This window comes from Rhodococcus rhodochrous (genome assembly GCF_900187265.1).
GTDB lineage: Bacteria > Actinomycetota > Actinomycetes > Mycobacteriales > Mycobacteriaceae > Rhodococcus > Rhodococcus rhodochrous.
In genome coordinates, this window is record NZ_LT906450.1 from 3,387,890 (window position 1) to 3,618,575 (window position 230,686).

Sequence of the window (230,686 nt, forward strand, 5' to 3'; positions counted from 1 at the left end):
GCTCGCGTGGGCCGATACGGCGACCCAGCGCGCCATCCTCCCCGAGGCAGCATTCGGTGAACGCGTGCTCGTCGAGGTCCGCCGCCGCGGCTGGGCGCAGAGCGCCGCCGAACGCGAACCCGGTGTGGCGTCGGTCGCCGCACCCGTGCGCGACAGCACCGGTGCCGTGATCGCCGCGATCTCCGTATCGGGCCCCATCGACCGCATGGGCCGCCGACCGGGGGCCCGCTGGGCCGCGGACCTCCTCGCCGCCGCAGAAGCGCTCCAGAAGCGTCTCTGAGCCCGACTGCACGCAGGTTCCCTCCTGCGCGAGGAGCGGGAAGGAACACAGCCGTGCACTTCCCGCTGTGCCAGAGTGCTTCGCATGGGAACCAACCGCCGCGCAGACATCACGATGACGGACTCGGAGATCGACGAGTTCCTCCACCGCAGCCGGGTCGCGAACCTGGCGACCCTCGGACCGACGGGCACCCCGCACCTCGTCGCCATGTGGTACGCGGTGCTCGACGGGGAGATCTGGTTCGAGACGAAGGCGAAATCGCAGAAGGTCGTCAACCTCCGGCGCGACGATCGCGTGACCGTCCTCGTCGAGGCCGGCGACACCTACGACCAGTTGCGTGGCGTCTCGATCGAGGGGCGCGCGGAGATCGTGGACGACCACGACCGCCTGTTCGAGGTCTGCCGCGACGTGTGGGAGCGGTACACCGCCCCGTACACGGAGGAGGCGCGCCCCGCGGTGGAGCAGATGATGCACAAGCGGGTGGCCGTCCGTGTGGTGCCCGCACGGGTGCGATCATGGGATCACCGCAAGCTCGGGATGCCCGCCATGGAGATCGGCGGCACGACGGCGGCGTATCTTCCGTCCGCCACGCCCTGACCGCACATACGCGAAAGGCTCTCCGATCGATGATCGGAGAGCCTTCGTGGTTGTACCCCCGATGGGATTCGAACCCACGCTACCGCCGTGAGAGGGCGGCGTCCTAGGCCGCTAGACGACGGGGGCCTGGAACTTTCCGAGGAATCGACGAGTCGACGCCTCCGAGAGAAGAACACCCACCGATCCGGAGATCGATGGGTAGTCCGTTGTACCCCCGATGGGATTCGAACCCACGCTACCGCCGTGAGAGGGCGGCGTCCTAGGCCGCTAGACGACGGGGGCCTATGGAACTTCTTCTCTTCGCTTCCCGAAGGAAGCTCAGCCAGCATAGCTGGCCGAGACGTTGCGGGCAAACCGCCGCGTCTCAGCTGGGGTACCAGGACTCGAACCTAGAATGGCTGAACCAGAATCAGCTGTGTTGCCAATTACACCATACCCCAATGGTTTGTTCCTTCGGCCTGCCCTGCGGGCGTTGTGGCCTCCGTTCCGAACCGAGAAGAAGATTAGCACCAACCCCGCCACCAACTACAAATCGGCTGGTCAGAGACCTGAAATCGAGCTCGGAACGAGCTCGGCCCGTCGCCGGCGGGTGCCGACGACGGGCCGAGAGCGACCCGTGAGGGGTCAGGCGATACGGGCCCGCCCGGCACGCAGGCGCGCGAGGGTGCGCTCACGACCGAGCAGTTCCATCGACTCGTAGAGCGGCGGGCTGACGTGCGAGCCCGTCACCGCGACCCGCACGGGAGCGAAGGCCTTCCTCGGCTTCAGCTCGAGCCCCTCGATCAGTGCGCTCTTGAGCGCCTCCTCGATCGCCGGCGTGGTCCACTCGGCCACGCCCTCGAGGGCGGCGACGGAGGCGTCGAGCACCGACGCGGCATCCTCCTTGAGGTTCTTCGCCGCAGAGGCCTCGTCGAGCGTGAAGTCGGCGTCGTCGACGAACAAGAACTTCAGCAGGTCCCACGCGTCCCCGAGAACGACGATGCGGGTCTGCACGAGGTCGGCGGCCGTCCGGAAGAGCGTGTCGTCGACGTCGGCCCCGATCCGGCCGTGCTCGACGAGGTACGCCTTCAGCCGGGTCGCGAACTCCGCCGGCTCGAGCAGGCGGATGTGCTCGGCGTTGATGGCGTCGGCCTTCTTCTGGTCGAACCGGGCCGGGTTCGAATTGACCTTGGAGATCTCGAAGGCCGCGACCATCTCGTCGAGAGAGAACACGTCGCGATCGTCGGCGAGACCCCAGCCGAGCAGAGCGAGGTAGTTGAGCAGGCCCTCGGGGATGAACCCGCGATCGCGGTGCAGGAAGAGGTTGGACTCAGGGTCGCGCTTGGAGAGCTTCTTGTTGCCCTGCCCCATCACGAACGGCAGGTGGCCGAACTCGGGCGTGAAATCGGTGACGCCGATGCGCTGCAGCGCCGCGTACAGCGCAAGCTGACGCGGGGTGGACGACAGCAGGTCCTCGCCGCGCAGGACGTGTGTGATCTTCATCAACGCGTCGTCGACGGGATTGACGAGGGTGTAGAGCGGGATGCCGTTGCCGCGGGTCAGCGCGAAGTCGGGCACCGAGCCCGCCTTGAAGGTGGTCTCGCCGCGGACCAGGTCGTTCCACGTGAGGTCCTCGTCGGGCATGCGCAGTCGCACGACCGGCTTGCGCCCCTCGTCGAGGAAGGCCTGCCGCTGCTCCGGGGTGAGGTCGCGGTCGAAGTTGTCGTAGCCGAGCTTCGGGTCGCGGCCGGCGGCCTTGTGCCGCTCCTCGACCTCTTCCGGCGTCGAGAACGACTCGTAGGCCTCACCGGCGTCGACGAGCTTCTGCACGATCTCGAGGTGAAGCTCGCGTCGCTGCGACTGCCGGTACGGCTCGTACGGTCCGCCGACCTCCGGACCCTCGTCCCATTCGAGACCCAGCCACCGGAGGGCGTCGAGGATCGCCTGGTACGACTCCTCGGTGTCGCGTGCGGCGTCGGTGTCTTCGATGCGGAACACGAAGGTGCCGCCGTGATGACGCGCGAAAGCCCAGTTGAACAGGGCGGTGCGCACCAGACCCACATGCGGGGTTCCGGTCGGTGACGGGCAGAAACGTACGCGTACTTCGCTGGTGGTCATGACTCGCTCAGGGTTGAGGATCGACGGGAGACCTTCCCAGGCTATCCGCCCCGCAGCGAGCTCCGGTCAGGATCCCTTGGCGACGACCGGATTCGTGAGCGTTCCGATGCCCTCGACGGTGATCGAGACGGTGTTGCCCGGCTCGATCGGTCCGACACCTTCGGGGGTGCCGGTGAGGATGACGTCGCCCGGCAGCAGGGTCATGACACCGGAGATCCATTCGATGAGCTTCGGGATGTCGTGCACCATCTTCGAGGTGCGGCTGCGCTGGCGGATCTGCCCGTCGACCTCCGCCGAGATCTCGAGATCGGAAGGGTCGATGTCGGTTTCGATCCACGGACCGAGCGGGCAGAAGGTGTCGTGGCCCTTGGCCCGGCCCCACTGGCCGTCCTTGCGCTGATGGTCGCGCGCGGACACGTCGTTGGCCACCGTGTAGCCGAGGATCGCCTCCCGGGCCTTCGCGGCGGGGACGTCCTTGCAGGGGCGCCCGATGACCACGGCGAGTTCGGCCTCGTGGTGGACGAGCGAGGTGGTGGGCGGAATCACGATGGGCGCGCCCGGGCCCACGATCGACGTGTTGGGCTTGAGGAAGATCATCGGCTCGTCGGGGACCTCGTTGCCCGACTCGGCGGCGTGGGCGGCGTAGTTGCGACCGACCGCGATCACCTTGGTGGCGAGGATCGGGGCGAGAATCCGCACGTCGGCGAGGGGCCAGCTCCGGCCCGTGAAGGTGGGGTTCCCGAAAGGATGCTCGGCGATCTCCTTCGCCGTCGCGGACTCCCCCTCCCCTTCGATGCTCACGAACGCGACACCATCCGGGCTGGCAATTCGACCAAGGCGCATGTCCGGAGTCTAACGGTGCGCGCACACTGCGATCGACGCCCGGGTGCCGCGGGTATAGAGTCCGACCGAGATTTCATATAACGGTACGACTTTCTCAGATAGTGGGACTCATGGACACTCCGGACATCGGTGGGCGCCGATGGCTGATCCTGGCCCTCGGCGTCCTCGCCCAGGCCTCCCAGGCCACCGTCATCAACGGCGTCGCCTTCCTCATCCCGACCCTGAACCAGGAGGGTGGCTTCACCCTCGCGCAGGCCGGAACCCTCGCCGGCGCACCGATCCTCGGCGGCGTGTTCACGCTCGTCGTGTGGGGCGCGATCGCCGACCGGTTCGGTGAACGTCTCGCGCTGGCCGCCGGACTCGGGATCGCGGCCGTCGCGATGGGACTCGCGAGCGCGACCACCTCGCTGGACCTGTCCCGCACCGCCTCCGCCGCGCTGCTCGGCCTGTTGCTGATGTGTGCGGGAGCCGGCGCCGTGAGCGCCAATTCGGCGAGCGGTCGCGTGGTGGTCGGATGGTTCCCGCCGCACCAGCGCGGCCTCGCGATGGGCATCCGGCAGATGTCGGTGCCGCTGGGTGTCGCCGCGGGCGCACTCGTCATCCCGACTCTCGCGGGCGACCACGGGATCGCCTGGGCACTCGCGTTTCCCATGCTCGCGTGCGGGCTGGCAGCCGTCGCCTGCGCGGTCGGCGTGGTGGATCCGCCCCGACCCGGACGGGCGGAGGCCGAGCGCGCAGGCGTGCTCGGCAATCCCTACCGGAGTTCCATGTCCCTCACGCGCATCCATCTCGCGTCGATCCTGCTCGTCGTTCCGCAGTACGTCGTGTGGACCTACGCCCTGGTGTGGCTCATCGCCGACCGCGGCTGGGACGAGGTCGGCGCCGGCCTCGTCATCACCGCCGCCCAGATCCTCGGCGCCCTCGGACGTGTCGTCACCGGAGCCTGGTCCGATCGGGTGGGCAGCCGACTGGGACCGATGCGCATCGTCGCAATATCGGTCGTCGTGTCGATGGTCGCGCTGTCCGTCACCGCGTGGACGGATTCGGCGATCGCGGTGGGCGTCCTGCTCGTCGCGTCGATCCTGACCTCGGCGCCGAACGGGTTGGCGTTCACCGCCGTCGCGGAGATCGCCGGCCCGTTCTGGGGCGGTCGCGCACTCGGAATCCAGAACACCGGGCAGTTCGTCTTCGCCGCGGCCGTCGGACCGGTCTTCGGTGGGCTCATCGCTGCGGTCGGATTCCCCGCCGCGTTCGCCCTGGCCGCCATCGCTCCGGCAGCGGCGGTCCCGGTGGTCCCCAAGGACTGACACGAAGAACCGCGCGTGGCGCCGGACGGGACGTGCCCGCCGGCGCCACGCGCGGTCGTGAGGAAGAACTCGGTGTTCGAAGAGAACTCGGCGTTCAGAGAGAAGTTGCGATCCGATCGCCGATCTCGGTGGTCACGATCGGACCGGTGCCACGGTTCGCGAGGTCGGTCTCGACGGCCCGCTCGACGCGTGCAGCGTCCTCCTCGCGCCCGAGATGGCGCAGAAGCAGTGCGGTGGACAGGATCGCCGCGGTCGGGTCGGCGATGCCCTTGCCGGCGATGTCGGGTGCCGAGCCGTGGACGGGCTCGAACATCGAGGGGTTGGTGCCCGAAGCGTCGATGTTGCCGCTCGCGGCCAGACCGATGCCTCCGGTCACGGCGCCGGCGAGGTCGGTGATGATGTCGCCGAAAAGGTTGTCGGTGACGATGACGTCGAAGCGCGACGGGTCGTCGACCATGTAGATGGTCGCGGCGTCGATGTGGCAGTAGGCCGTGGTGACCTCGGGGAACTCCTTGCCCACGGTCTCGACGGCGCGGGTCCAGATCGCACCGGCGTTCGACAGCACATTCGTCTTGTGGATGAGCGTGACGTGCTTGCGGCGGGTCTGCGCGAGCTCGAAGGCGTAGCGGACCACGCGCTCGGCTCCGAACCAGGTGTTCACCGAGACCTCGGTGGCGATCTCGTGCGGGGTGCCGACGCGGATCGCTCCCCCGTTACCGGTGTACGGGCCCTCGGTGCCCTCGCGGACGACGACGAAGTCGATCTCGTGGTCGGCGGCGAGCGGCGACTTCGCGCCCGGGTACAGGCGCGACGGCCGCAGGTTGACGTGGTGGTCGAGGGCGAACCGCATGTTCAGGAGGAGACCGCGTTCGAGGACGCCGGGCGTGACCGACGGATCGCCGATGGCACCGAGGAGGATCGCGTCGTGCTCGCGGATCGCGGCGAGATCGGCATCGGGCAGGAGTTCGCCGGTCGCGTTGTACCGGCGGGCACCGAGGTCGTACTCGGTCGTCTCGAGATCCGGGACGAGAGCGCGGAGCACCTTGAGAGCTTCCGCCGTGACCTCGACACCGATGCCGTCACCGGGGATGACCGCAAGTTTCATGAGCACTACTCACTTCCTGTGCGACGGTGGCCGCGACCGTGCAGACGGTCGCGGCCACCGGATGATGGAGAACCGAAGGATCAGGACAGGTCGACCTGGGCGACGCGAGCGTCGAGCGCCTCGGTGATCTGTCCGACCTCGGCGTCGCCGACGACGCGGTCGACACGGAGGATCACGGTGGCGCCGGGGCCCTCCGCGTCCTGGCTCAGCGCCGCGGCCTGGATGTCGATGCTCGCGTTGCCGAGCACGGTGCCCAGCGTTCCGAGGACACCCGGACGGTCCTGGTAGTGGACGATCAGGTTGTGGCCCTCGGCGCGGAGGTCGAAGCTGCGGCCGTTGATGTTGACGATCTTCTCGACCTGCTGCAGGCCGGTGAGCGCACCCGCGACGGAGGTGACGTGTCCGTCCGGCGCGACGGCGCGGACCTCGACGGCGCTGCGGTGCGTGGTGGCCTCGCTGACCTTCTCGACCTCGACGGTCACGCCGCGCTGCTCCGCGAGCTTCGGGGCGTTGACGAAGGTGACCGGCTCGTCGCTGCTCGCCGAGAACAGGCCGCGGAGGGCGGCCAGGCCGAGGATGTCGGTGTTCTCGGCCGAGAGCTCACCGCTGACGACGACCTGCACGTTCTGCACGGCCTCGGGCGAGAGGGTGCCGGCGAGCAGACCGAGCTTGCGGACGAGCTCGAGCCACGGCGCGACCTCCTCGCCCACGGGGCCACCGGAGACGTTGACGGCGTCGGGCACGAACTCGCCGGCGAGGGCGAGCAGCACGCTCTTGGCGACGTCGGTACCGGCGCGGTCCTGGGCCTCGGCGGTGGATGCACCGAGGTGCGGGGTGACGACGACGTTGTCGAGGTCGAACAGCTTCGAATCGGTGCACGGCTCGGTCTCGAAGACGTCGAGGCCGGCAGCGCGGACCTTGCCTTCGACGAGCGCGTCGTACAGCGCGTCCTCGTCGATCAGGCCACCGCGGGCGGCGTTGACGATGATGACGCCGTCCTTGGCCTTGGACAGACGCTCGGCGTTGATCAGGCCGGCGGTCTCCTTGGTCTTGGGCAGGTGCACCGAGATGAAGTCGGCGCGGGCGACCAGCTCGTCGATGTCGACGAGCTCGATGCCGAGCTGTGCGGCGCGGGCGGCCGGCAGGTAGGGGTCGTACGCGATGACGTGGGTCTCGAACGCCGCGAGACGCTGGGCGAACAGCTGGCCGATGCGGCCGAGGCCGACGACGCCGACCGTCTTGCCGAGGATCTCGGTGCCGTTGAAGCTCGACCGCTTCCAGGTGCGCTCACGCAGGGTGCGGTCGGCGGCGGGAACCTGACGCGCCGCGGACATGAGGAGCGCGACCGCGTGCTCGGCGGCGGAGTGGATGTTGGAGGTGGGCGCGTTGACGACCATCACACCGCGCTCGGTGGCAGCGGCGATGTCGACGTTGTCGAGGCCGACACCGGCGCGACCGACGATCTTGAGGTTGGGCGCCGCAGCGAGCACCTCGGCGTCGACGGTGGTCGCGGAGCGGACCAGCAGCGCCTGGGCCTCGGGCACGGCCGCGAGCAGGGCGGGGCGGTCGGGGCCGTCGACCCAGCGCACCTCGACACCGTCACCGAGCGCATCGACGGTCGACTGCGCAAGCTTGTCGGCGATCAGGACTACTGGACGGCCATTCTGGCTCACGTGCGGACTCCCTGTGTCGTGAATGTGTGAGTGGTCGACGGCGCTCGCGCCCGACAGCATGCGTGGGCACCCGCGACCGCCCACAGTTTAGTGCCCCGGCCCCTCCCACGGGGCCACCGGGACCGGGATCACGGTGGTGCGGGCCGATCCTTCCGCGGGGGCGGGACGATGTCCTGCGGGGGTGCGTCGAGCACACTGCGCTCGATGCCGGGCTGGTTCCGGTGCCGGAAGGCCACCACGGCGGTGCGGACGGTCGGATGGAATCGCCCGGCCCCGAAGCGATTCCCCGATTGCATCCGGTGCAACTTGTCCTTGACCGGCCCCTTCATCGCGGCGAAGGCGAGCCGTATCCCCCTGTGGGCGAGGTAGTCGTCGAGACGTTCGATCTCTTCGACGGCGCTGATGTCGAGATCCGTGATCGGTTCGGCCGCGAGTACCACCCACTCGATACGGTCCTCGCGTTCGCGGACGAGTTCACGGACGAACTTCGTGAGGATCACACCGTTCGCGAAGAACAGCGGGGCGTCGAATCGCACGAGCACGAGACCCGGGATGCGGTGGCCCTCGGGATGCCGCTCCCGGTCGTGATATCCGGCGATGTCCTCGAGTTCGACGAGTTCGGTCCGGTGGGGTTGCCAGGCACGCACGATCACGACCGCCAACGACAATGCGATCGCGACGAGTACACCCCTCAACACACCGGCGAGACCGACCGCCACGAATGCGGCGAAGGACAAACAGAATTCGATCTTGTTGACCCGCCACAGGCGACCGAGCCCCTTCACATCGACGAGCGCACTCGCCGCGGCGATCACGACGGCAGCGAGCGCGGCCTGCGGCAGGTACGCCGTCGCCCCCGGCGCGGCCAGCAGGAAGATCGCGACCGTCACCGCTCCGACGGCACCCGCGAGCTGGGTACGCGCTCCGGCCTGTACGAGGACGGGAGTGCGACTGCCGCTGCCGCAGATCGGGAATCCGCCCGTCGCACCGGCTGCGATGTTCACCACACCGAGGGCGCGCATCTCGGAACTGCCGTCCACGTCCTCGCCCCGTCGGAGCGCGAACGAGCGCGACAGCACCGCGGTGTCGGCGAACGCGATGACGGCGACGGCGACGGCGGGTGCGAGCAGTTCGATCACGTCTCCCCGTTCGATACCGCCCAGAACGGGCGCGGGGATCCCGGCGGGCAACGCCCCCACCATCTCCACCCGATCGGTGAGCCCGAACACCTCGACCGCCGCGGAGGCGGCGACCACCGCGACGAGCACCGCGGGTATGCGGGGAACGACCTTCTGCAGCGCGAGGATCACAGCGAGGGTGCCGACGCCGAGGAGAAGTCCGACCGGTTCGACACCGTCCTCGAAGACGTCGTCGACGACGTCGAGAACCTCGGCGACGACACCGGATTCGTCGGCCGAGGTGCCCAGCAGGAGCGGGAGCTGCCCGACGATGACGATGATCGCGATCGCGTTGAGGAAACCGACCCGGATGGGTGTGGAGAGCAGATAGGTCAGGAATCCGAAGCGGAGTATCCCGCCGACGAGGAGGATCGCCCCGACGAGGAGGGCGAGCACACCGGCGAGGGCGACCGCACGCTGCGGATCACCGTCGGCGGCGAGCGGGATCACCGCGGCCGCGATGAGCGGGGCGAGCGCGGAATCCGGTCCGAGCACGAGGATCCGGGACGGACCGACCACCGCGTACACGAGCATCGGCACCACTGTCGCGTAGAGACCGGTGTAGGGCGGCAGTCCCGCCGCCTGGGCATATCCCATGCCGGTGGGGACGAGCAGAGCGCTGAGCGCGAGACCCGCCGTGACGTCGCCCCGCAACCACCCCCGCCGGTAGGACCGTGCGGTGGCGACACCCGGGAGCCGCCCGAACGCGGCGAGGAGCCACATCAGCCAAGTATCCTCCGCGGCCTCGGCCCGTGACTGCGACATCGCTCACGCGCACCGACGACGGCGGCCCGGCACCCCCGTAGGGATACCGGGCCGCCGTGACCGGATCAGGTGGCTGTCAGGCCGTCTCGGTGATGGGGCGATCGACCCAGCTCATCAGGTCGCGCAGCTGCTTGCCGACGACCTCGATGCCGTGCTCGGCGTTCTGCTTGCGCAGACCCTCGAGCTCCTTGTTGCCGCCCTCGACGTTGGCGACGAGACGCTTGACGAAGGTGCCGTCCTGGATGTCCTTCAGGATCTCCTTCATGCGCTCCTTGGTGCCGGCGTCGATGACGCGCGGGCCGGAGAGGTAGCCGCCGAACTCCGCGGTGTCGGACACCGAGTAGTTCATGCGGGCGATGCCACCCTCGTACATGAGGTCGACGATGAGCTTGAGCTCGTGGAGAACCTCGAAGTAGGCCATCTCGGGGGCGTAGCCCGCCTCGACCATGACGTCGAAGCCGGTCTTGACGAGCTCCTCGGTGCCACCGCAGAGCACGGCCTGCTCGCCGAAGAGGTCGGTCTCGGTCTCTTCCTTGAAGGTGGTCTTGATGACGCCGGCGCGGGTGCCGCCGATGCCCTTGGCGTAGGACAGCGCGAGCGCCTGACCCTCACCCTTGGGGTCCTGGTGGACGGCGATGAGCGCCGGAACGCCCTTGCCGTCGACGAACTGACGACGCACGAGGTGGCCGGGGCCCTTGGGGGCGACCATCGCGACGGTCACGTTCTCGGGAGCCGTGATGAGACCGAAGTGGATGTTGAGGCCGTGGCCGAAGAACAGCGCGTCGCCGTCCTTCAGGTTGGGCTCGATGTCGTTGGTGAAGATCGACGCCTGGGCGGTGTCGGGAGCGAGGACCATGATGACGTCGGCCCACTCGGAGACCTCGGCGGGGGTGCCGACGGTGAGACCGGCTTCCTCGGCCTTGGCCCGCGACTTCGAGCCCTCCTTCAGACCGATGCGAACGTCGACGCCCGAGTCGCGCAGGCTCAGCGAGTGCGCGTGTCCCTGACTGCCGTAGCCGATGACGGCGACCTTACGACCCTGGATGATCGACAGGTCGGCATCGTCGTCGTAGAACATCTCGACTGCCACAGTGATTACCTCTTTCAGCAAGTATGGGTGTGTTAAGGCTAACGGGTAGCCGTGATGGACTTCGGACCGCGTCCGACGGCGACGACACCGGACTGGACGATCTCGCGGATTCCGTACGGTTCGAGCATGCGCAGCAGCGCGTCGAGCTTGGACCGCGTACCGGTCGCCTCGATGGTCAGCGACTCGGGCGAGACGTCGATCACCTTGGCGCGGAACAGATTCACCGTCTCGATGACCTGGGTGCGCACGCTGGCGTCGGCGCGCACCTTGATGAGCACGAGTTCGCGGGCGACGGACGCCTCGTCCTCCTGCTCGACGATCTTGATGACGTTGACGAGCTTGTTGAGCTGCTTGGTGACCTGCTCGAGCGGGAACTCGTCGACGGTCACCACGATCGTCATCCGCGAGATGTCGGGCACCTCGGTGCCACCGACGGCAAGGGATTCGATGTTGAAGCCGCGTCGCGAGAACAGCGATGCGACTCGGGCGAGCACGCCCGGCTTGTCCTCGACGAGAACACTGAGGGTGTGGCTCGTGCTCACTTGGTCTCCTCCTGGGCCGCAGCGTTCTCGCTGCGTGCTTCGAGCGCGTCGATGGTCTCGTGGATGACGGCGGGATCGTCGGCAGCGGCGTCGTCGTCGAACAGCGGCCGGATGTCGCGGGCCGCCATGATCTCGTCGTTGCTCGTGCCGGCAGCGACCATCGGCCACACCTGCGCGTCCTTGCCGACGATGAAGTCGATGACGACGGGGCGGTCGTTGATCTCCTGCGCCCGGCGGATCGCCGGCTCGACGTCCTCCTCACGCTCGACGCGGATGCCCACGCAGCCGAGGGCCTCGGCGAGCTTGACGAAGTCGGGGATGCGCAGCGAGTGCGTCGCCAGGTCGGTGTTCGAGTACCGCTCCTCGTAGAAGAGGGTCTGCCACTGCCGGACCATGCCGAGATTGCCGTTGTTGATGAGCGCGACCTTGATCGGCACACCCTCGACGGCGCACGTCGCGAGTTCCTGGTTGGTCATCTGGAAGCAGCCGTCGCCGTCGATGGCCCACACCTCGGTGTCGGGGCAACCCATCTTGGCTCCCAGAGCCGCGGGCACCGCGTAGCCCATGGTGCCGAGACCACCCGAGTTGAGCCACGTGCGGGGCTTCTCGTAGTCGACGAACTGCGCCGCCCACATCTGGTGCTGGCCGACACCCGCGCAGTAGATCGCGTCGGGGCCGGCGAGCTTACCGACGGCCTGGATGACGTACTGCGGCGACAGGGTGTCGTCGGTGGGGCGGTCGTAGCTCAGCGGGAAGGTGCGACGGATGTCGTCGAGGTACGCCCACCATGCCGAGTAGTCGAGCTTCGTGCCGGTCGCCAGGTCGGCGCGGATGGCCTCGAGCAGCTCGACGATGACCTCCTTGCAGTCACCGACGATCGGCACGTCGGCGTGCCGGTTCTTGCCGATCTCCGCCGGGTCGATGTCGGCGTGGATGACCTTGGCGTCGGGCGCGAAGGAGTCGAGCTGACCGGTGACGCGGTCGTCGAAGCGGGCACCGAGCGTGACGAGCAGGTCGCTCTTCTGCAGCGCCGCCACTGCAGCGACGTTGCCGTGCATGCCGGGCATGCCGCAGTGCAGGTTGTGGCTGTCGGGGAACGCGCCGCGGGCCATGAGCGTGGTGACGACCGGGATGCCGGTCAGCTCGGCGAGCTCGAGCAGCTCGGCCGACGCCTCGGCCTTGATGACGCCGCCGCCGACGTAGAGCACCGGGTTCTTCGCGTCGGCGATCAGTCGCGCGGCCTCGCGGACCTGCTTGCCGTGCGGCTTCGTCACCGGGCGGTAGCCGGGCAGGTGCATCTCCGGCGGCCAGCTGAAGGTGGTCTGCGCCTGGAGGATGTCCTTGGGGATGTCGACGAGGACCGCGCCCGGGCGACCCGAGGCGGCGAGGTAGAACGCCTCGGCCAGGATGCGCGGGATGTCGGCGCCGTCGGTGACCAGGAAGTTGTGCTTCGTGATCGGCATCGTGATGCCGGAGATGTCGGCTTCCTGGAAGGCGTCGGTGCCGATGAGGGGGCGACCGACCTGGCCGGTGATCGCGACGACGGGCACGGAGTCCATCTGCGCGTCGGCGAGCGGGGTGACGAGGTTCGTCGCGCCCGGACCCGAGGTGGCCATGCACACGCCGACCTTGCCGGTGGCCTGGGCGTAACCGGTGGCAGCGTGCCCGGCGCCCTGCTCATGGCGGACGAGCACGTGGCGCACGCGCCGCGAATCGAAGAGCGGGTCGTAGACGGGCAGGATCGCGCCGCCGGGAATGCCGAATACCGTGTCGACCTCGAGTTCCTCGAGTGCGCGGACCACCGACTGGGCGCCGGTGACCCGCTCGGGGGCGACCTGGCGTCGGTTGGTGGGCTGCGTCGCGGCAGCTGCGGGAGTCGGGGTGGCGGACCCCGGCTTTCGCGGCGAGGGTTGAGGCCGTGCGGTTGGTGCGCTCACTGCGAATTCCTCTGATTCTGGCTCCGGGCAACAAAAAACCCTCGTCAGCAAGTCTGCTGTACGAGGGTGGCGCGTCGTGGGCGAGTTGCGAAATGCGGCTCAGGCGACGACGCGCCGGCCGATTACGAGCAACCCATTCTGATTCACGCGCTCGACGGTAGGCGCATGGTGTCCAGACAGTCAACTTGGTGCGGTCGACCGTCCCAGAATGTGAGATGCCGCGGCTGCAGTGCGAAGATGTAGAGGTGTCATCTTCCCAGCAGCCCGTGCCACCGCCTCCATCATCCCACACGCCCGATTCGACGACGCAGGTCATCCAGATCTCGCGACTGTCGTTCCTCGCGTGCGCTCTGCTCCTCCTCGCCCTCGCCTCTCCGGCGCTGGCGTGGCCGGAGGCCTTCACATGGACGCTGATCATCCCGTTCCTCGTCGCGGCCTGGATCGTGCGGGTACGCACCGTCGTCGGCCCCGAGGGCATCGTCGCGCGAGCGACCTTCAAGACCACGAACCTGAAGTGGGACGAACTCGACGGCCTCCGGTTCCCGAAGCGGGGCTGGGCCCGCGCACGGCTCACCGACGGCAGCGAGGTCGCACTGCCGGTCGTCACCTTCGGCCGGCTGCCGCAGCTGTCGGAGGCCAGCGGAGGCCGCATCACCGATCCGTACGCGGCCGCACAGCTCGCCGAGGAGAAGGCATACCGCGAGAAGGCGGCCGCCGAAGCCGGTCCGGATGCCGAAACCACCGACGACGCAGTCACCGTCGAGAAGAAGGACGACCGCTCCTCCTGATCCTCGCGACCGGGTGCGAATAGAGGCATCCGGAAGCACGCGAGTAGATTCGTCGGTGCCGTTGCCCGGATCCGCCCAGCCCGGCGACCGGACGCGGCCCGGCCGATTGCGCACCAGCCACCGTCAAGGAAGTCAGCCCATGCCCCCGTTGAGGTCACGCACCACCACCGTCGGACGAAACGCCGCGGGAGCGCGCTCCCTGTGGCGCGCCACCGGCCTGACCGATTCCGACTTCGGCAAGCCGATCGTCGCGATCGCGAACTCCTACACGCAGTTCGTACCCGGTCACGTCCACCTCAAGGACGTCGGTGAGATCGTCGCGAAGGCCGTGCGCGAAGCGGGCGGCGTGGCGCGCGAGTTCCACACCATCGCAGTCGACGACGGCATCGCCATGGGCCACGGCGGCATGCTCTACTCGCTGCCGAGCCGCGAGATCATCGCCGACTCCGTCGAATACATGGTCAACGCGCACACCGCCGATGCACTGGTGTGCATCTCGAACTGCGACAAGATCACCCCGGGCATGCTCAATGCCGCGATGCGCCTGAACATCCCGACGATCTTCGTCTCCGGTGGTCCGATGGAGGCCGGTAAGGCGGTCGTCGTCAACGGTGTCGCGCAGGCCCCCACCGACCTCATCACCGCCATCTCGGCCTCCGCCAGCGAGGCCGTCGACGACGCGGGTCTCGACGAGGTCGAGCGCAGCGCGTGCCCGACCTGCGGTTCGTGCTCGGGCATGTTCACCGCCAACTCGATGAACTGCCTCACCGAGGCCCTCGGTCTCGCGCTGCCCGGCAACGGTTCGACCCTCGCCACCCACGAGGCGCGACGCGCACTGTTCGAGACCGCCGGCCGAACGATCGTCGAAGCGGCCCTGCGCTACTACCGCGACGACGACGAGTCGGTGCTTCCGCGCAACATCGCCACCCCGGCCGCCTTCCGCAACGCGATGGCGCTCGACGTCGCGATGGGTGGTTCCACCAACACCGTGCTGCACACCCTCGCCGCTGCGCAGGAGGGTGAAGTCGACTTCGACCTCACCACCATCGACGAGATCAGCCGCCGGGTGCCCTGCCTGGCGAAGGTCTCCCCGAACTCCGACTACCACATGGAGGACGTGCACCGCGCCGGCGGAATCCCCGCCATCCTCGGCGAGCTGCGCCGCGGTGGCCTGCTCGAGACCGACGTCTCCACGGTCCACACGAAGAGCTTCGACGAGTGGCTCGACACCTGGGACATCCGTTCCGGCAAGGCGTCCGAGACGGCCCTCGAGCTGTTCCACGCCGCACCGGGCGGTGTGCGCACCACCGAACCGTTCTCGACCGACAACCGCTGGTCGTCGCTCGACACCGATGCGGCGAACGGCTGCATCCGCGACATCGAGCACGCCTACACCGTCGAGGGCGGCCTGTGCGTGCTGCGCGGAAACCTCGCACCGGACGGCGCGATCCTCAAGACTGCCGGTATCGACGAGGACCTGTTCCACTTCGAGGGCCCGGCCTACGTCGTCGAGTCGCAGGAGGAGGCCGTCTCGGTCATCCTCGGCAAGAAGATCAAGGCCGGCGACGTCGTCGTCGTCCGCTACGAGGGCCCGGCCGGCGGCCCCGGCATGCAGGAGATGCTGCACCCCACCTCCTTCCTCAAGGGCATCGGCCTGGGCAAGGTGTGCGCCCTGATCACCGACGGCCGCTTCTCCGGCGGCACGTCCGGTCTGTCCATCGGGCACGTCTCCCCCGAGGCCGCGTCCGGTGGTGTGATCGGCCTGATCGAGCAGGGCGACCGGATCCGCATCGACGTCGCGACTCGCACCCTCGAGGTGCTCGTCGACGACGAGGTGCTCGCCGATCGTCGCGCGAAGATGGAGGCCTCCGAGCGGCCGTGGCAGCCCGTCGACCGTGAGCGCACGGTCTCGAAGGCACTGCGCGCCTACGCCGCTCTGGCGACCTCCGCCGACAAGGGTGCCGTCCGGCGCCTGCCGTAACACCTCACGACAGCAAGAGCGAGGGCCCCGCGATCGTTCCGATCGCGGGGCCCTCGCCTGTCGTGCGTGCTTCCTATGTCAGCGTCCGAAGATCCACAGGCACACGCCGGCTGCCACGCCCAGCAGCAGCACGACGAACGAACCCAGGAAGGGGCGTGTCGCCCAGCCGCGTCGTCCGTCGATCGCGATGCGTCCCGGTCCTGTGAGGGTGATCGCCACCGCGCAGGCGACGAGGAGGGCTTCGAACTCGAAGCCCGACGATTCGGCGGCGAAGAACTGGACGCCCGGCTCGAGTTCGTGTTTGAACAGCACCGCGTTGACCATGATGGCGACGATCGCAGCAGCGGCGAACGGAGTGAGCAGCCCCAGGACGAGCAGTCCTCCGGCCGCGATCTCACCGACCGCGCCGACGATCGCGAGCACGGCGGGCTGCTGGTACCCCGCGTCGCGCAGCAACGACTCGAAACCGTCGAGACCCGGGCCGTTCCACAGACCCACCAGCTTCTGCAGTCCGTGTGCGACGAGGATCGCCCCGACCGCCGCGCGCAGGACGAACAATCCGAGGTCGAGCGTCCCGCGGCGCACCTTCGAGGTCTGCTCGCCGACGGCCACCGCGCCGCCCGCATCCGCACCGAATACCGGCTCCGGCCGGTACATCTGCTCGGTGGGAGCGGCGTAGGCGTCGTTGCCGAGGGGCGTTCCCCCGGCCCCGAAGTCGTCGTCCGATCCGAGATACGACTCGCGTGGTCGGTGCATCTCGAGTGTGTGCTCGTCGGGCTGGTTTCCGTAGGGACTCGAACCCGCGTCCGGTATGCCACCGTTCTTGTTGTCGGCCACGCCCCCAGCCTAGGCCCGTGACTGCCCCCGCACCCGGCATCCGCGGGTGCGCGCGTCGTGCCGGTAACGTTTGCGGCATGACACGGGGTACGCGGTGGACGGGTTCGTGGGGCGTACGTGCGGCAGCGGCGGCGCTCGCCGTCGGAGTCCTCGCCGTCCCGTCCTGCGCCCGCTTCGACGACTCCGCATCGAGCCCGTTCACCCCCGAACCCACCTTCGATCCGGGACCGGGCGTCGGGCCCCAGGACCCCACCGAGACGACCACGCCGAGCGCCTCCCCCAAGCCGCCGGGGCCGTGTGTCGATCCCGATCCGTCCGTGATCGCGACCTGCCTCGACGTCACCGGCGGCCTGGTGACGATGCCCGACGGCAACTCCGCGCTCGTCACCGAGCGCCGGACGGGTCGGATACTGCAGGTCGCGCCGGAGACCGAGCCGGTGGAGATCGCGACGATCCCGGTCGACGGATCCGGGGACGGTGGGCTGCTGGACGTGGCACTCTCCCCCACCTTCGCCGAGGACCGACTGCTCTACGCCTACATCACCACGGCCTCGGACAACCGTGTGGTCCGCATCGCCGCGGGCGACACTCCCAAGGACGTGCTGACGGGAATCCCGCGCGGCGCGACGGGCAATTCCGGCGCCATCGAGTTCGTCTCGCCCACCGAGCTCGCCGTCCTGACCGGCGACGCCGGAAACGCAGCGGCCGCAAACGATCCGAACGTCCTGTCCGGCAAGCTCCTGAACCTGCCGCTCCCGGCACCCGGCGCGGCACCCACTCCCTCGGTGATGCTGTCGGGCATCGGCACCGCGGGCGATGTGTGCCGCGATCCGAACGGCAACCTGTGGATCACCGACCGCACCCCCCTCGAGGACCGGCTCCAGCGGGTGGGGGTCGACGGCTCGACCGGCACCGGCCCGGCCTGGACGTGGCCCGAACGGCCCGGTGTCGCCGGGTGCGCGGCGGCTCCCGACGGGATCGCGATCTCGCTCACCGACGCGAAGGCCGTCGCGGTCGTCGCCACCGACCCGGGTACCGGCGCGGTCACGGCGTCCCCCGTCCTCGCGGCGGAGGACCGCTACGGCATGCTGCGCGGCGCCTCTTCGTCGCCCGACGGCCTACTGTGGGTCTCGACGGTCAACAAGTCCGGCGCCGAACCGGGACCGAACGACGACCGAGTCATCCGCATCCAGTTCCCGGCCGGTGGCGGCGGATTCGACTGATCATGCCCGCTCCGGCGTCTCCGCCGGAGCGGGGCGGTGGAGCAGCCCCGCGAGCATCGGCAGGACGAAAACGGTGACGGCGCCCGCCGCCACGAGGATCGACGCGCTCGCGTTCGTCATCTGATCGGCACTCACCGCGACGCCCGTGACCGCGACGATCAGCGGAAGACCCGTCGTGGAGTACAGGGCGATCTGCAGCTGTTCGGCGGTTCCGAACATGCGGTTGCCGGTCTCGTCGCGTTCGAGGCGCGATGCGACGAACACCGGTACACCCCTCACCAGGACGAGCAGTCCGAGGAATGCCAGCAGGATGCCCGGGGCACTCGCGACGGCACCGACGTCGATCGCCATGCCCGAGGTGACGAAGAAGATCGGGATGAGGAAGCCGTATCCGAGACCGTCGAGCTTCTTCTCGAGCCGCTCGTCGCCCGTGGGGATCGTGCGGCGCAGGATGAAACCGGCCGCGAACGCACCGAGGATGATGTCGAGATCGAAGACGGCGGCGACCGCGATGAGTCCGACGAGCAGCAACATCGTCAGGCGCACCGGGATCTGGGCGGTGGTGTCGGAGCCGAGCCGGACGAACTGGGTGAACCGTGAGCCCTCCCCCAGGATCCAGGTCGGCAGCACGGCGACGGCGACGGCGACGACCGCGAACGCCAGCAGGACGATCAGCGAGCCGAGTGCGCCGCGCGCACCGAGCAGGGTTGCCATGGCCACGACGGGCAGCAGTTCTCCGAACGCCCCGTGATTGAGCACCGACCGTCCGAGTGGGGTCGCGACGAGCCCGCGGTCGGCAAGGATCGGCAGGAGCGTCCCCAGCGCCGTGGATGTCAGGGCGATCGCCACGGCGATCTCGGCGTGCACCTGGCCTACCGCTCCCAGTGCGGCGACGGTGCCGAGCGCCGACAGCATGCACACGCACCAGGTGAGCATCGCGCGGCGCCCACCCCGCCCGCGCAGCTCGGCGGGGTCGATCTCGTATCCGGCGAGCAGGAAGAGCATTCCCAGGCCGAGTTCGCGCAGGATGCCGATCTCGCTGCCCGTCTCCGCGAGGTCGAACGCGTAGGGGCCGATGAGGACACCGGCCACCAGCAGCAGCACGACCTCGGGGACCAGCCGACGCGGGACGGCGCCGGCGATCAGCGGTGCCAGCACCGCCGCGACGGCGATCCAGAACAGCGAGGTGGCTACAGCAGCGTCCATGCGCCGAAACTCTAGCCGCGCAAGATCAACGTACGCGCGAGGACGAGGACCGACACACTCACGACCAGCAGGCGCGAACCCCGATGGACGGTCGGTTGTGGACGGACCGTCCATGACCGTGTTTAAATGGACGGACCGTCCACATCTCCGGAAGGAGCTCTCGTGTCCGACGCGAACACCACACCTCGGGTGGCCCTGGTCACCGGTGGATCCGGCGGTATCGGCCGCGCCGTGAGCGAACGTCTGGCAGCCGACGGGTTCGCGGTTGCCGTGCATTACGGCGGGAACGCCCGGCGAGCCGGGCAGATCGTGGACGAGATCGTCGCGGGCGGCGGGCGGGCGATCACCGTCGTGGGCGACGTCGCCGACGAAGTCGGGATGGCCGAGGCATTCGACTCGGTGGAGGCCGAGTTCGGAGGCCTCGACGTGGTGGTCAACACCGCCGGGATCATGGTGCTCTCCCCCGTCGCGAGCCTCGATCTGGCCGACCTCGACCGGATGCACCGAACCAATGTCCGCGGCGCCTTCGTCGTCTCCCAGCTCGCCGCCAACAGACTTCGCAGGGGCGGCGCCCTGATCAACGTGTCCACCAGCCAGACCCGGCTCCAGCACCCGACGTACGCTGCGTATGCCGCAAGCAAGGCCGCCGTCGAGAGCCTGACCCTCGTCCTTGCCCGCGAGTTGCGCGGCAAGGACATCACAGTGAACGCGATCGCGCCCGGCCCGACCGCGACACCGCTGTTCCTCGACGGCAAGGACGAACACACCGTCGAGCGCCTCGCCGGCCTGGCCCCGCTCGAACGCCTGGGCACGCCCGAGGACATCGCGGAGGTCGCGGCCTTCCTCGCCGGTCCGGGCCGCTGGATCAACGGTCAGGTCGTCTTCCCCAACGGCGGGATCGCTTGACGCGCCGCGGGCGTCGCCCCGCCGAGGAGGTGCGCGCCGACATCCTGGAGGCCGTCGGGGCGATCCTCCTGAGCGAGGGCAGCGCGAACCTCACCTTCGAGCGAGTCTCACGCGAGGCCTCCGTCAGCAAGACGACCCTCTACAAGTGGTGGCCTTCGATGGGTGCACTCGCGCTCGACGGCTACTTCCACGCGGTGGAAGGCACTCTCGCATTTCCCGACACCGGCGACATCCGCGTCGATCTCATCAGCCAGCTCCGCGCCTTCGGCGAACTGATGACCCGGACTCCCGGGGGACGGGTCCTGACCGAACTGATCGGGCGGTCCCAGACCGACGAAGACCTGGCGATCGCATATCGGCGCCTGTATTCGTCCCAACGCCGCCGTCTCGCCTGCGAACGGCTGCGGCGCGCTCAGGAGGTCGGCCAGATCCGTTCCGACGTCGACCTGCAGATCATCGTGGACCAGCTCTGGGGAGCGGTCTACCACCGGCTCCTGATCCCCGACGAACCCGTCACGGATCGCTTCATCGACGGCCTGGTCACCAACCTCCTCGACGGCGTCGCATCCCGGAAGGCATGACGCGACGATCCGTCGCCCGAGGGCGGGAGTGCGACGCCCTGTCCCGCGGTCGTCCACAGGACAGGGCCCCGCTGTGCGGGATCAACTGCACGCGGCGATGACGAGTTCCTTCACGCGCGCCGGATCGGCCTGTCCGCGAGTGGCCTTCATGACGTCGCCGACGATCTTGCCGGCCGCCTGGACCTTGCCGGAGCGGATCTTGTCGGCGATGTCGGGGTTTGCGGCCAGAGCGGCGTCGACCGCGGCCTGCAGCGCCGAATCGTCGCGCACGACCTCGAGACCGCGAGCCGCCACCACCTCGTCGGGTTCGCCCTCACCGGCGAGCACACCGTCGACGACCTGCCGGGCCAGCTTGTTCGTCAGCTTGCCGTCGGCCACCAGCGCGATGACGCGGGCGACCTGCTCGGGCGTGATGGGCAGTTCGGCGAGTTCGACACCGCGGGTGTTGGCCTGCTGGGCCAGGTAGGCGACCCACCACGAGCGGGCCTCCGAGGCGGGGGCACCGGCCTCGGTGGTCGCGATGACGAGATCGAGCGCGCCGGCGTTGACGAGGTCGCGCATCTCCTCGTCGGAGACACCCCAATCGGCCTGGATGCGGGCGCGGCGCAGCCACGGCAGCTCGGGCAGCGTCGCGCGAAGCTCCTCCACCCAGGCAGCGTCGGGCGCGATCGGCTCGAGGTCGGGTTCCGGGAAGTAGCGGTAGTCCTCGGCGGTCTCCTTGCGGCGACCGGGCGAGGTGGTGCCGTCGGCCTCCTGGAAGTGCCGGGTCTCCTGGATCACCTCACCACCGGAGACCAGCACGGCCGCCTGGCGCCGCATCTCGTAGCGCACCGCGACCTCGACGGACTTGAGGGAGTTGACGTTCTTCGTCTCGGTACGGGTACCGAACTCCTTCGCGCCGATGGGCATCAGCGAGATGTTCGCGTCGCACCGCATCGAGCCCTGGTCCATGCGGACGTCGGAGACGTCGAGGGCCTTGAGCAGGTCGCGCAGGGCGGTGACGTAGGCGCGGGCGACCTCGGGGGCGCGCTCACCGGCACCGACGATCGGCTTGGTGACGATCTCGACGAGCGGCACACCAGCGCGGTTGTAGTCGAGCAGCGAGTGGCTCGCACCGTGGATGCGGCCGGTGGCGCCACCGACGTGCAGCGACTTGCCGGTGTCCTCCTCCATGTGCGCGCGCTCGATGTCGACGCGCCAGGTGGTGCCGTCGTCGAGCACGACGTCGAGATATCCGTCGGTGGCGATCGGCTCGTCGTACTGCGAGATCTGGTAGTTCTTCGGCTGATCCGGGTAGAAGTAGTTCTTCCGCGCGAAACGACCCCAGGGGGTGATCGAGCAGTTCAGCGCGAGGCCGATGCGGATCGCGGACTCGACGGCGGCCTGGTTGACGACAGGCAGTGCCCCCGGCAGACCGAGGCAGACCGGGCACACCTGCGTGTTGGGCTCGGCACCGAAGGCGGTCGGACAGCCACAGAACATCTTGGTGGCGGTGTGCAGCTCGACGTGCACCTCCATGCCCATCACGGGCTCGAACTTCGCGAGCACGTCGTCGTAGGCGAGCAGGTCAGCGGACACGGAGGCAGTCATGGTGTCGATTTTAGACGGCGCCGGGAGTGCCGACGCGCGGCCTCACCCGAACAGGATCCGCATCTCCTGATAGCGCTCGTCGGGTACGTACTTCGGTTCGGCGAGCTCGTCGAAATCGACCCGGGCGATGTCGGTGCCGTGCAGCGCGACCATGTGGCCCCAGTCCTCCTCGGCGACGAGATCGGTCACCGCCATGCCGAGCCGCGTGGCGAGCACCCGGTCGAATGCCGTGGGTACACCGCCCCGTTGGATATGACCGAGCACCGTCGCGCGGGCCTCGACGCCGGTGTGCTTCTCGATGAGCGGCGCGAGCACCTCCGCGATACCGCCGAGACGCGGCCGGTCGAATCCGTCGAGCCCCTTGGTGGAGTACGCCTCCTCCATCTCGGGCAGTGTGAAGCCCTCCGCGACGACGACCATCGGCGAACGCCCGCGGTCGCGGACGCTGGTCACCCACTCGCAGATCTGTTCGAGGCTCTCGGGGTGTTCGGGGATGAGGATGGCGTGTGCGCCACCGGCGGTACCCGCGTGCAGTGCGATCCATCCGGCGTGCCGGCCCATGACCTCGAGCACCATGCACCGCTTGTGGGAGTTGCCGGTGGTGCGGAGGCGGTCGATCGCCACCGTCGCGATCTCGACGGCGGTGTCGAAACCGAAGGTGTAGTCGGTGTGGCTGAGGTCGTTGTCGATCGTCTTCGGCACACCGACGATGCGGATCCCTTCACCGAACAGTCGCTTCGAGGCGGCGGCGGTGCCCTCTCCCCCGATGGCGATCACGGCGTCGATCCCGAGACGGTCGAGGGTCTTCTGGATGTTCTGTGCCCCACCGTCGGGTCCCTGGTACGGACCGAACCGGCTCGTGCCGAGGATCGTGCCACCCTGCTGGGCGAGACCGCGAACACGGCTGCGGTCCAACGGGATCACATCTCCTTCGACGAGACCGCGCCAGCCGTCGAGGAATCCTACGAACTCCTGTCCGTGGACCTCGGTCCCCTTGAGCACCGCACCGCGGATGACCGCGTTGAGACCGGGGCAGTCCCCGCCACTGGTGAGAATTCCGATCCTCGTCACGCACTACCTCCCGTCGGATGGACCAGTACCGCACCGGACCGGTTCTGCCCGAACCGGTGCTGCACTGCCAATCCTGCCCGTTCGCAGTCGCGACGGCAGCCCGATTCAGCCGGGTGTGACGAGACCGGACTCGTAGGCGAGCACCACGGCCTGTGCGCGGTCGCGCAGGTGCAGTTTCGCGAGAACCTTGCCGACGTGGGTCTTGACGGTCTGCTCGGCGACGAACAACCGCTCCGCGATCTCTGTGTTCGACAGGCCGTGCGCGATCAGTTCGAGCACCTCGAGTTCGCGCGGGGTGAGCGGATCGAGGACGCGGTCGCGTCCTCTCGCCGGCCGGCGCCGGCTGGTGACGTCGGCGATGAGGCGACGGGTGACGGTCGGCGCGAGCAGCGCCTGGCCGTCGGCGACCACCCTCACTGCACGCACGAGTTCGTCGGCGGGGGCGTCCTTGAGCAGGAATCCGCTCGCTCCCATACCCAGCGCTTCGTAGACGTAGTCGTCGAGGTCGAAGGTGGTGAGCATGAGCACCTTCGACCGCGGCTCACGAGTGTCGGCGAGGATGTGCCGCGCCGCGTCGAGACCGTTCATCTCGGGCATGCGCACGTCCATGAGGACCACGTCGGGTCGCAGTCGCGCGACCTCCGAGACGGCTGCTCGACCGTCGGGGGCATCGCCGACGACGCTGATATCGGGCTGGGCTCCGAGCAACGCTCCGAAGCCCTGCCGGACCATGGCCTGATCGTCGGCGATGAACACGGTGATGGGAGGGTGCGGTTCGGTCATCGGCACCCACCTTAGGCCCCGGTCAGCACCGGGAGAACCGCTCGGACCTCGAAACCTCCGCCGGGCCGGGGATGGGCGACGAGTTGCCCGCCCACGACGGACGCGCGTTCGACCATGCCCAGGATGCCGTTGCCGCCGCTGCGGTCCGATTGCCGAAGGGCGGCGTCGACCTCACCGGGCGAGGCCGGCCCGTTGGTCACCTCCACCGTGACGGTCGCCGGCTCCCACTGCAGCCGTGCGCACACGCGGGCGCCGGGTGCGTGCCGGGCCGCGTTCGCCAGGGACTCCTGCAGGATCCGGTAGACGGTGAGTCCGACACCGTCGGAGACTGGTACGGGGACGCCGACCGTCTCCGTCTCGAGCGCCATACCGGCTCGGCGGGAGGACTCGAACAGCTCACCGATGCGGTCGATGTCGGGCTGCGGTTCGCGTTCGGGGAGCTGCCCGTCGCTGCGAAGCACCCCAAGCAGGGTGCGGACCTCGTTCAGCGCCTCCCGTGCGGTCGCACCGAGGGCGTCGAATTCGGCGCGCACGTCGTCGTTCACGTCCGGAAGCCGGTAGGGCGCGCTCTGCGCCTGCACGACGATCATCGACATGTGATGGGCAACGATGTCGTGGAGGTCGCGTGCGATGTGGGCCTTCTCTTCGAGGATGGCGCGCCGTGCACGTTCGAGCTCGCTGACCTCCTCCTCCTGGGCGAGTTGCCGTCGGGAGATCACCAGCCAGCGCACCAGCAGCCCGAATACCACCAGGGCGCTGATCCCGATCCCCCAGCCCCAGCCGTCGCTGCCGGGGACGAAGGCCGCGAAGAGCAGAACCGTCGAGACCCAGACGACGAGGACGATCCGGATCTCCTCGCGGATCGCAACGGCGAACACCAGCGCGAGCATCACCAGGATGTGCACGACCTGCCACGGATAGTCGTAGCCGGGGACCAGGTCGAACGCTATCGGGATGACGAGTCCCGCCGCCGCGACCACCGCCCATCCGAGCGCCGGCCGGACGAGCACGAGGAGGAACGGGAACACCGCCATCCCCGAGATCAGCGGCAGGAGGGGTGGGGAGATGTCGTGGGTCAGGGGCAGCGTCGGCCACGCGATCGCATAGAGGATCAACGTCACGGTGACCACGGTGACGACGCTCCACCGTCCCCGGCCCAGGCGTCCCGCGGTTCTCACGCCGGACTTCGCAAGCTCTTTCACCTCACCCACGCTAGGAGCCGGGGTCTCGACTGTCCTCATACCTGGGGGTGAGATCCGCATAGCTCTGCGGGTGGTGTCGGTCTCCTCGAGATCGCTCCGTCGCGGGGTCCGGTGCAGGGCTACGCGTTCCTAGCGTCACCGGCATGACAGTGAGATCCGCAGCGGTCCGAGTCGCGTCGGTCGTCTTCCTCGCCACCGCAGCATATGCCGCCGTGCCGGGGGCGCTCGCCCACTCCGCCGCGCCCCCGACGGAGGACGCCGCGGCCGCAGCGACGGTGACGGCGCTCGTCGCCGACGACGCGGAGGGAGCACTGTCGTCCCTGCCGGCCGATTTCACCGCCGTGATGGGGTATGCGCCGATCGTCGAACAGTGGGCGGACGGGACGACGGTGCTCGCCGACCCCGAAGGTGACTGCTCCGCCCCGGTGCCGCTGCCGGCGGCGTTCGAATCGGCCTGCCGGGTGCACGATCTCGGGTACGACCTCCTGCGGTACGCCCACACCACCGGTGGCGAGCTGGGCACCGGTGCCCGCCGCGACCTCGACGGTCTGTTCGCGCGGCATCTCGACACCGTCTGCCGTTCCGAACCCGACATCACCTCCTGCACGCCGATCGCAGGGATCTCTTCTGCAGCAGTGGAATTCAACTCGTGGCGACAGGGCCACCGGACGCCTGTCGCGGAATCGCCGTGGGCCCTGGCCGTCGCTGCGGGCTCGGTCGCTCTGGGCTTCACGGCACGAAAGGTACGGCGATGACGATCCTCACGGTGGTTCTCGCGACGGTGATCTCCCTCGCCCCTCCCCTGCTGCCGCGACAGTCGGTCGTGCAGGGCGTCGTCACAGGGGTGTTCGTCGTGGTCGCGCTGGCCGTTCTCCGTCTCGTCGTGACCGCGCGGCGGCGGACCGGTCGGGCTCCGCGGCCGGCGAGGCCGGAACTGCGTGTGCCCGTCGCGCTCGTCGGCGGGTCCGTCGTGCTGGTCGCGGCCGCCGGTGCGCATCGGTGGCAGAACGGTCTGCGGGAGGCGCTGGCGGTCCCGGCGCTTGATGTGCGCTGGTGGCTCGAGGCACTGGCGGTCGCGATCGTGGTCGTCGCGGCGCTGCTCGCCCTTCCGCGCCTCGTGCACCTCCTGTCGCGACGCGGGGTGGCAGTGGCCGTCGCCGCGACGCTGGGAATCGGCGCCACGGTTGGGATCGGCGCCACGGCGGCCTTCTCACCCGGAGGGGCGATCGACACGGTCGCCTCCCCCACCGCGCTCTCGGTGGGACTGTCGGGTGGCGTGGGATCGGCGGTGTCATGGAACCGGTTGGGTCGAGAGGGGCAGAAGTTCGTGTCCCTGCCCTCCGAGGGGTCACCGATCCGGATCTACGTGCCGTTGTCGGCCGCACCGGATCCGTCTGCGCGCGCCGAGTTCGCGGTGGACGAACTCCGCCGGGCGAGAGCCTTCGACCGACCGCATCTCGTGGTGGCCGTGCCGACCGGCTCGGGCTGGGTCGATGCCGCTGCGGTCCGCGGCTTCGAGGGCCGGTGGGGCGACGATGTCGCCATCGTCGCCCAGCAGTACTCGGACATGCCGAGCTGGGCGACCTTCGTCCTCGATCGCGGTGCTGCGGAGGAGGAGGCCCGCGCGCTCGTCACCGCATTGCGGGCGCACCTGTCCACGCTGCCCGACGAGCGACGCCCCGCCCTGCACGTCTACGGGCAGTCTCTGGGAGCGACCGGCGCGAGCGCCGTCTTCGACGACGAACCGGAGCCGTGTGCACTGTTCCTCGCGGGGCCGCCCGCGGGGGTCCGCACCGCCGGTGCGAGTGTCCGGGCGAACACCTCCGACCCGGTGGTGTGGTGGCGGCCGTCGCTGCTGTGGTCGCCGCCCGATCTGTCGCATGCGCGCGCCGATGCTCCGACCCCGCCGTGGCTGCCGGTGGTGTCGTTCGTGAACACGACGGTGGACCTGCTCACCTCGCTGGAGGCAGCACCCGGTCACGGTCATCGCTACGGCGACGATCAGGCCCGATGCACCTCCTCCGACGGATAGATCGCGCCCGCACGGATCGGTGTCCGGATACACCGCGACCCGCCGGCCGACGAACGGCACGGCGGGTCGTGATGGGAAAGGATCAGGCGACGATGGGTCCTCGTGCCGCCTCGAAGGCCGCACCCACGCGGTACAGACGCTCGTCGGCCAGGGCCGGGGCCATGATCTGCAGGCCGACGGGGAGACCGTCGTCCGCCGAGAGGCCGGACGGCACCGACATCGCGCAGTGCCCCGCGAGGTTGGTCGGGAGCGTGCACAGGTCGGACAGGTACATCGCCAGCGGATCGTCGACCTTCTCGCCGAGCTTCCACGGCGTGAACGGGCTCGTGGGCGAGACCAGCACGTCGACCTGCTCGTAGGCCTTGTCGAAGTCCTGCGCGATGAGGCTCCGGACCTTGAGCGCCTGACCGTAGTAGGCCTCGTAGTAGCCGGAGGACAGCGCGTAGGTGCCGATCATGATGCGGCGCTTGACCTCCTTGCCGAAGCCGGCGGCGCGGGTCGCGGCCATGACCTGCTCGGCACTCATCGTGCCGTCGTCGACGCGCATGCCGTACCGCATCGCGTCGAAGCGGGCCAGGTTGGAGGAGACCTCCGACGGCAGGATCAGGTAGTACGAGGCGAGCGCGTACTCGAAGTGCGGGCACGAGACCTCGACGACCTCCGCGCCGAGCTTCGTGAGCGTCTCGACCGCCGCGTCGAACGAGGAGAGCACGCCGGGCTGGTAGCTGTCGGAGTGCAGCTCCTTGACCACGCCGACCTTCAGGCCCTTCAGGTCGCCGGCCGCACCCTGGCGCGCCGCCTCCACGACGGGACGCACGGGGGCGTTCACCGACGTCGAGTCGCGCGGGTCGTGCCCGGCGATGACCTCGTGCAGCAGCGCCGTGTCGAGGACGGTGCGGCCGCAGGGGCCACCCTGGTCGAGCGACGACGCGCAGGCGACGAGGCCGTACCGCGAGACCGTGCCGTAGGTGGGCTTGGTGCCGACGGTGGCGGTGACCGCGGCGGGCTGGCGGATCGAGCCACCGGTGTCGGTGCCGATCGCGAGCGGAGCCTGGTACGACGCGAGCGCCGCAGCGGAACCACCACCGGAGCCACCCGGGATACGGCTGGTGTCCCACGGGTTGCGGGTGGGGCCGTAGGCCGAGTTCTCGGTGGACGAACCCATCGCGAACTCGTCCATGTTGGTCTTGCCGAGGATGGGGATCCCGGCCTCGCGCAGCTTCGTGGTGAGCGTCGCGTCGTAGGGCGAGACCCAGCCCTCGAGGATCTTCGACCCGCACGTGGTGGGCATGTCCGTGGTGGTGAACACGTCCTTGAGCGCGAGCGGCACACCGGCGAGCGCCGAGGCCGGCTTCTCGCCCGCGGCGACGGCCCGGTCGACCTCGGCCGCGGCGGCGAGCGCCTGCTCGGAGGCGACGTGCAGGAAGGCGTTGTACTCGCCGTCCACCTCGGAGATGCGATCGAGGTGGGCCTGGGTCACCTCCACCGACGACAGTTCGCCGGCATGGATCTTCGACGCCAGGGTCGCGGCGTCGAGGCGTGTCGTATCCGTGCTCATTCGCCCTCTCCCAGGATCTGCGGGACCGAGAAGCGGTCCTCCTCGACGGCCGGGGCGCCGGAGAGCGCCTGCTCGGGCGTGAGACCGGGGACGACGACGTCGGGTCGCGTCACGTTGGTGACGGCGTTCGGGTTCGCCATGGGAGCCACATCGTCCGCGGCCACCTCCGACACCGCCTTGACGTGGTTGAGGATCGAATCCAACTGACCGGCGAACTCGTCGAGTTCGGCATCGGTCAGCGCAAGCCGGGACAACCGGGCGAGATGCGCGACCTCGTCACGGGAGATGGCAGGCACCGTGAATGGCCCCTTTCCGATGGAGAGTGAACGTCCTGTCCAGGGTAATGCGTCCTGGATGCGACGGCGCACGCGGTTCGGCGACATCACTCGTCGCACGGTCGGCGTCGCGTCCCGTCCACCGATGTTGCAAGCTTCGCAACGCTGTGTTGCGTTCGTGTGACATGCACCGTCGCGACCGGGGATTATCGATGGGGTCGGCATATTTTCGGATCTGCACCGTCCCGGACGCCGTCGCCGAGGTGCAAGGATGTGGTCTGCCAGAGGTCGACACGGGCCCCTGGGCCGGCACGCGGATGCCGGCGCACCATGTGCCGTCGGTGCGGCGTTCGTCGACGGCACGAAACCGACTGGGGAAAGGACTCACGTGTCGTACCTCTTGCGTGTCAGGCTCCCCGATCGTCCCGGTAGCCTCGGCTCGCTCGCCGTGGCGCTCGGTTCGGTCGGCGCCGACATCCTGTCGCTCGATGTGGTCGAGCGCGGCACGGACTTCGCGATCGACGATCTCGTCGTCGATGTCGAGCCGGGCAAGCTTCCCGACACGCTCCTCACCGCGGCCGAGGCTCTGCCCGGTGTGACGGTCGACTCGATCCGGCCCTACGCCGGAATCCTCGACACGCATCGCGAACTCGAACTGATCGATCACGTCGCCGCCGCCCGCGACGACCGCATCCAAGTCCTCGTCGACGGCGCTCCCCGGGTGCTCCGGGTGGGCTGGGCGACCGTGCTCGGGGTCGGCCCGAACGGCATCTTCCGCATCGCGGGGAGCCCGGGTTCGCCGGAGACCCATCTCAACGGTGTGCCCTGGATGCCGCTCGCCGAGGCCACCCTGCTCGACCACGACGGTGAGTGGGTGCCGCAGCTCTGGCGCGACATGGACACGATGCTCGCGGCCGCTCCCCTCGGCTCGTCCGAACGTGTCCTCGTCCTCGGCCGCCCCGGCGGACCGGAGTTCCGTCCGTCCGAGATCGCGCGCATCGGCTACTTCGCGGGCATCGTCGGCACCGTCCTCCGATAGTCCCCCGGGTTCCGGTCCCCAGGTTCCGGAACGGGTCTCAGCCGACAACGAGCCTGTGCGCCTGCGCGATCGCTTCCTCACGCGAGTGCACGCCCAGTTTCCTGTAGAGGGAACGCAATTGGGTCTTGACGGTGTTGAGGGTGACGAACTGTTCCTTGGCGATCGAGCTCGCGGTTCCGCCGGCGAGCAATGCCTCGAGGACCGCGCGCTCGCGCGGGGTCAGCCGTACGACGACACGGATCTCGCGGAAGACGCCGTACTCGGCCATCGCCGAGTCGAGATCGATCGGCAGGTCGACCCCGAGCGACAGGATGTCGCGCACGGCCGAGGGCGGGACACCGACGAACGGCCGTGTCACCCCGGCATGTTCCGCCAGCACCACGGCCCGCTGGAGATGCCGTCGCGCATCGGTGCGGCGACCGAGTCGCAGCGACGCCACCGATCCGATCAGGGCGAGTTCCGCACCGACGGCCGGACAGTGCTCACGGGCGGCATCCCCACGATGCACGATCACCTCCGCGCCTCCGGGATCGCCGCCGAGCAGACGCAATCGCGCACGGGCCGGAGCCGTGAGGGGGTGCGTCGAGCCGTCGAGCAGCTCGCGCGCCGCGCGGGCCTCGCCGAGCGCGAGGTGCAGGTCGGCACGCGCGGCATCGACCAACACCGCAGAGATACCGGTGAGGCGATGGGAGAAGTGCTGAAGTTCCGAATCGATGTACAGCAGGCCGTCGGCGGGCACACCGCTCAGCAGCGCCAGTCGCCCCCGCGCGTACATGACGGCCGCCCACAACTCTTCCGTGTGGCGGGGAGTGCCGAGTTCGGAGAGCGCGCGGAAGGCCGTGCCGGTGTCGAGCCTGTCGAGGGCCACGAGCGCGGTGGCGACCAGGCCCGCCGTACGGACGAGGGCCTCGGCCTCTCCCATGATCGGCGGATGCCGGAGCTCCTCCTCGATCCACCGGGTCGCCTCGTGGGTCCGGCCCCGGAGGGCTTCGAGGAGCGCGAGTTTGCCCGCGGCCTCCCGCTCGACGAACACACCGCGTCCCGCCGTGTGGGCACGGCGCAGCATCGTTCCGGCATCGGTGGTGCGTCCGCCGAGGAGGTAGACGGTGCCGAAGTTGAGGTATTTCAGTCCGTGGGCGTGCCGGGTCGTGTCGTCCAGCGTCTCGAAATCCGGCACGGGTTCGGTGGCCAGGCCGTCGCACACTTCCATCGCCTCGTCGTAGGCACCCTGCATCCGGAGACTTCCGAGGCGGAGGATCGTTTCGAAGGATTGCGGGAAGGCCCACTGCCCCGGCTCTCCCGCCTCGTTCCGGGCACGGGTGATCGTCCGCAGCGACGCGACGGTGCGATCGTTGGTCGCCATGTCGTCGGGGAGCAGCTCGAGCAGCACGATCCCCAGGGAGCGGAGCGATCCGCTTCCGTACAGTGCCACCCAGTTCTTCTCGACGATGTCGATCGCGCATCGCCAGTCGCGCCGCTCCACGGCATGTTCGAGCGCGATGTCCGGACGTGAGCGCTGCAACCAGTAGTCGATGAGAGCCGACCGCGCATCCCACAGTTCCTCGGGGTATTCGGCGCTGCCCACCCGCAGGAGTGATCTGCGGACGACCTCGGGATAGCACCAGGCGGTCTCGCCGTCCGTGGAGTCCTCGTCCGTCGAGCAGGCCTCGATCAGTCCCGACTCGGCCAGCGCGGTGAGGAAGGCGTCGCTGTCGTCGATGTGCGGTAGAGCCGAGATCGACGACTCCGTCACCGTGTTGGGTGCGGCGGAGACGAGGACCGAGCGGGAGGACAGTGCCAGTGAGGGATCCGCGGCCACGACATGCATGACGACGAGATCGACGGCCGAGTCGACCAGGACGTCGAGGGCGTCGGTGCCGTAGACCCGATCCGGCTTCTCGGCGCGCAGTGTCGCACACACCGCCGCGACGAATGCGGCGAATCCTTCGGTGCGGCGGGTGATCCACTCGATGGTGCGTTCGTCCCGCGCAAGTCCGAAGAGCCGGCACAGTGCAGCGGTCTCGTCCACAGTGAATGCCAGGTCGTCGTCGCCGACGATCGTCCTGCGCGGGTGTCCGTCGACGTGTTCGGCCCACGCCCCCGTGGCCCTGCTGGTGACCACGATCCGCACCTGTGGCCCGAGCCGCAGCAACTGCCCGACCCGGTCTTCGATCGCCTCGACCGACCGGACACCGTCGAGCACGAACATCACGGGCCGGGAGTGCCGGACCAGTATCGAACACAACGAGTCGAAGGAGCCTTCCGCCGCAACGGGTTCGTCGACTCCGAGGGAGGTACACAGCGACGATGCCACCGTCGCCCAGTAGGTCTCGGGTGTGACGTCGTGCGCGGGTTCGGGAATCACCACCGGCGCCCACTCGGGGCACGGGTCGGTCGCCAACCACGTGTCGACGAGGGTCGTCTTGCCGGAGAAGGGGCCACCGACGATCACGGCGAGTTCGGAATGCGCGAACAGAACGGAGAACAATCGGCGACGGGACAAAGGCAGTGTTCTCGGCACGTCCACTATCCCTTTCTCATCCGGGCAGCATCGTCCTCGAAACGGACTCACAAATGTGTGCAAATATTAGCAGCCGGCGGGGGAAATGACGGATTTCGCCGGAATTCGGATTGCGCGTCAGAATCACATCGAAGTAATTCCGCACCTCCATTCACACGGTCCACGAACGGATCTCACGCCGGCGGGGGAGAAACTCGGTGAGCTTCTCCCCCGCAGCGACTTCGTTCAGTGTGCGAATGCCTGGTCGGTGTGACCGCGACCGACACCCTTGCGGAGATATCCGACCACATCGGCGATGTCTTCACCGAGCTTGTGGGCGATGTCCCGACTGAAGCCCTCGCGAAGCACGATTCGCAGGACCGCGACGTCCTCCGCGTCGGCCGGCATCGTGTAGGCCGGGACCTGGAATCCGCGGGCCCGCAATTCGTGGGAGATGTCGAACACCGTGAAGCCGGGGTCGCCCGTCACCTCGAAGGAGATGACCGGGATGGCGGAGCCGTCCGTGATGATCTCCATGTTCTCGATCTCGGAGATCTGCTTCGACAGCATGAGCGCGGTGTCGCGCAGGCTCTCCATGATCTGCGTGTAGCCGGCGATACCGAGCCGGATGAAGTTGTAGTACTGACCGATGACCTGGTTGCCAGGACGCGAGAAGTTCAGTGTGAACGTCGGCATGTCGCCACCGAGGTAGTTGACCCGGAAGACCAGGTCCTCGGGCAGATGTTCCTTCGAGCGCCAGACGACGAAACCGATACCCGGATAGGTCATGCCGTACTTGTGACCACTGACGTTGATGGACACGACCCGCGGCACACGGAAGTCCCATTCGAGGTCCGGATGGAGGAAGGGCACCACGAAGCCACCGGAGGCGGCGTCGACGTGCAGCGGGACGTCCGGACCGCCGGAGGCCGCGAGCTCGTCGAGCGCGGCGGCGATCTCCGCCACCGGCTCGAGTTCACCGGTAAAGGTGGTGCCGAGGATCGCGACGACGCCGATGGTGTTCTCGTCGACCGCTTCACGGACCTGCTCGGGGGTGATGACGTAGCGGCCGGGCTCCATCGGCAGGTACTTCGGCTCGACGTCGAAGTAGCGGCAGAACTTCTCCCACACCACCTGCACGTTGCTGCCGAGCACGAGGTTCGGCTTCGACGCGTCCTTGCCGGCGGCCCTACGGGCCTCACGCCAGCGCCACTTGAGCGCGAGACCGCCGAGCATGACGGCCTCGGACGAACCGATCGTCGAGACGCCGGTGGCCGACGACGGATCGGCCGGATCGAGGTCTTCGGCGTGGAACAGGGCCGCGACCATGTTGACGCAGCGGGTCTCGATCTCCGCCGTGGCCGGATACTCGTCCTTGTCGATCATGTTCTTGTCGAACGTCTCGGCCATGAGACGACCCGCCTGCGGATCCATCCACGTGGTGACGAAGGTCGCCAGGTTGAGCCGCGAGCTGCCGTCGAGCATCAGCTCGTCGTGGATGAACTGGTACGTCGCCTCCGGATCGGTCTCCGACTTGGGAAGTCGCAGAGCAGGAATCGGTTCGGTACCGAGTCTGCCGGTGAAGGCAGGTGCGAGTGTCTCGGCTGGAGCATTGGACTCTGACATGGTTTCCTCCATTTCCCGCATCGAACACTCGTCGATCCGGTGACATCAGGACATACGGGGGCGGCTCTCACACCTCGATCGGCGGGTACAGCCTCTCCATCGTGTAGCGGCGGTTCCGCCGGACCGACAGGGCACTCAGGGTCAACGATACGAGCAGGATTCCGGCCAGAACAGCGATTGCGATCCACAATCGCGAGTCGATGTTCTCGGCGACGGTGAGCTGTCGCAGGCCGTTGACGGTGTAGGTCATCGGGTCGAACGGATGGATGTACTGGAACGGCTTGGCGGTGGTCGGCACGGGGTAGATACCGCCGGCCGAGACCAGTTGCAGCATCAGGAAGGCCAACGTCACCACACGGCCGACAGCGACACCGAAGATCGCGTTGAACGCCTGGATCATGGCCAGATACGTCGCGGAGATCAACATCAGGAACAGGATCGTGCCCACCACGTGCTTCACGTCCAGGCCGACACCGAAATGGACGACCGTGTACATCACGATCACCTGCAGGATGCCCACCAGCAGAGCCGGCCAGTACGACGCGAGAACCGTGCGGTAGGCGCCGAGTCCCACAACGGTCGGCCGCGACTGCAGCGGGGTGAGCAGCATCCAGGTGATGATGCCGCCGACAAACAGGGCGAGCGACAGGAAGAACGGCGCGAAACCGGTACCGAAAGTGGGTGCCTCGTTCGTGTAGTTCTGTTGCAGTGCAACCGGAGTCGACAATGTCTCGGCGGTGGCGGTGCGTTGTTCGTCGGTCCAGCTCGGCACCTGGGTGGCGCCTTGGCTCAGGGCCTGCGCGAGTTCCTGGGAACCCGACTGCAGCTCGACCATGCCCGAGGACAGCTCTCCTGCTCCGTCGGCCAACTGGAAACTGCCGTCGGTGAGTTGGACGAGACCCGAGTTCAGCGTGGCGGCACCGGAGCTCAGTTCGTTCACACCGCTGCGGAGTTGGTTCACCTCCGCCGCCAGACCACCGCTCGACAACGTCGCCAGAGCGCCCTGCAGCGGACTGTTCGGATTGCCGAGTTGGTATTCGAGCTGTTCGGCGTCGGCCTGCAGACGCACGATCTCTGCGCGCAAGGCGTCGGCATCGGTGGCCGCCTGTTGTGCCGTCAGTGGCGTCAACGCGGTGATCGCCTGCTGCACGACCGGATCGGAGCTCTGGTTCAGGATGTCGACGACCTGCTGCACGGCCTGGTTCACCGTCGACTGCGTTGTCTGCGGCACCCGTGATTCGAGCGCGTCGAGCGAGGCCCGCAGCTCCGCCGCCTGCCCCGCGACACCCGAGAGGGCACCGCTGTCGAGCGCGCTGAGCAGCGGACCGGTCACGCCGTCGATCGCAGTCGCCAGTTCGTTCGCGCCTGCTGCGAGCTGCGCCGATCCGTCCCGCGCCGTGACCATGTTCGTCGCGAGCTCCTGCGATCCCGAGGCGAGCTGGTCCGCACCGCTCTTGGCCGTGTCGATACCGTCGGCGAGCTGCCCGGCACCGTCGGCGGCCTGCTTCAGACCCGAGCCGGCGGTCTCGAGACCGGTGAGCACGGTCCCGACGCCCTGGGCGCCGATCGTGGAGTTCACCTGTCCGATCACCTGTTCGGACGCGTCCTGCCCGATGATCGTCGCGAGATAGTTGTTCGCGTCGTTGAAGGTGAAGACCAGATTCGCCTTCTCGGGGTTGTCGCCGTTGGGGGATTCCACCGCTTCGGTGAAATTCTCCGGAATCGTGATGGTGTAGTAGTACTTTCCGTCGGCCAGACCCGCGACGGCGTCCTCCTCCGACACCTCCGCCAGATCGAGCTGACCGGATGCGATGAGGGACTTCACGACCTGATCGCCGGCGTCGACCTGTTCCCCCGTCGACGAACGACCGGTGTCGTTGTTGACGATCGCCGCCGGGATCTTGTTCACCGCACCGAACGGGTTCCAGAAGGCCCACAGGTACATGGCGCCGTACAGCAACGGCATGAGAATGATCGTCGCGATCGCGATGCGCGGCATCGTGCCGCGGAAGTATCGCTTCGAGTCGCTACCGAGAGAGACGCCTGCGAGCACTCGTCACTTCCTCTTCGTCAGGACGCCGATGTCACCGGGTCCGAGCAGATCGTGCATGTCCACCACGGCCCGGACCCCGACGGCGGGATCGACAGGGTTCACGTCGCCGATGATCACCGACTGGTTCTCACCGAGCGCGACGAGCCGGTCGAGCAGGGTGGCGCGTTCGACGTCGTCGGCGATCCTGTCGATCCGGCCCACCGCCAGCAGTGGCGGACGTCGGGTGTTGGCCACCGCGATCCGCAGCAGCAGTTGCTGGAGTTCGGGGAGATCGTCGACGAATGCCTCGAGCGGTGGCAGCGGCACCTCGCCGAAGATCTCCTCGCACATCTCGGCGACACCGTCCTCACGGACTCGCGGAACGAACTTGTACCACGGGGAATCCCACCGCTTCTGCTCGGTGACGATGTCGCGCACGGTGACCGACGGGCGCACCTCGTCGAGCTCGTTCATGCACGCGATCGCCGACCGCGCGATGATCTTCTGCGGTCTGCCCTCGCCGAGAACCGTCAGCGATCCCCGTGTCAGTCGCATGCGACCGCACAGGGCCATGAGCAACGCGGTCCGTGCGGCGCCGGCCTGCGCGGCCAGAACCGTCACTCCCCCGGCATCGAGATCCAGATCGAGAGGCCCGAAGACGTGCCCCCACGGTCCGTGGAGTTCGATCCCGCGCGCCGACACGAGCGTGCCCGGGGTCTCCCGGGCGACCGCCTGCTGCACGGCCGGTGCGCCGTACGGAGGGGTCTCGACATCGTCCGGTCCGGCTGGGCCCGCCGATGTTCCGCTGTAGTTTCCGTCCGCGACGAAGGGGTCCTCGAGTTGCTCGTCCGACAACTCGTCCCATGCTTCTGCGTCGCTGTGCTGTCCGTAGTGGGTCACCGACCGTCCTTGCGCCGAACGAGTGGGGCGTCGTGTCGTGTCCGATGCGCGTCCACGATCACAGGCTGTTCTTGACGACGTGGCCGTTCTTCACGATGACCGACAGGTTCTTTGCCGGATCGGCGATCAGGCTCAGATCCTCGAGCGGGTTGCCGTCCACGAGGAGCACATCGGCCCAGGCGCCCTTGTCGATCACGCCCCACCGGGCCTGCCGGTACGGATCGCGCTCGCCTGCGAGCCGGAACAGTTCGGCGTTGCCGGAGGTGAGCATCCGCAGCGCGTCGAGATTGCTGTAGTGGTCACCGAGCCGCGCGGCCATCTCGCTCTGCCGCGGGGCGATCTGCGGCTCGAGCAGCAGGTCGGTTCCCCATGCGGTCTTCACCCCGTGCTTCTGCGCCCACTCGTAGACGTGGTCGGTACCGGTGCAGATCTGCTTGTCCTTCTCCGCGCGATCCGGATCGGGATAGTGGTGGTCGCCGAGCGCGAAGGGCTGCATCGACAACCACACTTCCTTCTCCGCGAGCAGGGCGACGGTCTCCTCGTCGGCGAGGTGTCCGTGCTCGATCGACTTCACCCCGGCCGCGACCGCGCGGCGGATCCCGGTGACGTTGTAGACGTGGGTGGCCACGTAGGTGCCGTAGTCGGATGCGGCCTGGACGGCCGCACGCAGTTCCTTGTCGATGAACTGGACGGTGTACAGCGGGTCGTACATGGACGCCGCCCCACCGCCGACCATCAGCTTGATCTGCGATGCGCCCTTCTTGAGCTGCTCGCGCACGGCCGCGAGGACCCGGTCCTCACCGTCGGCGACCCTCATGAAACCGATCTGTTCGGCGCGCGCCTGGTCTCCACCGAGGGCTGTGGGGCATTCGTAGACGAAGCCGAAGTCTCCGTGCCCGGAGGTCTGCGAGATCGCGGCCTGGGACGGGTAGATGCGCGGTCCGTCGAACAGCCCCCGGTCGATCACCGACTTGATGCTGCCGGTGTCGCCGGCCATGTCGCGGACGGCAGTGAAGCCGCGCAGCAGCATGTTCCGGGCCTCGGCGAGGCCGTTGAGCGCGATGTGCGCTTCGCTGCCCATCACCATGTCGATGTAGGAGTTCGCGTTGCCGACGAGGTGGACGTGCGCGTCGGACATGCCGGGCATGAGGACCCGCCCGCCGCCGTCGATCACTTCGGTTTCGCGACCGGGTTCGTCGCCGATCGGCGATTCGGACACGGCGACGATGCGGTCTCCGTCGATCAGTACGTCGCCGGTGACGAGCTCTCCGGAAATTCCGTCGAAAACTCGCACATTACGAAAAAGAAGGCGATGAGTGGACTTACCGGTCTCCGTCATGGCCGGAACGCTAACGCGCATCGAACAGGGCTTCCCGCCAACGAAAGAGTTTTCGTCTCATTTCACCCCGGCCGTTCACCCTTTTCGGAAACCGCCCTTGAACTGCACCTATCCGATCGGGTAGTTTCCTCCGAACACCCGCATATTTCCGGCCTCTGCCTTATACTGCGCCAATGCTGATTCACCCGACATTGCGCATGCAGTCCTGGGGATTCGTTATCGGGGCCGCCCTGTTCGCATTGGGATCGGCACCCGGAATTGCGACGATTCTCAGCACTGCCGGTGCAAATACTTCGTTCTTCGTGGGTTCCTGGTTCTTCACGGGTGCAGCATTCGTCCAACTGATGCTGAGTGGGCCGGCCACCGTCTCGGACAAGGGCAGCCCGGCGATCCGCGCCGACTGGCTCGCGTCGCTGATCCAGTTCATCGGTACGCTGCTGTTCAACGTCAGCACGGGGGCCGCACTGCATGCCCACACCGTCAAGGGCGAGATGCACCTGGTGTGGAACCCCAATCTCGAAGGCTCCCTGTGCTTCCTGGTGTCGAGCGCCATCGCGTGCGCGATCCTGTGGCGCTCCGGCTCGCATTGGGCGCCGCGCTCGAAGGATTGGATCAGCGGCTGGCTGAACATGCTCGGATCGATCGCTTTCGGGGTCTCCGCAGTCGGTGCGTTCGTCCTCGACGACGGAAACACTCTCGACCCGAGCCTGGCCAACGCCGGCACGTTCGTCGGCGCGATCTGCTTCCTCCTGGCCGCGGCCGTGTTCCTCGGCAGGCGCAACGCCGACGAACACGAATCCGCAACGGCCCCCTGAGAACCCGCCGACAGGGTACCTGCCGGCGGGGGCGTCTCAGTTCTGTCCTTCTCGCTCTTCCAGATAGGCCCGAGCGGCGTCGGGCCCCTCGTCGAGCAGAATCCGGAAACCGTCCTCGTCGAGCACGGGCACCCCGAGATCGGCCGCCTTGTCGGCCTTCGAACCCGGGTTGTCGCCGATGACGACGAAAGCCGTCTTCTTCGACACCGATCCGGCAGCCTTGCCTCCACGCGCGAGGACGGCCTCCTTGGCCTGGTCGCGGGAGAATCCTGCGAGTGTGCCCGTGACGACGATCGACAGTCCTTCGAGGGTCCGCGGGATGGATTCGTCGCGTTCGTCGGCCATCCGCACGCCCGCTGCCGCCCACTTGTCGACGATGGCGACGTGCCAGTCGACAGTGAACCAGTCGGTCACCGCCGCGGCGATCGTCGGTCCGACGCCCTCGACGGCCGCGAGTTCGTCGACGGATGCGGCCCGGATCCGGTCGAGGCTGCCGAACTCGGTGGCCAGCGCCCGCGCAGCGGTTGGTCCGACGTGCCGGATGGACAGGGCGACGAGCACGCGCCAGAGCGGTTGCTCCTTCGCCTTGTCGAGGTTCTGCAGCAGGCGCTCGCCGTTCTTCGACAGCACGCCCTTGGTGGTGCGGAAGAACGGGATGCGTTCGAGATCTTCCTTCGTGAGCGAGAACAGATCGCCCTCGTCGGCGATGATCTTCCCCTCGAGCAGTGCCGTCGCCGCCTCGTAGCCGAGCGCTTCGATGTCGAACGCTCCCCTGCCCGCGACGTGGAAGACCCGTTCGCGCAACTGCGCCGGGCACAGTCGCGAGTTGGGGCAGCGCAGGTCGACGTCGCCCTCCTTCGCCGGGGCGAGCGGTGTTCCGCACTCGGGGCACCGGGTAGGCATCTCGAATGCGTACTCGGAACCGTCGCGCAGGTCGACGACCGGGCCGAGCACTTCCGGGATCACGTCGCCGGCCTTGCGGATGACCACGGTGTCGCCGATGAGCACGCCCTTGCGCTCCACTTCGGACGCATTGTGCAGTGTCGCCAGCGACACCGTGGACCCGGCGACGGTGACCGGCTCCATGTAGGCGAAGGGGGTCACGCGCCCGGTGCGCCCGACGCTGACGCGGATGTCGAGGAGCTTGGTGGTGACCTCCTCCGGCGGGTACTTGTAGGCGATCGCCCACCGCGGGGCGCGGGACGTGGCGCCGAGACGGCGGTGCAGCCCCATGTCGTCGATCTTGACCACCAGGCCGTCGATCTCGTGTTCGACGTCGTGGCGGTGTTCGCCCCAGTACCGCATCCGCTCGACGACCGCGTCGGCGCCCTGCACGCGGGTGGTGTGCGGGGAGACGGGCAGCCCCCAGGCCGCGAAGGCGGCGTAGGCGTCGGATTGCGAACGGGGCTCGAAACCCTCCATCCGGCCGTAGCCGTGGCAGTACATGCGCAGGCGCCGACGCGCGGTGACGGCCGGGTTCTTCTGGCGGAGCGAACCGGCGGCGGAATTGCGGGGATTCGCGAAGGGAGGTTTGCCCTCGGCCACCAGCCCGGCGTTGAGGGTCTGGAAGTCCTCGAGCCGGAAGAACACCTCGCCGCGCACTTCGAGCAAGGTCGGAATCGGGTATCCGTCGCTGCCGGTGAGCTTTTCGGGAACGTCGTCGATCGTGCGGGCGTTGAGGGTGACGTCCTCGCCGGTGCGTCCGTCGCCGCGGGTGGCCGCGCGGACGAGTTTGCCGTTCTCGTAGACGAGACTCAGCGCCACGCCGTCGATCTTCACCTCGCACAGATAGTCGGGGTGGGTGCCCGTCTCGGCCTCGGCGCGCGAGAGCCACGCGCGTAGTTCGTCCTCGTCGAAGACGTTGTCGAGGCTGAGCATGCGTTCGAGATGCTCGACGGCACCGAACTCGGTGGCGAAGCCGCCGCCGACCAGCTGGGTGGGCGAATCCGGCGTGCGGAGTTCGGTGTACTGCTCCTCGAGCACCTGGAGTTCGCCCAGGAGCGCGTCGAACTCACCGTCGGAGATGATGGGGGCGTCGCGCACGTAGTAGCGGAACTGATGTTCGCGCACCTGTTCAGCGAGATCCTGCCAGCGCTCACGCGCCTCCGGAGGAGCGGTGATGGGTGCGTCCGTCGGTTCACTCACAGCCTGCAAGCCTAGTCGAGGGACCGACCGGAATGCTCAGAGCGTGTCGGCTTCCTCGGCGAATGCCGACGCGACGTCGCGCAGCGAACGCAGAGCGGCACGCGCTCCCTCCGTGGAGGCCGAGGCCAGCCCGCAGACCGGGCTCACCGCCACCGATTGCAGCACCTTCCGGGGGAAACCGAGCCGGTCGATCAGGTCGACGGCCGGTGCCGCGCACTCGCGCCAGCCGGTCGAGGCCGATTCGGGGGCAGGCGCGAGTCCCAGGATCGGGACAGTGCCGGAATCGAACAGCTCGCCGAGTCCGTCGAGGTCGGAGCGTCGCACGCGTCCGACGTCGAAGGCGACCGCGTCGGCAGCGCTGCGCCGCAGGAAGTCGGCCGGGAAGGTGCCCGCACAGCAGTGCACGGCGACGGACAGCCCGGTGCCGCGGATCGTCGTGTCGAGCACGTCCAGCGCTTCCGGATCCGGCACGGCCGGGACGGTCTCGAGGACGGTCCGCCCCTTCAACGTTCCGGCGAGCACATCCGGCAGCGACGGTTCGTCGAGTTGCACGACGACGCGCACCCCGAGCCGGCGGGTGATCTCGGCCGCGTGTCGGGCCAGCCCCTCCGCGAGCGATTCGGCCAGGTCGCGGACGGCGCCGCGGTCGGTGAGCACCCGCCGTCCGGTGGCGAGTTCGACGTGGGCGGCGAGAGTGAGCGGTCCGGCGGCCTGCACCTTCACGGGACGGTCGGCCCCGAGCCCGGCACGTTCCCATGCCTCCTCGAGCGCGTCGAGATCCTGTGCGAGCAGGTCGCGCGCCCGGGCGGCCACGCCGCCGCGTCGCGACACGAGGCGGTAACCGGTGGTGGAGGTGTCGAGGTACATGTCGACGAGCAGGGCGCTGACCCGGCCGATCATGTCGGCACCGAGACCCCGCGCCGGCAGTTCGACGAGGTGCGGCAGGTCGGTGAGTTCGCCGACCACGACCGCCGCGGCCTCACGCGGGTCCGTTCCGGGCCACGAACCGATGCCTGTCGCGAGACCGGACCACACCTTGCGGCCGGTGGCAGGTGCCGTCACCGGTCCCCTGCCGTGATGGTGCCGCTGCCGATGACGATGTCTCCGGCAGCGTCGGGCCGGTACAGCACGGCGGCCTGACCGGCGGCGACACCGGTGAGCGGTTCGCGCAGCGAGATCTCGATGCCCGAACCCACCGCTTCGGCGACGGCCGGAGCCAGGCCACCGTGGGCGCGGACCTGGACGACGCACTCGATCGGTCCGACGGGAGCCGTGCCCGAGGTCCACACGGCGCGCTCGGCCCGGATCGACTCGACCTTCAGTTGTTCGGCGCTGCCGACCCGCACGGTGCCGCTGTCCGGTTCGATCGCGGTGACGTAGCGGGGGCGGCCGTCCGGTCCGGGCCCGGCGATGCCGAGTCCCTTGCGCTGACCGATGGTGAAGCCGTGCACGCCCTCGTGTTGCGCGAGCACCTCACCCGAACGGTCGTCCACGACGGCACCGGGACGCACACCGATGCGGGCACCGAGGAAGGCACGGGTGTCGCCGGACGGGATGAAGCAGATGTCGTGGCTGTCGGGCTTGTTCGCCACCGCGAGTCCGCGTTCGGCGGCCTCCTCGCGGATGCGGCTCTTGGGGGTGTCGCCGACGGGGAACACCGCGCGCGACAACTGCTGCGCGGTGAGCACGGCCAGCACGTACGACTGATCCTTGTCGGCGTCGACGGCGCGGCGCAGCACTCCGTCGTTCAACTGCGCGTAGTGACCGGTGGCGACGGCGTCGAAGCCGAGCGCGACGGCACGATCGGCCAGCGCCGAGAACTTGATCTTCTCGTTGCAGCGCAGGCACGGATTCGGGGTCTCACCGGCGGCGTAGGACGCGACGAAGTCGTCGATCACGTCCTCCTTGAACCGGTCTGCGAAATCCCATACATAGAAAGGGATTCCGAGCACATCGGCCGCGCGGCGGGCGTCGCCGGCATCCTCCTTCGAACAGCATCCGCGCGAGCCGGTGCGCAGCGTGCCCGGCGCGGTCGACAACGCGAGATGCACTCCCACGACATCGTGTCCGGCCTCGACCATGCGGGCGGCGGCGACCGCCGAGTCCACACCGCCGCTCATTGCCGCAAGAATCCTCATCTCCGGTCACCTCCTCGTCCACCGGCGCTCGCCAGTCCGGCGGCGCGAGCCCTGTCCACCACGGAAGGGAGAGTTTCGATCAGTTTGTCGATGTCACCGCGGGTCGTGGTGTGCCCCAACGAGAATCGGAGCGAACCACGCGCCTTGACGGGGTCCGCCCCCATCGCGACGAGCACGTGACTCGCCCGCGCGACCCCGGCGGTGCACGCCGAACCGGTCGAGCATTCGATACCGGCCGCGTCGAGCAACATCAGCAGCGAATCCCCTTCGCATCCGGGGAACGTGAAGTGCGCATTGTTGGGCAGTCGTCCCGCCTCGCGAGGACCGTTGAGGATCGCATCGGGGATCGCCGCCTCGACACCCTCGACGAGAAGGTCGCGCAGGCGTGCGAGTTCGGCGGTGCGGCCGGGCAGATCCGAGGTGACCTCGCGCAGCGCGGCGGCCATCGCCACGATGGACGCGGTGTCCTGCGTCCCGGACCGCACATCGCGTTCGTGGCCTCCGCCGTGGGCGAGCGGCACGCACGGCACCTGCCTGCCCAGCAGCAGCGCTCCCACTCCCTGGGGCCCACCGAACTTGTGGGCGGCCAGGGTCAGGGCCGACAGTCCGCTCGCGGTGAAGTCGACCGGCAGATGCGCGACCGCCTGCACGGCGTCGCTGTGCATCGGGACGTCGAACTCGGCGGCGATCGCAGCGAGCTCGGTGATCGGTATGACGGTGCCGACCTCGTTGTTCGCCCACATCACGGACACGAGGGCGACCTCGCCGGCGTGGCGCGAGAGTTCCTCACGGAGCGTGGTGGGATCGACACGGCCGGACCCGTCCACCGGAAGCCAGGTCACTTGGGCGTCCTCGTGCTCGACGAGCCATTCGACGGCGTCGATCACGGCGTGGTGTTCGACCGCGCTCGCGAGGATCCGGCGACGCCGGGAGTCCTGGGCGCGGCGGCCCCAGTAGATACCCTTGACGGCCAGGTTGTCGCCCTCGGTACCACCGGAAACGAAGATCACTTCGGAGGGTCGGGCGCCGAGGGCGGCCGCGATCGACTCCCGCGACTCCTCGATGCGCCGGCGCGCTGCGCGCCCCGATCCGTGCAGGGAGGATGCGTTTCCGACGGTGGTGAGGACCGACGTCATCGCCTCGATGGCCGCAGGAAGCATCGGCGTCGTCGCGGCGTGATCGAGGTAGACGGTCGTGGGGGTACCGGAGGGACCGGCGGCGGGCGAGGTCATGACCGATCCAGGATAGCGGGTCGACGCAGGTGCCCGTCGCGCTCAGGGGGTCGGCGAGCGGGCGATATCCGGCACATCCCAGGTCGAGCGGGTGGTCACTCCCCCCGAACGCACGCGGCCCCGCTCCTTTCGAAGGAGCGGGGCCGCGCAGGGATCGATCTGCCGGAGCGGATCAGCCCTTGTGCTTCTTGACCTCTTCGGTCAGCTGCGGAGCGACGTTGAACAGGTCGCCGACGACGCCGTAGTCCGCGATCTCGAAGATCGGGGCCTCTTCGTCCTTGTTGACCGCGACGATGGTCTTCGACGTCTGCATGCCGGCGCGGTGCTGGATGGCGCCGGAGATACCGAGCGCGACGTACAGCTGCGGGGAGACCGTCTTACCGGTCTGACCGACCTGGAACTGGCCCGGGTAGTAGCCCGAGTCGACGGCGGCGCGGGAGGCACCGACGGCGGCACCGAGCGAGTCGGCGAGCTCCTCGACGACGGAGAACTTCTCGGCCGAACCGACACCGCGGCCACCGGAGACGACGATCGACGCCTCGGTGAGCTCCGGACGGTCGCCACCGACGATCGGATCGCGCGAGACGATCTTCACGGCGTTCTCTTCCTGGGCCGGAACCTCGACGGCCACGCGCTCTGCGGCGGCAGCCTCGGGCTTGGCCTCGATGGCGCCCGGGCGGACGGAGATCACGGGGACCTCACCGTTGGCCTTGGCGTCGACGGTGAACGCGCCACCGAAGATCGAGTGCACGGCGGAACCGTCGGCCTTGACGTCGACGACGTCGACGAGCAGGCCGGAACCGATGCGGGCAGCGAGGCGACCCGACACCTCCTTACCCTCCACGGACGCGGCGGTGATGACGGCGGCGGGGCTGGTGGACTCGACGAGCGACGCGAGGACGTCGACCTTCGGGGTCACCAGGTAGTTGTCGACGTCTTCCGACTCGGCGGCGTAGACCTTGACCGCACCGGCGGCGGCGAGGGCGTCCTGCAGCGCGTCGGCGGTGCCGGGGGCACCTGCGACGACGGCGGAGGGTTCACCCAGCACACGCGCGGCGGTGATGAGTTCGGTGCTGACCTTCTTGAGCGCGCCCTCGGCATGCTCGACGAGCACGAGTACTTCTGCCATTACTACTTCTCTCCTAGATATGTCAGATGTTGTCGCGGGGCGCGATCAGATGATCTTCTGGCCGACCAGGTACTGAGCGATCTTGGTGCCGCCGTCGCCCTCGTCGGTGACGCGCTCACCCGCGGTGCGCGGGGGCTTCGGGGTCACACCGGTGACGGTGGACGCAGCGTTCGCAACACCGAAGATCTCGGGATCGAGACCGATGTCGGCGAGGGTGAGGGTCTGAACTTCCTTCTTCTTGGCGGCCATGATGCCCTTGAAGGAGGGGAAGCGGGGCTCGTTGATCTTCTCGGTGACCGAGACGATGGCGGGGAGCGGAGCCTCGATACCGAAGACACCTTCGTCGGTCTCGCGCTCGCCGGTGGCCTTGCCGTCCGCGATGGTGAGCTTGCGCAGGTGCGTCAGGTGGGGCAGGCCCAGGTACTCGGCGATGATCGCGGGCACGGCGCCCACGCGACCGTCGGTGGCCTCGTTACCGGCGATGACCAGCTCGACACCCTCGATCTGGCCGAGTGCAGCGGCGATCGCGTACGCGGTCTGGATCGAGTCGGAGCCGTGCATGGCGGGATCGTTGAGGTGGATCGCCTTGTCGGCGCCCATGGACAGCGCCTTGCGGATGGCGTCGGTGGCGCGGTCCGGGCCGGCGGTCAGAACGGTGACCTCGCCGCCGTCGCGCTCCTTGATGAGCAGAGCTTCCTCGACGGCGCGCTCGTTGATCTCGTCGAGCACGGCGTCGGCGGCCTCACGGTCGAGCGTGTAGTCGCCGTCGCTGAGCTTGCGCTCGGACCACGTGTCGGGGACCTGCTTGATCAAAACGACGATGTTCGTCATGGGTCTGCGTCGACCTCCTGTGTGTAGCTGCCTTTGGTCGGCAAGGCGCTGCCTGAACCGAGCACTCGTGTCTTTCGCACGGCGTGTGCGATAGATTATCAGCCGCTAAGTTACCAGTCAGTAACTTGACGGGATTCCCGGTTCACCATAGCCGTACGGAAGGACGACGAAACCTGTGATCTGGAACACCGGAGACCACCCCTCCGGGGAGAGGTCTAATGTCGTGGCGGTGAGCGACACCCCCGCCCGCGCCGACGACGCGCACACCCTCCCCCTCACCGGCGAACGGACGGTCCCCGGCATCGCCGAGGAGAACTATTGGTTCCGACGTCACGAGGTCGTCTACCAGCACTTTCTCCCCCGCTGTGAGAATCGGACCGTCCTCGAGGCCGGCGCCGGCGAAGGCTACGGAGCCGACATGATCGCCGACGTCGCGACGCGCGTGATCGGCCTCGACTACGACGAGAGCGCCGTCGCGCACATCCGCGCGCGCTACCCCCGCGTGGACATGCGGCACGGCAATCTCGCCGAACTCCCCCTCGAGGACGAATCGGTCGATACGGTCGTGAACTTCCAGGTGATCGAGCATCTGTGGGATCAGACACAGTTCCTACGCGAATGTCACCGCGTTCTCACTCCCGGTGGCGAGTTGCTGATCAGCACCCCCAACCGCATCACCTTCTCCCCCGGCCGCGACACCCCGCTCAACCCCTTCCACACCCGCGAGCTGAACGCCGCCGAACTGACGGAACTGCTCGAGGACGCCGGCTTCCGCGTCGAACTCATGACCGGCGTGCACCACGGCCCCGCGCTGCGCGCACTCGACGCCAAACACGGCGGATCGTTCATCGACGCCCAGATCGAGCGCGCGCTCGCCGGTCGGCCGTGGCCGGACGATCTCGCCGCCGACGTCGCCATCGTCTCCACCGACGACTTCGCCATCGTCCCCGAGAACATCGACGCGAGCCTCGATCTCGTCGCGATCGCCGTGAAGGACCCCGCAGCGAAGGACACCGCTCCGTGAGTGCCGCATCGTCCCGCGAACCCGGCATGTTCGCGCTCGTCCTCCACTCCCACCTCCCCTGGCTCGCCCATCACGGCCGGTGGCCCGTCGGCGAGGAATGGCTCTACCAGTCGTGGGCAGCGACCTACCTGCCCGTCACCGATGTCCTGCGGCGACTCGCCGCCGAAGGCCGGACCCGGATGCTCACACTCGGCATCACTCCGGTACTCGCCGCGCAACTCGACGACCCGCACTGCCTCGCCGGGATGCACCACTGGCTCGGCAACTGGCGGCTCCGCGCGCACGAGGCCGCCGGCATGCGGGAGGAGTCCTACCGCGCGCTCGGCGCCCGCGAGCACCGCGCGGCCACCGCGGCACTGGAGGACTTCGAAACCCATTGGCGCCACGGCGGATCCCCCGTCGTGCGGCAGCTGATCGACGCCGAAGCGATCGAACTGCTCGGTGGGCCTCTCGCCCATCCGTTCCAGCCCCTCCTCGATCCGCGACTGCGCGCCTTCTCGCTGTCCGAGGGCCTCGACGACGCCCACGCCCGCTGGAACCATCGCCCGCGCGGCATCTGGGGCCCGGAGTGCGGTTACACACCGGGCATGGAGAACGGTTACGCCGCAGCGGGAGTCGAGCACTTCATGGTCGACGGCCCCGCGCTGCGCGGCGACACCTCGCTCGGCCGCACCGTCCGCGACTCGGACGTCGTGTGCTTCGGCCGCGACCTGCAGGTCTCGTACCGCGTGTGGTCGCCGAAGTCCGGCTACCCCGGCCACTCCGCCTACCGCGACTTCCACACCTACTGCCACGACACCGGACTCAAGCCGTCCCGCGTCACGGGCCGCACGGTGCCCTCGCACGAGAAGGCGCCCTACGACCCCGAACTCGCGTCGCAGGCCGTCGACCGGCACGTCGCCGACTTCGTCGAGACGATCCGGCAACGACTGCGCAGTGAGTCCGACCGCATCGGCCGGGACGCACTCGTCGTCGCGGCCTTCGACACGGAACTGTTCGGCCACTGGTGGTACGAGGGCCCGATCTTCCTCGAACGACTGCTCCGTGCTCTTCCCGAAGCCGGCATCGAGGTCGGAACACTCGCCGATGCCCGCGACCGCGGATATGTCGGAGCCTCGGTCGATCTGGAGAACTCGTCGTGGGGTTCGGGCAAGGACTGGCGGGTGTGGGCCGGCGACCAGGTCGCCGATCTCGTGCGCCTCGACGACGAAGTGGTGCGCACGACCCTCGACAGCATCGACAAGGCCCGCGAGCAGAGCACGTCGTCCGTCGCACTCCGCAACCGCGTGCACGACCAGATGTTGCGCGAAGCGCTGCTGACGGTGTCCAGCGACTGGGCGTTCATGGTCAGCAAGGACACTGCCGCCGCCTACGCGCGCGACCGCGCACACAAACACGCCCACGCCCTGCGGGAGATCGCCGAGGCGGTCGACTCCGGACGCACCGAGACGGCACAGCGTCTGGCCGACGGATGGAACCGCGCCGACAATCTCTTCCCAGGACTCGACGCCCGACGACTGCCCGGACGCCACGGAGGCCCGCGATGAAGATCCTGCTCGTCTCATGGGAATACCCACCCGTCGTCGTCGGCGGCCTGGGCAGACACGTCCACCACCTCGCCACCGAACTCGCCGCGGCGGGCAACGAGGTGGTGGTGCTGTCCCGTCGTCCTACCGGCACCGATGCGTCGACCCACCCCACGATCAGCCACATCGCCGACGGCGTGCTCGTGGTGGCGGTCGCGGAGGACGCCCCCCACTTCGACTTCGGCGAGGACATGATCGCCTGGACCCTGGCGATGGGCCACGCGATGGTCCGCGCCGGGATCGGATTGAGCCGCGGCGGCATCGGCGAAGGCTGGTATCCCGACGTCGTCCATGCCCACGACTGGCTCGTCGCCCACCCCGCGATCGCGCTGGCCGAGTACTTCGACGTGCCGCTCGTGTCGACCCTGCACGCAACCGAGGCCGGTCGCCACAGCGGCTGGCTGTCGGGCCGAATCAACCGGCAGGTGCATTCCGTCGAGTGGTGGCTCGCCAACGAATCCGACCGTCTCATCACGTGTTCGGCATCGATGCACGACGAGGTCACCGAGCTGTACGGCCCGGACCTCCCGGAGATCTCGGTGATCCGCAACGGCATCGACATCACCACCTGGTCGTACCGCGAGCGTGAGCCGCGTCCCGGGCCGGCACGACTGCTCTACGTCGGTCGCCTCGAATACGAGAAGGGTGTGCAGGACGCGATCGCCGCGCTCCCCCGCATCCGCCGCTCGCATCCCGGCACGACCCTCGTGGTCGCCGGTGAGGGCACCCAGTTCGAGTGGCTGCGCGAGCAGGCACGCGTGCACCGCGTCGCACGCTCGGTGAGCTTCCTCGGCAACCTCGACCACACCGAACTTCTCGGCTGGCTGCACGGCGCGGACGCGATCGTGCTGCCGAGCCGCTACGAGCCGTTCGGCATCATCGCCCTCGAGGCCGCAGCGGCGGGTACCCCGCTCATCACGTCCACCGCAGGTGGACTGGGCGAAGCCGTGGTCGACGGCGTGACCGGACTGTCGTTCCGGCCCGGCGACGTGGCCGGACTCGTCTCGGCGGTCCGGGAGACCCTCGACGATCCCGAGGCCGCACAGGTGCGCGCGCGGGCTGCTCGGGCACGACTGACCGACGACTTCGACTGGCGCCGCGTCGCCGAGGAGACCGCGCAGGTCTATTCGTCGGCGAAGCGGCGGGTGCGGCACCCGCTGGCCCGCCCGACGATCCCGCAACGACCACTCCCGGATCGCGGATGAACGAGCAGCACACCGTCGAGGTCGAGCGCCTCGCCCCGCACGAATCCGACGTCGCCGCCGTCACCGAACTGCTCAACGCGGTCTACGCGGTGGCCGAGGACGGCATGTGGGTGCCGGGCACCACACGGACCGACACGGACGAGATCACCCGGTACGCGCGGGAGGGCAGCATCCGCATCGCCCGCTCGCACGGCCGGGTGGTCGGCTGCATCCGCGTGACCCCGGTCGGCGCGACGACGGCCGAGTTCGGGATGCTCGCCTCCGACCCGAAGGTCCGCGGCACGGGCGTCGGCCGCCTGCTGATCGACACGGTCGAGACGGAGTTCGCCGAGCGCGGTTTCGAGACGATGCAGCTCGAGGTGATCCGTCCGCGCGACACCTCGCACGGGTCGAAGGTGTTCCTCGACCGGCTCTACACCCGGCTCGGCTACGTGCCGGAGGAACCCGCGCCGCTCGATACGCGCCATCCGGAACTTGTTCCGGCTCTTGCGGTCCCGTGCGAGACCGTCGTGTACCGGAAGCCTCTGGCTCGATCCTGAGCCGGACTTCGGCTCACGAAGCAGCGGACAACTCGGCCGGAGCGAGCGGCGGCTGCCGATCGAACCACGGCCGCGCCTGTTCGAGTTCGCCTGCGAGGGCGAGGAGCACGCCCTCCCCACCGAGCGGGCCGACGAACTGCACCCCGAGCGGCAGACCGGACGTCGTCCAGTGCAACGGCACCGAGATCGCCGGTCGTCCGGTGATGTTGGCGAGCTGCGTGTAGGGGGTACGGCCGAGATTGTCGTCCACCACCCGATCGATGAAACCGGCCCGGGTCGCGATCCATGCGGTGCGGGTCCGCAGGAGCGCCTCACCGGCACGCCGCATCCAGCGGGGTGTGTCGAGTTCGCCGATGCGTGACGGTGGGAAGGCGAGCGTCGGCGTGAGCAGCAGATCGTAGCGTTCGTGGAACTGCGCGAGACCGCTCGCGTACTCGGCCCAGCGGGCATGTGCCGCAATATAGTCCGACGCCGAGGTGGACCTGCCCACGGCGGCGATGATGCGGGTGTCGAACTCGAAGTCCTCCGGTCGTGCCCCGGTGAGGCGGCAGGCCTCGGCGACCTCCGCTGCGGCCGTGGCGAACCACATCGTGAGGAAGTCCTCGGCGAGACGCCGTTCGTCGATACCCGTCGAGGCAGGCTCGACGTGATGGCCGAGTTCCTCGAGCACCGCGACGGCGGCGTCCACCGCGGCCTCCGCCTCCGGGTCGACCGGCGTCCCGATCGGTGACACGGTCTCGTACCCGATCCGCAGCCGCTTCGGCGCCGAGCGCGCGACCTCCGCGTACGACTGCGCACGCTCGACGAGATACGGCCCGCCCGCGTACGGACCCGCCATGACGTCGAGGAAGGCAGCGGCGTCGCGCACCGTCCGGCAGATGACCCCGTTGGTGGCCGCCCCGTGCAACGGTTCGCCGCCGCGCATACCGGTGGGCACGAGTCCGCGACCGGGCTTGAGCCCGAGGAGCCCGCAGCAGGCGGCGGGGATGCGGATGGAGCCGCCGCCGTCGCTCGCTCCCGCAGCGGGGACGACCCCCGCCGCGACCGCGGCAGCGGAACCACCCGACGACCCACCCGGTGTCACCGCCGGGTCCCACGGGTTGCGGGTGGCCCCGAACGCCTCGGGCTCGGTGATGCCCTTCGCCCCGAACTCGGGGGTGTTGGTCTTGGCGAACGGGACCAGGCCCGCCTCGAGCCACCGGTCGACGATCACCGAGTTCTCGTCCATCGGCAGGTCCGCGAGGACCCGGGACCCGCACGAGGTCGGCTCACCGGCCAGATCCTGCCCCAGATCCTTGAGCAGGAACGGCACACCGGCGAACGGGCCGTCGAGCGGTTCGCGTGCCCGGACACGCGCCTTGTCGTCGAGCCTGCGGACGACGGTGTTCAGTGTCGGTTCGACCGTGTCGAGCCGCGCAATCGCGGTCTCGAGCAGTTCGCTCGCCGACACCTGACCCGTCGCGACGAGTTCGGCCAGGCCGATCGCGTCATGACTCCGATACTCCGAGTAGTCCATCTGCTGTCCCCCGACAGTGTCCCGGCCCGCGTCGCTACTGATGCACGTCCGCGGGCGTATCTCCCGACTTCTTCCGTGCGATATCGGCGAGCGCCGCCTCCCGGGCGGCACGCTCGGCAGCGGCGCTCTCCCACGCCACCTTACGGTTCTTCACGACCTTGGCGGGCGAACCCACCGCGATACTGAAATCGGGGATGTCGCCCTTGACGACCGCGTGCGCTCCGAGCACCGAACCGCGGCCGACCCGGGTGCCGCGGAGCACGGTCACCTTCGCAGCGATCCAGGTGTCCGGACCGATCCGGACGGGGCTCTTGACGATGCCCTGGTCCTTGATCGGGTAGGTGACGTCCTCGGTGCGGTGGTCGAAGTCGCAGATGTAGCACCAGTCGGCGACCAGCGTCGACGCGCCGATCTCGATGTCGAGATAGGTGTTGACGACGTTGTCCTTGCCGAAGACGACCTTGTCGCCGATCCGGAGCGAACCCTCGTGGCAGCGGATGGCGTTGCCGTCGCCGATGTGGACCCAGCGGCCGATCTCGAGGCGCGACAGTTCGGGCGTCGCGTGGATCTCGACATTCTTGCCCAGGAAGACCATGCCGCGCAGCACCACGTGCGGATTGGCCAGCCGGAACTTCGCCAGGCGGTAGTACCGGACCAGGTACCAGGGCGTGTACGCCTTGTTGTCCAGCACCCACTTCAGAGAGGACAGCGTCAGGAATCGTGCCTGTTCGGGATCCCTTCGACGGGACCCGCGCCACCTCGCCGTCAGAGGTGCACCCCACATGCTCGTCATAGGGGCAGCCTACGGTCCGCCTCGTTCGCGGCTCACGACCCCCGGCCCGATACGCTGACACGTCGAATCGTTCGCCTGTGGAGGAGTTGAGTGATGCGGGGTGTCCTGCGGACCGCGGTCCCGGCGCTGACGGTGGTCTTCGCGCTGAGCGCGTGCGGCGGTGGGGCCGGCACCGACGACGTGTTGTCGAGTGGCGGCTGGCCGGGACGGCACTCCGATGCCCGCAACAGCAACACCGCGACCGCCGAGAGTGTCGAGGACCTCGCGCCCGGCTGGACGCGTCCGCTGGGCGGCCCGGTCGGCTCCCCCGCCGGCATCGCGGCCAACGGCCAGGTCTCGGTGGCGGCCTCAACGGAGGCCGGATGCAATCTGTTCTCCTTCCAGATGGACACGGGCCGCAAGCGCTGGTGCACGCGTCTCGCCCCGGCCGTCACGACGATCACGCCCGTCTCCGACGGGGTCGCGAACATCTACGTCGGTGAGGACGGCGGACTGCTGTCGTTCAACGAGCACGGCCAGCGTCGCTGGCGCATTCCCGTGAGCGGCAGTCCCCGCAGCGCACAGTTCACCTCCGACGGAAGCCTGTTGGTGGTCACGCATTTCGGTCAGGTCAACGTCGTCGACCCGCAGACGGGGCACCTCGAGGCACCGCTGTTCGATCTCGTGCCGGTGCCGACCGTCGAGGACGGGCAGAACCTGCCGCGACTCGCGAGCGATCACGGCCTGCCGGCCTGCTTCGGTGGTTCGGAGGACTGCCCGGTCGCCACGACGCCTGCCGTCGACACCGCCACCGACCGCGTGTTCGTCACCGTGTGGCGTCCGGGTGCGGACCGGTCTGCGCTCGTGGCGCTGCGCTACACGCCCGGTGACGACGCCGTGGTGTCCGAGGAGTGGTCGGTACCCGACCTTCCCGGAGGTGCGGTGACGAGTCCGGTTCTGTCCGCGGACGGTTCGACCGTCTACGTCCACGACGGGGAGGGTGCCCTGTGGGCGCTCGACGCGGAGACGGGCGAGGCGCGGTGGACCCACGAGACCGGCCGTCCCACGGCGCTCGGTCCCGCCGTCACGGAGGACGGACTGCTGCTCCTCGCGTCGGCCGACGGCAGCGCCCCGCTGACGGCGCTGCGCGACGCCGGCGACAGCGTCGAGGTCGAGTGGGAGCGGACGGACGTGGTTCCGTACGGTGCGCCGGCGGTGACCGCCGACGGCCGGGCCTATGTGGTCGTCGACGGCGATCGGGCTCTCGCAGCAGCGGTGCTCGATCTCGCGGACGGAGCGACGCTCGAGGAGGAACCCCTCGATCCCTCCACCGGACTGCCGGTCGGGACCGGTGTCGGCCCGGGCGGGGAGTTCGTGATCACGACCGTCGACGGCGACGTGGTGGTGCTGCGCGAACCGCAGTCCGTGTGAGGACAGCGAGTTCGCGCGCGGGCGGTCAGCGTGACGGCGTGCAGACGAAGGCTTCCGGCGTCCGGCCGATGCGGGTGAGCACCACGCTGAGCGAGGCCGACCCGCGCAGCTTCAGGCGCGGACGCAACACCGCTGGGTCGACGTCGACACCTCGTACGAGGATCTCGGCCGCACCGCAGTCGTGGCGGGCGAGCGCCTGACGGAGCGTCTTCTCGCTGTACTTGAGACGCTCGACGATCCGGAAACCCCGTACTCCGTCGGGCAGGCTGTCGCCGGTGAGATAGGCGATCCGCGGGTCGAGTTGCCACAATCCGTGCGCGGCGGCGTAGTGACGGACGAGACCGGCGCGCACGATCGCGCCGTCGGGGTCGACGATCCACTCCCCCGGCTCCCGCTCCGGGATGTCGTCGTCCGCGGCATCGGTGATCTCGAAACCGGTGCCGTCCGAACGCAGTACCGCAGCCCGTCGCCGCACGCCGGGAGTGCTCAGCCCCGGTGAGTACAGGCACGCCTCGCGGACTCCGCCGTCGAGCGAGACGACCTCGACCTCACCGGACCAGTCGAGCGAGTCGAAATCCAGTCCGGGTGCGCACTTCACGGCGAGATCGCGGCCCGCGTAGGCGTCGAGGAGATCGGGCAGCGGTGGTTGCAGCGCCGCCGGATCGTGGGTCCGTCGCCCACCCGAACGGCGTGCGGGATCGGCGACGACGGTGGTGTCTCGCGTGACCGGACGCAGGGCGTCGGCGCGCAGGAGGTAAGCCCCGGGGACGTTGTGCGCGGCCATCGCCAGACGCACATCGTCGAGATCACTGCCGATCACGGTCTCGGCGACCCCGACGAGTTCGGTGAGTTCGGCGCCGATCGAACACGTCACGTCGTGCACCGTGCGGCCGCGCAACCGTCGCGCGCGGTGCGCCGCGACGCGGGTGGGCGTGGACTGCTGCAGAGCGTCGTCGGTGAGCACCCACCCGGCGCCGCCGGCGATCTTCGCCTCCGCCTTGCGCCGCAGGATGACGGTTTCGACGAGCATTCCGGCGCGGTCACCGAAACGCGTACGCGCCCAGCCGATGTCGGCGAGGCGCGTACGCGTCGACAGTTCCCGGTCGGCGACGCTCGCGAGAGCGTCGCGGCCGTCGTCCGACGTCAGGTACTCGACGTCGGCGAGGGTGAAGTCGTAGCCCAACTACTTGCCGGGCTTCACACCGGTGATCATGACGTTGTAGAAGAAGCTGCGGGGCACGACGTGCTTGAGGACGTTCTCGTCGACCCAGCTCAGCGTCTTCCAGCCGCCGAAGGCGAACTTCGCCCAGTTCCAGCCCAGCTTCTCCTGCGGGACGGCGGCCTCGAAGGTGCGCACCGGCCAGCCGAGCAGGGCCGCGGCGAACTCCTCGCTCGACGCCTTCACCTCGACGGCACCGGCCGACGAGGCCAACTTCTCGAGATCCGCAGGGTCGAAGGTGTGCAGATCGACGACGGCCTCGAGGGCGGCCGCCCGGGAGGACTCGTCGAGCTCGGTCTGCGGACGACGCCAGTCGCGCAGGAAGGGCAGCTTGGTGATGTTGGTGGTGGCCTCCCACGTGACCCGGCCGAGCATGCGGGCGTAGAAGTTGCCGATCGTGCTGGGCTCGCCGGCGAAGACGAAACGGCCGCCGGGCTTGAGCACGCGCAGCACCTCGCGCAGCGACTGCTCGACGTCCGGGATGTGGTGCAGCACGGCGTGCCCGACCACGAGGTCGAAGGTGTCGTCGTCGTACGGGATGGTCTCGGCGTCGGCGACACGGCCGTCGATGTCGAGACCGAGGTTCTCGGCGTTGCGGAGCGCGACCTTCACCATGCCGGGCGACAGGTCGGTCACCGAACCGGTCTTCGCGACCCCGCCCTGCATGAGGTTGAGGAGGAAGAAGCCCGTGCCGCAGCCGAGTTCGAGTGCGCGCTCGTAGGGCAGCGGCTGGTCGCCCGCAGCGGCGACGAACCGACCCTTGGCGTAGTCGATGCACCGCTCGTCGTACGAGATAGACCATTTCTCGTCGTACGTCTCGGCTTCCCAGTCGTGGTAGAGCACCTGGGCGAGCTTGGTGTCCTCGAGGGCCGCTGCGACCTCTTCGGCAGTGGCGTGCGGATTCGGCGCGGGGTCGACCCCGTCGGTCCTGCTGGCAGTCATGCGGTGATCCTACTCATGGGTAAGCTGTGGACAAGTGCGGGTGCCGGTCGGCATCACTCGCCGACGAACTTCGCCTTGCCCGGCCCGTTCTCGATGAACGATTCGAGACCGATGGTGCGGTCCTTCGTGGCGAACAACCCGGCGAAGACGTGCTGCTCGATCTTCAGACCCGTATCCAGATCGGTGTCGAGACCCTGGTCGATCGCGGCCTTCGCAGCGGCGAGCGCGCGCGAGGCGGCGCCGGTGAACTGCCCGGCCCAGCGACGTGCCGCCTCGTAGACGTCGTCGGGGGCGACGACCTCGTCGACCAGACCGATCGACAGGGCTTCGTCGGCACCGACGAAGCGACCGGTGAAGACGAGATCCTTCGCCTTGGCCGGGCCGATGAGCCGAGCCAGTCGCTGGGTGCCGCCGCCGCCGGGGATGATGCCCAGCAGGATCTCGGGTGTGCCGAGCTTGACGTTGTCGCCGACGATGCGCCGGTCGGCGCCGAGGGCGAGTTCGAGGCCCCCGCCGAGGGCGTAGCCGGTGATCGCGGCGACGGTGGGCTTGGGGATGTCGGCGATCGACCCGAGGGCCGACTGCAGGTCGCCGACGATCTCGCTCATCTGCACGTAGCTCAGGTCGGCCATTTCCTTGATGTCGGCGCCGGCCGCGAACACCTTCTCGCCGCCGTAGACGATCACCGACTTCACGTCCGAACGGACGGTCGCCTCGCGCGCAGCGGTCCGGATCTCCTCCTGGAGCTGCCGGTTCAACGCGTTCATCGGAGGTCGGTCGAGACGGATGGTGCCGATGCCGTCGGAGACGTCGAGGGTCACGAATTCAGCCATGGTCCTCAGCCTAGATGTCGGAGCGCTGGGCCCACGGATGAGTACCGACCTCGTAGTAGCCCTCGTCACCGTCGAACGCGATGTGGACCGCACCGTCGCGGCGGCCCATGATCGGCAGGATCGGCTCGATGACCGGGTCCGCCGCCATGAGGTCGGCGACCGTGGCGAAGCCCGACAGGATCGACAGCTGACTCCATGTGGGCGGGAGCAGGATGCACCGGCCCGACCGCCAGTCGGCGAGGGCCTCCTCGGCGGTCTGCCACTGCACCAGATCGGTCTCGCTGGTGTTCCCGTCGGCCCGCTGCCCTTCCGGTACCGCGGCGACGAAGAAGCGCGTGTCGTAGCGGCGCCGCTCCCCCAACGGGGTGATCCAGTTCGCGTGCGGACGCAGCAGGTCGGCGCGCAGCACCAACTGCTCCTTCTCCAGGAAGTCCCCGAAGGACAGCTCGCGCGCTTCGAGCAGACGACGCGCCTCGGCGTAGTCGCTCGTGTCGGCCACCACCGAATCCTCGGTGGGGCCGGCGAGCAGCACGCCGCACTCCTCGAAGGTCTCGCGCACGGCCGCGAGCACCAGCGCGCGGGCCTGCGCCTCGCCGATACCGAACCGCTCGGCCCACCAGGTCACGTCCGGACCGGTCCACCGCACGTCGGCGTCGGTGTCCGAGGGGTCGACCCCGCCGCCGGGGAAGACGGTCATGCCGCCGGCGAAGTCCATGCCGACGACACGACGCTGCAGGAACACCTCGACGCCGCGCGCGGAGTCCCGCACGAGCATCACGGTGGACGCGTCGCGGATGGGCACCGCGGTGGGATCGAAGGTGGATGCCGAGCGATCGTTGGACATGGCCTCAACCTAGCCGATCGGTCCCGGCACCACCCGACCCGGAGTTACCTGCGGTGCCGTCCCGCCTGGCGGGTGCGGCGGGCGAAGAACCGGTCGTCGACCTTGTCGAGCGAGATGGACTGGCTGAACGCCGCGCTGAGGTTCTCGGCGGTGATCACGTCGTCGAGCAGGCCCTGGGCGACCACGCCCCCCTCCTTCAGGAGCAGGGCGTGCGTGAAGCCCGGAGGGATCTCCTCCACGTGATGGGTGACGAGCACGATCGCGGGTGCATCCGGGTCGGCCGCGAGAGTGCCGAGCCGGGCCACGAGTTCCTCACGACCACCGAGGTCCAGGCCGGCCGCGGGCTCGTCGAGCAGCAACAGTTCGGGGTCGGTCATGAGCGCCCGGGCGATGAGCGCGCGCTTGCGCTCGCCCTCCGACAACGTCCCGTACAGACGGTCGGCGAGATGTTCCGCGCCGAGACTCTCGAGCATCTCCACCGCGCGGCTCGTGTCGATGTCGTCGTACTGCTCGCGCCACCGGCCCAGCACGCCGTAGCCCGCGGAGAGCACGAGATCGGTGACCTTCTCGTCGTTCGGCACCCGGTTGGCCAGGGCCGCGGAGGACAATCCGATCCGGGGTCGCAGTTCGGACAGATCCGTCTTTCCGAACGTCTCCGCGAGGACGTGCGCGGTGCCGGAGGTGGGGAAGGTCTCGGCCGCCGCGACCCGCAGCAGCGAGGTCTTTCCTGCCCCGTTGGGTCCGAGAACCACCCAACGTTCGTCGAGTTCCACCTTCCAGGTCACGGGACCGACGAGGACGTTCCCGCCGCGTCGGACCACTACGTCGTCGAATTCGATGAGCAAATCGGGATCAGGTTGTGCCACGCGGACCATCTTCTCTTACGCCCGAGCCCGAAACGCGGCAGGATCGGTTCCCGTGTCGTCCTCCGCATCCGAAACTGCTGTCGTGTCCGGCTCGGTCGCGCTCCCCGACCGGGCTGCCTTCCCGCTCGGACCCATCCCGGTCGACGGCGGCACACGCTTCGCCGTCCACGCCCCGCACAGCGACCGCGTCCAGGTCTGCCTCGTCGACGACGACGGGAACGAACACCGCGTGGACCTGCCCGACCGCACCTACGGGGTCTGGCATGGGGTGGTCCCCGGCGTCGGCGCCGGGCAACGGTACGGCTACCGCGCCTACGGGCCGTGGCAACCGCAGTGGGGGCTGCGCACCAACCCGCACAAGATCCTGCTCGATCCGTGGGCCCGGCGGATCGACGGCGACGTCGGCGACCCGGACCGGTTGATCCCCCACCAGGGCGACCCGTTCGGTGCGATGTCGACCGTCGACTCGCTCGGTCACACGCCCCTGTCCGTGGTGACACCCGCCCTGACGCCCATGCACGACAAGCCCCGCGTGCCGTGGGAGAACACCGTCGTCTACGAACTGCACGTCGGTTCGTACACGGCCCACCACCCGCTCGTGCCACCGGAGCTGCGTGGCACCTATCTCGGACTCGCCCACCGGTCGGTCATCGACCATCTGGTGGGGCTGGGGGTGACGACCGTCGAGTTGCTGCCCGTGCAGGCCTTCGTGACCGAGCCGTCGGTGCGTGCGCGGGGGATGCGCAACCACTGGGGTTATTCGACCGCCTCGTACTTCGCGCCGCATCCCGCCTACGCCGTCACGCCGGGCAACGAGATCGCCGAGTTCCGGACGATGGTCGACGCCTTCCACAGCGCCGGGCTCGAGGTGCTGCTCGACGTCGTCTACAACCACACGTGCGAAGCGTCGGTCGACGGTCCGAGCCTGTCCTGGCGCGGCCTCGACGCGCCCGGCTACTACCTGCTCGACGCGCACGGACGGGACGTCGACCTGACGGGGTGCGGCAACACCCTCGACGCGTCCTCACCGATCGTCGTGCGGATGGTGTGCGACAGCCTCCGGTACTGGGCGGACGTGATGGGTGTGGACGGCTTCCGCTTCGACCTCGCCAGTGCGCTGGCCCGTCCCCGCGGTGGGGCCTTCGATCCGCGGGCGGCACTGCTCACCGCGATCGTCACCGATCCCGTCCTCTGCGACGTCAAGCTCGTCGCCGAACCGTGGGACGCCACCGCACACGGTTACCAGCTCGGGAACTTCGGCGCGCAATGGGCCGAATGGAACGACCGCTACCGCGACACGGTCCGCCGCTACTGGGCGGGACGTTCCGGGATCCGCGAGATGGCGTCGCGGCTCACCGGTTCGGAGGACCTCTACGACAGGAACATCCGGCAGCCGTGGATGTCGGTCAACTTCGTCACCGCCCACGACGGTTTCACCCTCGCCGACGCAGTCTCGTACGAGCGCAAGCACAACGACGAGAACGGTGAGGAGGGCCGGGACGGGTCGAACAACAACGAGTCGGTGAACCACGGGGTCGAAGGGCCGACCGACGATCCGGAGATCCTCGCCGCTCGCGATCGGCACATCCGGGCGATGCTCGCGACACTGCTGTTGTCGACGGGCACACCGATGTTGCTCGCCGGCGACGAGTTCGGGCATACGCAGAACGGCAACAACAACGCCTACTGCGTCCCCGAGGACGTCCCGGTCCGCGACGCCTGGCCGCTGGACTGGGAGCACGCCGACCGTGCGCGAACGGATTACGTGCGCGAACTGCTCCGGCTGCGCAAGCGCGTCCCGGTGCTGCGGCAGCGACGCTTCTTCGAGGGGCGTGCCCGGTCCGTGGGGTATCCCGATCTGGTGTGGTTCGGCATCGAGGGGATCGAACTCGACGAGGACGCGTGGCACGACGACAGTCGCCGCACGCTGCAGGGCTGGGTCGACGGCTCGCAACTCGGCACCGTGACCCGCACCGGAGTCACCCTCGAGGACAGCAGCGGCCTGTTCGTCCTGCATGCGGGCGACGCCGCCACGGTGACCCTCGCCGGACCCGAGTGGTATCGCGGCGACATCGCGTGCGTCTTCGATTCGAGCGCCCCCGACGGCAGGCCTGCGAACACCTCCCCGATGCGGGTGGGGAGTTCGTACCCGGTCGACGGGCCGACGGTGCTGATCTTCCGGATCGCGGACGACGACCCCATCGAGCACGAATGATCGACGGCGCCGGTGGATTCCGCGTGCGGGTTCCCACTGCCGACGAGGCGGAGGCGATCGCGGGCGACCCGATCGGCGACGACGCTCCCGTCCGCGCGCTCCGGCTCCACACCCTGTATGTGCTGCCCGGCCACCGCGGATGCGGTGCGGGACAGGCACTGGTCGAGGTCAGGCTCGTTCGTCGACCGTGCCGGGCACCGCGATCACGGTGATCGAACCCGGGGCCACCTCGGTGAAGCCCGCATCGCGGACCGCGACGGCCGTGCCGGCTTCCACGCGGGCGAGCAGCTCGTGCCAGGTGGCCTCGTCCGCATCGCGGACGGCACACGGGAATCCGTCGGAAGCCCATGCGCGTGAGGTGTCGACGTCCAGTGCCCCCGCGAACAGCATCGCGGCATGACCGACCTGCGCGGCCGCCTTGCCGACGGTCATCTCGAGGTCCTTCTGCACCCAGAGGACCGGAACGCCGTCCGCCGGTGGGGGCGGATCGTCGTGGGGCAGGTCGGTGCCACCGATCTGCAGGCGGGAGATGCGCGGGTCCAGTTCCCCCACAGGGCCGGGCACGAACACCCTGGCCTGGGCACCGGCGTGGTCGACGGTGACTCCGTCGACGTCCTGCGCGGCACGCCAGTGCGCTCCGCGGGCGCGGCGGGCGACCTTCCGTATCCGCGCGTCGTTCCATGCGAGGAAGGGTTCCTGCCACGGGCCGGGTTCGCCGTCCGGGCCGGGACCGACCCGCGGGTCGAAACACAGTGCCACGGTAGCCATCGCGGCGGCTTCGAGCACCGCGCTGCGGGCGGGTGGATCGACCTTGGGGATGTGCAGCACGATCGGCATCGCCTGCACCTTCGCCGGATCCTCCGGATCGGGCCGGTGCCCGTAACCGCGGGTGAGTACGCCGTGGCGCTCGGCGAAACCCGGATCCGACGCCGGGTCGAAGACCGGCTCGGGGTCCGTGCCCGCAGATCCGGAGGCCGTCTCGGTGTGCACCGACTCGGGGTCCGGCTCAGACACTGCCGTCGATCGGGACGCGGCGCAGGGTTCCGTCGACGCGGTCGGCCGCCTCGATCTCCTCGCGGGTGACGCCGAGGACGAAGAGCACCGCATCGAGGTAGGGATACGACAGGGCGGTGTCGGCGACCTCGCGCAGGGCCGGCTTGGCGTTGAACGCCACGCCCAGGCCCGCGGCCGACAGCATATCGATGTCGTTGGCACCGTCGCCGACCGCGACGGTCTGCTCGACCGGCACGCCCGCCTCGTCGGCGAACTCACGGAGGGCGCGTGCCTTGGCGGCGCGGTCGACGATGTCGCCGACCACTCGCCCGGTGAGCTTGCCGTCGACGATCTCGAGCGTGTTGGCGCGGACGAAGTCGAGTTCGAGTTCGTGTGCGAGCGGGTCGATCACCTGACGGAAGCCGCCCGAGACGACGCCGCAACGGAAGCCGAGCCGACGCAACGTCCGGATCGTGGTGCGGGCACCGGGAGTGAGCTCGAGCTGCTCGGCGACCTCGTCGATGACGGTCGCCGGCAGACCCGCGAGGGTCGCGACGCGTTGTTCGAGGGACTGCGCGAAATCGATCTCACCGCGCATCGCAGCCTCGGTGACCTCGCGGACCTTGTCCTCGACACCGGCGTGCGCGGCGAGCATCTCGATGACCTCGCCCTGGATGAGCGTGGAATCGACGTCGAAGACGATCAGGCGCTTGGAACGACGGGCGAGACCGCCGCGCTCCACCGCGATGTCGACGTCGAGGCCCGCGGCGAGTTCGACGAGGGCGTGCCGCAGCGCGGCGTCGGCCTCGACGCTGGTGTCGGGCGCGGTGATCATCAGCTCGAGGCCGGTGAGCGGGTAGTCGGCGATGCCGCGGATCGAATCGATGTTCGCGCCCTGGGCCGCGAGGGTGCGGCCAACCGACTGCAGTGCCTTGGCACTGACCGGGCTGCCCAGCACCACGACGGCGTGGGTCGAGACGGTGCGGGCACCGCGCTCGGCACCGATCTGGACGTCGGCGTGCATACCGATGGTGGCCATCGCGGACTCGACCTCGTCCTGCAACGCTTCGACGTCGGTCGGGCAGACGAGGAGGACACCGAGGGTGAGCCGGCCGCGGATCACGACCTGTTCCACATCGAGGAGGTCGACGTCGTGCCGCGTCAGTGCTGCGAAGAGCACCGAGGTCACGCCGGGATGGTCAGGTCCGGTCACGGTCACCAGCACCGTGCTGTCAGACGCCACTACGTCTCCGATCGCTTGTCTGTCGAGGTACACACGGACGCACGCGCGTACCGGCTCGCTCGTCCATTGTTGCAGGTCGAACCGTCGCTCCCGTTCGCGGGTCCGGCCCCACCGAAAGGCCGAAGCCCCACCCGGTGGACGGGTGGGGCTTCGGTGGATCGTCGATCTGCGCTCAGGCGCGCGGATGGTCGCCGGGGGTACGGTCGGCACCCTCGAGGACGTTGACGTTGTGCTTGTCACTGCCCGGGCCGACATGCGCTTCGGCGCGCATCTTCTCGACCATGTGCGGGTAGTGCAGCTCGAAGGCAGGACGCTCCGAGCGGATCCGCGGCAGCTCGGTGAAGTTGTGCCGCGGCGGCGGGCAGCTGGTGGCCCATTCGAGCGAGTTGCCGTAGCCCCACGGGTCGTCGACCGTGACGACCTGGCCGTAGCGGTAGCTCTTGAAGACGTTCCACAGGAACGGCAGCGTCGAGGCACCGAGCACGAACGCACCGATGGTGGAAATCGTGTTCAGGGTGGTGAAGCCGTCGGACGGCAGGTAGTCGGCGTAGCGACGCGGCATGCCCTCGTTACCGAGCCAGTGCTGCACCAGGAAGGTGGTGTGGAAACCGATGAAGGTCAGCCAGAAGTGCCAGCGGCCGAGCTGCTCGTCGAGCATGCGTCCGGTCATCTTCGGGAACCAGAAGTAGATGCCGGCGTAGGTCGCGAACACGATGGTGCCGAAGAGCACGTAGTGGAAGTGGGCGACCACGAAGTACGAGTCGTGCAGGTGGAAGTCCAACGGCGGGCTCGCGAGGATGACACCGGTCAGGCCACCGAAGAGGAAGGTCACGATGAAGCCGACCGAGAACAGCATCGGCGATTCGAAGGTGATCTGGCCCTTCCACATCGTGCCGATCCAGTTGAAGAACTTCACGCCGGTCGGGACGGCGATCAGGAAGGTCATGAACGAGAAGTACGGCAGCAGCACGGCGCCGGTGGCGTACATGTGGTGCGCCCACACGGCGATGGACAGTGCCGCGATGGCCATCGTGGCGTAGACCAGACCCGTGTAACCGAAGATCGGCTTGCGCGAGAAGACCGGGAAGATCTCCGAGACGATGCCGAAGAACGGCAGCGCGATGACGTACACCTCGGGGTGGCCGAAGAACCAGAACAGGTGCTGCCACAGGAGCACACCGCCGGTGGCGGGATCGTAGATGTGGCCACCGAGGTGACGATCGACGAACAGGCCCATGAAGGCGGCGGTCAGCAGCGGGAACACGAGCAGGATCAGCAGGCTGGTGATCAGGATGTTCCAGGTGAAGATCGGCATCCGGAACATGGTCATGCCCGGTGCACGCATGCACACCACGGTGGTGATGAAGTTGACGCCACCGAGGATGGTGCCCAGACCCATCACGCCGAGGCCGAGGATCCAGAAGTCGGCACCGACACCCGGGGAGTGGATCTCACTGGTGAGCGGCGTGTACGCCGTCCAGCCGAAGTCCGCTGCACCGCCGGGGGTGACGAAGCCGAGCATGACGATCGTCGCGCCGAACAGGTACAGCCAGTAGCTGAATGCGTTCAGGCGCGGGAAGGCGACGTCGGGGGCGCCGATCTGCAGCGGCAGGATGTAGTTCGCGAAGGCGAACACGACCGGCGTCGCGTACATCAGCAGCATGATCGTGCCGTGCATGGTGAACAGCTGGTTGAACTGCTCGTTCGACAGGAACTGCAGGCCGGGGACCGCGAGCTCGGTGCGCATCAGCAGGGCCATCAGGCCGCCGATGAGGAAGAAGGCGAACGAGGTGACCATGTACATGATCCCCAACATCTTGGGATCTGTGGTCGTGATCATCTTGTAGATGAACGAACCCTTGGGTCCCTGCCGCGGCGGGTACGGCCTTGCTGCAGCTATCTCTGGGACTGGCTGGGGCGCTACGGCAGTCACTAATCCTCCTGAATGCGCGCTCGACCTCGGGCTGGAGGCGAACGGTCTCTGGCTTGCGCTCATCGAATCGTAGACCCTCCCCGAAACGGTCGCCCTCCGGGTCCTACTCACTGTCGTACTCGACTCGCGAGGCTACCTGGAGCGGAGCCGACAACCACAATCCGAGGGTGTGCTGCACCTCACACGCAGGGACGACACCAGGTGACCTCACCACGCGCGAACAGCCCGGGTTAGGGTGCACTTCCCCCGCAATCACAGAAGGACGACCCGTGCCTGTTCCCTCCTCCCGCCCCGCCCGGTTCGCGGCAGCACTGCTGACCGCCGCACTCCTCGTCGCCGGCTGCAGTTCGGCCGACACCTCCGACGACTCGTCCACCGACACCGCGTCCGACTCGGCCGCCGACTTCCCCCGGACCGTCGAACACTTCCGCGGTTCCACCACGATCGAAAGCGAGCCGACCCGCATCGTCGCGCTCGACACGAGCTACTCCGACGCCGTCCTCCTCCTCGAAGCGCCTCTCGTCGGCTACGTCGACTACCGCACCGACGAGTTCCCCGACTATCTCGGCGACTCGCGGCAGTACGCGACCGACGCCGTGTCCGTCGGCAGAACCGCGGACGTGAGCCTCGAACAGGTGGCCGCGCTCGAACCCGACCTCATCCTCTCGGCGGAGGTGCGCGACGGGGAGAACTACGAGGAACTGTCCGCCATCGCCCCGACCGTCTTCTCCCAGTCGACCGGACCGACGTGGAAGGACAACATCCGTCTCGTCGCGCAGGCCATCGGCAAGGAGGACCTCGCCGAGCAGAAGATCTCCGAGTACGAGGAACGCGCCGCGGCAATCGGCGCGGACATCAACGCGAAGGCGGGCAACCCCACGATCTCGGTCGTCCGCTTCGCCGGTGAGCCGACGGCGCGGCTGTACCGCACCACCTCGTTCAGCGGCATCGTGCTCGAGGACGCCGGTCTCGCCCGCCCCGCGAGCCAGGGCCCCGATCCGTCGGATCCGTCGAGCATCATGAACGCCATCAGCCCCGAACTGATCACCGAGGCCGAGGCGGACGTCATCTTCGTCACCACCTACGACCTCGGCGACGGCAAGGCACAGGCGGCGGCCGAACCCTTCGTCACCAATCCGCTGTGGGAGAACCTGCAGGGACGGAAGGTCGAGGTCGACGACAGCGTGTGGATGATGCCGGTGAGTATCCAGGGTGCGCACCGCATCCTCGACGATCTCGCGGACACCTTCGGCGTCGATCGTCACACGACCGGATAGCCTGAGCCGTCCGATCCGAGCAGCGTCCTACAGGAGTTGGTCCGACGTGTTTTCCGTGCACCGGTCACGAGCAGTGCTCGTCGCAGCCGTCGCTGCGGTGACGACAGCCCTGGCCGGATGCTCCACACCTCCCGACGACGACGCGTCCGAGATCGTGCGCACCACGACCCGCATCGCCGGTGCGTCGGTCGTGGGCATCGACCGGGACACGTCGACCGCGTGCGCACTCCCCTCCCCGCTCGATCCGGGACAGCCCACCACCGGCACCCGACCGGTCCTGCACACCGCAGGCCGGTCGGATGTGCCCGCCGACCCGCAGCGGATCGTCGTCCTCGACCCCGCGGCGCTCGACGCGGTGTGCGCCCTGGGCCTGTGGGAGCGCGTCGTGGGAGCGAGCGCCGAGGTCACCGGCCGGCCGGAATACCTCGGCTACGGGATCGGCGAACTCCCGCCCGTGGGTGCCGCGGGCAACCCGGACGTCGCGGCGATCGAACGCGCACAGCCGGATGTGATCCTCGGCTCCTCCACCGCCCCGGACGTGTACGCCTCCCTCAGTGGCATCGCACCCACCGTGCTGGTCGGGTCCGATCCGGTCTTCTGGAGGGAACAGTTCGTGCGGGTCGGTGAGGCGCTCGGGCGCACGGAGGCCGCGCGGCGCGTGCTCGACGACTACGCGACGGCCGCGCGCGATCTGGGCCGCGAGCTCGTGTCGTCCCAGACGCAGGCGTCGATCGTCCGGTTCACGCCCGACGGTCCCACCGTCGAGGGCACCGCGTCGTTCGCGGGGCAGGTGCTCGGCGACGTCGGGGCTGCCCGGCCACCGGCCCAGCGGTTCGCGGTGGTCGACGGACAACCGTGGCAGGCCGTCGACACGGAGGACCCGGCCGCCGCCGACGGCGATGTGATCTTCGTCCGCTTCGCCGGTGAGGACGGGCTCGGGGCCGGCAAGGACTACATGCAGACCGACGAGTGGCTCGACCTCGGTGCCGTGCGCGACAACCGTCTGTTCTCCGTGGCCGACGACGTGTGGTCGACCCCCGGACCGGTCGCCGCCCGGGCGATCCTCACCGACCTGACGTACACCCTCAACGGATATTCGAACTGATCGCCGACTCGACCGGCGGCAGCACGATTGCCGGTATAGAAACGAGGGCGTGCCGATACCCGATTTCGTCCTCCAGCTCCGCTCACACGTAGGAACCGCTCCCCTGTGGCTGCCGGGGGTGAGCGCGATCGTCACGGACGACCGTGATCGCGTCCTGCTCACCCGCCGCGCCGACAACGGCATGTGGGCCGTGGTGTCCGGCATCCTCGAACCCGGTGAGGAACCGGCGGTCGCCGCGGTCCGGGAAGTGCTCGAGGAGACGGGGGTCGCCGCCGAGATCGTGCGGCTGACGAGCGTCGATGTCACGGCACCGATCACCTATCCCAACGGCGACGTCGCGCAGTACCTCGACGTGTGCTTCCTGCTCCGCGCGACCGGCGGGGACGCACGCGTCGCCGACGACGAGAACCTCGAGGTGGCCTGGTTCGCGCCGGACGACCTTCCCGAACCGCTCACCGAGACGTCGCGTCTGCGGCTCGGGAAGGCTCTCGCCGGCCGTGCGGAGGCGTGGTTCCGTCAGTAGGCGGTGTTGATCGGACCCGGGCTCCACAGACCGCTGCGTGTGACCGTGGCGGTGTCGGGTTCCACGGTCTCCGTCGACGGATCGATCGGCGTGTACTGCTCGATCGCTCCCCAGTCGCGGTCCCAGTCGTGATGGAGATACGACGGGATCGTGCGGGCCCGCAGCAACTGGTCGGTCCAGCCGAGAGGACCGCCACCGTTGTGGTCCTGCCACAGATCCGTGGAGATGGCACCGATCCGGTCCGGCAGGATCCGGTACTCGGGGATCTCGGCGATGCCGTTGCGGTGCAACATCTGCCGCTGGCACGGGAAGTTGAGCCCGACCGCCCAGTCCAGCAGGACCGGAGTGTCGCTCCCGACGACCTGCTGCAGGGTCTGCGTCTGCGGCACGCGTGGCGGAGTGAACGCCAGCCACTGTTCGGGCGCGAGATCGTTGTCGGAGGCGACAATCCGTACCGCGTCGACCTCGCCCGGCAGCGTGTCCATCGGGACACGCAGATTCCTCCACGAGGGCGCCGGACCGATGTCGATCGGCAACGCCCGTCCCAGCGCGGTGACGCTGCCGTCGGCCGCGGTGGTCCCGTATTCGAGTTCGAGTCGCTGACCGTAGGTTTCGGTTCCGTCGGCGTCGACGGAGAAGATCCGGCCGGCCGCGGCGATGGTGACGAGATCCCCGCGCGAACCGGCTGCGTCGGGTTCGGGCAGCCGGAACCAGGCGCTCGTGACGTCACCGAGGGACGATCCGTGGCTGCCCAGCACCGGGGTGGTCGCCGGATCGAGCCCGAACGGCAAAGCGACGGTGCTGCCGTTGATTCCGACTCCGCCGGTACCACCGCCGGTGCCTCCGGTACCGCCGGTCGAGGTCTGGTCGTCGTTCGTGTCGACCGTGTTGGCGGTACCGGCCGAGGCCGAGTCGTCGTCCGGGGTCAGATCGAGGGCGACACCACCCGGCGTGAACCCGTCCCCTCCTCCGGCATCGAGAGCGGTGGCCGTGTCGGCGCCGATCGGAGTGAGCACCGAGGCGTTCGGGTCCGTCTCGAGCAACACGTCGTTCGCGAGCGCACACGAGTTGCCGGTGAGCGTGTCGAAGTTGGACCGTGCCACCGAATAACCCGGGTACTGCGAGATCGCGCCCTTGGCCAGTGACAGCACCTCGAACAGCACCATCGCGGCGGCGGCGACGGTCAACGGCGGCACCGCCCACAACCGGGACGGGACGTCGGTGCGGGTGGAGGCGACGGGGTGGATGTGCCACCACGCGGCGAGCAGCAAGGCGACGACCGTCACCGCGAAGAACACGGTGGAGAAGCCGAACCCGGCGACCGACGGCGGCTTGTCCCACCACGGGACCCCGTAGCTCGAGACGTACCACCAGCCGTTGGGGCCGATGAACGACATGGTCACCACGAACGACACCGCCGCGGCGAACAGGGCGCGGTTGCGTCGCGAACGCAGCACCGCGGGGCCGGTGGCCACGGCGGCGAGCATCGCCACTGCGGCCGCCAGACCTGCGTAGATCCCGAAGTGGTGGGTCCACTTGGTGGGCGCGAACATCATCAGCACCAGCGCGCCGAGGGTGATGCCGACGATGCGGCGGGACGGACCCTGCGCGGTGCCGGGGATGTGCCCACCGCGGCGCAGCATCGCCACGATCGCCACTGCCAGGCACAACGCCAGGGTGAAGACCGCGAACCTGCGGGCCAGCGAGCCGTCCACGGTGATCTGCAACAGGTACTGGTAGCGCAGATACTCCTGGAACCACGGCACGTTCGGGCCGACACCGTGCACGTGCTGCATCTCCAGCACCGCCGCGAGAGTCTGGTCGGCGAAGACCGGCACCAGGATCACCAGTCCGGCCGCGAGCATCGGCGCGAGAACCGGCAGCCATCCCAGGGTCTGTGCCCGTCGATGGAGGATGCGGGCGATGGGGCGGGCACCGGCGATCAGCGCGGCGAAACAGATGATGCCCGAACGGTCCCGCGGTCACGGTGAGCGCGGCGACGAGGATCGCGGCCGCCGCGGGCAGCAGACGCCGGGTGGCGATCGCGCGTTCGACCGAGCACCAGGTGAGCACGATGCCCGTCGCGACGATCGGTTCCGGGCGCAGTCCGTTGTTGAGCGGCAGCCAGAACGCCAGGAACACCAGCGCCCCGGTCCACAGCGGAAGCCGGTTGCGGCGCAGCGCGACGCCGAGACGCGGAGCGACCTCGCGGCTGAGCACCCACCAGCACAGGATTCCGGCGGTCAGCGCCGGTAGCCGCATCCAGATGCTCGCCGTCGAGACCTGGGTCATCAGGGCGAGGACGTCGTAGAAGGGGGTACCGAAGGGCGCTTCGGGCACACCGAACCACCGGAAGTAGTTCGCCATGTACCCGGCCTCACCCGCGGCGCGGGCCATCCCGAGCTGATAGCCGTCGTCGGCGGTGTTCGCCCCGATGACATGCCAGAGGAGCAGCGTTCCGGCGACCAGCGCGTCGATGCGGGTGAACGACCACCAGGACGCCGGCAACAGGCGACGGTGAAGACGACCGTCGGCGCGATCGAGCCGGGCCAGCGTCCACAACGCCAGTGCCGTGGCCACCACCGCGACGATCATCGCGACGATCTTCAGCACTGTCGGAGACGTCGTGAAACGGGTGTCGACGGTCGCGGTGACCGAGACACCGTCGAGTGCGGGTCCGGGCAGGTCGGTGAAGATGCCGACCAGTTGGGGCCGCAGGTCGCGGTCGAAGGTCCGCTCCCCCGCCGCCCCGGCAGAGCCGGTGATCGTGGCGACGGTGCGTTCCGAGTTCGAGGACAGGGTGATCGAGCAGTCCCCGGCCAGGTCGTCCACCGGTGCCGAGGAGAGCAGCGTGTTGCGGGAGATCACCTCGAACATCGCCGGCCCGTCGTCACCGGCCGGCCGGACACGGGCGATCAGTCCGTAGCGCTCACGGTCGGGAGCTCCCGAGGGGAGTGTGGAGAAGACGGTGCCGCCGTCCGGCAGCGCATCGCGCACGGACCGGCACTCGATCGTGGCGTCGAGATCGACCGGCGCATAGGACACCAGCGGGGCCGAGATGCCGGCGTTGCTCCCGCCCTGCGGCCAGTCGATGGTCGAAGTGGTCTGTGTCACGGGCAGGAACGGCATCGCGATCGATGCGGCGATCCCCACGACGGCGGCGAGCACCGCCCACAGACGGGTCCGCTGGTCGACTGCTCGCCCGCCCGAAGGCGCGCGTTCGGTTGTCACCGGCCGAGGCGAGCCCGACGCTTCTCTTGTCTCGGTCACGAGGAGCGATGCTATCGGTGACGGGCCGGGCCGCGAAAAGCACACGATCCCGCACCCGGGCGCTGCTGCGCCGGTGTGCGGGATCGATGCGTTCGGGCCGGTGACGGAGAATGTCTACGTCAGAAGTCCCAGTCCTCGTCCTCCGTGACGACGGCCTTGCCGATCACGTAGGAGCTACCGGAGCCGGAGAAGAAGTCGTGGTTCTCGTCGGCGTTCGGCGACAGCGCCGACAGGATGGCCGGGTTGACGTCCGTCTCGTCCTTCGGGAACAGCGCCTCGTAACCGAGGTTCATCAGCGCCTTGTTCGCGTTGTAGCGCAGGAACTTCTTGACGTCCTCGGTGAGCCCGACCTGGTCGTAGAGGTCGGCCGTGTAGTGGGTCTCGTTGTCGTACAGCTCGAAGAGCAGTTCGAAGACCCAGTCCTTGAGCTCGTCGCGCTCGGCCTGCGTGATCGTCTCGAGCCCGCGCTGGTACTTGTAGCCGATGTAGTAACCGTGGACGGCCTCGTCGCGAATGATCAGGCGGATCATGTCGGCAGTGTTGGTGAGCTTGGCCCGCGACGACCAGTACATCGGCAGGTAGAAGCCCGAGTAGAACAGGAACGACTCGAGCAGCGTCGAGGCGGCCTTGCGCTTGAGCGGGTCGTCGCCCTTGTAGTAGTCGAGGATGATCTGCGCCTTGCGCTGCAGGTGCTCGTTCTCCTCCGACCAGCGGAAGGCATCGTCGATCTGCCGGCTCGAGCACAGCGTCGAGAAGATCTGCGAGTAGCTCTTCGCGTGCACCGACTCCATGAACGCGATGTTCGTCAGCACCGCTTCCTCGTGCGGGGTGACCGCATCGGGGATGAGCGAGACCGCGCCGACCGTGCCCTGGATGGTGTCGAGCAGCGTCAGGCCCGTGAAGACCCGCATCGTCAGTTCCTGCTCGTACTCGGTGAGCGTGCCCCACGACTGGATGTCGTTGGACACGGGAACCTTCTCCGGGAGCCAGAAGTTGCCGGTGAGGCGATCCCAGACCTCGGCGTCCTTGTCGTCGGGGACGCGGTTCCAGTTGATCGCGGAGACGCGATCGATGAGTTTGACGCGCACGCCGTCGGCCGGCGAGTGTGCTGCTGCAGTCATCGGTTACCTACCTGAATTGTGTGCTGGTGCAAGGACTGTCGGGGAGAACGGATCACAGCATGCAGGAGACGCAGTTCTCCACCTCGGTGCCCTCGAGCGCCATCTGCCGCAGGCGGATGTAGTACAGGGTCTTGATTCCCTTGCGCCACGCGTAGATCTGGGCCTTGTTCACGTCGCGGGTGGTGACGGTGTCCTTGAAGAACAGCGTCAGCGACAGCCCCTGGTCGACGTGCTGCGTCGCGGCAGCGTAGGTGTCGATGATCTTCTCGTAGCCGATCTCGTAGGCATCCTGGAAGTACTCGAGATTCTCGTTCGTCATGTAGGGCGCCGGGTAGTAGACACGCCCGATCTTGCCCTCCTTGCGGATCTCGATCTTCGACGCGACCGGGTGGATCGAGCTCGTCGAGTGGTTGATGTACGAGATCGAACCGGTGGGCGGAACCGCCTGCAGGTTCTGGTTGTAGATGCCGTGCTTCTGCACGGACTCCTTCAGCTCGCGCCAGTCCTGCTGCGTGGGGATCGTGATGTTCGACTCGGCGAACAGCTGACGGACCCGCTCGGTCGCGGGCTCCCACACCTGATCGGTGTACTTGTCGAAGAACTCACCCGACGCGTACTTCGACTCCGGGAAGCCCTTGAAGTACGTACCGCGCTCGATCGCGATCTTGTTCGACGCACGCAGGGCGTGGAACAGCACGGTGTAGAAGTAGATGTTCGTGAAGTCGACGCCTTCTTCGGACCCGTAGAAGATGTGCTCGCGGGCGAGGAAGCCGTGCAGGTTCATCTGGCCGAGGCCGATGGCGTGGGATTCGTTGTTGCCCCGCTCGATCGACGGCACCGACGAGATCGTCGTCTGGTCGGAGACGGCCGTCAGGCCGCGGATGGCGACCTCGATGGTCTGCGCGAAGTCGGGCGAGTCCATCGTCTTCGCGATGTTCAGCGAGCCGAGGTTGCACGAGATGTCCTTGCCCACATGGCTGTAGGACAGGTCGTCGTTGAACTCCGAGGGGGTCGAGACCTGCAGGATCTCCGAGCACAGGTTCGAGTGCGTGATCTTTCCGGCGATCGGGTTGGCCCGGTTCACCGTGTCCTCGAACATGACGTAGGGGTAGCCCGACTCGAACTGCAGCTCGGCGACGGTCTGGAAGAACTCGCGCGCCTTGATCTTCGACTTGCGGATGCGCTTGTCGTCGACCATCTCGTAGTACTTCTCGGTGACGTCGATGTCAGCGAAGGGCTTGCCGTAGACACGCTCGACGTCGTACGGCGAGAACAGGTACATGTCCTCGTTCTTCTTCGCCAGCTCGAACGTGATATCGGGGATGACGACGCCCAGCGAGAGGGTCTTGATGCGAATCTTCTCGTCGGCGTTCTCGCGCTTGGTGTCGAGGAAACGGTAGATGTCGGGGTGATGCGCGTGCAGGTAGACCGCACCGGCACCCTGACGGGCACCGAGCTGGTTGGCGTAGGAGAACGAGTCCTCGAGCAGCTTCATGATCGGGATGACGCCGGAGGACTGGTTCTCGATCTTCTTGATCGGGGCGCCGTGCTCACGAATGTTGCTGAGCAGCAAGGCGACACCGCCACCGCGCTTGGACAGTTGCAGTGCGGAGTTGATGGAGCGGCCGATCGACTCCATGTTGTCCTCGATGCGGAGCAGGAAGCACGAGACGGGCTCGCCGCGCTGCTTCTTGCCCGAGTTGAGGAAGGTCGGGGTGGCCGGCTGGAAACGACCCGAGATGATCTCGTCGACGAGGTGCCGGGCGAGGATCTCGTCGCCGTCGGCGAGCGTCAGCGCGACCATGCACACGCGGTCCTCGAAACGCTCGAGGTAGCGCTTGCCGTCGAACGTCTTGAGCGTGTACGAGGTGTAGTACTTGAACGCACCGAGGAAGGTCGGGAACCGGAACTTCTTCGAATATGCGTGCTCGAACAGCGATTTGACGAATGCGCGCGAATACTTCTCGAGCACCTCGGGCTCGTAGTAGTTCTCCTCGACGAGGTAGTCGAGCTTCTCGTCGAGGTTGTGGAAGAAGACCGTGTTCTGGTTGACGTGCTGCAGGAAGTACTGACGGGCGGCGGCCACATCCTTGTCGAACTGGATCTCGCCGTTGGGGCCGTACAGATTCAACATCGCGTTGAGCGCGTGGTAGTCGAGATCCTTGAGCGAATCGTCGAGGTGTGCGCTCGTGGCGGGAGCGGGATCGGTAATGGTCACAGTGCTGTCCCCACTTGTCGGAGTTAGGAAACGGCCGCGCAGTCACGTCCGCGACGCGCGTCGAATACGGATACGGATGTGGCTCAGGCGTTCTGGAGAACGGACTCCCAGAATCGGGCGAGACCGTCGCGGACACGCTCGACGTCGTCGGTCGTGCCCATCAACTCGAACCGGTACAGATACGGCACCTTGCACTTGCGCGAGACGATGTCTCCCGCGAAACAGTACGAGTCGCCGAAGTTGGTGTTACCCGCCGCGATGACACCGCGGATCAGGCTCCGATTGTGCTCGTTGTTGAGGAATCGGATGACCTGTTTGGGAACGTAGCGGGTATCGCGGCCCGTGGCGGTCGTCCCGCCACCGTAGGTCGGCACGATCAGTACGTACGGATCGCGGACCTCGAAATTCCCCTCACGATCGTGCAGCGGGATCCGGCTGGCCGGGATCCCGAGTTTCTGCACGAATCGGTGGGTGTTCTCGGATGTACTCGAGAAGTACACCAGCGATGTTCCCGGGATCGACCCCAGCGAAGCCATCGGTAGTCACCACTCTTCATTCGATTGCGAAGACCGGCCCGGGCGGACACGGAAGACGTCCGCCCGGAGACGACGACGATCGGGCCGCTGCGAACGCGGCCCGGGCTCAGGCAGCGACGGTGAGCGCCTTGATGCGATCGGGGCGGAAGCCCGACCAGTGGTCGTCGCCGGCGACGACGACGGGCGCCTGGAGGTATCCCAGCGCCATGACGTAGTCGCGGGCCTCGGGGTTCTCACTGATGTCGACGACGTCGTACTCGATGCCGGCCTTGTCGAGGGCGCGGTAGGTGGCAGTGCACTGGACGCAGGCAGGCTTGGTGTAGACGGTGATGTTCATGAATGCCCCTTTTCCGACGGCCGTGGGCGGCCTGACGACTGACTGCTGTGCGTTACCCGGAAGCCCACTTATCCGTCCGATCCCGCTTCCCCGAGAGATCGTCGGCGCTTGTGGCCCTCCAGCGGTCTAGACACTACACCTTGTGCCCGTCGGATACATAGAACCCAGGATGTTGTGACTTACAAAGGTGATATTCCCAGGTCGCGACCCTCCCTCCACGGCGTTTCGGGCGTGTCTCGGCGTGTCGCCGCAGTGTGCCCGACAGAGACCTCGAGCACAGTGTGGCGGGTGCCACCGACAACTTCGCGAGGGCGCCGCAAGAACACCTCCCGACTGCGCTGTGCGGGGAAGCCGGAGGCGGGACGAGCGACCACTTCCGATCGCTCGTCCCGCCTCCGATCCGGTGTGTCAGGGCAGTCCGGCCAGCAGGTCGTCGAGGCGGGCCGGCAGGTTCCGGACCCGCACCCCGGTCGCGTGCCACAGGGCGTTGACGACCGCCGCCGCGCTGCCCACGATCCCGATCTCACCGATCCCCCGCGACCCCATGGGGGTCGCATGCAGATCTTCGTCGTCGAGCCACTCCGCTTCGATTCCGCGGATGTCGGCGTGCGTCGGGACGTGGTACTCGGACAGGTCGTGGTTGACGACGTGCCCGAAACGGGCGTCACGGATGCTCTCTTCGAACAGCGCCATCGAGATCCCGAACGACATCCCGCCGATGAACTGCGACCGCGCCGTCCGCGGGTTGATGACCCGTCCCACGGAGAACAGCCCGAACATCCGGGGCACCCGGATCTCGCCGGTGTCGGCGTCGACGTGCACCTCGGCGAAGTGCACACCGAAGGACTGCGCGGTGTAGTGCTCGAGTTCGCGGTTCTCGGCTGCCGATGCGGACAGTTCGGCACCCACCGGCGGATCGTCGCCGAAGCGTTTGCCGAATTGCTCTGCGGCCGTGACGATCGCGGTTCCCCAGGACGAGGTGCCCGACGACCCGCCGGCCACCGTGCCGTTGGGCAGTGCGCTGTCGCCGATCTCGAGGTCCACGTCCTCCGGTCGGCATCCGAGTGCGTCGGCGGCGATGAGGGTCAGGGTCGTCCACGCACCCGTACCGAGGTCGGTCGCTCCGATGCGGACGGAGTAGCGCCCCTCCCCGAGGTGCCGGATCTGGGCTTCCGAGCCGGGATTGACCATGTGGGGATAGGTCGCGACCGCCATGCCGGTACCGATCAGGGTGTTACCCTGCCGCCGGGTGCCGGGTTCGCGGTCGGACGGATCCCATCCGAATCGCTGTGCTCCTTCGCGGAGGCATTCGACGAGCCGGCGCGACGACCACGGCTTCCCCGTCTCCGGATCGGACTCGGGTTCGTTGCGGATGCGCAGTTCGATCGGGTCGATCCCGAGTTCGGCGGCGAGCTCGTCCATCGCGACCTCGCCGGCGAACATGCCCGGCGCCTCGCCGGGAGCGCGCATCCAGAACGGCGCCGGCACGTCGAGGGTGATCGCGCGATGCGACGTGCGGGCGTTGGCGACGTCGTAGAGATTGCGCAGCGGCACCCCCGCCTGTTCGACGAATTCGGTGACCCGGGACGACTGGGCGAACGCCTCGTGCACGAGACCGGTGAGCTTGCCGTCACTGTCGGCCGCGAGCCGGATGTGCGAGGCGGTCGGAGCCCGGTAACCGACGTAACCGAACATGTCGGGCCGGGAGACCGCGAACTTGATCGCCTTCCCCGGCAGGGCACGCGCCGCGAGTCCGCCGAGGACGTCGTGCGCGTGAGGACCGCCCTTGGAACCGAATCCCCCACCGATGTACGGACAGACCACCCGCATCCGGGCCGCGTCGAGACCGAAGACCGGCGCGAGGGTCTCGACGACACCGTGCGGATGCTGTGTCGAGGTGTACAGCGTCAGGGTGTGTGCGTCGGTCTCACCGTTCGACGGCACGACGTCGTTCCGCCAGATCGCGACCACGGTGTGCGGTTCGAGCGGGTTGTTGTGTTCCTCGGGGGTGGAGTACCACTGATCGACGACCGTCTCGGCGCGGGCGAACGCCGCGTCGACATCCCCTCGCTCGCTGTCGGGTTCGTAGCCGCCGTTGACGGTCTCGGGTGTGTACGCGTCGGGATGGTCGGCGCGGAAGAGCGCGTCGTGCGGTTCCTCGCTGTATTCGACCTCCAGGAGCGAACATGCCTCCCGGGCGATCTCGAAGCTCTCCGCGACGACCGCGCCGATGATCTGGCCCCGGTACAGCACGTCGGGTGTCTGCAGGACGGAGTACTCGCCCTCGGCCTCCTCGGTGAGACGCGGGGCGTTCCAGGGAGTGAGGACCTTCAACACCCCCGGCACCGCTTCGGCGGCGGCCGTGTCGATCCGGTCGACGCGTCCACGCACGATGGTGGAGGTGAGCGGTACGAGGTAGGTGGGATCGTCGACCGGGTGCTCGTAGGCGTACGGCGCCGTCCCGGCGACCTTCGCCGGTCCGTCGATGCGCGCGGTGGAGCGTCCACCTGCTCGGATCGGCTCGGGGCTCATGCGGATCCACCTCGTTCCCGTCGTTCGTCGAGTTCGCGCAGGGTCGCCACCACGGTGCGCCGCAGCAGCGGGATCTTGTACGCGTTGCCGTCGAGGGGACTCGCGTCGGCGAGTTCGGCCTCGGCCGCCGCGGCGAAGACCTCGTCGGAGGGCTGCTGCCCGAGGAGTGCTTCCTCCGCGCGGTGCGCCCGCCAGGGCCGGTGCGCGACCCCACCGAATGCGATGCGGCACCCGGTGATCGTCCCGTCCGCGACGGTCGTCTCGGCCGCCACGGAGACCAGCGCGAAGGCGTAGGACGCCCGGTCGCGCACCTTGCGATAGGTGGACAGCGAACTTTGCGCCGCGGGGATCTGCACGCCGACGATGAGGTCGTCGCGTTCGAGCACGGTGTCGCGCTCGGGTGTGTCACCGGGAAGGCGGTAGAAGTCCTCCACCGCGATGGCGCGCTCACCGTCCGGGCCGAGAACGAGGACTTCGGCGTCGAGCGCGAGCAGGGCGACCGCCATATCGGACGGATGGGTGGCCACGCAGTGCTCCGAGGCGCCGAGGATCGCGTGGTAGCGGGTATATCCGCCGATGGCGGAGCAGCCGCTGCCGGGTTCGCGCTTGTTGCAGGGGGTGCTCACGTCCCGGAAGTACGAGCACCGCGTGCGCTGGAGCAGGTTGCCGCCGGTGGTCGCGGTGTTCCGGAGCTGGGGCGAGGCACCGGCGAGCAGTGCACGCGACAGCACCGGATAGTTGCGCCGCACGAAGGGATGCGCCGCGAGGTCGCTGTTGCGGACATTGGCGCCCACCCGGATTCCCCCGTCGGCGGTCTCCTCGACGGTGTCGAGCGGAAGGTGCGAGACGTCGACGAGGAGGTCGGGGGTCGCGACGCCGAGTTTGAGGTGGTCGACCAGATTCGTGCCGCCCGCGAGGAAGACCGCACCCGGTGTCTCGTGCACGACGGTGACGGCGGCGGCGGGATCTGCCGGTCGCTCGTAACGGAGGGAGCTCATCGCGTCTCCTCCGTATCGAGTCGGCTGTCGCCGGCACCGATTCGGCTGTCACCGGCGGCGACGGTGCGGATCGCCGAGACGATATTGGGATAGGCGGCGCAGCGGCACAGATTGCCACTCATGCGTTCCCGGATCTCGTCGTCGTCGAGTTCGGGTGCCCGGTCGAGATCGGCCGTGACGTGACTCGGTGCCCCGTCGGCGAACTCGTCGAGCATGCCGACGGCGGAACAGATCTGGCCGGGGGTGCAGTAGCCGCACTGGAAGGCGTCGTCCTCGATGAACTGTGCCTGGAGCGGATGCATCTCCCCGTCGCCGAGTCCGGCGGCGGCGACGATCTCGGCGCCGTCGTGCGAGGCGGCGAGGGCCAGGCACGAGAGGATGCGCCGGCCGCCGATCAGCACGGTGCACGCTCCGCACTGACCGAGATCGCATCCCTTCTTCGGGGACGTGATCCCGAGGCGGTCGCGCAGTGCGTCGAGCACGGTGGTGCGGACGTCGATCGGGACGCGACGCTCCACCCCGTCGACGTGGAGAACTATGTCGAGATCGGGTCGGTGGCCGGTATCGGTCCTCGTATCCCCGCTTGTCATGGGCAAACCTCCGAACAGTGGGCTGTGTTCGGGGCATTCCCGCTGCAGGCGTCATCGAACCGTCGAGATGCGACGAGCGGAGCGTCCGCGGCTCGGCCGGACCCTGCGGATACGCGCGGTGCCGGAGACCTCGCGGGTCTCCGGCACCGGGGTGTCGGTCGGTCCGGCGGCCGCTCTCGGTGCCGGCGGTACCGGCAGGGACGACGGACGTCTCGATCAGGCGTTGGCGAGCACCTTGGTGGCGTCGGCCAGTGCGGTGACGACAGCTGCGATCTGCTGCGCGGTCTCGGCGTGCTCCTTGGCGTGGACGCCACCGAACTTGCCGAAGGTCTCGCCGATCGACAGCGAGCCGCCCTCGACGATCGTTCCGCCGGCGATGCCGATGGCCTTGACCGCGTCCTCGAGCGCCCACTTCGCGGCGTTCTGGCTGGGCGACTGGCTGACGATCGCGACGGGCTTGCCGCTCAGTGCACCGGCACCGTAGGGGCGCGACAGCCAGTCGACGGCGTTCTTGAGGACCGCGGAGACGGTGCCGTTGTACTCGGGGGTGACGACCAGCACGGCATCGACATCGGCAGCGGCGTCACGCAGGGCAACGGCAGCAGCGGGGGCGGCCTCGCCGTCGAGGTCCTCGTTGTAGAACGGAACGTCGGCGAGGCCCTCGTAGAGGGCCACCTCGACGTTCTCGGCAGCGACCGCCGCGGCGGTCTCGGCGATCTGGCGGGAGACGGAGCCGTCGCGCAGGCTGCCGACGAGGGCGAGAACTCGGGTCATGGGAACATCCTCGGGTCGAAGTGGTTGACTACGCAATGTTAAACGGACCGCGGTCCGCTTTATTCCCCGCCCCGCTAGAGTGTGACCTTGTGAACACTCGCCCCCTCCCGCACGCGGACGGTCGGGCGCTGCCTGCGGCGAACAGCCGGGCCCTCCCCCTGGCGGATGAGCGACTCTCCGAACGGGGCGACGCAGCGCGCAATCGTTCCCGTCTGCTCGACGCCGCCGCCCTGCTCGTCGCCGAACGGGGCGTCGACGCCGTGACGATGGACGCCGTCGCGGCGCGGGCCGGAGTCGGCAAGGGCACCGTCTTCCGCAGGTTCGGCTCCCGCGCCGGACTCGTCCGGGCACTGCTCGACCACAGCGAGCGCGAGTTCCAGCAGGGCTTCCTGTTCGGCCCACCGCCGCTCGGCCCGGACGCCGAACCTCTGGCCCGGCTCATCGCGTTCGGTCGTGCGCGCATCGAACTCGTCGAGGTGCAGGGCGAACTGCTCCGCGCGGCCGAATCCGCCACCGACTCCCGCTACACCGCTCCCGCCCACCTGGTCTCGCTCGCCCACGTCGACACGTTGTTGCGTGCCGCCGGGGTCACCGGCGACACCCGATTGCTGGCGACCTCGCTGGTCGCGTCGCTCGAAGCCACCCTCGTCCTCCACCAGTGGCGCGAACTCGGTCATCCGCTCCGCCGACTCGCCGACAACTGGGCCGAACTTGCACACCGTGTCGTGACCGGACGAGGTACCCACGAAACCGGGTCGAGCGCCGTACCGTAACGGCATGATTCGCACATTCCGGGTGCTCGCGTTCGTCTCCCTGGCAGCGGTGGCCGCCGCGTGCAGCACAGAGTCGGATTCGGCCGACACCAACTCCGCAGAGGACCTCACCGGTCGCACCTTCGTCTCGACGAGCGTGACCGGCACACAGATCCCGGGCGACGGACCGCTGGTCGTCGAGTTCCCGGACGACGGACGCATCTCCGCGACCGCCGGCTGCAACCGCTTCGTCGGTGGCGTCGATCTGTCCGAGGGCAGAGTGAAGGCGTCGGACCTGGCGAGCACGATGATGGCCTGCCTGCCGGAACGCGAGGGAGCCGACGCCTGGCTCACCACGTTGTTCGACGCCGAGCCGCGCTGGTCGCTCGACGGGAACACCTTCACGCTCACCGGCGACGACATCACGGTCTCGCTCGAGGACGAGAAGGTCGTCGACCCCGATCTGCCGATCACCGGCACCGAATGGGTGGTGACCTCGCTGCGCACCGCCGACGCCGTCGTCAGGTCGATCGCCCTGGAGAACGCCGCGCCGACACTCACCCTGTCCGACGACGGCACCCTCACAGGGAACACGGGGTGCAACGAGTTCGGCGGCAGCGCCGAGGTCGGCAACGACGTCATCCTGTTCGAACCGCTCACCATGACCCGCGCGGCCTGCGCCGATCCCGAGCTCGCCGATGTCGAGACGCACATCCTGAACGTGCTCGCAGGTGAGACCACCTACACCGTCCAGGGCTCGTCGATGACCCTCACCGCGGCGAACGGCACCGACGGACTGGAGTTCACGGCCCGCTGAGCCCTCCTCGGTACCGTGAGACACATGCCGGGAGCAGTCCGCGTGGTCGTCGTCCTCGCACTGGGTGCGCTGCTGTCCGGGTGCGGGCTGTTCGGATCGTCGCCGTCCGACCCGATCGGCCGCCGTTACGTCTCGACCGAGGTCGAGGGGCGGCCGATCCCCGGCGGCGGCCCGCTCCAGTTGTCGTTCCCCGCCCGGGAACGGGTCGCGGCGTCCGCCGGATGCAACCGGTTCACCGGCACCGCCGACCTTTCCGGGGGCAGGATCCGTGCCGGGACGCTCGCGTCCACGAGGATGGCGTGCCCTCCCCCGCGCGACGGCGCCGACGACTGGGTGCGGACACTGTTCGCGGGCACACCCCGGTGGACTCTCGACGGAGAGGCGCTCACCCTCACCACCGGCGCGGTGACCGTCACCCTCACCGAACGCACGGACGAGCGCTGAGGTCGGTCGTCCGGGGCGAATCGTTCAGTAGCGCTCGACGAGCCACCGCGCGAGTTCCCGTGCGCTGCGGTCGACCTGCTTCGGCCAGTCGAGCGCCGAATCGTCGGCCCGGTCGCTCACGTGCTTGACGAGCCGGCACCGCGCACCCATGCGACGGGCGGCGTAGGCGACCGCGAAACCCTCCATGTCGACGAGATCGGCGCGCGCGGACAGCGCGTCGCGGATCTCGGCGTCCGAGACGAACGAATCGCCGGTGGCGAGCACGCTGCCGTCACCGTCGTCGATCCGGACGACGTCCTGCACCGGGTGACCGAGGCTCTTCAGGATCTCGCTGCTGATGTCGTGGTTGATCACGGCGGACGGCAGGAACAGTCCCGAGTGATGGGTGTGCAGCGCACCGGCGGTGCCGATGTTCACGACGAGCGGCCGAGCGTCGGCCGGATACGCCGCGAGCGCCGCGGTGACGGCGACCGCTGCGTCGACCTTCCCGATTCCGGTGATCACCGTCTCGTAGCGTTCCGGGACGTGCGCCGCCTCGGCGCGGGTTGCGGATACGACGAGGATCCCGTTCACGTACTGCCTCCGAGTTCGAGGGTTGCGAGTGCCGCCCGGTGCAGCTCCCGCCCGTACCCGGCACCGTATCCCGCGGCGTGCACCGCCAGTGGATGCAGCTGGTGCACGGGCACCCGATGCTCCCAGCCGGCGCGCAGCGGATGCGCCGACTCGTAACCGTCGACGACCCGGCCCAGGTGCGGGCAGCCGAAGAGCGCGAGCATCGCCAGATCTGTCTCGCGGTGGCCGCCGTGTGCGGCCGGGTCGATCAGGACGACGCCGCGCGGCGACCACAACACGTTGCCGTTCCACAGGTCTCCGTGCAGACGCGACGGCGGATCGTCGTCGTCGAAGGCTCCGGCCGCAACGAGATCGCAGGCGGCCTCGATGTCGCGGCACTGGCGGTCGGTGACGCTGCCCGCATCGACCGCGATGCGCAGGAAGGGCAGCACCCGCTCTGCGATGTAGAACGATCCCCAGGTGGCGTGCACGGTACGGCTCATGGGGCGGCGGCCGATGAACAATTGCCCGTCGTAGTGGTCGGGTGCCGCACCGAAACCTGCGGCCCCCGCGTCGTGCATCCGGGCGAGTACCGCACCGAACTCACGTGCGGTCCCGGCGGACGGGGATGCCTCGGCGATCCGATCGAGTTCGATGTGGTCTTCGCTCACCGACCGCACCGCCGCGACCGGCATACCGGCCTCGGCGAGCCAGGCCAGGCCGGCCGCCTCGGCCCGGAAGAAATCCGGATGTGCGTGCGGGTCGTGTTTGCGGAAGACGTCTCCGGTGCTCACCCCGAAGAGTCTGCCCGACCGCACTGTTCGTCTCGCATCTCTCCGCCCGGCCCTCATCCTTCCCGCCCTCTTCGCCGTTGTATCGCAGCAGTAACACGGGAACGCTAGGGTCGTGAAGATGACGAACCTTCGCGATCGGATCATCGAAGAACTCGGGGTGAAACCCTCCATCGACCCACGCGCCGAGATCGACGCCCGGGTGCAGTTTCTCGCCGACTACCTGCGCAGCACTCCCGCGAAGGGATTCGTGCTCGGCATCAGCGGCGGGCAGGACAGCACACTCGCCGGCAAGCTCGCCCAGCTCGCCGCGGAGAAGCTCCGCGCCGAGGGCCTCACGGCGGAGTTCGTTGCGGTCCGCCTGCCCTACGGCAAGCAGGCCGACGAACACGACGCCCTCGTCGCACTGGAGTTCATCGGAGCCGATCGCACTCTCGGTGTGGATGTGAAGCCCGGCGCCGACGCGACGGCATCGGAGGCGGCTCGCGCGCTGTACGGCACCGAGACCCGTCTGCGCGACTTCGTGCGCGGCAACATCAAGGCCCGCGAACGCATGATGATCCAGTACGCGATCGCCGGAGAACTCGGCTACCTCGTGGTCGGCACCGACCATGCCGCCGAAGCGGTGACCGGTTTCTACACCAAGTACGGCGACGGCGGCGTCGACATCACTCCGCTGGCCGGTCTGACGAAGCGGCAGGGAGCGGCGCTGCTGCGCGAACTCGACGCACCCGAGAGCACCTGGATCAAGATCCCCACCGCCGATCTCGAGGACGACCGTCCCGCGCTGCCCGACGAGGAAGCGCTCGGCATGACCTACAGCGAGATCGACGACTATCTCGAGGGCAAGGACGTCACCGACGACCTCGCCAAGCGCCTCGAGACCAAGTTCCTCGACACGCGGCACAAGCGCGTGATGCCCGTGGCGCCCTTCGACACCTGGTGGCGCGAGGGTTAGCCACCCGCGAAGGGCGGCAGGACGTCCACCCGGGATCCGGCCGGTCGGCCGAGGTCCCGGGTGAGTTCGCCCGCGCCGCCGTCGCCGGGTTCGAGCAGGAAGGCCGCCACCGACAGGACCCGCTCCATGCCGGCCCCGTAACGGTCGACGAGGACGGCGCGCAGCGCGCCGAGATCGGCGCCCTCCGGTAGGTCGATCGTGTCCTTCTCGCGTCCGGCCGCATCTGCTGCGGCCGCGAAGTACCGCACCTCGATCCCGGTCGTCACCTCAGCCACCGATAGCTCCCATGCTCCGCTGCGGCGGCGCGAAGTCCGCCGCGTCCATGCCGTGTCCGGCCCATTTGTTCCACATCGCCCCGCGCCACACCGCGGCGAGGTCCTCGTCGGTGGCGCCGCCGCGCAGAGCGGCGCGCAGGTCGGTCTCCCGGTCGCTGAACAGGCAGGACCGGACCGTTCCCTCGGCCGTCAACCGCGTGCGGTCGCAGTCGCTGCAGAACGACCGCGTCACCGACGCGATGATGCCGACCGTCGCAGGTCCGCCGTCGACGAGCCAGCGTTCGGCCGGCGCGGACGGATCCTCCCGTTCGGTCTCCGTGAGCGTGAACCGTCGCCCGAGGACGTCGAGCAACTGCTGGGCAGGCACCATCTGCGAGCGCGCCCAGTTCTGATCGGCGTCGAGGGGCATCTGCTCGATGAACCGCAGTTCCACGCCCTCGTCCAGGCACCACGCGAGCAGGTCGGCCGCGCCCTCGAGGGTCTCCGGCATCAGGACGGCGTTGACCTTGACCCGGCCGAGTCCGGCGGCCACCGCGGCCCGGATGCCGTCGAGCACCGAATCGAGCCGGTCGCGGCGCGTCAGGCGCGCGAAGTGCTCGCGGTCGATGGTGTCGAGGGAGATGTTCACGCGGGTCAGTCCGGCGTCCGCCAGCGCCCGCGCGCGGTGCCGGAGACCGACCGCATTGGTGGTCAGCGCGATCGGCAGCCCCGGGGTCTGCTGCGCACATCCGGCGACGATCTCCTCGAGATCGCGGCGCATGAGCGGTTCCCCACCGGTGAAGCGCACCTCGTGGACACCGAGCCGGCCGGTCGCGATGCCCACCAGGCGCACGATCTCGGCGCTCGTGAGCAGCTTGTCGCGCGGAATCTCGGGAAGTCCCTCGGCCGGCATGCAGTAGGTACAGCGCAACGAGCACTTCTCGGTGAGGGATACACGCAGGTCGCGGGCGATGCGACCGAAGCGATCGAGGAGCTCGGGCACGTCGGGCCGATCGGACACGTCGTCTGCGCGATCGCGCACGACCGGGATGCCCATGTCCACCGCTGTCATACGACCATCGCTTTCATACAGCCCAGTATGCCCACAACCGCAGATCGTGACACCGCATCCGGACAGACGGGGCACACGCGGCGCGTCGTCGACGACGGGGCACGGCCTCCGTGTGCCTAGGATGGCGACATGACGAGCGGCAGGCGGTCCGTGGAGGAACACGAACAGCACGTGGCGGCGTTGCTCGACCCGTTGCGGAAGAAGGGCCCGTTGCGTGTGCCGCTCGCGCACGCGCTGCACCGCACCCTCGCGGAGGACATCGAGTCGCCGCTGGACCTGCCGCCCTTCCGCAACTCCCAGATGGACGGCTACGCGGTCCGCGCCGGCGATCTCGCGTCGACCCCCACGGACCTGCCCGTCCAGGGCGTCCTGGCCGCGGGCGACACCGCCGCGGCGCTCGAGCCGGGGCACGCACTGAAGATCATGACGGGCGCTCCCGTCCCGGACGGCGCCGACGCCGTCGTCCCGGTCGAGGACACCCACGCGACCGCCCCCGACCCGGACGGCGCCGGCACCGTGACCGTCGAGCGCAGCGTCACGCCCGGGACCTATGTGCGTGAGGCCGGAACCGACGTCCGTAAGGGCGATCTGCTGCTTCCCGCCGGCACGGTGCTCGCCGCCCGGCACATCGCCGCGCTCGCCGCCGTCGGGCTCACCTCGACCCCCGTCCACGCACGACCGCGGGTCGCGATCATCTCGACCGGCAGCGAACTCGTCACGGCCGGGAGCGAACTCGGACCGGGCCAGATCTTCAACTCGAACGGGCCGGCGCTGGCCGCCAGCGCGTCGGCCAACGGCGCCGACGTCGTGACCATCGACCACTGCCACGACGATCCGGAGGAGTTCGTGACGATGCTCGAACACGCCGTGGGCGTCGCCGACGTCGTGTTCACCTCGGGCGGAGTGTCGAAGGGCGATTTCGAGGTCGTGAAGGACACGCTCGCGCCGCGGGGCGGACAGTTCGTCTCGGTGGCGATGCAGCCGGGCGGACCTCAGGGCACCGCCGTGATCGACGACGTACCGATCCTGACCTTCCCCGGCAATCCCGTCAGCGCGCTCGTCTCGTTCGAGGTGTTCGCGCGCCCCGCACTGCGCGCCGCCGCCGGCTATCCGCCCGTCGTGTGCGAGAACCTGCCGCTCACCGAGGATCTCACGTCGATCCCGGGACGCCGGCAGTTCCTACGGGGACGACTCGACGAGAACGGGGTGACCCCCTTCCGCGGGCACGGTTCGCATCTCGTCGCCGGACTCGCCGCCGCCGACGTGCTCCTCGACATCCCCGCCGACACCACCTCCCTCGAAGCCGGAGACCTCGTGAAAGTACGGATCCTGTGACCGATCTCAGCCACCTGGACGATCAGGGACGCGCCCGCATGGTGGACGTCTCCTCGAAGACCGACACCACGCGGATCGCCGTGGCGGCAGGCGAACTCGTCACCACTCCCGAGGTGATCGCGCTCGTCCGCGCCGACGACATGCCCAAGGCCGACGTCCTGGCCACGGCCCGCATCGCCGGCATTGCGGCGGCGAAACGCACCTGGGAGCTCATCCCCCTGTGCCACCAGCTGGCACTGTCGTCGGTGAAGGTGATGTTCGATTTCACCGACACCTCGATCACGATCGAGGCCATGGCGAAGACCAAGGGCCCGACCGGAGTCGAGATGGAGGCCCTCACCGCGGTCGCCGTCGCCGGTCTGACCCTGCACGACATGGTCAAGGCCGTGGATCCGGCGGCCGTTCTCGACGGCGTGCGGCTGATCTCCAAGGAGGGCGGCAAGCGCGGCCACTGGACCCGCGACGAGGCACCCGGCCGGGGCGAGACCGCCGGCACCGACGAACAGCCCGTGGAGGAGTCCGGACGTTCCGCCACCGTGGTCGTCGCGTCGACCGGTGTCGCCGCAGGCACCCGCGAGGACCGCACCGGCCCGCTCATCGTGTCGTGGCTCGAGGACAAGGGATTCACGGTCCGCGGCCCCCTCGTCCACGCGGACGCCGACATCGCCGCCGGTCTCGCCGACGCGGTCCGTCTGGGCCCTGCCCTGGTCGTCACGACCGGCGGAACCGGGGCCTCGCCGACCGACGCGACGCCCGAAGCGACTCTCGCACTGCTCGACCGTGAGCTGCCCGGCATCGCCGAGTCGATCCGGCAGCGCGGACTCGACGCCACCCCGCACGCCGTGCTCTCGCGCGGCGTCGCCGGTCTCGTCGGCCGCACGGTCGTCGTGAACCTGCCCGGCTCGCCCGGCGGGGTGAAGGACGGTCTCGCCGCCCTCGACCCGATCCTCGACCATCTGTTGGCACAAGTCGCAGGAGGCGGCGCTCATGAGTGAACTACTGGCCCGGATCTCGACGGAGCCGCTCGACCCCGCAGCGGTGGACGCCGCGGTGGCGGGCGCCGAACACGGTGCGGTGGTGCTGTTCACCGGTGTCGTCCGTAATCACGACGGCGGGCAGTCGGTGACCGCGCTGCAGTACCAGGCCCATCCGGATGCCGAAGCGTTCCTGCGGCGGTGCTGCGAGGACGTCGCGGCGAAGTCCGGGCTTCCGGTCGCCGCCGTGCATCGAGTGGGCGATCTCACCATCGGCGATCTCGCGCTCGTCGCGGCGGTCGCCGCCCCGCACCGCGCGGAAGCCTTCGCCACCTGCGCCGAACTGGTGGAACGCATCAAGGCCGAGGTGCCGATCTGGAAGCGTCAGCACTTCACCGAGGGTGCCTCGGAATGGGTGGGTCTGTAACCGGAACGGGGGGTCGGACGTACCCCGTGCGGTAGGGTGACATGGTTCGGGCGTCACAACGACGCCCACCGTCGTGGGATACCGGCGGCCCGGGATCGTGCCCGGCCCGCACGCACAGATGCAATACGCACAGATGCACCGGCTTTCCTTGCGGCGATCGCACAGCACCACGGGCACACGGCCCGTCGAGTGCACACACGCCGCATCGAAAGGCAGCGCTGTTCCATGACCACATCATTTTCCGATCTCGGGGTGCCCCGCCCGCTCGTCGCCACACTGAGCGACGCCGGGATCACCAGCCCCTTCCCCATCCAGGTGGACACCCTCCCCGACACCCTCGCCGGTCGCGACGTGCTCGGACGCGGACGCACGGGTAGCGGTAAGACCCTGGCCTTCTCGATCCCGCTGGCCGCGCGCCTCGCCGGCCGCAGCACCCGGGCGGCAGGCCGCCCGCGTGGCCTGATCCTGGCTCCCACCCGCGAACTGGCGACCCAGATCGCCGCGGCCATCGAACCGCTCGCGCATTCGTCGGGTCTGAAGGTCACCACGATCTTCGGCGGCGTGTCGCAGAAGCGTCAGGTCGACGCCCTCCGTCGCGGTATCGACATCGTCATCGCCTGCCCGGGTCGCCTCGAGGACCTCATGCGCCAGAAGTTCGTCGTGCTCGACGACGTCGAGGTCACCGTGCTCGACGAGGCCGACCACATGGCCGATCTCGGCTTCCTGCCCGGCGTCACCCGCATCCTGACGGCGACGCCGAAAGACGGTCAGCGCCTGCTGTTCTCGGCCACCCTGGACAACGGCGTCGACAAGCTCGTCAAGCGGTTCCTGAAGAACCCGGTCATGCACTCGGTCGACGAGGCCACCTCTCCCGTCGCCGCGATGACCCACCACGTCTTCGACGTCGCGGGCATGGATGCGAAGAAGGACCTCGTCCGCACCCTCGCATCGGGCACCGGTCGCCGAATCCTGTTCATGCGCACCAAGCATCAGGCCCGCAAGCTCGCCAAGCAGCTCACCGACTCGGGCATCCCGGCGGTGGACCTGCACGGCAACCTCTCCCAGAACGCCCGCGACCGCAATCTCGCCGCGTTCTCGTCGGGTGAGGCCCGGGTGCTCGTGGCGACGGACGTCGCCGCACGTGGTGTCCACGTCGACGACGTCGAACTCGTCGTGCACGTCGATCCCCCGGCCGAGCACAAGGCGTACCTGCACCGTTCCGGTCGCACGGCCCGCGCCGGCAGCACCGGCGACGTCGTCACCGTCGTCCTGCCCGACCAGCGCAGGGATCTCGCGGCCATCATGCGCAAGGCCGCCATCGACGTCACCCCCATCAAGGTGACCGCGGATTCCGAGCACGTGCTGAAGCTCGTCGGCGAGATCGCGCCGTACGTCGCGCCGGCACCGAAGCAGGCTGCCGCGCCGTCGCGTCCGCAGCGCAACGGTGGTAGCCGCCGTTCGCCGGCTCCCCGCCAGGGCTCCGGTCAGCGTTCCTCGTCGAGCGGACAGCGCTCCTCGGGCGGACAGCGCGCCGCCGGCGGTCAGCGGTCGGCCGGTCAGGGCGCCGCAACCGCAACCGGTGGTCGTCGTCGCCCCCAGCGCCGTACCTCCGCTGCACGCTGAGCCGGAGGGCCGGCCTTCCGCCTCAGCGGGCATAAATCGGCCTTCCGCCTCAGCGGGTCGTGAATCGGCCTTCCGCCTCAGCGGGGCGTGAACCGGTGTATCGCGTACATCGCGTCCGCGGACACCGGTTCGGTCGGAACACAACGGCGTAGGCGCTCGCGTACGTCGTCGGAGTCGAGATCGGCACCGATGACGACGAGCTGCGTCCCGTCGGGCACGTCGTCGCCGCGACCCGCCGGTTCGAACCGGATGTGGTCGCCGACGGTGTGCAACAGATAGGTGCCGGTATCCAGTCCGGCAGCGACTCGCACGTATCCCTTGATACGGAACACCCCTGCGGGCTGGTTCTCGAGGAAATCGACCAGCACGCGGGGGTGTAGTGCGTCTGAGGACTCGAAGGTGATCGCGTCGTAGCCGTCGTGCAGATGGGTGTGCTCGTGGTCGTCCTGCTCGTAGAGCAACCGGTCGAGGGTGAGCTGCTCCCCCGGCTGCGGATCCGGCCGCTCCGGGATGTCGAACAGCAACGCCGGGTCGATGAGGCCGTGATCGGTCGAGACGACGGCAGCGCGGGAATTGAGCCGGCACAGGCGGGTCAACAGATCGTCGTGGGCGTCGCCGTCGATCCGGTCGGTCTTGTTGATCAGCACCAGATCGGCGAGCGCGACGTGTTGTTCGAGTTCGGGATGCTGCGCCGCGGTCGCGTCGAACTCCACCGCGTCGACGACCAGCACGAGCCCACCGTAGGAGACGTATTCGTTCTCCGAGCCGGCGACGAGCCGGATCATGTTGCGGGGCTCGGCGAGTCCGCTCGCCTCGACGACGATCACGTCGAGGTCGGACGAGCGGTGGGCGAGCTTGTCGAGCATTGCATCCATGTCGCTGACATCGACTGCGCAGCACAGACATCCGTTGCTCAGCGAGACCATCGAATCGACCTGTCCCGCAACCATCATCGAATCGATGTTGACGGCACCGAAGTCGTTGACGATCACGCCGATCCGCGCACCACGGGTGTTGCGCAGCAGGTGGTTGAGCAGCGTCGTCTTTCCCGCGCCGAGAAATCCGGCCACGACGATCACCGGGATCTGCTTCTTCGCCATGATGGTGAGACTAGCGGTGCGCTCGTGCGCGGTTCCGGCGGCGACCGCCACCGGAACCGCGCACCGGCGGCATCAGCTTCCGCGCTTGATCCACTCCTCGAGATGCGGCGACTCGGTACCGATCGTGGTGCCGTCGCCGTGACCGGTGTGCACCTTCGTCTCCGCGGGCAGGGCGAACAGCTTGTCGCGGATCGACCCGATGATGGTCGGGAAGTCCGAGAACGAGCGGCCCGTCGCGCCCGGTCCGCCGGAGAACAGGGTGTCGCCGGTGAACAGCTCACCCGCTTCCGGCAGGTACAGGCAGGTCGAGCCCGGCGAGTGACCCGGCGTGGCAATCGCCTGGATGTCGGTGCCGGCCACCCGGATCCGCTCGCCGTCCTCGAGCGTGCCGTGCGCGACACCCGGGTGGGTCATCTCCCACAGCACGTCGTCGGCGGGGTTGAGCAGGATCGGCGCGTCGAGCTTCTCGGACAGCTCGGGCGCCACGGTGATGTGGTCGTTGTGGGCGTGCGTGCACACGATCGCCACGACCTTCCGTCCACCGACGGCGTCGATGATCGGTTGCGCGGTGTGCGCGGCGTCGATCACGACCACCTCGGAGTCGTCGCCGACGAGCCAGATGTTGTTGTCGACCTCCCATTCGCCACCGTCGAGCGCGAAGGTGCCCGACGTGACGACCCGGTCGACGCGGATCGGCGAGGTGCTCACAGGACCACCACCGAACGGAGGACCTCACCGCGGTGCATCGTCTCGAACGCCTTCTCGACGTCGTCGATGCCGATGCGCTCGGTGACGAACTTCTCGAGCGGCAGGCGCCCCTGCTGGTACAGGTCGACGTAGGTCGGGAAGTCGCGCTCGGGCAGGCAGTCGCCGTACCACGAGCTCTTGAGCGAGCCGCCGTGCGAGAAGAAGTCGATGAGCGGCATCTCGAGGGTCATGTCCGGCGTGGGCACGCCGACGAGGACGACGGTGCCGGCGAGGTCGCGGGCGTAGAAGGCCTGCTTGTACGTCTCCGGGCGGCCCACGGCCTCGATGACGACGTCGGCGCCGAAACCGCCCGTCAGCTCCTTGATGGCCTCGACTGCATCGGTCGAGGTGGAGTTGACGGTGTGGGTGGCACCGAGGTCGGTGGCCCACTCGAGCTTCTTGTCGTCGCGGTCGACGGCGATGATCGTGCCGGCACCCGCCAGGCGCGCACCCATGATCGCGGCGTCGCCGACACCGCCGCAGCCGATGACGGCGACCGACTGGCCGCGGGTGACGCCGCCGGTGTTCACGGCGGCACCGAGACCGGCCATGACACCGCAGCCGAGCAGGCCGACGACGGCCGGATCGGCGCTCGGGTCGACCTTGGTGCACTGGCCGGCGTGGACGAGCGTCTTGTCGGCGAACGCGCCGATGCCCAGCGCCGGAGTGAGCTCGGTGCCGTCCTCGAGCGTCATCTTCTGCGTGGCGTTGAAGGTGTCGAAGCAGTACTGCGGCCGGCCGCGCTTGCAGGCGCGACACTGGCCGCACACCGCGCGCCAGTTCAGGACCACGAAGTCGCCCACGGCGACCGAGTCGACGCCCTCACCGACGGATTCGACGACCCCGGCGGCCTCGTGGCCGAGCAGGAAGGGGAACTCGTCGTTGATGCCACCCTCGCGATAGTGCAGGTCGGTGTGGCACACACCGCACGCGGCGATCGCGACGACGACCTCGCCGGGTCCGGGATCGGGGATCACGATGGGCACGACCTCGACGGGCGCTCCCTTCGAGCGAGCGACGACTCCGCGGACTGTTTGCGACATGGTGTCTCCGTTTCGTGATGCGACCGGCAGTGTCCGGTGTTTCCGACTTCCGGTGATTCCGACCCTAGCCACTCCCGCGGCGCTCTGCTCCTGATCGTTCGGCGGGCCCGACCCGGCCGAACGGCCAGTCGCGATCCGGTGAAGTCCAATTGTCCGATTAGCGCATTTCCCTTGGATTCTGCGGCTCGACACTTCTCCGTCGCCACCTCGGCAAACCCGTGTCGATGTAACGCTGCGAGCGACCTTCACGAAATCCGTTACGACCCGCCGCACTTCGGCGGGCCGGTAATTCCTCGGTCAGAAACGGATTGGTAGAGGCCCATGGCACTTCGAAAGTCGCTGTCGCGTCGGCGGATTCTCGCCGGCGTCTTCGCCCCCACCGCGCTCGGAGTCGTGGCAGCGGCCGCGATCGTGCTTCCACAACAGGACGCCCCCACCGTTGCCGACCCGTATCTTGCCGGCCTCGCGAAGACCACCGAATGTCACGACATGGTGAGCCTGGGCATCGGCGGTCGCGGCGACATCCCTCGCGACGAGTCGAAGATGCTCGTCGACGAGAAAGGCAACCGCCTTCCCGCCGCCCAGCAGGGTGCCTACCGCAGCCACTGGGTCGAGCCGGTCATCAGCGCACCGCTCGAGAACCACGAGGCGGGCAACGGCTACGCCGCCATCTACATCGAGTACCCGGCCGACCTCGCGAGCTACGAGAACGCCGTGAACCAGGGCGCCGAGAACACCATCGAGGTCATGAAGGCCATCCGGCGGTCCTGCCCGAACACCCAGTTCGCCATCGTGGGCTTCAGTGAGGGCGCCGACGTCGCGCGCCGCGCCGCGATGCAGATCGGTGCGCAGGAGCAGGGCGAGGACGGTTCCTGGGACATCATCGATCCTGATTCCGTCAGCGGCGTGGTCATCCTCTCCGACGCCGGCCGGGAAGCAGGAGAAGGCTTCTTCCCCGGCGCGGAGAACGGCGCCAACCCCGACGGTTTCGACCGCCCCTACCAGCCGGGCAGCGACCCCGTCCCCGGACGCGGCGTCCTCCCCGACACCAACGGCGGTTTCGGGCATCTCGCCGGCAAGGTCGCCTCGTTCTGCTCCGAGGGCGACTTCACGTGCTCGGCACCCGAGAACATCGCGCTGATCGAACTGCTCGCGAACGTGGGCCGTCAGGTCAACGGCGATGCGCTCGAGCGCGAGGGTCTCACCCCCGCAACCGGCGCCGATCTCGCCCAGGTCGTCGGCCGGGTCGCGTTGCTCGCTCTCGCCGACATCTCGGCGAACCCGGACTGGATGCGGTCGGACGAGACCTTCCTCGAGGTGCTGATCAAGGTCTCCGACCCGAGTTACGATCCCGCCACCGCCCGCCCCACCACGCCTGTGGCCGCCGATGCCGATGCCACCGGCGAGGACGGTGCCGAGGCGCCCATCCCCGCGGAGCGTCTGTCGAACCTCGCGTATCTGCCGGAGAAGATCGTCAAGGAGGTCGTCGGGTTCATCCGGAGCAACCAGAACACCCTCGCGGTGGTGCTCGCCGACCCGTACGACCAGACCTTCGGCTACGACCGTGAGAACGACGACCACTACGGTCACCACTTCGACTACTGGGACGACGACATCGACGGTAAGGGCACGTCCACCGTCGAGTACGCCGCCGCCTGGCTCGAGCACCTGGCCCGCGAGGCCAAGGAGGGCAAGAAGGTCGATCCGAAGAAGGTCGACCAGACCGCGGTCCTCATGATCGCCGAGGAGACGGCGAAGGCCGAGACCACCGAGGTCTCCACCACGCCGGAGACCTTGCCGTCCTCGACCGTGACCGACGACGCGACGGTCGCCGACAGCAGCGTGCCTGCCCCGGTCGACGGTGCCCCGGCACCCGCGGGCGACCCGGCCGCCCCGGTGGACCCGCTCGCGCCCGACGCCGGCGCACCGGTGGCCACCACCCCGGTGACCACCACGGCTCCGGTCCCCACCCCGTCGGAGACCACGACTCCGGCCACGGGCGAGACCACCACGGACGCCGGGTCGACGACCTCCTCCGGAACGCCCACGACGACGGTCGCCCCGACGACGACCACGTCGCAGGCACCCGCTGCCTGACCGTCCTCGACGGGTTACCCGACGACCGAGAACTCGGCGTCAGCCCGCGGCGCGGACCCCGGCCTCTGCACCGAGAGCCGCGGCCTCACCGCGAGTGCTGACGCCGAGTTTTCGTAGTACGCCGGCCACGTGGAACTTCACGGTCGATTCGCTCACGCCGAGGCGTTCGGCGATGACGCGGTTGCGTCGTCCGGCCACGAGATGTTCGAGGACCTCGATCTCCCGCGGCGCGAGAGCGGCGAGCGCATCGAGGGCGGGACCGTCCGTCGCGGCGATCGGCAGGTCGAGCGGGAAGCTCACCGCGATCCGCGTGCCCCAGCCGGGCGTCGACTCGGATTCGATTCCACCGCCGAGGGTTTCGACGCGGTCGCGGAGCTGGCGCCCGAGTTCGACGACGTCGATCTCGCCGTTGCCGTCGTCGCGCACGTCCACCAGCAGGGTCGAGTCGTCGCAGGTCCATGCGACGCGCACCCGCGTCACGTCGGCCTGACCGGACATCGCCAGCACCGCACCCCGGGCGATCGCGCGGGCCGCGTGCGCGACCTCGCCCGGCAGTCCGCGCCCACCCACCGGCGGAGCGACCATCTGCAGGTCGAGCGAACGGTGCCGCACCAGATCGCGCAGCTCGCCGTGCAGCCGGGCGAACGCGGTGGTCAGCGCCTCCTCCGCGAGTTCGCGGTGCAGGTCCACCGCCGATCGCAGGCCGATCAGGGCCTCGGTCGCCGTCTCCCGCGCCGTGGTGCGGGCACGGGTGTCGTCGAGATCCTTCGACCGCAGCGTGGCGAGGATGGTCTCGAGCGTCACGGCATGGGATTCGGTGAGCTCGGCGACGGTGCGGGCCCGCTCCGCCGAGGCGGCCCGCGACTCCGCGAGATAGGCCGGACTGGCGGTGTGCACCTGCAACCGGATGCCGGTGGCCACCACGCCGAACGCCGCCCGCACGAGGTCGAGGGCGGCGGACGTCGCCCGAGTCCCGCGGGGTACGAAGACCAGGAGTGTGTCGGTGCTGTCGAGGATCGCGCACACTTCACGATCGCGACCGGCGAGACGGAAGCCGTCGCGGCGGATCTCCCCCGCGGCGAGCTCGTTGCGCACCCGATCCAGCTCGGCGATGGTCACCCGGTCGACGATCGACGGGTCGCCGGCCACCTTCCGCGGCCGGCCGGTGCATTCCCTCGTGAAGATCACCATGGCGCTGTGGGGAGCGAGGTCGTCGACCCAGGTGGAGAACCGCTGCGCGATTTCCGCGAGCGGACCGGTCAGGACGTCGCGCAGCTCGGCGATCAGGACGTCGGGACGACGCGCAACGGGACTCACGTGCCCACGATATCGGCGTCCGCCGGCGCCCTCCGCCGGGAGCCGCTCCCTCGCCGACGCGAGCATCGCGTACTGCTCCACTTCGGCCCCTCGGACCGCGACCGGCGGTAACATTCCGACCACTGGGGCGACTTCGATTCCTCGTCCGTGGGAGGTGCTGCGAACCGTGGCGGACCCCCGCTCGACGACGGGCACCGCGACCGCGATCGACGGTCGCGACGGGTTCCCCGCGACCGTGCCGGGTCTGCTGCTCGACCGGGTGTCCCGCTCCCCCGACTCCGTCGCCTACCTGCGTCCCGACGGCGAGCGGTGGCGCCCCTCGACGTGGACGGACGTTCGACGGGAGGTCTTCGATCTCGCGGCGGGACTGATCGGCCGGGGTGTGGACGCCGGATCGCGGGTCGCGATCTGCGCGACGACCTGTTACCGGACCGTCGTCGCCGACCTCGCGATCGCGTGCGCGGGCGGCGCCACCGTCCCGATCTACCCCGCGACCCGTGACGACGAGGTGCGGGCGCAGATCCGACGTGCGCACGCCGTCCTCACCGTCACCGACCGGCCCGTCGCCGCCACCGACATCCTGGGCATCGACGGACTCGACGAACTCGCCGCCGAAGGGCGCCGTCTGCTGCGCACCGACCCCGGCCTCGTGGAGCGACGCATCGCGGCGCTGTCCCCTGACGACGAGGCCGCGCTGATCTACACGGCGTGCGAGGACGGCCGCACCAAGGGCGCGTGCCTGACCCACCGGGGCACGACCTACGGTGCCCGCGCCGTCGCGCAGACCGGCATGATCTCGTCGTCCGACCGTCAGTTGCTGTGGTTGCCGCTCGCGCACGTCTTCGGCCGGTCGTTGCTGCTCATGGCCGTGCACACGGGCGTGAGCACCGCTGTCGACGGGCGCGCCGACCGGGTCACCGCGAATCTGCGGACGGTCCGGCCGACCTTCCTGGGGTCGGTCCCGCATGTGCTCGAGAAGATTTCCCGGCTGGAACGGGACGAGCTCGGCGGCCGGCTCCGCTTCGTCATCTCCGGATCGGCGCGGCTGTCCGAGGCGGTCGCGCGGCGGTTCGAGCGGCTCGGTGTACCGGTGCTCGAGTGCTACGGGATCACGGAGACCTCGGGACCGTCGTGTGCGAACCTGCTCGGCGCGCACCGGCCCGGCACGGTCGGCCGGCCGTTGCGCGGAACGGAGGTCCGGATCGCCGACACCGGCGAACTCCTCATCCGGAGTCCCGGTGTGATGACCGGATACCACGACGATCCCGCGGAGACCGCCGCCGCGCTCGACACCGAGGGTTGGTTCCACACGGGCGATCTCGCCGAGATCGACGCCGACGGATTCGTCGTCGTGACCGGTCACCGCAAGGACACCTTCAAGACCAGCACCGGAAAGTACGTCGGTCCCACCGCGCTCGCCGACCGCTGGCGCCGGGTGTGTCCGGGCAGTGAACTCGTCGTGGCCGGGGAGCTGCGCCCGTACTGCGTCGGCCTCGTGTTCACCACCGCGCCGGAGCCGGTCGTCGCGGCCGCGCTGGAGCAACTCAACGCCCGGTCGGATCCGTGGGAACGCATCCGTCGATTCGTCACGGTGAACACGCCACCGGACGCCGACGATCTCGACCAGGCAGGGCGCCCGATCCGTCATCGCGTGCTCGCCCGGTACGCCGATCTCGTCGACGAGATGTACGCGAACGGTCGCCGCGCGGGCAAGGACGGGTCGCGGCAGTCGAATGCCGTCTGAAGTAAGGTTCGCCTAAGCGCAGGTCACCGCGCGGCCGGACATGCCGGTCGTTCCGCCGTCCACGATCCCCTGCCGAGGAGAACGCACCCATGGTCCGTAGTCTTCGCCCCATCGAGGTCTTCCCGATCACCACGCGGTACCTGAAGGTGCTCCGCGTGACGGACGTGAGCCCCGGGATGCGGCGGGTGACCCTCGGGGGCGAACAGTTGCAGGCGCACGTCGCGCCGAACGGATTCCCGGTGGAGGCGTTCCGGTCCGACGGTGTGGACGACGAGTTCAAGTTGATGTTCAAGCACCCCGACCTCGACGAGGCCCTCGGCCCCACCCAGGCGGACGGCGTGGTGAACTGGCCGCGCGATCCGAAACTGCTCATGCGCACCTACACCGTCCGACGCTGGGATCCGGTCGCCGGCGAGATCGACGTGGACTTCGTGCGCCACGGCGTGGGTCCCGCGTCGAGCTGGTCGTACCGCGCGGAACCCGGTGAGACGATCCAGATCGCCGGACCGAAATCGTCGGCCGGGCACCCCCAGGGCGTGGACTGGACACTCGTGGCGGGCGACGAGACGGCGCTGCCGGCCATCGGGCGCTGGCTCGAGAACTGGCCGGAGGGTGCACGCGGCCGGATCTTCGTCGAGATCGCCGACGATTCGCATCGGCAGGATCTTCCCGTTCCCGACGGAGTGGAGCTGACCTGGCTGAGCCGCGACGGCGCCGAACCGGGCACGACGACCCTGTTGTTCGATGCCATCCGGAGCGCCGAGTGGTGGGGCGGCACGGTCTTCGCGTGGGTGGCCGGTGAAGCCCTCACGCTCACCCCCATCCGGCGGTGGCTGCGGAACGAGAAGGGTCTGCCCAAGGAACAGGTGGAGGTCACCGGTTACTGGCGTCGTCAGGAGGTCTCGGTCTCGGAAACCGACGCCTCCCTGCCCGATTTCGAGGCGACCGAGGACGAACGCGACCGCTTCGACGAACTGGCCGAGATCGCCCCAGGTTTCGCGCTGCGGGTCGCGGCGACCATCGGACTGGCGACGGCCTTCGACGCGTCACCGCGCACCCTCGACGAACTCGTGGCCAAGACGGGGACAAATCGCACCGGCCTCGGCAAACTTCTCCGCTATCTCGTCGCCGTGGGTGTGGCCGAAGATCTCGGCGAGGGCCGATTCGGGCTCACCGGCGTCGGGCGTGAACTCGAGGACGACCACCACATCGAGGAACTGCGACTCGACGGCGTGCATGCGCAACGGGAACTGGCGGGCATGCACGCACTGCTCACGGCCGTCCGCACCGGTCGCGGGGACGACGCACAGCGGTTCGGGAAGAGCTTCGCGCAGCGCGTCGCAGACGACACCGCTCTTCTGACGGATCGGTACGAGCAGGAAGCCGAGACGGCCGTCTACTTCGCCCGTGCTCTCGCAGCGAAGGTGCCCTCCGATGTCTCGACGATCGTGGTCTCCGGTGAGGCGGCCGGTTCCTATGCCCACGCGTTCGTCACGGCGAATCCGTCGGCACGGGCGACCGTGGTGGCCGCGCCGTCGGAGATCGAGGTGCTGCGTCGCGTCCACGGCGAGCACGAGCGGGTCGGCTACGCGCCGGGCAGCATGCTCGAAGTCCGGCCCGAACCGGTCGACGCGGTGCTGCTGAGCGGGCGGTTGAACGAACTGCCCGAGGCCGACGTCATGCACGTGCTGCAGCAGGCGGCCGCCGGACTGAATCCGGGCGGCCGGATCCTCGTCTTCGGCAATGTGCTCGACGACGTCGCCCGTGAGCACGACTACGAGGACGATCTCATCGACTTCGCGCTCACCGGTGGCGGTGGCCGTACGCACGAGGACCACCTGGCACTGTTCGAGGCGGCCGGCCTCGCGGAACCCGAGCGCACGACGGTGGGATGGGGCATGACGCTGTACACGTCCGTCGGTCGGCCCGCTCGGCGCGCGGAGGAACGGGGGTCGGGTTCAGTGTACGAGTAGGGGCACGACGGCGCGGGCGAACTCGGCCGGCTCGGCACTGGCGCCCACGTGGTTGCCGGGCACATCGATCAGAGGGAGTCCGAGCCGGTCGGCAAGTGCTTCGGTCACCGCGCCGGCCGCGCATGACGCCGCGAACCACGCAGGAGCCTCCTGCATTCGACGCTCACCGGTTCGCGTACCGCGCACTCAGTTCGGCCACGCGATCCGCACGACTCTCGGGTCTCATCCGACCGGCACGTTCCAACAGGTGCATTCCGTGAAGTGCCGCCCAGAACGTCTCCGTCGCGCACCCTCTCGCGTCGTCACCGATGGTCTCGGCGAGAACGTCGAATCCCGCTCGCATGTCCGCCGGGGTGTGGGCGACGGCGAACTCCGCGTCGATGGACTGCTGGAACATCGCCTCGTAGACGGCGGGATGGGAGCGGGCGAAGTCGAGGTAGGCGTCGGCCACCGACTCGACCCTGCCTCGTGCTTCGGCATCGTCGAGCGCCGCGCGACACCGCCGTGTCAACTCGACGAAGCCCTCCATGGCGACGGTCAGCACGATCTCCGCCTTGCCTCCCGGGAAATGCCCGTAGAGCACCGGTTGCGAATACCCGATGGCTTCGGCGAGATGCCTGGTGGTGACGGCGGCCCATCCCTCGTCGTCCGCGCGGTGGCGAGCCGCGTCGACGATCGCGCGACGTCGCTCCTCGTACCGCCTTTCACGGGGGGACTGTTCGTTCATCGAAACCTCCATTGCGCCGAACCACGATCAGGCCTAGTCTAGCAGTACTAGAAATTCTAGTGCCGATAGAAGGAGTCGCCATGTCCCCCTCGCTCTCGGTGATCACCACCGTCGTCGTCGGATTGATGGTCGGTGTCGAGTTCTCGGTCGCATTCGTCATCAACCCGATCACACTGGCGCTGCCCGCACCGGCCTCGATGGCCGCCAGATCACACGGCGCACGGATGATGGGCCGCGCGATGCCCTTCTGGTACTTCGGCTCATTGATCCTCACCGGCGTACTCGCCGTGACCACGTGGGGCACGACAGCATCGGTCGCAGCGCTCGCGGCGGCGGCCCTGCTGGCGGTGAGCGTCATCATGTCGATCGCACTGCTCGTTCCGATCAACAACCGGTCGGCGAGCTGGACGGACGAGACCTACCCGGAGGACTGGCGCGAACAGACGCAGCGCTGGGACAACCTCCACTACATCAGGGTCGCGATCATCGTCGGAGCGTTCGCCCTGGTCGCGGTCGCCGCGACGTCCCTGTGACCGAGAGAGCACCCGCAGCAGAGCTCGGCCCGCACATCGCACGGAACGCAAACGACGACACCCGTTCCGAATCATCGGAACGGGTGTCGTCGTGGAGTGGACCTTGGGGGACCTTACTACAACCCTGAAACCGCAGGGAGAAGCCCTGAAACGCCGGCAGAAGCCCTGGAGTTTCTGATCCAGAAGCTACCCGACCCGACAAGTCCGGCCCCGCCACCCGTGGAGCACCCCAAACCCCGGCGGGTACGGCAACTCGACGCCGAGGAAGTCGCAGAGCTGATCACCGGATACAAGGCCGGAGCGACCGTGTACGAACTGGCCAACCGATTTGGTATCGAACGACGCACAGTCAGCGGCATCCTCCACCGACACGATGTACCGATGCGCCGCCGGGGCCTGTCCCCCGACCAGGTCGACACTGCCATCCATCTCTATAGGCTCGGCTGGCCACTCGCAAAGGTCGGCAACCATCTCGACGTCAACCACACAACCGTTCTGGCCGCACTGCGTCGACGCGGAGTACCCACGAGGGATTCTCAGGGACGGGCGCGTCGGTGATCGACACCGAACCGGGTCGCGGCCGACTCGACCTTGCCTCGACAGCTTTCGGTCGAGCTCGTCGGCTGTCGAGTAGACCACGCGCGGGCGCGCAGGATCAGGCAGGTGGTGGTGGCGTGGGAGACTCGGTTGCATGAGCGCCGACGTCGGCCCGCATCGGCAACCCCGCCGCAACGATCCGCTCGAGGTGGGCGATGCCTTGCACATGAGAAAAGCCCATGTCCGGTCCAATCCCCGTGTTGTGACAGCCTTTTTCGTCCGGCATAGCTTCGGTGTAGGCGAGCCGGGCAGAAGCCGTCGACCGCGGAGTGCAGGTAGAGACATCCAGCCATTGCTCCGAGCCGTTTGGCTGCGTCGGCGGTTCCAGATGGCGCGGAACCGCGACCGTGGGCCCGCCGGCCGCCGCCATCGACGATTATCCGGGCCGGGGCATCGGCGGTGGTGGCGAGATAGTGCCGTTGGTGGTGAACCATGATCAGGTCATTCTGCCCTAACCGATCCGGCTGATCCCCGACCACAGGTCGCAATGATGCTCGGCGGCGAAGGAATCGGCGGTGCTGATCCCAGAGCTGCTCATTTCGAGAGTGGAGCCGGGGGTGGTCGGCCAGTCGGCGAAGTCCGCTGTCACCGGATCGCCGGTGTGGGCGAAACGTGCCCAGCTCTACTGGATGCGGCGGGAGAGCTGGTCGCCTGCCGGGGGAAGCGGGATCGGGATGCCGAGCAGCTCGGTGAACACGTAAGGAAGTTCGGCCGCGTGAAAGGCGCCGGGAAGCACCGGGTTCTGACCGAGCGGCGCTTCGTTGAAGCGGTATTGCCAGACCTCGGCCCCACCGGCACGCGCGGCCTCGGTAGTGAACAGTGCTGGGCACGCGAAGAATCCGTCGGTGAGCACCTTCTCCTTCGCCTTGACCGGGGAGGAGAAATCGACTGGCGGGTATTGGCGCAAAACCTGGCCCGCGTTGTCGCCGAACAGTTCCTGGGCCCAAGCCAGGTAATCGGATTCATCGGGGATCATGCCTTTCAGGTAGTCGAGCAGGGCGATGAAAGTGGCGCCTTCGTCGGCGTTGCTGCCTACCAGGAGCGGCATGTCGCGGGCGGCTCCGGCGGCGAGCGCCTGTTCTGGAGCGGAGGTCAACACGACGCCGTCCTGTACGGGGCTCCAGGCGACCGCCATCGAATGCAGTTCGGCGCTGGGCGAATCCAGCAGCTTCCCGACCGGAAGAGCGCGCAGGCAGTTCAGTCGCGTGTGCGGATCGCGGCAACCGAGGCTCGCCGCGTAGTCGGCCGACCGCTGGAAGGCGAGTTCGGAGTCCGGAGGTGACAGCGGGCTGCGCGCGCATGAGCCGCTCTGGATGATCGCCCGGTGGAAAAGGCCCCGCGCCAGCGGCGAAGCGAGCTGCGTGCACACACTCATTCCGCCGGCCGATTCGCCGAAGAGGGTGACATTGCCGGGGTCGCCACCGAACGCGGCCGCATTCTCCTGGATCCAGCGCAGCGCGGCCTGTTGATCGAGTGTGCCGTAGGTCCCGGTGATGCCGCCGGTGCTGTCGGCCAGTTCGGGTAGCGCAAGGAAACCGAACGGGCCGACCCGGTAACTGGGGATAGCCACGATGACCTTGTCCTCACGCACCAGCCGGTCGGGGGAGTCGTACTGGGCGTTGGAGCCGAGTACGAAGGCGCCACCGTAAATCCACACCATCACCGGAAGAACCGCGCCCGCAGAGTTCTCCGGCACATAGATATCGATACTCAGGCAGTCCTCGCTCGATTCTTGCACCGCCAGCCCGAACGGCGCCGGAGACGCCTGCGGGCACTGCGGCCCATGCGCGTGGGTCGCAGGTACACCCGTCCACGGAGCGACCGGTTGTGGTGGTGCGAAACGGTTTTCACCCGAGGTGGGTGCGGCAAACGGAACACCGAGGTATTCGACAATCCCATTGGCGTGCCGACCGCTGATGGGTCCGCCCGTGACAGTGACTACCGTGTCGTCGGGTGCCGCCGCGGCGGGCGGAACCACCACTGCCGCACTGGCACTCATGAGGACTGCGGCTGCCACCAGCAGTCGACGGAAGGATCTCGGGTTCCGCAACGCAACGCTCCCGCAGTAAAATACTTTTGGAACAAAACCACTGTAGGTGACCGGCCTCACAGAGGGAAGAGTGCGCGACTTATTCGTCCAGCACGGACAGCAATCGCCGCAAGGCCGGAACCGCGGATTCCAGGACTTGCTGATCCTCTGGTGACAGTTTCGCCAGCGAGTCCCGTAGCATCGACGCACTGGCCCGGTCGTACCTGGCCAACAGTTCCTTGGCCCGCGCCGTCGCGACAAGCACCACCCCGCGCCCATCCTCGGACGACGGCACCCGATCCACCAGATCCGCCATCGTCCGCACCAGATTGCTCACCGTCGACTGCGCCACCTTGAGCTCGAACGCCGCCCGCCCCGGCGCCAGACCATCCTGCGACACCAGCAATCTCAGCAGTTCGATCTGCGCCTCCGGCAAATCGGGCAATCCCTCCAGCACCCGCGTCCGTCGCAGCACCGCTCGCCGCAACGGTCCGAGCAACGCACTCAACTGAGCTTCGACCCCACCTGCCATCCCACCATTCTCCCGGCCTCGCACGAAAGGCTGTGCGTGGTGTCCCGCGGGAAGCCCAGGGGCCTTGACCCCGGTTCTTGGACACGCTGAATCCAGCATCTGCTGGGGAAGCGAGATGATCTTCAGTCATGTCACGAAAGAACTACTCGGAGGAGTTCCGGCGCCAGGCGGTCGAGTTGTACGAGTCCACGCCGGGCGCGACGATCCGAGGTATCGCCGCTGACCTCGGGGTCGTGCGCGGCACCTTGACAGGCTGGATCGACCAGTACGGGACCGGCACCAAAACCCACGTCGACGGCACCCGGGTGCATACTCCGGCACGGCCCCACAACCCGAGCCCCGGCACGGGTAGCGAATCGGAGACCGTCGAGCAGAAACTCGCCCGTCTCGAAGCCGAGAACGCCGCCCTACGAGCGGAAGCAACCAAGCTCACCACCGAACGCGAGATCCTTCGTAAGGCGGCCAAGTATTTCGCCGGGGAGACGAACTGGTGACCCGCTTCCAGTTCGTCGCCGACCACTCCGACACCTATCAGGTGAAGCGGTTGTGCGAGCTCGTCGAGCTCGAGCGTTCGTCCTACTACGCCTGGAAGTCCGCCGAGCCGGACAGGACCGCTCGCGCCGCGGCCGACGCGCAGCTGGCCGAACGAATCCGGGCGATCCATACCGAGGACAACACCTACGGAGCACCCAGGATCACCGCAGAACTCAACGATGGCGTCACCGTGAACGAGAGGGTCAACCACAAGCGGGTGGCCCGGGTGATGCGTCAGAACAGCATTGTCGGCTACCGCCGTCGACGACGGGTCACGACCACCGTCCCAGAACCTGCGGACCAGAAGGTGCCCGACCTGCTCGAGCGGGACTTCACCGCCCCTGCACCGAACTGTATCTACGTCGGCGACATTACATATTTACCGATCGAGGGCGGTGCCAACCTGCATCTGGCGACGGTGATCGATTGCTACTCCCGCAAACTCGCCGGCTGGGCGATCGCCGACCATATGCGCACCGACCTCGTCGCCGACGCTCTCCTTGCTGCTCATGGAGATCGTAATGGATTGTCCGGGTCTATCTTTCACTCCGATCACGGCGCGCAATACACCTCGAAGGATTTCGCTTCCCTCTGCGCCGACCTCGGCGTCACCCAGTCGATGGGTAAAGTCGGCACGAGCGCCGACAACAGTCTCGCCGAATCCTTCAACGCCGCCCTCAAACGAGAAGTCCTCCAGAACGCGAACGTCTGGTCGGACGAAGCCACGTGCCGGCGTCAGGTGTTCCGTTGGGTCACCCGCTACAACACCCGACGACGACATTCCTGGTGCGGACACCGGTCCCCGAACACCTACGAGACCCTCTACATCGCTACGCTGGCATCCGCGGTGTAATCCACCACCCGTGTCCTTTTGCTGGGGGTAAGGCCCACGCCGGCGGGCGCCGGGAATGGACAGCGGTATCGGGCATGGTCGATCCCTTCGAGTTCCGCTCCCACCGGATCGGTTGCCGCTCGGGGGTCTATCGGCCGACTGCGGCGAGCGAACTCGTACAGCTGTCCGATCGGTCGGGGGAGGGCGGTCGGTTCAGTGATGGACTCCCATCGCCGTACCACCGAGACATTGATGATGATATCGTCACATGCGACGCAAGTCTCAGTCAAGTAGATATGACGAATTCGTCACTATATGGTGCGCACACCCATGTGCCATGGATTTCACGGCCAACCTCAGGCGATCGATGAGACGTGGATCTTCCGGCATCAGCAGCGCCGGAGCCGGATCTGCACCGCCCGTCGCCGCGCGGCCGGCAGCCTCGACGACCGGATACGATGCGAGGTTCGTGTGTGGACGGGTCGATCCGAGCTGGAGAGCGGGCGTGACGTAGGTGCGGATCGGGTTGCGCCGACCTCGAACACCTCCCGGCCGACCGGCCGGGAGGTGAGGGGAAACCGTTACCGGATTCCCCCTGCTTCGGCCGCATCGTGGGCACCGTCCGACCAACTACAGCGGTCGCGATAGACCACTTTGCAACAGGTGTCCGATACCGGCAGGCGGACAACCGCGTCGCACAGACGTGACAGGTCACGGCCGGCGCACTGAACGGTGCCGTCGGGGCGGATCAGCGCAGCGCGGGCGCGCCCCTGGCGCAGCCAACGATGGAGTTCCTCCCCTGCGTTGGTGATGATCAGGACCGCAGCGCGGTCCTCCACCATCGCGCGCTGGGCCGCGGTCGGTGTCCGCGAGGTGATGAGGGCGAACCGGCCCGTGATGAGGTCGTCAAGTCGCCGGCCGTCCGGTAGTGGTGGATTCGGAACGAGTCGTCCAGCGAGGCTGGTGAAGCGCGCAGTCTTGGTCACCAGGCTGCTGTGGTGGAGCGCGGGGGTCTCGCCATTTATGAAACGCCGGTCGAACCCGGGCATGCGGTGCACATGCGGTGCGAAGACCCGGCGAGCTCGGCTACCGATCTCACCACCGGCGGTCATCGATGCGCCGAGCAGCATCGCGATCCGAATCATCGCCTGCGCGTGCGGCTTTCGTTCGATTTCGTAGCTGTCGAGGGCGTCGTCGCCGAGCTCGCCACTGAGTACCGCGGCCAGCTTCCAGCTCAAGTTCGCGGCATCTCGGAGTCCGGCGCCCATGCCCTGGCCGATGAAGGGTGGTGTCAGGTGCGCCGCGTCGCCCAGCAGAAAGGTGCGCCGGGAGCGCCACTGCTGGGCGACCCGTGCACAAAAGGTGTACTCGGCCACCCGAAGCAGCTCGAAATCGGCGAGCGCGACCGACTCGGTCCAGGGCCGGATCAACGGCAGCAGATCCTCCATCTTCTGATAGTCGGAGGCGGATTCGTTCGGCAGCAGCTGAAATTCCCAGCGATATCGCTGTTCCCCGATACGCATGAAGGTGGCGGCCCGGTTCGGGTCGCTGACCTGGTGTATACCGTCCCACTGTGCCAGTTCGGCGCTGGTGGCCACATCCACGACCAGCCAGCGTTGCCGGAAACCGAAGTCTCGCATGCCGACGCCCATCGATGTGCGCACGATACTGTTCGCACCGTCGCAGCCGAGCAGGTACCGGCCGCGGATCGAATTCCGAGCACCGGTCCGGCGGTCGATGTAATCGACACGGACACAATCAATTTCATCGACAGATCCGATGACCTCCACCTCGCCACGGATAGTGACCTCGGAGCGGTGACCGGCATTTTCGCGCAGTATCGCTTCCAGCTCCGGTTGATCGAACAGATTGGCCTCGGGATGCCCGTTGCGGCCCGGGTTGGGGTCACGATCGAACTGCGCCAGTACATGACGCCCGACTCCGTCGATCAAGCGCAGCCCGAGCGCGGGCCGGGAGATGGCATCGAATGCGGTGCCCACCCGCAACCGGGTCAGTATCCGGCGGACCTCACCGTCGAGATGCACCGCGCGGGGTTGCGGATAGACGCCGTTCCAGCGCTCCAAGACAACCGTTTCGATACCGTACTGCGCGAGCAGGGTCGCGGCCGTCAACCCGCTGGGCCCCGCGCCGACGACCACGACCGGAACTGCGGCAGTGCTCATCTCAGCGCGCGCCTCGCACGGTGGTGCGCTGGGTACCGAGGTCGATGGCTCCGTCGTCGGTGCCGATAAATACTTCGATGAGGTCCCCGGGTTGGAGGTACTTCGGATTCTTGGCCTGGCGGTCGAAGAATATCTTCCATTTCAGCTTCGGCGGCAGCAGCGACCCGATCATCTCCACGGGCTTGGGTGGTGCACTGAGCGCAGTGCCGATCGGCGTCCCGGTCAGCAACAGATCCCCGGCATCCATACGCTGGAACCGAGTCAGGCTTCGCAGAGTCTCGACCGGCTTGTAAATCATGTCGGTCACCGTCATATCCTGGCGGATATCGCCGTTGACCCACAGTCGCAGCCTCAGTTCGTCGAATCGCTTCAACTCGTCGGCGTCCATGAGCACCAGCGCCGGACCGACCGGAGTGAAAGTCGGATATGACTTTCCCTCGTAGAACTGGGTTTTGGGGAGTTGCACATCGCGTGCGGAGATGTCGTTCGTGACAACCAGGCCGGCGATGTAGTCGGCCAGATTCGCTGCGTCGATGTGCGATCCGACCGGCATCGCCCGGCCGAAGACGAGCCCGATCTCGACCTCGTAGTCGAGCAATCGCACATGCTCGGGGCGAATCACATCGTCATAAGGCCCACTCACCGAACCGGATGTCTTGCGGAAGAACGTGAGCGGAACCGACTCCGGATCGCCTCCCGAATCCTTGACATGCGACGCGAAATTCGTCATCTGCGCCACAACCCGGCACGGAGCGGTCACCGGCGACACCAGCGCGAGTTCACTGACCGGAACCAATTGCGGCGCGAGTTCGCTGATGGGAACAACTTCGCTGTTGCGGCACGCGGCGTTGATCGCGGGCCGGACAGCGAGAAGTTCGGCGGTGGTTGTCGCATCCGTATCGATCCGGGCCGCTCCTGCGGGTGTTTGCACCCACCAGGCATCGGCGGTGCGAAGAACAGTCACAGTCATGTACGGGCTACTTTCATCAGGCCGAATAACCGGCGAAGGTCGAATTCGTTGTCGTTCCCACCGACTGCGCGAAATATCGAAAGCAGCTCACGCAGCGATTCCGGGCCGGGCGATATCCCCAGGAAATCTCGCGTCGCCGGTGGACCCCATTGAGACAGGCCGGAGGCCGTCATGGGAGCCCAACCTGGCTCGAGGGTGTTGTCGAACATGTCACCGTCGCTGAAATGCTCGACCAGGAAGCCGTCGGGATCGCGCCAGTAATCGAAGATCTGGCTCCCTTGAATATGCCGCCCGATACCCCATGACCGGCGATATCCGTGATCCTGGAGATATTCACCGCCCGCAGCGAGTGTGTCCAGGTCGGCCACCTGAAAAGCCGAGTGGACGTATCGATTCGAGGGACCGAGGGTCAGCGCGAGCGTATGGTGATCGACCGGGATCGACCCCTGATCGCATCGGATGAAACTCATGACCGGGCCACGATCCCGCTGCCCCGGGAAAAACAGGAAATCGCTGACGATCAAGCCTAGGTACTGCAGGTACCAATCGAGCGTCTGCCGATACCGTGTCGTCTGGACGACTACGTGCCCCAGACGCTGAATACGCGCCGGCGCTCGCGGGGAACGCTGCGTGCTGTTGATCCGAGTCAGGCGTTCCCCGAAGTTGAGGCTCAACGGAGGGGGTGCCGGTAACGCATCGAGTTCACGGGTGTCGCAGACAACTCTGACGCGAAGCCCGCTCGGGTCGACGAGCGTAACCGCCATCCCACCGATCGATTCGGGTAGCGCCACAACTCGCGACCCCACTGCGTCGCCGAGTCGCTTCAGATCCGACCTTTCGGCGGCGCGAAATGCCGGACCGAGGAATCGGGAGCGGGGAGCGCGGCGTACCCGAATGCATGGTGAACCAGGTTCGGTTCCACGGAGCTGCAACTCGGCCTCGGTCCGGGACGCGGTCGCGAACCCGAACGCATGGGCGAACGCCTCGGCCCGGCGAAGGTCGGGTTTTTCGAACTCCAGCCAGGCCAGATCCACGACCTTCACCACCGGGTTCACTGCCCGTCCCAGGTGTTCACCCGGCCGGGCGCCCTCAGCGCTGTGCAGACCCGCATGAGCGTCATGACGACCGTTCATCGGAGTGCGCCCGCCTGGTCGCTGTAGATACCCTCGATCGTCTCGGCGTAATTGCGGAGCACAACGGCGCGTTTCACCTTGAGGCTCGGGGTGAGTTCGCCGGATTCCACGGTCAGATCGCGTGGCAGTATCCGGTACTGTTTGATCGTTTCCCAGCGGTTGAGCCTGCAGTTGACCTCGGAGATTGCCTGCTCGACTGCTGTCGACACTGCATCGTCCGGCAGGTCACCGCGCACTTCGGGGTCGATGGTCAGCAGAATGCTCACGAAGTTTCGTCCGTCGGCGACCACAACTGCCTGCGACACCAGTGGGCAGGTGGCCACTACCGCCGATTCGATCAGGGCCGGTGCGATGAACTTTCCACCGCTGGTCTTGACCAGATCCTTTTTACGATCGGTGATCTTCAGGAACCCGTCGGCATCGACCTCACCGATATCACCGGTGGCGAACCACCCGTCGGCGTCGATGACCTCGGCAGTTTGCTCTGGTAGACCGTGGTAGCCGCGCATGATCCCGGGCCCCCGCAGCATGATCTCTCCGTCATCGGCGATGCGGACCTCGGTTCCCGGGAAGGGCTGTCCGACGGTGCCGATACGAATATCGCCCGGCCGGTTCACGAATGCGGCGCCCGTGGTCTCGGTGAGGCCGTATCCCTCGTTGATCGCCAGGCCGATGGCCGCGAACCACTCGGCGATCTGCGGCGACAATGCTGCACTACCGGAGACGAGGTACTCGATCCGTCCGCCGAAACCGCGCCGGATCCGCGCGAAAACGAGCCGGTCAGCAACGAAGAGTTGCATCCGTTGCAGCACCGTGGCCCGACCGGCCGAGCGTCGGCGAACAGCGTCGACCCCGACCGCGATAGCCCAGTCGAAAAGGGCTTTCCGCATGCCCCCCTGGGCAGTGACCATGCTGACGACCCGGGCGTGAATCTTCTCGAAAACGCGCGGTGCAGCGGCCATGAAGGTCGGCCGGATGATCGGCAGGTTGTCGACGATCCGGTCTATCCGGCCGTCCACCGCCGTAACGAACCCCGTTTCGTACTGGGCGGCGAGCAGCAACTTGCCGAAGACATGGGACAACGGCAGCCACAGAAACTGCACGTGGTCGGGCCGGACAACGTCCTCACTCGCCACCGCCGCGCCCAAGTAGAGCCAGTTGGCATGGGTCAACTCCACCCCTTTGGGTCGTCCCGTGGTGCCCGAGGTGTAGATGATCGTCGCGAGTTGATCGCGACCGACCGCCCGCACGGACTTGACAACAGCATCCGCGTCTTCTCGAAGATGCCTGCGGCCGAGCAGCGCCAGTTGCGCAAGCGTGAGGACCGAATCATCGGCAGCGTCGGCGTCGCCGTCGAACAGCACAACATGGCGCACCGCGGTTTCGGAGGCTCGAATCTTTGCCAGCTGATCACGATCCTCGGCGAAGACGACGACAGCGCCGGCGTCCGCCAGGATGTAGCCGACACCTTCGGCGTTCGTACTCGGGTACACAGTGGTGGTCGCCGCGCCGGCCAGCGCAATGGCGAGATCGGCAAGGATCCATTCCAGACGGGTCGAGCCGGCAATGGCAACCCGGTCTTCCGCGAGCACACCCAAGGCAAGCAAACCTGCGGCGAGGTCCGTGGCACGCCGAGCAGTCTCCGACCACGTCAAGGTCAGCCAGCCCGTATCCGTCTCATTGGGCGCACGGAACGCCGGTGCATGCGGCGCCCTCCCGGCCTGAGCGAGGAAACACGCGCCGACCGAGTCAAATTTGTCAACGGCGAGAGTGGTCATGTCACAGCTTTCGTGTGGTGTTGCGAAAGACGGAAGGGACGCCGGACCCCATGCGAGATCGCAGCGCGTGCCGTGATGGTCGGCCATCGTCACCAACCTTCACTGATGACGATATCGTCACCTACGAACAGCACGTCAGTCAAGACAATTGACAGAATCGTCATTACTGACGCCACGCAGGTATGATCGACCGAGTGACCGCTCCCCAGAATCGGCTCGAACGCCGCAAGCTGAGAACTCGGACAGCACTCATCAGCGCTGCCCAATCACTGCTCGCGGCAGGGAATCAGAACGTGCCCGTCCTGCAGATCACGCAGCTCGCCGACGTCGGGATGGGTTCCTTCTACAATCACTTCGAAACGAAGGAACAGCTGTTCGAAGCAGCGGTCGACAACGCGCTAGAGGCGCTCGGCGATGTACTCGATGCGCTGACCGACCACCTGACCGATCCGGCAGAAATCTTCGCGCAATCCCTCCGGTTGACCGGACGCCTGCATCGACTCGCACCAAAGATGAGCAAGGTCGTACTCTCGGCAGCACCCGGCCAGATGTCATCGGATCGCGGACTTGCCGCACGCGCCCGCCGCGACCTCGCCAGCGGCATCGAAGCCGGCCGCTTCTCGATCCCCGACCTCGACCTCACGCTCGTTGTGGTGTCCGGAGCCGTCGTGTTCCTCGGTCAACTGCTGCACGACCAGCCCGACCGCGACGACGCGGCCGCCAGCGACCGAATCACCGAGGATCTACTGCGTTTCGTCGGAGTTCCCGATGAGGAAGCACGTGCGATCTGCGCTCAACCACTCCCCGACCTACAACAGCTGCTCGCGGACACCGCGATCTGTTGATCAGTGGGCACGGTAATGCTCGGTCACGATCGTTCGCCGGACCCCGGATCTGGTACAGCTCACGGTCACCTACCCGGACAGCTACGCATCCAAATTCGACCTCGGCGTGTTCTGGCACGCGCAGTCGCCAGCGCTGCTAGAGGTCGGACCCGTCCTGCACCCCGACTACGCGGTAGCCGGCAATATGGACGCCCTGTTCAACCGAACAAGCCGACCACGCGATCGACCTCTACAGCCGAGGCTGGTCCCTGGCCAAGGTAGCCCGACACATCGCCGTCAACCCGACCACAGTCCTGACCCGACTGCGCGAACGCGGCGTCCGAACTCGCGACAACCCACGGACGAACCCGGCCCTGACAACCGACAGCCAGCTGGCCTGAAGGCAGCCGAGTCCTCCCGACCTAATCAACACCAGGAGCAACGAAGACACTTTAGGGGAACTAGAACCCTCACAACCAGGATTTCCCCTGCTCAGCGCCACGTCCAGATTGAGCGTCCAGTAGCAACAGTGAACCCCCAAGTCTCTGACCTGGGGGTTCACCTATGGTGGAGCTAAGGGGACTCGAACCCCTGACCCCCACACTGCCAGTGTGGTGCGCTACCAGCTGCGCCATAGCCCCTTGCACGGCCCTGACGGGGACCGCCACCGAAGACTACAGGCGAGAGCGTGAACTCTCGCCTGTAGCGATCTTGTGGAGCTAAGGGGACTCGAACCCCTGACCCCCACACTGCCAGTGTGGTGCGCTACCAGCTGCGCCATAGCCCCGTACTCGGTTGTACCGTCGCGCTCCAGTAACCACTTCGCGCTGAAAGAAAACTACACCATCGCGCTCGGCGCCAACAAATCGGCTGGTAGACGGCGTGACCGTGGCGGGAGCACGCATCCTGCGCGGACTCCCGCCACCGCGTCGTCTATCCGACGAGTTCGCTCACCCAGTTCTCGTTGCCGAGCGCGTCGACGACTGTTCCCTCGTACACGACGGCCGGGGTGCCGGCCGCGCCGGTCGTGGCCAGGAGCTGGCGTCCTGCCTCCGCGTCGGCCGAGGCCTGTTCGATCCGGGCACCGTCGGTGATGCACTGTGCGACGTCCTCGGATGCACCCGCGTCGCGGGCCATCTGCGCGAGACCCGCATTGTCGATGTCACCCTTGCCGCCCTCGGCCGGCTGGTTGTCGGGCGACAGCAGGGCGTCGTGGAATGCGGAGAACGCGCGGGCGTCCCCGCTCTCGGCGACACACTGCGCCGCCGCTACGGCGCGGGTCGAGTAGTCGCCGCTGCTCGACGCCCGGTCGAGGAAGGCGAGCATCCGGTACCGCACCGCCAGCTGCCCGTCGTCGATCGCCTGGGCGAGTTCCTGCGAGTGCTTGTGTTCGAGTTCGGCGCAGTAGGGGCACATCGGGTCCTCGAACAGGTCGACGGTCCGCGAGGCATCGGGACGGCCCAGCAGGATCGCGCCGTCGTCCTCGATCGTGACCTCCACCGCGGTGTTCTGCACGGAGCCGTAACCGTCGTTGCGGGGATCGCTGCCACCCGACGACCACAGGACCCCACCGACGACGAGCGCACCGATCACCAGGATCGCGATGCCACCGAGAATGTAGGTGAACCTGTTCGACGTCGGCTCCGGTGTGTACTTACCGGATGAGACCTTCTTCGCGCTCACGGATGCTGCCTCTGCTGCTCGTCGGTGGGAAAGGACGATCTCACTCTGCCATCGACGGCTGAGGGGCTGCTGAGAGGGAAACCCGTGAGCCCGGACCGAGCGCGAACCAGGTGCGCGGCCGGACGACCAGCCATATCGACATCGCCAGGAAACCGACGTCGCGGGCGATCTCGACGGCATAGTCGCGTCCGTCGACACCCTCGACCACGCCTCCTCCCCCGAAGCAGCCGCAGTCGATCGACAGACCGCGCGCCCATGCCGAGGCGATCGCGGCGACGAGCGCGACCAGTCCCAGGGCGCTGACGAGCGCTGCGCAGCGCGTCGCGAGACCGACGAGCAGGACCAGCCCGAGGGCCAACTCCAGCACAGGGAAGACGGTGGCGAACGGCCGCACCCAGTCGGTCGGCAGGATCTGGTACGCCCGTACCGCCACGACGGTCTGCGTCGGGTCCGAGAACTTCACCCAACCGGAGACGAGCCACACCGCCGCGAGACCGTATCGGGCGAGCGTGGAGACGTGACCGACCCACATGCGGGCGACAGTACCGGGCGGTCGTCTCACCGTGCCGTGTCGTCGGTCACCGGTGTCGCCTGCTCCGCGACACGGGGGCGTCCGGCGAGGAACCACGGCAGGGTCGCCGCCAGCATGATGACGCCCGTGACCGCGAAGGCCGTCGAGTACGACAACCGGTCCGCGAGGAAGCCGGCGGCGACCGGGCCGATCACCGCGCCGACATCGGCGACCATCTGGAAGGTCGCGAGCACCGGTCCGCCCCGGGCCTTGCTGCCCACGACGTCCGCCACAGCGGCCTGCTGCGAGGGGTTCGACAGTCCGGACCCCATACCCGCCACGAACGACGTGATGAGGAACCAGACGACGCTCTCGGTGAAGCCCATCGCGATCGTGCTGACCCCGCACACCACCAGGCCGGCCAGGACGAAGGGGCGCCGCCCGAACCGGTCGGACAGCTTGCCCGACTTGATGAGGACCAGAGCGTTGCCCACTGCGAAGGCGGTCAGCGCGACACCTGCGAACGCCTCACCCTCGTCGAGGGCCTCGACGACGAACAGCGGCACCATCGCCACGCGGACCCCGAACACCACCCAGCCGTTGGCGAAGTTCGATCCCAGCGCGGCGCGGTAGATCGGCGAGCGCAGCGCGTCGCGCAGGCGCATGACGGGCACGCCGTCCCCGCTGTCGGGACGGGCGAGCTCCGACGAACGCAGGCTGATCCCCACGACCGAGGCAGCCACGAGCAACGCCACGGCGTAGATGAGGAAGGGTGCGCGCAGCCCCAGTCCGATCAGGGCACCGCCGAAGAGCGGGCCGAGGATGTTGCCCATGAGGAAGCTGGTCGCGTACAGGCCGGAGACGCGCCCGCGGGCGTCTGGGGGCGCGATCCGCACGATCAGACCGAGCGCCGACACCGTGAACATCGTCGACCCGATGCCGCCGAGCGCACGGAAGACGAGCAGCTGCCAGTAGCTCGCCGCGAACGCGCACGCACCCGTCGACAGGGCGACGATGAGCAGGCCCGTGATGTAGACGGGCCGCTCCCCCAGCTTCTGCACCAGCGACCCGCTCGCGGGTGCGAAGAGCAGCCGCATCGCCGCGAACGACGAGACGACGACCGTCGCCGCCGTCACACCGACGTCGAAGCTGCGCGCGAACTGGGGCAGCGCGGGAGCGACGAGACCGAAGCCGAGCGCGATCACGAAACTCGCGACGACCAGAACCCAGATTTCCCGCGGCAACGCCGCGTCACGTGTCCGCATGATGTCCACGATGTTAGCGAGGCGCACGACCTCGCCCGGTCGCGCGGTGGGCGAGCGGACTCAGGACAGGACGGACGAGACGAGTTCGCGTGCCGCCTGCTGGACCTCGGCGAGATGATCGGGGCCGCGGAACGATTCGGCGTAGATCTTGTAGACGTCCTCGGTTCCGGAGGGGCGGGCGGCGAACCACGCGTTCTCGGTGGTGACCTTCAGGCCGCCGATCGCGGCGCCGTTGCCGGGAGCCTCGGTGAGCGTCGCGGTGATCGGTTCGCCGGCCAGTTCGGTGGCGCCGACCTGCTCCGGCGACAGCTTCGACAGCACCGCCTTCTGCTCGCGCGTCGCCGGGGCGTCCACACGCGCATAGGCGGGGTCGCCGTACCGATCGACGAGATCGGCGTAGTAGCGGGACGGGCTCTTCTCCGTCACTGCGGTGATCTCCGCTGCGAGCAGGGCGAGGACGATGCCGTCCTTGTCGGTGGTCCACACCGAGCCGTCGCGCCGGAGGAAGGACGCACCGGCACTCTCCTCCCCACCGAAGCCCAGCGACCCGTCGCTCAGCCCGGGCACGAACCACTTGAAGCCCACCGGCACCTCGAGCAGGTCGCGGCCGAGACCGGCGGCGACCCGGTCGATCATCGACGAGCTCACGAGCGTCTTGCCCACCTTGCTCGACTCCGCCCAGCCCGGGCGGTTCCGGAACAGATAGTCGATCGCGACGGCGAGATAGTGGTTCGGATTGAGCAGACCGGCATCGGGGGTGACGATGCCGTGCCGGTCGGCGTCGGCGTCGTTGCCCGTCGCGAGGTCGTAGGCCCCGCGATTGCTGATCAGCGACGCCATGGCGTTCGGCGACGAGCAGTCCATCCGGATCTTCCCGTCGGTGTCGAGCGTCATGAACCGCCAGGTGGCGTCGACGAGCGGATTGACGACGGTGAGGTCGAGCGCGTGCCGTTCGGCGATCTCGCCCCAATAGTCGACGCTCGCACCACCCAACGGGTCGGCACCGATCCGTATCCCGGCGGCGCGGACGACGTCGAGATCGACGATGTTCGGCAGATCGTCGATGTACGCGGCGAGGAAGTCGTGTCGTCCTGCCGAGGCGAGGGCCGAGGAGAGCGGCACCCGCTTCACTCCGTCGAGTCCGGCGGCGAGCAGTTCGTTGGCGCGGGCGGCGATGACCGACGTCGCATCGCTGTCGGCCGGCCCGCCCGACGGCGGGTTGTACTTGAAGCCGCCGTCGCGCGGAGGGTTGTGAGAGGGGGTGACGACGATGCCGTCGGCGCGGGCACCCGACCCGGAATTGTGCTGCAGGATCGCATGACTGACGGCCGGGGTCGGGGTGTAACGGTCGCGGGAGTCGACGACCACCTCGACGTCGTTCGCGACGAGCACTTCGAGTGCACTCGCCCACGCCGGTTCGGACAGGGCGTGCGTGTCGCGGCCGAGGAACAGCGGGCCCGATGTGCCCTGCTGGGCGCGATATTCGACGATGGCCTGGGTGGTCGCGAGGATGTGGGCTTCGTTGAACGCACCGTCGAGGCTCGAGCCGCGATGGCCGGACGTACCGAAAGCCACCTGCTGCGAAGCATTCTCGGGATCCGGTTGCACGGTGTAGTAGGCGGTGACAAGGTGTGCGAGATCTTCGAGATCCGCCGCGGTGGCCGGCTGTCCCGCTCGTTCGTGCGCCATGTGCTCTCCTCGTCGAAGGTGGTGTTCTCATCTTGCCGCCGATCCGCGGCACGCGCGGGATGAGTACCCCGATCCGCGCGTCGATACGGACAACGGACGAAATGGTCATCGCGGCCGCGGGACCAAAGTTTCTGACTCGAAAGTAATGTTGGTGCTCACAATTAGGTGGGCTAACTGTTGCGGGTCATGACGTTGTAGACACCACCAGGGGCTGACGAAGGCGGACGGGCCTTCCGACGGCAGGATGGGAAGTACCACCAACTCATCCGCCGAACGAAAGAACCCGTCCGTGCTCCACCGTAACGCCCCACTGTCCGTCGAAGGTCGCCGCCGTCTCGTCGAGCGGTGCCAGACTCGTCCGCTGTCCCATGTCGCCGCCGAGATGGGGATCTCCCGGGCCTGCGCCAGCAAATGGATGGCCCGCTACCGCGAACACGGTGAACTCGGCCTGCTCGACCGCCCCAGCGTCCCGCACCACCAGCCCACCGCGACCCCGGCCGAGACCGTGGCGCGGATCGAGACCCTGCGACGGAAGCACAAGTGGTCCGCGGCTCGTATCGCACACGAGCTCGCCGCCGACGGCATCAGCATCCCGGTACGCACCGTCAGCCGGCACCTCGCTCACCTCGGCTTGAACCGGCGCAGGTTCCTCGATCCGAACGGCGAGAACAACCGCCAGCCACGCCGGATCATCGCCCGCTGGCCCGGCCACATGGTGCACGTCGACATCAAAAAAGTCGGCCGAATCCCCGACGGCGGTGGCTGGCGGGTCCACGGCAAGGGCTCGGATCAGGCCAAGAAAGTCGAGCGCGCCAAGACCGCCGGTGCCCGCGCCGGCTACGTCTACCTGCACTCGGCGGTCGACGGGTTCTCCCGCCTCGCCTACACCGAGGCCCTGGCCGACGAGAAAGCCGCCACGGCAATCGGGTTCATGCACCGGGCGAGAGTGTTCTTCGCCGCCCACGGCATCGTGCACATCCACCGGGTGGTCACCGACAACGGGTCCTGCTACCGGGCGAAGGACTTCGCGAAAGTGCTCCACGGTGGCCGGCATCAACGGATCACCCCGTACACCCCTCGTCACAACGGGAAGGTCGAGCGCTACAACCGGATTCTGGCCGAGGAGTTCCTCTACGCCCGCGTCTGGGTCAGCGAACGGCAACGCGCCCAGGCGCTACAGGTGTGGAATGTGCACTACAACTATCATCGTCCGCATACTGCCGTCGGTAATCGGCCGCCCGCGAGCAAACTCCGGACCGGTGTCACCAACGTCATGGCCTCATACAGCTAACTTCAGTGAACGAAATGAAGACGATGCCGGGGAGGACATTTCTTCGTTTCGCTCTCGCTGTTTCGGCGTCGTCTCCGACGTCTCCGGGACCGACAGCGACCGCGCCCGCCGTCGAGAACACTCACACCCTGAGTCTCGGACGGCGGGCACCGCTGTTTCCAGGGCACTGCTGTTTCCAGGGCACTGCCGCTTCTCGGGCACTGCCCTTCCTGCCACTGCCGATCCGGCCACCCCGAACAAAACGAAACCCGGGTAGGTGATCGAATGGTCGATCTCCTACCCGGGTCGATGGTGGAGCTGCCGGGAATCGAACCCGGGTCCTCCGCCGCCTCGCGAGGGCTTCTCCGTGTGCAGTTCGCTATGTCTCTACTCGGATCTCCCGTTCTCGCGAACAAGACGAGATGACGATCCCAGTCGCTGTTTGTTGTCCCGCACGTCTCCGCGACCGAGCCGTACGGTAGAGCTCTCTAGTCGATGCCAGGAACCGGGTCGAGAGCAAACCCGGGCTGACAGAGACGCGCTCGCTTAGGCAGCGAGGGCGTACTCGCGCTGAGTGGACTCGGCGCTTAATTGGTTGCAGCGACGCTTACGGTGGTCTCTTGCCTGCACCGACACGCTTCCCCTTGCTCAACGTACGCAGTCGAAACCGTTCAGCCCCGTACGCGCCTGCGACCTTCGCAGGACTACCTACTGTAACGACCCGAAGGCCCGATGTCATTCCCATTTCCGGAAACGATTCGCGGCCGGGTCATGAGCCTGCTCACACCGCCGCTCACCAGCCACGGAACCGGGCCGGGGTGACCCGGACGGGGACGGAGTAATCGGCCCGGAAGGCGTCCGGACTGTAGTCGAGCGAGCGCATACCCGCTGCGTACTTGTCGACGTACCGCCGCCACTCGTCGTCGTCGACGCTCTCGGTGACCGCGGCCGTCCCGGTGAACACCGCGACGTGCCCGCCACCGCTGTCGGCTTCGAGGTTGACGGCGACCCGTGGGCGGGCGGTGATGTTGGCGAGCTTGGCCGTGCCGGGCTGCGAGAAGAACAGGAAACTATCACCGGACCACAGGAACCACACGGGCGTGGGGACGGGTCCGCCGTGGCGGTCGACGGTGGTCAGCCAGACCACGGATTCGTCGGTCAGTCGCTTCAGGACCGCATCGGGAATCGAGAGGGTGGAAGAAACGGTTTCGGTCATGTTGTCCTCGGCTTTCTCCGAGTCCGGCGTCGCCGGGTGTTGTCCGTAGTGCTCCGTCCGACGACGCGCTTTCCGCGATGCCGGGTCCAACGCCTCCAGGATTCGTGTTCTTCCCACCCCGGATCAGCCGGGCAGGCTGACGAGTGCGACGGCCAGTCCGGCTGCGAGCAGGCCGAGCAGTTTCACCCGGCTCACGCGCTCACCGAGCACGATGACGGCGAGCAGCACCGTCACCGCCGGATACAGCGCCGCGATCACGCTCACCAGCGACAGCAGGCCGTGCTGGTAGGCGAACAGCAGTGCACCGTTCGCGATCACGTCGATCGCGCCGATCCCGATCAGGATCGGCAGGAGCGACCGGATCGGCCACACCACGGTGCGCCACGAGAAAGCGATCACCAGCCAGACCACGAGGGTGGCGGTCGCGCGGGAAGCGGCGAGCGGCCACAGACCGGTACCGGTGCCGACCTGACCGAGGCCGATGAACGACAACGCGAAGGCGATGCCCGATCCGACCGTCCACCACGCGATCCTCGACGTGAAGCGCGGGTGTCCGACACCGGTGACGGTCTCGTCGGATTCGCGGCTGACCAGCCCCACCGCGATCACCGCGACGACGATGCCGAGATAGGCGAGCAGACCGGGCCGGTCCCCCGTCGCGATCCCGACCAGCACGGGGATCCCGGCCACGACGACAGCGGTGACCGGTGAGACGACCGACATCGGCCCGTTCGCCAGTGCGAGATAGAACCACCAGACGGCGATGCCGCCGGCCACGCCCGCTGCGGCACCCCACGCGAGGGACGCCGCGGTGAGGTCGCCGCCGACGATCGACGCGGCGATCAGGGACACGACGAGCGACACCGGATAGGTGACGGCTACGACGCCGAGTGCGCTCGCGCGACGGGAGGCGGCACCCCCGGCGAAATCGCTGAGGCCGTACCCGACCGCCGCGAGCAGCGCGAGCGCGACCGCGATCAGCGGCTCATGCCCTTCACCCGCCGGCCGAGCTCGCGGGTCACCTCACGTTCGGCGGTCCGGCGGGCGAGATCCTGACGCTTGTCGTAGTCCTGCTTGCCCTTGGCAAGCGCGAGCTCGACCTTGACCTTGCCGTCGGAGAAGTACATCGACAGCGGCACGAGGGTCTGGTTGCCCTCCCGGGTCTTGCCGACGAGCGCGTCGATCTCGCGACGGTGCAGCAGCAGCTTGCGGGTGCGGCGCGGAGCATGGTTGGTCCATGTGCCGTGCCCGTATTCCGGAATGTGCAGACCCCGCAACCACACCTCGCCGTCGTCGACGGTCGCGAATGCGTCGACCAGGGAGGCCTTCCCCTCCCGCAGGCTCTTGACCTCGGTACCGACGAGGGCGATGCCCGCCTCGTAGGTATCGAGGATGGTGTAGTTGTGGCGCGCCTTCCGGTTGGTCGCGATGACCTTCCGGCCCTTTTCCTTCACGTGCAGGCCTTTCCGGTCCACGATCGATCGAACAGAACACCGTCCAGCATAGGAACCTCGCACAACACCTTATTCACGCACGTACAGACGCAAGGTCACATACGAGGTGAGAGCGGCCATTCCCACACCCATGAGGACCAGGAACGGCGAAACCAGAAGGATGTCGCTGTCGGTGATGCGGGCGACGATGTTCGCGTCGTAGACCTCGGTGAGCATGTCGTCGACGAACATGCTCTTGGCGACGAAGAGGCCTCCGATGGCGAGTGCGGCACCCACGATCGCGGCGATCACCGCTTCGAGGAGGAAGGGCAGCTGCGTGTACCAGCGGGTCGCGCCGACCAGCCGCATGATGCCGACCTCGGTGCGACGGGTGAAGGCCGCGATCTGCACCATGTTGGCGATCAGGAGCACGGCCGCGATCGCCTGGATCGTGGCGATGGCGAACGCGCCGTTGCGGATGCCGCCGAGCACGCCGAACAGACGCTCGACGAGATCCTGCTGGTTGAGCACGCTGTCGACGCCGGGCCTGGTACCGAAGTCGTCCTGGATCGCCGCGAATCGATCCGGATCGGACATCTTGATCTTGAAGGAGGCGGGGAAGCTGTCGGCACTCACGAGTTCGGCGAGTTCGGGCTGATCGGCGAAGACACGATCGGTGGCGTCGAGGACGGCGTCGTCGCGGCTCAGGTACTGGACCGACACCACGTCGTCGGTGCTCTCGAGGTCGCTGCGCAGGTCGGAGCAGAGATCCTGCTCGCACTCCGGATCGAGCGAGGAGATGTCCTCGGTCAGGAACACCTGCACCTCGACCCGGTCGAGGAAGATCCGTTCCGTCTTGCCCGCCATCTGGACCACGAGCAGCCCCGCACCGAACAGCGCGAGGGAGATCGCCGTGGTGAGGATCATCGCGATGGTCATGGTGAGGTTGCGGCGCAGGCCGGTGGTGACCTCGCTGAACAGGAAGCTGGCACGCATCGGGTGGGATTCCTTCGGTTGCCTGGTGGGGATGCTCGGGTGACGGGATCTAGCGGCCGACGCCGTAGACGCCGCGTGCCTCGTCGCGCACGACGCGTCCGAGATCGAGTTCGACGACCCGTCGCCGCATCGAGTCGACGATGTGGTGGTCGTGGGTCGCCATGAGCACCGTCGTGCCCGTGCGGTTGATGCGTTCGAGCAGCAGCATGATGTCCTGGCTGGTCTCCGGGTCGAGGTTGCCGGTCGGTTCGTCGGCCATCAGCACGAGCGGCCGGTTGACGAACGCGCGCGCGATCGCGACGCGCTGCTGTTCGCCGCCGGACAGTTCGGCGGGCAACCGGTCGGCCTTGCCGGACAGTCCCACCAGGTCGAGAACCTCCGGCACCGTCCGTTCGATCACTCCGCGCGGCTTACCGATCACCTCGAGGGCGAACGAGATGTTCTCGGCGACCGTCTTGCGCTGGAGCAACCGGAAGTCCTGGAAGACGCATCCGAGATTCTGGCGCAGCTTCGGTACGCGACGCGCCGGCAGCCGGTTGACGTGGAAATCGGCCACGTGGATGTCGCCGGTGGTGGGCTTCTCCTCACGCAGGAGCAACCGGAGGAAGGTCGACTTCCCGGATCCGGAGGGACCGATGAGAAAGACGAACTCGCCCTTCTCGACGTGCACCGAGACCCCTTCGAGCGCGGGACGCGTGGACGTCTTGTAGGACTTGGACACATTCTCCAGCCGGATCACGTGGACATGCTAACCGTTACCGGACGGTGACCTACGGCACCGGCTCGTCGGCGCTCTACGACGACGGAGTGTCGGTGTCCTCGGTCACCGTCGGATCCTGCTGGTCGTTCAGTCCGGGGATCGTGGGCAGGTCGAACGGGAACTGCCTGTTCGTCGCGGTGGGGGGCGCTGTCGTCGTGGCATCCTGCGACGGCGTCCCGCCCTGTTCCCTGCCCGGCACGCCGGTCGCCGTCGTCGGCGGATAGGGCGTGTCGGTGGTCTCCGGCACGAACTCCTCCTGCGGAACCGTGGTCGCCGGCGGCACGTACGGCACGTAGGGCGTCTCGGAGATGATCACGGCGGTCGACGGCGCATCGGGGGTGTCCTCGGGCTGGTTGAGGAACAGGTAGGTCACCCACAGGGCGAGCCACAGGGTGCACAACGCGAAGGTCGTGGTCCTGATCCGCCCACCGAGGAGGTGTGACGGGATGCGCCTGCGGTGCGGCTCCTCCGGCTCGGTCGCCGGACCGCCACCCGATGCCCCTCCACCCGATGTCACTGTGCCTCCACCCGATCGACCACGCTGGCGGTGTCGAGCTGGGGCGTGACGGTGATGCCCTGTTCACGCAGCGCCCGCGCGATCCGTGCACGCAGCAGACGACCCACCTGGAACTGCTTGCCGGGCAGCGTGCGCGCGACCATGCGGACGCTGAGCTGATCCACCTCGAGGCTCTCGACACCCATCACGCTCGGCTGGTCGAGCAGCAGCTCCCGCAAGCGGGGTTCCTTGTACGCAGCGACGCCCAGTTCGCGCAGGATCTCGGTGACGTCGGCGATGTCGGCGGTCACCGGGATCGGCACGTCCACGACGGCGCGCGCCCAGTCCTTCGACAGGTTGACGGCCTTGTTGATCTGCCCGTTGGGGACGGTGATGACCTCACCCGCCGTGCTGCGCACCCGGGTGACGCGCAGCGTGACATCCTCGACGGTGCCGATCGCGTCCTCGGACGCACCGGTCACGGAGATCTGCACGGTGTCGCCGAAGCCGTACTGCCGTTCGGTGATGATGAAGAAGCCCGCGAGGATGTCCTGCACGATGCGCTGGGCACCGAAGCCGAGCGCGGCGCCGAGCACGGTCGCCGGCGCGACCAGGCTGCCGATGGGTAGCTGGAGATAGTCGAACACCTTCAGGGTCGCGACGATGTACACGAACGAGATCGCCATCCACGTGACGACCTGGGCGACCGAGTGGCGGTGCTTCGTCGCCTCGGAACGTACGAGGTCGTCGGACTGGGTGTAGCGATCGTCGATGCGCCGCGTGATGCGGCTACCGATCCACGAGATGAACCGGGCGATGAGGACAGCACCCAGAACGGTGAGCGCGATCAGCAACCCACTCGTCGACAGCCAGTCGAGCAGTCTAGCTCCGGGAAGGAACGGCACAGGCCCCTCTCCTGTTTCCGATCACGACTTCTGCTCTTCACGCATACGCCAGCGGATGCCGGCCTCGAGGAATCCGTCGATGTCGCCGTCGAGCACCGCCGAGGGGTTGTTGACCTCGTACTCGGTGCGCAGGTCCTTGACCATCTGGTAGGGATGCAGCACGTACGAGCGCATCTGGTTGCCCCACGAGCTGCCGCCGTCGCCCTTGAGCGCATCCATCTCGGCGCGCTCCTCCTGGCGCTTGCGCTCGAGGAGCTTGGCCTGCAGGACGCGCATGGCCGCGACCTTGTTCTGCAGCTGCGACTTCTCGTTCTGACAGGTGACGACGATGCCGGTCGGGATGTGCGTCAGGCGCACGGCGGAGTCGGTGGTGTTGACCGACTGGCCACCCGGGCCGGACGAGCGGTAGACGTCGACGCGGACGTCGTTCTCGTCGATGTCGATGTGGTCGGTGGTCTCGACGACGGGCAGCACCTCGACCTCGGCGAAGGAGGTCTGGCGGCGGCCCTGGTTGTCGAAGGGGCTGATGCGGACGAGACGGTGCGTGCCCATCTCGACCGACAGGGTCCCGTAGGTGTAGGGCGCCTTGACGGCGAAGGTGGCGGACTTGATGCCGGCTTCTTCCGCGTAGGAGGTGTCGTAGACCTCGACGCCGTAGCCGTGTTTGTCGGCCCAGCGGATGTACATGCGCATGAGCATCTCGGCCCAGTCGGCGGCGTCGACGCCACCGGCGCCCGCGCGGATGTTGACGAGCGCGTCGCGCTGGTCGTACTCGCCGGACAGCAGCGTGCGCACCTCCATCGCCTCGATGTCGGCGCGCAGGCTCTCGCGTTCGGCCTCGGCGTCGGCCAGGGCGGCGGTGCGGGCCTCGCCCTCCTCGCCCTCGGCGAGCTCGTACAGAACCGGGAGATCCTCGAGCCGCTGGCGCAGGCCCTCGACCCGGCGCAGCTCGCCCTGTGCGTGCGACAGTTCGCTGGTGACCTTCTGGGCGTGGTCCTGGTCGTTCCACAGCTCGGGGTCGGCGGCCTGGTGTTCGAGTTCGTCGATGCGCCGTCGAAGCTCCTCGACGTCGAGGACCGACTCCACGGTGCGGAGGGTCGTGTCGAGCTCGGTCAGGGCTGCGGAAACGTCGGGATGCACGATTCAACAGGTTACCGGAGCGACGAACCGGCCCGCCGTGGGCAGCGATCGACACGGCAGTGCCCCGGGCGGGTCGAGCACCGCGCCGACCCCGGAGTGGGCGGCAAGCTGCTCGGCCCCGGGCGACGGCGGCTAGCGTTTCCGTCATGACCACCGACTACACCGCCGACCTGGACCTCGCCCTCCGACTCGCCGACGCGTCCGACGCCATCACCCGCGACCGCTTCGGTGCGCTGGACCTGAAGGTGGACGACAAGCCGGACCTGAGCCCGGTCTCCGACGCCGACCTCGCCGTCGAGCGCACCATCCGCGAGATGCTCGGCGAGCAGCGACCGGACGACGCGGTGCTCGGCGAGGAGTTCGGCGGCGACGCGGTCTTCCGCGGGCGGCAGTGGGTCGTCGATCCGATCGACGGCACGAAGAACTTCGTGCGTGGCGTACCGGTCTGGGCGAGCCTGATCTCGCTCCTCGAGGACGGCGTGCCCGTCGTGGGCGTGGTCAGCGCCCCGGCACTGAACCGTCGGTGGTGGGCGGCCGCGGACGGCGGCGCCTGGGTGTCGCACGACGGTGCCGAGCCCCGGCGCATCTCGGTGTCGGAGGTGACCGACCTCGCGTCGGCGTCGCTGAGCTTCTCGAGCCTGAGCGGATGGCACGAGCGTGGCATCCGTGATCGTTTCGTCGCCCTGACCGACGACGTGTGGCGGGTGCGCGCCTACGGCGACTTCTTCTCCTACTGCCTGCTCGCCGAGGGCGCCCTCGAGATCGCGCTCGAACCCGAGGTGTCACTGTGGGATCTGGCCGCGCTCGACGTGCTGGTGCGCGAGGCCGGTGGACGGTTCACGAACCTCGAGGGTGCGGACGGTCCGCACGGCGGCAGCGCGGTCGCGACCAACGGCACGCTGCACGACGAGGTGCTCGGTCGACTGAAGTGAGTGGCCGGCCCCACGCGCGGATGGTCACTCGTGGGGCCGGGTTCGTCAGCGGACCGGGAGATGCACAGCGGTCTCGAGGTCGGCTTCGTTCGTGACGCCCGGATCATCGAGATAGACGTTGAAGTGGTGGGTGGCCACGTCGTCGTCGACCCGCGCCGCGGACAGGCCGTGTTCGGCCAGGAATGCGGCGATGGCCTCGTGGGCACGCGGGATCGATTCGGCGTACGGCCCGGTCACGGTGGCGACGACCGCCCGGCGTGCGGGGAACTCGTGGACCGTCAGCGGCTCGCGAGCCGTGGTTCCCGGCGCCACCGGCAGGAACACGGATTCGTCGACGTCCGACTCGCGGAACTCGCCGTCGTGTTCGATGCATCCACCGGGCCCGGTCGGGACGATGCCCTGCTCCTGCAGTGCGGGCATGAAGCGTTGCCACAGTTCCCCTTCGGCCGAGTAGTCGGCGACGGTGCCGCGGAGGCAGACGTAGGTCTGCGGCGGAATCTCGGTCAGTTCGATTCGGGTCATGATGGTGTCCTCCGGTATCTCGTCGAGCATGCGGTCCAGGGCTCTCAGTCGCATGCGGCCGAGTTCGAGCTCCTCTTCCAACACGCGGCGCTGCAGTCGCAGAGCCTGCGTGTAGGCGGGAGTTCCGGCCGTCGCCAGTAGCGCCCCGATGGCGGACACGCCGAAGCCGACGTCGCGCAGACGGCGGATGCGCGCGGCATCGGCGGTCTGCTCGGGCAGGTATCGGCGGTAACCGCTGACCTCGTCGACCACGGCGGGGATCAGCACTCCGTGCGAGTCGTAGTGGCGCAGCATCCGCACGCTGATCCGGGTCAGGGACGAGAACTCTCCGATGGACATCAACCTGGTGGTGTCGGTCATGGCGCCGAGTCTGCGACCTCACACGGTGTGAGAGTCAACTCGTGCTCGCGACACGACGGACGATGCTGGCGACACGCGTCCACGGCGGAACTTACTGCGCGGTAGACAGTGACCTTACTCGGAAGTAAGATCGGGAGTGTCCGCTGCCGCATCGAGAGACTTATGGTGATCATGAGCAAGCAAGACAGCGTGGCCCGCCACACGCCTCGCGACACGTCCGCCGTCGGCCTCAATCCGATCAAACGCGACGCCATGGGTGCTGCCATGCGCGTGCTCACCCGGATCACGGGTTCCGAACTGGCCGACCGGTACAAGATCCGCGAGACGATCGACCGGATCACGTACCAGTCCACGAAGACCGGCTTCAAGACCCTCGGCGCCGCCACGCGCACCTTCAAGAAGATGTCCGGCGGCGCGAGCGGCCCGCAGCGTCTCGCCACCGCGAAGAACGCCGACTTCTTCGATCTCACCCCCACCGACGATCAGCAGATGATCACGGAGACGGTGCGTGAGTTCGCCGCCGAGATCCTGCGGCCCGCCGCGCACGACGCCGACGAGGCCGCCGCGGCCCCGGCCGATCTGCTCGCGCGCGCAGCCGAACTCGGCATCACCATGGTCAACGTGCCCGAGGCGTTCGACGGCGCCGCCGACGAGCGCGGCGTGGTCACCAACGTGTTGGTCGCCGAGGCCCTCGCGCACGGCGACATGGGCCTGGCCCTGCCGATCCTCGCGCCGAGCGGTGTGGCCGTGGCTCTCACACAGTGGGGCACCGAGGACCAACAGAAGACCTACCTGCCGGCCTTCGCCGGCGACGATGTCCCCCAGGCGTCGGTCGTCATCGCCGAGCCGCGCGCCCTGTTCGATCCCTTCGCGTTGCAGACCAAGGCGGTGCGCTCCCCCAGCGGCTACCGGCTCAACGGCGTGAAGTCGTTCGTCCCGGCGGCGGGCAGCGCCGAACTGTTCGTCGTGGCAGCCGAACTCGACGGTAAGCCGTCCCTCTTCCTCGTCGAGGCGAAGAGCAAGGGCGTCGTGATCGAGGCCGATCCGGGCATGGGCCTGCGCGCCGCCGGACTGGGCCGCCTTCTGCTCGAGGACGTCGCGGTGCCGGAATCGGCACGCCTCGGCGACGACGACGCCGACGTCCGCGCCGAGCAGTACGCCGACGCCGTGCGCCTGTCGCGCCTGGGCTGGGCAGCTCTGGCGATGGGCACCGGTCAGGCCGTGCTCGACTACGTGGTCCCCTACGTCAACGAGCGCGAGGCGTTCGGCGAGCCCATCAGCCACCGGCAGGCGGTGGCGTTCATGGTAGCCAACATCAAGATCGAGCTCGACGGTCTGCGTCTGGTCACCCTGCGCGGTGCGTCGCGGGCCGAGCAGGGCCTGTCGTTCGCTCGCGAGGCGGCCCTGGCCCGCAAGCTCGCCACCGACAAGGGCATGCAGTTCGGCCTCGACGGCGTCCAGCTGCTCGGCGGCCACGGCTACACCAAGGAACACCCCGTCGAACGTTGGTACCGCGACCTGCGAGCAATCGGAGTCGCCGAGGGCGTCGTCCTCGTCTGATCGGCCCGACCCGAACAAGGAACCTGTGATGATCAATCTCGAACTTCCCCGGAAGCTCAAGGCTTCCGCGAACCAGGCCCATCAGGTCGCCGCGCAGATCTTCCGGCCGATCTCCCGCAAGTACGACCTCGCCGAGCACGAGTACCCCGTCGAACTCGACACCATGGCCGCGATGGTCGAAGGGCTCAACGACTCCGGCCAGGGCGCGGCGGGTGCCACACTCGGCCGCGACAGCAAGGCCAAGCAGGACGGCCCCGCCGGAAATGCCAACGGCGGCAACATGGCCGGACTCCTCAATGTCATCGAGACGTGCTGGGGCGACGTCGGCCTGACCCTGTCGATCCCCTACCAGGGCCTGGGCAATTCCGCGATCGCCGCGGTGGCCACCGACGAGCAGCTCGAACGCTTCGGCAAGGTGTGGGCCTCCATGGCGATCACCGAGCCCGGTTTCGGATCCGATTCGGCGGCCGTGACGACCACGGCCGTGCTCGACGGCGACGAGTGGGTCCTCAACGGTGAGAAGATCTTCGTCACCGCCGGTGAGCGTTCCACGCACATCGTCGTGTGGGCGTCCGTCGACAGGTCGAAGGGCCGCGCCGCGATCAAGTCGTTCGTCGTGCCGCGCGAGGCTCCCGGACTCTCGGTCGCGCGTCTCGAGAAGAAGCTCGGCATCAAGGCATCCGACACCGCGGTGCTCGTGCTCGACAACTGCCGCATTCCGAAGGACAACATCCTCGGCTCCCCGGAGGTGAACACCGAGAAGGGGTTCGCCGGGGTCATGCAGACCTTCGACAACACGCGTCCGATCGTGGCCGGCATGGCCGTGGGTCTCGGTCGTGCGGTACTCGAGGAGCTGCGCACGATCCTGAAGGAGGCGGGCGTCGAGGTCTCCTACGACATCCCCGCCAACAACCAGCACGCCGCGGCAGCCGAGTTCCTCGCGCTCGAGGCCGACTGGGAGGCCGCCTACCTGCTCGCGCTGCGCGCGACGTGGATGGCCGACAACAAGAAGCCCAACTCCCTCGAGGCGTCGGTGTCGAAGGCGAAGGCCGGCCGCACCGGCACCGCGGTCTCGCTCAAGGCCGTCGAACTCGCCGGAACCTACGGGTATTCGCAGCGGCCGCTACTCGAGAAGTGGGCACGCGATTCCAAGATTCTCGACATCTTCGAGGGCACCCAGCAGATCCAGCAGCTCATCGTCGCTCGGCGGGTGCTCGGAAAGTCGTCCTCCGAACTGAAATAACGCCCGGGGCATGGGGTCCGTCCGCGGGCGCCGGAGGGATGGGACCGGTGCCTGCGCACGGTACCGGGCGTGTCGGAGGATCCATCGGGGGACGAGCCCTCGCCGCAGGCGCGGCGAGGGCTCTACCCGTTCCAGGAAGATCATCCGGAGAAGATTGCCTGGAATGTGAGCTACGTCACGGCTACTGTGTGTGCTGACGCCGACACACAGCTAGGGGGACGGATGCTCGGTCAGGACATTCTCGGCAGGATCACGGGTGGGCGGATCACGCTCGACGACACGATCGACCAGGTCAAGGACACCCTCGGATCACTCGCGGTACTCCATCGCGCAGGTCTGCTGCACTTTCCGCGCGTGGACCACAGCATCGGGACGATCATGGCGGCCAACAAGTACGGCCCCTTCGCCGGCGCCGTGCACGCACAGGCCGAACGCGGTCTCGACGCCGTCGCCCTGATCGACGAGGCCGGCGATGTCACCTACAAGGAACTCGAGGCCCGCTCCAATGCCCTCGTGCGGGCGTGGCAGCGCGCCGGCGTGGAGCCGGGATCGGTCATGGGCATCATGGCCCGCAATCACCGCGGTCTCGTGTTGACGATGCTCGCCACCGCCAAGCTCGGTGTGCGGCTGGTGATGATGAACACCGGTTTCGCGCCGCGGCAACTCGTCGATGTCGCAGCGCGCGAACAGGTCTCGACGTTCGTCTTCGACAGCGAATTCGCCGAGGTCGCAGCCGCGCTCCCCGACGACGTGCGCCGGTACGTCTCCTGGGTGGACGACGAGGTCCCCGGCATCCCGACGCTGGAGCAGTCGATCGACGGGCTGGACGGCTCGTCCCTGCCCGCGCCGGAGGTCTTCGGTGGATTCGTATTGCTCACCAGCGGCACCACCGGCACCCCGAAAGGCGCGCCGCGCGGCCGCACGTCGCCGTTCGCGTCGGCCCAGTTCCTCGACCGGGTTCCGCTGCGCCCCGGGCAGACGATGCTCATGGCCGCCCCGGCCTTCCACGGCACCGGCGTCTCGCAGTTCGCGCTCGCCCTCGCACTGGGTCAGACCGTGGTGATGATGCGGCGCTTCTCCCCCGTCGACACCCTGGGCCTCGTCGAGCAGCACGGAGCGAACGTGCTGGTGGTGGTCCCGACGATGCTGCAGCGGATCCTCGACCTCGGACCGGAGAAGATCGCCGAGTACGACACCTCGAGCCTGAAGATCGTCTTCTCCGCGGGTTCGTCGCTCTCGCCCGACGTGTGTCGCCGGACGACGGAGGCGTTCGGGCACGTGCTCTACAACCTGTACGGCTCCACCGAATGCGCCGTCGCGACGGTCGCGACCCCCGACGACATCCGGCAGGCCCCCGGCACGGCCGGTCGCCCTCCCGTGACGTGTCGGGTGGTGCTGTTCGACGACGACGGCAACCGCATCACCGAACCGCACGTCCCCGGCCGCATATTCGTCTCGAGCGGCCTGTCCTTCGCCGGCTACACCGACGGTCGCGACAAGGAACGCATCGACGGGCTGCTGTCGATCGGCGACATCGGGCACTGGGACGAGAACGGCCTGCTCTTCGTCGACGGTCGCGACGACGACATGATCGTCTCCGGCGGCGAGAACGTCTATCCGCTCGAGGTCGAGAACCTGCTCGCCGAGCGGGAGGACGTACTCGACGCCGCCGTGGTGGGTGTCCCCGATCCCGAGTTCGGGCAGCGGCTGCGAGCCTTCGTGGTCCCCTCCCCCGACTCCTCCCGCGACGCCGAGGACATCAAGGCGTTCGTGAAGTCGAATCTCGCCCGGTACAAGGTTCCGCGCGAGGTGGTCTTCCTCGATGAGCTGCCGCGCAACGCCACCGGGAAGCTGCTGCGCCGGGTGCTGGTGGAGATGGATCTGCCCGAGAATCCCGAGAAGGGGTACACCACCGCTCGGGGGTGACCCCCTCGAATGAACGAAGGCCGGTCGTCCGAGACGACCGGCCTTCGTGGTGGTAGCGGGGACAGGATTTGAACCTGCGACCTCTGGGTTATGAGCCCAGCGAGCTACCGAGCTGCTCCACCCCGCGTTGCATGAATGAACCTACACGAGCACGGAAACGGAATGCAAATCGCCTCGTCGGACGCGGATGAGCCTCGACGACAACCGGAATCGCACCTCCCCGGGGTGTCCCGGTTCACATTTCCACCATGACTATCGCCACATAACGGAGGTGTAACGATCTTGCATCGACCCCCGTTATCACCTTCCTGAACTGCGAAGACTCAGTCGTTCCATCCCATCAGGTGGACAAGCACCTCTCCCGGCGGGGGGATGACGCGCCGCGGAGCGCTTTGTACTGTCGGTCCCGGCTCGAAACAGCCGAGCCACCACCGGCCCGTCGCCGCCAGTCTGCCCCGCGGGATCCGGTGCCTACGAAGACCCGAGGGGCAGGGACGCAACCGACATGGTCCCCGATCCGGACGGAGACATTTCTCCGTCGACCGAGATCGACGAGGGCCGTCGCGCTCCGCGAGCGCGGGAAGGACTCCACAGCATGACCAACTTCAGCACGCGTGCATTCCGCACTGCCGTCGTCACCGGTGCACTCGCCGCGGTTCCGTTCGCGCTCGCCACCGGCACCGCGTCCGCCGCCCAGCACAACTGGGACGGCGTCGCCCAGTGCGAGAGCGGTGGCAACTGGGCCATCAACACCGGCAACGGCTACTACGGCGGCCTGCAGTTCTCGCAGAGCACATGGGAGGCCAACGGCGGCAGCGGCCGCGCGGACCAGGCCTCGAAGGCGGAGCAGATCCGTGTCGCCGAGAACGTCCTGCAGACGCAGGGCCCCGGCGCGTGGCCCGTCTGCGGTCAGTACCTGACAACCGAATCCGCGCCGGCTCCCGCCGCACCCGAGGCGCCCGCACCGGCACCCGAGGCTCCGGCACCTGCGGCTCCGGCTGCCCCCGAGCTGCCGGCCGAGGTCACCCAGGCCGTCGATACCGCGAACCAGCTCGCCCAGCAGTACGGCTTCGGCGCCGAGTTCGCACAGATCGTCGACGTCACGCTGGCCGGTCGCTGACACAGACCGCCTCCACGAACACGACGAAGGCCCGCGGTGCGAACCGCGGGCCTTCGTCGTGTCGATCTCCGTTACCGGATCAGCCGCCGGTGGATTCGTAGGCGTCGACGGCCTGCTGCACCCGCCGCAGCGCCCGACCGTAGGCCTCGAAATCGCCGCTGGTCTGAGCGTTGGCCAGCTCCGCGAGTGCCGAATCGAGCTCCGCCACCGCGGCATCTCGATTCGCGGGAGTCGTCGGCGCCGGCGAGGTGGGCTGCTGTTGCTGCTGATCGGAAGGCTGGTTCTCGTCCGTGGTGCCCTCGATCACCTCGCCCCGCGTCTCGTCCTCGACCTCGGCGGTGGGCAGCGCCTCGCCACCGGGAGCGGTGGCCGCGTCGCCGACGCCGGGACCGAACACCTGGTCGAGCGCACCGGCGAGAGTCGGTGCGTAACCGATCCGGACGCCACCGCTGGCACCCGGCTCCCGGTAGCTGACGAGCACGCGCGACAGCTGCGGGAAGGTCGACGTGCTGCCCGCCGTCGCGTTGCGCTCGGTGTACATCGGCTGGACGTACAGGATGCCGCCGTCCGCGATGGGCAGGGTGAGCAGGTTGCCGTACTGGATCCGGTTGGACCGTTCGAGCAGGGTCCGTTCCGAAGCCACTCGGGTGTCGGAGATCATCGCGTTCTGCGTCTGCTCCGGACCGAAGGTCTGCGTATCCGTCGGCAGCTGCAGGATCGTGAACTTCCCGTAGTTCTCCGGATCGGATTCGACCGAGATGTACGCCGACAGGAACTGCCGGTTGTAACCCACCATCGCCGAGGTCAGACGGAACCGGGGATCCGCCGTTTCACGATCGCCCATGAGCAGGTAGTAGGGCGGCTGGTTCGCGCTGGTGTCGACCGTCGGGTCCGCCGGTACCGACCAGAACGCGTTGTTCGTGAAGAACTCGCGCGGGTCGTCGACGTGGTACTTGGCGAGCATCTCGCGCTGCACCTTGAACAGATCCTCCGGGTACCGGAAGTGCGCCCGCAGCTCGTCGGAGATCTGGTCCTGCGGGGTCACCGCATCGGGGAAGACACCCATCCACGCCTTCAGGACCGGGTCTTCATCGTCGACCTGGTAGAGCGTGACCGTGCCGTCGTAGGCATCGACCGTCGCCTTGACCGAGTTGCGGATGTACGAGACCTCCTTGCGGGGCAGCAGGCGACCGGTGTTCTGGTCGATGCTGTCCTCGACGAGGCCCTCGAGCGACGCGCGCTGCGCGTACGGGTAGTAGTCGAGCGTGGTGTACGCGTCGACGACCCACTTGATGCGGCCGTCGATCGCCGCCGGATAGGCGTCGCCGTCGGCCGTCAGCCACGGCGCGACCTTCGTCACGCGCTCACGCGGGTCGCGGTTGAACAGGATCTTCGAGTCGCTGCCGATGGCGCTCGAGAACAGGATGTTGCGTTCGCCGTACTTCGCGGCGAAGGCGAGGCGGTTGAACCAGTTGCCGATGTCGACACCACCCGTACCGGTGTAGGTGTACTTCTCGGTGTCGGTGTCGTACTCACGCGGTCCGGACGAATCGGCACTGTTACCGACGATCGCGTAGTCCGGATCGGCTTCGGCGATGACCTCGCCGTAGTAGATGCGGGGCTGCTCGACGGGGATGACCTGGTTCTCCGCGGCGAGCGACGCCAGGTCGCTGACGAAGTAGACGGGATAACCGCTGTTGCTGTTGGCGGCCTCCTCCGCCGAGGCGCTCGCGGCGGCGTTCACGCGGTTGGCGGGCGCCGCGACGAGACCGTTGCCGTGCGTGTACACGGTGTGCCGGTTGATCCAGTCGGTCTGGTTGCCGGTCAGGCTCGTCGGCGAGAGCTCACGTGCCGCGACGATGTAGTCCTCCATACGACCGTCGAGCTCGTACCGGTCGATGTCGAGCGACTCGGGGTAACCGTAGAAGTTCTTCAGCTGCGTCTGCTGCGTGAACGTGCGGGGAAGCACGTTCGGGTCGAGCAGGCGGGCGTTCGCGATCGTGGTGATGTCGGCCGGGATGTTCTCGGGCGAGGTGGTGCCCACACCCGGGTAGTCCTCGTACGCCACCTTGTCGTCGGTGATGCCGTACGCCTCGCGGGTCGCGGCGATGTTGCGCTCGATGTACTCGCTCTCCTTGTCGGCAGCGTTCGGGCGCACCGAGAACTGCTCGACCATGAGCGGGTACACCGCGCCGACGAGGATCGACGAGAGCACGAGCAGTGCCGTCGCGAGTGCGGGGATCCGCAGGTCGCGCAGGAAGATCGCGGCGAAGAACGCGATCGCGCAGATGACGGCGATCGCGAGCAGGATGAGCTTGGCCGGCAACACCGCGTTGATATCGGTGAAGCCACCACCGGTGAAGGTGGGTTCCTTGCGGCTGCTCCACAGCAGTTCGTACCGGTCGAGCCAGTAGGCGACCGCCTTGAACGCGACGAACAGGCCGGCGAGCTGCACACGCGAGGCCGTCGACATGCTTCCACCGCGACCGGCGAGGCGGATGCCGCCGAAGATGTAGTGGGTGACGAGGTTCGCGATGAACCCGAGCACGATCGCGACGAAGAACCAGTTGAGCACGAAACGGTAGAACGGCAGGTCGAAGGCGTAGAAGCCCACGTCGAGACCGAACTGCGGATCGGTGGTGCCGAAGTCGCCGCCGTTGAAGAACATCTGCACGGTGACCCAGCCGGCCTGGGCGACCAGACCGGAGAGCACACCGAGCACGACCGGGATACCGATCCCGAAGGCGCGCATGCGCGTCATCACCGTGGTGCGGTAGCGCGCCACCGGATCGTTGGGTCCGGTGGTCGGCACGAAGACCGGGCGCGACCGGTAGGCGAGCAGCATCGTCAGCCAGACGACACCGCCGATGAACAACCCGACCACCAGGAACAGTGCGATCCGGGTCAGGAGAACTTTGACGTATACGTCCCGGAAGTCGACCTCGCCGAACCAGAGCCAGTTGGTGTAGGTGTCCACCAACCGTGGTCCGAGCAGGAGCAGCACTGCGGCCACCACTGCCAGGATCAGCAGAACTCTGCTCCGCTTCGACAATGTAGGTACTCCGGTCGGGGGCCTCATGCCCACGTGCCACGCTCCCAACTCGTCCGGCGGCGCGATCGCACCGCATCTGTACATCTCGCGCTCGACGAACGCGTGCGAGCACGCCTCGTTCTCACGGAGTGCCCGTTTCGCCCCACTCTACGGAATCCTCGTACCGGGGGTCGCACGACGCAGGTCCGGCAGCGCACACCCGCGTACGGGTGCCAGGATAGGCCGGTGAACCAACGTCTTCCCGTACCTTCCGAACAAGGACTCGCGCGCGCCGTCCACGAGATCATCGATTTCGCGGACGCGGAGGGTTGGGACCGCCCTCCCGTCATGTTCGCGCTCGTCCCGACCGTGCTTCTCGCAGCCGCCGAACCCGCCCTCGCCGACCAACTCGACGAAGGACACGAGTACACCCCGATCGCGCAGGAATCCCTCCCCGACGACGTCGAGGGCGGCAGTCCCGCACTCGAGGAGTTCCTCGCCACGACCACCTGGCCCGGATCGGTTGCCGGGTGCGCGCTCGTGCAGGAGGTGGTCGTGCTGCCGCCGAGCGCCGAGAACGAACTCGACGACGCCTTCACGCCGTTGCTCGCCGACGCCCACGCGGCGGACGAGGCGGCCCGGCTCGCAGCGCACAGTCACCCGGAACGACGCGCCGCCCGCCTCATCTCCGCGGTCCTGCGCGACGGGCCGTCGCTCTCACTCCTGCAGTTGCGTCCCCTCGACGACGACGATCCGTTCGCGGGCGCTGAACTGCGGACCTACGACAACCTCGCCCCGCACGTCGTGGCTGCGTTGTACGCGACCCTCGAGGCAAGCGACGACGACTACTGAGAGGGCGATCACCTGAGAGGGCGATCACCGCGCTGCCGATCCCCCGTGCGGCGGGTGGGATCAGCTGCAGGCGGGCGCGTCGCGTCCGTCCGCGATCGCTGCCAGCGCGTCGATCGCACCCTCGAGCGTCTCGACCTTCACGAGCTGCACACCCTCGGGGGCGCCGCTCTGCGCCTCCGCGCAGTTCTCGGCGGGCACCAGGAAGACGGTCGCGCCGTCCTCCGACGCCGCGGTGAGCTTGTGGGTGATCCCGCCGATCGGCCCGACCATCCCGTCCGAGTCGATGGTGCCGGTACCGGCGACGTCCAGGCCGCCGTTGAGCAGGCCAGGGCTGAGCTTGTCCACCACGGCCAGACTGAACATCAGGCCGGCGGACGGTCCGCCGATGTCGGCGAGGTTGAAGGTGACCTCGAAGGGCACCTCGGGAACCTCCTCGGTGGCGATGCCCAGGAAGCCCTTGTCCGGGTCGCCGGGCCGGGAACCGACGGGAACGTCGAACGATTCCTCGGCATCGCCGCGCCGGACGGTGACGTCCACCGACTCACCGGGCGGCACGTCGCCGACCGCGCGCTGGACCTGGCCGGCCGTGCGCATCTCCTCGCCGCCGACGGCGACGATCCGGTCGCCCGCCTCGAGCAACCCGGCGGCAGGGGCGTCCTGGCCCACCTCGGCAATTCGCAGGGTCACCGGCAGGTCGAGATAGTGCAGGGCGGCGAGTTCGGCGGACCGCTCCGACTGGGCGAACTGCGCCTGGTCGACGGCCTGCACCTCGTCCTTGCTGCGGTCGGGTGGGTAGACCTGCTCGCGCGGCGCGACGCCGTAGCGCCCGCTGATCCAGGCGGTGAAGGTCTGCGCGAGGGTGAGATTGTCGGTGACCCCGACAGTCGTCATGAACAGACTGCCCTCGGTCTCGTCCGCCTCGATTCCCTCGAGCGCGACGACCGGGGTGCCTTCGATCTCACCGAGCGTGTCGAAGACGGGGCCGGGGCCGAGCGCCACGTACGGCGCCCGGACGTTGAACGCCACGACCACGATGACGAGGATCGGGAGCACGAGCGCGAGCGGCAGGACGTAGCGACGATTCACCCGGCCAGGGTAGCGGTCGCCCGACCACCCCCTTCACACCACGACCGTGTCGTGTTCGCCATGAGCGTGACCACGATGCCGGTCCCCGCCCTGGACGCCTTGTACCGTTGGATACATGAGCGACACGCCCTTCGGATTCTCGAATCCCGACGACGACCCCGACCGCAGGAAGGACGAGGGTTCCGGTAGCGGCGGCGCCGGTGGCGGCATGCCCTTCGGATTCGGACTCCCCGGCAGCGGTGGGAGCGACAACCCGTTCGGCGGTCAGGGCTTCGATCCCGCGCAGTTCGGTCAGATGCTCAGCCAGTTCGGCCAGATGCTCGCCGGTATGGGCAGCGCCATGGGTTCCGGCGGCGGCTCGGGTCCGGTCAACTACGACATCGCGACGAAGCTCGCACGTCAGCAGATCGGGTCCGTCGACCCGGTCTCGCCCCGTACCGCCGACGCCGTGACGGACGCCGCGCGCCTCGCGGAACTGTGGCTCGACGCGGCCACCACGCTGCCCGCGGGTGCGTCGAAGGTCGTGGCGTGGACGCCCGTCGACTGGCTCGACAACACCCTCGAGACGTGGAAGCGCCTGTGCGATCCGATTGCCGAGCAGGTCAACGGCATGATGCTGAACGGTCTGCCCGAGGAGGCCCGTGCGATGGCCGGGCCCATGCTCGGAATGTTCTCACAGATGGGTGGGGTTGCTTTCGGCTCCCAGCTCGGCCAGGCCCTCGGCCAGTTGTCGAAGGAAGTGCTCACCTCCACCGACATCGGTCTCCCCCTCGGCCCGGAGGGCACCGCCGCTCTCCTGCCGGCCGCGGTCGAGAGCTTCGGTGAAGGACTCGAGCAGCCCGCTCAGGAGGTGCTCGTCTTCCTCGCCGCACGCGAGGCCGCCCACCAGCGCCTCTACAGCCACGTGCCGTGGCTGCGTCAGCGGATGCTGGCGACCGTCGAGGAGTACGCACGCGGCATCCGCATGGACATGTCGTCGATCGAGGATCTCGCGCAGGGACTCGACCCGTCGGCACTCACCGACCCGTCCAAGCTCGAGGAGATCCTCAAGCAGGGTGCGTTCGAACCCCAGACCACCCCGGAGCAGAAGGCCGCACTCGAACGACTCGAGACGATGCTCGCGCTCGTCGAGGGCTGGGTCGAGACGGTCGTCGCCGACGCGCTCGGCGAGCGGCTCCCGGGTGCCTCGGCCCTGACCGAGACCCTGCGCCGTCGCCGCGCCACGGGCGGGCCGGCCGAGCAGACCTTCGCCACGCTCGTCGGCCTCGAGCTCCGGCCCCGGAAGGTGCGCGAGGCCGCTGCCCTGTGGCGACGCCTCACCACCGACGCCGGCACCGAGGCCCGCGACCACGTGTGGGCGCATCCCGACCTGCTGCCGGACTCGTCGGATCTCGACAACCCGACGGCCTTCGTCGACCGTGTGATCGGCGGTGGCACCGGAGCCTTCGAGGATCCGATCGCCCAGCTTCAGGCGACCATGGAACGGGAGCAGGCCGAACGCGATCGCGCCGCCGAGGACGGATCCGACGAGGACCGGCCCGGGGACGACAGCACCCCCTAGAACGACCCGATAGAGGCACCCGCGCCTGTGGACAACTGCTCCTCGTGAGCCGTCCACGCGCGCGGGTGCTGTCAGTCTGTCTCCATGATCACCGCATCGCGCGAGACGACCACGAATCCCGCGTCGCCCGAGGCTGCGGTTCTCCGGGTCGATCCGGAACTGGCCGTGCTCGAACGGTCCGACGGCTCGCTCCAGCTCGGCTGGGGTCCCGGCACCGCGACCGTCGTCCTGCCACCCGAGGGCATGGACAGCTTCGACCTCGGCGTTCTCGTCCGGCTGCTCGACGGCCGGCTCACCCTCGACGAGGTGCTGGACGTCGCGGCCGAGCGCGGGCTTCCGTCCGGACGGGTCCGGCAGGTGCTCGACGAGCTCACCGCGACGGGTGCGGTCCGGCAGGTCCCCGCGTCGCCCGGTCCGGCGCGACCGCGGCGGGTGCGGGTCCACGGCTCGGGTCCGCTCGCTTCGGCGATCGTCGAGGATCTCCCGGTATGGGATGTGCGGTGGGTGCGCTCGTCGTCCGGTGACGAACCGCAGGGCCCGGCCGACTGTGTCGTCCTCGCCGACGGGCAGGTGCCCGACCCCCACCTCGTGAACATGCTCGTGCGGGCCGGTATCCCCCATCTCGCGGTGCGAATCAGGGACGGACGCGGCATCGTCGGCCCGTTCGTACTCCCCGGCCGGAGCAGTTGTCTGCGCTGCGCCGATCTCGTGCGGGCCGATCTCGATCCGTCCTGGCCGCGACTGGCGAGTCAGCTGTACGGGCGGCAGGGCCACGCCGGCAGGGCGGTGACGTCGGCGACCGCGGCGATGGCCGTCGGCCAGATCGAGGCGTTCCTCTCCGCAGATCCGTCCGTGACCCCGGCGGTCGACCGCACACTCGAACTGGACCTGCGAACCCACCGCATCGTCACGCGCCGATGGTTCCGTCACCCCCGGTGCGACTGCTCGGCCATCGCTCGGGTCGGTCAGGCATGATGGGGGGCGTGCCAGACATCCCTCGCAGAAGCTCGTCCCGCACTGCCAAGCTCGCGAGCATTCCTCTGGGAATCGCCGGGCGCGCGGCCGTCGGTTTCGGCCGTCGACTCGCCGGTGGAGATCGGGAGGAGATCGACGCCGAGATGACGGCGAAGGCCGCCGAACAGTTGTTCAGTGTGTTGGGCGAACTCAAGGGCGGCGCCATGAAGTTCGGCCAGGCCCTGAGCGTGATGGAAGCCGCCGTCCCGGAGGAGTTCGCCGAGCCGTATCGGGAGGCGCTCACCAAACTGCAGGCGGAGGCCCCTCCCCTGCCAGCCCGGGCCGTGCACCGCGTGCTCGACCAGCAGCTCGGCACGAAGTGGCGTGAGCGCTTCGAGTCGTTCGACGACGTGCCCGTCGCGTCGGCCAGTATCGGCCAGGTGCACCGGGCCGTGTGGTCGGACGGACGCGAGGTCGCGGTGAAGGTCCAGTACCCGGGCGCCGACGAGGCTCTGCGCGCCGACATGCGCACGCTGTCCCGGTTCGCCGGATTGTTCGCCACGATGATGCCGGGTGCCGATGTGCGTGCGCTGCTCGACGAGTTGTCCGCACGCACCGAGGAAGAGCTCGACTACCGGATCGAGGCCGACAACCAGCGGGCCTTCGCGAAGGCCTTTGCCGACGACGAGAAGTTCGTGATCCCGCGTGTCGTCGCGAGCGCCCCGAAAGTCGTTGTGACCGAATGGCTTTCGGCCACTCCGCTGTCTGCGATCATCAGCGGTGGTACGCGGGAGCAGCGCAACCGGGCCGGTGCGCTGCTCGCGGAGTTCCATTTCTGTTCGCCCGCGCGTGCCGGTCTGCTCCACAGCGACCCGCATCCGGGCAATTTCATGCTTCTCGACGACGGCCGTCTCGGAGTCATCGACTTCGGGGCCACGGCGTCGATGCCCGACGGCTTCCCGCCGGTGCTCGGACGGATGGTCCGACTGGCCCTCGAGGAACGTTTCGACGAACTCACCCGGCTGCTCTACGACAACAAGTTCGTCCTGCCCGGCCGCACGGTCACCGACGAGGAGATCGCCGACTACCTCCGGCCGTTCACCGACCCGATCCACACCGAGTCGTTCCACTTCACCCGCACATGGCTGCAGCGGGTGGCGGGCACGGCCACGGACTTCTCGAGTTCGACCTTCAAGACGGCTCGGACGCTGAATCTTCCGCCCGAGTACGTGAGTGTGTTCCGGGTCCTGCTCGGCTCGGTCGGCATCTGCGCTCAGCTCGACGCCGAGGCACCGTACATGCGCATCCTCAGTGAATGGCTACCCGGCTTCGTCGAGGAGTGACGAAGCCGGGCAACCGTATTCACGCACAGACCAGTTCTTTGCGGGGTTCGGGCAGCGGATTCTTCCGCGGCCGGCCCCGCGGCCGCTTGCGGGCCACGACGACACCACGGTCGATGATCTCCCCGCCCCACACGCCCCAGGGTTCCTCTCGCTCGAGAGCGGCGTCGAGACACTGGGCACGCACCGGGCAGCCCGCACACAGCGTCTTGGCGTACTCGAGATCGGCCGGGGTCTCGGCGAACCACAGGTCGGGGTCGTTGTCGTGGCACGGCAGGGTGTCGCGGTCGCGGTCGTTGCGGGAGACCGCGAAAGTGTCGCTGCGCGACAGGATGTCGGTACGACGCATCTCGTCTCCTTCCGTTCGGTTCGACAGGCTCGACGGGTATTCGCTCGGCACGTGAGCTCCTTCGTTGGTTCGGTGGAATGCGATGCGAACCCGGCCGGAGAACGAGAAAGGCCACGGTCCGCTGGGCGGGGTCCGTGGCCTGGAGGAGACGAAAGGTCTACCGGGAAACAGTTCCCGATCGACTTCCGACCACGGACGAGACGGCGGCGGCGTACACACGTCGGCGTGCACGCGGCGCGGCTGCCACTGCGGGTGCCACAAATGTGGCGGTGCGAGCGGTAGCGGCGGCCCCAGCGACACGAGGGGCCGCTGCCGCTGCAAAAGCATCGAAGCCGAGCATCGGGGCCACCTCACTTTCTCGTCGCGCACGGACCGTCTCCCGTGACATCGTCATCCAGACTAGATTCGTGAGCACGATCGGCACAAGTTATTTTCTACCTGCGGTTTCGTGCCGCGTTCTTCGTCCCCGCACTACAGTCGGAGGGCATGTCCCTCGCGACCACGAGATTCCTGCCCGTCCTCGACTGTCCGGATCCCCGCGCGCTCGCCGACTTCTACCGCCGATTGCTCGGATGGACGATCACCGACGACCGGGAGGACTGGGTCGAACTGGCGCGTGACGACTCGACCGCCCTCGCGTTCCAGCGCGATCCCGACTTCACGCCGCGTCACTGGCCCGCGGACGGGGTGCACGCCCATCTCGACTTCCACGTGCCCGACCTCGACGAGGCCGAACGCCTCGTCCTCGGACTCGACGCGCTGCGCGCCGACGACGGCTCGAACAAGAGCACCTTCCGGGTGTTCCGCGACCCGGCCGGACACTACTTCTGCCTGTGCGCCGAGTGAACACGGTCGGGTAGTCGTCAGAGGTCGAGGGTGTCGACGGTGCGCTAGAGGTCGAGGGTGTCGACGGTGCGCTCCCCCCGCACGAGGGCGAGCACGTCGGCGCCGTACTGCTCGAGCTTCTTCGCCCCGATCCCCGGGATGGCGACCAGCGCACGATCGTCGCGCGGCTGTTGTTCGGCGATCGCAACGAGGGTGTTGTCGCTGAAGACGACGTAGGCCGGAACCTTCATCTCCTTCGAACGCTCCCGGCGCCATTCCTTGAGCGCGACCAGCAGATTCTCGTCGAGATCGGACGGGCAGCCCTCACAGCGGCCGAGCATGGTCGAGGTGGTGCCCATGAGCGGCTTACCGCAGACACGGCACTGCGGGCGCTTCTTCCGCGGGGAGGCCGGTTCGGCGATCTTCGACGCGGGTGAACTGTCGGGGATGAGCCCGTGAAGGAATCGAGAGCGTCGCCGCGACCGACGTCCGCCCGCCGTGCGGGACAACGCCCACGACAGTTGCAGGTGCACGCGGGCTCGGGTGACACCGACATAGAGCAGCCGCCGTTCCTCCTCGATGCCTGCCTCGTCGGGCGGGGTGTCCTTGTCGCCGGTGACATGGGTGATCGGCAGGGTTCCGTCGGTGAGGCCGACGAGGAAGACGGCATCCCATTCGAGGCCCTTCGCCGCGTGCAGCGACGCGAGGGTGACGCCCTGGACCGTCGGTGGCTGGCGCGCCTCGGCACGGGCCGCGAGATCGCGCAACAGCCCCTGCAGATCGAGGGCGGGTTCGTGCTCGAGCAGTTCCTCGGTGAGCTGCACGAGCGCGACGAGCGACGCCCAGCGCTCGCGTGCCTGCGCACCCACCGGTTCGGTGTCGGTCAGACCCAGCGGCACCAAGGTGGCCCGGACGAGGCTGAGCAGCCCGGCACCGCGACCGGCATCCTCCGGCAGGTCGTCGCGCGTACCCACCTGACGCAGGGCGTTGACCGCCTGCCGGACCTCGGCGCGGTTGAAGAAACCTTCACCGCCGCGCACCTGGTACGGGATACCCGCCTGCGTGAACGCCTGCTCGTAGGCCTCGGACTGAGCGTTGATGCGGTAGAGCACCGCGATCTCGGCCGCCGGGACCCCCTTGCCCATCAGCTTCGCGACGGCCTTGGCGACCGCCTGCGCTTCGGCGGGCTCGTCGTCGAACTCGGCGAAGGTGGGCTCCGGCCCGGACGGACGCTGACCGACGAGCTTGAGCCGGGTGCCGGCGATGCGGCCCCGCGCCGCTCCGATCACGCGGTTGGCGAGGTCGACCACCTCCGGCGTGGAGCGGTAGTCGCGTTCGAGGCGCACGACCGTGGCGTCGGGGAACCGGCGGGAGAAGTCGAGCAGGTGCTTCGGGGTGGCGCCCGTGAACGAGTAGATGGTCTGGTTGGCGTCGCCGACCACCGTGAGGTCGTCGCGCTCGCCGAGCCACGCGTCGAGCACGCGCTGCTGCAGCGGCGTCACATCCTGGTACTCGTCGACGACGAAGCAGCGGTAGCGGTCGCGGAACTCCTCGGCCACCGCGAGGTTGTCCTCGAGGGCCGCGGCGGTGTGCAGCAGCAGGTCGTCGAAGTCGAGATACATCCCGTCGCCCGACCGGGTCTTGAGCTGCTCGTACGTCTCGTAGACGCGCGCGACCCGCTCGGGATCGGCCGGTGGGGTGCGGTGGGCGCGGGCGGCCGCGGCGGGATAGTCCTCGGGCGCGACGAGCGTGCCCTTCGACCATTCGATCTCGGACAGCAGGTCGCGCACGGTGTCGGTGTCGGTCGGGAAGCCGCACCGGTGCGCCGCCTGCGAGACCGCCGCGAACTTGCGATCGAGCAGTTGCCACGGCGTGTCGCCGACCACCTGCGGCCAGAAGTACCGCAGCTGCCGCAGCGCAGCGGCGTGGAAGGTGCGGGCCTGCACCTGCGTGCCGTCGCCACCGATGCCCAGGGCGCGCAGGCGGGAACGCATCTCCCCTGCCGCGCGGGCGGTGAAGGTGACGGCGAGGACCTGGCTCGCGGAGACGTGACCGGCGGAGACGAGATGGGCGATGCGGCGGGTGATCGTGCGGGTCTTGCCGGTACCGGCGCCGGCGAGCACGCAGACCGGCCCGCGTGGGGCGAGTACCGCTGCTGCCTGCTCGGGGTCGAGACCGTCCACCACATCCGCACACATGGCCTCCATCATGACAGCGACCGCCGACAGCGCAGCCCACCGGTGAGATCACTCGGTGTGGTGAGGACCACAGCTCACCCCGTCGCGGAACATGTTCGGCGGCTGTGATGTTCTCGAAGACATGACGACCACCGACGCACCCGCCCTCACCGTCTACTCCACCACCTGGTGCGGTTACTGCAGGCGGCTGAAGACCCAGCTCGACCAGAACGGCATCGCATACGCCGAGATCGACATCGAGTCGGATCCGGCCGCCGCGGAGTTCGTCGGCAGCGTCAACAACGGCAACCACGTGGTGCCCACCGTCAAGTTCGCCGACGGCAGCACCGCGACCAACCCGTCGCTCGCCGAGGTCCAGCGCGCTCTGGGGCTGTAGCTCTGGGTCTGTAGTACCTGCTCGTTCGGAAAGGCCGGTCGCGTCCGCCGCGGCCGGCCTCTCTCGTGCCCGGACCTTCTACTCCGGACCTTCTACTCCTTGGCCCAGCCTTCGAGCATCCCGCGCGCGATGGAGATCGAACCGGGCAACAACAGCGGGGCGTCCTCGGCGGACGCCCAGTCGCCTGTTGCCAGCGCCGCACGGACCTCGTCGCGGGTGAACCACCGCGCCTCGATGATCTCCCCGTCGCGAAAGTCCAGCGCCTGCTCGGGATCGGCGATCGCCGCGAATCCGAGCATGAGCGATCGAGGGAACGGCCAGGGCTGACTGCCGAGATACCGCACGTCGCGCACCTCGACACCGACCTCTTCGCGGATCTCCCGCACCACGCACGATTCGAGCGACTCACCGGCTTCGACGAAGCCTGCGAGAACGGAGAAGCGCCGCTCCGGCCACACCGGCTGGCGCGCGAGCAGCACCCGATCGTGTCCGTCGTGTACGAGGCAGATGATCGCCGGATCGGTACGAGGGAACTCCTGGTGTCCGGTCTCGGTGCTGATCCGCGACCAGCCGGACATCGTCGGCCGGGTGGGCGAGCCGTCGACCGCGCTGTAGCCGGCGTTGTCGTGCCAGTTCAGCAACGCGACCGCGCTGACCATCAGATCGGCGTCGGCATCGTCGAGACGCTCGCCGATGCGCCGCAGATCGGCCACCGTGCCCGTCTGCGCCAGGACGCGGGTCGCCCAGACGTGGTGTCCGTCGCGGATACCCAGGAAGATCGCGCCCTCGACCGGTTCGGGACCGAGCTCGGACGCCTCACCGAGCACGAGCGCACTGTCGGAGACACGGACCTGGTTGCGACGATCGACCCGCAGGAGTTTCGCGTCGGCCCAGCCGGCGCGCAGGGCGTCCTCGTCCGAACGCAGTTCCTCCGCCCGGTCGACGACGGTACGTGAGAGCAGCGGGGTACCCGACAGAGCGAAACCGGTCACATCAGCACCCTAGCCACGCATGGCGCCCGGCGGCGAACCCACCAGCCGGATGTAGAGCAGTTTGTCGTTCGCTTCGAGCGCGTCGACCTCGGGCGAACCGATCCGCCACATCCGTCCGTCGCGGACGACGGCGAGCACGATGTCCTTGAGATGCCGCGGGGATCCCCCGACCTCGCTGGGGTCGACATCGCGTTCGGCGATGGCGAATCCAGCCTCCGGGGTGAGCAGGTCCTCGATCATCTCGACGACGTTCGGCGTGGTCGTGGCGATACCGAGCAGGCGACCCGCCGTCTCCGACGAGATGACCACCGAGTCGGCTCCCGACTGACGCAGCAGGTGGGTGTTCTCCGACTCGCGGATCGCGGCGACGATCTTCGCGCGCGGAGCGATCTCGCGGGCGCTGAGGGTCACCAGTACCGCGGTGTCGTCACGGTTCGCGGCGACGATCACGGCGGCTGCGTGCTGCACTCCGGCGAGGCGGAGCACATCGGATTTCGTCGCCGAACCCTGGACCGTCACGAGTCCCTGCCCTGCGGCGGACTCGAGAACGACCGGATCTGTGTCGACGACGACGATCTCGGACGGCGGGACTCCGTCGCCGAGCATCGCGTCGACCGCGGTACGGCCCTTGGTGCCGTAGCCGATCACGACGGTGTGATTACGCACGCGGCGCCTCCAACGCTGGATCTTGAATGCTTGCCGGGAACTCTCGGTCAGTGCAGAGAGCGTGGTACCGACCAGCACGATGAGGAAGAACACCCGCAGTGGAGTGATCACCAGGATGTTGATCAGTCTCGCCTGGGGGGTGAAGGGGGTGATGTCGCCGTAACCGGTGGTCGAGAGCGACACGGTGGCGTAGTAGATGCAGTCGAGCAGCGACAGTTCGCTGCCCTGCGAGTCGCGGTAGCCGTCGCGGTCGAGGTAGACCAAGAGAACCGCGAGGATCAGCGCAGCGAAGGCGTAGCCGATGCGACGCGCGATCGCGAAGCCGGGACTCGTCTGCTCCTGCGGTACCCGCAGCACACCGACGAGCGCGAAGTCGGGGCGCTCGGTGAGCTGATCGGAGCGGCTGAACCGCGCACGCAACCTCCCGGGCATCGCGGTGTCCCACCTTCCTGCTGTCGACCTGCGCCGGAGACCGCCCTCCGCCGTCGCGGCACCGGGCGGACCGCCTCGATACCGGATCGCAGCCTACCGCCGCGCGCTAGTCTGGCACGCATGTCCACGAAAGCGTCGCAGCGCTCTGCGATCCGGCTGGCAACTCTGCTTCTCGGCGTGGGGGTGCTGCACTTCGTGCGACCGGAACCGTTCGACGGCATCGTGCCCCGCGCTCTGCCGGGCGACGCCCGGACCTACACCTACGCCTCGGGGGTCGCGGAGATCGCCGTCGCCGGCGCGCTCGCCGTGCCCCGCACCCGGCGCCTCGGCGGTTCCCTGGCCGCGGCGCTGTTCCTGGCGGTCTTCCCCGCCAACGTGCAGATGGCCGTGACGTGGCTGCGCAGCCCGAAGCTCTCCCCCGTCGCCAAGGCGGTGTCGCTCGCCCGGCTCCCGCTGCAGATCCCGCTCGTCACCGAGGCACTGAAGGTCCGCCGCACCGCGGTTCGCTGAACGATCCACCTACTGTTCACCCGCGGTGATTGAGGTCACAGCGAGCGGGTATGCGTCGGTAAGGACACCGCACGTGGTCTGAAGGTGGTCGTCGTCGGCGCGACCGGCAATCTGGGAACCGGAATCGTCGAGGCGCTCGGGCGTGAACCCGACATCACCGAGATCGTCGGCGTCGCGCGACGACCTACGGAATGGACGTCCCCCAAGGCGACCTTCACGGTCGCCGACACCACCACCGACGACTTCCGCCCGATCGTGCGGGGCGCCGACGCGGTGATCCACCTGTCGTGGCTGTTCCAGCCCACGCACCGTCCGGAGGTGACCTGGGAGAACAATGTGCTCGGCGCGATCTCGGTCTTCGAGGCGGCGGCCGCGGAGAAGGTTCCCGCACTGATCTACTCGTCGTCGGTCGCGGCCTATTCACCCGGACGCTCGACGGATCGCGTCACCGAGGACTGGCCCACGCACGGGTGGCCGGGCGCCGCCTATCCCCGCGAGAAGTCGTATCTGGAACGCTTTCTCGACACTCTCGAACTGCAGGCACCGGAGACCCGCATCGTACGGATGCGGCCCTACTTCATCTTCAAGCGCGAATCGGCGACCTCGCAACGACGCCTGTTCGTCGGCCCCCTGCTCCCGGGCAACCTGCTGCGCAGCGGCCTGCTACCCGTGATGCCGCTGGTCGAGGACCTGCGAGCCCAGGTACTGCACACGAGCGACGTGGCCGATGCCTTCGTCCGTGCGACGATCCGGCCCGTCCGCGGCGCGTTCAATCTCGCCACGGAACCACCCGTGGACGGCGCGTTCCTGGCAGAGATGTTCTCCGCCAGGAAGATCCCCGTACCGCGCGCGGCGCTCCGCGAAGCCGTGCGGGCGGCATGGCACGCGCATCTCGTTCCGGCCTCCCCCGGCCTGCTCGACACCGTGTTGCAACTTCCGCTGCTCGACAGCACCCGCGCCCGCACCGAACTGGGCTGGGAACCGCGGTATTCGCCGCCCGAGATCCTCGAGGAATTCCTGTCGGGTCTCCGCGAGGGAGCCGGGATGCCCACCGCTCCCCTGGCGCCCGACACCGCCGGACGCCGGGCACACGAGGTGGCCACCGGTGTGGGGCAGCGCCCCTGAGTCCGCGTCACTCGCCCTCGGCACGCCCCCGCAGATTTCCTGCCTCGAGCACGAGGCGTTCGAGCATCGCCGCATTCGGCAGTTCCTCGGGTGCGACGGTGCGTCCGGTGCGGACGTAGTGGAAGGCCGCCCGGACCTTGTGCAGCGGCAGTTCGGCCGGTCGGCCGGTGAGCCGCTCGGTCCGCGCTGCCATCAACTGGGCCCAGGCGAGCCTGTAGGCGGCGAGCTGCACACCCACCGCGGCGAGCTTCTCGCCTTCCGGTTCGGCACCGGTCTTCCAGTCGATGACCGTCCAGCCTCCGTCCGGATCCTCGAAGACCGCGTCGATGCGACCGCGGATCACGGTGCCGCCGAGAGCCGTTTCGAACGGCACCTCGACCTCGACGGGGTTGCGCGACGCCCACTTCGACCGCAGGAATGCCTCCTGGAGCCGGTCGAAGTGCGAATCGTCGCCGTCCTCGTCGTCGGCACCGGGAAGCTCGTCGAGGTCGAGCAGACGCGTCGCGCCGAATCGGCGCTCGAGCCACGCATGGAAGGCGGTGCCGCGACGCGCGAGCGGATTGGGCCGGAACGGCAACGGACGACGCAGACGCGCGGCGAGGGCGTCGGGATCGGTGGCGAGATCGACGAGCTGGCTGACGGACAGCTGTGCGGGCAGCACCACCTCGGCGCTCTGCTCGGCGCGCTGTTCGCGTTCGGCCAGAAGCGCATCGACGTCGGTGGCCCACTCGTCGGGATCGTCGTCGTATTCGGTCGGGAGGTCGGTCCGGTCGAACTCGGCGAGGACCAGTGCCGCGCCGTGTTCGACGTCGGTGCGCCGGGCGCCGAGCGGGTCGCGCGGCCACAGCGCGCTGCGCGGTGATGCCGTGAGCGGGTTCTCCTGGTCCGGTTCGGGTTCCGGAGCCCAGTGGTCGATCGCACCGAGTTCGGGCCGAGCCGTGACGATCTCGTGCAGTTCCTCGAGGAACGGCGAGGGCCCCTTCGGTTCGGATCCGGTGTCGGCCCAGTGGTGGGCGGAGACGAACAGTGTTCGTTCGGTGCGGGTGAGGGCGACGTAGAACAGCCGGCGGTCCTCATCGAGCTTGCGACGCTTGAGCGCGTCCTTGTGGGAGTCGATGGCCCGCTCGAGCATCTTGCGATCGGAGAGGTCGTCGAGCTCGAGCACGGGCACACCGTCGGTGCTGCCCGGATCGTCGTCGGGCAGCACCCGGTCGCCCCGCAGATGCGGGGGAAGTTCGGTCGTCGAACCGAGCCAGGTCGCGGCGGCGGTGGACGACGGGAAGACCCCGGCAGCGACATGCGGGACGGCGACGACCTCCCATTCGAGGCCTTTCGCGGAGTGGACGGTGAGGACCTGCACCCGATCGGGGTCGACTTCCACCTCACCGGGCGCGAGCCCCTGCTCGATCTCCTCCGCCGCCGCGAGGTAGGACAGCAGACCGGGCAGGGTCGCGTTGGTCCGCCCCGCGTAGGACGCGACGACCGAGGCGAAGGCATCGAGATGCTCGCGGCCGGCGACACCGCGTCGGCTGCCCACGCGGGCCTCGGTCTCGATGCCGATACCGAGCACACGCTCGACCTCGGCCACGAGTTCGGTGAGCGGCTGGCCGAGCCGCTCACGCAGGGAGGTCAGCTCGCGGCCGAGCGCGACGATGCGCGCGTAGCCGAACTTCGAATAGCGGCTGCTGTCGCCGGGATCGGAGATCGCATCCGCGAGACCGGCCTGGTCGGCATATTCACCGGGCAACGCCGAATCGAGGGCGTCCTCGAGCGCGTCGGGATCGGTCACCGCACCGGCGACACCCCAGCGTCCCGCGATGGCCAGTTCCTGGGCACGCTCCCACAGTGCCTTCAGGTCGGCGGCACCGAGCTGCCAACGAGCGCCGGTGAGCACCCGCACAGCCGCGCTCCCGGCCAGCGGGTCCGCCGCGAGGCGCAGCATCGCGAGCACGTCGGCGACTTCGGGCGTGTGCAGCAACCCGCCGATGCCGACGACCTCGACCGGAAGGTCGCGGGCGCGCAGCGCCTCGGCGATCGGAGCGGCGTCGGCGTTGCGTCGGACGAGGACCGCAGCGGTCGGCGGTGTGCGTCCGGCCTCGCGTGCGGCGGCGTACTCGGCGGCGATCCGGTCGGCAACCCACTCGCGTTCGACCGCGACGTCGGAGTGCAGCGCGAGCCGGACGTCGCCGGCGGTCGCGTCGGGTCGGGGACGCAACCGGCTGACCGACACCCCGCGATCGCGCAGCGGTTCGGACGAGACGTTCGCCAGTTCGAGGGCCTGCGGCGGATTGCGCCAGCTGGTGAGCAGTTCGCGGGTGGGTGCCGGTTTGCCGTCGGCCGCCGGGAAGTCGGTCGCGAACCGCGGCAGGTTGGCAGCCGACGCGCCGCGCCAACCGTAGATGGACTGCATGGGATCGCCGACCGCGGTGACCGCGAGGCCGGGATCGGCGCCACCGCCGAACAGGGCGGCGAGCAGCACACGCTGGGCGTGGCCGGTGTCCTGGTACTCGTCGAGCAGCACGGCCCGGAATCGTTCCCGCTCACCGGCTCCCACTTCGAGGTGGTCGCGGGCGACGCGCGCGGCGAGCGACATCTGGCTGCCGAAGTCGAGGGCGCCTTCGCGACGCAACGTCTCGGACAGCCGTTCGACGAGCGGAAGCAACTGCAACCGCGCGTGCTGGGTCTCGAGGTAGCCGAGCAGGGTCTTCGACGGTGCTCCGCGCTGCCCCGGGCCGGGCGGGAGGGTGTGCACGAGCTGTTCGAGTTCGACGTGGGCGTCGCGCAGCAGATCCGGCTCGACGAGGTGCTCGGCGAGCTGACCGGACAGGGCGAGCACGGCCTCGGTCACCGATGCGGGACTGCGGTCGGTGTCGAGTTCGCCGTCCCACGAGCTGACCACGCGGTGCGCGACCTGCCACAGCTCGGTCTCGGACAGCAGCGTCGCCGACGGTTCGATGGGCAGCAGCAGACCGTGCTCGGTGAGCAGGCGACCGGCGTATGCGTGGTACGTGCTCACCTCGGGTTCGCTGCCGAGGATCCGCGCGCGCAACCCGCCGCTCGGATCGAGGTCGCGTAGGAGCGCCGATCCGGCGAGCTTGGCCAGGCGCGCCCGGATGCGGGCCGTGAGCTGCTGCGCGGCCTTGCGGGTGAAGGTCAGGCCCAGCACCTGCTCGGGTTCGACGAGACCGTTGGCGACGAGCCACACCACCCGCGCGGCCATGGTCTCGGTCTTGCCGGCACCGGCCCCGGCGACGACCAGCATCGGGCCGGGCGGGGCCTCGATGACGGCGGCCTGCTCGGTCGTCGGCGGCAACTGCCCCAGTGCCTCCGCGAGGCGCTTCGCGCTCACCCGTGGTGCACTCATTCCCCTGTCACCTGCCTGCCTTCGTCGTGTGCCGGGCAGCTCGACAGCACCGGGCAGTGCCGGCACCCGTCGTTGACCCTCGCGACGAAGCGGGGACCGCGGGTCGCGGCCGCCGCGTCGTGGATGATTTCCCGCCACTGCGCGAGACCGTCCTCGTCGAGGGGCGGCTGCACACGCTGCGTCGCACCTTCCTTGTTGTGCGGCTTCGCCACGAAGACCAGGCGCGCACCGCCGGGCTGCGACGCCGGTTCGCCCTCGATCGCGCCGGCCGCCGCGGCCACCTGATAGGCGGCGAGCTGGGCATGATCGCGCGCGGCGTCCTTCGACACCGGGTTCTTCGCGGTCTTGACGTCGATGACGACCGGACGACCGTCTGCGTCGCGTTCGAGCCGGTCGATGCGACCGCGGAGCCGCACGCGGGGCCGGTCGTCGGAATCGGGTTCGAGGATGCCGTCGACCTTGACCTCGACGCCGATCTCGGTGAGCTCTCCGCGCGTGCCCTGCAGCCACGTCGAGAAGGTGTCGAGCATGCGGCGGGTGCGTTCGAGCTCGCGGCGAGCGTACCATTCGGCGCCCAGATCGACCGAGTCCCACGCCTTTTCGAGGGCTTGATCGATGCGGTCGGGTGGGATCCGCCCGGCGAGCGCCTGGACGAGGGTGTGTACGAGCGTGCCGGTGACGGCGTGGCTGTTCTCGCCGTCGGATCCGCCGTGGCGCTCGAACATCCACCGCAGCGGGCAGGTCGTGAGCTGTTCGACCGTGGACGGCGACAATCGCACCGCGTCGTCGTCGGGATCCCACAGCGGGTCGGCGGTGCTGGGATCGGCCGTGCCGTACCAGTCGTCGGGGTGGGCGCCGCGCACCCCGGCGCGCGCGAGCCGCGCGAGTTGCTGGGCGGCGCGCTGCTGCCGTTCGGGTTCGGTCTCGGCGATCTCGGGATCGCACACCACGCTGCGCAGTTCGGCGACGAGGGCGGGCAGGGCCAGCACGCGGGTGCGGACCTCGTCGGGCACCGGTTCGGCCAGGAGGTCGTCGGACGCATCGAGGTCGTCGGTGCCGACACCGCGCAGTTCGTCGACGAAACGGGACCGGACCAGTTCGCTGTCGCCGCTCACCGAATCGACGGCGGTCACCAGAAGGTGGGTGCGGGCGCGACTGCACGCCACGAGGAACAGGCGCCGCTCCTCGGCGAGCAGCGGCGCGGTGCGGGAGAGCCGTGCGCCGGCCTCGTCTCCCCCGTCGACGCCGGAGACGGCGTCGATCAGGGCCTCGATGCCGAGCAGGGTGCCACGCGCCCGCAGGCTCGGCCACAGGCCTTCCTGGACACCGGCGACCACCACGACGTCCCACTCGCGGCCGGCGGCGGAGTGCGCGCTGACGACGGTGACCGCTTCGGATTCGGCGGCGACACGGGTGCGGGACGTGGCGGGGATCTCCTGCTCGGTGAGGTAGTCGACGAACCCTGCGATGTGTGCGCGGGGCAGACGGTCGACGTAGTCGGCGGCGGCGTCGAACAGGGCCACGACCCCGTCGAGATCGCGGTCGGCCTGCGCACCGATCGGCCCGCCCCAGGCCGACGCGGCGGCCCATCGACGTTCGAGTCCGGTGGCCTGCCATGCCTCCCACAGCACGTCCTCGAGGCCGCCCCCTCGCAGCGCCGCCGAGCGGGCCTTGCGCAGCACACCGAGCACCTTCTTCAGCGGTGCGGCCTCGACGTCGGTCAGCCCGCGGATCAGATGCGTGTTCTCGGCGGTGTCGTCGCCCTCGGTGAGCAGGATGCGCAGGAGTTCGGCGGAGTCGCGGTCGTTGCCCGACGCGAGCTCGACACGCCGCAGGCCACGCCGCAGTCTCCGCAGCGCGACCGGTTCGGCACCGCCGATGGGCCCGGACAGCAGAGCGAGCGCTTCGTCGCCTCCGAAGCCGCTGTCGGACACCGCGCGCAGCACGAGGAGCAGTCCCGCGACGCTGTGCTGACGGGCCAACGGGAGTTCGGAGGCGGCGGTCGTCATCGGGACGCCCGCCGAGAGCAGCGCGCGGCGCAGCGGCGCGAGTACCCGCGGCACGGAACGGACGACGATCGCCATGCGCGACCACGGCACACCGTCGACGAGATGGGACCGGCGCAGGGTGTCGGCGACCAGGGCCGCCTCCTTGGCCTGCGACGAACACACCGCCACCCGGACCTGCCCCGGATCGCCCTCCTCGACGCGGTGCCCGGCCATACCCCGGTGCGGCGGCAGGCCCGGCAGTCTGCGGGCGATGCCGTCGGCGAGGGATGCCACCTCGGGAGCGGCACGATGATTGATACCCAACACGATCCGACGCGATCCGTCGGCCTCGCCGAGGCTCTCGAGGAAGGAGGTGTCGGCGCCGCGGAAGCCGAAGACGGCCTGATCGGGGTCGCCGGCGATCGTGCTCGTGCGGGTGCCGGTACCGATCACGCGGACCAGGTCGGCGGCCTGCGGATCGAGATGCTGGGCGTCGTCGACGAGCAGGTGGCGGATCCGGCCGCGCTCGGCGGCCAGCAGATCGGGATCCGTCGCGAACGCCGCGAGCGCCGCGCCGACCAACTCGGCCGCGTCGAGTGCCGGAGCGGTGGCCTCCGGAGCTTCGAGACCGACGGCACCGCGAAGCAGCATCACCTGCTCGTAGCGCTCCGCGAAACGCCCGGCCGCGACCCATTCGGGCCGATTTCGGCGCTCCCCGAGCGCCACCAGATCCTCCGGGCCGAGACCGCGCTCGTTCGCGCGCAACATCAGGTCGCGCAGTTCGACGGCGAAGCCCGTCATGCCCAGTGCCGGACGCAACCGCTCGGGCCACATCCCGGCGCCGTCGTCGATGTCGCCGCGCAGCAGTTCGCGCAGCACGGCATCCTGTTCGGCGCCGGTGATCAGACGGGGCGGCGGATTGCCGTGCGCCGAGGCCTGCAACCGCAGCACCGCGAAGGCATAGGAGTGGACGGTACGGACGAGCGGCTCACGTGTGGCGCGGGGCACGGCGCCGTCGCCGAGGGCGATCAGACCGGCCGTGATCGCCTCGCGCACGGCGGTGGCGGACCGCCGCGAATGCGTGAGGATCAGCACCGACTCGGGATCGGCGCCGGAGGCGATGCGGTGGACCGCGAGGTCGACCAGCAGGGACGTCTTGCCCGTGCCGGGACCGCCGAGGACCTGCCACGGCCGCCAGCGGAGGGAGGGCGGAGCGTCGTCGAACAGCACGCGCACGTCGTCGGGCCACTCGCGGGCCACCGGCGCCTCGGCCGACCTGCGCACGAGGCGCGCGGCCGGGCGCCGGACCCGATCGGGGATCTGCGGTTCGGACATGCGCGAGACGGTGGCGGGCAGATCGGTGACCTGCGCCCGTGGTGGGTGCAGGTCGGGAGTGCCGGTATCGACGTCGAGCATGACCCCATCCCACCAGACGGGTACGACAACGTCCGGGAGCACACCGCGAGGTCACGACTGGGATAGTGGTCGGCGTGAGTGCCACGGAGCTTCTGCACACCCATCTGTTCGGGCCCGACGACGGACCGGAGGTCCTCGCCCTGCACGGACTCACCGGCCACGGCCGACGCTGGCGCAACCTCGCCGAACGACACCTGCCCCACCTGCGGTTCGTCGCCCCGGACCTGCGGGGTCACGGACGGTCGCCGTGGACTCCCCCGTGGTCGCTCGAGGCGCACGTCGCCGATCTGACGGCCGTACTGGACGCGCACACCACCGGTCCCGTCGCCGTGGTGGGCCACTCCTTCGGTGGTGCCCTCGCGCTGCATCTCGCCGCCGCGGTGCCCGACAGGGTGCGGGCGCTGGTGCTCCTCGACCCGGCGATCGGCCTCCCGGCCGACCGGATGCTCGAGATCGCCGACCTCACGCTCCACAATCCCGACTACACGGACGAGGCCGAGGCGCGGTCCGAGAAGGTCCACGGCGACTGGGGCGAGGTGGCACCCGAGCTGCTCGACGAGGAGATCGCCGAGCACCTCGTCGAACTCGACTCGGGGCGCGTCAACTGGCGGATCTGTGTACCGGCGCTGGTGACCTCGTGGGGCGAGCTGGCCCGCGAACCCGTCCTGCCCCCGGCCGGTATCCCGACGACCTTCGTGCAGGCCGGGAAGGTGCAGCCCCCGTACACCACGGCGGACTTCCGTCGCGATCTCGCGGAGCGGCTCGGAGACGACCTGACCCTGCTCGAATTCGACTGCGACCACATGATCGACCAGGCGCGTCCCGCCGAGACCGCCGAACTCGTGGCCCGGATGGTGTAGCCGGTGGTCACCACGGACGAGCAGATCGAGCGGGTTCGCGAACTCGTCGCCTCCGTGCCCGCGGGGCGGGTCGTGACATACGGCGACATCGCCGGCGCGGCGGGCCTGTCCAGTGCGCGCACCGTCGGCTGGATCATGCGGACCGATTCCGCCGACCTGCCGTGGCACCGCGTGGTCCCGGCCTCCGGACGACCGGCCGCGCACCTCGCACGCCGGCAACTCGCCCGCCTCGAACTCGAGGGCGTCCCGATCTCCGGCGACCGGATCGATCTGGCCCGTGCGCGGCACCGTTTCCCGCCGTACTCAGGCGATCACGAGCGGGACGGATGAGGCAGCATGAAGACATGAGCACGCTCACTCACGTCGAAGCCGTGATCGTCGCGGGAGGCCGCGCGACCCGCATGGGAGGCGTCGACAAGCCCGCTCTGACCGTCGGCGGCCGCAGGATGCTGGATACCGCCCTCGGCGCGGTCGAGGGATGCGCGCGGGTCACGGTGGTGGGTCCGCACCGTGACGATCTCGCCCCGCACGTGCTGCAGATCCAGGAGACACCGCCCGGCGCGGGTCCGGTTGCCGCGTTGGCAGCGGCGGATCCGGTCGCCGATCTCGTGGTCACTCTCGCCGCCGACCTTCCGTTCGTCACACCGAAGACCGTCGCGGCCCTGCTCGAGGCCCTGAACGAGGATGCGGCGGCCGAGGCCGCCTTCGCGGTGGACGACACCGGACGGGTGCAGTTCCTGCTCGCGGCGTGGCGGACACCGGCGCTGGCCGCGCGTCTGGACTCTCTCGGTGGGGACGTCGCGAACCGGCCCATGAAGGCGTTGTTGCCCGAGCGGTACGTCACCGTCGCGGTGTCCGAGGCGACCGACTGCGACACCCCGGCCGATCTGGAGGCGGCGCGCGCCGGATCCGCAACCGCCCGTGTGGCCACCGATCCCGACCATGCACGCAGGATTCTGCGCGAAGCGTTGTCACCCTTACCTTCCCGCACCGTTCCGGTCGAGGAAGCGCGGGGCGCCACGTTGGCGGCGCCACTCGTCGCGGCGGAGGCGTTGCCCCGTGTCCGCACTTCGGCCATGGACGGCTACGCGGTGGCCGGCGGCGGACCGTGGTTGTTGCGCAACGAGATCCGCTATGCGGGTGACGGTGGCTCGCTCACGCTCGGCGACGGGGAAGCCGCCCGGATCGCGACGGGCGCCCACCTGCCGGCCGGCGCGACCGCCGTCGTGCGCGACGAGTTCGTCCGCGTGGAGAGCGGTCTCGTCACCCGCCTGCCCGATGCCCCCGTGCGCGACGACGCGCGTCGCCGCGGGGAGGACTGGGAGTCCGGGACGGTCCTCGCCGGGGCGGGCACCGCCGTGAGCCCGGCGGTCGTCTCCGCGGCCGCCAGCGGTGAGGTCGCCGAGCTTCGGGTGCGCGGCCCCCTGCGGGTGCACATCGTGCTCACCGGCGACGAGATCCGCCGCACCGGCCCTCTGCGCGAGGGGCAGACGCGCGACTCACTGGGTCCGGTACTCCCCGACCTCGTCCGTTGGTGCGGCGCCACGGTGGTCGGTGAAGGACATCTCCGCGACACCGCGGACGGATTCGACGCGTTGTTCACGGGCACCGATGCCGATGCGATCGTCATCGTGGGTGCGACGGGTGGTGGCGCCGCCGATCAGTTGCGCGGTGCGCTGACGCGGGCCGGCGCGCAGGTGGTCGTCGAACGGGTGCGGTGCAAGCCCGGCGGATCGCAGGTCGCGGCGACGCTGCCGGACGGCCGTGCCGTGTTGGGACTGCCCGGGAATCCGGTGGCGGCGGTGTCGACCCTGCTGGTGATGCTGCCTGCGATCGCCGACGGCCGTACCCTCCGTACCCCGACGATTCCCGTGACCGCTCCGCTGGCGAACGCCTCGGAGGTCGTCGGCGACATCACGCGGTTGCTGCCCGCCCGCCAGGACGTGCAGGGACGGTGGCTGTGCGACAACACGATTCGTACGGCGCATCTCGCCGGCCTCATCGGACGCAGCGCGATCGCCGTGGTGCCGCCGGGAGCGGTGGACGGCGACCGCGTCGAATTGTTGCCGCTTCCCAGCTGATTCAGGCGCGGTGGCGAGCCGCTCCCACAGGAGCGGGGCGCAACGCGTCGACGGCGGAACGGTAGCGCCGGACCACGAGGTCGACGACGGATTCGGCGACACCGATCGGCGCGGCGACACCGTCGGCGCCGACCTCCGCCAGGCGGCGGTGGAACAGACCGTCGGCGAGAAGATACGACGCGACGAACACCCGACGTGCGCCGCCTGCACGGACCTCGTCCACGAGGGTCGCGACCCGCGGTTCTCCGGTGGCGATCCATCCGACGCGCACCGGGGTCCGCACGAGCGACGAGACCATGCGGGCCGTCACATGGACGTCGTGGCGGGCGCGAGGGTCGGACGACCCGGCGGCCGCGAGAACGACGTCGTCGCCCTCGACCCAGCCGGCCTGCCGCAGCCGCTCGACGAGAACACGGGCGAGAGCAGGGTCGGGACCGAGCGCGGGGGTGATCGTCACCGCGTCGTTCCCGCCGGCGGCGACCTCGCGCGGAACGTCGGTGTGCACGTGATAGCCGGAGGCGAGGAAGGCGGGGACGAGCACGGTCGGGCGGTCGGTGTCGCGCAGGACCTCCGAGGGCGACGGTCCGAGGACGTCGACGAAGGCGACGCGGGTGGGGCCGACGCGGGAGGAGACGGCATCGGCGAGCGCCGCGATCATGTCGACACCGCGCGGATTGCGGGTGCCGTGCGCGACGAGCAGCAATGCCGGGTCGGTGTGTGTACCGGTCATGGATGCATTCCTTCCGGGTCGACGGCGAGGCGGTAGCCACGCTTGACGACGGTCTGCACGATCGCCGGTGCGCCGAGAGCCGAGCGCACCCGGGCGACCGCGGTTTCGACGGCGTGGGTGTCGCCGCCACCACCGGGCAGGGCCGCGAGGAGTTCCTCGCGGGAGACGACGAGACCGGCGCGCGCGACGAGTGTGCGCATCAGGGCCATCCCGGCAGGGGGAAGGCACCGCACGGTGCCGTCGACGATCACGCAGCGCCCTCGCGGGCTGAGTACGTGACCGCCGGCCTCGATGCGCACGGCCCGCCGGGGCAGTTCCTCGGCGATGTGCCGGGCCAGCGAACCCAGCCGGGATCGGGTGGGCATGCTGACGGGTACGTCGAGTTCGGTGAGCGGTGCCGCGGTGACGGGACCGACGCACACCGCGGTGACGCCGGTCCGCAGCGACCGGAGCATCGGCTCGAGCCAGCCGGTCTCCTTGGCCCGCATGAGCATGGACGCAACGGCCGGTGCACTGGTGAAGCTCACCGCGTCGAGTCCGCGTTCGACGATCTGCTCGATCATCCGGTCGAGCGCGGTGAGATCCTCGGGGGCCGTCCAACGGTAGACCGGGACGGGCACGACGTCGGCGCCCGCAGCGCGCAGCGCCTCGCACACGTCGGTCCCGGGCTCCCATTCGGTGCGCTCGCCGTGCAACTGCACCGCGATGCGGCGACCGGCGACCCCCTCCTTCAGCAGAAGTTCGAGCACCTCGGCGGACGATTCCGAGGAAGGAGACCATTCCTCGCGGAGTTCGGCGGCCCGGATCGCGCCCGTGACCTTCGGGCCACGGGCGAGGATCCGGCTCGAGCCGAGTGCCTGCGCGAGGTCGTCGGCGAGTCCCCAGCCTTCCGCTGCACCCATCCACCCGCGGAATCCGATCGCCGTGGTGGCGATCGTGATGTCCAGGGGCTGCGAGACGATGCAGCGCGTGACGCGCTCGAGTTCGTCGTCGTCGGACAGCGGGATGATGCGGATGGCGGGGGCGTGCACGACCTCGGCCCCGCGCCTGGTGAGGAGCGTGGCGAACTCGTCGGCGCGTCGAGCCGCCGTCACGCCGATGGTGAATCCCCGCAACGGCGCGGTGTCGTCGCTCACGAACCCTCTCCGGTCGGACCCTCGTGCCGCTGGTCGCGCGGGACGAGGCTGTGGATCTGGACGACTCCCGCCCACACGCGCACCTCGTAGACGGGCAGACGCACCGACGGATCGTCGAGGCATCGGCCGTCGTCGAGGGAGAAGACCTGCTTGAGCAGCGGCGACGCCACGGTGGGTTCTCCGCCTCGGTCGCCCACGATGCCGCGGGACATCACCGCGGCGCGGCCGAACGGATCGAAGTTGCCCACTGCGCGCAGCGTTCCGTCGTCGAGCAGGAACAGGGCCACCTGCTCGCCGCCGCGCAGCAGCACGGCCACGCCGCGGCCCGGGATGAGATGGCTGAGCGGACAGGCCGAGGTCCATTCCAGTCGCCCGTCGAACACGCTGTCGCGCGTCGATCCCCCTACGGTATGCGTCTCGATGACGGTCATCGCTGTCCTCCTTGAAACTGCTGTCCTGAAGTTTGGGTGCCCGGTGTTTCGAGCGCGTTACCCGCTCGTTCCCTCGGGGTAAGCGGTGGTCACGCCCCGGTTCCGGGTCCGATGCCCGGCATACCCACGAGGACGGGGACCTTGCGGGGGCCGCTGTCGTCGAAGCGGACGGTGGGGTCGGGCTGCTCGGGCGCGTTGACGAACGAGACGAACCGCGCCAGCTTCTCCGGATCCTCGAGGACGCCGGCCCACTCGTCCTTGTAGCCCTCGACGTGCTTGGCCATCGCGGCCTCGAGATCGTCGGCGATCCCGAGCGCATCGTCGCACACGACCTCCTTGAGGTGCTCGAGACCACCCTCGAGTGCGTCGAGCCACGGAGCGGTGCGCTGGAGCCGGTCGGCGGTACGGATGTAGAACATCAGGAACCGGTCGATGTAGCGGACGAGGGTCTCGTCGTCGAGGCCGCCGGCGAGGAGCTGTGCGTGCTTGGGCGACTGGCCGCCGTTGCCGCACACGTACAGGTTCCAGCCGTTCTCCGTCGCGATGACACCGACGTCCTTGCCGCGGGCTTCGGCGCATTCACGGGCGCAACCCGACACACCCATCTTCAGCTTGTGGGGCGATCGCAGTCCGCGGTAACGCAATTCGAGGGCGACGGCCATTCCGACCGAGTCCTGCACGCCGTAGCGGCACCAGGTGGAACCGACGCAGCTCTTGACGGTGCGCAGCGACTTGCCGTATGCCTGGCCGGATTCCATGCCGGCGTCGACGAGACGCTTCCAGATCTGCGGGAGCTGTTCGACGCGGGCACCGAACAGGTCGACGCGCTGACCGCCGGTCATCTTCACGTAGAGACCGAAATCGCGTGCCACCTCACCGATCACGATGAGCTGCTCGGGGGTGCACTCGCCACCGGGCATGCGCGGCACGACCGAGTAGGTGCCGTTCTTCTGGATGTTGGCGAGGAAGTGGTCGTTCGTGTCCTGCAGACCGGCCTGCTTCGGGTGCAGGATGTGGTCGGAGTCGGTGGACGCGAGGATCGAGGCGACCACCGGCTTGCAGATGTCACAGCCGTGTCCGGTTCCGTACTGCGCGATGAGCGCGGAGAAGGTGCGGATGCCGGTGGCCTGGACGATCTCGAACAGCTCGGCCCGCGACTGCTCGAAGTGCTCGCACAGAGCCTTCGACATCTGCACACCCGACTGCGCGAGCAGCTGCTTGATACTCGGGAGGCAGCCGCCGCAGGTGGTACCGGCACTCGTGCACGACTTGATCTGCGCGATGTCGCAGGCGCCCTCGGAGATCGCGCCGCAGATCGCGCCCTTGGTGACACCGTTGCACGAGCACACCTCGGCGTCGTCGGGCAGCGCGCCGGCGCCCGGCTTCTCCCCCACCGGGGAGATCAGCGTGGCCGGATCACCCGGCAGTTCGCGGCCCACCAGCGGTCGCAGCGTGCCGTAGGCGGAGGCGTCGCCGACGAGGATGCCACCGAGCAGGGTCTTCGCGTCGTCGGAGACGACGAGCTTGGCGTAGGTGCCCTTCGCGGAGTCGGACAGCACGACCTCGAGGGCGCCGGGCGTCGTCGCGTGGGCGTCGCCGAAGCTCGCGACGTCCACGCCGAGCAGCTTGAGCTTGGTGGACAGGTCGGCGCCGGGGAACTCGGCGGTGCCGCCGACGAGCCGGTCGGCGACGACCTCGGCGGTGCTGTAGCCGGGGGCGACGAGTCCGTAGCAGGTGCCCTCGACGGCTGCGCATTCACCGATGGCGTAGACGGCCTCGTCCGAGGTGCTCCGGCAGGTGCGGTCGGTGAGCACACCGCCGCGGCCGCCGAGTTCGAGTCCGGCCTCGCGGGCGAGTTCGTCCTGGGGACGGATGCCGGCGGAGAAGATCACGAGCCCGGCCTCGAGGACGGAGCCGTCGGACAGGGTCACCTGGAGCGCCTCAGATCCGGCCTCGATCTTCTCGGTGCCCACACCGGTGTGGGTGACGAGGCCGAGGTCGGTGACGAGACGGTCGAGGACACGGCCGCCGCCCTCGTCGACCTGGGCGGGCATGAGCCGGTTGTTGTACTCGACGACGTGCGGGGTCACGCCCAGCAGGCGCAGCGCGTTGGCGGCCTCGAGTCCGAGCAGGCCACCACCGATGACGATGCCGGCGAGGCCGGCGGCCTTGGCGCGTTCGGCGGCGGCGCGGATACCGTCGAGATCGTCGAGCGTGCGGTAGACGAAGCAGCCGGGCAGGTCGTGGCCGGGCACCGGGGGCACGAAGGGGTACGAGCCGGTCGCGAGGACGAGGCTGTCGTAAGGCAGAACGTCGCCGCCGGCGGTGGTGACGGTGCGGGCCGCGCGGTCGATTCCCACGGCGCGGGTGCCGACACGCAGGTCGACGAGATCGTCTGCTGCGTAGTCGTTTCCGGCGAGGGCGAGTTCCTTGCGGTCCCAGGCTCCGACGTAGGACGACAGTCCCACGCGGTCGTAGGCGGCGTCGGCCTCCTCGCCGAGCACGGTCACCGACCAGCTGTTCTGCTCGTCGCGGACGCGAAGGGCTTCGACGAAGCGGTGGGCGACCATTCCGTGTCCGACGACGACGACGTTCTTGCGGCTCATGATGTTCTCTTTCTTCGTGCCGGGGATCGGTCAGACTGCGACGCGGGCCGGGGCGGGAGCCTCGGTGGACGGCTCGCTCGTGGGGGTGGTGTGGGGGCGGCGGAGGAAGACGAACCAGGTGACCGCGATGCACACGAGGTAGAAGATCGCGAAGACCCAGAAGGCCATCGTCGCGGACTGCGCCTCGCCGCCGTAGGAGGCACGGAAGACCAGGTTGATGCCGACGCCGCCGAGTCCGCCGATGGCACCGGCGAAGCCGATGAGGGCACCGGACATGCTGCGCGACCAGGCGGCCTTCTCGTCGCGATCCAGTTCGTCGAGATCCTGCGCACGGGCCTCGAAGATGGACGGGATCATCTTGTAGACCGAGCCGTTGCCGAGCCCGGAGAGCAGGAACAGGGCGATGAAGCCGAGCACCATGGCGGTCAGTACGCCGCCGGTCGCGGCGCCGGTGGTGCGGTCGTCGAGGGTGCCGGCGACGATGAGCACCGCGGCGGCCAGGGCCATCGCGACGAAGGTGTAGAGGGTGATCTTCCCGCCGCCGATGCGGTCGGCGAGCTTTCCGCCGAGCGGGCGCGAGATGGATCCGAGGAGCGGGCCGATGAAGGCGATCTGCGCGGCGTGCAGGGCGGCCTGGGCGGGGGTGTCGCCGCCGGCGAGGAAGTTGATCTGCAGGACCTGCCCGAAGGCGAAGCTGAAGCCGATGAACGAACCGAAGGTGCCGATGTAGAGGAAGGAGATGATCCACGAGTCGCGGAACTTCAGTGCGGTGCCCATGGCCCGCAGGTCGGCCTTCTGGTCACGGAGGTTGTCCATGAACAGTGCGGCGCCGAGCGCGGCGACGGCGCACAGGACCAGGTAGACCGCGCACACGATCCAGGGCTCGGTGTTACCGACGGTGGCGATGACGAGCAGGCCGATCAGCTGGACGGCCGGGACACCGATGTTTCCGCCACCGGCGTTGAGTCCGAGGGCCCAGCCCTTCAGGCGCTGCGGGTAGAAGGCGTTGATGTTGGTCATCGACGACGCGAAGTTTCCGCCGCCGACGCCGGCGAGCGCCGCGACCAGCATGAACGTGGTGTAGGAGTGGCCCGGGTTCAGCATCAGGTACAGCGCACCGATGGTGGGGATCAGCAGTACCAGGGCGCTGAAGATGGTCCAGTTACGGCCACCGAAGCGGGCGGTGGCGACGGTGTAGGGAATGCGGAGGATCGCGCCGACGAGTGTGGGGACCGCAACCAGGAAGAACTTGCCGGCGGCGTCGATGCCGTACACCTCGGTGGGCATGAACAGCACCATGACCGACCAGATCGACCAGACGGAGAAGCCGACGTGTTCGGCGATCACCGACCAGATCAGGTTGCGCTTGGCGACCTGCTTACCGCCGGCCTCCCACGCCTCCACATCCTCGGCGTCCCACCGATCGATGTTGTGGTTGCGTCCGAATTTGTCTCTGAGACTTTCATTTTCGATGAAGGTCGTCATCGCCGTTCCTCCTCGGGTCCGTGTTGATCCCAAAGGTAGGAAACGGGTGTTGCTACGGTGCTGCCCGCGGTGACCGTCGCGTCAAGAGTTGCTCACCCCGGCCCCGGCCGCCCTGTGAGGTGTTACAGGAGGAACCGCACGAGGTCGGCGGTGTGCGCCAGGCCCGGGAAGGCGTCCTCGGTCGAGCGCGGGTGCAGCGCGTGCACGGCCAGCCGGAAGATCACCGCGCGCAGCAGCATCTGCGGCCATTCCGGCAGATCCTCCCAGCGGCCGATGAGTCCTTCGTCGGCCCCGCCCCACGACAGCGCGTCGACGACGGCGACGGCGGCCGCCCACGAGGCCGGACGCCAATAGGGAGTGATGTCGGTCAGGCCGGGCGCCGCACGCCCGGCGAACAGGACCGTGCCGAACAGGTCGCCGTGGACGAGCTGATCGGGCAGGTGCACGGGCTTGCGGAAGGTCGCGAGCTGGTTGATCAGGTCGAGACTCTTGCGGCCGTCGGGGGTCACCGTCTCGGGCGCCCCCGCCGCGCGGGCGCTGCGCAGGGGCACGGTCTCCCAGGCCGCGCGGTCGGCAGCGACGAAGACGTCGACGTCCTCCCAGGGTGCGACGGGTGGCTGCATGAGGAAACGGGGACGTTCGAGCTGCGCGGTGGCGGTGTGCAGCCGCAGCGACAGCGAGACCACTTCGTCGTGCCGGGGCTCGGACGTGCCGACGATGTAGGTGTCGGCGCGCCATCCGGAGACCACGTAGCGACCGTCGGTGGACCGCACCGGGCGGGCCAGCCGCACGCCGTCGACGGTCAGGGTCTCCCGCACTTTGGCGGACCAGGCCGCGCGGGCGTGATCGGCGACTCGGGACAGCACGACGTCCCCACACCGGAAGCCTCCGTCCCAGTCGGGTCCGAGCGGGACCGGTTCGACATCACGGAGACCGAATGTGGAGCACACGTGCTGAGGCGGTTCGGGTGAGCTCACGACGCTCAACCTACCTCCGCAAACCGCCCGGATCGGGAAGGCACTCCGCTGTTTCAGGTCACAACGAGGTCACCGTCAGTAGACCGGTAACGAGGTGTCGACCTGCTGCGCCCACGCGATCACGCCACCATGCAGATGTGTCGCATCCGAGAATCCGGCGCGCGCAAGCACTTCGAGCGCCTCGGCCGAGCGGATGCCCGTCTTGCAGTACAGCACGATCGGGGTGTTCTGCGGCAGGTCGGCGAGGGCCTCACCGGAGAGGATGCGGTCCTTCGGGACGAGCCGGGCACCGTCGATACGGACGATCTCCCATTCGACGGGTTCGCGCACGTCGATCAGCGCGAGGTCGCGGCCCTCGTCGAGCATGCGGCGCAGTTCGGTGGGGGTGACGGCCGATCGCGCCGACGCGGCGGCATCGGGAACGATCCCGCAGAAGGCCTCGTAGTCGACCAGTTCGGTGACCGGCACCCGTCCCGGATCGCGGCGCAGGGTCACCGTGCGGAACGACATCGCGAGCGCGTCGTAGATCATGAGGCGGCCGAGCAACGGCTCACCGATCCCCGTGATGAGCTTGATCGCCTCGGTGGCCATGACGGTGCCGATCGTGCCGGGCAGGACACCGAGCACACCACCCTCGGCGCACGAGGGAACCATCCCCGGCGGCGGGGCCTCGGGGTAGAGGTCTCGGTAGTTCAGGCCGCGCCCGTCGGGGGCGTCCTCCCAGAACACCGATACCTGGCCCTCGAACCGGAAGATCGAGCCCCACACGTACGGCTTGCCGGCGAGGACGGCGGCGTCGTTGACGAGATAGCGGGTCGCGAAGTTGTCGGTGCCGTCGAGGATCAGGTCGTACTGCTCGAACAGCTGCACGGCGTTGCCCGACTCCAGCCGCGTCTCGTGCAGGCGCACGGTGACGCCGTCGTTGATGGCCAGGATGCTGTCGCGGGCGCTCTCCCCCTTGGACCGTCCGACGTCGGAACGGCCGTGGATCACCTGACGCTGCAGGTTCGACGTCTCCACGTCGTCGAACTCGACGATGCCGATCGTGCCGACGCCCGCCGCCGCGAGATACAGCAGTGCGGGCGAACCGAGCCCGCCGGCACCGATGCACAGCACCCGCGCGTTCTTCAGCCGTCGCTGACCGGTGACCCCGACATTCGGGATGATCAGGTGACGGCTGTACCGCGCGACCTCCTCGTGACCGAGCTCCGGGCCGGGTTCCACCAACGGCGGAAGGGATCGGCGCGTCGACGGTGTCGTTGCGGTCACGGGTTCTCCTGTCGCGATGCGTCCTGCGTCACCGTCCATGGTGCCATTCGTTGCTGCAATCCCCGTCCGGCCCGTCGACCCCGACCGGCGCCTACGCCCGCGGGTACGGCCACGGGTTGAACCGGCATCGCGCCCCGTCGGCGGGGACCGTGCCGCCCGGGTCCAGGCGCGCGATGTCGTCGTTGGCGGTACCGAAGGTCTGCTGCATCATGATCGGCGCGAGGCCGCCGTCGGTGGTGCAGGCATCGTGTTGCGCCAGGCCGATGGCGTGGCCGACCTCGTGGTTGACAACGTACTGGCGGTACGACCCGATGTCGCCCTGGAAAGCGACGGCCCCGCGCACCCACCGCGCTTCGTTGAGGAACACCCGCTCCATGGAGGGGTTGAAGCACGATCCCTCGAGCGGGATGTCGTAACCGCATCCTTCGCGGATGGTCATCTGCGAGGTGAGGGAGATCCGGAAGTCCGGCTCGCCGGTGTCGATCCGACGGAAGGCGACCGCCTCGTCGCCGATCCAGCTGCGCGGGTCGGCGAGGGTCCGGTCGACCATCGTCGCGAAGGCCGCGTCGCCGCCGTAGCCGGTGGTGTCGATGCCCTCCTCGAGTTCCACCGTGTAGGTGAACACACGGGTCTGCCCCGCGCCGACCTGCCCCGTGGTGCCGGGCACGACCCGCCACTCCCGCGCACCGACCTCCGTGAACGGGCCGCCCTCCGGCAGCGCACCGGACTCGAGCGACTCGGGGAAGGTTCCCTCGGGTTGCGGGGCCTCGACGATGATCTCGGTGACCTCGCTCGCGACGATCGGGTCGGCGGGCTCCTCCGCTCCGGCGCCACGCGCGGCGTCCCACAGCACGATCAGGGTCACGACGGCGAGGATCGGAACGGCGTAGGCGCGCCAGCCGTAGGTGGCGACGAATCTGCCCACGCGGGTCTGTTTACGGACGTCGCGCTCGGGTCGCGGTCGGCGAGGCGGTCGGTCCGACCGTCCCACCGGGTCCCACACGGCGCGCAGAGGCTGGTGCGACCTACGCCCCGGCTCGGTTCGTTCCGTTCCTCGCGACCGGGACGAACCGGACAGCGTCGGGGAAGGATCTGTCGGCGAGGAGCCCTGCGGACCCCTGCTCTCGCGCACTCCTCCACGCTCGATCACGGATGTCAGGATGTCATATCGAGACCATTTCGATATCCGAAGCGCCGAACGCGCGCCCTATCCGTGCACCGGGAACGGATACTGGTCGGTAGGCCGGTCCGTTCGATATGCAGGTTCACCTGTAACCTGCAAAGACGAGGAGCGCCGAGGTGGCACAGGCCACTGTCGGAGTAGTGCAGATTGGGAGCAAGCATGACCGAAGTCACCGAACGAGCATCCGGCCGGGGTAACAACGGCAAACGGGGCGCCCGGATGCCGCGTGACGAACGTCGTGCACAGTTGCTCGAGGCTGCCAGCGAGGTCTTCGTCACACGCGGTTACCACTCTGCCGGCATGGACGAGATCGCCGAATGCGCGGGAGTGAGCAAGCCGGTGCTGTACCAGCACTTCCCTGGCAAGCTCGAGCTCTACTGCGCCGTGCTGCAGAACTATGTGGACACCCTCATCAACGGCGTCCGCCAGGCCCTGCGGTCCACGACCGACAACCGCCAGCGTGTGCGCGCCGCGGTGCAGGCCTTCTTCGATTTCGTCGACAACGACAGCCAGGGATTCCGACTCGTCTTCGAGTCGGACCTCATGGGCGAGCCGCAGGTGTCGCGGCGTGTCGAGCAGGCCACCGAGGCGTGCGTCGACGCCGTCTTCGACCTCGTGAGCCACGATTCGGGCCTCGATCCGTACCGGGCCCGCATCCTCGCGGTCGGCCTGGTCGGAACGAGCCAGTTCACGGCACGCTACTGGCTCGATGCCGCGCGCCCGATCCCCAAGGAGGACGCCGTGGACACCACCGTGGCGCTGGCCTGGGGTGGCCTGAAGCACGTGCCGTTGCAGCCGGAACTCCGTCGTCGCTGACGACATACGAGCACCGTCGTCGCTGACGACACGTGAGCACCGTCGTCGCTGACGACGCGCGTACATACCGAGAACGACGAACGGGCCGGGGCGCCATGCCCCGGCCCGTTCTCGTCGGTCGCTCTCAGTTGGCGGCGAAGCCGACCTTGCCCAGCGTGGCAGGACCGATGTCCACGTAGCTGATCTTGGCGGCCTGCACGAGAACCTTGCGGCCCTTCTCGTCGACAAGGGCGAGCACCCCGTCGTCGGCGCCGTTCAACGCGGCCCGGACGAGCTTCTCCACCTCGTCGGGCGTCTGGTCGCTGACGACGACAACTTCGCGCGGGCTGTCCGCGACGCCGATCTTGACCTCCACGGTGGACCTCCGATTCTCATGCGTTGAAACCGAGCTGGTACTGCTGTCAGCCCCAGGCTAATGCAGTCCGAGCACCGACATCCGCTCGGCGTGCTCGACCTGCATGCGATCGAACAGCGCGGCGATGTTCGTCAGGTCGCCGGACGCGAGAATCACCAGCTCGGCGAGTTCCTCGTTCTGTGCGAGGACGTACTGCGCCTGGGTGATGGCCTCGCCGAGCAGCCGGCGCCCCCACAGCATCAGACGGTCCTTCTGCAGCGGGCTGCGCTCGACGACCTCGCGGACCTCCTGCACCACGAACTCGGAATGGCCGGTCTCGGCGAGGACCTCCCGGACCACCGTGGACACCTCGGGAGCGAGCATGTCGGCGATCTCACAGTAGAAATCCGCGGCGATCCCGTCACCGACGTATGCCTTCACGAGAACCTCGAGCCACGTCGACGGAGTGGTCGAGGCGTGGTAGGCGTCGAGGGCCTTGCGGTAGGGCTCCATCGCCGCGTAGATCTCGACACCACGATCGGTGAGCGCGGTGTGGAGCGTCTCGAAATGGCTCATCTCCGCAGCTGCCATGCTTGCGAGGGCGACCCGCCCGCGCAGGGACGGGGAGAACCGTGCGTCCTCGGCGAGCCGGTAGAACGCCGAGATCTCGCCGTACGCGAGCACCGCGAAGAGCTCTGCGACACCGGGGTGATCGGCGGGGACTGCGGGTCCGCCCGGCGTCGTGCCGGACTCGGAGGTGGACTGCGGCGTATCGGCTCCCATGACGACGAAGCGTAGTACTACCTCGTGGAATGCGCCGGAACCGGTACAATGGATCGGGAAGCCCGCGCTTCGAGCCGCCGACCGTGGCCCGCGAGCTTCCCAGATAATGTGCGCGCACCCGAACTGCGGATCGCTGCCGCGCTTCGCCGAGCCTGGTGGAAACCGCTCGCGCTGAGGTGCAGGCCGGTCGCCTTTCCCCCTCGTGCGTGCGTGCCGAGACCAGGAAGGCCGGACCCCTGAGCAAGATCACCATCGACCACGAAGACGACGCGAGCGAAACGACCGTCTCCGCACAACTCGACTCCACCCACGTACCCCCCACCTTCGGCGAACTCGGTGTCCGCGACGAGATCGTCCGCGCCCTCGCCGAGGTCGGCATCGAACGCACCTTCGCGATCCAGGAACTCACCCTGCCGCTGGCCCTCGCCGGCGACGACCTCATCGGTCAGGCCCGTACGGGTATGGGCAAGACGTTCGGCTTCGGCGTTCCGCTTCTGCACCGCATCGCCACCGAGGGCTCCGGCACGACCACCCTCGACGGCACTCCCCGTGCACTCGTGATCGTCCCGACCCGCGAGCTGTGCATCCAGGTCACCAACGACCTCGTGAACGCTTCCAAGTACCTGCCCGGCAGCCGCAAGTCGGGCCTCGAGGTCCTGTCGATCTACGGTGGGCGCCCCTACGAGCAGCAGATCGACGAACTGAAGAAGGGTGTCGACGTCGTCGTCGGTACTCCCGGTCGTCTGCTCGATCTCGCCAACCAGGGCCATCTGATCCTGGGCAAGATCGGCGTGCTCGTCATGGACGAAGCCGACGAGATGCTCGACCTCGGCTTCCTGCCCGACATCGAGCGCATCCTCACGATGGTCCCCGACCGTCGTCAGACGATGCTGTTCTCGGCCACCATGCCCGGCCCGATCATCACCCTCGCCCGCACGTTTCTGAACCGCCCGACGCACATCCGTGCCGAGGAGGCCGAATCGTCGGCCGTGCACGAGCGCACCCAGCAGTTCATCTACCGGGCGCATGCACTCGACAAGGCCGAACTCGTCGCCCGCGTGCTGCAGGCCGAGGGTCGCGGCGCCACCATGGTCTTCACCCGCACCAAGCGCACGGCGCAGAAGGTGGCCGACGACCTCGTCGAGCGCGGTTTCGCGTGCGGCGCGGTCCACGGCGACCTCGGTCAGATCGCGCGTGAGAAGGCACTCGACAAGTTCCGCAGCGGCAAGATCGACGTGCTCGTCGCCACGGACGTCGCCGCCCGCGGCATCGACATCGACGACGTCACCCACGTCATCAACTACCAGTGCCCCGAGGACGAGAAGACCTACGTCCATCGCATCGGCCGTACCGGTCGCGCCGGACGCACCGGTATCGCGATCACCCTCGTCGACTGGGACGACGTGCCGCGCTGGCAGCTCATCGACAAGGCTCTCGATCTCGGTATCCCGGATCCGATCGAAACCTACTCGAGCTCCCCGCACCTGTTCGAGGAGCTGAACATCCCGTCCGACGCCACCGGACGCGTCCGCAAGGCTGCTCCCGCCGCCTCGGAGAACGGTGAGAAGCGCGAGCGCATCGAGCGCGAGGGCGGATCCCGCCCGAAGCGCAACCGGGTCCGCCGTCGTACCGTCCGCGGAAAGTCGGCCGACGGCTCCGCAACGGATGTGGCCGCAACCGGTTCGGACGACTCGGTGAAGGCCGAGAACGGGTCTGCCGCAGCGGAGACGGGTGAGGACACCGGGGCGGCCGCTCCGGCACGTCGTCGCCGTCGTCGCCGTCGCACCCGCTCGGGCGAGGGCCCGGCCGGTCGCGCAGAGCAGCAGGACACGTCGAACGTGGAAGCGGTCTCGACGTCGTCTGCCCGATAACCACGTGCTCGCGCCCGAGCGCCGCACCCGCACCGACCTTCTCGTCGCAGCCGCACTCGTCGTCACCGCTCTGGTGGCGGCGAGTGTCGTCTGGCTGAACTCGGATGCGCGGGGCACCACGTCGACCACCTGGGACGGCCCTGTCCCCACTCTCGCTGCCGCGCAATCTCTTCCGCGCACGCTCGCCGAACTGTGGCGTGCTCCGAGTACGGCGACGACCGCACCGGTGGTGTCCGGCGGCACGGTCGCCACGGCAGACGGTGGTGCGGTGGTCGGCCGCGACCCGCACTCGGGCGAGGAACGCTGGCGGTACGACCGCGACCGGGCGTTGTGCGCGGTCACCGAAGCCTGGGGCGACGTGGTCTCAGTCTATCGCGGCCCGCGGGGATGCGGTCAGGTCACCGCGCTCGACTCGGGCAGTGGCTCTCGGGGCGCGCAACGGTCGAGCGACGCCGACGATCCGATCCGGGTCGTCGACGCCGGTTCGCACCTGATCGCCTTCGGTGAGTCGCGTCTGGAGATGTGGCGCTCCGATCTGGTGCGCACGGTCGAGTACGGGCGCGTCGATGCACCGGTGAACCCGGGCGCCCAGCCCCGATCCGGTTGCGAACTGCGCTCGGCGGATTCGGGCGCCGAAGTGCTCGCCGTGCTCGAACAGTGCGCGAACGAGCCGGCCAACCGGCTCACCCTTCTCGATCCCACCCCTGACGACAGCACCAAGCCCGAGGAGTTCGCCTCGTCGGTGCTGCCGGAAGCGGGCGGGGATTCCCGCATCGTCGCGGTGGTCGGCGACCTCACGGCGGTCTACCTGGCCCCGGACGACAACGACGGGCCCCGCATCGAAGTCTTCGACAGCGAGGGCGTCCTCGTCGACACGCACACCCTGCCGCGTCCTGCCGGCGAGTCGGACGATCCCGCCCTCGAGCGCGGCGGCGTGCTCGTGTGGTGGACCGGCCGCGACACCGTCGCACTGTCCACCACCGATTTCGCTCCGCAGTGGACCGTCGAGGACACCCTCGGCAACGGCGATGTCATGGCCGGTTCGCTGCTTCTTCCCGTCGAGGACGCCCTCCTGGGCGTCGACTCACGCACCGGCGAACCCGGCCCGCGCATCGACGTCGAGCGCGGAGCGGTCTCCACGGTGAACGTCGCCGTCGCCGGGGACGTCGTGGTCGAGCAGCGCGACGACGAACTCGTGGCATTGCGCTGAGGGCGGGCCGCCCGGCCGGTGTCGACGCGTGGCCGGCTCAGTCGGCGACGACGGTCTCGAAGGTCTCGAGTTCCGCCTCGCCCGACCAGTACCGCAGCAGGTTCTCCGCAAGCGCACGATAGGCCTCGGCACCCTTGTTCTTGCGTCCCGCCAGCACCGTCGCGCCCGAGGCGGAGGCCTCCGCGAAACGGACAGTGCGGGGTACGGGCGGGGCCAGCACCGGCAGGTCGTACCGGTCGGAGACATCGGCGAGCACGTCGCGACTGTGTGTGGTCCGCGAGTCGTACAGGGTCGGCAGCGCGCCGAGCAACTCGAGATCCGGGTTGGTGATCTGCCTGACCTCGTCGACGGTACGCAGCAACTGCCCCACTCCACGGTGGGCGAGCGTCTCGCACTGCAGCGGAACGAGCACGGACCGCGCCGCGGTGAGACCGTTGAGCGTGAGGACGCCGAGGGAGGGCGGGCAGTCGATCACGACGACGTCGTAGTCGTCCTCGACCGACGCCAGGGCCCGCTTGAGGGTGTATTCGCGCCCCGGCTTCATGAGCAGCATCGCCTCCGCACCCGCGAGGTCGATGGTCGCCGGCAGCAGCGACATCCCTTCCGCGGTGTCGAGCAGGACGTCCTTCGTCTCGACGCCGCCCACGAGCACGTCGTGAACTGATTGTTCGAGCTTGTCGGGGTTGTGTCCGAGGGAGAAGGTCAGGCACCCCTGGGGGTCGAGATCGACGACGAGCACCCGCCGGCCCAGCGCCGACAGCGCGGCCCCCAACGACGCGACGGTGGTCGTCTTGGCGACGCCACCCTTCTGATTTGCCACTGCAAGTACCGTTGCCACGACCCGATCCTCGCGCACTCGGCGGCGCAGCGCGAGGTGAACCCGCCCACGAGACCGCAGGAGGCTGCCCGTCGTGATCCGCAGAGCCACCCCCGAGGACGTCCCCGCGATCACCGGGCTGGTCTACGACCTCGCCGAGTACGAGAAGGCGCGGCACGAGTGCACCGTGGTGCCCGAGCAGATCCTCGAGGCCCTGTTCGGGCCGCAGCCCTCGGTGTACGCGCACGTCGCGGAGGAATCCGGAGAGGACGGCACCGAGGGCCGGGTCGTCGGGGTGGCGTTGTGGTTCCGGAACTTCTCCACCTGGGACGGCGTGCACGGGATCTACCTCGAGGATCTGTTCGTCCGTCCCGAACACCGCGGCAAGGGACACGGACGCGCACTGCTCGCGGCGCTCGCCCACGAATGCGTGGAGCGCGGTTACACCCGCCTGAGTTGGTCGGTGCTGGACTGGAACGAGCCGTCCATCGGTTTCTACCGATCCCTCGGTGCCGTCGCGCAGGACGAGTGGACGACCTTCAGGCTCAGCGGCCCCGCTCTGCAGGCGCTCGGCAGCTGAGCCGGATCACTCGTCGACGTCGGGCGCGTACTCGTGCGCGAGCCACCGCGACGTGGGCGGGCTGAACAGCAGCACGAGCGTGGGGACCACGACGAGCGCCAGCACGGTGCCGATGACCGGCTGGTGGGAGTCGGTCAGCAGCGACCACACCACGGGCAGCAACAACAGCTGCGCGAGTATCGCCACGGCACGTCCCCAGCGCACACCGCGCACGAGCGCGATCCCGCCGGCCAGGACCCCGCCGAACAGGATGAACAGCCACAGCGCGAAGCCGTAACCGTTGGTGACCGACTGATCGTGTTCGCCCGAGGCGGCGCGGATGATCGAGTACACCGCGAACCCCATCGCGACGACGCCCTCGAGGACGACGAGCCAACCGGCGGCACGCACGGTCGACGGAACGCTGCTGCGAGGTGTTTCGAGAGGCACCCGTCCAGCGTAGTGGACCCGCCGGGCACCACTTAGGCTGATGTTCCGTGCGCGCCCTGCTGATCGTGAACCCGAATGCGACGACGACCACCCCGGCCGGTCGCGACCGCCTCGCTCACGCCCTGAGAGGCCGGCTCGCGCTGACCGTCGCGCACACCACGCACCGCGGGCACGCCGCAGAACTGGCGCGTTCGGCGCACGCCGACGGGATGGACGTCGTCGTCGCGCACGGGGGCGACGGCACCGTCAACGAGATCGTCAACGGCCTCCTCGGCCCCTCCCCCGACCGAGGCGCCGATCCGACCCTTCCGCGACTCGCGGTGGTGCCCGGCGGCTCGGCGAACGTGTTCGCGCGATCCCTGGGGCTGTCCGCCGATCCGCTCGAGGCCACCGAGCAGGTACTCGAGTCGCTGCAGGAGGGCAGGACCAGCCGGATCGGCCTCGGCCACTGCGACGGGCGGTGGTTCACCTTCAACGCGGGCCTCGGTCTCGACGCCCAGGTGTGCGAGGCCATAGACCTGAGCCGCGCCGAGGGCAAGAAGGTGACGACGGCGCGCTACGTGCGGCACGCGGTGGCCCGGTTCTTCGCGTCGAAGCGGGACGAGCCGGCGCTCACGCTCGAGATGCCCGGATCCGAACCCGTTTCGGGGGTGCACTATGCGTTCGTGTCGAACTCGAGTCCGTGGACCTATCTCGAGTCCCGGCCGGTGCACACGAATCCCGGCACCTCGTTCGACACCGGTTTGGGTGTGTTTGCCATGACGACGACCCGGGTATTTCCGAGCCTGCGGGTGGTGAGACAACTTCTGGCCGCCCGCGGCGAGCCGGCGTCGCCGCATCTGGTGCGTGCGGACGATGTCGCGCGCGTGCGCGCCCGGGCCTCGCGCCCGATCGGACTTCAGGTCGACGGCGACTATCTCGGACTCCGCACCGAGGTCGAGTTCGTGTCCGTGCGGTCGATCCTCGATGTCGTCGCGCCCCGCTGACGATCCCCATTAGCGGGACAGCGACAGAAAGAAAAGCACGAATTCTGTGATTACCACTACCTTCTCGGCTCGAGGGGAGTAGAAAGAGGGATTGGCGAACTCGTAGCTCACAACAGCGTGAGCTTCCCCACGATCGTGGTCGATTCTATTGACTCCACGCTCGTTCGTGAAAGCATTCACAAGTAACCGCGCGGAAACACTCCGTGCCACAGGCGTGAACACGCATTGACCAATCAGCCGGTGCACACGCACCATCGAAGGAGAGTAGAAGCATGGACTGGCGCCACAAGGCCATCTGCCGCGACGAGGATCCGGAACTGTTCTTCCCCGTGGGAAACAGCGGCCCGGCTCTCGCGCAGATCGCGGATGCCAAGCTCGTGTGCAACCGTTGCCCCGTCACCGCCGAATGCCTCTCCTGGGCGCTCGAATCCGGCCAGGATGCCGGCGTCTGGGGCGGCATGAGTGAGGACGAGCGCCGCGCTCTCAAGCGTCGCAACGCCCGCACCCGCGCTCGCACGGCGGTCTGAGCAACTCCGACAGACGTTCGAAGGCCCGGCTCCCCCACGGGGAGGCCGGGCCTTCTTACGTGCACGGTCGGAGAACGATCAGGCGACCGGCACCTTACCCAGCGGTAGTTGCAGGCGTGCATCGGTCCCGCCGACCTCGTTGGACGTCAACTCCAACGATCCGCCGAGCTCGGCAGCCACGAGGGTCCGGACGATCTGCAGACCGAGCCGGTTCGACGCCTCGAGGCTGAACCCCTCGGGAAGCCCCTTCCCCTCGTCGCGGACCACGACGTCGAGCATGCGGGCCGAACGCTGGGCATTGACGGTGACCGTGCCGTTCACGCCCGGATCGAAGGCGTGCTCGACGGCGTTCTGGACGAGTTCGGTCAGCACCATGACCAGAGGCGTGGCGCGATCCGCGGGGAACACGCCGAGGTTCCCCTCCCGCACCACCCGGATCTGGCTGCCCACCGTCGACACGTCGACGACGATGGGGATCAGCTGGTCGAACACACCGTCGAGATCGACCTCCTCGTCCACGGACATCGACAGCGCCTCATGGACCAGGGCGATGGATGTCACGCGACGGACCGCCTCCCCCAGGGCCTGCTGGGCCTCCGCGTTCCCGGTTCGGCGCGCCTGCAGTCGCAGGAGCGCGGCGACCGTCTGCAGGTTGTTCTTGACGCGGTGGTGGATCTCGCGGATGGTCGCGTCCTTGCTCAGCAGTGCCCGGTCGCGTCGCTTGACCTCGGTGACGTCGCGGACGATCACCGCGGCGCCCCGGATCTTCCCTCCCGGGTTCAGGACCAACGCACGGATCAGAACGGTGGCACCGAGTGCCTCGATCTCCATGCGCTGCCCCAGACGGCCCTCCACGGCCCCGCGGAGGTAGTCGGTGACGTCGCGACTCTCGAAGGGGTCGGTGACCAGCGCGCGGGTCGTCTCGACGAGATCCTGACCGATCAGGTCGGAATTCAGACCCATCCGGTGATAGGCCGACAGCGCGTTGGGGCTCGCGTAGACGACCTTGCCGTCCCGGTCGAGCCGGATGAACCCGTCGCCCGCGCGCGGACTCGACTTGGTGTCCGAACGCGCCTCGGGTGTCGGGAAGGTGCCTTCGCTGATCATCCGGTAGAGGTCGTCGGCGCATTCGAGATAGGCCGTCTCGAGCGCGCTGGCCGACCGCCGCGACACGCGGGCGGCGTCTCGGCTGAGCACCGCGACGACCCGCCCGTCCCAGCGCACCGGCACGGCCTGACGGATGTTGATCCCGGCGCCCGGGGACGACTTGACGTCGACGATCTCTCCGGTTTCGAAAGCCTCACGGACGTAAGGATGTTCGTTGTCGGAGACGAGCGTGCCGACGGCGTCCTCGGGGATCACCGTCGAGGCGGTGGTGGGCCGGCACTGTGCGACGCACACGATTCCGGACGGCGCCGCGTCGACCCACAGGAGGACGTCGGCGAACGACAGGTCGGCGAGCAACTGCCACTCGCCCACGACACGTTGGAGGTGATCGACGGCCGCGCCCGGAAGATCCGTGTACCTCGCGAGCAACGAACTGAGTGTGGACACGGGAACCGCTTTCGTACTCAGGAGATATCCGCCGTCAGGAGATCACGGCGATGAGGTCGCCCTGCTGGATGACATCCCCGACCGAGACACCGACGGAGGTCACGGTGCCCGCCGACTCGGCGAGCACGGGGATCTCCATCTTCATCGACTCGAGGATCACCAGCGTGTCGCCTTCGGCAACTACGTCACCCTCTCGCACGACGACCTCGAACACGGTCGATACCATCTCCGCACGTACGTCTTCCGCCATCGAACACCTCGTTTCACACTCCGGCGGCGGACCTGCCGACAGGACCACTCGACCGCACGTGAAACACTGTAATGAACGAGAAAGGAGATCCCACCATGGGTAAGCGAGGTCGCAAGAAGCGCAGCCGCAAGGGTAACGCCGCCAACCACGGCAAGCGTCCCAACGCCTGAGACGCGGACAGGGGCCGGAAAGCAGCAGCTTTCCGGCCCCTGTCACGTTCGGGGGTCTCGCCTGCGACTCGGTGCGAGTGGAACTCGCCTGCGACTCGGTGCGAGTGGAACTCGCCTGCGACTCGGTACGAGTGGAACTCGCCTGCGACTCGGTACGAGTGGAACTCGCCTGCGACTCGGTACGAGTGAACTCGTCTACGACCCGGCGCTGTCCGTCTCGGTGATCACCACGGTGCGGCGGATCTGCAGCATCAGCCGCTCTCTCAGCCCCTCGGGTGCGTGTTCCCCTCCGCACTTGCGGCTGAGCAAGGACTTGATCTTCTCCTCGATCCCGTAGGCCTCGAGGCAGGTGCCGCACTCGTCGAGGTGCCGCTGCAGTTTCTCGCGGGAACCGGCGTCGCACTCGGAGTCGAGAAGCAGGTAGACGTCCGCGATGACCGCCGAGCAGTCGAGTCGATCGAAGTCGGGTTCGCTCACTGCGGTGCTCCCTTTCCGCTCTCGGTCTGATCCGATGTTCCGGTTGCCGCGTCCACGGCCTTCTCCCGCATGAAACCGCGATCGCGCGCCACGTCGGCCAGCAGGCCCCGCAGCTGCTTGCGACCCCGGTGCAGTCTCGACATCACGGTGCCGATCGGCGTCCCCATGATCTCGGCGATCTCCTTGTAGGGGAACCCTTCGACGTCGGCGTAGTAGACGGCCATGCGGAACTCCTCGGGAAGCTCCTGCAGCGCCGCCTTGATGTCGTCGTCGGGAAGCGCGTCGAGCGCCTCGACCTCCGCGGACCGCAGACCGGTCGACGAATGCTCGGCCGTGGCGGCGAGCTGCCAGTCGGTGATCTCGTCGGTCGGGTACTGCGCGGGCTGCCGCTGACGCTTCCGGTACGAGTTGATGTAGGTGTTGGTGAGGATCCGGTACAGCCAGGCCTTGAGGTTGGTGCCCTCGCGGAACGACCGGAAGGCGGAGAACGCCTTGATGTAGGTCTCCTGCACGAGGTCCTCGGCGTCGGAGGGATTGCGGGTCATCCGCAGCGCAGCGCCGTAGAGCTGATCGAGCAGGGGAAGCGCATCCCGCTCGAACCGCTCGGTCAGTTCTTCCACAGACTCCTCGATCACACCGATCCCTTCATCGACGCCTGCCGAGAAGGCTACCGGTCCGTCGGGGTCCGGATCGGCGGGACGTCTGACGGCGTCCGGTCGAGGCGGGCACAGCACTGCCACGAATTCTCCGATCGTCGGGTGTCGGGTGGCCGGTGGATCCACCCGTCGGTGTGCAACGCCGTACCCGCCGCACTTGTTCCCCACCTCCGGTTTTCTAGAGTGATCGGATGGCCTCGACATCCACTCCCGCGACGGTGTTGTTGAAGCGCGAGAAGGTCGCGCACCGGGTCCACGAGTACGCACACGACCCGAGGTCGTCGTCCTTCGGCGCCGAAGCCGTCGAGGAACTCGGCGCACGTCTCGGGGTCTCCCCCGATCAGATCTTCAAGACGCTGGTGGTGTCGCTGTCGGACGGCAAGCTCGCCGTCGCGGTGATCCCGGTCCCGGCGACGCTGTCGCTGAAGGCCGCAGCAGGGGCACTGGGCGGCGGCAAGGCCGTGATGGCCGATCACACCGCCGCCGAACGCGCGACCGGATACGTCGTCGGTGGCATCTCTCCGCTCGGGCAGCGCAAGCGTCTGCGCACCGTGATCGACGTCTCCGCCGAGCAGTGGGACCGGGTGCTGTGCAGCGCGGGGCGGCGCGGACTCGAGATCGAACTGGATCCGCACGATCTGATCCGGCTGACCGGTGCGGTCGTGGCCCCGATCACGGCCGGGCCGTAGAGCACCGCGGCCCGGCGGCACCTACAGCAGCACCATCTGGTCGCCGGCGCCGTCGTCGGGTTGCAACAGTTCGGGGCCGTTGTTGCGGATGCTGTTGACCTTCGCGGACACGCGGCGGATCTCGATCGCCGAGATCGCCTCGAGGCTCGGCACGATCAGATCCGGGTGGCCGAGGCTGTCGGGGTCGAGCCACGCGTCCCATCGCTCCGCGGGGAGGATCAGCGGCATCCGCTCGTGCACGTTGCCGAGTTGCTCGACCGACTGCGCGGTGAGGATCGCCGTGCTCGACAGCGGTGGTGCCTTCGGGTTCCGCGGGTCGCGCCACTCCGCCCACACTCCGGCCATGCAGATCCGCGATCCGTCGGCGGGCGCCATGAAGTACGGCACCTTGCGGGGTCTGCCGTCCGGCGCGGGTTCGACCTGCCATTCGTACCAGCCGTCCATCGGGACGAGGCACCGCTTGTGGCGCAGCGACCGTGCGAAGCTCGGCTTGGTGGCGACCGACTCGGATCGTGCGTTGATCAGCGGTGCGCTTCCGCCCACCTCCTCGGCGAACGGCGGCACGAGTCCCCAGCGCATGCGCCGGACACGGCGGCGGACGGGACCGTCGGGATCGTCTCCGTCGTGCCGGGCGACGACGGTGAGCACCTCGGTCGTCGGCGCGACATTGTAGTCGGGCCCGCGCCGGTCCCGGCCGCTGTCGCCGGTCTCGTCGAGTGCGTCGAGTTCGACGGCGAGCGTCGCCGGGTCGGCCGTGGAGACATACCTTCCGCACATGCCGTCGAGTGTGGCATCGCCGGGTGACGGAACCGACACCGGCGCGCACCGGGTGGGCGAGGGTGCCCGCACCGGTCCGGATGGGCGAAGATGGTCGGGTGAGTCTGTGGAGAGCACCCCGCGCCGTGTCCCCGGTTCGAGCGTCGGTGACGCTGCCGGGATCGAAGTCGATCACCAACCGTGCCCTGATCCTGGCCGCACTCGCCGACGGGCCGTCCACCCTGACCGGCGCGCTGCGCAGCCGCGACACCGATCTGATGATCGGGGCCCTGCGCACGCTCGGCACGACCGTCACCGAGCGCGACGGCGGCACCACCCTCGACGTGACCCCCGGTGCCCTGCGCGGAGGTGAGGTCGCCTGTGGACTGGCCGGCACCGTCATGCGGTTCGTTCCGCCGCTGGCCGCACTGGCCGACGGCGACGTGCGGTTCGACGGCGACGAACAGGCCCGCGTCCGCCCGATGAGCACCGTGCTCGACGCCCTGCGCGCCCTCGGCGCCGACATCGACGGCGACCGGCTCCCCTTCACCGTGCACGGCCGCGGTGCGGTGCGCGGCGGTTCCGTCACCATCGACGCGTCCGCCTCCTCGCAGTTCGTCTCGGGTCTGCTGCTGTCCGGTGCCGCCTTCGACGAGGGCGTGGTGGTCCACCACGCCGGCGAACCGGTGCCGTCGATGCCGCACATCGAGATGACGGTCGAGATGCTCCGCGCGGCCGGGGTCCCCGTCGATACCTCGGAAGCCGACACCTGGCGGGTGCCCCCGACGACGATCAAGGCCGTCGACGTCACCGTCGAGCCCGACCTGTCGAACGCGACCCCCTTCCTCGCGGCCGCGGCGGTCACCGGTGGTGTCGTCTCGGTGCCCCTGTGGCCCGAGTCGACCACTCAGGCCGGCGACGCGATCCGCGGCATCCTCGAGCAGATGGGCGCCGAGGTGACCTGGGCCGACGGGACGCTGACCGTGCGCGGCCCCGGCGAACTGCGGGGGCTCGACGTGGACCTGCACGACGTCGGGGAGCTGGCACCGACCGTCGCGGCCCTTGCGGCGGTCGCCGCTTCGCCCTCCGACCTGCGCGGCATCGCGCACCTGCGCGGTCACGAGACCGACCGGCTCGCGGCACTCGCCACCGAGATCGCCCGTCTCGGCGGGTCCATCACCGAGACCGAGGACGGGCTGCACATCGAGCCGGCTCCGCTGCACGGTGGTATCTGGCACTCCTACGCCGACCATCGGATGGCCACGGCCGGGGCGATCCTCGGACTCGTCGTCGACGGGATCGAGGTCGAGGACATCGGCACCACCGCCAAGACGCTCCCCGACTTCGAGGGTCTGTGGGAGTCGCTGCTGACGGGGAGCGACTCCTGAGGCGGCGGGAGTACGACGAGTCCGACGTCCGGGTCCGCCCCGGACGCGGCTCGCGGCCGCGCACGAAGGATCGCCCGGCCCACCGCAATGCCGAGGAGGGCATGGTCGTCACCGTCGACCGAGGTCGGTGGGGTGTCGCACTCGGCGGTGATCCCGACCGGATCGTCACCACGATGCGGGCACGTGAGCTCGGCCGGACCCCGATCGTGGTTGGCGATCAGGTGGGTGTCGTCGGCGACCTCTCCGGTCGCCCCGACACGCTCGCGCGCATCGTGCGGGTCGAGGACCGCAGCACCGTGCTGCGACGCACGGCCGACGACACCGACCCGTTCGAGCGCATCGTCGTCGCCAATGCCGAACAGCTGCTCATCGTGGTCGCACTCGCCGATCCCCCACCGCGGACCGGACTGGTCGAACGCGCACTCGTCGCAGCCTATGCCGGGGGTCTCGCCCCGTTGCTGGGACTGACCAAGAGCGATCTCGCCGATCCCGACGAGTTCGCTGCACACTTCGCGGATCTCGACATCCCGGTGCTGCTCGTCGGTCAGGGCGACGATCTCACCGCCCTGCACGAGCGGATCGACGGTCGCGTGACCGCCCTGATCGGGCACTCGGGGGTCGGCAAGTCGACACTGGTGAACAGGCTCGTCCCCGACGCCGACCGCGCCACCGGTGAGGTCTCCGGGGTGGGCAAGGGACGGCACACCTCCACCCAGTCGGTGGCCCTGCACCTGCCCGAGGGCGGGTGGGTGGTCGACACCCCGGGCATCCGGTCGTTCGGGCTCGCGCACATCGGGCCCGACGACGTCGTCGCATCGTTCGGGGACCTGGCCGAAGCGGTCGAAGACTGCCCGCGCGGGTGCACGCATCTCGGCCCGCCCGCCGATCCCGAATGTGCCTTCGACTCGTTGGAGGGCAAGTCGCACAACCGGGCGATGGCCGTGCGTGAACTGCTCACGGCGCTCGCGTCCAACGACCCTTGGTGAACCGACGAACCCCGGTTGAACGCACGAACCCCGGCACCTGTGGGTGCCGGGGTTCGTGCTCGTTCTCGTGACCGTCAGCGCATGCCGAGCGCGCGGCGGATGAATCCGCGCTTGCGGGTCTTCTCGATGGTGGTGGCCAGACCCACGCGGCGGCCGGTGGCCGGATCGATCTCCGGCGCTCCGCCGAAGCCCCGCTCGGAGGCGGTCTCCGGGGCGGCGTCGCGGTCGTCCTTGAGGTACTTGTCGGGCAGCGACAGCTTCGCGATGGTGCGCCACGACTTCCAGTACTGCACCGCGAGCGGGCCGGTGGTGTACGGCAGGTCGTACTTCTCGCACAGCTCACGCACGCGCACCGCGATCTCCGCGTACCGGTTGGACGGCAGGTCGGGGTAGATGTGGTGCTCGATCTGGTAGCTCAGGTTGCCGGTCATGAAGTCCATGACCTTGCCGCCGGAGATGTTCGCGGAGCCGAGCATCTGACGCAGGTACCACTGGGCACGCGTCTCGGTCTCGATGTCCTGCTTCGTGAACTTCTCCGCACCGTCCGGGAAGTGACCGCAGAAGATCACCGCGTTGGTCCAGATGTTGCGCACGAAGTTGGCCGTGGCGTTGGCCTTCATCGTGGACTTCCACGACTTGCCGGTGAGCGCCGGGTAGATCACGTAGTCCTTGAGGTGCTGCTTGCCGAGCTTGGCGAGCACCTCCTTGCCGCGTGCCTTGGTGAGCTCGCGGTCGTCGCGTCCCTGGATGACCTTGCCGAGCTCGAGCAGCTGGATGGCGATGCCGTACTGGAACAGTGCCGCGAGGATCGCGTTGTACGCGACGTTGCCGAGGTAGAACGGCTTCCACCGCTGGTCGCGGGTGACCCGCAGCAGACCGTATCCGACATCGTCGTCCATCCCGAGGATGTTGGTGTACTTGTGATGCAGGTAGTTGTGGGTGATCTTCCAGTGCGCCGACGGGTCGACGTTGTCCCACTCCCAGTTGGCCGAGTGCACCTCGGGGTCGTTCATCCAGTCCCACTGCCCGTGCATCACGTTGTGCCCGAGCTCCATGTTCTCGATGATCTTCGACAGGGAGAGCATGCCTGTGCCCAGCAGCCACAGCGGACGCTTGTTCGAGCCGAGCAGCACGAGGCGCCCGCCGATCTCGAGGCCGCGCTGCAGCCGGATCGTGTTGCGGACGTATCGAGCGTCGCGCTCACCGCGGGACTCCTCGATATCGCGCCGGATGGCGTCGAGTTCGCGGCCGATGGCCTCGACGTCCGCCTCCGTCAGGTGCGCGTACTCCTTGACATCCGATATCGCCATGGGAGCTACTCTACCGTAGGTTACGGGCCCGTAGGTTAGCCGGATTGAGGGCTGTGGCGCGAATCACACGGTGGCGGAAGGTTCCCGGTGACTCGATTCACCACGGCGACGACGACGCTCTGCTACCGCATGCTCGGCGTGGACCCGCAGCGCCGTGAGCAGACCCCGGCGACGTCCGGTGGACGCCTCGGTGACCACCACGGGCGCGTCCGGACGCCACCTGTCGAACTTGCGCTCGGAGGAGGTCTCGGGGGCATCGTCGGCCGTCGCCTTGAGGAACCGGTCGGGCAACGCGAGCTTGTGGATCGTGCGCAGGGCGAGCCAGTACTGCCGGGCGAGCGAGCCGGTCGTGTACGGCAGGTCGTACTTGCCGCACAGCGCCCGCACACGGGCGGCGATCTCCGGGTAGCGGTTGCTCGGGAGGTCCGGGAACAGGTGATGCTCGATCTGGTAACTGAGATTCCCGGTGAGGAAATCCATCGCACGCCCACCGGAAATGTTTGCGCTGCCGAGCAACTGGCGCAGATACCACTCCCCGCGCGTCTCGTTCTCGTAGTGCTCGGTCGTGAACTTCTCTGCGCCGTCGGGGAAGTGGCCGCAGAAGATCACGAGATACGCCCAGATGTTGCGGATCACGTTCGCGGTGAGGTTCGCGGTCAACGTGCTGCGCCAGGCCGGGCCGGTGAGCGCCGGGAAGAACACCAGGTCCTTGACGACCTGCCGGCCGGCCTTCGCCGCGAATTCCTTGTTGGGCCCCGAATTCCACTGCGTGGGCGGGACGCCCTCGAGTTCCTTCTTCGCCGAGAGGTCGTGCAGCGCGATCCCCCACTCGAAGGTCAGCGCGAGGACGATGTTCGCGATGGGCTGCGCGAGATTGCGCGGACGCCACTTCTCGTCGCGCGTCATCCGCAGGATGCCGAATCCCACGTCCTCGTCCATGCCCACGATGTTCGTGTAGGTGTGGTGCGCGTAGTTGTGGGCGCGCTTCCAGTGCTCGGACGGACCGGTCTGATCCCATTCCCACGAGGTCGAATGGATCTCGGGGTCGTTCATCCAGTCCCACTGCCCGTGCATCACGTTGTGCCCGAGTTCCATGTTCTCGATGATCTTCGCGAGCGACAGCGCAGCGGTACCGATGATCCAGCGCGACCGTCGACGCGAACCGAACAGCGCGCAGCGTCCGACCACCTCCAGCACACGCTGCGCACGGATGACGGAATGGATGTAGCGGGCGTCCCGCGGGCCGCGCGAATTCTCCACATCCCGTCGAATCGCGTCGAATTCGTTTGCAAGAGCAACGATGTCGTCTTCGGTCAGATGAGAGAACGCGCGGATATCGGTGATGGCCAAGCGGGATCCTTCGGAGGTTTGCTGTCGGTGTCTACACGTCCAGTGTGCAGTCGCCGGCAGCGGCGGAGATGCAGGTCTGGACGCGTTCGCCCTCTGCGTGCTCCTTGCCGGATCGCAGATCGACGACGTGCCCCTTCTCGAGCGGCACAACACAAGTCTGACAGATTCCCATGCGACAACCGAAGGGCATCAGCGCACCGACGCTCTCACCGGCCTCGAGAATCGTCGTGGCGCCGTCCACGGTGACGGTCTTGCCGGACTTCGCGAACGTGATCGTTCCGCCCGACCCCGAGGTGTCGGCGCGGCTGACGGCGAAGCGCTCGAGGTGGACCTGATCCTCGATGCCCTCCGCGACCCAGTGCGCGGTGATGTCGTCGAGCATCTGCTGGGGACCGCACGCCCAGGTCTGACGCTCGCGCCAGTCGGGGCACACCTCGTCGAGCTCCGAGAGCGCGAACTTGCCCTTCTCACGGGTGTGACGCACGTGCACGCGGAACCGATCGTGGGTGGCGTCGAAACGCTCGAGCTCGGACCGGAACATCACGTTCTCGGCCGTCGGCGCGGAGTGGATGTGCACGACGTCGGGCAGGTCGAGTTCGCGCTCGACCGCACGCCGGTCGAGCGTCCGCAGCATCGACATGATCGGCGTGATGCCACTGCCGGCCGTGAGGAAGAGGATCTTCGCCGGCGGCGGGTCGGGCAGGACGAAATCGCCCTTCGGGGCGGCAAGGCGCACGACGGTGCCCTCGGGGACCCCGCCGACGAGGTGGCTGGACAGGAAGCCCTCGGGCATCGCCTTCACGGCGATGGAGATGACCTTGTCATCCCAGGTGGGCGAGGAGGTCAGCGAGTAGGAGCGCCAGTGCCAGCGACCGTCGATGTGCAGACCGATGCCGATGTACTGGCCGGGTGCGTATCCGAAGTCGAAGCCCCAGCCGGGACGGATGACGATCGTCGCGGAATCGGGGGTCTCCTGGCGCACCGAGACGATGCGCCCGCGCAGTTCACGGGCGGACCACAGCGGGTTGACCAGATGCAGGTAGTCGTCGGGGAGCAGAGGGGTGGTCAGCCGGGCCACCGCGCCACGCAGGACGTTGGAGAGCGACTTCTCCCCTGGCGCGACGTGTGCCGCAGGCTTCTCGATCCATTCCTTCAGGCCCATCCGACCGTTTCTCCTCACTCCGGTTACGGCTCCGTAGGTTATCAGAGGTTACGGAAGCGTAGGTTGAGCGAGAGACGGTCGTCACACCGATGACGTGGCGATATGCGAGGTCAGAGCAGTTCGAGCAGGAAGGGCAGTTCCTGGGCCGCGTACCACGCCAGTTCGTGGTCCTCCGCGTCGCCGAGGACGAACTCGGCCTCCTCGTCGCCCAGTTCGGCCGCATCGACGATCTCGCGTGCCCGCGCGACGTCGGCCTCCGCCTCCTGCAGGTCGATGTGCACCGACGCGACCGCACGCATCGTGATCGGCCCGGCGAGCTTGACGACCGCATCGTCGAGATCCGGTCGCGGCTTCACCTCGTCGACGTCGGCCGCGATCACCACCCGACGGGACGCGAAGGACGGATGATCGTTCGGCTCCTCCGATCCGAGCAACCGCAGCGACGCGCGTGCCGCCTCGGCCATCGCGACCTCGGCGAGCTCCTCGTCGTCGCCCGCCGTGTAAGCCTCGCGCAGAGCGGGGGTCACCGCGAAGGCCGTCCGGCCCACCGCGTCGACCTCACCGTCGGCGACGAGGCCCTGCAACATCGCGAGCGTTGCCGGTACATAGACACGCGTCACTTCTCACCTGCCGGCATCCGTCAACTCCTCGAGAGATTCCTGGATCAGCGTCGCTGCCACGTCCACATCGGGCATCGCATCACGATCCGCATTCAAACCGTAGTAGATCTTGCCGTCGTAGGACGTCAACGCGATGCTCAGGGCCTGATTCTTCAGCAGCGGCGAGACCGGGAAGATCTCGAGCAGCCGGGCTCCGGTGAGGTAGAGCGGGTGCTGCGGACCGGGCGCATTGGTGATCATGAGGTTGAACATCCGCTGCGAGAAACCCATCGCGACCCGGGCTCCCACCGCGTGCATCGTCGCCGGGGCGAAGCCCGACAAGCGGACCATCGTCTGCGCCGCCACCCGCCGCCGCTGCCGCGAGTAGGCCTCGCCCGCATGCGCGATGTGCGACAACCGGACCACCGCGTTCGGCTCCCCCACCGGCAGATCCAGCAGGAAGGACGACACCTCGCCCTGCGGGTGCACCTGGATCGTGTCGTTGTCGCCGCAGTCGTCCGGATCCTGGGTGTACACCGACATCGGGACCATCGCCCGCACCACCGTCGCCTCGGTGACCGGCTCCCCGCGGGAGAGCAGCCAGTACCGCAACGCGCCGGCGAGGACCGCAAGCACCACGTCGTTGATCGTGCAGCCGTAGCGGGAGTGGATCTTGCGGTAGGGCTCCAGATCGGAGCGCACCACGGAGAACCGACGGCTCCTCGAGATCTGCGTGTTCAGCGGAGTCTCGGGCGCCGACTGCGCTGCCGTGCGGGCGATCCGGCCGACGGCGTCGACGGTCTCGGTGAGGGTCGCCGTGAGATCGCCCACGGCCGATCGCACGGCGGCGATCCCCTCCCCCGGGCGCGCGACGAGTTCGGCGAGCGCTCCGACGAGCAGAGCGGACTCCGACGGTTCGCGTTCGGGCATCCACAATTCCTCGGGGACCTCACGCGGCACCGGCTCCTTGTCGAAGAGCACCTGGACGATGTCGAGGGCCTCCTCGCCGTCGACGAGCGCCGAATGCGACTTCGTGAACAGCGCCACCCGATCGTTCGCGAGCCCCTCGACGAGATACATCTCCCAGAGCGGTCGCGTGCGGTCGAGCGGTCGCGAGACCAGACGCGCGACGAGGTCGTGCAGCTGTTCGTCGGAGCCGGGTTTCGGCAGCGCGGAGCGCCGCACGTGGTAGGTGATGTCGAAATCGCGGTCGTCGACCCACACGGGTCGCGAGAGCCCGAATGCGACCTCCCGCACCTTCTTCCGGTAACGGGGCACCTCGGGCAGTCGCTGCTCGACCAACCGCAGCACGCTCTCGTAGTCGAGACCGCCCTCGGGGGGTTCGAGGATCGCGAGCGACCCGACGTGCATCGGCGTGTTGCTCGTCTCCAGGTAGTAGTACGACGCGTCCTGCGCCGTCATCCGGCTCGTCATCGACCCCGTTCCCCCTCCTGACCCGAACCTCCCGAGCGTCGCCACCACGACTCGGCACCGTCCGTGGCTCCGCTCCCGATCTCCTCGGGATCGAGATCGAAGAGTACGGCCAGTTCGCCCGGCGCGTCGTGTGAACCATCATGGTGTACGCCGACCATCCCCGCAGCGGCGGCGCCTCGCACGTTGCCGACCGAATCGTCGACGAAGACGCACTCGCCGGGTTCGAGGTCCAGCAGCCGGGCGACCAGCAGGTAGCTCTCGGGGTCGGGTTTGGCGACACGTGCGTCACCCGAGAGCACCACGCGGTCGACGAACGGGCCCTCGAGATCGCGCAGCCACTGCGCGCCGGGCCCACCGGGATCGTTGCTCAGCAGGGCGGTCCGCACCCCACGCGCGCGCAGGACCGTCACGGCCGCGCCGAAGGTATCGGGATCGCTTCCCGGCCCGACCAGGACGCCACCGACATCGAGTACGAGTCCTCGCATCACGACACCACCGTAGGTCCCGGACGTCCTGCTCGCGCAGCGCATCCCGCGCGCGTCGGACCGGGACCGTCGCCCGGCGATGTGGCATCATGTGCGCGGTTCGTCCTCTCCCGAACCGCTTCGCCGTCACGGCGTCAGCCGTGCCGATGCAACCGTCACGGTGTCGGCCGTGCCGATCCGTCATGCCTTTCGGGAGAGCTCATGTCGCATCACACCGGGCGCTACGTGCGCCGCCTCACCAACCTCGAACCTCCGGTCGAGGAGGCCTGTCATCGTCCCCGCAGCCACCTCGCGCGCCGGCCCACGCCGCACGACGGACGCTCGGGGCGCGCACCGCTCCGCCGCGACGGAACCGAACGTCCGACCACCGCCCCCGGCACCGAAGATCCGACCACGCGGCCGGGCGACCGGCCCGCGATCGTCCTCGATCCGGGTGTCGTGCGGGTCGCGGAGACGGCGGTGCGACTGGTTCTCGAAGTGGTCGACGGCCGCCGTCCCGCCGTGCAGTCCACGACGGTCCTCGACCCGCGTCTCGTCGCCACGATCACTGCGGCCCGGCCTCCTCGCGCAGGACGCAGCACTGCGGTGCTGCTGCGGACGCGGGTACGTCCCGTCGACGCCGACACCGTGGAGGTGTTCGGCAGCTACGGTCGCGGGGACCGGGTGTTCGCCTACGCCGGCCGGATGGTGCACAAGCGCCCCCGCCCTCGTGCTCCGCACCGCTGGACGATCACGACCCTGTGGCTCGGGTGAGCCACAGGGTCGTGGGGCGATCGTGAGTCTTCGACTCAGCACTCCATGTGAGTCTTCGACTCAGCACACCACGTGAGTCTTCGACTCAGCACACCACGTGAGTCTTCGACTCAGCACTCCATGTGAGTCTTCGACTCAGCGCCGCCGGTTGGTCTTCGCGTCGCGCCTGGCCGCGGCACGACGCTCCTTGCGGGTGCCGGCCTGACGGGGCGCGGAGCCCGCGTCGGCACCGGCGGTCGTGCGCGCGACATGGGCGCGGCCGTCCTCGTCGGGACCGCTGTAGGTCAGGCGTCGCTCGGTCTCGTCGAGACCCTTGGCCCGCAGCGCCGTCGGTGCGGGCTCGGCCTGCGCCGGTTGTGCCGGACGGGCGGGCTGTTGTGCCGGTCGGGCCGGAGCCGCCTTGGCGAGGCTCGGGGCCGCCTGTGCAGCGGCCGCCGCGGAGGCCGGCGTGACGGCCACACCCGCGGACTGCTGCTGCTGCGCGGCCTCGACCTGGAGGTTGAACAGGAATCCGACCGATTCCTCCTTCAGACCCTCGAGCATCGCGGTGAACATGTCGAAGCCCTCGCGCTGGTACTCGACGAGCGGATCGCGCTGCGCCATGGCGCGCAGGCCGATGCCCTCCTTGAGGTAGTCCATCTCGTAGAGGTGCTCGCGCCACTTGCGGTCGAGGACCGACAGCAGCACGCGACGCTCGAGTTCGCGCATCGCATTCTCACCGGCGATGGCCTCGAGTTCGGCCTCGCGACGGGCGTAGGCGGCGCGGGCATCCTCGAGAAGAACCTCGAGCAGGCCGTCGCGGTCGAGGTCCTCGTTCTCGGCGACGAGCGTCTTGTAGTCGACACCCACCGGGTAGAGGGTCTTGAGCGCCGTCCACAACTGCTCGAGATCCCAGTCCTCGACGTAACCCTCGGCGGTGGCACCGTCGACGTACGCGGTGATCACGTCGGTGAGCATGTGCTGCACCTGACCCTCGAGGTCCTCGCCGCGCAGGATCCGGCGGCGCTCCTCGTAGATGACGGTGCGCTGCTGGTTCATCACCTCGTCGTACTTGAGGACGTTCTTGCGGATCTCGAAGTTCTGCTGCTCGACCTGCGTCTGCGCGCTCTTGATGGCCTTGGAGACCATCTTCGCCTCGATCGGCACGTCGTCGGGCAGGTTCAGCCGCGTCATGATCGACTCGAGCGCCGCACCGTTGAAGCGTCGCATCAACTCGTCGCCGAGCGAGAGGTAGAACCGCGACTCGCCCGGGTCGCCCTGACGACCGGAACGACCACGGAGCTGGTTGTCGATACGACGCGACTCGTGCCGTTCGGTGCCGAGCACGTACAGGCCACCGGCCGCACGCACCTTCTCGGCGTCGGCCTTCGACTCGGCCTTGATCCGCTCGAGGATCTCGTCCCAGGCCGCCTCGTACTCGTCCGGCGTGTTGACCGGGTCGAGGCCGCGCTTGCGCAGCTCGATGTCGGCGAGGATGTCGGGGTTGCCGCCGAGCACGACGTCGGTACCGCGACCGGCCATGTTCGTCGCGACCGTCACCGCGCCGGACCGGCCGGCCTGCGCGATGATCTGCGCTTCCTGCTCGTGGAACTTCGCGTTGAGCACGCTGTGCGGAACACCGCGCTTGGTGAACTGCCGGGACAAGTATTCCGAGCGCTCGACACTCGTCGTACCGATGAGGACCGGCTGGCCCTTCTCGTGACGCTCGACGACGTCGTCGACGACGGCCGCGAACTTCGCTTCCTCGGTCTTGTAGATCAGGTCGCCCTGGTCGACGCGCACCATCGGGCGGTTGGTCGGGATCGGGATGACACCCAGGCTGTAGATCTGGTGGAGCTCGGCGGCCTCGGTCTCGGCCGTACCGGTCATGCCCGACAGCTTGTCGTACAGGCGGAAGTAGTTCTGCAGCGTGATCGTGGCGAGCGTCTGGTTCTCGGCCTTGATCTCGACGCCTTCCTTGGCCTCGATCGCCTGGTGCATGCCCTCGTTGTAGCGCCGGCCCGACAGGACGCGGCCGGTGAACTCGTCGACGATGACGACCTCGCCGTTGCGGACGATATAGTCCTTGTCCTTGGCGTAGAGCTCCTTGGCCTTGATGGCGTTGTTGAGGTAGCTCACCAGCGGCGAGTTGGCCGCTTCGTACAGGTTGTCGATGCCGAGCTGGTCCTCGACGAACTCGACGCCGGCCTCGTGCACACCGACGGTCCGCTTGCGGATGTCGATCTCGTAGTGGACCTCGGGCTTGAGCAGCTTGGCGATGCGCGCGAACTCGGAGTACCACTTGCTCGACGCGTCGGCGGGACCCGAGATGATCAGCGGCGTCCGGGCCTCGTCGATGAGGATCGAGTCGACCTCGTCGACGATCGCGAAGTTGTGGCCGCGCTGAACGAGGTCGTCGAGCGAGTGCGTCATGTTGTCGCGCAGGTAGTCGAAGCCGAACTCGTTGTTGGTGCCGTAGGTGATGTCGGCGGAGTAGGCCGCGCGGCGCTGGGCCGGGGTCATGCCGGACAGGATCACGTCGGTCTCGAGCCCGAGGAAACGGTGCACACGGCCCATCCACTCGGCGTCGCGCTTGGCGAGGTAGTCGTTGACCGTGACGACGTGGACGCCGTCGCCGGAGATCGCGTTGAGGTAGGCCGGCAGCACACAGGTGAGGGTCTTGCCCTCACCGGTCTTCATCTCGGCGATGTTGCCGAAGTGCAGCGCCGCGCCACCCATGATCTGGACGAGATAGTGCTTCTGGCCGAGCACACGGAAGGACGCCTCCCGGGCGGTCGCGAAGGCTTCCGGAAGCAGATCGTCGAGCGTCTCGCCGTCCTGGTAGCGACTCCGGAACTCGTCCGTCTTGGCCCGGAGCTCGGCATCGGTCAGGGCCTCGAAGTCCGGGGAGAGGGAATCGACATGCTCGGCGATGTGCTTGAGCCGCTTGACCATGCGACCTTCACCGATCCGGAGCAGCTTCGTCAGCGACAGCACTGGTGTGTTCGTCCTCAATCTCGGGTACCTGCACGGACAAGAAATCCGGCCGAGGCCTTGTCGGACCCCGGCCGGATTCCATGGTAGGCGCTGCGCGGGAGTGACCGCGATGGCGAGGTGCCTTCGGTCACTCCCGGCAGTGTCACACGAGCCTGATCAGACCGTAGTCGAAGGCGTGTCGCCGGTAGACCACGGACGGCTTGTCCGTCTCCTTGTCGTGGAACAGGTAGAAGTCGTGACCGACGAGTTCCATCTCGTAGAGGGCGTCGTCGACGGTCATCGGCTGAGCGTTGTGTTCCTTCGTCCGGACGATGCGACCGGGACCGTCCTGGGGTTCCTTCTCGCTGTCGCCGAGCGACAGGTCGGGCGAGATCGCGAGCTCGTCGTCCTGGGCGAGGGCCGCGGTGGCTTCCGCCACGGACACGGGCGTCTTCTCACCGTAGGAGACCTTGCGGCGCTCCTTCGTCCGGCGCAGACGCGATTCGAGCTTGCTGACCACAGACTCGAAGGCAGCGTAGAAGCTGTCGGCACTCGCCTCGGCGCGTACGACCGGTCCCTTTCCGCGGGCAGTGATCTCGACCCGCTGACAACTCTTCTTCTGACGCCTGTTGCGTTCGTGTTGCAACTCGACGTCGAAGATGAAGATCGTCGGATCGAAACGTTCGAGCCGAGCGAGTTTCTCGGAGACGTAGATCCGGAAATGATCGGGGACCTCGACGTTGCGTCCTTTCACGACAACGTCGGCACGGGGGCCTTCCGTGGCGGCATCGGCCTCTGCAACGGAACCTCTGGACTTCGAAGGGGTCGTCACGCGTACCTCCCGAGTTACGGCCGGCGCAGCCCGCGCACCGGCATGATGTATGAGCGCGAGAGCGCGCTCGCCCGGAATCGGAAGAACAGGCGTTTCCACCCGTCTACCTTGTTGTTTCCGGGTCTGATGGCGACGGTAGTACGTAACGCGGAGGTGTGCCACCGTTCCCGCGCGATTTCACGTCGCGTCGCCTTCGGGTCACCCGGCGGAGTACTTTCCGGGCCCGCCCGTGGGCTCACGCATGGGCCGTCACGAGCACTCCGAGAGGGTCGAATCCGGCGCGCCGGAGTGCCCGCACCGACTCGCGCGCGGTGGTTCCGGTGGTGAGCACATCGTCGACGACGAGAACCGGGATCGTGCGCGGCAGCCCGTCGGCGCGCACCCGGACACGGCCGGCGAGGTTGCGCTGCCGGTCGGCTGCCGAGAGCCCCACCGAGTCGCGCACTCCGCCCGCCACATTCAGGATCGGGCGGACGTGGAGGCGACGGTCGTGGGTCGCGGCGGCCCGGGCGGCACGCGTGACGGGATCACCTCCGCGTGCCCGCGCCGCACGCGCCCGGGTGGGAGCGGGCGCCACGATCACGGGGCCCTCGGGCAGCTCGCTCCATCGGCGCAACCGCGCGATCGCGACGGCCCATGCGAGCCCGAGCGGCTCGGCGAGATCCCGGCGGCCACGCTCCTTCGCCACGATCACCGCGCGGCGCCTGGGACCGGTGTACGGGCCCAGACTCCACACCGGAACCCCGGGGTCGACGCGCGGCGCGACGGCCACGGGATGGTCGGAGAGCTCGCGTGCACATGCCCGGCACCAGCTCGTGCCGGGAGCGGCGCAGCCACCGCACCGGGCGGGCAGGACGAGATCGAGAAGGGCCGTGAGCACACCGGGAGTGTGCCCGAAGTCACCGACGACCGGAGATCACAGTCGGCAGGCTCAGCCCGGAAGGACGGGAATCGCCGCCATACCCGCCAGTCCGGGCACCTCGCGCCAGTACCGGTCGCCCGCGGGATCCCGGTTGTTGAGCTGGAAGACCGTCCGGGAATCGGCGACGAACTCGCTGGCCGTGGATGCCTCGACCGCAACCACCGGAGGGGTGAGGTTGCGGCTCGGGAGCGCGTCGATGCGCGAGCCGTCCACCGCGATCTGCACGACGGGCACGTCGGCCGACGCGCGGGAGACGACGATCGTGTCGGCAGTGCTCCAGTCCAGGGCGAGCGCCGGACCGCCGAGACCGAAGCCGATCTCGCGCGGATTGGTGAGCGAGTACTCGCCGGTCGTGGTCGGCACCACCGTCGCGACGAAGACCCGCCCGTCGATGATCAGGGCGGCGCGGACACCGTCGCGAGACAGGCGCAGCTCGGTGATGCGGCCCCCGAGGGCGCGGATCGCACCCGCTTCGACGCCGACCACGGTGACCCGCCCGGTGCCGGGTTCGCGCACAGCGCGCACCACCGCGGTGCCGTTGACGACGGCCCACACCGAGTTGTTGTTGGGCGACCAGGACGGCCGGGTGATCGACTCGCCGTCGACCGCGGGTTCGGCGGCGCCTTCGCTGTAGGCACCGACCATCAGCTGCACGGCCGGCTCCGGTCTGGGTTTCCCGGTGTTCTCGACCGCGGCGACGAGTTCCCCGTCCAGCGACAGGGCGACGGACTGCAGGTCGTCGGCCGTACCGAAGAAGCTGCGGACGGGCGTCACGCCGGTCTCGGCGACACTCACCAGCGCCCCGTCGAGCAGGGCGTGAAGACCCACGGTCACGCTCGACGCGGCGAGGGGGTTCATCGACGCCACGTCGGCGGTGGTCCAACCGTTGGGGAACCGCTCGTCGAGGGGCTGACCATCGGCGAGGAGGTGGTACGGGCCGCTGATGTCGGCGTTGGCGAGGGTCCAGATCACCTGCGAGGCGAGCAGTTCGCGATCCTGCCGGCCCATCGAGCCGACCCCCTGGAAGTCGATGCGGATGCCGCCGAGTCCGACACCGACGTCGGTCGTGCGGCCGTCCGCCTTCGTCACCGAGCCGATGACGGTGACGTCCTCGAGGAGGTTCTTGACCGCGGGCGCGAGGACCTCTTTCGGCCCCTCGACGAGCAATCCGATCAGCTGCGATGCCGTCTGCTCGGGAGTGCCGGTGATCCAGCGCGGGTCGGGGACGACGGCGTTGCCGGTCGGGTCGAGGAAGTACAGCGAACGGCGCTGATAGGTATTCAGGAAGCGCGGGCGGTCCATGATGACGCCGGCCGGCAGCCGGTCGATTCGCCACTCGCCGTCGGTGCGGACGAGGGAGAACCGTGCCTCGAACTCCCCGTCGGCGGGACGGTAGATGCCGCCCTCCTCGAGATGGCCGACGGTGCTCGCCCGAACCACGTAGGTGGCGCTGTCGCCGTCGCGTTCCTCGACGAGGACGTCGACCTTGTCGACGATCGTCGCGCTCGCCGCGTCGTCCCATGACTCGGACATCGCAGGTGTGAGGAACTGCCGGGCCGCGCGGTGACGGTTGATCGGATCCGTGCTCGCCTGCAGGAAGTCGCGCAGGAGCAGGTCGGGTTCGCGACCGGGCACGGGCGCGGCGACCTCGGTGGTCGTGGGGCCACGTTCGAGGGTTCCGATGGCCTGCGGTGACGAGGAATCGGGCAGCGTGGCGCATCCCGACAGCACGAGCCCGGCCACGGTCAGGAGTACGACGAGCACGCCCGCTGCACGCGGAGTCGAGCGGCTCATGTATTGGCTCCTTCGGACGGTGTGCTCGCAGGGTCGGTCGGGATCTCTCCGGTCGACGGCTGCTCCGGGGTGTCGTCACCCGGTGGAGGCTTGCCCTGCACGGCCTTCGCGGCGCTGGGCACGAGAGGCAGCGGGCTGCGACCCACCTTACGTCCGCGTTCGCGCGGGAGGGTGAGCCGGAAGCTGGCGCCTCGTCCCGGTTCGCCCCACGCTTCGAGCTTGCCGTTGTGCAGGTTGGCGTCCTCGACGCTGATGGCGAGACCGAGGCCGGCGCCACCGGAGCGCCGGACCCGTGACGGATCGGACCGCCAGAACCGGTTGAAGACGAGCTTCTCCTCCCCCGGTCGCAGGCCCACTCCCTGGTCGCGCACGACGAAGGCCGCGGCCGCGTCGTCGGCGCGCAGCCGCAGGAGGATGGGTTTGCCCTCGCCGTGATCGATCGCGTTGGCGAGCAGATTGCGCAGGATGCGCTCGACGCGGCGGGGATCGACGTCGGCCTCGACGGGCTCGTCCGGTAGGTCGACGATGAGCTCGGTGGCGGTCTCGCGGGCGAGGTGCCGCACGGTCGAGACGGCGGCACGCGCGCACATCCGCACATCGAGTCGCTCGGAGGCGAGTTCGGCGACACCCGCGTCGTGCCGGCTGATCTCGAGCAGGTCGTTGAGGAGGCTCTCGAAACGGTCGAGTTCGGCGACCAGCAGTTCGGAGGACCGCTTGAGGACGGGGTCGAGGTCGTCGCTGCCGTCGTGGATGAGATCGGCGGCCATGCGCACCGTCGTGAGCGGGGTGCGCAGTTCGTGGCTCACGTCGGAGGTGAACCGTTTCTGCAGGTTGCCGTACTCCTCGAGCTGGGTGATCTGCCGCGACAGGCTCTCGGCCATCTCGTTGAACGACATCGCCAGGCGCGCCATGTCGTCCTCGCCGCGGACCGGCATGCGTTCCTTGAGCCGCCCGTCGGCGAAGCGCACCGCGATCCGGGAGGCCGATCGGATGGGCAGCACGACCTGCCGCGCGACGATCATCGAGATCGCGGTCAGCAGCACGAGCAGGACCACCGCGCCGACGAGCAGGGTGCCGCGGACGAGGGCGAGGGTGCGTTCCTCCCCGCCGAGCGGGAAGACGAGATACAGCTCGAGCGTCGAGATGTCGGAGTCGGTGGGGCTGCCCATGATCAGGGCCGGCCCGGTGTAGCCGTCGGGATCGGCGACCGTCGCGAACTGGTACGCGATCTGCCCGTTCTGGACGAAGGCGCGCAGGTTCTGCGGGATCTGGTCGGCGGGCCCACTCGAGGTGGGGGCCCGCGGCCCGTCGCCGGGGACGATCAGGACGGGGTCGAAGGTTCCGGCGACGCCGGTGTCCTGTCCCCCGTCGCTGCCACGGCTGGTGAGGATCGCCGCGGCACCGTCGAGGCGGACGGCGAGCGAACCGGAGTCGTCGGCGCCCGCGAGTTGCCCCTCGACGAGTGCACGCGAGCGATCCATCTCCTCGGTCGCCGCGTCGATCTTCACTTCGAGCAGTCGGTCGGTGATCTGGCTCGTGAGTACCACTCCGAGCACGAACATGACGATCAGCGACAGTGTGAGGGTCGAGGTCACGACCCGCAGCTGCAACGATCGTCGCCAGGTGTGCGCGAGTCGGCTGCTCATCGACCGCGACCACCTCACCAGCGGCAGCGTCCTACGCGTGATACGCCGCCGTAGCCGGTAGGTTCGGATCACGGCGGTCCGGCCTTGTAGCCGACCCCCCGCACCGTGAGCACCGCCTCGGGATTCTCGGGATCCTTCTCGACCTTCGCGCGCAGACGCTGGACGTGGACGTTCACGAGCCGGGTGTCGGCGGCGTGCCGGTAACCCCAGACCTGTTCGAGCAGGACCTCACGGGTGAACACCTGACGCGGCTTGCGCGCGAGCGCCACGAGCAGGTCGAACTCGAGGGGCGTCAGCGAGATCGCCTCGTCGCCGCGGGTGACCTTGTGGGCAGGGACGTCGATGGTGATGTCCCCGATCGTCAGGACCTCGGCCGGTTCCTGCTCGGTGCGACGCAGCCGGGCCCGCACACGTGCGACGAGCTCCTTCGGCTTGAACGGCTTGACGATGTAGTCGTCGGCGCCCGATTCGAGGCCGAGCACGACGTCGACGGTGTCGGACTTGGCGGTGAGCATCACGATCGGCACACCGGAGTCCGCACGGAGCACACGACAGACGTCGATGCCGTTCATGCCGGGAAGCATGAGATCGAGCAGAACGAGGTCGGGCCGGATCTCACGCACGGCGCCCAGCGCCTGAGTGCCGTCCCCCACCACGAACGGTTCGAATCCCTCGCCGCGCAGCACGATCGTGAGCATCTCGGCCAGCGCGGTGTCGTCGTCGACTACCAGAATCCTCGGCTTCATAGCCTCTATCGTGTCACCCCTTCACCGTCGTGAAGCAGATTTGAGATGTCGACGGCGAGTTGTCGCGGGGAGGTCTGCGGGCCTGCGACCTCCCACGGAGACATCCACTGCTGCTGTGCGAGCTCGTCGTAGACCTCACCGGTGCGGTGCTGCAGACCGGTATCGCGCTCGTAGGCGTCGCGATCGCGGTCGGCCTCGGTCGCGGCGCGGTTACGGGCACGCTCCGCGGCGAGGGCTACCGGAACGCGGAGCAGCACCTGCAGATCGGGCACCGGGAGCCCGAACCGTTCGAACTCGAGATGGCGGATCCATTCGACCGCCGGGCCGGTCGCGCCCTGGTTGCGGCGCGCCGCGGTGTACGCGGCGTTGGACGCGACATACCGGTCGAGCAGCACGATGTCGTTGTCGGCGAGCAGCTTCCGCAACTCGTCGGCAGCATCGCGACGGTCGAGTGCCCACAGCAACGCCATCGCCTCGATGCTCGAGGCGGTGTCGCCGTGCTGCCCGCGCAGCGCCTCCGCGCCCAGGTCGGCGTGGATCGACTGCCCGTACCGCGGGAAGGCCAGCGTCGCGACCTTCCGTCCGGCCTCACGCCAGGTCTCGACGAGGCCGGCGGACAACGTCCGCTTGCCGGCCCCGTCGAGACCCTCGACGACGATCAGATCGCCCATGCGCCCTGTGATCCCAAATCACTCATGCGCTTCGTGTTTCCCGTCGAGTTGCCGGGATCAGTAGCGGTAGTGCTCGGGCTTGTACGGGCCCTCGACGTCGACGCCGATGTACTCGGCCTGCTCCTTGGTCAGCTTCGTGATCCGTCCGCCGAGCGCCTCGACGTGGATCTTCGCGACCTTCTCGTCGAGGTGCTTGGGCAGGCGGTAGACCTCGTTGTCGTACTCGTCGGGCTTGGTCCACAGCTCGATCTGGGCGATCACCTGGTTGGCGAACGAGTTGCTCATCACGAAGGAGGGGTGGCCCGTGGCGTTGCCGAGGTTGAGCAGGCGGCCCTCCGACAGGACGATGATCGAATGACCGTCGGCGAAGGTGAACTCGTCGACCTGCGGCTTGATGTTGACCCGCGTGACGTCGGCGGCCCGCTCGAGGCCGGCCATGTCGATCTCGTTGTCGAAGTGGCCGATGTTGCCGAGGATGGCCTGGTGCTTCATCGCCTTCATGTGCTCGAAGGTGATGATGTCCTTGTTGCCGGTCGCGGTGATGATGATGTCGGCCTGGCCGATGAAGTCCTCGACCGTCACGACGTCGTAGCCGTCCATCATGGCCTGCAGGGCGTTGATCGGGTCGACCTCGGTGACCGAGACTCGTGCACCCTGGCCGCGCAGGGCCTCGGCGCAGCCCTTGCCGACGTCGCCGTAACCGCACACCAGCGCGGCCTTGCCGCCGATGAGGACGTCGGTGCCGCGGTTGATGCCGTCGAGCAGCGAGTGCCGGGTGCCGTACTTGTTGTCGAACTTGCTCTTGGTGACCGAGTCGTTGACGTTGATCGCGGGGAACGTGAGTTCGCCGGCAGCGGAGAGCTGGTACAGGCGCAGGACGCCCGTGGTGGTCTCCTCGGTGACACCCTTGACGGACTCGGCGACGGTGGTCCACTTCTTCGAGTCGGCGGCGAGCGAGCGGCGCAGCAGCTCGAGGAAGACCTTGTACTCGGCGGAGTCCTGCTCGTCGTCGATCGGCGGCACGACGCCGGCCTTCTCGAACTGGGCGCCCTTGAGCACGAGCATCGTGGCGTCGCCGCCGTCGTCGAGGATCATGTTGGCGGGTTCGCCGGGCCAGGTGAGCATCTGCTCGGCCGCCCACCAGTACTCCTCGAGGGTCTCGCCCTTCCAGGCGAAGACCGGGACGCCCTTGGGCTCCTCGGGGGTGCCGTGCGGGCCGACGACGACGGCCGCGGCGGCGTGGTCCTGGGTGGAGAAGATGTTGCACGACGCCCAGCGCACCTGCGCGCCGAGGGAGACGAGCGTTTCGATGAGCACAGCGGTCTGGACCGTCATGTGCAGCGAGCCGGAGATCCGTGCGCCCTTCAGCGGCTGCACCTCCGCGTACTCGCGACGCAGCGCCATCAGGCCCGGCATCTCGTGTTCGGCGAGCCGGATCTCCTTGCGCCCGAACTCGGCGAGGGACAGATCGGCGACCTTGAAATCGAGACCGTTGACCCGGTCGGCTACGAGCGTGGTGTCAGACACGTGCAGATGCCTCTTCCTGTCGGCAGACGATGTTGGTTCCAGGCTATACAACCTGCGCAAGAAGGAGCCCGGCAGATCGACTCCCGACGGGATCCACCCGACTTCCCGGACGGCCTGTGGGCGCCCGCCGCGTACAGCGGACCCGTTCCGGAACCCGCGTACAGCGACCATGTGCGTCAGCCGCGTACGGCGGCCCGTTCGACGAACGGCACGAGCAGATCGGCGAGGTCGGCGGCGACATCGCGCCCCGAGGAAGGCGGCATCGAGACGAAGCTCAGCGCGACCCGCACGACGGCCCGCGCGAGGATCCCGGCATCGGACTCGGACGCCGCGATCCAGCTGTGGTGGAAGGTCTCCGTGAGGCGACCCGCGCCCCGCTCGAGAATGGGGGCGGCATCGGTGGTGATCAGGCGCAACAGGTCGGGCTTGGCCTCCCCGCTCAGCAGGGACTGCACCAGGGGGTCGGCGGCGGACGCCTCGAAGAAGAACGTGAAACCATCCATGAGCGCGGCCCGCGCGTCGCCGACGTGGGCGTACACCGAATCGGCCACGGCGTCGACGAACTCGTCGACCAGACGCAGCGCATATCCCTGGGCGAGCCCCTGCCGGGAGGAGAACTCCTTGTAGAGGGTCTGCCGGCTGATGCCGGCGGCCCGGGCGACATCACTCATGGTGACCGCCGACCAGTCACGTTCGAGCAGCAGCTCGCGCATCGCGTCGAGGATCGTCGAGCGCAGCAGCACCCGACTGGCCTCGTGGAAGGGAACCCGCGCGTTCGACATGGTGGGAACGCTCTCACGCACGGATGTGCTCGTCAAAGCAACACGGGCAGTGATCCACCGGGGAGCGGTTCACCGGCGGACGATCTCGACCATCTCGAAGTCGGCCTTGGCGGCACCGCAGTCCGGGCAGGACCAGTCGTCGGGGATGTCCTCCCATCGGGTGCCGGGTTCGATGCCCTCGTCGGGCCATCCTTCGGCCTCGTCGTACTCGAATCCGCACACGAGACAACGGAACAAACGGTAGTCGGTGCTCACGGGGTGTACTCCTCGAAATCGGTCTTCTCCCGGACTCCGCAGTCGGGGCACGGCCAATCGTCGGGTACGTCGGACCACGGGGTGCCGGCCGGGAAGCCCTCCCGGGGAACACCGGCGGTCTCGTCGTACACGAACTCGCAGACGGGACAGCGGTAGGACGCCATGATCACTTCCCTTCCGCGGCAGCGGGATCCGATGCTCCGTAGCGGGCCAGGATCTTCTCGCGCCGACGCGGTTCGATGTTGACGCGGGTGATGTCGCCGTCGTAGTGGTCGAGCACGCGGTGGTCCATGACCTTGCGCCACAGCGGCGGGATGTAGGCGAGGGTGATCATCGTCGCGTAACCCGCGGGCAGCTGCGGCGAGACCTCCATGCTGCGCAGGGTCTGGTAGCGCCGCGTGGGATTGGCGTGATGGTCGCTGTGCCGCTGCAGGTGGTACAGGAAGATGTTCGTCACGAGATGGTCGCTGTTCCAGCTGTGTGCGGGCGAGCAGCGCTCGTAGCGTCCCTTCGCGGTCTTCTGCCGCAGCAGACCGTAGTGCTCGAGGTAGTTCACGACCTCGAGCAACGAGAACCCGAAGATTGCCTGGATCACGAGATACGGCGCGATCGACAGGCCGAAGACGCCGAGGAGCACCGCGTACAGCACGACGGAGATCGCCCACGCGTTGAGGACGTCGTTGTGCACGCTCCACACCGGCTTGCCGAGGCGCTCGAGACGGGCCCGTTCGAGGCGCCACGCCGACCTCAGGCTGCCGACGACAGTACGGGGCAGGAAGCGCCAGAAGCTCTCCCCGAACCGGGCCGAGGCCGGGTCCTCCGGGGTGGCGACCCGCACGTGGTGACCGCGATTGTGCTCGATGTAGAAGTGTCCGTAGAACGACGGGGCGAGCGCCCACTTCGACAGTCGCCGTTCGAATTCGACCTTCTTGTGGCCGAGTTCGTGCGCCGTGTTGATGCCGATGCCCGCGACCACGCCGACCGAGACCGCGAGACCGATCTTCGACATCACACCGAGTCCGCCGTCGATGCCGAGCCAGGACAGATCCTCGGCCGACCAGAGGTAGCAAGCGAAGACCAGCGACGCGAACTGGAACGGCAGGTAGAGGTAGGTGCAGTAGCGGTAGAAACGGTCGTTCTCGAGTTGCTCGAACAACTCCTCGGGCGGGTTCTCGCCGTCGGGTCCGACGAACAGGTCGAGCAGTGGGACGAGGACGTAGATCAGCAGGGGGCCGATCCACCACAGGACCGGGGTGACGCTCTGCAGACCGAGCTCGTTCCCGCCCCACACCAGGGCCGTGGCGACGAACAGTGCCGTCGGGGGCACCAGCCCCAGAAGCCACAGATGGCGCTTCCGGTCGCGCCACTGGAGATCGGGTCGATCCACCGAATCCGCGGATGCCGTACTCATGTCGGGTCTCCTCATCACCGTCGATGGCGCCGATGCGCCACCACTCGGTGACGCACACCACTCATACCTTGACTCTAGGCCGCTATCCGTCCGAGGTCTAGACATATGGAGGAATTTGTAAATCTCACGAAGGCGCATCCGGAAACGACGAAGGCGAGCCCGTGCGGGCTCGCCTTCGATTCGATTCCGTCCCTACAGGGACCCCTGTTTCAGGACTCGTCGGTCACCGATCCCGGTATCTCGCCGAGACGGGCCCGGAAGACCTGCGTGTCCGCGGCAGAACCGTGGACGGTCGGATTCCGGTCGCACGCGGACAACCACGCCGAGTCGCCGGGCTTCAGCGTCACCGACTCGCCGTCGCACTCGACGCGGACATCGCCCGAGGTGCACAACAGGATCTGCGGACCGTCGGCACCGACCCCGAGGCTGTCGCCCGCGCCGAGGTCGATACGCGACAGCGCGAATTCCGGTGCCGGGGTCCGGTACCGGCGTTCGATCGGTCCCTGTCCCGGCCCGGTCTCCGCCGGGGTCTCCGGCACGGCTTCGAGAATCGGCACCGAGGCCGCCCCGAAGTCGAGCACCCGCAGCAGTTCGGGCACGTCCACGTGCTTCGGGGTGAGACCCCCGCGCAGCACGTTGTCGGAGTTCGCCATGATCTCGACACCCATGCCGTGCAGATAGGCGTGCAGATTTCCCGCGTCGAGGTACAGGCCCTCGCCCGGTTGCAGGGTGATGCGGTTGAGCAGCAGCGAGGCGAGCACTCCGGCGTCGCCGGGATAGAAGTCCGCCAGCTGCAGGGCCGTACGCACCTCCGGAACGAAATCGCGTTCGCCCTCTCGTCCGGCCGCGAGATAGGTCACGCACCCGTCGAGCACCCGCGGCAGCAGCGCCGCGAGAGCGGGCGGGGGCAACGTGATCCAGGTGGTGAACAGCGCCCGCAGACCACTCGAATCGGGTTGGCCCGCGAGCAGTCCCACATAGGGGTCGAGTTCCGGAACGGCCAGCGCCTCGAACAGCTCCACGGTCCGTTTCGGGTCGCGGAAGCCGGCCAGGGCCTCGAACCGGGTCAGCGCCACCACGAGCTCGGGCTTGTGGCTGGCGTCCTTGTAGTTGCGGACGGGCGAGTCGATCGGGATGCCGAGTGCTTCCTCACGAGCGAAGCCCTCGGCCGCCTGACCGGCGCTGGGATGCGCCTGCAGCGACAGCGGCTCTTCCGCCGCCAGCAGCTTGAGGAGGAAGGGCAGCCGGGGACCGAACGCCCCCACCGTGCGATCACCGAGGTGTCGCTGCGGATCGGCCGACAGCACGTCGAGCAGCGAATGCTCGTCACCGTCCGGATCCACCAGCCTGGCGGGATCGGCCGGGTGCGCACCGAGCCACAACTCGGCCTCGGGATGATGGGAGGGCACATTGCGGCCACGCAGGGTGGCGATCGCGGTCCGCGACCCCCAGGCGTACGAGCGCACCGCACCTTCGAGTCGGTGCACTATCTCCCCCCTGCCAATCCGAGATACGCGGCCGCCATCTCTGTGCGGACGGTCAACACTGCCACCTGTTCCAGCACGGTGGGAACCGTACTCGATTCGAATTCTCCGATCACGGACATCAGTTCCACATCCGGAAGCGCCGCCGTCCTGCGCTGCGCCGCCGAACGGTCGGGGTCCGTGCTGACCACGAACACCCGTGCCGGCGCGATCGGTGCCGGTCCGTCGAGCTCCTCGTCGTGGAAGAACGGGTCGTAGTTCTCGCCGCTCGCGGTGACGACGTTCGTGAGCCGGTCGCGCGCGACCAGCACGTCGCTCAGTGCCGCAGCGCCGGCGACCACCCCCGCCTCCTGGAGCAGGGATTCCGAGGCGTGCCGTGCAAGCACCGTCGTCACGGCGGAATCTCCCGCGAACACCACACGACGCGACTGCATGCGCACCGCGAGGGACTTCGCCGGATTGTGGAAGACCTCGTTCGACGGGTGATTGCGCGCCGCTTCCTCGTCGGCCGTGTCGGCGACCTCGGCGAGCGGCGGAACACCGGTGATCCGGACGGCGCGCTGCAGCACACCGAGCACCGCGCAGAACACCGCGACGTGCCGGGCGAGCACATACCGGGTCTGGACCCGGACGCGCGGCGGCAACGACATCGCGCGACCGGCCGAGACCGCCCGCACCGGACCTTCGTCCGGGGCGTCGACGACGACCTCCGCACTGCGCCGCAATCCGGCGTCGATGCTGCGCGCCAGCTCGGGATCGCCGGCGTCGTTCCCCGAGACCACCACGACGTCGAGCGCGCCGACCCAGGGTGGGGTGGCAGGTGCGGAGACCAGCGGTACACCGGCCTGCCCACCGAACATCGCGACGACCAGTTCCGCGGCCGACCGGGCGCGGGCGTCGGTGCCGACGAAGACGACACTGCGGGGGTGCATGTCGGTGAGCCGGCCGAGCAGACCTTCGTCGACCGCCGCGGCGACCGCGCGGATCTGAGCGCCGCCGAGGGCCGCGCTCCTGAGGATGCCATCGACATCGGCGGCGAGAACACCGCCCGCATCGTCGAAGTCGAACAGCGGTGAGGGAGCCGTCACGACCGCATCACCTTCCTTCCGCCGCCGCGACCTCGGCGAGCCGGCTGACAGGGCCCGGTCGGCCACCGACCCGAGATCGGTGCTCCGCCGAACCGACACCGGCACACCCTGCACCGGCACTTCGATTATTCCCGTTGTCCCTCCGTCTACGCACGAACGACGGAAAGGATCTCCTTCACCAATGCCTCGACCTCGCCGTCCGTGCGTGCCTCCACGTTGAGCCGCAGCAACGGCTCGGTGTTGGACGCGCGCAGGTTGAACCATGCGTTGTCGGGCAGGTCGACGGTGACACCGTCGAGCCGGTCGATCGACACCGCGCGGTCCTCGAACGCCGCGACGACGGCCTCGGTGCGCTCGGCGGCATCGGCGACCGTCGAGTTGATCTCGCCCGACGCCGCGTAGCGGTTGTAGGAGCTCATCAGCTCGGAGAGCGGACCGTCCTGCGCGGCGAGTGCGGCGAGGACGTGCAGGGCCGCGAGCATGCCGGAGTCGGCACCCCAGAAGTCGCGGAAGTAGTAGTGCGCCGAGTGTTCCCCACCGAAGACGGCACCGGTCTCGGCCATCTGCTGCTTGATGAACGAGTGCCCGACCCGGGTGCGGACCGGCTTGCCGCCCTGCTCGGCGACGAGCTCGGGCACCACGCGGGAGGTGATGAGGTTGTGGATGATCGTCGCCCCGGGCTCCTTGGCGAGTTCGCGGGCGGCGACGAGGGCCGTGACCGCGGACGGGGTGACCGGTTCGCCACGCTCGTCGACGACGAAGCAACGATCGGCGTCGCCGTCGAAGGCCAGACCCACGTCGGCGCCGGACTCGACGACCAGACGCTGGAGGTCGACGAGGTTGGCGGGATCGAGGGGGTTGGCCTCGTGGTTCGGGAAGGTGCCGTCGAGTTCGAAGTACAGCGGCACGAGATCCACGGGCAGAGCGCCGAAGACGGCGGGGACGGTGTGGCCGCCCATGCCGTTGCCGGCGTCGACCGCCACCTTCAGCGGCCGCATCTCCGCGAGATCGACCAGGCCGCGGACGAACGAGGCGTAGTCCTCGAGGACGTCCTGCTCGGTGACGCTGCCGCGCTCGCCCTCGTAGGCGGGCACACCCTCGACGAGATCGGCGGAGATCTGCGCCAGACCGGTGTCCTGGCCGACGGGCTTGGCACCGGCACGGCAGAGCTTGATGCCGTTGTACTTCGCGGGATTGTGGCTGGCGGTGAACATCGCGCCGGGTGCGTCGAGCAGGCCCGACGCGAAGTAGAGCTGGTCGGTGGACGCGAGTCCGATCAGCACCACGTCGAGTCCCTGCGCGGTGACCCCGTCTGCGAAGGCCTGCGACAGAGAGGGGGACGAGGCGCGCATGTCGTGCCCGATCACCACGCGCTCCGCGCTGCCCTCACTGCGCAACAGGCGTGCGAACGACGCTCCGACCTCGCGGACGAACTCTTCGTCGATCTGCTCTCCGACGACTCCCCGTACGTCGTAGGCCTTGATGACTGCTGACACCGACTCGGCAGCTCTCGCCACTGTATTAGCTCCTGAACTCGACTCGTGCGATGTCGTCCTCCGCGACATCGCACTCGCTCAGCCTAGTGCGAACGGCTCAGGACGTGGGATCGGGAAGAACACGCAGGTGACCGCGTCGGCCGGTGCGTGCGGTGGGAGGCACGACGGCCCGTTGGGGCTCCTCGGCGGCGTCGTCGCCCGAGTCGGGACGGGAACGCTCCCCCAGGCCGGCCTCGCGTACAGCCTCGGCGAGGGCGGTCAGATCGTCCTCGTCGGGGGTAGCCGACGAGAACGCTCCCTCGTATCGGACGAGTTCCCAGCCCTTCGGTGCCGTGATGCGCGAACCGTGCATCTCGCAGAGATCCCACGAGTGAGGTTCCGCGACGGTCGCCAGGGGACCGACAACGGCAGTGGAGTCCGAGTACACGTAGGTCAGCGTCGCAACAGCAGGGTTCTTGCACCCAGGCCGGCAGCATCGACGCAGTGTTCTCACGACTGGGAGCGTAGCGCGCCGGGCGCGCCAGGACTATTCGGACACACCGAAAGGGTGGGGCGATTTTCGTGTCGTAGTGTCCATGGCATGGTCCGCGCACGACGTTCCCGCCCTGTGTCGTCCCGCTCCGTGGCACGCCGCGGCAGGGGAATCCGCGGTCCCCTGTTCCCGCAGAGCCTGCCGGCGTGGAAGACGCGCGCCGAGAAGTTCGACCTGCTCGTGCTCGGGGCGTTCGCGCCGATCGACGCGCGCTGGCACGACCGCCTCACCAAGCTCGACATCGCCGTCGACGAGGTCCCGAAGATCCGGGCACGCGATCCCGACTCGGTCAACTGGCCGGACGAGGTGGTCGCCGACGGACCGGTGCCGTTGTCCCGGCTCGTGCCGGCGGGGATCGATCGACGGGGCGCCGCCACCCGGGCGCGGATCGTGTTGTTCCGCCGGCCGCTCGAGGTGCGGGCGAAGGATCCGGACGACCTGACGGATCTGGTGCACGACGTCCTCGTGCACCAGGTGGCCACCTATCTCGGTGTCGAACCGGAAGTGGTGGACCCGACACTCGGCGAGGACGACGAGGACTGAACGACATCTGGATATGACGAAGGCCGGGTTGCTCGTCCCCCACGGCCGCAACCCGACCTTCGTCGTCCGACTCGGTGTTTCACTCGGTCCCGCACTCCCCGTACCGGGCCGAACCCCTCGTCAGACTATTCCGCGCTTGAGGCGACGGCGTTCCCTCTCGGAAAGCCCGCCCCAGATACCGAACCGCTCGTCGTGGGCGAGTGCGTATTCGAGACAGTCGTCTCGGACCTCACACCCCATGCAGATGCGCTTGGCCTCCCTGGTGGAGCCACCCTTCTCGGGGAAGAATGCCTCCGGATCGGTCTGCGCACAGAGCGCACGCTCCTGCCACTGCTCCTCGCCATCCGCTGGGTCGCCGAATCCCGAAATCAAACTCAGGACGGGCACCCCGACGTCCGGGTAGTCACAGACAGCCTCGACTGCAGTATCGCTTCGAGTGAGCTCGAAGCTGTCGCGCTCGCCGGCCATTGTCCCTCCTCACCTGCAGCGCCGAATCATGACCGGGGATCAACCCGCTGCCATCCTTCGAATACTCGTTCGAATGCGGGTTCACCGCAAGGGATCTCGAATTCGATTATCGAATGACATGTATGTGATTAGACACTTCGGGTGTGTCGCGGTCAAGCGGAGCGGCGTTGTTCACATATCATCGGCCGCTTTGCCGAAACGCGTTTCGGACGGTGCGCGACCGGGTAGACGACGCACCGCTTAGGCTTGGGCCGTGAATGTGACTGTATTGGTCGGAGGTGTCGGTGGGGCGCGTTTTCTCTCAGGTTTGCGCCGACTTCTCGATATTTCCCCCGGCGTGGAGCCGAATCCGGACGCGGCACACCGCATCACGGCGGTGGTCAACGTCGGCGACGACGTGTGGATGCACGGTCTGAGGATCTGTCCGGATCTCGACACCTGCATGTACACCCTGGGCGGTGGGATCGACACGGAACGCGGCTGGGGTCGCGCCGGCGAGACCTGGAACGCCAAGGAGGAACTCGCCGCCTACGGGGCGATTCCCGACTGGTTCGGTCTCGGCGACCGCGACATCGCCACCCACCTCATCCGGACGCAGATGCTGCGGACCGGCTATCCGCTCTCCGCGATCACCGAAGCACTGTGCACGCGGTGGAAGCCGGGCGTGACCCTGCTGCCGGTCTCCGACGACCGCAGCGAGACCCACGTCGTCATCACCGATCCCGAGGACGGTGAGCAGCGCGCCGTGCACTTCGAGGAATGGTGGGTCCGCCACCGCGCCCAGGTGCCGACGCACAGCTTCGCCCACATCGGCGCAGAAGAAGCCGAGCCGGCCCCCGGTGTGCTCGAGGCGATCGAGAACGCCGACGCGGTCGTCCTGGCCCCGTCGAACCCCGTCGTCAGCGTCGGGGCGATCCTCGCGATCCCCGGCATCCGCGGGGCGCTGCGCACCACGTCGGCGAAGGTCGTCGGCCTGTCCCCCGTCATCGACGGCAAGCCCCTGCGCGGCATGGCCGATGAGTGTCTGGACGTCATCGGAGTGGAGACCTCCGCCGAGGCCGTCGGCCGGTACTACGGCGCCCGCTCGGGCACAGGCATTCTCGACGGCTGGCTCGTGCACTCGACCGACAGCGCCGAGGTGCCGGGTGTCGAGGTCCGATCCGTTCCGCTGCTCATGACCGACACCGACGCGACCGCCGAGATGGCCCGCGCCGCCCTCGACCTCGCCGGAGTGACCCTGTGATGCCGGACGCCGTCGCCGACCCCGCAGTGCGTGACCACGCGCCGGGTGGCCCGATCGAGATCCTGCCCGTCGCCGGGCTTCCCGAATTCCGGCCCGGCGACGACCTGGCCGCGGCCGTCGCGCAGGCCGCACCGTGGCTGGCCGACGGGGACGTCCTCGTCGTCACCAGCAAGGTGGTCTCGAAGGTCGAGGGACGGATCGTCGCCGCACCCACCGATCCCGACGCCCGCGACGCGCTCCGCCGCCGCCTCGTGAACGAGGAAGCGGTCCGCGTGCTGGCACGCAAAGGCCGCACCCTCATCACCGAGAACAAGCTCGGCATCGTGCAGGCGGCCTCCGGAATCGACGGGTCGAACGTCGACAGTGCCGAACTCGCACTGCTGCCCGAGAATCCCGACGCGAGCGCAGCGACCCTTCGCGAACGGCTCGGTGCGCTGCTCGGTGTCCGGGTCGCCGTAGTGGTCACCGACACCATGGGGCGCGCCTGGCGCAACGGCCAGACCGACGCCGCGATCGGCTCGTCCGGGCTTCCCGTCCTGCACGGCTACGCCGGCTCCCACGACTCGCAGGGCAACGAACTGCAGGTGACGTCTGTGGCGGTGGCCGACGAGATCGCCGCCGCAGGCGATCTGGTCAAGGGCAAGCTCGGCGGTGTGCCCGTCGCCGTGGTGCGCGGACTCGACCTGCCCGACGACGGATCCACCGCCCGCGCCCTGATCCGCAGCGGTGAGGACGACCTGTTCTGGCTCGGCACCGAGGAGGCCCTCGAACGCGGCCGGCGCGAGGCACTGCTGCTGCGCCGGTCGGTGCGGCAGTTCGCCTCCGAGCCCGTCGATCCCGAGGATCTGCGTGAGGCGGTCGCCGAGGCCCTCACCGCACCCGCACCCCATCACACACGTCCGGTGCGGTTCGTGTGGGTGCGCACCGAGCAGGTGCGCCGCCGGCTCCTCGACCGCATGCGCGACAAGTGGGCCGAGGATCTCCACGGCGACGGACTCGACCCGGTGGCCGTCGAACGCCGCATCTCCCGTGGCGCGATCCTCTACGACGCACCCGAGGTGATCGTCCCCTTCTGGGTGCCCGACGGAGCACACCACTATCCGGATGCGCGTCGCACCGCGGCCGAAGCCACGATGTTCACCGTCGCCGCCGGTGCGGCGGTGCAGGGTCTGCTCGTCTCCCTCGCGACCCGCGGGCTCGGCAGCTGCTGGATCGGCTCGACGATCTTCGCCCCGGAGGTGGTCCGCGAGGAACTCGGGCTTCCTGCCGAGTGGTCGCCGCTCGGGGCGGTCGCCGTCGGCTACCCGCTCACCGAACCGGAGCCGCGCGAACCCGCGGACCCGGGCGACGCCCTCGTGGAGCTGTAGCCGTGTCGGCGCGTTCCCTGCACGCCTCGGCGATCGACCGGCTCACCGCCTGGCGCACCGACTCCGAGGACGCCGAATCACTGCGGCACACGATGCTGGCGTTCCTCGATTCGGCGCCCGACGGGTGCCTGCGCGAACACGTGCCCGGGCACATCACGGCGTCGTCGATCGTGCTCGATGCCGACCACCGCAACGTGTTGCTCACCCTGCATCCGCGGGTGGGGCGGTGGATCCAGCTCGGCGGACACTGCGAGCCGTCGGACGAGACAGTCGTCGACGCGGCCCTGCGCGAGGCCACCGAGGAATCCGGTATCGCCGATCTGGTGATCGATCCGGAACTGCTCTCGGCGCACACGCATCCGATCACGTGCTCCCTCGGCGTGCCCACCCGTCACCTCGACCTGCGGTTCCTGGTGACCGCACCCGTGGGTGCCCGGCCGGTGCGCAGCGACGAATCCACCGACCTGCAGTGGTGGCCCGTCGACGCGCTGCCGCCGGAGGCCGAGCACGAGACGATCGCGCACATGGTCCGGCTCGCGGCGGCCCGACGGGCCTGAGACGACGCGGCCCGACGGGTCGCCGGGACGAGCGTGAGGTCAGAACCGGACGGGGCCCAATTCGGGGTACTTCGGGGTGACGCCGTCACCGGAGGACACCCCGCGCAACCGCCGGCCCATCCAGGGGACGAGGAACTCGCGCATCCACGCGCGGTCCGCGGCGCGTTCCTGGGCCCGGGTGAGGACGGGTGCCTCGTCGAACTCCACCGGTCCGAGACCGTGTTCGACCCCGAGCAGGTCGAGCACGCGGATCGCCATGTTGTGGTGGCCGGCCGCGGACATGTGTAGTCGGTCGAAGTCCCACATGCGCAGATCGCGGTACTCGTCGAACCTCCAGAAGTCGACGATGGTCGCCCCGTGCCGGTCGGCGATCTCCCGGACGAGCTCGTTGTACACGGCCCACCGGCCGCGCAGGAGCCCGAAGACCGGCGCCCAGCTGCCGTCGTAGGCCGTCCACATCAGGATGCGGGCGCCGGTCGCGGCGAGTTTGCCGATCGCCTCGTCGTACTCGGCCGCGAGTGCGTCGAGGTCGAGTTTCGGACGCATGAGGTTGTTGCCGCCGGCGTAGATCGTCACGAGATCGGGGCGCATCGCCACGGCGGTCTCGAGCTGCTCGTCGATGATCGGTCGCAGCAACCGGCCCCGGATGGCGAGATTCGCGTACGCGAAGTTCTCCGAGTGCCGCGCCAGCTCACCGGCGACGAGATCGGCCCAGCCGCGCAGCCCGTTGGGACGCGACGGGTCCGGGTCGCCGACTCCCTCGGTGAAAGAATCGCCGAGCGCCACATACCGTTCGAAGCTCACTTCGTCCTCTCGACTCAGACGTCGGTACTGAAGCGGATGCCGCCGTCGGGGATCTTCACCCCGGGCCACACCCGCGCACCGCGCAACAGTTCGCACCGGGCACCGATGTCGGCGCCGTCACCGATCACGCCGTCGCGGATCAGGGCACGCGGACCGACCCGCACCCCGAATCCGATGATGGTCCGCTCGATCACCGCACCGGCCTCGACCCGTGCACCGTCGAAGATCACCGCGCCGTCCAGGCGGGCGCCGGCACCGATCTCCGCGCCGCGGCCGACGACCGTGCCACCGATCAGCAGGGCGCCGGGGGCCACGGAGGCACCCGGATGCACGAGCGACTCGCCGCGCTGCGGCGGAAGAGCCGGCGACGGAGCGATACCGCGGACCAGATCGGCCGAACCACGGACGAAGTCCTCCGGGGTGCCCATGTCGCGCCAATAGGCGGCGTCGACGTGCCCGTAGACCTTCTTGCCCTCGGTCAGCAGCGCCGGGAACACCTCGCGCTCCACCGAGACCGGACGGCCCTCGGGGATCTGCTCGATGATCTCGCGGCGGAAGACGTAGCAGCCGGCGTTGATCTGGTCGGTCGGCGGATCCTGGGTCTTCTCGAGGAAGGCGGTCACCCGGCCGTCCTCGTCGGTCGGCACACAGCCGAAGGCACGCGGATCGCTCACCCGCACCAGGTGCAGGGTCACGTCCGCCTCGGTGCGCACATGCGTGTCGAGCACGGCGCCGAGATCGGTGCCACCGAGCACGTCACCGTTGAAGACCATGACGTTGTCGGCACGCAGCTTCGGCAGCACGTTGCGGATACCACCGCCGGTGCCGAGCGGCTCGGTCTCGGTGACGTACTCGATCTCGAGTCCGAAGTCGGACCCGTCGGCGAAGTACTCCTCGAAGACCTCGGCCTTGAACGAGGTGCCGAGCACGACGTGCTTGATGCCCGCCTCACGGATCCGCGCGAGCAGGTGGGTGAGGAAGGGCACCCCCGCGGTGGGCAGCATCGGCTTGGGTGCCGACAGCGTCAGCGGCCGTAGCCGCGTGCCCTGCCCGCCGACCAGAATCACCGCATCGGTGTGCGGTGCCGAATCACTCGTCATCGTCTCCCCTGTTCACTGTCGTGCCGACCGGAATGTTCTGGTCGGTCCTCCCGTTCCGACGCTCCCGCACGGCCGCCGCGACCGCCACTCGCGATCGCACCGCGAGCCCGGCCCGCAACGCCCATCGCAGCGGCGCCTGCCACCCGTGGGGGTGACGGTCCGCCTGGAAGCGGTAGGCACTCTCGTGATGTGCCGGGAGCATCAGTTCGGGGTGCCGTCCGGCCGCGTGGCCCTTGGCGTGTGTGACCACCGCGGACGGCACGTACACGTTGAGCCACCCCGCTCGTCCGAGCCGGTCGCCCAGGTCCACGTCCTCCATGTACATGAAGTATCGCGAATCGAAGCCGTCGATCGAGTCGAAGGCCGCTCGCCGCAGCAGCAGGCACGATCCGGACAGCCAGCCCACGGGGCGTTCGCTGATCTCCTCGTTCTCCTGGCGGTAGCGGCGTGTCCACGGATTGGCCGGCCAGACGGTGCCGAGCAGCGCGTGACCTGCACCGGAGGCGAGGGTGGGGACGGTGCGCGCCGAGGGATAGACGCTTCCGTCCGGTTCGTGGATCAGCGGCCCGAGCGAACCGGCGCGCGGCCAGCGACGCGCCGCGTCGAGCAGTTCGTCGAGCGAACCGGGGTGCCACCGGACGTCCGGGTTCGCGACGACGACGAACTCCGCGGACGGGTCGACCTCGGCGACCGCACGGTTGATCGCGCCGCCGTAACCGATGTTCCCGCCGGTCCGGAGCAGTCGCACGTTCTCGTGTGCCGCCTCGGCGGCCTCGGGAGCACCGTCGGTCGAACCGTTGTCGGCCAGGATCACCTGCGTCGGCAGAACGGTTGCGGAGGTGAGCGAGGTGAGAAAGTTCTCGAGGTGCTCACCGGGCGAGTAGGTCACCGTCACCACGGCCAGCGTCGAATCCACGCCGGTCACCTTAGCGACCTCGACGGTGTGCGACACCTCACGGGCCGCTTCGTCGGATGTCATCGTGCAGGCGGCACGGTTCCGTCACCGGCGATCGCCTCGTGCAGCGCCTCCCGCCACGGACGCAAGGGGGTCAGGCCGGCGCCGACCCAGGCGCTGTCGTCGAGCACCGAGTAGGCGGGCCGGGGCGCGGGCCGGACGAACTCGTCGCTGCTGCACGGGTGCACCCGCTCCGGATCGGCGCCGATCTCCTCGAAGACCGCCCGGGCGAGGTCGAACCAGGTCGCTTCCCCGACGTTCGTCGCGTGCAGGATCCCGCCGGGGATCCCGTCGGCGCGGGAGGCGAGTTCGAGCAGGCCGTCCGCCAGGTCGCGGGCGTAGGTGGGGCAGCCACGCTGGTCGTCGACGACGCGCAGGGTGTCGCGTTCGCCCTCGAGTCGCCGCATGGTGGCGACGAAGTCGTTGCCGTCGCCGGTGTACACCCAGGCGGTACGCACGACGTGCGCGGTGGGCAGCGCCTCGAGCACCTTCCTCTCACCTGCGAGTTTCGTGCGGCCGTAGGCCGTGCGCGGGCCGGGCGGGGCGTCCACCCGGTAGGGCTCGGTCGCGTCGCCGGCGAAGACGTAGTCGGTGGAGACATGGACGAGACGGGCACCCTTGTCGGCACAGACGGCGGCCAGCACACCCGGGCCCGTGCCGTTCACCACAGCGGCTCGGTCCTCGTCGGTCTCGGCCGCGTCGACGGCGGTGTACGCGGCGGCATTGATCACCACGGAGCCCGGTTCGACGGCGGCGGCCACGGCCTGCGGATCGGTGATGTCGACCTCGGTCGATCCGACACCGCGGATCGGGATCCCCGCCGCAGTGCCGCGGTTCACGAGATGACGGCCGAGCTGGCCACGGGCTCCGGTGACGAGAACGCTACGCACTCGGAGAAGTCTGGCACGCCGGAGTGGTGCGCGCCGAGCAAGCGTCCCCACCAGTAGCCTTCAACCGAGAGCTACAGACACAGACCCCGTACCAGCCACAGGAGGAGTACCAGGTGCCGCCAGAGCCGCGTCGCCGCACCGGCCGACGTCCCGACCCGACGGGACGTCGCCCCCGCGCGGGCGATCCGACAGCTGCCGACGGCAGGTACGGGTCGGATCCCGGCCCTCGACAGTCGCGGCGTACCGCCCGGCGCGAGCCGCCCTCCCGCAGCCCCGGAACACCGGCGGAGGCGCGGGTGTACAGCGGCAGGCCGTGGCAGATCGCCGTCGCGATCGCGGCGTGCCTGGTGCTGGTCGTCACCGGCGTTGCCTGGCGCAGCGTCGACGCGCTGCAGTCGTCGTTGGCCTCGGTCCGCGGCCTGGCCCTCGGCGGCGGGGAGGACGGCGCCGTCGACATCCTGCTGGTGGGCACGGACAGCCGCACCGATGCGCACGGCAATCCCCTCTCCCAGCGCGAGCTCGACGCGTTGCGCGCGGGTGAGGAAGTGGCGAACAACACCGACACGATCATCCTGCTCCGAGTGCCGAACGACGGCCGGTCGGCCACGGCGATGTCGATCCCCCGCGACACCTACGTCGAGGTGCCCGAGATCGGGATGTCGAAGATCAACGCGGCGTACGGCGCCACGAAGGCGAACCGGCGCGCCGAGCTCGTCGAAGCCGACGCCGACGCGACCGAGACCGAACTCGAGAACGAATCGACCCAGGCGGGCCGGGAGGCGCTCATCGAGTCGGTCGCCGACCTGACGGGTGTGACGGTGGACCATTACGCCGAGGTCGGACTCCTCGGCTTCGTGCTGCTCACCGACGCCGTCGGCGGTGTCGACGTGTGCCTGAACGCACCGGTGGACGAGCCGCTGTCGGGCGCCCGTTTCGACGCCGGTGTACAGACCCTGCAGGGTTCGGACGCACTGAGCTTCGTCCGCCAGCGTCACGACCTGCCGCGCGGCGATCTCGACCGGATCGTGCGGCAGCAGGTGTTCATGGCATCGCTGGCTCAGAAGGTCCTCAGCGCCAAGACGCTGTCCAACCCGTCGAAGGTGAGTCAGCTGACCGCCGCAGTGCAACGTTCAGTGGTGCTCGACTCCGATTGGGACATCATGGCGCTGGCGACCCAGCTGCAGGGCCTTGCCGGTGGCGACGTGACCTTCTCGACGATCCCTGTACAGGACATCAACGCGATGACCGATTACGGCGAGTCGGTCGTGCAGGTCGATCCGGACGAGGTTCGCTCCTTCGTCGCCGAGCTGATCGGCCGCGAACCGGACGGCAGCGAGACCACCTCGACCCCGGTGCCCGCCCCCGACATCGACGCGTCGACCGTCACGGTCGATGTCGCGAACGCCGGATCCGTGTCCGGCCTGGCCTCCCAGGTGTCCGCGGCCCTGTCCGAGGAGGGCTACGTCGAGGGCGAGGTGGGCAACTACACCGGTTCCGGTGTGGGCACGTCGACGGTCTTCGGTGCCGACGAGGACTCCGACGAGACTCGTGCGGTGGCCGCGGCGCTCGGTGGTCTCGCCACCGGGTCTGACCCCTCGCTCCCGGCCGGCACGGTGCGGGTCGTGCTCGCAGGCGACTACACCGGCCCCGGCTCGTCGTCGTACTCCGGTTCGTCCACCGCCGCATCCGCCTCCGACATCGGGGTGAGCCCGGCCGGTGGCACCGCCACCCCGGCTCCCTCCGCACCACCCATCGATGCGGGCTCCGACGGCCCGCGCTGCGTGAACTGACAGCCGAGAAGAAGGACATCGTGACCACCCTGACCGACGCACTGCTCGATCCGATCCTCGCCGAAGATCCGGCGGGTCCGCGGATCACCTGGTACGACGACGCGACCGGCGCGCGTATCGAACTGTCGGCGCTCACCCTCGCCAACTGGGCCGCCAAGACGGCCAACATGATCCGCGACCAGTTCGGGATTCTTCCCGGCGGTCGCGTCGCGGTGCTGCTGCCCGCCCACTGGCAGAGCGCAGCGGTGCTGCTCGGTGCGTGGTGGGCCGGCGCCGAGGTGGTGCTCGAGGCCGACCCCGACGCCGACCTCGCGCTCGTCACCCCCGACCGGCTGGACGAGGTCGACACGGTCGCCGAGGTCGCGGCGTTGTCGCTCGACGCATTCGGTGCCCCCGTCCGCGACCTGCCGCCCGGGATCACGGACTACGCGACGGACGTGCGGATGCACGGCGACCAGTTCCGGTCCTCCGGTGCGGCCGATGCGGTGCTCGCCGGACGTTCACAGTCGGATGTGCTCACCGCCGCCACCGAGTCGGCGTCGGCGGCGGGTATCGGCAGCGGCGACCGCGTGTTGTCCTCCCGGTCGTGGTCGCAGCCCGACGATCTCGTCGCCGGACTGCTCGCGGTGCTCGCGGCCCGGGCGTCGCTGGTGCAGGTGAGCAATCCCGATCCCGAAGCCACCGAACGCCGCGTGGCGAGCGAGAAGATCACGGTTCGTCTGGACGGGTGATCCCGCGCTCCTCGCGGTAGCCGCCGTCGGCGAGTCCCGCCTCGATCTCGAACCTGTTGCGGGATCCCGGGTTGCGGAGTTCCTCCCACAGATAACGCGCCGCGAAGCCGATGCCGTGGCGGGCCCACTGGTCCGCGTGCACGGCTTCGTGGCGCAGCAGCGCGCGTGTGGGTCGTATGCGGGTGAGGAAGACACCGCCGACGGTGGTGCCGCCGCGCGCGAAACCACCGCGCATACCGCTGCAGACGAACAGTCCGTACTCGTCGTCGAAGGACACCGAGCCGCCCCAGGCCCTGCCCCACATCGTCGCGAGTGCGGTGACGAAACGTGCCGACGGGACGCCGCGCGATGCGCGTATCACCCTGGCACGCTTCCGTTCCCGTCCCGACACGGCTCGAGCCTACGCCGGCCATGCCGTTTCGGATCTCCGCCGTGCCCGCTCAGACCTTCGCGGGCACGTTCTCGTCGACGGCGTGGAGATCCTTGCGGCGGACGACCGGGATCGTCAGCGTGATCGCGGCGGCCACCAGCGCGACGCCGCACCCGATGAGCAGACCGGTACGGAATCCGGCCTCGGTCGGGATGCTGTAGCCGGCGGCCTGCACGCTCATCTGCGACAGCACCACACCCACCACGGCAGCCGAGATCGACGTGCCCATCGAGCGCATGAGCGAGTTGACGCTGTTGGCGGAGGCCGTCTCGGACTGCGGCACGGCCGACATGATCAGTGCGGGCATCGCACCGTACGCGAAGCCGACGCCGGTGCTGCAGATCGCGGTGACGACGAGCAGGCCCCAGGTCGACCCCATGAGGACGATCGACGAGCCGTATCCGAGCGCGATGATCAGGCAGCCCACGAAGAGCGTGACCTTCGGTCCGCGCTTCGACGAGAGCTTCCCTCCGATCGGCGAGACGAGCATCATCATGAGCCCGCCGGGAGCCATCCACAGACCCATCGCCAGCATCGACTGGCCCAGGCCGTAGCCGGTCTCGGCCGGCAGCTGGAGCAGCTGCGGGACGATCAGCGACTGCGCGTACATGCCGAAGCCCACGACGACCGAGGCGCAGTTGGTCAACAGGACCGGGAGCCGCGCCGCGACCCGCAGATCGACGAGCGGCTCGGAGCGGCGCAGTTCCCACCAACCCCAGACCAGCAGGACGACGACGGCCGCGGCGAACAGATCGAGGGTCGTCGAGCTCGTCCACCCCCAGTCGCCGCCCTTCGAGATCGCGAGCAGCAGGCAGGTCAGAGCCGTTCCGAGGCCGAGCGCACCCACCACGTCGAAGCGGGCGGTGCTGCCCGTGCCACGCCCCTGGGGAGCCACCCGCCACAGCAGGACGAAGACCACGGCGCTCAGCACGCCAGTGGCCCAGAAGAGGGCGCGCCAGCTGGCGTTCTGGGCGACCGCGGCGGCGATCGGGAGGCCGAGCGCGCCACCGATACCCATCGAGGCGCTCATCAGCGCGATCGAGGAGTGCAGACGCTCGGGAGGGAGCGCGTCACGCAACAGGCTGATGCCCAGGGGGATCAGACCGACGCCGAGGCCCTGCAGGCCGCGGCCGATCAGCATCGGCACGAGCGACGACGCCATGGCGCACAGAACCGAGCCGAGAACGAGCGGCACCGTGCAGATCAACAGCATCCGTCGCTTGCCGTACATGTCACCGAGGCGTCCGACGACGGGCGTGGCCACGGCACCGGTGAGCAGGGTGACGGTGATGACCCAGGACGCATTGGACGAGGACGTGTTCAGGATGGCGGGCAGCTGGGCGATGAGCGGCACGACCAGCGTCTGGGTGAGCGCGCCGACGATACCGGTGAAAGCGAGGACCCCCACCAGCAGGGAGGAGCGCACCTGCTGCGCCCCGGGTGACTCCGACATGTACGACTCCGTGATCGACGAAATGCGCCGGTTCCACCGGCAAGAATGTGTATGGCGCACATGGTATGCATGATGCATATCCGTCGGTCAACGCGGGAACGCCCATAATGGACACCGACCCGCCTAGGAGTGATGAAGCGCACACATGGACAAGCCGACGCACCTGATCGAGTTCGAAATCATGCTCCTGGGGCGGCATCTCACCTTCTTCGGGCCGCGCCGGCGCGACGCCGGGCACCTCGATCGCAGCGCCTACACGATGCTGAGCCGGTTGTGGGCCCAGGGACCGATGACCATCGGACAGCTCAGCGAGGCATTCGGTCTCGACGCCTCCACTGTGAACCGGCAGACCGCGGTCCTGTTGAAGTCGGGACTCGCTGAGCGCATCCCCGACCCGGACGGCGGTATCGCCCGCAAGTTCCGGATCACGGATGAGGGTGAACGTCGACTCGACGACGAACGCGCCCGAGCCGTCGAAGGACTCGAGCGCGTTCTGGTCGACTGGGACGCCGAGGACGTGACGCGGTTCGCCCGCTATCTCGAGCGGTTCAACACCGACATCGAGCGGCTGTCCGGGGCACCGTGGACCCGACCGGCCCACATCCGCCCGCCCGGCGAGGACTGAGTTCCCCCGGTCACCCGGCCATCGCCGCGACCGGCGACACCCGGCTCGCGCGCTGGGCGGGGACGAGCGACGCCACCACACCCGCGAGACCGCCCACCAGGACGATCGCTGCGAGCTGCCACCACGGCACCGCCCCGAATTCGATGTGACCCGTGCCGATCACCGAGGCCGTGCCGGCCGCACCGAGCAGCAGACCGAGCACCACGCCGAGCAGCGACGCCACGCCGGCGATGATCGACGCCTCCCGCACCAGCAGACTCCGCACACCGGCCCGCGAGAGACCGACCGAGCGCAGCATCGCGGTCTCCCGTCGCCGCTCGAGCACCGACAACGCCATCGTGTTGCCCACGCCGATCAGGGCGATCACCACAGCCACGGACAGCAGCCCGCCGACGATCAGCAGCATCGTGTCGAGAATCTTCTCGAGCATCTGCCGCATCTGCACCGCACCGACCACGTCACTGCCCGGAACCTCGGCCGCGGCGATCCGCGACAGGTCGTCGGAGACCGCGACGAGGTCCTCGTCCGACAGTCCCCGATCGAGTTTCAGCCACAGGGTGTCCGCCGTGACGGGACCGGCGACGGCGGTCAGATCGCTCCACTCGATCATGTCGGGCATCCCGATCTCCGTCGTGGCGACGGTCAGCTCGCGTGCGCCCACCGGGCCACCGACGGTCACGACAGCTCCGTCGTCCACGCCCACCGATCTCGCCAGGGACCGTTCGAGCACGATCGTCCCAGCCTCGGGAAGCCGCACGTCCGTCCGGACGGTCGAGGCCATCGCCGCGGGATCGACGCCGAGGACCGACGCCTCCGTGCCACCGATCATGAGGTCGACGGTGGCGAGCTCGGCTCCGCTGTGCACCCGGTCGACCGCCGTCAGCCGCTCGATCACCTCCGGTGCGAGACCGTCGCGTTCGGGCGCGGTCACGGCCATGTCGACGGGGAAGTTCTCGTCGATCACGTCGGGCGCACCGCCCTTGAGCGTGCCGATCCCCACGACGAGGGTCGAGGTCAACGTCACACCGATGAACAGCGCGGTGGCCGTCGACGCGGTGCGGCGAGGATTGCGCCGCGCGTTGCCCGCGGCGAGCGCCGCGAGCGGACCACCGGCACGGGCGAGCACGTCCCCCACCGCACCGACCGCGGCGGGCACGAGACGGCGGGAGGCGAGCACGACACCGACGAACAGCAGCAGTCCGCCGGGGCATGCGACGAGCACGTTCGCCATGACGACCCCGAGCCCGAGCAGTGCCGTGCCGCCGAGGATCGCCAGCGCGGCGCAGATGCGGCGCACCCACGAGTCGCGTACCGGTTCGGGGCGGGTCTCGAGGGGCTGCAGGGCCGCGAGCGCCCGCACGCGGGTCGCCGCACGCGCGGCGCCGTTCGCGGCGACCACCGTCATGCCCGTTCCCACGATCAGACCCGCGAGCACCGTCGTGGTCGTCACCGAGATCGATGTGAGCGGGAGCGGGGCGTCCACGGCCTGCGCGACGGCCACCACGGCCGCGGCGAGTCCGGTCCCGCCGAGCACGCCGAGGACGGCCGCGACGAGACCGACGACGAACGCCTCACCGCGGACACTGCGCCGGATCTGGGCGGACGTCACGCCGACGCAGCGCATCAGGGCCAGTTCGCGGGTGCGCGCGGCGAGCAGGACGGAGAAGGTGTTCGCGATGACCAGGCCGGCCACGACCACCGAGATCGCCGCGAAGCACAGCAGGACGTTGCGCAGCAGGGCGACGTCCCCGACATAGCCGTCGGCGACCGCCGTGGCGCGATCGGCACCCGGCACGACGTCGACACCCGGCATCGGCGCAAGTGCCGCTCGCACGGCGTCGGCGTCACCGACGGCACGGACCTCCCAATCCGTCGTATCGCCGGACCACGACCGCACCTGTGCGACGTCGACGAAGACCGATCCCGGGCTCAGGGCGAGCGGCGATCCGTCGAGATCGACGACGCCGACGACCTCCACGGTGGTCGGGGGCACGGAACCCGTCAGGTCGGCGACGGTGATCTCGTCACCGATCGCCCGGCCGGACGACGAGCCGACGGCCACCTCACCCGGGTTCGACGGCCAGCGGCCGTCCCCGAGTTGCTGCCACCGCAGGGCGCCCTCGGGTGCGATGCTCGTCGCGGTGCCGTTCGAGGACGACCCGTCGGCGCCGATCAGCCGGACGGGACCGCTGACGTCGAGCGCCGCCGCCTCGACTCCCGGTGTCGTGGCGACCAGCGTGAGCACCTCGTCGGGTGCGACGGTGGAGTCGACGGGAAGAGCGACGGCCGCGACCCCCTCGTACCGGGCCGCGGTGGATTTCGAGACCGACGCGCTCACCGTGTCGCCGAGCACGAGGGTCGTGACGACGAACGCGACCGCGACGAAGACCGCCAGCGCGGACGCGACGTACCGCCCCCGATGGGCGCGGGCCTGGGCCAGGACGAGATGCCTCATCGGACCGGCACCACCGTTCGGGAGGTGCGCAGGTCGCGAAGCGCATCGAGCACCGAATCCGCTGTGGGTTGCGCGATCTCACCGGCGAGCCGACCGTCGGCGAGCAGCACCACCCGATCGGAGTAGGAGGCCGCGACCGGATCGTGCGTCACCATCACCACGGTCTGGCCGGTCTCCCGCACGCTCGACCGGAGCATGGAGAGCACCTCCGCGCCGGACTGCGAGTCGAGGTTTCCGGTGGGTTCGTCCGCGAAGATCACGTCGGGCTGCGGCAGGAGCGCCCGCGCTACGGCGACGCGTTGCTGCTGACCGCCGGACATCTCGTGGGGAAGATGGTCGAGCCGGTCGGTCAGACCGAGCCTGCCGGTCACCTCGTCGAACCAGTCCGGCGCCGGGCGCGAGCCTGCCAGCCGCATCGGCAGCAGGATGTTGTCGCGGGCGGTGAGCACGGGCAGCAGATTGAACGCTTGGAAGACGAAACCGATGCGGTCGCGGCGCAGTTCGGTGAGCACCGCATCGGGGGCGGTGCTGATCTCGACGTCGGCGCGGCGGCCGTCACCGTGGAGGATCACGCGCCCGGAATCGACACCGTCGAGACCGGCGAGGGCGTGCATGAGCGTCGACTTGCCGGATCCGGACGGTCCCATGATCGCGGTGAAGCGTCCCCGCTCGAAGGCGATGGACACCCCGTCGAGGGCACGCACCTCGGCGTCGCCGCGGCCGTAGACGCGGACGACCCCCTGAGCCGAACATACCGGTACGAAAGAGCTGATCGAAGTCATGCTTCGACGCTAGAAACGATGCGGCGCACGCACATCGACCCGCGAGTCGATCTTCGCCGCCCCGGTGTCCTCCCCCGGGAGGACCGGTCGTCTCCGGGATGGCACCACGGTCCTACTCCCCCGAGCCGAGCAGATCGTCGGGATGCACGAGACCGGCGCGGAAGGCGAACAGCACCGCCTGCACGCGGTCGCGCGATCCCGTCTTCGCCAGCACCCGGCCCACGTGGGTCTTGACGGTCGTCTCGGAGAGCACGAACCGCTCGGCGATCTCCCCGTTGGTCAGGCCGTGCGCCATCGCGACGAGCACCTCGAGTTCGCGCGGGGTCAGATCCTCGGGCACCGCGACCGGCACCGCGCGCCGCTCCGCACCGTCGAGCAACGGCGAGACGTGGTGCAGCAGTGAGCGGGTCGCGCGCGGGGCCATCACGGCGTCACCGCGGTGCACCGTCCGTACCGCGGCCAGCAGGTCCTCGGGCGGCGCGTCCTTGAGCAGGAAGCCGCTCGCACCGGCGGCGATCGCCTGGACGACGTAGTCGTCGTTGTCGAAGGTGGTGAGCACCACGACCTTCGGCGCGTCGGCGGAGCGCAGCAGCGACCGCGTCGCCGAGATGCCGTCGACCCGCGGCATCTGCACGTCCATCAGCACGACGTCGGCGCGAACCCGTTCGAGTTCGGCGACGGCGGCCTCACCGTCGGACGCCTCGACGACGACCTCGATGTCCGGCTGCGATTCGAGCACCATGCGGAAACCGGCGCGCACGAGCTGCTGGTCGTCGACGAGCCCAACACGGATGGTCGTGTCGGGGCGGGTGTCGCGGGCGGGTTCGGTCACGGACGCCACCCTAGGGGGAGACCGCCGGTGCGGGCAGTTCGGCACGGACCCGGTAGCCGCCACCGTCCCTCGGACCGGCCGCCGCGCGACCGCCGTGCAGCCGGGCCCGCTCCTCGATACCGGTCAGCCCCTGCCCACCCGGGCGGGCCTCGACGAGCGCCGCCGCTCCCCTGCCGTCGTCGACGATCTCGACGACGAGCGTGTCGGGCCGCCAGTCGAGACGGACGTGGGTGCGGGCGCGGGGACCCGCGTGCTTGAGGACGTTGGTGAGCGATTCCTGCACGATCCGGTAGACCGACAGTCCCAGTCCCTCGGGCACCTCGCGGCTCTGCCCGTCGACCGAGAACTCGACCTCGAGCCCGCTCGTGCGCATCTGCTCGACGAGCGCCGGCACGTCGCCGACCCCGGGTGTAGTGGTGAACTCGCGGGGCGTGTCCTCACGGAGCACCGACAGCAACCCGCGCATGTCGGTCAGCGCGCGACGCCCGGTCTCGGCGATGGTGGTCAACGCCCCCGTGGCCGCCTCCGGGTTCGTCGCGGCGGCGTAGCGACCACCGTCGGCCTGCGCGATGATCGCCGTGAGCGAGTGCGCGACGATGTCGTGCATCTCCCGGGCGATGCGGGTGCGCTCCTGGGTGGCGGCCAGTTCGGCCTCCTTGAGACGTTCGAGTTCGAGCAACCGGTTGCGCTCGGTGAGCGAATCCATCTCGCGCAACCGCAACCCGCGGACCCGGCCGAACGCCCACACACCGGCGAGGAAGACCGCGACGAAGGTGGCCGTCACGAACGCTTCGAGCGCGGTGCGGCCGTCGTAGCCGAAATAGCGCACCCCGGCGAGTGCGCCGCCGGCGACCGCGACGGGCAGCGCGGTGTTGGCGGCCCACCGCGGAGCGTAGGCGGCGAGCGCGTACACCGCGATCGGCACCGCGATCGCCGAGATCGGCAGGACCTCCGGCAGGACGAGCAGGTGCGCGTAGGCGGCGAGCGCGACGAGCGAACCCGCCACCACCGGGCGGGTCCTGCGACAGGCCAGCGGCAGCGTGAGCGCGAGGGTGACGAACAGACCCGCCACCGATCGCGCGTCCGCCACGTGCAGGGCGGCCCCGAACAGGGCGAGCACCGCGGCCAACGCCCCGTCGATCACTCCGGTGTGCCCGCGGGCCCACCGGTTCCAGCGTTCGAGCAGCGGGGTCGTCTGCACGGCGACGCTCCGTCAGCCGAGCAGCTTCTGCCGCAGCGCCTCGTCCTTCTCGAGCACCATCTGCTCGAGACCCGCCTGGAACTTCTCCATCTGCTCGCGCAGCGCCGGATCGGAGGCACCGAGGATGCGCGCGGCGAGCAGACCCGCGTTGCGGGCGCCGCCGATCGAGACGGTGGCGACGGGGACACCGGCGGGCATCTGCACGATCGACAGGAGCGAGTCCATACCGTCGAGGTACTTCAGCGGCACCGGAACACCGATCACCGGCAGCGGGGTCGCCGAGGCCACCATGCCGGGCAGGTGGGCGGCGCCGCCGGCGCCCGCGATGATGACCTTGATCCCGCGACCGGCGGCGTCCTTGGCGTAGTCGAGCATCCGCTGCGGCGTGCGGTGCGCCGAGACGACACCCACCTCGAAGCGGATCCCGAACTCGACCAGCGCCTCGGCAGCGGCCTGCATGGTCGGCCAGTCCGAGTCGCTGCCCATGATCAGGCCGACCTGTGCACCCTGTGCCACGTCACTCACCGCTTTCTCCCGTGTGTTCGTTCCAACCGTCGGTCCACACCGCGTGCGAGAGCCAGTGCGCCGCGCGTTCCGCGCGGTCACGCACGGCGGCGACGTACTCGGGATCGTCGATCGATCCGGACGGCCCACCGAGCACGTTGACGTGGCCGATCTTGCGGTCCTTGCGCTCACCCTTGCCGTAGAGGTGGACGTGTACGTCGGGCATCCGGGCGAACAGGTGGTGGAGCCGCTCGTCCATGCTCATCGCCGGCGCCTCGGGCGCGCC

General features: G+C 68.7%; 204 protein-coding genes, 6 tRNA genes, 1 other RNA gene and 1 pseudogene (2 of these 212 cut by a window edge). 70 read left to right on the plus strand and 142 right to left on the minus strand.

Annotated elements, in window-relative coordinates; all coding sequences use genetic code 11:
- Positions 1-280 carry the final stretch of an IclR family transcriptional regulator gene (locus CKW34_RS15565; RefSeq protein WP_059380782.1) on the plus strand. The gene continues 422 nt to the left of window position 1, outside the view, so the window shows 280 of its 702 coding nt (coding positions 423-702); its start codon lies beyond the left edge, outside the window; it ends in the stop codon at positions 278-280.
- A gap of 84 nt (positions 281-364) precedes the next feature.
- The gene (locus tag CKW34_RS15570) at positions 365-877 is read left to right on the plus strand and encodes a pyridoxamine 5'-phosphate oxidase family protein (RefSeq protein WP_059380781.1); all 513 of its coding nucleotides are present in this window, start codon (positions 365-367) and stop codon (positions 875-877) included.
- 53 nt (positions 878-930) lie between these two features.
- Here CKW34_RS15570 and CKW34_RS15575 read toward each other — a convergent pair.
- The 5 genes from CKW34_RS15575 to CKW34_RS15595 form a co-directional block, all read right to left on the minus strand.
- A tRNA-Glu gene (locus CKW34_RS15575) sits at positions 931-1,003 on the minus strand.
- Between the two features lie 83 nt (positions 1,004-1,086).
- Positions 1,087-1,159, minus strand: a tRNA-Glu gene (locus tag CKW34_RS15580).
- Between the two features lie 86 nt (positions 1,160-1,245).
- A tRNA-Gln gene (locus CKW34_RS15585) sits at positions 1,246-1,317 on the minus strand.
- A 184-nt stretch (positions 1,318-1,501) separates the two neighbouring features.
- Positions 1,502-2,974, minus strand: coding sequence for a glutamate--tRNA ligase (gene gltX, locus CKW34_RS15590; protein ID WP_059380780.1), 1,473 nt, complete (start codon positions 2,972-2,974; stop codon positions 1,502-1,504).
- A 66-nt stretch (positions 2,975-3,040) separates the two neighbouring features.
- Positions 3,041-3,817 (minus strand): fumarylacetoacetate hydrolase family protein, encoded by a 777-nt coding sequence (locus tag CKW34_RS15595; RefSeq protein ID WP_059380779.1) that lies wholly within the window; start codon positions 3,815-3,817, stop codon positions 3,041-3,043.
- A gap of 110 nt (positions 3,818-3,927) precedes the next feature.
- Between CKW34_RS15595 and CKW34_RS15600 the strand changes: the two genes are divergently transcribed.
- Positions 3,928-5,124, plus strand: coding sequence for an MFS transporter (locus CKW34_RS15600; RefSeq protein WP_059380778.1), 1,197 nt, complete (start codon positions 3,928-3,930; stop codon positions 5,122-5,124).
- A gap of 94 nt (positions 5,125-5,218) precedes the next feature.
- Here the strand turns inward: CKW34_RS15600 and CKW34_RS15605 are convergent, their stop codons facing one another.
- From CKW34_RS15605 to CKW34_RS15630, 6 genes are all read right to left on the minus strand, one after another.
- Complete coding sequence (locus CKW34_RS15605) at positions 5,219-6,229, minus strand: 3-isopropylmalate dehydrogenase (protein WP_059380795.1); 1,011 nt, start codon at positions 6,227-6,229, stop codon at positions 5,219-5,221.
- 80 nt (positions 6,230-6,309) lie between these two features.
- Complete coding sequence (gene serA, locus CKW34_RS15610) at positions 6,310-7,902, minus strand: phosphoglycerate dehydrogenase (RefSeq protein WP_059380777.1); 1,593 nt, start codon at positions 7,900-7,902, stop codon at positions 6,310-6,312.
- A gap of 128 nt (positions 7,903-8,030) precedes the next feature.
- Complete coding sequence (locus CKW34_RS15615) at positions 8,031-9,803, minus strand: SulP family inorganic anion transporter (RefSeq protein WP_059380776.1); 1,773 nt, start codon at positions 9,801-9,803, stop codon at positions 8,031-8,033.
- Between the two features lie 118 nt (positions 9,804-9,921).
- Positions 9,922-10,923, minus strand: a complete 1,002-nt coding sequence (gene ilvC / locus CKW34_RS15620; RefSeq protein ID WP_016691198.1) for a ketol-acid reductoisomerase — start codon at positions 10,921-10,923, stop codon at positions 9,922-9,924.
- A gap of 50 nt (positions 10,924-10,973) precedes the next feature.
- The gene (gene ilvN, locus CKW34_RS15625) at positions 10,974-11,477 is read right to left on the minus strand and encodes an acetolactate synthase small subunit (RefSeq protein WP_006554535.1); all 504 of its coding nucleotides are present in this window, start codon (positions 11,475-11,477) and stop codon (positions 10,974-10,976) included.
- Positions 11,474-13,414, minus strand: coding sequence for an acetolactate synthase large subunit (locus CKW34_RS15630; RefSeq protein ID WP_080968125.1), 1,941 nt, complete (start codon positions 13,412-13,414; stop codon positions 11,474-11,476). Before CKW34_RS15630 ends, ilvN begins: the two co-directional genes overlap by 4 nt.
- 266 nt (positions 13,415-13,680) lie before the next feature.
- On the opposite strand from CKW34_RS15630, the gene CKW34_RS15635 reads away from it, so the two are divergent.
- Together CKW34_RS15635 and ilvD are read left to right on the plus strand one after the other, a co-directional pair.
- Positions 13,681-14,202 (plus strand): PH domain-containing protein, encoded by a 522-nt coding sequence (locus CKW34_RS15635; RefSeq protein WP_059380774.1) that lies wholly within the window; start codon positions 13,681-13,683, stop codon positions 14,200-14,202.
- Positions 14,203-14,341: 139 nt separating this feature from the next.
- The gene (gene ilvD, locus CKW34_RS15640; RefSeq protein WP_059380773.1) at positions 14,342-16,183 is read left to right on the plus strand and encodes a dihydroxy-acid dehydratase; all 1,842 of its coding nucleotides are present in this window, start codon (positions 14,342-14,344) and stop codon (positions 16,181-16,183) included.
- A 78-nt stretch (positions 16,184-16,261) separates the two neighbouring features.
- Here ilvD and CKW34_RS15645 read toward each other — a convergent pair whose 3' ends face one another.
- The gene (locus CKW34_RS15645) at positions 16,262-17,020 is read right to left on the minus strand and encodes a DoxX family protein (RefSeq protein WP_059380772.1); all 759 of its coding nucleotides are present in this window, start codon (positions 17,018-17,020) and stop codon (positions 16,262-16,264) included.
- Positions 17,021-17,097: 77 nt separating this feature from the next.
- Between CKW34_RS15645 and CKW34_RS15650 the strand changes: the two genes are divergently transcribed.
- Positions 17,098-18,243: a PQQ-dependent sugar dehydrogenase gene (locus CKW34_RS15650; protein WP_059380771.1), complete on the plus strand. Its 1,146-nt coding sequence runs from the start codon at positions 17,098-17,100 to the stop codon at positions 18,241-18,243.
- On the opposite strand, the gene CKW34_RS15655 is transcribed toward CKW34_RS15650, so the two are convergent.
- Entirely contained in the window at positions 18,244-19,449 is a 1,206-nt protein-coding gene (locus CKW34_RS15655; RefSeq protein ID WP_059380770.1) for a cation:proton antiporter, read from the minus strand. It abuts the gene before it with no gap.
- 162 nt (positions 19,450-19,611) lie between these two features.
- Here CKW34_RS15655 and CKW34_RS15660 point away from each other — a divergent pair, with 162 nt between their 5' ends.
- Together CKW34_RS15660 and CKW34_RS15665 are read left to right on the plus strand one after the other, a co-directional pair.
- Positions 19,612-20,355: an SDR family oxidoreductase gene (locus CKW34_RS15660; protein ID WP_059380794.1), complete on the plus strand. Its 744-nt coding sequence runs from the start codon at positions 19,612-19,614 to the stop codon at positions 20,353-20,355.
- Between the two features lie 29 nt (positions 20,356-20,384).
- Entirely contained in the window at positions 20,385-20,936 is a 552-nt protein-coding gene (locus CKW34_RS15665) for a TetR-like C-terminal domain-containing protein (protein ID WP_197700703.1), read from the plus strand.
- Between the two features lie 81 nt (positions 20,937-21,017).
- On the opposite strand, the gene gatB is transcribed toward CKW34_RS15665, so the two are convergent.
- From gatB to CKW34_RS15685, 4 genes are all read right to left on the minus strand, one after another.
- Positions 21,018-22,526, minus strand: coding sequence for an Asp-tRNA(Asn)/Glu-tRNA(Gln) amidotransferase subunit GatB (gene gatB / locus CKW34_RS15670; RefSeq protein WP_016691191.1), 1,509 nt, complete (start codon positions 22,524-22,526; stop codon positions 21,018-21,020).
- Between the two features lie 42 nt (positions 22,527-22,568).
- A complete protein-coding gene (locus CKW34_RS15675; RefSeq protein ID WP_059380768.1) occupies positions 22,569-23,597 on the minus strand; it encodes a 6-phosphofructokinase in 1,029 nt (342 codons plus the stop codon).
- Between the two features lie 105 nt (positions 23,598-23,702).
- Positions 23,703-24,380 (minus strand): response regulator, encoded by a 678-nt coding sequence (locus CKW34_RS15680; RefSeq protein WP_016691187.1) that lies wholly within the window; start codon positions 24,378-24,380, stop codon positions 23,703-23,705.
- An 11-nt stretch (positions 24,381-24,391) separates the two neighbouring features.
- Positions 24,392-25,558, minus strand: a complete 1,167-nt coding sequence (locus CKW34_RS15685; protein WP_370670829.1) for a sensor histidine kinase — start codon at positions 25,556-25,558, stop codon at positions 24,392-24,394.
- Between the two features lie 167 nt (positions 25,559-25,725).
- Here CKW34_RS15685 and CKW34_RS15690 point away from each other — a divergent pair, with 167 nt between their 5' ends.
- Together CKW34_RS15690 and CKW34_RS15695 are read left to right on the plus strand one after the other, a co-directional pair.
- Positions 25,726-26,337, plus strand: coding sequence for a hypothetical protein (locus CKW34_RS15690; RefSeq protein WP_059380766.1), 612 nt, complete (start codon positions 25,726-25,728; stop codon positions 26,335-26,337).
- Positions 26,334-27,614: an alpha/beta-hydrolase family protein gene (locus CKW34_RS15695; protein WP_064059820.1), complete on the plus strand. Its 1,281-nt coding sequence runs from the start codon at positions 26,334-26,336 to the stop codon at positions 27,612-27,614. The genes CKW34_RS15690 and CKW34_RS15695 overlap by 4 nt, the downstream gene beginning before the upstream one ends.
- A gap of 82 nt (positions 27,615-27,696) precedes the next feature.
- On the opposite strand, the gene gatA is transcribed toward CKW34_RS15695, so the two are convergent.
- Both gatA and gatC read right to left on the minus strand, forming a co-directional pair.
- Positions 27,697-29,172 (minus strand): Asp-tRNA(Asn)/Glu-tRNA(Gln) amidotransferase subunit GatA, encoded by a 1,476-nt coding sequence (gatA, locus tag CKW34_RS15700; protein ID WP_059380765.1) that lies wholly within the window; start codon positions 29,170-29,172, stop codon positions 27,697-27,699.
- Positions 29,169-29,468 (minus strand): Asp-tRNA(Asn)/Glu-tRNA(Gln) amidotransferase subunit GatC, encoded by a 300-nt coding sequence (gene gatC, locus CKW34_RS15705; protein ID WP_006554549.1) that lies wholly within the window; start codon positions 29,466-29,468, stop codon positions 29,169-29,171. Before gatC ends, gatA begins: the two co-directional genes overlap by 4 nt.
- Before the next feature lie 367 nt (positions 29,469-29,835).
- Here gatC and CKW34_RS15710 point away from each other — a divergent pair, with 367 nt between their 5' ends.
- The gene (locus tag CKW34_RS15710) at positions 29,836-30,486 is read left to right on the plus strand and encodes an ACT domain-containing protein (protein ID WP_059380764.1); all 651 of its coding nucleotides are present in this window, start codon (positions 29,836-29,838) and stop codon (positions 30,484-30,486) included.
- Between the two features lie 37 nt (positions 30,487-30,523).
- Here the strand turns inward: CKW34_RS15710 and CKW34_RS15715 are convergent, their stop codons facing one another.
- The 5 genes from CKW34_RS15715 to CKW34_RS15735 form a co-directional block, all read right to left on the minus strand.
- Positions 30,524-33,007 (minus strand): LuxR C-terminal-related transcriptional regulator, encoded by a 2,484-nt coding sequence (locus CKW34_RS15715; protein WP_231921735.1) that lies wholly within the window; start codon positions 33,005-33,007, stop codon positions 30,524-30,526.
- Between the two features lie 225 nt (positions 33,008-33,232).
- The gene (locus CKW34_RS15720; protein WP_080968123.1) at positions 33,233-34,624 is read right to left on the minus strand and encodes a glutamate decarboxylase; all 1,392 of its coding nucleotides are present in this window, start codon (positions 34,622-34,624) and stop codon (positions 33,233-33,235) included.
- Positions 34,625-34,679: 55 nt separating this feature from the next.
- Complete coding sequence (locus CKW34_RS15725; protein ID WP_059380763.1) at positions 34,680-36,665, minus strand: YhgE/Pip domain-containing protein; 1,986 nt, start codon at positions 36,663-36,665, stop codon at positions 34,680-34,682.
- A gap of 3 nt (positions 36,666-36,668) precedes the next feature.
- A complete protein-coding gene (locus CKW34_RS15730; protein WP_059380762.1) occupies positions 36,669-37,544 on the minus strand; it encodes a hypothetical protein in 876 nt (291 codons plus the stop codon).
- A 58-nt stretch (positions 37,545-37,602) separates the two neighbouring features.
- On the minus strand, positions 37,603-38,883 hold the full coding sequence (locus CKW34_RS15735) for a metal-dependent hydrolase family protein (RefSeq protein ID WP_059380761.1): 1,281 nt from the start codon (positions 38,881-38,883) through the stop codon (positions 37,603-37,605).
- Between the two features lie 173 nt (positions 38,884-39,056).
- On the opposite strand from CKW34_RS15735, the gene CKW34_RS15740 reads away from it, so the two are divergent.
- Complete coding sequence (locus tag CKW34_RS15740; protein WP_059380760.1) at positions 39,057-39,698, plus strand: hypothetical protein; 642 nt, start codon at positions 39,057-39,059, stop codon at positions 39,696-39,698.
- 36 nt (positions 39,699-39,734) lie between these two features.
- Here the strand turns inward: CKW34_RS15740 and ligA are convergent, their stop codons facing one another.
- The 6 genes from ligA to CKW34_RS15770 all read right to left on the minus strand — a co-directional run bounded on the left by ligA (position 39,735) and on the right by CKW34_RS15770 (position 47,173).
- The gene (ligA, locus tag CKW34_RS15745; protein WP_059380759.1) at positions 39,735-41,843 is read right to left on the minus strand and encodes an NAD-dependent DNA ligase LigA; all 2,109 of its coding nucleotides are present in this window, start codon (positions 41,841-41,843) and stop codon (positions 39,735-39,737) included.
- A gap of 36 nt (positions 41,844-41,879) precedes the next feature.
- Positions 41,880-42,905 carry a methionine synthase gene (locus tag CKW34_RS15750; protein WP_059380758.1) on the minus strand — a complete coding sequence of 342 codons (1,026 nt, stop codon included), beginning with the start codon at positions 42,903-42,905 and terminating at the stop codon, positions 41,880-41,882.
- Positions 42,902-43,981 (minus strand): tRNA 2-thiouridine(34) synthase MnmA, encoded by a 1,080-nt coding sequence (gene mnmA, locus CKW34_RS15755; RefSeq protein ID WP_059380757.1) that lies wholly within the window; start codon positions 43,979-43,981, stop codon positions 42,902-42,904. Before mnmA ends, CKW34_RS15750 begins: the two co-directional genes overlap by 4 nt.
- A complete protein-coding gene (locus CKW34_RS15760; protein ID WP_059380756.1) occupies positions 43,978-45,213 on the minus strand; it encodes a cysteine desulfurase family protein in 1,236 nt (411 codons plus the stop codon). Before CKW34_RS15760 ends, mnmA begins: the two co-directional genes overlap by 4 nt.
- A gap of 172 nt (positions 45,214-45,385) precedes the next feature.
- Positions 45,386-46,342 carry an electron transfer flavoprotein subunit alpha/FixB family protein gene (locus CKW34_RS15765; RefSeq protein ID WP_059380755.1) on the minus strand — a complete coding sequence of 319 codons (957 nt, stop codon included), beginning with the start codon at positions 46,340-46,342 and terminating at the stop codon, positions 45,386-45,388.
- A 45-nt stretch (positions 46,343-46,387) separates the two neighbouring features.
- A complete protein-coding gene (locus tag CKW34_RS15770; RefSeq protein ID WP_059380754.1) occupies positions 46,388-47,173 on the minus strand; it encodes an electron transfer flavoprotein subunit beta/FixA family protein in 786 nt (261 codons plus the stop codon).
- 223 nt (positions 47,174-47,396) lie between these two features.
- Here CKW34_RS15770 and CKW34_RS15775 point away from each other — a divergent pair, with 223 nt between their 5' ends.
- The 4 genes from CKW34_RS15775 to CKW34_RS15790 are packed head-to-tail and all read left to right on the plus strand — an operon-like array spanning position 47,397 to position 51,527.
- Complete coding sequence (locus tag CKW34_RS15775) at positions 47,397-48,197, plus strand: class I SAM-dependent methyltransferase (RefSeq protein WP_059380753.1); 801 nt, start codon at positions 47,397-47,399, stop codon at positions 48,195-48,197.
- Between the two features lie 26 nt (positions 48,198-48,223).
- The gene (locus tag CKW34_RS15780; RefSeq protein ID WP_059380790.1) at positions 48,224-49,744 is read left to right on the plus strand and encodes a 1,4-alpha-glucan branching protein domain-containing protein; all 1,521 of its coding nucleotides are present in this window, start codon (positions 48,224-48,226) and stop codon (positions 49,742-49,744) included.
- The gene (locus tag CKW34_RS15785) at positions 49,741-50,988 is read left to right on the plus strand and encodes a glycosyltransferase family 4 protein (protein WP_059380752.1); all 1,248 of its coding nucleotides are present in this window, start codon (positions 49,741-49,743) and stop codon (positions 50,986-50,988) included. The genes CKW34_RS15780 and CKW34_RS15785 overlap by 4 nt, the downstream gene beginning before the upstream one ends.
- Positions 50,985-51,527, plus strand: coding sequence for a GNAT family N-acetyltransferase (locus CKW34_RS15790; RefSeq protein WP_059380751.1), 543 nt, complete (start codon positions 50,985-50,987; stop codon positions 51,525-51,527). Before CKW34_RS15785 ends, CKW34_RS15790 begins: the two co-directional genes overlap by 4 nt.
- Before the next feature lie 13 nt (positions 51,528-51,540).
- Here the strand turns inward: CKW34_RS15790 and CKW34_RS15795 are convergent, their stop codons facing one another.
- Both CKW34_RS15795 and CKW34_RS15800 read right to left on the minus strand, forming a co-directional pair.
- Positions 51,541-53,043, minus strand: coding sequence for an amidase (locus CKW34_RS15795; RefSeq protein ID WP_059380750.1), 1,503 nt, complete (start codon positions 53,041-53,043; stop codon positions 51,541-51,543).
- A 34-nt stretch (positions 53,044-53,077) separates the two neighbouring features.
- Positions 53,078-53,836 carry an acyltransferase gene (locus CKW34_RS15800; RefSeq protein WP_059380749.1) on the minus strand — a complete coding sequence of 253 codons (759 nt, stop codon included), beginning with the start codon at positions 53,834-53,836 and terminating at the stop codon, positions 53,078-53,080.
- 93 nt (positions 53,837-53,929) lie between these two features.
- Between CKW34_RS15800 and CKW34_RS15805 the strand changes: the two genes are divergently transcribed.
- Positions 53,930-55,246, plus strand: coding sequence for an outer membrane protein assembly factor BamB family protein (locus CKW34_RS15805; protein ID WP_059380748.1), 1,317 nt, complete (start codon positions 53,930-53,932; stop codon positions 55,244-55,246).
- Positions 55,247-55,271: 25 nt separating this feature from the next.
- Here CKW34_RS15805 and CKW34_RS15810 read toward each other — a convergent pair whose 3' ends face one another.
- From CKW34_RS15810 to CKW34_RS15830, 5 genes are read right to left on the minus strand one after another with little or no spacing between them, the layout of a single operon-like run.
- Entirely contained in the window at positions 55,272-56,429 is a 1,158-nt protein-coding gene (locus CKW34_RS15810) for a THUMP-like domain-containing protein (protein WP_059380747.1), read from the minus strand.
- Positions 56,430-57,407: a class I SAM-dependent methyltransferase gene (locus CKW34_RS15815; protein WP_059380746.1), complete on the minus strand. Its 978-nt coding sequence runs from the start codon at positions 57,405-57,407 to the stop codon at positions 56,430-56,432. It lies immediately after the preceding gene.
- 53 nt (positions 57,408-57,460) lie between these two features.
- Complete coding sequence (locus CKW34_RS15820) at positions 57,461-58,240, minus strand: enoyl-CoA hydratase-related protein (protein WP_059380745.1); 780 nt, start codon at positions 58,238-58,240, stop codon at positions 57,461-57,463.
- 10 nt (positions 58,241-58,250) lie between these two features.
- Positions 58,251-59,084, minus strand: coding sequence for an NUDIX hydrolase (locus tag CKW34_RS15825; protein WP_059380744.1), 834 nt, complete (start codon positions 59,082-59,084; stop codon positions 58,251-58,253).
- A 44-nt stretch (positions 59,085-59,128) separates the two neighbouring features.
- The gene (locus CKW34_RS15830; RefSeq protein ID WP_006554577.1) at positions 59,129-59,959 is read right to left on the minus strand and encodes an ABC transporter ATP-binding protein; all 831 of its coding nucleotides are present in this window, start codon (positions 59,957-59,959) and stop codon (positions 59,129-59,131) included.
- 73 nt (positions 59,960-60,032) lie between these two features.
- Here CKW34_RS15830 and glgX point away from each other — a divergent pair, with 73 nt between their 5' ends.
- Entirely contained in the window at positions 60,033-62,165 is a 2,133-nt protein-coding gene (gene glgX, locus CKW34_RS15835; protein ID WP_095092035.1) for a glycogen debranching protein GlgX, read from the plus strand.
- Positions 62,166-62,333: 168 nt separating this feature from the next.
- Here glgX and CKW34_RS15845 read toward each other — a convergent pair whose 3' ends face one another.
- The 3 genes from CKW34_RS15845 to ctaD form a co-directional block, all read right to left on the minus strand.
- Positions 62,334-63,179 (minus strand): peptidyl-tRNA hydrolase, encoded by an 846-nt coding sequence (locus CKW34_RS15845; protein ID WP_059380741.1) that lies wholly within the window; start codon positions 63,177-63,179, stop codon positions 62,334-62,336.
- Positions 63,172-64,401: a phosphoserine phosphatase SerB gene (gene serB, locus CKW34_RS15850; protein WP_059380740.1), complete on the minus strand. Its 1,230-nt coding sequence runs from the start codon at positions 64,399-64,401 to the stop codon at positions 63,172-63,174. The genes CKW34_RS15845 and serB overlap by 8 nt, the downstream gene beginning before the upstream one ends.
- 172 nt (positions 64,402-64,573) lie before the next feature.
- Positions 64,574-66,334, minus strand: coding sequence for an aa3-type cytochrome oxidase subunit I (gene ctaD, locus CKW34_RS15855; RefSeq protein ID WP_072740429.1), 1,761 nt, complete (start codon positions 66,332-66,334; stop codon positions 64,574-64,576).
- Positions 66,335-66,603: 269 nt separating this feature from the next.
- Here ctaD and CKW34_RS15860 point away from each other — a divergent pair, with 269 nt between their 5' ends.
- From CKW34_RS15860 to CKW34_RS15870, 3 genes are read left to right on the plus strand one after another with little or no spacing between them, the layout of a single operon-like run.
- The gene (locus tag CKW34_RS15860; protein WP_059380738.1) at positions 66,604-67,611 is read left to right on the plus strand and encodes an ABC transporter substrate-binding protein; all 1,008 of its coding nucleotides are present in this window, start codon (positions 66,604-66,606) and stop codon (positions 67,609-67,611) included.
- Positions 67,612-67,657: 46 nt separating this feature from the next.
- Complete coding sequence (locus CKW34_RS15865) at positions 67,658-68,716, plus strand: iron-siderophore ABC transporter substrate-binding protein (RefSeq protein WP_059380737.1); 1,059 nt, start codon at positions 67,658-67,660, stop codon at positions 68,714-68,716.
- Between the two features lie 49 nt (positions 68,717-68,765).
- A complete protein-coding gene (locus tag CKW34_RS15870; RefSeq protein ID WP_059380736.1) occupies positions 68,766-69,239 on the plus strand; it encodes an NUDIX hydrolase in 474 nt (157 codons plus the stop codon).
- Here the strand turns inward: CKW34_RS15870 and CKW34_RS15875 are convergent.
- The 9 genes and pseudogenes from CKW34_RS15875 to CKW34_RS15915 all read right to left on the minus strand — a co-directional run bounded on the left by CKW34_RS15875 (position 69,233) and on the right by CKW34_RS15915 (position 81,615).
- Positions 69,233-72,470, minus strand: a pseudogene (locus CKW34_RS15875) (arabinosyltransferase domain-containing protein). The gene CKW34_RS15870 and the pseudogene CKW34_RS15875 sit on opposite strands and share 7 nt — an antisense overlap.
- Positions 72,471-72,628: 158 nt before the next feature.
- Complete coding sequence (gene nrdF / locus CKW34_RS15880; RefSeq protein ID WP_026061338.1) at positions 72,629-73,630, minus strand: class 1b ribonucleoside-diphosphate reductase subunit beta; 1,002 nt, start codon at positions 73,628-73,630, stop codon at positions 72,629-72,631.
- Between the two features lie 52 nt (positions 73,631-73,682).
- Complete coding sequence (gene nrdE, locus CKW34_RS15885) at positions 73,683-75,764, minus strand: class 1b ribonucleoside-diphosphate reductase subunit alpha (protein WP_229579465.1); 2,082 nt, start codon at positions 75,762-75,764, stop codon at positions 73,683-73,685.
- A 167-nt stretch (positions 75,765-75,931) separates the two neighbouring features.
- A complete protein-coding gene (gene nrdI / locus CKW34_RS15890) occupies positions 75,932-76,384 on the minus strand; it encodes a class Ib ribonucleoside-diphosphate reductase assembly flavoprotein NrdI (protein ID WP_059380734.1) in 453 nt (150 codons plus the stop codon).
- Positions 76,385-76,490: 106 nt separating this feature from the next.
- On the minus strand, positions 76,491-76,721 hold the full coding sequence (locus CKW34_RS15895; RefSeq protein ID WP_006550390.1) for a redoxin NrdH: 231 nt from the start codon (positions 76,719-76,721) through the stop codon (positions 76,491-76,493).
- Between the two features lie 408 nt (positions 76,722-77,129).
- Complete coding sequence (locus CKW34_RS15900) at positions 77,130-79,253, minus strand: xanthine dehydrogenase family protein molybdopterin-binding subunit (protein WP_059380733.1); 2,124 nt, start codon at positions 79,251-79,253, stop codon at positions 77,130-77,132.
- Positions 79,250-80,251, minus strand: a complete 1,002-nt coding sequence (locus CKW34_RS15905) for an FAD binding domain-containing protein (RefSeq protein ID WP_059380732.1) — start codon at positions 80,249-80,251, stop codon at positions 79,250-79,252. The genes CKW34_RS15900 and CKW34_RS15905 overlap by 4 nt, the downstream gene beginning before the upstream one ends.
- Positions 80,248-80,841 (minus strand): 2Fe-2S iron-sulfur cluster-binding protein, encoded by a 594-nt coding sequence (locus CKW34_RS15910; RefSeq protein ID WP_059380731.1) that lies wholly within the window; start codon positions 80,839-80,841, stop codon positions 80,248-80,250. The genes CKW34_RS15905 and CKW34_RS15910 overlap by 4 nt, the downstream gene beginning before the upstream one ends.
- A gap of 216 nt (positions 80,842-81,057) precedes the next feature.
- Complete coding sequence (locus CKW34_RS15915) at positions 81,058-81,615, minus strand: NAD(P)H-dependent oxidoreductase (RefSeq protein ID WP_059380730.1); 558 nt, start codon at positions 81,613-81,615, stop codon at positions 81,058-81,060.
- 89 nt (positions 81,616-81,704) lie between these two features.
- Between CKW34_RS15915 and CKW34_RS15920 the strand changes: the two genes are divergently transcribed.
- The 3 genes from CKW34_RS15920 to CKW34_RS15930 are packed head-to-tail and all read left to right on the plus strand — an operon-like array spanning position 81,705 to position 83,628.
- Positions 81,705-82,388, plus strand: a complete 684-nt coding sequence (locus CKW34_RS15920) for a TetR/AcrR family transcriptional regulator (protein WP_080968122.1) — start codon at positions 81,705-81,707, stop codon at positions 82,386-82,388.
- Positions 82,389-82,392: 4 nt separating this feature from the next.
- On the plus strand, positions 82,393-83,184 hold the full coding sequence (locus CKW34_RS15925) for an META domain-containing protein (RefSeq protein WP_059380729.1): 792 nt from the start codon (positions 82,393-82,395) through the stop codon (positions 83,182-83,184).
- A 24-nt stretch (positions 83,185-83,208) separates the two neighbouring features.
- Positions 83,209-83,628, plus strand: coding sequence for an META domain-containing protein (locus CKW34_RS15930; RefSeq protein ID WP_231921736.1), 420 nt, complete (start codon positions 83,209-83,211; stop codon positions 83,626-83,628).
- Positions 83,629-83,652: 24 nt separating this feature from the next.
- Here CKW34_RS15930 and CKW34_RS15935 read toward each other — a convergent pair whose 3' ends face one another.
- Entirely contained in the window at positions 83,653-84,201 is a 549-nt protein-coding gene (locus CKW34_RS15935; RefSeq protein WP_059380727.1) for a nucleosidase, read from the minus strand.
- Positions 84,198-84,998, minus strand: coding sequence for a fructosamine kinase family protein (locus CKW34_RS15940; RefSeq protein WP_059380726.1), 801 nt, complete (start codon positions 84,996-84,998; stop codon positions 84,198-84,200). Before CKW34_RS15940 ends, CKW34_RS15935 begins: the two co-directional genes overlap by 4 nt.
- A 94-nt stretch (positions 84,999-85,092) precedes the next feature.
- On the opposite strand from CKW34_RS15940, the gene nadE reads away from it, so the two are divergent.
- Positions 85,093-85,929 (plus strand): ammonia-dependent NAD(+) synthetase, encoded by an 837-nt coding sequence (gene nadE / locus CKW34_RS15945; protein ID WP_059380788.1) that lies wholly within the window; start codon positions 85,093-85,095, stop codon positions 85,927-85,929.
- On the opposite strand, the gene CKW34_RS15950 is transcribed toward nadE, so the two are convergent.
- The gene (locus tag CKW34_RS15950; protein ID WP_059380725.1) at positions 85,926-86,204 is read right to left on the minus strand and encodes a MoaD/ThiS family protein; all 279 of its coding nucleotides are present in this window, start codon (positions 86,202-86,204) and stop codon (positions 85,926-85,928) included. The two genes, nadE and CKW34_RS15950, sit on opposite strands and share 4 nt — an antisense overlap.
- Positions 86,197-87,255: a GTP 3',8-cyclase MoaA gene (moaA, locus tag CKW34_RS15955; protein ID WP_059380724.1), complete on the minus strand. Its 1,059-nt coding sequence runs from the start codon at positions 87,253-87,255 to the stop codon at positions 86,197-86,199. Before moaA ends, CKW34_RS15950 begins: the two co-directional genes overlap by 8 nt.
- Positions 87,256-87,384: 129 nt before the next feature.
- Here moaA and CKW34_RS15960 point away from each other — a divergent pair, with 129 nt between their 5' ends.
- The 4 genes from CKW34_RS15960 to CKW34_RS15975 all read left to right on the plus strand — a co-directional run bounded on the left by CKW34_RS15960 (position 87,385) and on the right by CKW34_RS15975 (position 91,614).
- Entirely contained in the window at positions 87,385-88,590 is a 1,206-nt protein-coding gene (locus CKW34_RS15960) for a molybdopterin molybdotransferase MoeA (protein ID WP_059380723.1), read from the plus strand.
- Complete coding sequence (gene moaCB / locus CKW34_RS15965; protein ID WP_059380722.1) at positions 88,587-89,585, plus strand: bifunctional molybdenum cofactor biosynthesis protein MoaC/MoaB; 999 nt, start codon at positions 88,587-88,589, stop codon at positions 89,583-89,585. The genes CKW34_RS15960 and moaCB overlap by 4 nt, the downstream gene beginning before the upstream one ends.
- On the plus strand, positions 89,578-89,991 hold the full coding sequence (locus CKW34_RS15970) for a molybdenum cofactor biosynthesis protein MoaE (RefSeq protein WP_059380721.1): 414 nt from the start codon (positions 89,578-89,580) through the stop codon (positions 89,989-89,991). The genes moaCB and CKW34_RS15970 overlap by 8 nt, the downstream gene beginning before the upstream one ends.
- Positions 89,992-90,216: 225 nt before the next feature.
- Positions 90,217-91,614 carry a DEAD/DEAH box helicase gene (locus CKW34_RS15975; protein ID WP_059380720.1) on the plus strand — a complete coding sequence of 466 codons (1,398 nt, stop codon included), beginning with the start codon at positions 90,217-90,219 and terminating at the stop codon, positions 91,612-91,614.
- A 77-nt stretch (positions 91,615-91,691) separates the two neighbouring features.
- Here CKW34_RS15975 and CKW34_RS15980 read toward each other — a convergent pair whose 3' ends face one another.
- From CKW34_RS15980 to CKW34_RS15990, 3 genes are all read right to left on the minus strand, one after another.
- Complete coding sequence (locus CKW34_RS15980) at positions 91,692-92,714, minus strand: CobW family GTP-binding protein (protein WP_059380787.1); 1,023 nt, start codon at positions 92,712-92,714, stop codon at positions 91,692-91,694.
- Positions 92,715-92,786: 72 nt separating this feature from the next.
- A complete protein-coding gene (locus CKW34_RS15985; protein ID WP_059380719.1) occupies positions 92,787-93,422 on the minus strand; it encodes an MBL fold metallo-hydrolase in 636 nt (211 codons plus the stop codon).
- A complete protein-coding gene (locus CKW34_RS15990; RefSeq protein ID WP_059380718.1) occupies positions 93,419-94,504 on the minus strand; it encodes an S-(hydroxymethyl)mycothiol dehydrogenase in 1,086 nt (361 codons plus the stop codon). Before CKW34_RS15990 ends, CKW34_RS15985 begins: the two co-directional genes overlap by 4 nt.
- Positions 94,505-94,825: 321 nt before the next feature.
- On the opposite strand from CKW34_RS15990, the gene CKW34_RS15995 reads away from it, so the two are divergent.
- A complete protein-coding gene (locus CKW34_RS15995; protein WP_059380717.1) occupies positions 94,826-96,601 on the plus strand; it encodes a cutinase family protein in 1,776 nt (591 codons plus the stop codon).
- 39 nt (positions 96,602-96,640) lie between these two features.
- Here CKW34_RS15995 and CKW34_RS16000 read toward each other — a convergent pair whose 3' ends face one another.
- A complete protein-coding gene (locus CKW34_RS16000; protein WP_059380786.1) occupies positions 96,641-97,918 on the minus strand; it encodes a LuxR C-terminal-related transcriptional regulator in 1,278 nt (425 codons plus the stop codon).
- Positions 97,919-98,084: 166 nt separating this feature from the next.
- Here CKW34_RS16000 and CKW34_RS16005 point away from each other — a divergent pair, with 166 nt between their 5' ends.
- Together CKW34_RS16005 and CKW34_RS16010 are read left to right on the plus strand one after the other, a co-directional pair.
- Positions 98,085-99,662 (plus strand): AMP-dependent synthetase/ligase, encoded by a 1,578-nt coding sequence (locus CKW34_RS16005; RefSeq protein WP_059380716.1) that lies wholly within the window; start codon positions 98,085-98,087, stop codon positions 99,660-99,662.
- Between the two features lie 89 nt (positions 99,663-99,751).
- On the plus strand, positions 99,752-101,635 hold the full coding sequence (locus CKW34_RS16010) for a siderophore-interacting protein (RefSeq protein ID WP_059380715.1): 1,884 nt from the start codon (positions 99,752-99,754) through the stop codon (positions 101,633-101,635).
- On the opposite strand, the gene CKW34_RS24335 is transcribed toward CKW34_RS16010, so the two are convergent.
- Both CKW34_RS24335 and CKW34_RS16015 read right to left on the minus strand, forming a co-directional pair.
- The gene (locus CKW34_RS24335; RefSeq protein WP_155418929.1) at positions 101,621-101,791 is read right to left on the minus strand and encodes a hypothetical protein; all 171 of its coding nucleotides are present in this window, start codon (positions 101,789-101,791) and stop codon (positions 101,621-101,623) included. The two genes, CKW34_RS16010 and CKW34_RS24335, sit on opposite strands and share 15 nt — an antisense overlap.
- 7 nt (positions 101,792-101,798) lie before the next feature.
- Positions 101,799-102,362, minus strand: a complete 564-nt coding sequence (locus tag CKW34_RS16015) for a TetR/AcrR family transcriptional regulator (RefSeq protein ID WP_059380785.1) — start codon at positions 102,360-102,362, stop codon at positions 101,799-101,801.
- 80 nt (positions 102,363-102,442) lie between these two features.
- On the opposite strand from CKW34_RS16015, the gene CKW34_RS16020 reads away from it, so the two are divergent.
- Positions 102,443-102,895 carry a DUF1772 domain-containing protein gene (locus tag CKW34_RS16020; protein ID WP_059380714.1) on the plus strand — a complete coding sequence of 151 codons (453 nt, stop codon included), beginning with the start codon at positions 102,443-102,445 and terminating at the stop codon, positions 102,893-102,895.
- 1,219 nt (positions 102,896-104,114) lie between these two features.
- Here CKW34_RS16020 and CKW34_RS16035 read toward each other — a convergent pair.
- Both CKW34_RS16035 and CKW34_RS16040 read right to left on the minus strand, forming a co-directional pair.
- Positions 104,115-105,491: a carboxylesterase/lipase family protein gene (locus CKW34_RS16035; RefSeq protein WP_080968119.1), complete on the minus strand. Its 1,377-nt coding sequence runs from the start codon at positions 105,489-105,491 to the stop codon at positions 104,115-104,117.
- Between the two features lie 130 nt (positions 105,492-105,621).
- On the minus strand, positions 105,622-106,053 hold the full coding sequence (locus tag CKW34_RS16040) for a MarR family winged helix-turn-helix transcriptional regulator (protein WP_059380711.1): 432 nt from the start codon (positions 106,051-106,053) through the stop codon (positions 105,622-105,624).
- Positions 106,054-106,181: 128 nt separating this feature from the next.
- Between CKW34_RS16040 and CKW34_RS16045 the strand changes: the two genes are divergently transcribed.
- A protein-coding gene (locus CKW34_RS16045; RefSeq protein WP_414896216.1) for an IS3 family transposase occupies positions 106,182-107,440 on the plus strand; the annotation gives its coding sequence in 2 pieces (ribosomal slippage) (positions 106,182-106,533 and positions 106,533-107,440; 1,260 coding nt in all).
- A gap of 560 nt (positions 107,441-108,000) precedes the next feature.
- Here the strand turns inward: CKW34_RS16045 and mhpA are convergent.
- From mhpA to CKW34_RS16065, 4 genes are read right to left on the minus strand one after another with little or no spacing between them, the layout of a single operon-like run.
- Positions 108,001-109,602, minus strand: coding sequence for a bifunctional 3-(3-hydroxy-phenyl)propionate/3-hydroxycinnamic acid hydroxylase MhpA (gene mhpA / locus CKW34_RS16050; RefSeq protein ID WP_064059951.1), 1,602 nt, complete (start codon positions 109,600-109,602; stop codon positions 108,001-108,003).
- Between the two features lies 1 nt (position 109,603).
- The gene (locus CKW34_RS16055; RefSeq protein ID WP_059384782.1) at positions 109,604-110,572 is read right to left on the minus strand and encodes a fumarylacetoacetate hydrolase family protein; all 969 of its coding nucleotides are present in this window, start codon (positions 110,570-110,572) and stop codon (positions 109,604-109,606) included.
- Positions 110,569-111,705, minus strand: coding sequence for a VOC family protein (locus CKW34_RS16060; protein ID WP_059384783.1), 1,137 nt, complete (start codon positions 111,703-111,705; stop codon positions 110,569-110,571). Before CKW34_RS16060 ends, CKW34_RS16055 begins: the two co-directional genes overlap by 4 nt.
- A complete protein-coding gene (locus tag CKW34_RS16065; RefSeq protein WP_059384784.1) occupies positions 111,702-113,483 on the minus strand; it encodes an AMP-dependent synthetase/ligase in 1,782 nt (593 codons plus the stop codon). Before CKW34_RS16065 ends, CKW34_RS16060 begins: the two co-directional genes overlap by 4 nt.
- A gap of 182 nt (positions 113,484-113,665) precedes the next feature.
- Between CKW34_RS16065 and CKW34_RS16070 the strand changes: the two genes are divergently transcribed.
- Complete coding sequence (locus CKW34_RS16070; protein ID WP_059384785.1) at positions 113,666-114,328, plus strand: TetR/AcrR family transcriptional regulator; 663 nt, start codon at positions 113,666-113,668, stop codon at positions 114,326-114,328.
- Between the two features lie 544 nt (positions 114,329-114,872).
- Here the strand turns inward: CKW34_RS16070 and CKW34_RS16075 are convergent.
- From CKW34_RS16075 to pgm, 6 genes are all read right to left on the minus strand, one after another.
- Positions 114,873-114,948 (minus strand) — tRNA-Ala (locus CKW34_RS16075).
- Between the two features lie 73 nt (positions 114,949-115,021).
- Positions 115,022-115,094: transfer RNA gene (locus tag CKW34_RS16080), tRNA-Ala, on the minus strand.
- Positions 115,095-115,240: 146 nt separating this feature from the next.
- The gene (locus tag CKW34_RS16085; protein WP_059384786.1) at positions 115,241-115,990 is read right to left on the minus strand and encodes a DsbA family protein; all 750 of its coding nucleotides are present in this window, start codon (positions 115,988-115,990) and stop codon (positions 115,241-115,243) included.
- A 40-nt stretch (positions 115,991-116,030) separates the two neighbouring features.
- Positions 116,031-116,522: a MauE/DoxX family redox-associated membrane protein gene (locus CKW34_RS16090; RefSeq protein WP_059384787.1), complete on the minus strand. Its 492-nt coding sequence runs from the start codon at positions 116,520-116,522 to the stop codon at positions 116,031-116,033.
- Positions 116,523-116,548: 26 nt separating this feature from the next.
- The gene (locus CKW34_RS16095) at positions 116,549-117,766 is read right to left on the minus strand and encodes an MFS transporter (RefSeq protein WP_059384789.1); all 1,218 of its coding nucleotides are present in this window, start codon (positions 117,764-117,766) and stop codon (positions 116,549-116,551) included.
- Between the two features lie 60 nt (positions 117,767-117,826).
- Positions 117,827-119,455, minus strand: a complete 1,629-nt coding sequence (pgm, locus tag CKW34_RS16100; protein WP_059384788.1) for a phosphoglucomutase (alpha-D-glucose-1,6-bisphosphate-dependent) — start codon at positions 119,453-119,455, stop codon at positions 117,827-117,829.
- Between the two features lie 289 nt (positions 119,456-119,744).
- Between pgm and CKW34_RS16105 the strand changes: the two genes are divergently transcribed.
- Complete coding sequence (locus tag CKW34_RS16105; RefSeq protein WP_155419008.1) at positions 119,745-120,746, plus strand: IS481-like element ISRae1 family transposase; 1,002 nt, start codon at positions 119,745-119,747, stop codon at positions 120,744-120,746.
- 289 nt (positions 120,747-121,035) lie between these two features.
- Here the strand turns inward: CKW34_RS16105 and ssrA are convergent.
- The 9 genes from ssrA to prfB all read right to left on the minus strand — a co-directional run bounded on the left by ssrA (position 121,036) and on the right by prfB (position 127,671).
- Positions 121,036-121,404: a transfer-messenger RNA gene (gene ssrA / locus CKW34_RS16110) on the minus strand.
- Positions 121,405-121,518: 114 nt separating this feature from the next.
- The gene (locus CKW34_RS16115; RefSeq protein WP_059382201.1) at positions 121,519-121,941 is read right to left on the minus strand and encodes a TIGR03667 family PPOX class F420-dependent oxidoreductase; all 423 of its coding nucleotides are present in this window, start codon (positions 121,939-121,941) and stop codon (positions 121,519-121,521) included.
- A gap of 123 nt (positions 121,942-122,064) precedes the next feature.
- Positions 122,065-122,922 carry a DMT family transporter gene (locus tag CKW34_RS16120; RefSeq protein WP_167388377.1) on the minus strand — a complete coding sequence of 286 codons (858 nt, stop codon included), beginning with the start codon at positions 122,920-122,922 and terminating at the stop codon, positions 122,065-122,067.
- A complete protein-coding gene (gene smpB / locus CKW34_RS16125) occupies positions 122,919-123,395 on the minus strand; it encodes an SsrA-binding protein SmpB (RefSeq protein WP_024101458.1) in 477 nt (158 codons plus the stop codon). Before smpB ends, CKW34_RS16120 begins: the two co-directional genes overlap by 4 nt.
- Before the next feature lie 69 nt (positions 123,396-123,464).
- Positions 123,465-124,370: a permease-like cell division protein FtsX gene (gene ftsX / locus CKW34_RS16130; protein WP_059382203.1), complete on the minus strand. Its 906-nt coding sequence runs from the start codon at positions 124,368-124,370 to the stop codon at positions 123,465-123,467.
- 49 nt (positions 124,371-124,419) lie between these two features.
- The gene (gene ftsE, locus CKW34_RS16135) at positions 124,420-125,109 is read right to left on the minus strand and encodes a cell division ATP-binding protein FtsE (RefSeq protein WP_006550350.1); all 690 of its coding nucleotides are present in this window, start codon (positions 125,107-125,109) and stop codon (positions 124,420-124,422) included.
- 55 nt (positions 125,110-125,164) lie between these two features.
- Positions 125,165-125,647 (minus strand): hypothetical protein, encoded by a 483-nt coding sequence (locus CKW34_RS16140; RefSeq protein ID WP_059382204.1) that lies wholly within the window; start codon positions 125,645-125,647, stop codon positions 125,165-125,167.
- Positions 125,644-126,531: a mechanosensitive ion channel family protein gene (locus CKW34_RS16145; RefSeq protein ID WP_226949853.1), complete on the minus strand. Its 888-nt coding sequence runs from the start codon at positions 126,529-126,531 to the stop codon at positions 125,644-125,646. The genes CKW34_RS16140 and CKW34_RS16145 overlap by 4 nt, the downstream gene beginning before the upstream one ends.
- A gap of 21 nt (positions 126,532-126,552) precedes the next feature.
- Positions 126,553-127,671 carry a peptide chain release factor 2 gene (gene prfB / locus CKW34_RS16150; protein ID WP_059382205.1) on the minus strand — a complete coding sequence of 373 codons (1,119 nt, stop codon included), beginning with the start codon at positions 127,669-127,671 and terminating at the stop codon, positions 126,553-126,555.
- A gap of 146 nt (positions 127,672-127,817) precedes the next feature.
- On the opposite strand from prfB, the gene hisN reads away from it, so the two are divergent.
- Positions 127,818-128,603: a histidinol-phosphatase gene (gene hisN, locus CKW34_RS16155; protein WP_059382206.1), complete on the plus strand. Its 786-nt coding sequence runs from the start codon at positions 127,818-127,820 to the stop codon at positions 128,601-128,603.
- A gap of 45 nt (positions 128,604-128,648) precedes the next feature.
- Here the strand turns inward: hisN and CKW34_RS16160 are convergent, their stop codons facing one another.
- Positions 128,649-129,485 (minus strand): MerR family transcriptional regulator, encoded by an 837-nt coding sequence (locus tag CKW34_RS16160; protein ID WP_059382207.1) that lies wholly within the window; start codon positions 129,483-129,485, stop codon positions 128,649-128,651.
- Between the two features lie 165 nt (positions 129,486-129,650).
- Here CKW34_RS16160 and CKW34_RS16165 point away from each other — a divergent pair, with 165 nt between their 5' ends.
- The 3 genes from CKW34_RS16165 (at position 129,651) to CKW34_RS16175 (ending at position 134,214) form a co-directional block, all read left to right on the plus strand.
- Positions 129,651-131,045: an acyl-CoA dehydrogenase family protein gene (locus CKW34_RS16165; RefSeq protein WP_059382241.1), complete on the plus strand. Its 1,395-nt coding sequence runs from the start codon at positions 129,651-129,653 to the stop codon at positions 131,043-131,045.
- A gap of 28 nt (positions 131,046-131,073) precedes the next feature.
- The gene (locus CKW34_RS16170) at positions 131,074-132,288 is read left to right on the plus strand and encodes an acyl-CoA dehydrogenase family protein (protein WP_059382208.1); all 1,215 of its coding nucleotides are present in this window, start codon (positions 131,074-131,076) and stop codon (positions 132,286-132,288) included.
- A gap of 222 nt (positions 132,289-132,510) precedes the next feature.
- Complete coding sequence (locus CKW34_RS16175; protein WP_059382209.1) at positions 132,511-134,214, plus strand: acyl-CoA synthetase; 1,704 nt, start codon at positions 132,511-132,513, stop codon at positions 134,212-134,214.
- 50 nt (positions 134,215-134,264) lie between these two features.
- On the opposite strand, the gene CKW34_RS16180 is transcribed toward CKW34_RS16175, so the two are convergent.
- Positions 134,265-134,341: transfer RNA gene (locus CKW34_RS16180), tRNA-Met, on the minus strand.
- 468 nt (positions 134,342-134,809) lie between these two features.
- Between CKW34_RS16180 and CKW34_RS16185 the strand changes: the two genes are divergently transcribed.
- Positions 134,810-135,334, plus strand: a complete 525-nt coding sequence (locus tag CKW34_RS16185) for a transglycosylase family protein (RefSeq protein WP_059382242.1) — start codon at positions 134,810-134,812, stop codon at positions 135,332-135,334.
- Positions 135,335-135,413: 79 nt separating this feature from the next.
- On the opposite strand, the gene CKW34_RS16190 is transcribed toward CKW34_RS16185, so the two are convergent.
- On the minus strand, positions 135,414-138,419 hold the full coding sequence (locus CKW34_RS16190) for a UPF0182 family protein (protein ID WP_174479615.1): 3,006 nt from the start codon (positions 138,417-138,419) through the stop codon (positions 135,414-135,416).
- Positions 138,420-138,611: 192 nt separating this feature from the next.
- Here CKW34_RS16190 and CKW34_RS16195 point away from each other — a divergent pair, with 192 nt between their 5' ends.
- A complete protein-coding gene (locus tag CKW34_RS16195) occupies positions 138,612-139,217 on the plus strand; it encodes a PPA1309 family protein (protein WP_059382211.1) in 606 nt (201 codons plus the stop codon).
- A gap of 60 nt (positions 139,218-139,277) precedes the next feature.
- Here the strand turns inward: CKW34_RS16195 and CKW34_RS16200 are convergent, their stop codons facing one another.
- The gene (locus CKW34_RS16200) at positions 139,278-140,303 is read right to left on the minus strand and encodes a YlbL family protein (protein WP_024101465.1); all 1,026 of its coding nucleotides are present in this window, start codon (positions 140,301-140,303) and stop codon (positions 139,278-139,280) included.
- A gap of 115 nt (positions 140,304-140,418) precedes the next feature.
- Between CKW34_RS16200 and CKW34_RS16205 the strand changes: the two genes are divergently transcribed.
- The 3 genes from CKW34_RS16205 (at position 140,419) to CKW34_RS16215 (ending at position 144,161) form a co-directional block, all read left to right on the plus strand.
- The gene (locus CKW34_RS16205) at positions 140,419-141,864 is read left to right on the plus strand and encodes a zinc-dependent metalloprotease (RefSeq protein WP_059382212.1); all 1,446 of its coding nucleotides are present in this window, start codon (positions 140,419-140,421) and stop codon (positions 141,862-141,864) included.
- A gap of 84 nt (positions 141,865-141,948) precedes the next feature.
- On the plus strand, positions 141,949-142,839 hold the full coding sequence (locus CKW34_RS16210; protein ID WP_059382213.1) for a hypothetical protein: 891 nt from the start codon (positions 141,949-141,951) through the stop codon (positions 142,837-142,839).
- Entirely contained in the window at positions 142,836-144,161 is a 1,326-nt protein-coding gene (locus CKW34_RS16215) for an ABC1 kinase family protein (RefSeq protein WP_059382214.1), read from the plus strand. The genes CKW34_RS16210 and CKW34_RS16215 overlap by 4 nt, the downstream gene beginning before the upstream one ends.
- Positions 144,162-144,180: 19 nt before the next feature.
- Here CKW34_RS16215 and CKW34_RS16220 read toward each other — a convergent pair whose 3' ends face one another.
- The gene (locus CKW34_RS16220; RefSeq protein ID WP_226949854.1) at positions 144,181-144,507 is read right to left on the minus strand and encodes a WhiB family transcriptional regulator; all 327 of its coding nucleotides are present in this window, start codon (positions 144,505-144,507) and stop codon (positions 144,181-144,183) included.
- A gap of 486 nt (positions 144,508-144,993) precedes the next feature.
- On the opposite strand from CKW34_RS16220, the gene CKW34_RS16225 reads away from it, so the two are divergent.
- Positions 144,994-145,353 (plus strand): VOC family protein, encoded by a 360-nt coding sequence (locus CKW34_RS16225; protein WP_059382215.1) that lies wholly within the window; start codon positions 144,994-144,996, stop codon positions 145,351-145,353.
- A 44-nt stretch (positions 145,354-145,397) separates the two neighbouring features.
- On the opposite strand, the gene CKW34_RS16230 is transcribed toward CKW34_RS16225, so the two are convergent.
- Positions 145,398-147,542, minus strand: coding sequence for an ATP-dependent DNA helicase UvrD2 (locus CKW34_RS16230; RefSeq protein ID WP_059382216.1), 2,145 nt, complete (start codon positions 147,540-147,542; stop codon positions 145,398-145,400).
- A 109-nt stretch (positions 147,543-147,651) separates the two neighbouring features.
- Between CKW34_RS16230 and CKW34_RS16235 the strand changes: the two genes are divergently transcribed.
- On the plus strand, positions 147,652-147,906 hold the full coding sequence (locus CKW34_RS16235) for a mycoredoxin (RefSeq protein WP_059382217.1): 255 nt from the start codon (positions 147,652-147,654) through the stop codon (positions 147,904-147,906).
- Positions 147,907-147,998: 92 nt separating this feature from the next.
- On the opposite strand, the gene nudC is transcribed toward CKW34_RS16235, so the two are convergent.
- On the minus strand, positions 147,999-148,898 hold the full coding sequence (gene nudC, locus CKW34_RS16240) for an NAD(+) diphosphatase (protein ID WP_059382218.1): 900 nt from the start codon (positions 148,896-148,898) through the stop codon (positions 147,999-148,001).
- A gap of 9 nt (positions 148,899-148,907) precedes the next feature.
- Positions 148,908-149,996: a potassium channel family protein gene (locus CKW34_RS16245; RefSeq protein ID WP_059382219.1), complete on the minus strand. Its 1,089-nt coding sequence runs from the start codon at positions 149,994-149,996 to the stop codon at positions 148,908-148,910.
- 120 nt (positions 149,997-150,116) lie between these two features.
- On the opposite strand from CKW34_RS16245, the gene CKW34_RS16250 reads away from it, so the two are divergent.
- Both CKW34_RS16250 and CKW34_RS16255 read left to right on the plus strand, forming a co-directional pair.
- On the plus strand, positions 150,117-150,506 hold the full coding sequence (locus CKW34_RS16250; protein ID WP_059382220.1) for a DoxX family protein: 390 nt from the start codon (positions 150,117-150,119) through the stop codon (positions 150,504-150,506).
- A gap of 84 nt (positions 150,507-150,590) precedes the next feature.
- Entirely contained in the window at positions 150,591-151,631 is a 1,041-nt protein-coding gene (locus CKW34_RS16255) for an NAD-dependent epimerase/dehydratase family protein (RefSeq protein WP_080968232.1), read from the plus strand.
- 7 nt (positions 151,632-151,638) lie between these two features.
- On the opposite strand, the gene CKW34_RS16260 is transcribed toward CKW34_RS16255, so the two are convergent.
- Positions 151,639-154,995: an ATP-dependent helicase gene (locus CKW34_RS16260; RefSeq protein WP_059382222.1), complete on the minus strand. Its 3,357-nt coding sequence runs from the start codon at positions 154,993-154,995 to the stop codon at positions 151,639-151,641.
- A complete protein-coding gene (locus CKW34_RS16265) occupies positions 154,992-158,318 on the minus strand; it encodes an ATP-dependent helicase (RefSeq protein WP_059382243.1) in 3,327 nt (1,108 codons plus the stop codon). The genes CKW34_RS16260 and CKW34_RS16265 overlap by 4 nt, the downstream gene beginning before the upstream one ends.
- A 155-nt stretch (positions 158,319-158,473) precedes the next feature.
- On the opposite strand from CKW34_RS16265, the gene CKW34_RS16270 reads away from it, so the two are divergent.
- The 3 genes from CKW34_RS16270 to CKW34_RS16280 are packed head-to-tail and all read left to right on the plus strand — an operon-like array spanning position 158,474 to position 161,340.
- The gene (locus tag CKW34_RS16270) at positions 158,474-159,259 is read left to right on the plus strand and encodes an alpha/beta fold hydrolase (protein WP_174479616.1); all 786 of its coding nucleotides are present in this window, start codon (positions 158,474-158,476) and stop codon (positions 159,257-159,259) included.
- Between the two features lie 3 nt (positions 159,260-159,262).
- Complete coding sequence (locus CKW34_RS16275) at positions 159,263-159,589, plus strand: MGMT family protein (RefSeq protein WP_059382224.1); 327 nt, start codon at positions 159,263-159,265, stop codon at positions 159,587-159,589.
- Positions 159,590-159,603: 14 nt separating this feature from the next.
- Positions 159,604-161,340, plus strand: coding sequence for an NTP transferase domain-containing protein (locus CKW34_RS16280; RefSeq protein WP_059382225.1), 1,737 nt, complete (start codon positions 159,604-159,606; stop codon positions 161,338-161,340).
- Position 161,341: 1 nt separating this feature from the next.
- Here the strand turns inward: CKW34_RS16280 and CKW34_RS16285 are convergent, their stop codons facing one another.
- The 8 genes from CKW34_RS16285 to CKW34_RS16320 all read right to left on the minus strand — a co-directional run bounded on the left by CKW34_RS16285 (position 161,342) and on the right by CKW34_RS16320 (position 171,124).
- Positions 161,342-162,070 (minus strand): sirohydrochlorin chelatase, encoded by a 729-nt coding sequence (locus CKW34_RS16285; protein ID WP_059382226.1) that lies wholly within the window; start codon positions 162,068-162,070, stop codon positions 161,342-161,344.
- Positions 162,067-163,206 carry a uroporphyrinogen-III synthase gene (locus CKW34_RS16290; protein WP_059382227.1) on the minus strand — a complete coding sequence of 380 codons (1,140 nt, stop codon included), beginning with the start codon at positions 163,204-163,206 and terminating at the stop codon, positions 162,067-162,069. The genes CKW34_RS16285 and CKW34_RS16290 overlap by 4 nt, the downstream gene beginning before the upstream one ends.
- Positions 163,203-163,637 (minus strand): nitrite reductase small subunit NirD, encoded by a 435-nt coding sequence (nirD, locus tag CKW34_RS16295; protein WP_059382228.1) that lies wholly within the window; start codon positions 163,635-163,637, stop codon positions 163,203-163,205. Before nirD ends, CKW34_RS16290 begins: the two co-directional genes overlap by 4 nt.
- 89 nt (positions 163,638-163,726) lie before the next feature.
- Positions 163,727-166,243 carry a nitrite reductase large subunit NirB gene (gene nirB, locus CKW34_RS16300; protein WP_059382229.1) on the minus strand — a complete coding sequence of 839 codons (2,517 nt, stop codon included), beginning with the start codon at positions 166,241-166,243 and terminating at the stop codon, positions 163,727-163,729.
- A gap of 30 nt (positions 166,244-166,273) precedes the next feature.
- Positions 166,274-167,728, minus strand: coding sequence for a nitrate/nitrite transporter (locus CKW34_RS16305; protein WP_059382230.1), 1,455 nt, complete (start codon positions 167,726-167,728; stop codon positions 166,274-166,276).
- Positions 167,729-167,850: 122 nt separating this feature from the next.
- Positions 167,851-168,705 carry a TIGR02569 family protein gene (locus CKW34_RS16310; protein ID WP_026061392.1) on the minus strand — a complete coding sequence of 285 codons (855 nt, stop codon included), beginning with the start codon at positions 168,703-168,705 and terminating at the stop codon, positions 167,851-167,853.
- A 75-nt stretch (positions 168,706-168,780) separates the two neighbouring features.
- On the minus strand, positions 168,781-170,013 hold the full coding sequence (gene moeZ, locus CKW34_RS16315; protein WP_059382231.1) for an adenylyltransferase/sulfurtransferase MoeZ: 1,233 nt from the start codon (positions 170,011-170,013) through the stop codon (positions 168,781-168,783).
- Between the two features lie 52 nt (positions 170,014-170,065).
- Positions 170,066-171,124, minus strand: a complete 1,059-nt coding sequence (locus CKW34_RS16320; protein WP_370670849.1) for a DUF3152 domain-containing protein — start codon at positions 171,122-171,124, stop codon at positions 170,066-170,068.
- A gap of 192 nt (positions 171,125-171,316) precedes the next feature.
- Between CKW34_RS16320 and CKW34_RS16325 the strand changes: the two genes are divergently transcribed.
- Positions 171,317-171,973, plus strand: a complete 657-nt coding sequence (locus tag CKW34_RS16325; RefSeq protein WP_059382233.1) for a TetR/AcrR family transcriptional regulator — start codon at positions 171,317-171,319, stop codon at positions 171,971-171,973.
- Positions 171,974-172,097: 124 nt separating this feature from the next.
- Here the strand turns inward: CKW34_RS16325 and CKW34_RS16330 are convergent, their stop codons facing one another.
- Both CKW34_RS16330 and CKW34_RS16335 read right to left on the minus strand, forming a co-directional pair.
- A complete protein-coding gene (locus tag CKW34_RS16330) occupies positions 172,098-172,328 on the minus strand; it encodes a DUF3107 domain-containing protein (RefSeq protein WP_006550244.1) in 231 nt (76 codons plus the stop codon).
- Between the two features lie 57 nt (positions 172,329-172,385).
- The gene (locus tag CKW34_RS16335; RefSeq protein ID WP_059382234.1) at positions 172,386-173,090 is read right to left on the minus strand and encodes a ferritin-like fold-containing protein; all 705 of its coding nucleotides are present in this window, start codon (positions 173,088-173,090) and stop codon (positions 172,386-172,388) included.
- A 206-nt stretch (positions 173,091-173,296) separates the two neighbouring features.
- On the opposite strand from CKW34_RS16335, the gene CKW34_RS16340 reads away from it, so the two are divergent.
- Together CKW34_RS16340 and CKW34_RS16345 are read left to right on the plus strand one after the other, a co-directional pair.
- Positions 173,297-174,961 (plus strand): DEAD/DEAH box helicase, encoded by a 1,665-nt coding sequence (locus CKW34_RS16340; RefSeq protein WP_059382235.1) that lies wholly within the window; start codon positions 173,297-173,299, stop codon positions 174,959-174,961.
- A 4-nt stretch (positions 174,962-174,965) separates the two neighbouring features.
- A complete protein-coding gene (locus CKW34_RS16345) occupies positions 174,966-176,171 on the plus strand; it encodes an Rv3212 family protein (RefSeq protein ID WP_059382236.1) in 1,206 nt (401 codons plus the stop codon).
- Between the two features lie 37 nt (positions 176,172-176,208).
- Here CKW34_RS16345 and CKW34_RS16350 read toward each other — a convergent pair whose 3' ends face one another.
- Entirely contained in the window at positions 176,209-177,009 is an 801-nt protein-coding gene (locus CKW34_RS16350; RefSeq protein WP_059382244.1) for a ParA family protein, read from the minus strand.
- Positions 177,010-177,082: 73 nt separating this feature from the next.
- On the opposite strand from CKW34_RS16350, the gene CKW34_RS16355 reads away from it, so the two are divergent.
- Positions 177,083-177,568 (plus strand): GNAT family N-acetyltransferase, encoded by a 486-nt coding sequence (locus tag CKW34_RS16355; RefSeq protein WP_059382237.1) that lies wholly within the window; start codon positions 177,083-177,085, stop codon positions 177,566-177,568.
- Positions 177,569-177,574: 6 nt separating this feature from the next.
- Here CKW34_RS16355 and CKW34_RS16360 read toward each other — a convergent pair whose 3' ends face one another.
- The gene (locus CKW34_RS16360; protein WP_024101488.1) at positions 177,575-177,997 is read right to left on the minus strand and encodes a hypothetical protein; all 423 of its coding nucleotides are present in this window, start codon (positions 177,995-177,997) and stop codon (positions 177,575-177,577) included.
- 47 nt (positions 177,998-178,044) lie between these two features.
- Between CKW34_RS16360 and CKW34_RS16365 the strand changes: the two genes are divergently transcribed.
- Both CKW34_RS16365 and CKW34_RS16370 read left to right on the plus strand, forming a co-directional pair.
- Entirely contained in the window at positions 178,045-178,983 is a 939-nt protein-coding gene (locus tag CKW34_RS16365; protein WP_059382238.1) for a diacylglycerol/lipid kinase family protein, read from the plus strand.
- A 272-nt stretch (positions 178,984-179,255) separates the two neighbouring features.
- Positions 179,256-179,510, plus strand: coding sequence for a WhiB family transcriptional regulator (locus tag CKW34_RS16370; RefSeq protein ID WP_006550236.1), 255 nt, complete (start codon positions 179,256-179,258; stop codon positions 179,508-179,510).
- Positions 179,511-179,588: 78 nt separating this feature from the next.
- Here CKW34_RS16370 and CKW34_RS16375 read toward each other — a convergent pair whose 3' ends face one another.
- Both CKW34_RS16375 and CKW34_RS16380 read right to left on the minus strand, forming a co-directional pair.
- Positions 179,589-181,064: a sensor histidine kinase gene (locus tag CKW34_RS16375; RefSeq protein WP_059382239.1), complete on the minus strand. Its 1,476-nt coding sequence runs from the start codon at positions 181,062-181,064 to the stop codon at positions 179,589-179,591.
- A gap of 34 nt (positions 181,065-181,098) precedes the next feature.
- A complete protein-coding gene (locus CKW34_RS16380) occupies positions 181,099-181,314 on the minus strand; it encodes a biotin/lipoyl-binding carrier protein (RefSeq protein ID WP_006550234.1) in 216 nt (71 codons plus the stop codon).
- 95 nt (positions 181,315-181,409) lie between these two features.
- Between CKW34_RS16380 and CKW34_RS24920 the strand changes: the two genes are divergently transcribed.
- Positions 181,410-181,484 (plus strand): 50S ribosomal protein bL37, encoded by a 75-nt coding sequence (locus CKW34_RS24920; RefSeq protein ID WP_022597109.1) that lies wholly within the window; start codon positions 181,410-181,412, stop codon positions 181,482-181,484.
- Positions 181,485-181,679: 195 nt separating this feature from the next.
- Here CKW34_RS24920 and rsrA read toward each other — a convergent pair whose 3' ends face one another.
- Positions 181,680-181,961, minus strand: coding sequence for a mycothiol system anti-sigma-R factor (gene rsrA, locus CKW34_RS16385; protein ID WP_059382245.1), 282 nt, complete (start codon positions 181,959-181,961; stop codon positions 181,680-181,682).
- On the minus strand, positions 181,958-182,596 hold the full coding sequence (locus CKW34_RS16390) for a sigma-70 family RNA polymerase sigma factor (protein WP_051033026.1): 639 nt from the start codon (positions 182,594-182,596) through the stop codon (positions 181,958-181,960). The genes rsrA and CKW34_RS16390 overlap by 4 nt, the downstream gene beginning before the upstream one ends.
- Before the next feature lie 212 nt (positions 182,597-182,808).
- Between CKW34_RS16390 and ybaK the strand changes: the two genes are divergently transcribed.
- Positions 182,809-183,306 carry a Cys-tRNA(Pro) deacylase gene (ybaK, locus tag CKW34_RS16395; protein WP_059382246.1) on the plus strand — a complete coding sequence of 166 codons (498 nt, stop codon included), beginning with the start codon at positions 182,809-182,811 and terminating at the stop codon, positions 183,304-183,306.
- 21 nt (positions 183,307-183,327) lie between these two features.
- Here ybaK and CKW34_RS16400 read toward each other — a convergent pair whose 3' ends face one another.
- Positions 183,328-184,083 (minus strand): SOS response-associated peptidase, encoded by a 756-nt coding sequence (locus CKW34_RS16400; RefSeq protein WP_059382386.1) that lies wholly within the window; start codon positions 184,081-184,083, stop codon positions 183,328-183,330.
- Positions 184,084-184,163: 80 nt separating this feature from the next.
- On the opposite strand from CKW34_RS16400, the gene aroA reads away from it, so the two are divergent.
- Entirely contained in the window at positions 184,164-185,450 is a 1,287-nt protein-coding gene (gene aroA / locus CKW34_RS16405) for a 3-phosphoshikimate 1-carboxyvinyltransferase (protein WP_059382384.1), read from the plus strand.
- Complete coding sequence (rsgA, locus tag CKW34_RS16410) at positions 185,417-186,436, plus strand: ribosome small subunit-dependent GTPase A (RefSeq protein ID WP_059382385.1); 1,020 nt, start codon at positions 185,417-185,419, stop codon at positions 186,434-186,436. Before aroA ends, rsgA begins: the two co-directional genes overlap by 34 nt.
- Before the next feature lie 74 nt (positions 186,437-186,510).
- Here rsgA and CKW34_RS16415 read toward each other — a convergent pair whose 3' ends face one another.
- The 6 genes from CKW34_RS16415 to CKW34_RS16440 form a co-directional block, all read right to left on the minus strand.
- Positions 186,511-187,746, minus strand: a complete 1,236-nt coding sequence (locus CKW34_RS16415) for a fatty acid desaturase family protein (protein WP_059382247.1) — start codon at positions 187,744-187,746, stop codon at positions 186,511-186,513.
- Positions 187,747-187,809: 63 nt separating this feature from the next.
- Positions 187,810-189,096: a fatty acid desaturase family protein gene (locus CKW34_RS16420; RefSeq protein WP_059382248.1), complete on the minus strand. Its 1,287-nt coding sequence runs from the start codon at positions 189,094-189,096 to the stop codon at positions 187,810-187,812.
- Positions 189,097-189,127: 31 nt separating this feature from the next.
- Positions 189,128-190,258, minus strand: coding sequence for a ferredoxin reductase (locus CKW34_RS16425; protein ID WP_059382249.1), 1,131 nt, complete (start codon positions 190,256-190,258; stop codon positions 189,128-189,130).
- Between the two features lie 110 nt (positions 190,259-190,368).
- Positions 190,369-190,845, minus strand: a complete 477-nt coding sequence (locus tag CKW34_RS16430; RefSeq protein ID WP_183079261.1) for a DUF6912 family protein — start codon at positions 190,843-190,845, stop codon at positions 190,369-190,371.
- Between the two features lie 36 nt (positions 190,846-190,881).
- Positions 190,882-192,291: a WS/DGAT/MGAT family O-acyltransferase gene (locus CKW34_RS16435; RefSeq protein WP_026061398.1), complete on the minus strand. Its 1,410-nt coding sequence runs from the start codon at positions 192,289-192,291 to the stop codon at positions 190,882-190,884.
- Complete coding sequence (locus CKW34_RS16440; protein WP_059382387.1) at positions 192,288-192,776, minus strand: HAD-IA family hydrolase; 489 nt, start codon at positions 192,774-192,776, stop codon at positions 192,288-192,290. Before CKW34_RS16440 ends, CKW34_RS16435 begins: the two co-directional genes overlap by 4 nt.
- A gap of 201 nt (positions 192,777-192,977) precedes the next feature.
- Here CKW34_RS16440 and CKW34_RS16445 point away from each other — a divergent pair, with 201 nt between their 5' ends.
- Positions 192,978-193,529, plus strand: coding sequence for an Rv3235 family protein (locus tag CKW34_RS16445; RefSeq protein WP_059382250.1), 552 nt, complete (start codon positions 192,978-192,980; stop codon positions 193,527-193,529).
- Positions 193,530-193,664: 135 nt separating this feature from the next.
- Here CKW34_RS16445 and secA read toward each other — a convergent pair whose 3' ends face one another.
- From secA to CKW34_RS16525, 16 genes are all read right to left on the minus strand, one after another.
- Positions 193,665-196,463: a preprotein translocase subunit SecA gene (gene secA / locus CKW34_RS16450; RefSeq protein WP_059382388.1), complete on the minus strand. Its 2,799-nt coding sequence runs from the start codon at positions 196,461-196,463 to the stop codon at positions 193,665-193,667.
- Between the two features lie 184 nt (positions 196,464-196,647).
- Positions 196,648-197,316, minus strand: coding sequence for a ribosome hibernation-promoting factor, HPF/YfiA family (gene hpf / locus CKW34_RS16455; protein ID WP_059382251.1), 669 nt, complete (start codon positions 197,314-197,316; stop codon positions 196,648-196,650).
- 235 nt (positions 197,317-197,551) lie between these two features.
- Complete coding sequence (locus CKW34_RS16460) at positions 197,552-198,196, minus strand: ComF family protein (protein WP_059382252.1); 645 nt, start codon at positions 198,194-198,196, stop codon at positions 197,552-197,554.
- 51 nt (positions 198,197-198,247) lie between these two features.
- Positions 198,248-200,032 (minus strand): MtrAB system accessory lipoprotein LpqB, encoded by a 1,785-nt coding sequence (lpqB, locus tag CKW34_RS16465; protein WP_059382253.1) that lies wholly within the window; start codon positions 200,030-200,032, stop codon positions 198,248-198,250.
- On the minus strand, positions 200,029-201,678 hold the full coding sequence (gene mtrB, locus CKW34_RS16470; protein WP_059382254.1) for an MtrAB system histidine kinase MtrB: 1,650 nt from the start codon (positions 201,676-201,678) through the stop codon (positions 200,029-200,031). The genes lpqB and mtrB overlap by 4 nt, the downstream gene beginning before the upstream one ends.
- Positions 201,679-201,746: 68 nt before the next feature.
- Complete coding sequence (gene mtrA, locus CKW34_RS16475) at positions 201,747-202,424, minus strand: MtrAB system response regulator MtrA (protein WP_006550216.1); 678 nt, start codon at positions 202,422-202,424, stop codon at positions 201,747-201,749.
- Between the two features lie 5 nt (positions 202,425-202,429).
- Complete coding sequence (locus CKW34_RS16480; RefSeq protein ID WP_059382255.1) at positions 202,430-203,095, minus strand: dTMP kinase; 666 nt, start codon at positions 203,093-203,095, stop codon at positions 202,430-202,432.
- A 57-nt stretch (positions 203,096-203,152) separates the two neighbouring features.
- Positions 203,153-204,622: an adenosylhomocysteinase gene (gene ahcY, locus CKW34_RS16485; protein ID WP_059382256.1), complete on the minus strand. Its 1,470-nt coding sequence runs from the start codon at positions 204,620-204,622 to the stop codon at positions 203,153-203,155.
- Positions 204,623-204,798: 176 nt separating this feature from the next.
- On the minus strand, positions 204,799-205,404 hold the full coding sequence (locus tag CKW34_RS16490) for a TetR/AcrR family transcriptional regulator (protein WP_059382257.1): 606 nt from the start codon (positions 205,402-205,404) through the stop codon (positions 204,799-204,801).
- A 69-nt stretch (positions 205,405-205,473) separates the two neighbouring features.
- Complete coding sequence (locus CKW34_RS16495; protein ID WP_016694878.1) at positions 205,474-205,659, minus strand: rubredoxin; 186 nt, start codon at positions 205,657-205,659, stop codon at positions 205,474-205,476.
- Positions 205,656-205,823 carry a rubredoxin gene (locus tag CKW34_RS16500; protein ID WP_059382389.1) on the minus strand — a complete coding sequence of 56 codons (168 nt, stop codon included), beginning with the start codon at positions 205,821-205,823 and terminating at the stop codon, positions 205,656-205,658. Before CKW34_RS16500 ends, CKW34_RS16495 begins: the two co-directional genes overlap by 4 nt.
- 2 nt (positions 205,824-205,825) lie before the next feature.
- Positions 205,826-207,070: an alkane 1-monooxygenase gene (locus CKW34_RS16505; protein WP_059382258.1), complete on the minus strand. Its 1,245-nt coding sequence runs from the start codon at positions 207,068-207,070 to the stop codon at positions 205,826-205,828.
- Positions 207,071-207,279: 209 nt separating this feature from the next.
- A complete protein-coding gene (gene manA, locus CKW34_RS16510) occupies positions 207,280-208,557 on the minus strand; it encodes a mannose-6-phosphate isomerase, class I (protein ID WP_059382259.1) in 1,278 nt (425 codons plus the stop codon).
- Positions 208,557-209,642 (minus strand): hypothetical protein, encoded by a 1,086-nt coding sequence (locus CKW34_RS16515; protein WP_059382390.1) that lies wholly within the window; start codon positions 209,640-209,642, stop codon positions 208,557-208,559. The genes manA and CKW34_RS16515 overlap by 1 nt, the downstream gene beginning before the upstream one ends.
- Positions 209,643-209,788: 146 nt before the next feature.
- On the minus strand, positions 209,789-211,159 hold the full coding sequence (locus CKW34_RS16520; RefSeq protein ID WP_059382260.1) for a phosphomannomutase/phosphoglucomutase: 1,371 nt from the start codon (positions 211,157-211,159) through the stop codon (positions 209,789-209,791).
- A 76-nt stretch (positions 211,160-211,235) separates the two neighbouring features.
- Entirely contained in the window at positions 211,236-211,631 is a 396-nt protein-coding gene (locus CKW34_RS16525; protein ID WP_174479619.1) for a DUF3499 domain-containing protein, read from the minus strand.
- Positions 211,632-211,718: 87 nt separating this feature from the next.
- Between CKW34_RS16525 and CKW34_RS16530 the strand changes: the two genes are divergently transcribed.
- Positions 211,719-212,213 (plus strand): metallopeptidase family protein, encoded by a 495-nt coding sequence (locus tag CKW34_RS16530; RefSeq protein ID WP_059382262.1) that lies wholly within the window; start codon positions 211,719-211,721, stop codon positions 212,211-212,213.
- Between the two features lie 120 nt (positions 212,214-212,333).
- On the opposite strand, the gene CKW34_RS16535 is transcribed toward CKW34_RS16530, so the two are convergent.
- A complete protein-coding gene (locus CKW34_RS16535; RefSeq protein ID WP_167388378.1) occupies positions 212,334-212,600 on the minus strand; it encodes a WhiB family transcriptional regulator in 267 nt (88 codons plus the stop codon).
- A gap of 334 nt (positions 212,601-212,934) precedes the next feature.
- Between CKW34_RS16535 and cofD the strand changes: the two genes are divergently transcribed.
- From cofD to CKW34_RS16550, 3 genes are read left to right on the plus strand one after another with little or no spacing between them, the layout of a single operon-like run.
- On the plus strand, positions 212,935-213,924 hold the full coding sequence (gene cofD, locus CKW34_RS16540) for a 2-phospho-L-lactate transferase (protein ID WP_080968239.1): 990 nt from the start codon (positions 212,935-212,937) through the stop codon (positions 213,922-213,924).
- On the plus strand, positions 213,924-215,291 hold the full coding sequence (locus CKW34_RS16545; RefSeq protein WP_059382265.1) for a coenzyme F420-0:L-glutamate ligase: 1,368 nt from the start codon (positions 213,924-213,926) through the stop codon (positions 215,289-215,291). Before cofD ends, CKW34_RS16545 begins: the two co-directional genes overlap by 1 nt.
- A 2-nt stretch (positions 215,292-215,293) precedes the next feature.
- Complete coding sequence (locus tag CKW34_RS16550) at positions 215,294-215,848, plus strand: NUDIX hydrolase (RefSeq protein WP_059382266.1); 555 nt, start codon at positions 215,294-215,296, stop codon at positions 215,846-215,848.
- A gap of 39 nt (positions 215,849-215,887) precedes the next feature.
- On the opposite strand, the gene CKW34_RS16555 is transcribed toward CKW34_RS16550, so the two are convergent.
- The 4 genes from CKW34_RS16555 to rfbD are packed head-to-tail and all read right to left on the minus strand — an operon-like array spanning position 215,888 to position 219,597.
- Positions 215,888-216,652: an SGNH/GDSL hydrolase family protein gene (locus CKW34_RS16555; RefSeq protein ID WP_059382267.1), complete on the minus strand. Its 765-nt coding sequence runs from the start codon at positions 216,650-216,652 to the stop codon at positions 215,888-215,890.
- A gap of 14 nt (positions 216,653-216,666) precedes the next feature.
- Positions 216,667-217,752: a mannose-1-phosphate guanylyltransferase gene (gene manB, locus CKW34_RS16560; protein ID WP_059382268.1), complete on the minus strand. Its 1,086-nt coding sequence runs from the start codon at positions 217,750-217,752 to the stop codon at positions 216,667-216,669.
- Complete coding sequence (locus tag CKW34_RS16565) at positions 217,742-218,668, minus strand: glycosyltransferase family 2 protein (protein ID WP_059382391.1); 927 nt, start codon at positions 218,666-218,668, stop codon at positions 217,742-217,744. The genes manB and CKW34_RS16565 overlap by 11 nt, the downstream gene beginning before the upstream one ends.
- Positions 218,669-218,727: 59 nt before the next feature.
- Positions 218,728-219,597, minus strand: a complete 870-nt coding sequence (rfbD, locus tag CKW34_RS16570; RefSeq protein WP_059382269.1) for a dTDP-4-dehydrorhamnose reductase — start codon at positions 219,595-219,597, stop codon at positions 218,728-218,730.
- Between the two features lie 296 nt (positions 219,598-219,893).
- On the opposite strand from rfbD, the gene CKW34_RS16575 reads away from it, so the two are divergent.
- Both CKW34_RS16575 and CKW34_RS16580 read left to right on the plus strand, forming a co-directional pair.
- Positions 219,894-221,387, plus strand: coding sequence for an LCP family protein (locus CKW34_RS16575; protein WP_059382270.1), 1,494 nt, complete (start codon positions 219,894-219,896; stop codon positions 221,385-221,387).
- A gap of 20 nt (positions 221,388-221,407) precedes the next feature.
- Entirely contained in the window at positions 221,408-222,118 is a 711-nt protein-coding gene (locus CKW34_RS16580) for a TIGR03089 family protein (protein WP_059382271.1), read from the plus strand.
- Here CKW34_RS16580 and CKW34_RS16585 read toward each other — a convergent pair.
- Both CKW34_RS16585 and CKW34_RS16590 read right to left on the minus strand, forming a co-directional pair.
- A complete protein-coding gene (locus tag CKW34_RS16585; protein WP_080968252.1) occupies positions 222,096-222,422 on the minus strand; it encodes a hypothetical protein in 327 nt (108 codons plus the stop codon). The two genes, CKW34_RS16580 and CKW34_RS16585, sit on opposite strands and share 23 nt — an antisense overlap.
- A 136-nt stretch (positions 222,423-222,558) precedes the next feature.
- On the minus strand, positions 222,559-224,001 hold the full coding sequence (locus CKW34_RS16590) for an MFS transporter (RefSeq protein WP_059382272.1): 1,443 nt from the start codon (positions 223,999-224,001) through the stop codon (positions 222,559-222,561).
- Between the two features lie 145 nt (positions 224,002-224,146).
- On the opposite strand from CKW34_RS16590, the gene CKW34_RS16595 reads away from it, so the two are divergent.
- Positions 224,147-224,626, plus strand: a complete 480-nt coding sequence (locus CKW34_RS16595) for a MarR family winged helix-turn-helix transcriptional regulator (RefSeq protein WP_059382273.1) — start codon at positions 224,147-224,149, stop codon at positions 224,624-224,626.
- Positions 224,627-224,636: 10 nt separating this feature from the next.
- On the opposite strand, the gene CKW34_RS16600 is transcribed toward CKW34_RS16595, so the two are convergent.
- The 6 genes from CKW34_RS16600 to CKW34_RS16625 form a co-directional block, all read right to left on the minus strand.
- A complete protein-coding gene (locus CKW34_RS16600) occupies positions 224,637-227,081 on the minus strand; it encodes an FtsX-like permease family protein (protein WP_059382274.1) in 2,445 nt (814 codons plus the stop codon).
- Positions 227,078-227,863, minus strand: a complete 786-nt coding sequence (locus tag CKW34_RS16605) for an ABC transporter ATP-binding protein (RefSeq protein ID WP_059382275.1) — start codon at positions 227,861-227,863, stop codon at positions 227,078-227,080. The genes CKW34_RS16600 and CKW34_RS16605 overlap by 4 nt, the downstream gene beginning before the upstream one ends.
- A 112-nt stretch (positions 227,864-227,975) precedes the next feature.
- On the minus strand, positions 227,976-228,605 hold the full coding sequence (locus tag CKW34_RS16610; protein WP_228525194.1) for a response regulator: 630 nt from the start codon (positions 228,603-228,605) through the stop codon (positions 227,976-227,978).
- A 100-nt stretch (positions 228,606-228,705) separates the two neighbouring features.
- On the minus strand, positions 228,706-229,896 hold the full coding sequence (locus tag CKW34_RS16615; protein WP_059382277.1) for a sensor histidine kinase: 1,191 nt from the start codon (positions 229,894-229,896) through the stop codon (positions 228,706-228,708).
- Between the two features lie 12 nt (positions 229,897-229,908).
- Positions 229,909-230,382, minus strand: a complete 474-nt coding sequence (gene purE / locus CKW34_RS16620) for a 5-(carboxyamino)imidazole ribonucleotide mutase (RefSeq protein WP_050993434.1) — start codon at positions 230,380-230,382, stop codon at positions 229,909-229,911.
- 31 nt (positions 230,383-230,413) lie between these two features.
- On the minus strand, positions 230,414-230,686 hold the end of the coding sequence (locus CKW34_RS16625) for a 5-(carboxyamino)imidazole ribonucleotide synthase (protein ID WP_059382278.1). The gene runs 1,002 nt beyond the window's last position; only the last 273 of its 1,275 coding nucleotides appear in the window; its start codon lies beyond the right edge, outside the window — the gene reads right to left on this strand; the stop codon is at positions 230,414-230,416.

Coding starts and splice junctions, on each gene's coding strand:
- CKW34_RS15570 (WP_059380781.1), top strand. CDS start 365: ATGGGAACCAACCGCCGCGCAGACATCACGATGACGGACTCGGAGATC.
- gltX (WP_059380780.1), bottom strand. CDS start 2,974: ATGACCACCAGCGAAGTACGCGTACGTTTCTGCCCGTCACCGACCGGA.
- CKW34_RS15595 (WP_059380779.1), bottom strand. CDS start 3,817: ATGCGCCTTGGTCGAATTGCCAGCCCGGATGGTGTCGCGTTCGTGAGC.
- CKW34_RS15600 (WP_059380778.1), top strand. CDS start 3,928: ATGGACACTCCGGACATCGGTGGGCGCCGATGGCTGATCCTGGCCCTC.
- CKW34_RS15605 (WP_059380795.1), bottom strand. CDS start 6,229: ATGAAACTTGCGGTCATCCCCGGTGACGGCATCGGTGTCGAGGTCACG.
- CKW34_RS15615 (WP_059380776.1), bottom strand. CDS start 9,803: ATGTGGCTCCTCGCCGCGTTCGGGCGGCTCCCGGGTGTCGCCACCGCA.
- ilvC (WP_016691198.1), bottom strand. CDS start 10,923: ATGTTCTACGACGACGATGCCGACCTGTCGATCATCCAGGGTCGTAAG.
- ilvD (WP_059380773.1), top strand. CDS start 14,342: ATGCCCCCGTTGAGGTCACGCACCACCACCGTCGGACGAAACGCCGCG.
- CKW34_RS15650 (WP_059380771.1), top strand. CDS start 17,098: ATGACACGGGGTACGCGGTGGACGGGTTCGTGGGGCGTACGTGCGGCA.
- CKW34_RS15655 (WP_059380770.1), bottom strand. CDS start 19,449: ATGGACGCTGCTGTAGCCACCTCGCTGTTCTGGATCGCCGTCGCGGCG.
- gatB (WP_016691191.1), bottom strand. CDS start 22,526: ATGACTGCCTCCGTGTCCGCTGACCTGCTCGCCTACGACGACGTGCTC.
- CKW34_RS15680 (WP_016691187.1), bottom strand. CDS start 24,380: ATGACCGAACCGCACCCTCCCATCACCGTGTTCATCGCCGACGATCAG.
- CKW34_RS15690 (WP_059380766.1), top strand. CDS start 25,726: ATGACAGTGAGATCCGCAGCGGTCCGAGTCGCGTCGGTCGTCTTCCTC.
- CKW34_RS15695 (WP_064059820.1), top strand. CDS start 26,334: ATGACGATCCTCACGGTGGTTCTCGCGACGGTGATCTCCCTCGCCCCT.
- gatA (WP_059380765.1), bottom strand. CDS start 29,172: ATGAGCACGGATACGACACGCCTCGACGCCGCGACCCTGGCGTCGAAG.
- CKW34_RS15720 (WP_080968123.1), bottom strand. CDS start 34,624: ATGGAGGAAACCATGTCAGAGTCCAATGCTCCAGCCGAGACACTCGCA.
- CKW34_RS15735 (WP_059380761.1), bottom strand. CDS start 38,883: ATGACGGAGACCGGTAAGTCCACTCATCGCCTTCTTTTTCGTAATGTG.
- CKW34_RS15740 (WP_059380760.1), top strand. CDS start 39,057: ATGCTGATTCACCCGACATTGCGCATGCAGTCCTGGGGATTCGTTATC.
- mnmA (WP_059380757.1), bottom strand. CDS start 43,981: ATGAGGATTCTTGCGGCAATGAGCGGCGGTGTGGACTCGGCGGTCGCC.
- CKW34_RS15760 (WP_059380756.1), bottom strand. CDS start 45,213: ATGACCTCGCCCGCCGCCGGTCCCTCCGGTACCCCCACGACCGTCTAC.
- CKW34_RS15765 (WP_059380755.1), bottom strand. CDS start 46,342: ATGGCAGAAGTACTCGTGCTCGTCGAGCATGCCGAGGGCGCGCTCAAG.
- CKW34_RS15770 (WP_059380754.1), bottom strand. CDS start 47,173: ATGACGAACATCGTCGTTTTGATCAAGCAGGTCCCCGACACGTGGTCC.
- CKW34_RS15780 (WP_059380790.1), top strand. CDS start 48,224: ATGTTCGCGCTCGTCCTCCACTCCCACCTCCCCTGGCTCGCCCATCAC.
- CKW34_RS15785 (WP_059380752.1), top strand. CDS start 49,741: ATGAAGATCCTGCTCGTCTCATGGGAATACCCACCCGTCGTCGTCGGC.
- CKW34_RS15790 (WP_059380751.1), top strand. CDS start 50,985: ATGAACGAGCAGCACACCGTCGAGGTCGAGCGCCTCGCCCCGCACGAA.
- CKW34_RS15795 (WP_059380750.1), bottom strand. CDS start 53,043: ATGGACTACTCGGAGTATCGGAGTCATGACGCGATCGGCCTGGCCGAA.
- CKW34_RS15800 (WP_059380749.1), bottom strand. CDS start 53,836: ATGACGAGCATGTGGGGTGCACCTCTGACGGCGAGGTGGCGCGGGTCC.
- CKW34_RS15805 (WP_059380748.1), top strand. CDS start 53,930: ATGCGGGGTGTCCTGCGGACCGCGGTCCCGGCGCTGACGGTGGTCTTC.
- CKW34_RS15815 (WP_059380746.1), bottom strand. CDS start 57,407: ATGACTGCCAGCAGGACCGACGGGGTCGACCCCGCGCCGAATCCGCAC.
- CKW34_RS15820 (WP_059380745.1), bottom strand. CDS start 58,240: ATGGCTGAATTCGTGACCCTCGACGTCTCCGACGGCATCGGCACCATC.
- CKW34_RS15825 (WP_059380744.1), bottom strand. CDS start 59,084: ATGTCCAACGATCGCTCGGCATCCACCTTCGATCCCACCGCGGTGCCC.
- CKW34_RS15830 (WP_006554577.1), bottom strand. CDS start 59,959: ATGGTCCGCGTGGCACAACCTGATCCCGATTTGCTCATCGAATTCGAC.
- nrdF (WP_026061338.1), bottom strand. CDS start 73,630: ATGACTGCAGCAGCACACTCGCCGGCCGACGGCGTGCGCGTCAAACTC.
- nrdE (WP_229579465.1), bottom strand. CDS start 75,764: ATGTTGAATCTGTACGGCCCCAACGGCGAGATCCAGTTCGACAAGGAT.
- nrdI (WP_059380734.1), bottom strand. CDS start 76,384: ATGGCTTCGCTGGGGTCGATCCCGGGAACATCGCTGGTGTACTTCTCG.
- CKW34_RS15895 (WP_006550390.1), bottom strand. CDS start 76,721: ATGAACATCACCGTCTACACCAAGCCTGCCTGCGTCCAGTGCACTGCC.
- CKW34_RS15900 (WP_059380733.1), bottom strand. CDS start 79,253: ATGAGCCCCGAGCCGATCCGAGCAGGTGGACGCTCCACCGCGCGCATC.
- CKW34_RS15905 (WP_059380732.1), bottom strand. CDS start 80,251: ATGAGCTCCCTCCGTTACGAGCGACCGGCAGATCCCGCCGCCGCCGTC.
- CKW34_RS15910 (WP_059380731.1), bottom strand. CDS start 80,841: ATGACAAGCGGGGATACGAGGACCGATACCGGCCACCGACCCGATCTC.
- CKW34_RS15915 (WP_059380730.1), bottom strand. CDS start 81,615: ATGACCCGAGTTCTCGCCCTCGTCGGCAGCCTGCGCGACGGCTCCGTC.
- CKW34_RS15925 (WP_059380729.1), top strand. CDS start 82,393: ATGATTCGCACATTCCGGGTGCTCGCGTTCGTCTCCCTGGCAGCGGTG.
- CKW34_RS15930 (WP_231921736.1), top strand. CDS start 83,209: ATGCCGGGAGCAGTCCGCGTGGTCGTCGTCCTCGCACTGGGTGCGCTG.
- nadE (WP_059380788.1), top strand. CDS start 85,093: ATGACGAACCTTCGCGATCGGATCATCGAAGAACTCGGGGTGAAACCC.
- moaA (WP_059380724.1), bottom strand. CDS start 87,255: ATGACAGCGGTGGACATGGGCATCCCGGTCGTGCGCGATCGCGCAGAC.
- CKW34_RS15960 (WP_059380723.1), top strand. CDS start 87,385: ATGACGAGCGGCAGGCGGTCCGTGGAGGAACACGAACAGCACGTGGCG.
- CKW34_RS15970 (WP_059380721.1), top strand. CDS start 89,578: ATGAGTGAACTACTGGCCCGGATCTCGACGGAGCCGCTCGACCCCGCA.
- CKW34_RS15975 (WP_059380720.1), top strand. CDS start 90,217: ATGACCACATCATTTTCCGATCTCGGGGTGCCCCGCCCGCTCGTCGCC.
- CKW34_RS15980 (WP_059380787.1), bottom strand. CDS start 92,714: ATGGCGAAGAAGCAGATCCCGGTGATCGTCGTGGCCGGATTTCTCGGC.
- CKW34_RS15990 (WP_059380718.1), bottom strand. CDS start 94,504: ATGTCGCAAACAGTCCGCGGAGTCGTCGCTCGCTCGAAGGGAGCGCCC.
- CKW34_RS15995 (WP_059380717.1), top strand. CDS start 94,826: ATGGCACTTCGAAAGTCGCTGTCGCGTCGGCGGATTCTCGCCGGCGTC.
- CKW34_RS16010 (WP_059380715.1), top strand. CDS start 99,752: ATGGTCCGTAGTCTTCGCCCCATCGAGGTCTTCCCGATCACCACGCGG.
- CKW34_RS24335 (WP_155418929.1), bottom strand. CDS start 101,791: ATGCAGGAGGCTCCTGCGTGGTTCGCGGCGTCATGCGCGGCCGGCGCG.
- CKW34_RS16015 (WP_059380785.1), bottom strand. CDS start 102,362: ATGAACGAACAGTCCCCCCGTGAAAGGCGGTACGAGGAGCGACGTCGC.
- CKW34_RS16020 (WP_059380714.1), top strand. CDS start 102,443: ATGTCCCCCTCGCTCTCGGTGATCACCACCGTCGTCGTCGGATTGATG.
- CKW34_RS16035 (WP_080968119.1), bottom strand. CDS start 105,491: ATGAGTGCCAGTGCGGCAGTGGTGGTTCCGCCCGCCGCGGCGGCACCC.
- CKW34_RS16040 (WP_059380711.1), bottom strand. CDS start 106,053: ATGGCAGGTGGGGTCGAAGCTCAGTTGAGTGCGTTGCTCGGACCGTTG.
- mhpA (WP_064059951.1), bottom strand. CDS start 109,602: ATGAGCACTGCCGCAGTTCCGGTCGTGGTCGTCGGCGCGGGGCCCAGC.
- CKW34_RS16055 (WP_059384782.1), bottom strand. CDS start 110,572: ATGACTGTGACTGTTCTTCGCACCGCCGATGCCTGGTGGGTGCAAACA.
- CKW34_RS16060 (WP_059384783.1), bottom strand. CDS start 111,705: ATGAACGGTCGTCATGACGCTCATGCGGGTCTGCACAGCGCTGAGGGC.
- CKW34_RS16065 (WP_059384784.1), bottom strand. CDS start 113,483: ATGACCACTCTCGCCGTTGACAAATTTGACTCGGTCGGCGCGTGTTTC.
- CKW34_RS16070 (WP_059384785.1), top strand. CDS start 113,666: ATGATCGACCGAGTGACCGCTCCCCAGAATCGGCTCGAACGCCGCAAG.
- CKW34_RS16090 (WP_059384787.1), bottom strand. CDS start 116,522: ATGTGGGTCGGTCACGTCTCCACGCTCGCCCGATACGGTCTCGCGGCG.
- CKW34_RS16095 (WP_059384789.1), bottom strand. CDS start 117,766: ATGCGGACACGTGACGCGGCGTTGCCGCGGGAAATCTGGGTTCTGGTC.
- pgm (WP_059384788.1), bottom strand. CDS start 119,455: ATGGCGCACGAACGAGCGGGACAGCCGGCCACCGCGGCGGATCTCGAA.
- CKW34_RS16115 (WP_059382201.1), bottom strand. CDS start 121,941: ATGACCGAAACCGTTTCTTCCACCCTCTCGATTCCCGATGCGGTCCTG.
- ftsX (WP_059382203.1), bottom strand. CDS start 124,370: ATGCGTGCCAGCTTCCTGTTCAGCGAGGTCACCACCGGCCTGCGCCGC.
- hisN (WP_059382206.1), top strand. CDS start 127,818: ATGACCACCGACTACACCGCCGACCTGGACCTCGCCCTCCGACTCGCC.
- CKW34_RS16160 (WP_059382207.1), bottom strand. CDS start 129,485: ATGACCGACACCACCAGGTTGATGTCCATCGGAGAGTTCTCGTCCCTG.
- CKW34_RS16170 (WP_059382208.1), top strand. CDS start 131,074: ATGATCAATCTCGAACTTCCCCGGAAGCTCAAGGCTTCCGCGAACCAG.
- CKW34_RS16175 (WP_059382209.1), top strand. CDS start 132,511: ATGCTCGGTCAGGACATTCTCGGCAGGATCACGGGTGGGCGGATCACG.
- CKW34_RS16185 (WP_059382242.1), top strand. CDS start 134,810: ATGACCAACTTCAGCACGCGTGCATTCCGCACTGCCGTCGTCACCGGT.
- CKW34_RS16205 (WP_059382212.1), top strand. CDS start 140,419: ATGAGCGACACGCCCTTCGGATTCTCGAATCCCGACGACGACCCCGAC.
- CKW34_RS16210 (WP_059382213.1), top strand. CDS start 141,949: ATGATCACCGCATCGCGCGAGACGACCACGAATCCCGCGTCGCCCGAG.
- CKW34_RS16215 (WP_059382214.1), top strand. CDS start 142,836: ATGATGGGGGGCGTGCCAGACATCCCTCGCAGAAGCTCGTCCCGCACT.
- CKW34_RS16220 (WP_226949854.1), bottom strand. CDS start 144,507: ATGCGTCGTACCGACATCCTGTCGCGCAGCGACACTTTCGCGGTCTCC.
- CKW34_RS16225 (WP_059382215.1), top strand. CDS start 144,994: ATGTCCCTCGCGACCACGAGATTCCTGCCCGTCCTCGACTGTCCGGAT.
- CKW34_RS16230 (WP_059382216.1), bottom strand. CDS start 147,542: ATGATGGAGGCCATGTGTGCGGATGTGGTGGACGGTCTCGACCCCGAG.
- CKW34_RS16235 (WP_059382217.1), top strand. CDS start 147,652: ATGACGACCACCGACGCACCCGCCCTCACCGTCTACTCCACCACCTGG.
- CKW34_RS16245 (WP_059382219.1), bottom strand. CDS start 149,996: ATGCCCGGGAGGTTGCGTGCGCGGTTCAGCCGCTCCGATCAGCTCACC.
- CKW34_RS16250 (WP_059382220.1), top strand. CDS start 150,117: ATGTCCACGAAAGCGTCGCAGCGCTCTGCGATCCGGCTGGCAACTCTG.
- CKW34_RS16260 (WP_059382222.1), bottom strand. CDS start 154,995: ATGAGTGCACCACGGGTGAGCGCGAAGCGCCTCGCGGAGGCACTGGGG.
- CKW34_RS16265 (WP_059382243.1), bottom strand. CDS start 158,318: ATGTCCGAACCGCAGATCCCCGATCGGGTCCGGCGCCCGGCCGCGCGC.
- CKW34_RS16280 (WP_059382225.1), top strand. CDS start 159,604: ATGAGCACGCTCACTCACGTCGAAGCCGTGATCGTCGCGGGAGGCCGC.
- CKW34_RS16285 (WP_059382226.1), bottom strand. CDS start 162,070: ATGACCGGTACACACACCGACCCGGCATTGCTGCTCGTCGCGCACGGC.
- nirD (WP_059382228.1), bottom strand. CDS start 163,637: ATGACCGTCATCGAGACGCATACCGTAGGGGGATCGACGCGCGACAGC.
- nirB (WP_059382229.1), bottom strand. CDS start 166,243: ATGAGCCGCAAGAACGTCGTCGTCGTCGGACACGGAATGGTCGCCCAC.
- CKW34_RS16305 (WP_059382230.1), bottom strand. CDS start 167,728: ATGACGACCTTCATCGAAAATGAAAGTCTCAGAGACAAATTCGGACGC.
- moeZ (WP_059382231.1), bottom strand. CDS start 170,013: ATGGACGGTGACGCAGGACGCATCGCGACAGGAGAACCCGTGACCGCA.
- CKW34_RS16325 (WP_059382233.1), top strand. CDS start 171,317: ATGACCGAAGTCACCGAACGAGCATCCGGCCGGGGTAACAACGGCAAA.
- CKW34_RS16335 (WP_059382234.1), bottom strand. CDS start 173,090: ATGGGAGCCGATACGCCGCAGTCCACCTCCGAGTCCGGCACGACGCCG.
- CKW34_RS16370 (WP_006550236.1), top strand. CDS start 179,256: ATGGACTGGCGCCACAAGGCCATCTGCCGCGACGAGGATCCGGAACTG.
- CKW34_RS16380 (WP_006550234.1), bottom strand. CDS start 181,314: ATGGCGGAAGACGTACGTGCGGAGATGGTATCGACCGTGTTCGAGGTC.
- ybaK (WP_059382246.1), top strand. CDS start 182,809: ATGGCCTCGACATCCACTCCCGCGACGGTGTTGTTGAAGCGCGAGAAG.
- CKW34_RS16400 (WP_059382386.1), bottom strand. CDS start 184,083: ATGTGCGGAAGGTATGTCTCCACGGCCGACCCGGCGACGCTCGCCGTC.
- aroA (WP_059382384.1), top strand. CDS start 184,164: ATGGGCGAAGATGGTCGGGTGAGTCTGTGGAGAGCACCCCGCGCCGTG.
- CKW34_RS16415 (WP_059382247.1), bottom strand. CDS start 187,746: ATGGCGATATCGGATGTCAAGGAGTACGCGCACCTGACGGAGGCGGAC.
- CKW34_RS16425 (WP_059382249.1), bottom strand. CDS start 190,258: ATGGGCCTGAAGGAATGGATCGAGAAGCCTGCGGCACACGTCGCGCCA.
- CKW34_RS16430 (WP_183079261.1), bottom strand. CDS start 190,845: ATGTTGCAGGGCCTCGTCGCCGACGGTGAGGTCGACGCGGTGGGCCGG.
- CKW34_RS16435 (WP_026061398.1), bottom strand. CDS start 192,291: ATGACGAGCCGGATGACGGCGCAGGACGCGTCGTACTACTACCTGGAG.
- CKW34_RS16440 (WP_059382387.1), bottom strand. CDS start 192,776: ATGCGAGGACTCGTACTCGATGTCGGTGGCGTCCTGGTCGGGCCGGGA.
- CKW34_RS16445 (WP_059382250.1), top strand. CDS start 192,978: ATGTCGCATCACACCGGGCGCTACGTGCGCCGCCTCACCAACCTCGAA.
- secA (WP_059382388.1), bottom strand. CDS start 196,463: ATGGTCAAGCGGCTCAAGCACATCGCCGAGCATGTCGATTCCCTCTCC.
- lpqB (WP_059382253.1), bottom strand. CDS start 200,032: ATGAGCCGCTCGACTCCGCGTGCAGCGGGCGTGCTCGTCGTACTCCTG.
- mtrB (WP_059382254.1), bottom strand. CDS start 201,678: ATGAGCAGCCGACTCGCGCACACCTGGCGACGATCGTTGCAGCTGCGG.
- mtrA (WP_006550216.1), bottom strand. CDS start 202,424: ATGAAGCCGAGGATTCTGGTAGTCGACGACGACACCGCGCTGGCCGAG.
- CKW34_RS16480 (WP_059382255.1), bottom strand. CDS start 203,095: ATGGGCGATCTGATCGTCGTCGAGGGTCTCGACGGGGCCGGCAAGCGG.
- CKW34_RS16490 (WP_059382257.1), bottom strand. CDS start 205,404: ATGTCGAACGCGCGGGTTCCCTTCCACGAGGCCAGTCGGGTGCTGCTG.
- CKW34_RS16500 (WP_059382389.1), bottom strand. CDS start 205,823: ATGGCGTCCTACCGCTGTCCCGTCTGCGAGTTCGTGTACGACGAGACC.
- CKW34_RS16505 (WP_059382258.1), bottom strand. CDS start 207,070: ATGAGTACGGCATCCGCGGATTCGGTGGATCGACCCGATCTCCAGTGG.
- CKW34_RS16530 (WP_059382262.1), top strand. CDS start 211,719: ATGGTCCGCGCACGACGTTCCCGCCCTGTGTCGTCCCGCTCCGTGGCA.
- CKW34_RS16545 (WP_059382265.1), top strand. CDS start 213,924: ATGCCGGACGCCGTCGCCGACCCCGCAGTGCGTGACCACGCGCCGGGT.
- manB (WP_059382268.1), bottom strand. CDS start 217,752: ATGACGAGTGATTCGGCACCGCACACCGATGCGGTGATTCTGGTCGGC.
- CKW34_RS16585 (WP_080968252.1), bottom strand. CDS start 222,422: ATGTGGGGCAGGGCCTGGGGCGGCTCGGTGTCCTTCGACGACGAGTAC.
- CKW34_RS16590 (WP_059382272.1), bottom strand. CDS start 224,001: ATGTCGGAGTCACCCGGGGCGCAGCAGGTGCGCTCCTCCCTGCTGGTG.
- CKW34_RS16595 (WP_059382273.1), top strand. CDS start 224,147: ATGGACAAGCCGACGCACCTGATCGAGTTCGAAATCATGCTCCTGGGG.
- CKW34_RS16600 (WP_059382274.1), bottom strand. CDS start 227,081: ATGAGGCATCTCGTCCTGGCCCAGGCCCGCGCCCATCGGGGGCGGTAC.
- CKW34_RS16605 (WP_059382275.1), bottom strand. CDS start 227,863: ATGACTTCGATCAGCTCTTTCGTACCGGTATGTTCGGCTCAGGGGGTC.
- CKW34_RS16610 (WP_228525194.1), bottom strand. CDS start 228,605: ATGGTGCTCGAATCGCAGCCGGACATCGAGGTCGTCGTCGAGGCGTCC.
- purE (WP_050993434.1), bottom strand. CDS start 230,382: ATGGGCAGCGACTCGGACTGGCCGACCATGCAGGCCGCTGCCGAGGCG.